The 226,623-nt window shown below is 63.7% G+C and carries 194 protein-coding genes and 2 pseudogenes; 91 read left to right on the top strand and 105 right to left on the bottom strand.

Annotated features, from left to right (window positions below):
* Positions 1-251 precede the first annotated feature (251 nt).
* The 4 genes from NKK50_RS24795 to NKK50_RS24780 all read right to left on the bottom strand — a co-directional run bounded on the left by NKK50_RS24795 (position 252) and on the right by NKK50_RS24780 (position 3,186).
* On the bottom strand, positions 252-884 hold the full coding sequence (locus NKK50_RS24795; RefSeq protein WP_352543976.1) for a class I SAM-dependent methyltransferase: 633 nt from the start codon (positions 882-884) through the stop codon (positions 252-254).
* Between the two features lie 132 nt (positions 885-1,016).
* Positions 1,017-1,616: an NADPH-dependent F420 reductase gene (locus NKK50_RS24790; RefSeq protein ID WP_352543975.1), complete on the bottom strand. Its 600-nt coding sequence runs from the start codon at positions 1,614-1,616 to the stop codon at positions 1,017-1,019.
* Between the two features lie 32 nt (positions 1,617-1,648).
* Complete coding sequence (locus NKK50_RS24785; RefSeq protein ID WP_352543974.1) at positions 1,649-2,401, bottom strand: SDR family NAD(P)-dependent oxidoreductase; 753 nt, start codon at positions 2,399-2,401, stop codon at positions 1,649-1,651.
* Between the two features lie 50 nt (positions 2,402-2,451).
* The gene (locus NKK50_RS24780) at positions 2,452-3,186 is read right to left on the bottom strand and encodes an SDR family NAD(P)-dependent oxidoreductase (protein ID WP_023699875.1); all 735 of its coding nucleotides are present in this window, start codon (positions 3,184-3,186) and stop codon (positions 2,452-2,454) included.
* Positions 3,187-3,415: 229 nt separating this feature from the next.
* Here NKK50_RS24780 and NKK50_RS24775 point away from each other — a divergent pair, with 229 nt between their 5' ends.
* Positions 3,416-4,312 (top strand): LysR family transcriptional regulator, encoded by an 897-nt coding sequence (locus NKK50_RS24775; protein WP_352543973.1) that lies wholly within the window; start codon positions 3,416-3,418, stop codon positions 4,310-4,312.
* A gap of 133 nt (positions 4,313-4,445) precedes the next feature.
* Here the strand turns inward: NKK50_RS24775 and NKK50_RS24770 are convergent, their stop codons facing one another.
* Genes NKK50_RS24770 through NKK50_RS24750 form a run of 5 tightly spaced genes read right to left on the bottom strand, consistent with a single transcriptional unit; the run spans position 4,446 to position 11,090 of the window.
* On the bottom strand, positions 4,446-6,038 hold the full coding sequence (locus tag NKK50_RS24770) for an indolepyruvate oxidoreductase subunit beta family protein (RefSeq protein ID WP_023699873.1): 1,593 nt from the start codon (positions 6,036-6,038) through the stop codon (positions 4,446-4,448).
* Positions 6,031-8,184: a thiamine pyrophosphate-dependent enzyme gene (locus tag NKK50_RS24765; RefSeq protein ID WP_023699872.1), complete on the bottom strand. Its 2,154-nt coding sequence runs from the start codon at positions 8,182-8,184 to the stop codon at positions 6,031-6,033. The genes NKK50_RS24770 and NKK50_RS24765 overlap by 8 nt, the downstream gene beginning before the upstream one ends.
* Before the next feature lie 44 nt (positions 8,185-8,228).
* Positions 8,229-8,711 (bottom strand): MarR family winged helix-turn-helix transcriptional regulator, encoded by a 483-nt coding sequence (locus NKK50_RS24760; protein ID WP_023667791.1) that lies wholly within the window; start codon positions 8,709-8,711, stop codon positions 8,229-8,231.
* A complete protein-coding gene (locus tag NKK50_RS24755) occupies positions 8,711-10,282 on the bottom strand; it encodes a phytoene desaturase family protein (protein ID WP_352543972.1) in 1,572 nt (523 codons plus the stop codon). Before NKK50_RS24755 ends, NKK50_RS24760 begins: the two co-directional genes overlap by 1 nt.
* A 16-nt stretch (positions 10,283-10,298) precedes the next feature.
* On the bottom strand, positions 10,299-11,090 hold the full coding sequence (locus tag NKK50_RS24750; protein WP_023708108.1) for a cyclase family protein: 792 nt from the start codon (positions 11,088-11,090) through the stop codon (positions 10,299-10,301).
* Between the two features lie 119 nt (positions 11,091-11,209).
* Between NKK50_RS24750 and NKK50_RS24745 the strand changes: the two genes are divergently transcribed.
* The 14 genes and pseudogenes from NKK50_RS24745 to NKK50_RS24685 all read left to right on the top strand — a co-directional run bounded on the left by NKK50_RS24745 (position 11,210) and on the right by NKK50_RS24685 (position 24,916).
* The gene (locus NKK50_RS24745) at positions 11,210-12,784 is read left to right on the top strand and encodes a phytoene desaturase family protein (protein WP_352543971.1); all 1,575 of its coding nucleotides are present in this window, start codon (positions 11,210-11,212) and stop codon (positions 12,782-12,784) included.
* Between the two features lie 112 nt (positions 12,785-12,896).
* A complete protein-coding gene (locus NKK50_RS24740) occupies positions 12,897-14,426 on the top strand; it encodes an ABC transporter substrate-binding protein (RefSeq protein ID WP_352543970.1) in 1,530 nt (509 codons plus the stop codon).
* Positions 14,427-14,459: 33 nt separating this feature from the next.
* Positions 14,460-14,572, top strand: a pseudogene (locus NKK50_RS31385) (endonuclease domain-containing protein); the annotation flags it as partial.
* A gap of 42 nt (positions 14,573-14,614) precedes the next feature.
* The gene (locus NKK50_RS24735) at positions 14,615-15,622 is read left to right on the top strand and encodes an ABC transporter permease (protein WP_023667796.1); all 1,008 of its coding nucleotides are present in this window, start codon (positions 14,615-14,617) and stop codon (positions 15,620-15,622) included.
* Complete coding sequence (locus NKK50_RS24730; protein WP_023667797.1) at positions 15,615-16,463, top strand: ABC transporter permease; 849 nt, start codon at positions 15,615-15,617, stop codon at positions 16,461-16,463. Before NKK50_RS24735 ends, NKK50_RS24730 begins: the two co-directional genes overlap by 8 nt.
* Positions 16,460-17,338: an ABC transporter ATP-binding protein gene (locus NKK50_RS24725; protein ID WP_023686914.1), complete on the top strand. Its 879-nt coding sequence runs from the start codon at positions 16,460-16,462 to the stop codon at positions 17,336-17,338. The genes NKK50_RS24730 and NKK50_RS24725 overlap by 4 nt, the downstream gene beginning before the upstream one ends.
* A complete protein-coding gene (locus tag NKK50_RS24720) occupies positions 17,331-18,161 on the top strand; it encodes an ATP-binding cassette domain-containing protein (RefSeq protein WP_352462129.1) in 831 nt (276 codons plus the stop codon). The genes NKK50_RS24725 and NKK50_RS24720 overlap by 8 nt, the downstream gene beginning before the upstream one ends.
* Before the next feature lie 77 nt (positions 18,162-18,238).
* Entirely contained in the window at positions 18,239-18,838 is a 600-nt protein-coding gene (locus NKK50_RS24715; RefSeq protein WP_023804450.1) for a VOC family protein, read from the top strand.
* A 141-nt stretch (positions 18,839-18,979) separates the two neighbouring features.
* A complete protein-coding gene (locus tag NKK50_RS24710) occupies positions 18,980-21,274 on the top strand; it encodes a bifunctional salicylyl-CoA 5-hydroxylase/oxidoreductase (protein WP_352543969.1) in 2,295 nt (764 codons plus the stop codon).
* Positions 21,271-22,044, top strand: a complete 774-nt coding sequence (locus NKK50_RS24705; protein ID WP_023834924.1) for an SDR family NAD(P)-dependent oxidoreductase — start codon at positions 21,271-21,273, stop codon at positions 22,042-22,044. Before NKK50_RS24710 ends, NKK50_RS24705 begins: the two co-directional genes overlap by 4 nt.
* Positions 22,038-22,508 carry a MarR family winged helix-turn-helix transcriptional regulator gene (locus NKK50_RS24700; protein ID WP_023667803.1) on the top strand — a complete coding sequence of 157 codons (471 nt, stop codon included), beginning with the start codon at positions 22,038-22,040 and terminating at the stop codon, positions 22,506-22,508. The genes NKK50_RS24705 and NKK50_RS24700 overlap by 7 nt, the downstream gene beginning before the upstream one ends.
* Positions 22,505-23,317 carry an enoyl-CoA hydratase family protein gene (locus tag NKK50_RS24695; protein WP_023834923.1) on the top strand — a complete coding sequence of 271 codons (813 nt, stop codon included), beginning with the start codon at positions 22,505-22,507 and terminating at the stop codon, positions 23,315-23,317. Before NKK50_RS24700 ends, NKK50_RS24695 begins: the two co-directional genes overlap by 4 nt.
* On the top strand, positions 23,317-24,465 hold the full coding sequence (locus NKK50_RS24690) for an acyl-CoA dehydrogenase family protein (protein WP_023834922.1): 1,149 nt from the start codon (positions 23,317-23,319) through the stop codon (positions 24,463-24,465). The genes NKK50_RS24695 and NKK50_RS24690 overlap by 1 nt, the downstream gene beginning before the upstream one ends.
* Positions 24,466-24,520: 55 nt before the next feature.
* Positions 24,521-24,916, top strand: a complete 396-nt coding sequence (locus tag NKK50_RS24685; RefSeq protein ID WP_023682729.1) for a RidA family protein — start codon at positions 24,521-24,523, stop codon at positions 24,914-24,916.
* A 22-nt stretch (positions 24,917-24,938) separates the two neighbouring features.
* On the opposite strand, the gene NKK50_RS24680 is transcribed toward NKK50_RS24685, so the two are convergent.
* On the bottom strand, positions 24,939-26,030 hold the full coding sequence (locus tag NKK50_RS24680; RefSeq protein WP_352446560.1) for an LLM class flavin-dependent oxidoreductase: 1,092 nt from the start codon (positions 26,028-26,030) through the stop codon (positions 24,939-24,941).
* Between the two features lie 123 nt (positions 26,031-26,153).
* Here NKK50_RS24680 and NKK50_RS24675 point away from each other — a divergent pair, with 123 nt between their 5' ends.
* The 5 genes from NKK50_RS24675 (at position 26,154) to NKK50_RS24655 (ending at position 31,285) form a co-directional block, all read left to right on the top strand.
* Positions 26,154-26,915, top strand: coding sequence for an HpcH/HpaI aldolase family protein (locus tag NKK50_RS24675; RefSeq protein WP_352543968.1), 762 nt, complete (start codon positions 26,154-26,156; stop codon positions 26,913-26,915).
* A gap of 155 nt (positions 26,916-27,070) precedes the next feature.
* On the top strand, positions 27,071-28,270 hold the full coding sequence (locus NKK50_RS24670) for a pyridoxal phosphate-dependent aminotransferase (protein WP_352543967.1): 1,200 nt from the start codon (positions 27,071-27,073) through the stop codon (positions 28,268-28,270).
* Between the two features lie 76 nt (positions 28,271-28,346).
* Complete coding sequence (locus tag NKK50_RS24665) at positions 28,347-29,144, top strand: ABC transporter substrate-binding protein (protein ID WP_023682726.1); 798 nt, start codon at positions 28,347-28,349, stop codon at positions 29,142-29,144.
* 149 nt (positions 29,145-29,293) lie between these two features.
* Positions 29,294-29,968 (top strand): amino acid ABC transporter permease, encoded by a 675-nt coding sequence (locus NKK50_RS24660; protein ID WP_023667812.1) that lies wholly within the window; start codon positions 29,294-29,296, stop codon positions 29,966-29,968.
* A gap of 45 nt (positions 29,969-30,013) precedes the next feature.
* Entirely contained in the window at positions 30,014-31,285 is a 1,272-nt protein-coding gene (locus tag NKK50_RS24655) for a cysteine desulfurase-like protein (protein WP_352543966.1), read from the top strand.
* A gap of 7 nt (positions 31,286-31,292) precedes the next feature.
* Here NKK50_RS24655 and NKK50_RS24650 read toward each other — a convergent pair whose 3' ends face one another.
* Entirely contained in the window at positions 31,293-33,254 is a 1,962-nt protein-coding gene (locus NKK50_RS24650) for a 3-hydroxyacyl-CoA dehydrogenase NAD-binding domain-containing protein (protein WP_023699851.1), read from the bottom strand.
* 224 nt (positions 33,255-33,478) lie between these two features.
* Positions 33,479-34,456 carry a UDP-glucuronic acid decarboxylase family protein gene (locus NKK50_RS24645; protein WP_023667815.1) on the bottom strand — a complete coding sequence of 326 codons (978 nt, stop codon included), beginning with the start codon at positions 34,454-34,456 and terminating at the stop codon, positions 33,479-33,481.
* Positions 34,457-34,919: 463 nt separating this feature from the next.
* Between NKK50_RS24645 and NKK50_RS24640 the strand changes: the two genes are divergently transcribed.
* Together NKK50_RS24640 and NKK50_RS24635 are read left to right on the top strand one after the other, a co-directional pair.
* A complete protein-coding gene (locus NKK50_RS24640; protein WP_023686926.1) occupies positions 34,920-36,200 on the top strand; it encodes a nucleotide sugar dehydrogenase in 1,281 nt (426 codons plus the stop codon).
* Positions 36,201-36,231: 31 nt separating this feature from the next.
* Positions 36,232-37,251 (top strand): NAD-dependent epimerase, encoded by a 1,020-nt coding sequence (locus tag NKK50_RS24635; protein WP_023667818.1) that lies wholly within the window; start codon positions 36,232-36,234, stop codon positions 37,249-37,251.
* Positions 37,252-37,321: 70 nt separating this feature from the next.
* Here the strand turns inward: NKK50_RS24635 and NKK50_RS24630 are convergent, their stop codons facing one another.
* Positions 37,322-38,218 carry an AraC family transcriptional regulator gene (locus tag NKK50_RS24630; RefSeq protein ID WP_023667819.1) on the bottom strand — a complete coding sequence of 299 codons (897 nt, stop codon included), beginning with the start codon at positions 38,216-38,218 and terminating at the stop codon, positions 37,322-37,324.
* A 147-nt stretch (positions 38,219-38,365) separates the two neighbouring features.
* Between NKK50_RS24630 and NKK50_RS24625 the strand changes: the two genes are divergently transcribed.
* Positions 38,366-39,091: an SDR family oxidoreductase gene (locus NKK50_RS24625; RefSeq protein WP_023682721.1), complete on the top strand. Its 726-nt coding sequence runs from the start codon at positions 38,366-38,368 to the stop codon at positions 39,089-39,091.
* A gap of 86 nt (positions 39,092-39,177) precedes the next feature.
* On the opposite strand, the gene NKK50_RS24620 is transcribed toward NKK50_RS24625, so the two are convergent.
* From NKK50_RS24620 to NKK50_RS24610, 3 genes are all read right to left on the bottom strand, one after another.
* Positions 39,178-39,408 (bottom strand): helix-turn-helix domain-containing protein, encoded by a 231-nt coding sequence (locus tag NKK50_RS24620; RefSeq protein ID WP_023708113.1) that lies wholly within the window; start codon positions 39,406-39,408, stop codon positions 39,178-39,180.
* Positions 39,409-39,430: 22 nt separating this feature from the next.
* Complete coding sequence (locus NKK50_RS24615) at positions 39,431-40,177, bottom strand: IclR family transcriptional regulator (protein WP_023667822.1); 747 nt, start codon at positions 40,175-40,177, stop codon at positions 39,431-39,433.
* 268 nt (positions 40,178-40,445) lie between these two features.
* Positions 40,446-41,315 carry a helix-turn-helix domain-containing protein gene (locus NKK50_RS24610; protein ID WP_023745660.1) on the bottom strand — a complete coding sequence of 290 codons (870 nt, stop codon included), beginning with the start codon at positions 41,313-41,315 and terminating at the stop codon, positions 40,446-40,448.
* A 92-nt stretch (positions 41,316-41,407) separates the two neighbouring features.
* Between NKK50_RS24610 and NKK50_RS24605 the strand changes: the two genes are divergently transcribed.
* Positions 41,408-42,952 carry a 4-hydroxyphenylacetate 3-hydroxylase N-terminal domain-containing protein gene (locus tag NKK50_RS24605; RefSeq protein ID WP_352543965.1) on the top strand — a complete coding sequence of 515 codons (1,545 nt, stop codon included), beginning with the start codon at positions 41,408-41,410 and terminating at the stop codon, positions 42,950-42,952.
* Positions 42,953-42,958: 6 nt separating this feature from the next.
* Positions 42,959-43,468: a flavin reductase gene (locus NKK50_RS24600; RefSeq protein WP_023692271.1), complete on the top strand. Its 510-nt coding sequence runs from the start codon at positions 42,959-42,961 to the stop codon at positions 43,466-43,468.
* A 10-nt stretch (positions 43,469-43,478) separates the two neighbouring features.
* On the opposite strand, the gene hpaR is transcribed toward NKK50_RS24600, so the two are convergent.
* Entirely contained in the window at positions 43,479-43,874 is a 396-nt protein-coding gene (hpaR, locus tag NKK50_RS24595) for a homoprotocatechuate degradation operon regulator HpaR (protein ID WP_023704722.1), read from the bottom strand.
* Positions 43,875-44,075: 201 nt separating this feature from the next.
* On the opposite strand from hpaR, the gene NKK50_RS24590 reads away from it, so the two are divergent.
* The 5 genes from NKK50_RS24590 to hpaH are packed head-to-tail and all read left to right on the top strand — an operon-like array spanning position 44,076 to position 48,694.
* Positions 44,076-44,462 (top strand): 5-carboxymethyl-2-hydroxymuconate Delta-isomerase, encoded by a 387-nt coding sequence (locus NKK50_RS24590; RefSeq protein WP_023686935.1) that lies wholly within the window; start codon positions 44,076-44,078, stop codon positions 44,460-44,462.
* A gap of 11 nt (positions 44,463-44,473) precedes the next feature.
* Complete coding sequence (hpaE, locus tag NKK50_RS24585) at positions 44,474-45,991, top strand: 5-carboxymethyl-2-hydroxymuconate semialdehyde dehydrogenase (RefSeq protein WP_023745659.1); 1,518 nt, start codon at positions 44,474-44,476, stop codon at positions 45,989-45,991.
* Between the two features lie 14 nt (positions 45,992-46,005).
* Positions 46,006-46,986: a 3,4-dihydroxyphenylacetate 2,3-dioxygenase gene (hpaD, locus tag NKK50_RS24580; protein ID WP_023686936.1), complete on the top strand. Its 981-nt coding sequence runs from the start codon at positions 46,006-46,008 to the stop codon at positions 46,984-46,986.
* Between the two features lie 29 nt (positions 46,987-47,015).
* Positions 47,016-47,891, top strand: a complete 876-nt coding sequence (locus NKK50_RS24575) for a fumarylacetoacetate hydrolase family protein (RefSeq protein WP_023834914.1) — start codon at positions 47,016-47,018, stop codon at positions 47,889-47,891.
* Positions 47,885-48,694, top strand: coding sequence for a 2-oxo-hept-4-ene-1,7-dioate hydratase (gene hpaH, locus NKK50_RS24570; protein ID WP_031204606.1), 810 nt, complete (start codon positions 47,885-47,887; stop codon positions 48,692-48,694). Before NKK50_RS24575 ends, hpaH begins: the two co-directional genes overlap by 7 nt.
* A 17-nt stretch (positions 48,695-48,711) precedes the next feature.
* Here hpaH and NKK50_RS24565 read toward each other — a convergent pair whose 3' ends face one another.
* From NKK50_RS24565 to NKK50_RS24540, 6 genes are read right to left on the bottom strand one after another with little or no spacing between them, the layout of a single operon-like run.
* On the bottom strand, positions 48,712-49,743 hold the full coding sequence (locus NKK50_RS24565) for a phosphotransferase enzyme family protein (protein ID WP_023745656.1): 1,032 nt from the start codon (positions 49,741-49,743) through the stop codon (positions 48,712-48,714).
* Positions 49,740-51,047, bottom strand: a complete 1,308-nt coding sequence (locus NKK50_RS24560) for an aminotransferase class III-fold pyridoxal phosphate-dependent enzyme (protein WP_023686940.1) — start codon at positions 51,045-51,047, stop codon at positions 49,740-49,742. Before NKK50_RS24560 ends, NKK50_RS24565 begins: the two co-directional genes overlap by 4 nt.
* A 31-nt stretch (positions 51,048-51,078) precedes the next feature.
* A complete protein-coding gene (locus NKK50_RS24555) occupies positions 51,079-52,428 on the bottom strand; it encodes an aspartate aminotransferase family protein (protein ID WP_023745655.1) in 1,350 nt (449 codons plus the stop codon).
* 20 nt (positions 52,429-52,448) lie between these two features.
* Positions 52,449-53,111: an HAD family hydrolase gene (locus tag NKK50_RS24550; RefSeq protein WP_023745654.1), complete on the bottom strand. Its 663-nt coding sequence runs from the start codon at positions 53,109-53,111 to the stop codon at positions 52,449-52,451.
* Positions 53,108-54,391: a Tm-1-like ATP-binding domain-containing protein gene (locus NKK50_RS24545; RefSeq protein WP_023738353.1), complete on the bottom strand. Its 1,284-nt coding sequence runs from the start codon at positions 54,389-54,391 to the stop codon at positions 53,108-53,110. The genes NKK50_RS24550 and NKK50_RS24545 overlap by 4 nt, the downstream gene beginning before the upstream one ends.
* On the bottom strand, positions 54,391-55,161 hold the full coding sequence (locus NKK50_RS24540; protein WP_352500346.1) for an IclR family transcriptional regulator: 771 nt from the start codon (positions 55,159-55,161) through the stop codon (positions 54,391-54,393). The genes NKK50_RS24545 and NKK50_RS24540 overlap by 1 nt, the downstream gene beginning before the upstream one ends.
* 165 nt (positions 55,162-55,326) lie before the next feature.
* On the opposite strand from NKK50_RS24540, the gene NKK50_RS24535 reads away from it, so the two are divergent.
* From NKK50_RS24535 to NKK50_RS24525, 3 genes are read left to right on the top strand one after another with little or no spacing between them, the layout of a single operon-like run.
* Complete coding sequence (locus tag NKK50_RS24535) at positions 55,327-56,775, top strand: APC family permease (RefSeq protein ID WP_352543964.1); 1,449 nt, start codon at positions 55,327-55,329, stop codon at positions 56,773-56,775.
* 43 nt (positions 56,776-56,818) lie between these two features.
* Positions 56,819-58,033, top strand: a complete 1,215-nt coding sequence (locus tag NKK50_RS24530) for a cytochrome P450 (protein ID WP_031204603.1) — start codon at positions 56,819-56,821, stop codon at positions 58,031-58,033.
* Positions 58,030-59,517, top strand: coding sequence for an aldehyde dehydrogenase (locus NKK50_RS24525; RefSeq protein ID WP_023692260.1), 1,488 nt, complete (start codon positions 58,030-58,032; stop codon positions 59,515-59,517). The genes NKK50_RS24530 and NKK50_RS24525 overlap by 4 nt, the downstream gene beginning before the upstream one ends.
* A 175-nt stretch (positions 59,518-59,692) precedes the next feature.
* Here NKK50_RS24525 and NKK50_RS24520 read toward each other — a convergent pair whose 3' ends face one another.
* Positions 59,693-61,981, bottom strand: a complete 2,289-nt coding sequence (locus tag NKK50_RS24520) for a mechanosensitive ion channel family protein (RefSeq protein ID WP_245265816.1) — start codon at positions 61,979-61,981, stop codon at positions 59,693-59,695.
* A 282-nt stretch (positions 61,982-62,263) separates the two neighbouring features.
* On the opposite strand from NKK50_RS24520, the gene NKK50_RS24515 reads away from it, so the two are divergent.
* The 8 genes from NKK50_RS24515 to NKK50_RS24480 all read left to right on the top strand — a co-directional run bounded on the left by NKK50_RS24515 (position 62,264) and on the right by NKK50_RS24480 (position 73,201).
* Positions 62,264-62,866 carry an ANTAR domain-containing response regulator gene (locus NKK50_RS24515; RefSeq protein ID WP_023667842.1) on the top strand — a complete coding sequence of 201 codons (603 nt, stop codon included), beginning with the start codon at positions 62,264-62,266 and terminating at the stop codon, positions 62,864-62,866.
* A gap of 2 nt (positions 62,867-62,868) precedes the next feature.
* Complete coding sequence (locus NKK50_RS24510) at positions 62,869-64,107, top strand: CmpA/NrtA family ABC transporter substrate-binding protein (protein ID WP_023745649.1); 1,239 nt, start codon at positions 62,869-62,871, stop codon at positions 64,105-64,107.
* Positions 64,108-64,450: 343 nt separating this feature from the next.
* Positions 64,451-65,779, top strand: coding sequence for a CmpA/NrtA family ABC transporter substrate-binding protein (locus NKK50_RS24505; protein ID WP_023745648.1), 1,329 nt, complete (start codon positions 64,451-64,453; stop codon positions 65,777-65,779).
* Between the two features lie 92 nt (positions 65,780-65,871).
* A complete protein-coding gene (gene ntrB / locus NKK50_RS24500) occupies positions 65,872-66,762 on the top strand; it encodes a nitrate ABC transporter permease (RefSeq protein WP_023682697.1) in 891 nt (296 codons plus the stop codon).
* A 10-nt stretch (positions 66,763-66,772) separates the two neighbouring features.
* Complete coding sequence (locus NKK50_RS24495; protein ID WP_023667847.1) at positions 66,773-67,570, top strand: ABC transporter ATP-binding protein; 798 nt, start codon at positions 66,773-66,775, stop codon at positions 67,568-67,570.
* 4 nt (positions 67,571-67,574) lie between these two features.
* A complete protein-coding gene (nirB, locus tag NKK50_RS24490) occupies positions 67,575-70,025 on the top strand; it encodes a nitrite reductase large subunit NirB (RefSeq protein WP_023686953.1) in 2,451 nt (816 codons plus the stop codon).
* A 5-nt stretch (positions 70,026-70,030) separates the two neighbouring features.
* Complete coding sequence (gene nirD / locus NKK50_RS24485) at positions 70,031-70,360, top strand: nitrite reductase small subunit NirD (RefSeq protein WP_023745647.1); 330 nt, start codon at positions 70,031-70,033, stop codon at positions 70,358-70,360.
* A 3-nt stretch (positions 70,361-70,363) separates the two neighbouring features.
* Positions 70,364-73,201: a nitrate reductase gene (locus NKK50_RS24480; protein ID WP_031247200.1), complete on the top strand. Its 2,838-nt coding sequence runs from the start codon at positions 70,364-70,366 to the stop codon at positions 73,199-73,201.
* 67 nt (positions 73,202-73,268) lie between these two features.
* Here NKK50_RS24480 and NKK50_RS24475 read toward each other — a convergent pair whose 3' ends face one another.
* From NKK50_RS24475 to NKK50_RS24455, 5 genes are read right to left on the bottom strand one after another with little or no spacing between them, the layout of a single operon-like run.
* Positions 73,269-74,564, bottom strand: coding sequence for an NAD(P)/FAD-dependent oxidoreductase (locus NKK50_RS24475; RefSeq protein WP_031247199.1), 1,296 nt, complete (start codon positions 74,562-74,564; stop codon positions 73,269-73,271).
* Positions 74,561-75,544 (bottom strand): branched-chain amino acid ABC transporter permease, encoded by a 984-nt coding sequence (locus NKK50_RS24470; protein ID WP_031247198.1) that lies wholly within the window; start codon positions 75,542-75,544, stop codon positions 74,561-74,563. Before NKK50_RS24470 ends, NKK50_RS24475 begins: the two co-directional genes overlap by 4 nt.
* Positions 75,541-76,449, bottom strand: coding sequence for a branched-chain amino acid ABC transporter permease (locus tag NKK50_RS24465; protein WP_023745643.1), 909 nt, complete (start codon positions 76,447-76,449; stop codon positions 75,541-75,543). The genes NKK50_RS24470 and NKK50_RS24465 overlap by 4 nt, the downstream gene beginning before the upstream one ends.
* A complete protein-coding gene (locus tag NKK50_RS24460) occupies positions 76,446-77,195 on the bottom strand; it encodes an ABC transporter ATP-binding protein (RefSeq protein ID WP_352543963.1) in 750 nt (249 codons plus the stop codon). Before NKK50_RS24460 ends, NKK50_RS24465 begins: the two co-directional genes overlap by 4 nt.
* The gene (locus NKK50_RS24455; protein WP_023745641.1) at positions 77,192-77,992 is read right to left on the bottom strand and encodes an ABC transporter ATP-binding protein; all 801 of its coding nucleotides are present in this window, start codon (positions 77,990-77,992) and stop codon (positions 77,192-77,194) included. The genes NKK50_RS24460 and NKK50_RS24455 overlap by 4 nt, the downstream gene beginning before the upstream one ends.
* A gap of 124 nt (positions 77,993-78,116) precedes the next feature.
* Between NKK50_RS24455 and NKK50_RS24450 the strand changes: the two genes are divergently transcribed.
* Genes NKK50_RS24450 through NKK50_RS24425 form a run of 6 tightly spaced genes read left to right on the top strand, consistent with a single transcriptional unit; the run spans position 78,117 to position 82,456 of the window.
* Positions 78,117-78,839, top strand: coding sequence for a GntR family transcriptional regulator (locus tag NKK50_RS24450; RefSeq protein WP_023745640.1), 723 nt, complete (start codon positions 78,117-78,119; stop codon positions 78,837-78,839).
* Between the two features lies 1 nt (position 78,840).
* Positions 78,841-79,329: a DUF3830 family protein gene (locus NKK50_RS24445; RefSeq protein WP_023667857.1), complete on the top strand. Its 489-nt coding sequence runs from the start codon at positions 78,841-78,843 to the stop codon at positions 79,327-79,329.
* Positions 79,330-79,683: a TIGR04076 family protein gene (locus NKK50_RS24440; RefSeq protein WP_023667858.1), complete on the top strand. Its 354-nt coding sequence runs from the start codon at positions 79,330-79,332 to the stop codon at positions 79,681-79,683. It begins immediately after the preceding gene.
* A complete protein-coding gene (locus NKK50_RS24435; RefSeq protein WP_023834906.1) occupies positions 79,680-80,735 on the top strand; it encodes an aldo/keto reductase in 1,056 nt (351 codons plus the stop codon). The genes NKK50_RS24440 and NKK50_RS24435 overlap by 4 nt, the downstream gene beginning before the upstream one ends.
* The gene (locus NKK50_RS24430) at positions 80,732-81,160 is read left to right on the top strand and encodes a hypothetical protein (protein ID WP_023667860.1); all 429 of its coding nucleotides are present in this window, start codon (positions 80,732-80,734) and stop codon (positions 81,158-81,160) included. Before NKK50_RS24435 ends, NKK50_RS24430 begins: the two co-directional genes overlap by 4 nt.
* Positions 81,161-81,196: 36 nt before the next feature.
* Positions 81,197-82,456 carry an ABC transporter substrate-binding protein gene (locus NKK50_RS24425; protein WP_023692246.1) on the top strand — a complete coding sequence of 420 codons (1,260 nt, stop codon included), beginning with the start codon at positions 81,197-81,199 and terminating at the stop codon, positions 82,454-82,456.
* 81 nt (positions 82,457-82,537) lie between these two features.
* Here NKK50_RS24425 and NKK50_RS24420 read toward each other — a convergent pair whose 3' ends face one another.
* The 6 genes from NKK50_RS24420 to NKK50_RS24395 are packed head-to-tail and all read right to left on the bottom strand — an operon-like array spanning position 82,538 to position 87,364.
* The gene (locus NKK50_RS24420; RefSeq protein WP_023815164.1) at positions 82,538-83,560 is read right to left on the bottom strand and encodes a LacI family DNA-binding transcriptional regulator; all 1,023 of its coding nucleotides are present in this window, start codon (positions 83,558-83,560) and stop codon (positions 82,538-82,540) included.
* The gene (locus NKK50_RS24415; protein ID WP_023695228.1) at positions 83,554-84,345 is read right to left on the bottom strand and encodes a transporter substrate-binding domain-containing protein; all 792 of its coding nucleotides are present in this window, start codon (positions 84,343-84,345) and stop codon (positions 83,554-83,556) included. The genes NKK50_RS24420 and NKK50_RS24415 overlap by 7 nt, the downstream gene beginning before the upstream one ends.
* Before the next feature lie 11 nt (positions 84,346-84,356).
* A complete protein-coding gene (locus NKK50_RS24410; protein WP_023667864.1) occupies positions 84,357-85,283 on the bottom strand; it encodes an isoaspartyl peptidase/L-asparaginase in 927 nt (308 codons plus the stop codon).
* Between the two features lie 2 nt (positions 85,284-85,285).
* Entirely contained in the window at positions 85,286-86,020 is a 735-nt protein-coding gene (locus NKK50_RS24405; protein ID WP_352543962.1) for an amino acid ABC transporter ATP-binding protein, read from the bottom strand.
* A gap of 1 nt (position 86,021) precedes the next feature.
* On the bottom strand, positions 86,022-86,693 hold the full coding sequence (locus tag NKK50_RS24400) for an amino acid ABC transporter permease (protein WP_023667866.1): 672 nt from the start codon (positions 86,691-86,693) through the stop codon (positions 86,022-86,024).
* A complete protein-coding gene (locus tag NKK50_RS24395) occupies positions 86,693-87,364 on the bottom strand; it encodes an amino acid ABC transporter permease (RefSeq protein WP_023682680.1) in 672 nt (223 codons plus the stop codon). Before NKK50_RS24395 ends, NKK50_RS24400 begins: the two co-directional genes overlap by 1 nt.
* A 178-nt stretch (positions 87,365-87,542) precedes the next feature.
* Here NKK50_RS24395 and NKK50_RS24390 point away from each other — a divergent pair, with 178 nt between their 5' ends.
* The gene (locus NKK50_RS24390; protein ID WP_196814892.1) at positions 87,543-87,701 is read left to right on the top strand and encodes a hypothetical protein; all 159 of its coding nucleotides are present in this window, start codon (positions 87,543-87,545) and stop codon (positions 87,699-87,701) included.
* Between the two features lie 10 nt (positions 87,702-87,711).
* Here the strand turns inward: NKK50_RS24390 and NKK50_RS24385 are convergent, their stop codons facing one another.
* The 4 genes from NKK50_RS24385 to NKK50_RS24370 all read right to left on the bottom strand — a co-directional run bounded on the left by NKK50_RS24385 (position 87,712) and on the right by NKK50_RS24370 (position 92,353).
* On the bottom strand, positions 87,712-88,821 hold the full coding sequence (locus NKK50_RS24385; RefSeq protein WP_352543961.1) for an alcohol dehydrogenase family protein: 1,110 nt from the start codon (positions 88,819-88,821) through the stop codon (positions 87,712-87,714).
* A gap of 8 nt (positions 88,822-88,829) precedes the next feature.
* On the bottom strand, positions 88,830-90,209 hold the full coding sequence (locus NKK50_RS24380; protein WP_023726287.1) for an aspartate aminotransferase family protein: 1,380 nt from the start codon (positions 90,207-90,209) through the stop codon (positions 88,830-88,832).
* 32 nt (positions 90,210-90,241) lie between these two features.
* Positions 90,242-91,735, bottom strand: a complete 1,494-nt coding sequence (locus tag NKK50_RS24375) for an NAD-dependent succinate-semialdehyde dehydrogenase (protein WP_023732238.1) — start codon at positions 91,733-91,735, stop codon at positions 90,242-90,244.
* Positions 91,736-91,864: 129 nt separating this feature from the next.
* Positions 91,865-92,353, bottom strand: coding sequence for an Lrp/AsnC family transcriptional regulator (locus NKK50_RS24370; protein WP_023732237.1), 489 nt, complete (start codon positions 92,351-92,353; stop codon positions 91,865-91,867).
* An 82-nt stretch (positions 92,354-92,435) separates the two neighbouring features.
* On the opposite strand from NKK50_RS24370, the gene ehuR reads away from it, so the two are divergent.
* From ehuR to doeB, 10 genes are all read left to right on the top strand, one after another.
* Positions 92,436-93,821, top strand: coding sequence for a MocR-like ectoine utilization transcription factor EhuR (gene ehuR / locus NKK50_RS24365; protein ID WP_352543960.1), 1,386 nt, complete (start codon positions 92,436-92,438; stop codon positions 93,819-93,821).
* Positions 93,822-93,945: 124 nt separating this feature from the next.
* Positions 93,946-94,731 (top strand): ectoine/hydroxyectoine ABC transporter ATP-binding protein EhuA, encoded by a 786-nt coding sequence (gene ehuA / locus NKK50_RS24360; protein WP_023682675.1) that lies wholly within the window; start codon positions 93,946-93,948, stop codon positions 94,729-94,731.
* Positions 94,732-94,794: 63 nt separating this feature from the next.
* Complete coding sequence (gene ehuB, locus NKK50_RS24355) at positions 94,795-95,646, top strand: ectoine/hydroxyectoine ABC transporter substrate-binding protein EhuB (protein ID WP_023682674.1); 852 nt, start codon at positions 94,795-94,797, stop codon at positions 95,644-95,646.
* A gap of 161 nt (positions 95,647-95,807) precedes the next feature.
* Positions 95,808-96,467, top strand: coding sequence for an ectoine/hydroxyectoine ABC transporter permease subunit EhuC (ehuC, locus tag NKK50_RS24350; RefSeq protein ID WP_023682673.1), 660 nt, complete (start codon positions 95,808-95,810; stop codon positions 96,465-96,467).
* Positions 96,467-97,126 (top strand): ectoine/hydroxyectoine ABC transporter permease subunit EhuD, encoded by a 660-nt coding sequence (gene ehuD, locus NKK50_RS24345; RefSeq protein WP_352498036.1) that lies wholly within the window; start codon positions 96,467-96,469, stop codon positions 97,124-97,126. The genes ehuC and ehuD overlap by 1 nt, the downstream gene beginning before the upstream one ends.
* 8 nt (positions 97,127-97,134) lie before the next feature.
* Positions 97,135-97,914, top strand: a complete 780-nt coding sequence (gene eutA / locus NKK50_RS24340) for an ectoine utilization protein EutA (RefSeq protein WP_352543959.1) — start codon at positions 97,135-97,137, stop codon at positions 97,912-97,914.
* Between the two features lie 5 nt (positions 97,915-97,919).
* Positions 97,920-98,906 (top strand): hydroxyectoine utilization dehydratase EutB, encoded by a 987-nt coding sequence (eutB, locus tag NKK50_RS24335; protein ID WP_352500705.1) that lies wholly within the window; start codon positions 97,920-97,922, stop codon positions 98,904-98,906.
* A 232-nt stretch (positions 98,907-99,138) separates the two neighbouring features.
* The gene (locus NKK50_RS24330; RefSeq protein ID WP_023704765.1) at positions 99,139-100,131 is read left to right on the top strand and encodes a cyclodeaminase; all 993 of its coding nucleotides are present in this window, start codon (positions 99,139-99,141) and stop codon (positions 100,129-100,131) included.
* A 38-nt stretch (positions 100,132-100,169) separates the two neighbouring features.
* Complete coding sequence (gene doeA / locus NKK50_RS24325; RefSeq protein WP_023704766.1) at positions 100,170-101,348, top strand: ectoine hydrolase DoeA; 1,179 nt, start codon at positions 100,170-100,172, stop codon at positions 101,346-101,348.
* Positions 101,349-101,353: 5 nt separating this feature from the next.
* Positions 101,354-102,358: a N(2)-acetyl-L-2,4-diaminobutanoate deacetylase DoeB gene (gene doeB / locus NKK50_RS24320; protein WP_023745624.1), complete on the top strand. Its 1,005-nt coding sequence runs from the start codon at positions 101,354-101,356 to the stop codon at positions 102,356-102,358.
* Between the two features lie 25 nt (positions 102,359-102,383).
* On the opposite strand, the gene NKK50_RS24315 is transcribed toward doeB, so the two are convergent.
* On the bottom strand, positions 102,384-103,880 hold the full coding sequence (locus tag NKK50_RS24315) for an aldehyde dehydrogenase family protein (RefSeq protein WP_023820932.1): 1,497 nt from the start codon (positions 103,878-103,880) through the stop codon (positions 102,384-102,386).
* A 531-nt stretch (positions 103,881-104,411) separates the two neighbouring features.
* Positions 104,412-105,929, bottom strand: coding sequence for a winged helix-turn-helix domain-containing tetratricopeptide repeat protein (locus tag NKK50_RS24310; protein WP_031245143.1), 1,518 nt, complete (start codon positions 105,927-105,929; stop codon positions 104,412-104,414).
* 252 nt (positions 105,930-106,181) lie between these two features.
* On the opposite strand from NKK50_RS24310, the gene NKK50_RS24305 reads away from it, so the two are divergent.
* Together NKK50_RS24305 and NKK50_RS24300 are read left to right on the top strand one after the other, a co-directional pair.
* The gene (locus NKK50_RS24305; RefSeq protein ID WP_023729208.1) at positions 106,182-106,409 is read left to right on the top strand and encodes a DUF1127 domain-containing protein; all 228 of its coding nucleotides are present in this window, start codon (positions 106,182-106,184) and stop codon (positions 106,407-106,409) included.
* 102 nt (positions 106,410-106,511) lie between these two features.
* Positions 106,512-107,693, top strand: coding sequence for an MFS transporter (locus NKK50_RS24300; protein WP_023704772.1), 1,182 nt, complete (start codon positions 106,512-106,514; stop codon positions 107,691-107,693).
* On the opposite strand, the gene NKK50_RS24295 is transcribed toward NKK50_RS24300, so the two are convergent.
* From NKK50_RS24295 to NKK50_RS24275, 5 genes are all read right to left on the bottom strand, one after another.
* Positions 107,684-107,818 (bottom strand): hypothetical protein, encoded by a 135-nt coding sequence (locus tag NKK50_RS24295; RefSeq protein WP_023682661.1) that lies wholly within the window; start codon positions 107,816-107,818, stop codon positions 107,684-107,686. The genes NKK50_RS24300 and NKK50_RS24295 overlap by 10 nt on opposite strands.
* 212 nt (positions 107,819-108,030) lie before the next feature.
* A complete protein-coding gene (locus tag NKK50_RS24290) occupies positions 108,031-108,195 on the bottom strand; it encodes a DUF3309 family protein (RefSeq protein ID WP_023667887.1) in 165 nt (54 codons plus the stop codon).
* A gap of 363 nt (positions 108,196-108,558) precedes the next feature.
* Complete coding sequence (locus tag NKK50_RS24285; RefSeq protein WP_352543958.1) at positions 108,559-110,445, bottom strand: ABC transporter ATP-binding protein; 1,887 nt, start codon at positions 110,443-110,445, stop codon at positions 108,559-108,561.
* Positions 110,445-112,301: an ABC transporter ATP-binding protein gene (locus NKK50_RS24280; protein WP_352543978.1), complete on the bottom strand. Its 1,857-nt coding sequence runs from the start codon at positions 112,299-112,301 to the stop codon at positions 110,445-110,447. The genes NKK50_RS24285 and NKK50_RS24280 overlap by 1 nt, the downstream gene beginning before the upstream one ends.
* A 243-nt stretch (positions 112,302-112,544) precedes the next feature.
* Positions 112,545-113,459 (bottom strand): dihydrodipicolinate synthase family protein, encoded by a 915-nt coding sequence (locus NKK50_RS24275; protein WP_023692224.1) that lies wholly within the window; start codon positions 113,457-113,459, stop codon positions 112,545-112,547.
* 281 nt (positions 113,460-113,740) lie between these two features.
* Between NKK50_RS24275 and NKK50_RS24270 the strand changes: the two genes are divergently transcribed.
* Positions 113,741-114,673 (top strand): LysR family transcriptional regulator, encoded by a 933-nt coding sequence (locus tag NKK50_RS24270; RefSeq protein WP_352543957.1) that lies wholly within the window; start codon positions 113,741-113,743, stop codon positions 114,671-114,673.
* Here NKK50_RS24270 and NKK50_RS24265 read toward each other — a convergent pair.
* The 3 genes from NKK50_RS24265 to NKK50_RS24255 form a co-directional block, all read right to left on the bottom strand.
* A complete protein-coding gene (locus tag NKK50_RS24265) occupies positions 114,624-115,355 on the bottom strand; it encodes an SDR family oxidoreductase (RefSeq protein WP_023709993.1) in 732 nt (243 codons plus the stop codon). The two genes, NKK50_RS24270 and NKK50_RS24265, sit on opposite strands and share 50 nt — an antisense overlap.
* Before the next feature lie 166 nt (positions 115,356-115,521).
* Positions 115,522-116,130: an NAD(P)-dependent oxidoreductase gene (locus NKK50_RS24260; RefSeq protein ID WP_023738386.1), complete on the bottom strand. Its 609-nt coding sequence runs from the start codon at positions 116,128-116,130 to the stop codon at positions 115,522-115,524.
* Positions 116,131-116,182: 52 nt separating this feature from the next.
* Positions 116,183-116,821 (bottom strand): DsbA family protein, encoded by a 639-nt coding sequence (locus NKK50_RS24255; protein WP_023823542.1) that lies wholly within the window; start codon positions 116,819-116,821, stop codon positions 116,183-116,185.
* Between the two features lie 102 nt (positions 116,822-116,923).
* Between NKK50_RS24255 and NKK50_RS24250 the strand changes: the two genes are divergently transcribed.
* The 3 genes from NKK50_RS24250 to frp all read left to right on the top strand — a co-directional run bounded on the left by NKK50_RS24250 (position 116,924) and on the right by frp (position 118,618).
* Positions 116,924-117,835 carry a LysR substrate-binding domain-containing protein gene (locus tag NKK50_RS24250; RefSeq protein ID WP_023699792.1) on the top strand — a complete coding sequence of 304 codons (912 nt, stop codon included), beginning with the start codon at positions 116,924-116,926 and terminating at the stop codon, positions 117,833-117,835.
* A 96-nt stretch (positions 117,836-117,931) separates the two neighbouring features.
* Positions 117,932-118,207, top strand: coding sequence for a hypothetical protein (locus tag NKK50_RS24245; protein WP_023729215.1), 276 nt, complete (start codon positions 117,932-117,934; stop codon positions 118,205-118,207).
* A gap of 75 nt (positions 118,208-118,282) precedes the next feature.
* The gene (frp, locus tag NKK50_RS24240) at positions 118,283-118,618 is read left to right on the top strand and encodes a fluorescence recovery protein (RefSeq protein WP_023692218.1); all 336 of its coding nucleotides are present in this window, start codon (positions 118,283-118,285) and stop codon (positions 118,616-118,618) included.
* Positions 118,619-118,695: 77 nt separating this feature from the next.
* On the opposite strand, the gene NKK50_RS24235 is transcribed toward frp, so the two are convergent.
* The 9 genes from NKK50_RS24235 to NKK50_RS24195 form a co-directional block, all read right to left on the bottom strand.
* Positions 118,696-119,724 (bottom strand): ROK family protein, encoded by a 1,029-nt coding sequence (locus NKK50_RS24235; protein ID WP_352543956.1) that lies wholly within the window; start codon positions 119,722-119,724, stop codon positions 118,696-118,698.
* On the bottom strand, positions 119,724-120,449 hold the full coding sequence (locus NKK50_RS24230; RefSeq protein ID WP_027050141.1) for a ribulose-phosphate 3-epimerase: 726 nt from the start codon (positions 120,447-120,449) through the stop codon (positions 119,724-119,726). Before NKK50_RS24230 ends, NKK50_RS24235 begins: the two co-directional genes overlap by 1 nt.
* 4 nt (positions 120,450-120,453) lie before the next feature.
* Positions 120,454-121,275, bottom strand: a complete 822-nt coding sequence (locus NKK50_RS24225) for a sugar phosphate isomerase/epimerase family protein (protein WP_027050140.1) — start codon at positions 121,273-121,275, stop codon at positions 120,454-120,456.
* A 40-nt stretch (positions 121,276-121,315) separates the two neighbouring features.
* The gene (locus tag NKK50_RS24220) at positions 121,316-122,158 is read right to left on the bottom strand and encodes a carbohydrate ABC transporter permease (RefSeq protein WP_023686993.1); all 843 of its coding nucleotides are present in this window, start codon (positions 122,156-122,158) and stop codon (positions 121,316-121,318) included.
* Positions 122,159-122,162: 4 nt separating this feature from the next.
* The gene (locus tag NKK50_RS24215) at positions 122,163-123,059 is read right to left on the bottom strand and encodes a carbohydrate ABC transporter permease (RefSeq protein WP_023682645.1); all 897 of its coding nucleotides are present in this window, start codon (positions 123,057-123,059) and stop codon (positions 122,163-122,165) included.
* Between the two features lie 139 nt (positions 123,060-123,198).
* Positions 123,199-124,446 carry an ABC transporter substrate-binding protein gene (locus tag NKK50_RS24210; RefSeq protein ID WP_023709986.1) on the bottom strand — a complete coding sequence of 416 codons (1,248 nt, stop codon included), beginning with the start codon at positions 124,444-124,446 and terminating at the stop codon, positions 123,199-123,201.
* Positions 124,447-124,561: 115 nt separating this feature from the next.
* Positions 124,562-125,707: an ABC transporter ATP-binding protein gene (locus tag NKK50_RS24205; protein ID WP_352543955.1), complete on the bottom strand. Its 1,146-nt coding sequence runs from the start codon at positions 125,705-125,707 to the stop codon at positions 124,562-124,564.
* A gap of 89 nt (positions 125,708-125,796) precedes the next feature.
* On the bottom strand, positions 125,797-126,747 hold the full coding sequence (locus NKK50_RS24200; protein ID WP_352543954.1) for a PfkB family carbohydrate kinase: 951 nt from the start codon (positions 126,745-126,747) through the stop codon (positions 125,797-125,799).
* Positions 126,748-126,750: 3 nt separating this feature from the next.
* A complete protein-coding gene (locus NKK50_RS24195; RefSeq protein ID WP_023682642.1) occupies positions 126,751-127,551 on the bottom strand; it encodes a beta/alpha barrel domain-containing protein in 801 nt (266 codons plus the stop codon).
* Positions 127,552-127,714: 163 nt separating this feature from the next.
* Between NKK50_RS24195 and NKK50_RS24190 the strand changes: the two genes are divergently transcribed.
* The 3 genes from NKK50_RS24190 to NKK50_RS24180 all read left to right on the top strand — a co-directional run bounded on the left by NKK50_RS24190 (position 127,715) and on the right by NKK50_RS24180 (position 130,877).
* The gene (locus NKK50_RS24190) at positions 127,715-128,476 is read left to right on the top strand and encodes a DeoR/GlpR family DNA-binding transcription regulator (protein ID WP_023692210.1); all 762 of its coding nucleotides are present in this window, start codon (positions 127,715-127,717) and stop codon (positions 128,474-128,476) included.
* A gap of 255 nt (positions 128,477-128,731) precedes the next feature.
* On the top strand, positions 128,732-129,880 hold the full coding sequence (locus NKK50_RS24185; protein WP_352521208.1) for a Gfo/Idh/MocA family protein: 1,149 nt from the start codon (positions 128,732-128,734) through the stop codon (positions 129,878-129,880).
* Between the two features lie 64 nt (positions 129,881-129,944).
* Positions 129,945-130,877 carry an alpha/beta hydrolase gene (locus tag NKK50_RS24180; protein ID WP_352543953.1) on the top strand — a complete coding sequence of 311 codons (933 nt, stop codon included), beginning with the start codon at positions 129,945-129,947 and terminating at the stop codon, positions 130,875-130,877.
* Here the strand turns inward: NKK50_RS24180 and NKK50_RS24175 are convergent.
* On the bottom strand, positions 130,865-131,929 hold the full coding sequence (locus NKK50_RS24175; RefSeq protein ID WP_031251301.1) for a LacI family DNA-binding transcriptional regulator: 1,065 nt from the start codon (positions 131,927-131,929) through the stop codon (positions 130,865-130,867). The genes NKK50_RS24180 and NKK50_RS24175 overlap by 13 nt on opposite strands.
* A gap of 225 nt (positions 131,930-132,154) precedes the next feature.
* On the opposite strand from NKK50_RS24175, the gene NKK50_RS24170 reads away from it, so the two are divergent.
* The gene (locus NKK50_RS24170) at positions 132,155-133,540 is read left to right on the top strand and encodes an FAD-binding oxidoreductase (RefSeq protein ID WP_023687003.1); all 1,386 of its coding nucleotides are present in this window, start codon (positions 132,155-132,157) and stop codon (positions 133,538-133,540) included.
* A 13-nt stretch (positions 133,541-133,553) separates the two neighbouring features.
* Here the strand turns inward: NKK50_RS24170 and NKK50_RS24165 are convergent, their stop codons facing one another.
* On the bottom strand, positions 133,554-134,198 hold the full coding sequence (locus tag NKK50_RS24165; RefSeq protein ID WP_352543952.1) for a YjbE family putative metal transport protein: 645 nt from the start codon (positions 134,196-134,198) through the stop codon (positions 133,554-133,556).
* Between the two features lie 258 nt (positions 134,199-134,456).
* On the opposite strand from NKK50_RS24165, the gene NKK50_RS24160 reads away from it, so the two are divergent.
* Positions 134,457-135,104 (top strand): ThuA domain-containing protein, encoded by a 648-nt coding sequence (locus NKK50_RS24160; RefSeq protein WP_352543951.1) that lies wholly within the window; start codon positions 134,457-134,459, stop codon positions 135,102-135,104.
* A gap of 199 nt (positions 135,105-135,303) precedes the next feature.
* Here the strand turns inward: NKK50_RS24160 and NKK50_RS24155 are convergent, their stop codons facing one another.
* The 4 genes from NKK50_RS24155 to NKK50_RS24140 form a co-directional block, all read right to left on the bottom strand.
* Positions 135,304-136,839, bottom strand: a complete 1,536-nt coding sequence (locus NKK50_RS24155; protein ID WP_023726318.1) for an HlyD family type I secretion periplasmic adaptor subunit — start codon at positions 136,837-136,839, stop codon at positions 135,304-135,306.
* A 3-nt stretch (positions 136,840-136,842) separates the two neighbouring features.
* Positions 136,843-138,558, bottom strand: coding sequence for a type I secretion system permease/ATPase (locus NKK50_RS24150; RefSeq protein ID WP_023726319.1), 1,716 nt, complete (start codon positions 138,556-138,558; stop codon positions 136,843-136,845).
* 105 nt (positions 138,559-138,663) lie between these two features.
* Positions 138,664-141,471 carry a DUF5801 repeats-in-toxin domain-containing protein gene (locus NKK50_RS24145; RefSeq protein ID WP_023726320.1) on the bottom strand — a complete coding sequence of 936 codons (2,808 nt, stop codon included), beginning with the start codon at positions 141,469-141,471 and terminating at the stop codon, positions 138,664-138,666.
* A 336-nt stretch (positions 141,472-141,807) separates the two neighbouring features.
* On the bottom strand, positions 141,808-142,422 hold the full coding sequence (locus NKK50_RS24140) for a LuxR C-terminal-related transcriptional regulator (protein WP_352543950.1): 615 nt from the start codon (positions 142,420-142,422) through the stop codon (positions 141,808-141,810).
* Positions 142,423-142,833: 411 nt separating this feature from the next.
* On the opposite strand from NKK50_RS24140, the gene NKK50_RS24135 reads away from it, so the two are divergent.
* The gene (locus NKK50_RS24135) at positions 142,834-143,919 is read left to right on the top strand and encodes an OmpA family protein (RefSeq protein WP_352543949.1); all 1,086 of its coding nucleotides are present in this window, start codon (positions 142,834-142,836) and stop codon (positions 143,917-143,919) included.
* A gap of 56 nt (positions 143,920-143,975) precedes the next feature.
* Positions 143,976-145,220, top strand: coding sequence for a caspase family protein (locus NKK50_RS24130; protein ID WP_023745595.1), 1,245 nt, complete (start codon positions 143,976-143,978; stop codon positions 145,218-145,220).
* A 58-nt stretch (positions 145,221-145,278) separates the two neighbouring features.
* Here NKK50_RS24130 and NKK50_RS24125 read toward each other — a convergent pair whose 3' ends face one another.
* Complete coding sequence (locus NKK50_RS24125) at positions 145,279-145,839, bottom strand: DUF6931 family protein (protein ID WP_023745594.1); 561 nt, start codon at positions 145,837-145,839, stop codon at positions 145,279-145,281.
* A 229-nt stretch (positions 145,840-146,068) separates the two neighbouring features.
* Here NKK50_RS24125 and NKK50_RS24120 point away from each other — a divergent pair, with 229 nt between their 5' ends.
* Positions 146,069-146,605, top strand: coding sequence for an OmpA family protein (locus NKK50_RS24120; protein WP_023745593.1), 537 nt, complete (start codon positions 146,069-146,071; stop codon positions 146,603-146,605).
* Positions 146,606-146,693: 88 nt separating this feature from the next.
* Here NKK50_RS24120 and NKK50_RS24115 read toward each other — a convergent pair whose 3' ends face one another.
* From NKK50_RS24115 to tagH (NKK50_RS24095), 5 genes are all read right to left on the bottom strand, one after another.
* Positions 146,694-148,307 carry a caspase family protein gene (locus NKK50_RS24115; protein ID WP_352500458.1) on the bottom strand — a complete coding sequence of 538 codons (1,614 nt, stop codon included), beginning with the start codon at positions 148,305-148,307 and terminating at the stop codon, positions 146,694-146,696.
* 265 nt (positions 148,308-148,572) lie between these two features.
* Positions 148,573-150,915, bottom strand: a complete 2,343-nt coding sequence (locus NKK50_RS24110) for a M23 family metallopeptidase (protein ID WP_352543977.1) — start codon at positions 150,913-150,915, stop codon at positions 148,573-148,575.
* 259 nt (positions 150,916-151,174) lie between these two features.
* Positions 151,175-154,696 (bottom strand): type VI secretion system membrane subunit TssM, encoded by a 3,522-nt coding sequence (gene tssM / locus NKK50_RS24105; protein WP_352519179.1) that lies wholly within the window; start codon positions 154,694-154,696, stop codon positions 151,175-151,177.
* Positions 154,693-156,219, bottom strand: a complete 1,527-nt coding sequence (tssL, locus tag NKK50_RS24100) for a type VI secretion system protein TssL, long form (RefSeq protein ID WP_352519180.1) — start codon at positions 156,217-156,219, stop codon at positions 154,693-154,695. Before tssL ends, tssM (NKK50_RS24105) begins: the two co-directional genes overlap by 4 nt.
* A gap of 250 nt (positions 156,220-156,469) precedes the next feature.
* A complete protein-coding gene (tagH, locus tag NKK50_RS24095) occupies positions 156,470-157,492 on the bottom strand; it encodes a type VI secretion system-associated FHA domain protein TagH (protein WP_023692193.1) in 1,023 nt (340 codons plus the stop codon).
* A 271-nt stretch (positions 157,493-157,763) separates the two neighbouring features.
* Between tagH (NKK50_RS24095) and NKK50_RS24090 the strand changes: the two genes are divergently transcribed.
* The 3 genes from NKK50_RS24090 to NKK50_RS24080 are packed head-to-tail and all read left to right on the top strand — an operon-like array spanning position 157,764 to position 161,704.
* Positions 157,764-160,097 (top strand): type VI secretion system Vgr family protein, encoded by a 2,334-nt coding sequence (locus tag NKK50_RS24090; protein WP_023815182.1) that lies wholly within the window; start codon positions 157,764-157,766, stop codon positions 160,095-160,097.
* Between the two features lie 7 nt (positions 160,098-160,104).
* The gene (locus NKK50_RS24085) at positions 160,105-160,530 is read left to right on the top strand and encodes a DUF6484 domain-containing protein (RefSeq protein ID WP_023682625.1); all 426 of its coding nucleotides are present in this window, start codon (positions 160,105-160,107) and stop codon (positions 160,528-160,530) included.
* 10 nt (positions 160,531-160,540) lie between these two features.
* On the top strand, positions 160,541-161,704 hold the full coding sequence (locus NKK50_RS24080) for a hypothetical protein (protein WP_023704807.1): 1,164 nt from the start codon (positions 160,541-160,543) through the stop codon (positions 161,702-161,704).
* 33 nt (positions 161,705-161,737) lie between these two features.
* On the opposite strand, the gene NKK50_RS24075 is transcribed toward NKK50_RS24080, so the two are convergent.
* The 18 genes from NKK50_RS24075 to tssA form a co-directional block, all read right to left on the bottom strand.
* Positions 161,738-162,784 (bottom strand): hypothetical protein, encoded by a 1,047-nt coding sequence (locus NKK50_RS24075; RefSeq protein WP_023815183.1) that lies wholly within the window; start codon positions 162,782-162,784, stop codon positions 161,738-161,740.
* Positions 162,772-163,863: a DUF2169 family type VI secretion system accessory protein gene (locus tag NKK50_RS24070; protein ID WP_023682622.1), complete on the bottom strand. Its 1,092-nt coding sequence runs from the start codon at positions 163,861-163,863 to the stop codon at positions 162,772-162,774. The genes NKK50_RS24075 and NKK50_RS24070 overlap by 13 nt, the downstream gene beginning before the upstream one ends.
* 3 nt (positions 163,864-163,866) lie before the next feature.
* Positions 163,867-164,346: a hypothetical protein gene (locus NKK50_RS24065; RefSeq protein WP_352543948.1), complete on the bottom strand. Its 480-nt coding sequence runs from the start codon at positions 164,344-164,346 to the stop codon at positions 163,867-163,869.
* An 18-nt stretch (positions 164,347-164,364) separates the two neighbouring features.
* Positions 164,365-164,814, bottom strand: coding sequence for a hypothetical protein (locus tag NKK50_RS24060; RefSeq protein ID WP_023682620.1), 450 nt, complete (start codon positions 164,812-164,814; stop codon positions 164,365-164,367).
* 3 nt (positions 164,815-164,817) lie between these two features.
* Positions 164,818-165,684 carry a DUF4150 domain-containing protein gene (locus tag NKK50_RS24055; RefSeq protein ID WP_023682619.1) on the bottom strand — a complete coding sequence of 289 codons (867 nt, stop codon included), beginning with the start codon at positions 165,682-165,684 and terminating at the stop codon, positions 164,818-164,820.
* A 5-nt stretch (positions 165,685-165,689) separates the two neighbouring features.
* A complete protein-coding gene (gene tagF, locus NKK50_RS24050) occupies positions 165,690-166,226 on the bottom strand; it encodes a type VI secretion system-associated protein TagF (RefSeq protein WP_023815184.1) in 537 nt (178 codons plus the stop codon).
* Positions 166,208-169,747: a type VI secretion system membrane subunit TssM gene (tssM, locus tag NKK50_RS24045; protein ID WP_352543947.1), complete on the bottom strand. Its 3,540-nt coding sequence runs from the start codon at positions 169,745-169,747 to the stop codon at positions 166,208-166,210. The genes tagF and tssM (NKK50_RS24045) overlap by 19 nt, the downstream gene beginning before the upstream one ends.
* Before the next feature lies 1 nt (position 169,748).
* Positions 169,749-171,074 carry a type IVB secretion system protein IcmH/DotU gene (gene icmH / locus NKK50_RS24040; RefSeq protein WP_023823515.1) on the bottom strand — a complete coding sequence of 442 codons (1,326 nt, stop codon included), beginning with the start codon at positions 171,072-171,074 and terminating at the stop codon, positions 169,749-169,751.
* Positions 171,075-171,078: 4 nt separating this feature from the next.
* A complete protein-coding gene (gene tssK / locus NKK50_RS24035; RefSeq protein WP_023825972.1) occupies positions 171,079-172,413 on the bottom strand; it encodes a type VI secretion system baseplate subunit TssK in 1,335 nt (444 codons plus the stop codon).
* 160 nt (positions 172,414-172,573) lie between these two features.
* Positions 172,574-173,026, bottom strand: coding sequence for a type VI secretion system lipoprotein TssJ (tssJ, locus tag NKK50_RS24030; RefSeq protein ID WP_023673710.1), 453 nt, complete (start codon positions 173,024-173,026; stop codon positions 172,574-172,576).
* Between the two features lie 3 nt (positions 173,027-173,029).
* Positions 173,030-174,514 carry a type VI secretion system-associated FHA domain protein TagH gene (gene tagH, locus NKK50_RS24025; protein ID WP_023834860.1) on the bottom strand — a complete coding sequence of 495 codons (1,485 nt, stop codon included), beginning with the start codon at positions 174,512-174,514 and terminating at the stop codon, positions 173,030-173,032.
* Positions 174,511-175,554: a type VI secretion system baseplate subunit TssG gene (tssG, locus tag NKK50_RS24020; protein ID WP_023673712.1), complete on the bottom strand. Its 1,044-nt coding sequence runs from the start codon at positions 175,552-175,554 to the stop codon at positions 174,511-174,513. Before tssG ends, tagH (NKK50_RS24025) begins: the two co-directional genes overlap by 4 nt.
* On the bottom strand, positions 175,518-177,392 hold the full coding sequence (gene tssF, locus NKK50_RS24015) for a type VI secretion system baseplate subunit TssF (protein ID WP_023682613.1): 1,875 nt from the start codon (positions 177,390-177,392) through the stop codon (positions 175,518-175,520). Before tssF ends, tssG begins: the two co-directional genes overlap by 37 nt.
* Before the next feature lie 3 nt (positions 177,393-177,395).
* On the bottom strand, positions 177,396-178,151 hold the full coding sequence (gene tssE / locus NKK50_RS24010; protein WP_023687033.1) for a type VI secretion system baseplate subunit TssE: 756 nt from the start codon (positions 178,149-178,151) through the stop codon (positions 177,396-177,398).
* The gene (locus NKK50_RS24005; RefSeq protein ID WP_023673716.1) at positions 178,138-178,587 is read right to left on the bottom strand and encodes an Hcp family type VI secretion system effector; all 450 of its coding nucleotides are present in this window, start codon (positions 178,585-178,587) and stop codon (positions 178,138-178,140) included. Before NKK50_RS24005 ends, tssE begins: the two co-directional genes overlap by 14 nt.
* Positions 178,588-178,639: 52 nt before the next feature.
* Complete coding sequence (tssC, locus tag NKK50_RS24000) at positions 178,640-180,145, bottom strand: type VI secretion system contractile sheath large subunit (RefSeq protein ID WP_023682611.1); 1,506 nt, start codon at positions 180,143-180,145, stop codon at positions 178,640-178,642.
* A gap of 3 nt (positions 180,146-180,148) precedes the next feature.
* Entirely contained in the window at positions 180,149-180,685 is a 537-nt protein-coding gene (gene tssB, locus NKK50_RS23995) for a type VI secretion system contractile sheath small subunit (protein WP_023673718.1), read from the bottom strand.
* A gap of 6 nt (positions 180,686-180,691) precedes the next feature.
* Entirely contained in the window at positions 180,692-181,870 is a 1,179-nt protein-coding gene (gene tssA / locus NKK50_RS23990; RefSeq protein ID WP_023701537.1) for a type VI secretion system protein TssA, read from the bottom strand.
* A 324-nt stretch (positions 181,871-182,194) separates the two neighbouring features.
* Between tssA and tssH the strand changes: the two genes are divergently transcribed.
* On the top strand, positions 182,195-184,999 hold the full coding sequence (gene tssH, locus NKK50_RS23985; RefSeq protein WP_352543946.1) for a type VI secretion system ATPase TssH: 2,805 nt from the start codon (positions 182,195-182,197) through the stop codon (positions 184,997-184,999).
* Here the strand turns inward: tssH and NKK50_RS23980 are convergent, their stop codons facing one another.
* The 6 genes from NKK50_RS23980 to NKK50_RS23955 form a co-directional block, all read right to left on the bottom strand.
* Complete coding sequence (locus tag NKK50_RS23980) at positions 185,000-186,235, bottom strand: VWA domain-containing protein (RefSeq protein WP_023687036.1); 1,236 nt, start codon at positions 186,233-186,235, stop codon at positions 185,000-185,002.
* 2 nt (positions 186,236-186,237) lie between these two features.
* Positions 186,238-188,490, bottom strand: coding sequence for a DUF5682 family protein (locus NKK50_RS23975; RefSeq protein ID WP_352543945.1), 2,253 nt, complete (start codon positions 188,488-188,490; stop codon positions 186,238-186,240).
* 4 nt (positions 188,491-188,494) lie between these two features.
* Positions 188,495-189,574, bottom strand: coding sequence for an ATP-binding protein (locus tag NKK50_RS23970; RefSeq protein ID WP_023673899.1), 1,080 nt, complete (start codon positions 189,572-189,574; stop codon positions 188,495-188,497).
* 19 nt (positions 189,575-189,593) lie between these two features.
* Positions 189,594-191,030 carry a DUF5691 domain-containing protein gene (locus NKK50_RS23965; protein ID WP_352543944.1) on the bottom strand — a complete coding sequence of 479 codons (1,437 nt, stop codon included), beginning with the start codon at positions 191,028-191,030 and terminating at the stop codon, positions 189,594-189,596.
* Complete coding sequence (locus NKK50_RS23960) at positions 191,027-192,430, bottom strand: SWIM zinc finger family protein (RefSeq protein WP_023815195.1); 1,404 nt, start codon at positions 192,428-192,430, stop codon at positions 191,027-191,029. The genes NKK50_RS23965 and NKK50_RS23960 overlap by 4 nt, the downstream gene beginning before the upstream one ends.
* 98 nt (positions 192,431-192,528) lie before the next feature.
* Positions 192,529-193,068, bottom strand: coding sequence for an Lrp/AsnC family transcriptional regulator (locus NKK50_RS23955; RefSeq protein WP_023687041.1), 540 nt, complete (start codon positions 193,066-193,068; stop codon positions 192,529-192,531).
* Positions 193,069-193,116: 48 nt separating this feature from the next.
* Here NKK50_RS23955 and NKK50_RS23950 point away from each other — a divergent pair, with 48 nt between their 5' ends.
* Positions 193,117-194,295, top strand: a complete 1,179-nt coding sequence (locus NKK50_RS23950) for an MFS transporter (RefSeq protein WP_023726345.1) — start codon at positions 193,117-193,119, stop codon at positions 194,293-194,295.
* A gap of 60 nt (positions 194,296-194,355) precedes the next feature.
* Positions 194,356-194,775 (top strand): GNAT family N-acetyltransferase, encoded by a 420-nt coding sequence (locus NKK50_RS23945; RefSeq protein WP_023726346.1) that lies wholly within the window; start codon positions 194,356-194,358, stop codon positions 194,773-194,775.
* Here NKK50_RS23945 and NKK50_RS23940 read toward each other — a convergent pair.
* On the bottom strand, positions 194,772-195,887 hold the full coding sequence (locus tag NKK50_RS23940; RefSeq protein WP_023749143.1) for an anhydro-N-acetylmuramic acid kinase: 1,116 nt from the start codon (positions 195,885-195,887) through the stop codon (positions 194,772-194,774). The two genes, NKK50_RS23945 and NKK50_RS23940, sit on opposite strands and share 4 nt — an antisense overlap.
* 214 nt (positions 195,888-196,101) lie before the next feature.
* Here NKK50_RS23940 and NKK50_RS23935 point away from each other — a divergent pair, with 214 nt between their 5' ends.
* The 5 genes from NKK50_RS23935 to NKK50_RS23915 all read left to right on the top strand — a co-directional run bounded on the left by NKK50_RS23935 (position 196,102) and on the right by NKK50_RS23915 (position 200,864).
* Positions 196,102-196,785, top strand: a complete 684-nt coding sequence (locus tag NKK50_RS23935) for an SDR family NAD(P)-dependent oxidoreductase (RefSeq protein WP_352543943.1) — start codon at positions 196,102-196,104, stop codon at positions 196,783-196,785.
* 172 nt (positions 196,786-196,957) lie between these two features.
* Entirely contained in the window at positions 196,958-197,812 is an 855-nt protein-coding gene (locus tag NKK50_RS23930) for a MetQ/NlpA family lipoprotein (protein WP_023668580.1), read from the top strand.
* An 83-nt stretch (positions 197,813-197,895) separates the two neighbouring features.
* Positions 197,896-198,984 (top strand): methionine ABC transporter ATP-binding protein, encoded by a 1,089-nt coding sequence (locus NKK50_RS23925; RefSeq protein WP_352543942.1) that lies wholly within the window; start codon positions 197,896-197,898, stop codon positions 198,982-198,984.
* A complete protein-coding gene (locus tag NKK50_RS23920; RefSeq protein WP_023668578.1) occupies positions 198,965-199,621 on the top strand; it encodes a methionine ABC transporter permease in 657 nt (218 codons plus the stop codon). The genes NKK50_RS23925 and NKK50_RS23920 overlap by 20 nt, the downstream gene beginning before the upstream one ends.
* 136 nt (positions 199,622-199,757) lie before the next feature.
* On the top strand, positions 199,758-200,864 hold the full coding sequence (locus NKK50_RS23915) for an isopenicillin N synthase family dioxygenase (RefSeq protein ID WP_352543941.1): 1,107 nt from the start codon (positions 199,758-199,760) through the stop codon (positions 200,862-200,864).
* Between the two features lie 161 nt (positions 200,865-201,025).
* On the opposite strand, the gene fba is transcribed toward NKK50_RS23915, so the two are convergent.
* The 3 genes from fba to mtnK form a co-directional block, all read right to left on the bottom strand.
* Positions 201,026-202,090, bottom strand: coding sequence for a class II fructose-bisphosphate aldolase (fba, locus tag NKK50_RS23910; RefSeq protein ID WP_023687044.1), 1,065 nt, complete (start codon positions 202,088-202,090; stop codon positions 201,026-201,028).
* Between the two features lie 315 nt (positions 202,091-202,405).
* Entirely contained in the window at positions 202,406-203,500 is a 1,095-nt protein-coding gene (gene mtnA / locus NKK50_RS23905; RefSeq protein WP_352543940.1) for an S-methyl-5-thioribose-1-phosphate isomerase, read from the bottom strand.
* Positions 203,497-204,765: an S-methyl-5-thioribose kinase gene (gene mtnK, locus NKK50_RS23900; RefSeq protein WP_023668574.1), complete on the bottom strand. Its 1,269-nt coding sequence runs from the start codon at positions 204,763-204,765 to the stop codon at positions 203,497-203,499. Before mtnK ends, mtnA begins: the two co-directional genes overlap by 4 nt.
* A 137-nt stretch (positions 204,766-204,902) precedes the next feature.
* Between mtnK and NKK50_RS23895 the strand changes: the two genes are divergently transcribed.
* The 3 genes from NKK50_RS23895 to NKK50_RS23885 all read left to right on the top strand — a co-directional run bounded on the left by NKK50_RS23895 (position 204,903) and on the right by NKK50_RS23885 (position 208,583).
* The gene (locus NKK50_RS23895) at positions 204,903-206,414 is read left to right on the top strand and encodes a sugar ABC transporter ATP-binding protein (protein WP_352543939.1); all 1,512 of its coding nucleotides are present in this window, start codon (positions 204,903-204,905) and stop codon (positions 206,412-206,414) included.
* 74 nt (positions 206,415-206,488) lie between these two features.
* The gene (locus NKK50_RS23890) at positions 206,489-207,484 is read left to right on the top strand and encodes an ABC transporter permease (RefSeq protein WP_352543938.1); all 996 of its coding nucleotides are present in this window, start codon (positions 206,489-206,491) and stop codon (positions 207,482-207,484) included.
* A gap of 46 nt (positions 207,485-207,530) precedes the next feature.
* Positions 207,531-208,583, top strand: coding sequence for a substrate-binding domain-containing protein (locus NKK50_RS23885; RefSeq protein ID WP_023687049.1), 1,053 nt, complete (start codon positions 207,531-207,533; stop codon positions 208,581-208,583).
* A gap of 71 nt (positions 208,584-208,654) precedes the next feature.
* On the opposite strand, the gene NKK50_RS23880 is transcribed toward NKK50_RS23885, so the two are convergent.
* The 5 genes and pseudogenes from NKK50_RS23880 to NKK50_RS23860 form a co-directional block, all read right to left on the bottom strand.
* Positions 208,655-208,942, bottom strand: coding sequence for a type II toxin-antitoxin system RelE/ParE family toxin (locus tag NKK50_RS23880; protein ID WP_023704831.1), 288 nt, complete (start codon positions 208,940-208,942; stop codon positions 208,655-208,657).
* Positions 208,935-209,195 carry a ribbon-helix-helix domain-containing protein gene (locus NKK50_RS23875; protein ID WP_023704832.1) on the bottom strand — a complete coding sequence of 87 codons (261 nt, stop codon included), beginning with the start codon at positions 209,193-209,195 and terminating at the stop codon, positions 208,935-208,937. The genes NKK50_RS23880 and NKK50_RS23875 overlap by 8 nt, the downstream gene beginning before the upstream one ends.
* A gap of 94 nt (positions 209,196-209,289) precedes the next feature.
* A pseudogene (locus NKK50_RS23870) lies at positions 209,290-209,624 on the bottom strand (D-alanine--D-alanine ligase A); the annotation flags it as partial.
* 214 nt (positions 209,625-209,838) lie between these two features.
* The gene (locus NKK50_RS23865; protein WP_023709180.1) at positions 209,839-211,893 is read right to left on the bottom strand and encodes a bifunctional aldolase/short-chain dehydrogenase; all 2,055 of its coding nucleotides are present in this window, start codon (positions 211,891-211,893) and stop codon (positions 209,839-209,841) included.
* A gap of 94 nt (positions 211,894-211,987) precedes the next feature.
* Positions 211,988-212,959 (bottom strand): sugar-binding transcriptional regulator, encoded by a 972-nt coding sequence (locus NKK50_RS23860; RefSeq protein ID WP_023684445.1) that lies wholly within the window; start codon positions 212,957-212,959, stop codon positions 211,988-211,990.
* A 190-nt stretch (positions 212,960-213,149) separates the two neighbouring features.
* Between NKK50_RS23860 and NKK50_RS23855 the strand changes: the two genes are divergently transcribed.
* From NKK50_RS23855 to NKK50_RS23835, 5 genes are all read left to right on the top strand, one after another.
* Complete coding sequence (locus tag NKK50_RS23855) at positions 213,150-214,790, top strand: acyl-CoA synthetase (protein WP_352543937.1); 1,641 nt, start codon at positions 213,150-213,152, stop codon at positions 214,788-214,790.
* 153 nt (positions 214,791-214,943) lie between these two features.
* Positions 214,944-215,552 (top strand): TetR/AcrR family transcriptional regulator, encoded by a 609-nt coding sequence (locus tag NKK50_RS23850; RefSeq protein WP_352460081.1) that lies wholly within the window; start codon positions 214,944-214,946, stop codon positions 215,550-215,552.
* 55 nt (positions 215,553-215,607) lie between these two features.
* Positions 215,608-216,747: an efflux RND transporter periplasmic adaptor subunit gene (locus NKK50_RS23845; RefSeq protein WP_352543936.1), complete on the top strand. Its 1,140-nt coding sequence runs from the start codon at positions 215,608-215,610 to the stop codon at positions 216,745-216,747.
* A 248-nt stretch (positions 216,748-216,995) separates the two neighbouring features.
* The gene (locus tag NKK50_RS23840; protein WP_023729265.1) at positions 216,996-220,133 is read left to right on the top strand and encodes an efflux RND transporter permease subunit; all 3,138 of its coding nucleotides are present in this window, start codon (positions 216,996-216,998) and stop codon (positions 220,131-220,133) included.
* A gap of 275 nt (positions 220,134-220,408) precedes the next feature.
* Complete coding sequence (locus NKK50_RS23835) at positions 220,409-221,764, top strand: LLM class flavin-dependent oxidoreductase (protein ID WP_023804358.1); 1,356 nt, start codon at positions 220,409-220,411, stop codon at positions 221,762-221,764.
* 62 nt (positions 221,765-221,826) lie between these two features.
* On the opposite strand, the gene NKK50_RS23830 is transcribed toward NKK50_RS23835, so the two are convergent.
* Together NKK50_RS23830 and NKK50_RS23825 are read right to left on the bottom strand one after the other, a co-directional pair.
* Positions 221,827-223,536 carry a trimethylamine N-oxide permease gene (locus NKK50_RS23830; protein WP_352543935.1) on the bottom strand — a complete coding sequence of 570 codons (1,710 nt, stop codon included), beginning with the start codon at positions 223,534-223,536 and terminating at the stop codon, positions 221,827-221,829.
* 306 nt (positions 223,537-223,842) lie between these two features.
* On the bottom strand, positions 223,843-226,212 hold the full coding sequence (locus NKK50_RS23825) for a trimethylamine N-oxide demethylase (protein ID WP_352543934.1): 2,370 nt from the start codon (positions 226,210-226,212) through the stop codon (positions 223,843-223,845).
* Positions 226,213-226,623 lie beyond the last annotated feature (411 nt).

Here is a 226,623-nt window from a genome sequence, read left to right as displayed (position 1 = left end):
TCCCCTGAGGGATGCGCCGGCTCCCTCAACGACGCGGCGACTTCCGTCATATCATCAAGTTCAGATCAGGAACCTGCGGCAGGTGTGCTCCAGAACCTTGTGCCATCATCACCTCGGACGCCTTCAAGGCGCTGCCGCATCGCGTGCGTGCACAGCGCGCCATCCTCGTTGACCTTTCCCAGCTTGGCGGGTGCGAACCCGAGTTGATTGGCCCATTGGGGAACTGGACATGAAGTCGGCGCCGGGAGCTATCAGGGCTTCACGAACCGAAACGCGAAGCGATCGGTCTCGCCCTTGATCGCGGGATCGAACACCTTGATCGAGTGCTGGTCATCCCTGTTCAAGAGCACGGTGCTTTCCGCGTCCAGCACGAAGCCGGCCGCCTCCACCTCCTCGCGGACGGATGCAGAGTCGATCCGATGCAGCGACTGGGTGTCGCTCGTGCCCGACCCAGCTGCGGCGGCGTGGTCGACGATGACGTAGGACCCACCGGGTTTCAGCCGCTTGTAGACAGCTCGATTGAAGTCGGCCGCCGTCGCACCCTTCTTCTGGATCAGGGCGGTGTGAAGATCGTGGTAAAACAGGTGCAGCCATAGGACATCGGCTGGCGGCGTGACCTCCGGCATCGCGACGAGGTCCGCCGAGGCGGCTTCGACGTTCTCTCGGCCCGGCTCCTTCGCGAGCGTCCGCATGAGGCCGACCGGATCGTTCTTGAAGTGGGCGACCTCCGCCGGCACGAATCTGTAGACCCGCCCCTCGGATCCGACGATGTCGGAGAAGAGGCGCGTCCAGTCTCCGTCGCCAGCGTAGACGTCGATCACGGTGGAGCCCGCCTCGATTCGTGCGAACCGGATTAACTCGGATACCTTGGATTGGTCGTACATCGAAATCTCCTAGTGGATATTCTTCTCGGTGCTCATAATGATTTCTCCATTTGCTCGGATCGGATCGCGCTTGATCCGATCCGAGTTCCGATCGCCTGCGTTGTCTCTTTGCCGGTGTGGACGTCGTGCTCGTCAGTCGAACTTGACCAAGTCCTTGAAGATGAGACGACCCCAGCTGTCTCCGCGCGCCTGGACCAGCAGGCCACCTTCCGACACCCCGCCAAGCTTGATCGGCGCGAAACCGAGATTTTCCGCAAGCTCCCCAATCCGTGTTGCGGCAGCGTCATCGTCGCTTGCCAGGAACACGACCCTCCGGCCACCATGTACGGCCGGATCCTGACCAAGCACCGGGGCGACCAGATGGTTGAAGCCCTTGACCAGTTTTGCGCCAGAGAAGGCCTGCGCGATGAACTTGGAAGAAGGTTGTCCTCCCAGTTCCTCCGCGGGCACGCCATAGGCATTGGTCACATCGATGATCGTCTTCCCCTGCCAGGTGGGGAGCGCCTTCGCAACATCCGGGTGCGCCTCGAAGCGGACAGCCAAAAAGATGATGTCCGCCTTGATGGCTTCCGCCAGTTTTTTGGGGATGATCGTGGGTCCGATCGCGGCCGCATCGGCGGCAAAGCTTTCCGGGTCGCGTGTGGTTGCAACGGAAACTTCGATGCCGTTTCGGGCAAACGCCTTGGCAAGGGCCTGTCCGATATTGCCGAATCCTACGATTGCATAGTTCATAGTACTTCTCCGATCTGGTGCTAATGCCGGGCTCAGACTTGTGCCATGCCTCCATCGACGGCGAGATCCACGCCGGTGACGAAAGAACTTTCATCGGAGGCGAGGAACGTTACGGCAGCCGCGATTTCCTCTGGTTTGCCCCTGCGACCCATTGGGATCTGTGACGCAAACTGGGCGGCCGCTTGCTCGGCTTGCTCAGGGGTAAGGCCAGTCGTTGTCTCCAAGGCCGGCGTTTCGATTGGTCCCGGACTCATTGCATTGACGCGGATTTTGCGGTCTTTGAATTCCAGTGTCCAAGCGCGCGCGAAGTTGCGTACAGCCGCCTTGCTCGCGGCGTAGGTACTAAACTCTGGAAGCCCCAACACGTTCGACACTGAAGAATTCAGGATGATCGAACCGCCGTCTTTGAACAGGGGAAGGGCCTTCTGCACCGTAAAGAACAGACCCTTCACGTTCACATCGAAGGTCTGATCAAAATGTGCCTCGGTAGCGACCGCGAGCGGTGCGATCGTCCCCGCGCCGGCGTTGGCGAAGAGAATGTCGATATGACCATGTTTCTCCTTCACGACGACATAGAGGCGATCCAGATCTTCCAGGAGCGACACGTCACCCACGACCGTCGTAACGTTTTTCATGATGAAGGCTGCAGCCTCGTTCAGCTCTTTCTCTCTTCGCCCGGTAATCACGACGTGCGCTCCTTCTTCTACGAAGCGCTTGGCTGTGGCCAACCCGATCCCGCTGCTTCCGCCCGTGATGACTGCGATCTTGCCTTCGAGTTTTTTCATAATTCTTTGTCTTTCGTTGCGCGCGGGCCAGGTACGGACCGCGCTGGGGGTCAGAGTTGAGCCAGGCCGCCGTCGACGGCGACTTCGCTGGCGGTCATGAAGCTGCTGTCCGGCGACGCGAGAAAGGCGGCCACGGCCCCGATCTCCGCCGGATCGGCCATGCGCTGGAGCGGAGTCATCGCGCCGTAGGCCTTCTGGCCTTCCTCGCCTAACGCCTCCTTCGCGAGTTCGGTCGCCGTCGCTCCGGGCGACAGCACGTTTACGCGGATGCCGGTGCCCTTCAGGTCTTCCGCCCAGGTCCGCGCCAGGTTGCGCACTGCCGCCTTGCTCGCGCTATAGGCAGTGAACCCCGGAGCGCCCGTGGTGCCGGCGCTCGACCCGGTCAGGATGATCGAACCGCCCTGGCTCATCAGCGGCAGCGCCTTCTGGACCGTGAAGATCGTACCCTTCACATTGGTGTCGAAGGTTTCGTCAATGTGCCTGGCGGTGATCTGGCCGAGCGGAAGCGGGCTTCCCGCCCCGGCATTGGCGAAGACGATGTCGAGGCTTCCGCGCTCGGCCTTCACCGCAGCGTAGAGTCGGTCGAGGTCGGCCTCATCCGAGACCGAGCCCATAACCGCGCGGGCATTAGGCCCAAGGTCAGCCACGGCGGCGTCGAGCGCTTCCTGCCGGCGGCCGAAGATGAAGACGAAGGCGCCCTCCTCGATAAAGCGCTTGGCTGCGGCGCGGCCGATGCCCGTAGCGCCGCCGGTTATCACAGCGGTCTTTCCATTCAGTCTGTTCATGTCATGCATCCTTCGTTTCGCCGTCTCGTGTCTTTGGCTGTACGGGAAAGTCCCGCGAGAGCCTCAAGATGGGTTCGCCGAAGTCGGGCGGTGAGTGCGCAATCGCGCACATCGCTGGTGCGAAAACGATCCAGTAGATGATTGAACGCCACGATGACCGCACGAACTTACGGCTGATCGTGTTAGTATGGGCTTTTGCAAGCCGCACTTCGCTGCGCAGGAATGCACCATGATCGACTGGGATGACGTTCGCTACTTTCTTGCTGCCGCGCGCGTAGGCTCGGTGCGTGCCGCCGCCGCACACCTCGGTGTGAACCACTCGACCGTGCTGCGACGCATCGCTCAGCTCGAGGAACGCCTCGGGGCGCAGATGTTCGAAAAGCTGCCTTCCGGCTACCGCCTGACGGCTGCGGGCGAAGAGGTCCTCGATCTCGCGACCCAGATGGAAGCGTCGTCGCACCAGCTGGAGACGCGAGTCTTCGGTCGTGACCAGAGCGCGCGCGGGTTTTTGCGGGTGACGCTTCCACCGTTCCTCGCCACACACCTGCTCATGCCGGATCTCGCCGACTTCGCGCGTTTGCATCGCGACATCGAGATGGAAATCTTGTCGTCCGGTGAGCTGGCAAATCTGACCAACCGAGAGGCCGACGTCGCGATCCGCATTGTCGCCGACCGCAAGACCCTGCCGCTCAATCTTCACGGCCTGAAGGGACCGGAGCTGTTCAGCGGCGTCTACATGTCTCGCGATCGACTAGCCGCGTGGCGTGCGGGCACGCTTGATCCCATCCGATGGATAGGCATAGACAATCATGGAATTCCGGACTGGGCGCGCGAGGGAGAAGTTCACGTCACGGGAGTACCGTTCAGGACACCTGACGCCGAGACGCAGATCATCGCGGCGCACCAGGGGATTGGGATAACGAAACTGCCGTGCTTCGTCGGAGATACCGACCCCCTGCTGGTGAGGGTGCCGGGGATCGACGTGCCCATGCATGGGACACTCTGGCTTCTCACGCAAGGCGAGACACGCAAGACGAAGCGGGTGCGGCTCTTCACAGAGTTCGTATCCCGCAGGCTCGCCGCGTACGCTCCGCTTCTCTCGGGGCTGTCCATATCGCGCGACTGACGCCCGGCAGATCCGCCGGCAACGCTTCCCGCAATCCGGGTGGAAGCCGAGCTGCGATCGCTTGAAGCGGCGTGTTCAATCCGCGAATCCAGTGGGAGTAGGGAAACGGCGGCAGTAGCGTAGAGGTACCAGCCTAAGCTCGACCTCTTCCCACACCATGATCAGACAACGATGCCACCGTCTTCAGCGCGCCATCGAGCATGTCGCCTTTCTCGTCTTTCAGCGCAGCTTCGCGCAACCGCCTGATCCAGTCGGCAGCGTCATCGCGGCTCCTGACCAGATCGAGCGCCGACAGCACGCGATCGAATTTGGACTGGGCGCGGAGGTGGGTGTCGCTGTAGCCCTTGATCAGCCGGCGGCAGTTCAAGATTTCGACGGCGAGCGCGTAGTCCTGAGGCGCGTGGCTGAGCGCCAGCGCATACCAGCGCTCCAGATGCGCCGTCTCGACCTTGTGGCGCAACAGGCGCCGCCGCCAGCGGCGCAGGCCGCCAATCAACCAGAGGACCGCAAAGCCGGCAAAGCTGTCGGTGCGGATGCGCCGGCCGCGATTGATGCGCCGGTCGAGAAAGCCGGCAAGTTTCGGCCGGTTCTCGATGTAGCTGCCAAACCCCGCCGGCAAGGTGCCGCAGAACTCCTCGATGCGCGGATGGAAATATTCGGTCACTTGCAGGATGGAGCCGTCCTTGACGCCCACCTCCTTGCGCACCCGCCGGTCACGCGTCGAACGTGTCTTGAGATCGGCGACGCGGATCATGTCGTCGTAGCACAGCGCGTTGGCCAGATGCTTGGCGGCAGCGATGGACAATGCATGGGCATGTTCAGCGCTATCCAGCGCGACCGCCTGGTCGAGCCGGTCGAGATACTCGCCGCCATAGGAGATGTCCTGGTAGTCGACGACCTTTCTCAGGCCCCGGAGCGCCATGTCGCGCACCGCCGCGGGCATCAGGTCGATGCGGGCGGCCAGCGCCTGCCAACCCTGCAGCAGGTTCGGCGGACCGCTCACACGCCCTGAACCCGGAGCGGGGTCGACCGTGGCCGGTTCTGCCGGCTGTGGCGCGGGGGCCGTCGTACCGCGCGCGCGGTCGTAGGCGACGGCGAAGGCAGCAAGGCTGGCTTTCGCACCCCGGCCGCCGGCGCCGATCGCTTGCTCATAGCTTTCACGCGTGAACGGCAATGCGTCGGAGCCGGCCAGCGCGCCAAGCAGACTGGCCGAGATCATTGAGCCATTGTCCGCGGCGATCTTTTCCATGTCGAAGGCGATGAAGCGTTTCGATGCAGCTTCCGCCGTCGCGCGTACCTTGGAAGACGAGGCCCGGCCGTCACCCGGCTCGATCTTTTCCGACACCGCGGCGATACGGTGCGAGGAGGTGATCAGCGTGGTGCGATCGGGCGTGACGAAGCCCCTGATGATGGCGCGGCCGGCTTCCATCAGCTCGGCGGCGATCAATATGTCGACATCGCCTTGCGAAGGCGAAAGGGCAAAGACCGGCAGCCGGCCGGTGTCGCGGGCCATCTCGACGTAATAGATCGTAGCGCCGGTGCGCTGGGCGACGCCGGCGACCGAGGTCGATTGCGCGACATAGGAATTGCGCTCGGCGACATCGGTGATCCAGTCGGCGAGCACGCCGCCGCCCTGGCCGCCGACCGCGAGCAAAGCGAGTTTGATCACCGGCTCGGTATCGGCGGCATCGGATTTCGGGCGCAAGGGCGAAGCCTGGTCAAGCATCGGCGAACGTCAACCTGCGGCTTTCACGGCGCCGCTGCAGCAGGCCGATCACGGCGCGGCGCGTGCCTTCCAGAAAACGATCCCAGCGGCGGGGATTGTGCACGACATCGGCGCGGTAGAAGGAAGGGCACAGCACCGCTGCATCCGCCACTTCACCGCAATTGCCGCAGCCGACGCAGCTCTGGTCGATCGATGCCACCGGATCGTCGCGCAACGGATCGTCGAGCGACTTTACCGACAGCGACGGGCAGCCGGACAGCCGCATACAGGCATGGTCGCCGGTGCAGATATCCTCATCGACGCCGAACTTCGGCTTGACGACGCGAGTCCCACCCTTGATCGCCTTGTCGACCAGCGGCTTTTCGCGGCGCTGGCGATTGAGCATGCATTCAGACGAGGCAACGATGACCTTGGGACCCTTTTCGTCCGTCGTCAGCGCCTCACGTAACGTGTCCTGCATCTTGGTGATGTCATAGGTGCGGTCGACATGGCGCAGCCATTTGACGCCCATGCCCTTCACCGCCTCGGTGATCGGATGCTTGGTCGACTTGGTCTTGTTGCCCGCACGCGACGACAGGATGTCCTGCCCACCGGTGGCGGCGGAGTAAAAATTGTCGACGATGACGATGACGCCGTCGTTCTTGTTGAAGACCGCGTTGCCGATCGAGGAGGTCAGGCCATTGTGCCAGAAGCCGCCATCGCCGACGAAAGAGATCGACCGCCGTTTGGCGTCGGGCGAATTGAACGCCGATGCCGATGCCGGCCCCAGCCCGTAGCCCATGGTGGTGGCGCCGAGCTCGAAAGGCGGCATGATCGAGAACAAATGGCAGCCGATGTCGGATGCGATGTGGTGGTTCCCGAGTTCCTGCTCGACCAGCTTTGTCGCGGCAAAAATCGGCCGCTCCGGGCAACCGATGCAGAAGCCTGGCGGACGTCCCGGCACGACGTTGATCAGGTCCGCGGCGTCAACGCCGTCGCCGACCTTGTTGGGCGCGCGCACCTCACCCGGCAAGAGATGCGGGGCCTCGGCGCGCAGGAAGGCGCCGATGCCGTCCAGCATGACCTGGCCGGTATATTCGCCGGCCATCGGCAGATACTCCTTGCCGACCAGCCTGGTGCCGCGCCCGGCCTTGTGCAGCATGGCGGCAAAGGCCTGCTCGATGTAGTTGGGCTGGCCCTCCTCGACCACGAGCACCGTCTGCTTGCCTTCGCAGAAGGTGAGGAACTCGTCATCGATCAGGGGATAGACGGCGTTGAGAACGTAGAGCGGCACATCCGTCTCGCCATAGGTGTCGGCAAGGCCGAGCCGCTGCAAGGCGCGGATGACCGAATTGTACATGCCGCCCTGCATGACGATGCCGACCGAGCCATGGTCCGAACCGAAGAATTCGTTGATCTTGTTCTTGGCGATGAACTCCACCGCCGCCGGCCAGCGCTTCTGCACCTTCTCCTTCTCGTGCAGGAAGGAGGCGGGCGGCAACACGATGCGGCCGGTGTCGCGGCGCGGCGCGTCGAGCGCATCGGCCACCGTCATCGGCGGGCGCTTGTTGTCCTTGGCGATGAAATGGCCATGCACATGGCAGCAGCGGATGCGCACCTGCAGCATCACCGGCGTGTTGGATGCCTCGGACAGCTCGAAACCATCCTCCACCGCCTTGACGATCGACGGCAAATTGGGGCGCGGGTCGAGTAGCCAGACCTGGCTCTTCATGGCGAAGGCGTGGCTGCGCTCCTGCATGATCGAGGAGCCTTCGCCATAGTCTTCGCCGACGATGATCAGCGCGCCGCCGGTGACGCCGCCGGAGGCGAGGTTGGCCAGTGCGTCGGACGCGACATTGGTGCCGACGGTCGACTTGAAGGTCGCCGCACCGCGAATGGGGTAATGCACCGAGGCCGCCAGCATGGCGGTGGCGGTGGCTTCCGAGGCGCTCGCCTCGAAATGCACCCCGAGTTCGCCCAGAATCTCCTGTGCGTCGGCCAGCACGTCCATCAGATGGCTGATCGGCGCGCCCTGGTATCCGCCGACATAGCCGACGCCGCATTGCAGCAGCGCCTTGGTGATGGCGAGAATGCCTTCGCCCGCAAATTCCTCGCCGGCGCCGAGCCTGAGTTTTTCGACTTCCTTGGCAAAAGAGCGTTCGGCCATTTTTCCAACCTTCCGTTGCCGGCGGTGCGGCCGGCGCCTAACGTCTAGATGTCGTGCTTGCGAATGTTCTTCAGCATCTTCTGCAATGTGGCGATCAGCGCCGCGTATTCGGCGTCGTCGACATCGTCGAACATCGCCTCGAACGCGTCATGCATTGCCGGCCAGGCGCGCGCGAACTCGGCGCGGCCGTCATCGGTCAGGAAGACATGGCGGATGCGGCTGTCTGTGACGCCTTGCTCGCGCCGCACGAAGCCTTGCCCTTCCAGCGTGTCGAGCGTGCGGCTCAAGGTCGACTGCTCGATGACGGTGTAGACCGAGAGGTCGTTGACGGTGACACCGTCGGTGACCGACAGCACGGCGAGCGTGCGGACCTGCGGAATGGTCAGGCCCTGCTTGCGGAAATCGTCGCGCAAGGTGGCGTTGTAGCGCCCCATGATGCGGTTCATCAGATAGGGCGCGAATTGCTGCAGGCCGATCTGGCCAAGCGTCGAAATGCGCTGGCGTTTTTCTGCGACCTTCTGCTCCATCACAGCCTGCCCGCCAGAAGAAAGCCGGAGCCGCCGCCGAGCCCTGCACCCGGATGGGTGGAGGCGCCGATGTGATAGAGGTTTTTGATGCCGGTCTGATGGTTGCGGCTGGTCTTGAACGGCCGCCACAGGAACGACTGGTCGATGGTGGACGACCCGCCATACGGGTCGCCGCCGACCAGATTGATGTTCATCGCTTCGAGATCGGCCGGTGAATAGGCGCGGCGCGCAATCACGCTGCCCTTGAAGCCATCGATGTGGCTGGCGAGAATGGTTTCGACGCGGTCGGCGTAGGCTTCACGCAGCGCCTCGGTCCATTGTCCGTCAGCCGGTGCATGCAGCGTGCCTGCGGCGTCGCCCTTGATGTGCCTGGGCGCCTCGGGCAGTTGCAGCCACAGGATCGCCTTGCCCTCCGGGCAGCGCGACGGATCGAGCGCATGCGGCTGGCCGACGCAGATGGTCGGCACTTCGGGCAGCATGCCGCGCGCCGCCTCGTTGCAGGCTTTCGAGACGCCATCGAGCCCCGGCGTCAGGTGCAACAATGCCACCTGGTCCAGGCCAGCACCGCGCCATGCCGGCGGCTTGTTCAGCGCATAGTGAATCTGGAAATTGCCTTTGCCGTAGCGATATTTCTGTGTCGCTTCGACATCGGCCTTGGGAGCCTCGCTGCCGAGCAACCGGTGGTAAAGCTGCGTCGGCGTGACCGAACAGATGACGCTCTTGTTTGCTGTAATCGTTTCGCGCGAGGCGAGCCGTACGCCGGTCGCGCGGCCACCGCTCTGGACGATCGAGGCGACATCGGCGACGGTACGGATGTCGCCACCACGTTCCCTTATCAGAGCTTCGAAGGCGGTGAGCAGGGTCTTCGCTCCACCCTTGACGATCGGCGCCCCGGCCGCTTCCAGCGCGAAGGCAATGACCTTGGCGATCTGCCCTGAGAAGGCGTCTTCCGGTCCGAGCCCGGCGTGCAGCACCCAGGGCGCCCACAGCGCGCGGATTGTCTCGGACCGATAGGTGCTTTCCAGCCAGCTGCGCGCCGGCACCAGTGCTTCGCCGAGAAAGGCGGCAAGGCCGCGTGGGCTGCGCCGCCAGGCATCGCCGGCCAGCAGTTTCGCCGTCGGATAGGACCACAGGCTGCCGCCGAGCAGGCCGAACAACAGGCCGGCATTGCGCTCGATGCCGCTGACATCGTCCGCATGCCGGTCGCCATCGTCGGCGGCAATCGCATTGATTGCCGCGACATTGGCGGCGCGGTTGGTGGTGAGCACTGCATGACTGCCGTCCGGCCGCAGCACGCCAGTTGGCGTGCCGGTGTGGCAGAATTCCAGCCCGTGCCTGGCGAGATCGCCGCCCAACGCCGCAAAAGCCGGCGAGGTGATGAACAGCACGAAGGTGGTTGCCATCACGTCATGGATAAAGCCGGGAGCGGTGATCTCCTCGGTACGCACGCAGCCGCCGATGCGGTCGTTGCGCTCGAGGACGAGCACACGCGCCCCTTTGCCGCCGAGCATCGCCGCGCAGACCAGCGCGTTGATGCCGCTGCCAACGATGATGTGATCCGGCTGGCTCACCTTGGCGTGCTTTCACCTAGCCGTTGGATACAAGCGCCAGCGCGCGGATAGGGCTGCCGGTGCCATGCTCGATCTTGAGCGGTGCGGCGATCAGGATGGCGCCCTTTGGAGGCAACTGGTCGAGGTTGCAGAGGCTGGCGAGGCCATAGCGGTTCGCCTTGTGCATCAGCGTGTGGGCTGGAAATGGCGGCTCCATCCCGCCTGCCTTGCCGGCATCGGTGCCGATCGTCTCTGAGCCCCAGCCCTTGATATCCTTGCTGATCAGGAACTGGATGGCTTCGGCTGTCGGACCTGGCGTATGTGGGCCGGTTTCGTTGGCGTTGAGGAATTCGGCTTCCGAGCCATTGCGCTTATACCAGTCGGTGCGCATCACCACCCACTCCCCGGCGTTGATGGCGCCATGCTTGGCTTCCCACGCCTTGATGTGGTCGACGGTGAGCAGGAAGTCGTGGTCAGCGGCGGCTTCCTTCGAGCAGTCGATGACATTGACCGGACCAATGAAATTCTGCGCCGGAATGGTGTCGGTGGCGCCGTCCGGATAGTCCTTGCCGCTGATCCAATGCTGCGGCGCATCGAAATGCGTGCCCGAATGCTCCCCAAGCTTCAGCCAGTTCCATGCCCACCACGGGCCGTTCTTGTCATAACGGGAGATGTTATGGATCTCGACCTTTGGCGTGTCGACGGCAAGCTCCGGCGGCAGCTTGATAAGAGGCGTGTCGGGTCCGAGTTGCGCAGAGAGGTCGACCACCCTGATGGCGCCTGAAAGCAGCTGGCCGGCGACTTCGCCGAGGAGTTTTTGCGTGTCCATGGTCTGAAGTTCCCTCTTTCTGGTGAAGATCAAGGCTCGTCTCGGCCCTTAATATCCTACTAGACGAAAACATATGCATCTGCAATTATCTTTAAGCATAAAGGAAATGGGAACGGGGCGTGAGCGAGTTCGACGCCATCTTTGTCGGGGCGGGCCACAACAGTCTGGCATGCGCCGCGCATCTCGCGCTCAAAGGCTGGAAAACCGGGATTTTCGAGCGCAGCGCAGCAATCGGTGGCGCCGTCCAGACCCACGAATACACGCTTCCCGGCTTCCGGCACGATTTCGGTGCAATGAATCTGAGCCTGTTCGCCGGCTCCGCCTTCCACCGGAAATATGCAAATGAATTGAAAGCACAGGGTCTTGAGTTCGCGCCGGTCGCCGACTGTTTTGCCAGCGCCTTCCCGGACGGACGCTGGTTCGGCGTCAGCAACGATCTGGAAAAAACCACCGGCCGCATGGCCGCTTTCTCCGCCGCCGATGCCGCGACCTGGCGTAGACTGGTCGCTGCCTTCCCGGCAGAGGCCGAGCATCTGTTCCGGCTGCTGGGCTCGCCGATGAGTGCCCGCGCGCTTGCCGGCACCGCCTGGAACCTGTGGCGCAAGAAGGGCATGTCAGGCGCGCTCGATACTGGTAGGCTTTTGCTGTCATCGCCGCGCGCCTGGCTGGAGGAAAATTTCGAGTCCGCGCATGTGCGGGCAACGCTTGCCACCTGGGGCATGCATCTCGACTTCGCCCCCGACATCGCCGGCGGCGCCGTATTCCCCTATCTTGAATCGATGGCCAATCAGAGCTTCGGCATGGTGCTGGGCAAGGGTGGCGCCGACACCATCATCCGCGCGTTGTCGGGCATGGTGGCGTCGGCCGGCGGCACGATCGTCACCGGGGCGGAAGTTGCCGAGATCACAGTTGCCGGCGGCAAGGCATCGGGCGTGCGACTCGCTTCAGGTGAGACACATACGGCGACCAAGGCAGTGATTGCCGGCGTCGCGCCCAAGGCGTTGAGCGGCAGGTTGCTACCCAACGGTTCCGGCGACGCCGGCTTCGACACGGCGATGCAGAAATTCCGGCACGCGCCGGGCACGATGATGATCCATCTGGCGCTCGACGACCTGCCCGATTGGCGCGCCGGCGCCGAGCTTCGGCAGTTCGCCTATGTGCATCTGTCGCCGTCGCTCGACGCGATGTCGCGCACCTATCAGCAGGCGATGGCGGGCATGCTGCCGGACGAACCGGTGCTGGTCGTCGGCCAGCCGACCGCGATCGATCCGTCGCGCGCGCCTCAGGGCAAACATGTGCTGTGGGTGCAAGTGCGCATGCTGCCTGCCGAAATCCTGGGCGATGCGGCAGGCAGGATCGCTCACGCGCATTGGGATCAGGTCAAGGATGCCTACGCCGAGCGCGTGCTCGACATCATCGAGATATACGCACCCGGACTGCGCCCGAAAATCCTCGGCCGTGCAGTGTTCTCGCCAATCGACCTCGAGCGTGAGAACCCCAATCTCGTCGGTGGCGACCAGGTCTGCGGCAGCCATCATCTGGCGCAGAATTTCCTGTTCCGCCCGGCGCGCGGTTATGCCGGCTGGAACACGCCGGTCGGCAATCTGCATCTCATAGGCGCCGCGACATGGCCCGGCGCCGGCACCGGCGCGGCCTCCGGCTTCATGCTCGCGCAACAGCTTGGCGGGAGGTAGCTCGCAAGATTTCATGAAGGCGACGAGAGGCAAGGCGCTGCTGCCCACGAAGCCCGGATCGATAAACTGATAGTGCCGCGCAAAGACAACAAAACCAACAAGGGGAACGACCATGACAATCAACAGACGAGAATTGCTGGGATACAGTGCCGCGGCACTTGGGGTGGCGGCGATCGGCCTGCCTGAGATCGCCAAGGCGGCAGCGGGCGAGCTGACCATCGCCTATAACGTCAACCTGCCGTCCTGGGATCCGACCACCGGACCCTCGGCCGTCAACCCGACGATCCAGGGCCTCTACCAGTCAGTGTTCGACCAGTTCATTCCGCAAAAGCCGGACCTGTCCTTTGCGCCTGGCCTGCTCACCGAATGGGGCTGGAACGAGGATCGCACCAAGGTGACGATGACGGTGCGCGAAGGCGTGACCTGGCATGACGGCTCGCCCTTCACGCCCGAGGACGTGGTCTGGTCGCTGCAGCGGGCGGGCGACGAAAAGACCGGCAATCCGATCCAGTTCGTCTGGAAGAACGTCAACAATTTCAAGATCGACGGCAACAAGATCACCGGCGACGTCGTGCAGTTCGATCCGGTCTATTTCAAATGGATGTCGTTCCTGACCGGCTACATCCTGCCGAAGGCCTACTACGAGAAGGTTGGCGCGGAAGGTTTCGAGAAGGCGCCGATCGGCACCGGCCCGTACATGGTGGAAAAATTCGAGCGAAATGCTTTCCTCCGACTGAAGGCCAACCCGCACTATTGGGGCGACAAGCCGGCCTTCGAGAATGTGACGATCAAGTTCGTCACCGACGCGGCGAGCCGCGTTGCCGAGATCGAATCCGGTTCCTCGCAGGTGACGCTGGAGGTCCCCTATGAAGAGTATGACCGGCTGATCGCCAAGGACGGGCTTGCCGGCTCGTGCAAGCCTGTTTCCGACATCGGCATGATCTTCTTCAATGACATTGAAGCGATGCTGGACAAGAACGTCCGCCAGGCCGCTGTCATGGCTGTGGACAAGGAGCTTCTGGTCAAACGGCTGCTGCGCGGCTATGGCCAGCCGATCGCTACGCTGGAGACCCCGGAGTACACGGCCTTCGATGCCTCGATCAAGGTCGAGCACAATCCTGAAAAGGCCAAGGAGCTGCTCGCGGCTTCCGGCTATTCGCCGGAAAAACCGGTCAAGTTCACCATCCAGACGACCAAGGGCTTCAAGCCCAAGGATTATGAGATGATCCAGGCGATCGTCGGCATGTGGCGTAAGGTCGGCATCGAGGCGACGATCGAGGTCTACGAGATCGCCAAGCACTATGAACTGCGCTCCGCCGACAAGCTGGCGCCGGCCGCCTTCTACAATTGGGGCAACGCCATCGGCGACCCGACGACGTCGACTGGTTTTGCCATGTATGGGCCGAGCCCGCATTCGGTGTGGGACAGCCAGGACCTGATCGACATGATCAATCCGCTCTGGGGCGAGAAGGACGAGGCCAAGCGCATCGCCGGCTGGAAGGCTGTCGACAAGTATATCGCCGAGCAGGCCTATGTGCTGCCGCTGATTCAGTATGCGCAACCTATCGTGCATGCCAAGGGCGTCAACGTGGTGCAGCATGTGTCCGGCGCGCTGCTGCCGGCGCTGATGACCCCTGCCTGATATCGGCTTGTGGGCGCCACCCTTCGCTGAGCGGCCCCCTCATCCGGCCCTTCGGGCCACCTTCTCCCCGCTGGGGAGAAGAGACCAGCTCAGCTGTCCGTGACCTCTTCTCCCCTCGGGGAGAAGGTGGCCGCGAAGCGGACGAATGAGGGGGCTCTTCGTTAGAAACGCACTGGGCCAACACCAGAATGCTCCTGCAACGATTCCTGATCCGTCTGCTGACGATGCTGATCACGCTGTTCGGCGTGGCTGTCGTCGTCTTCGTCGTGATCCGCGTCGCGCCTGGTGACCCGATCGCCATGATGCTGCCCCCCGGTGCGACAGATGCCGACATCGACCGGCTGCGTGCACTCTACGGGCTCGACAAGACCATCGTGCAGCAATTCTTCATCTGGCTGTCCGGCGTCGTCAGGGGCGATTTTGGCACCTCGATTTCGCTCAGGCAAGATGTGCTCAGCCTTGTCTTCAATCGTTTGCCGGCAACGCTGGAACTTGCCATCATCGCGCTCGTCATGGCGGTTGGGCTCGGCGGCACGACGGCGATCCTCGGAGCCCGCGAGCGCGGCACGGCGGTCGAAGCCGGCATCGATATCGCCAGCGGCGCCGCCCTTTCCATTCCCGATTTCCTGTGGGGCCTCGTGCTGATCCTTTTGTTTGGCGTGCTGGTGCCGATCTTCGATATCTCCGGCCGCGTGTCGCCGCAGCTCGATCTGCCCTTCGTCACCCAGTTCTATTTCTTCGAGAGCTTGCTTCGGCTGCGCTTCGACCTGACCTGGGATCTGCTGAAACACATGCTGATGCCGGCAGTAGCCTTGGCATTGCCGCTGGCGGCAATCATCGCGCAGTTGCTGAAACAGTCGCTGAAGGAAGTGCTTGACCTCGACTATGTCGTGCTGGCGCGGGTGAAGGGGTTTTCGGAAACGCAGGTTATCCTGCGCGAGGCGCTGAAGAACGCTGCCTTGCCGACACTGACTCTCGTCGGCGTCCAGTTCACCTTCCTTGTCGGCGGCACGGTCATCGTCGAGCGGCTGTTTTCCTACGAAGGGCTCGGCAACATGGCGATCGATGCCGTCATCAACCGCGACCTGCCGCTGATCCAAGGCATCGTGCTGGTGTTCGCGCTGCTGTTCGTGCTGATCAATCTTGCAGTCGACATGATGTATGCGCTGCTCAATCCGAGGCTGCGCCATGGGTGAGGCACGCATGGCCCGGCGCGGATTGGGCCTGAGGCTGTGGCTGGCCGGCGGCTGGCTGCTGCTGGTACTTCTTGCGGCGATGTTCGCGCCGCTGGTGGCGCCGCAGGACCCGCTGGCGCAGGATCTGATGCTGGAGCGGCTGCCGCCCTTCTGGCTCGATGGCGCCGAGCCCGGCTATTGGCTGGGCACCGATAGCCTCGGCCGCGACCTCTTGTCGCGGCTTATCTTCGGCGGCCAAATCGCCTTCATCGTCGCCTTCGCTGCGGCGATTGCCGCCTGCCTTGTCGGCTCGACGCTCGGATTGGTCGCCGGCTATTTCGGCGGCTGGGCCGACCGCATCATTTCACGCATCGTCGATGTCTGGATGGCATTTCCTCCGGTGCTGTTCGCCATCCTGCTGGTCGCGGTGCTCGGCACTGGTCTCAGCTCCGTCATCCTCGCCATCGCCATCATCGACTGGACGCGCTTTTGCCGGGTGATCCGCGCCGAAGCGATGGGCCAGTCGCGCATGGACTATGTCGAGAACGCCCGCATCGCCGGCTATGGCCGCATCGGCATCATGCTGCGCGAGGTGCTGCCCAATGTGGTGCCGTCGATCGTGGCACTGCTGTCGCTGGAGATGGGCATCGCCGTCATCGTCGAGGCCATCCTGTCCTTCGTCAATCTGTCGATCTCGACCGACGATCCGACCTGGGGCGGCATCATCGCCGAGGGCCGGCTGTCGATCCATCAGGCCTGGTGGGTGCTGGTGTTTCCGCTTGTCACGCTGATCCTCACCGTGCTGTCGTTCAGCCAGTTCGGTGAGGCGCTGAAGACACGCTTCGATCCGGTGCTGCGATGAGCGCTTGCCTGGATATTGCCAATCTGAGCGCCGTGCTGCCGAACGGCCAGCGCGTGCTGCGGTCGGTGTCGCTCTCCGTGCAGCCGGGTGAGGTGCGTGCTCTTGTTGGCGAGAGCGGCGCCGGCAAGACGATGATCGGCAAGGCGGTGCTCGGTGTGCTGCCGTCAAGCGTGCGCATCGTCGAAGGCGCCATGCAGCTCGAAGGCGAAGACCTCGGCAGGCTGCAGCCCAAGGCAAGGCGCACGCTGATCGGCGCTCGCACGGCGCTGATCCCGCAAGATCCGTTGACTGCGCTCAACCCGTCGCGCCGCATCGGTCCGCAGATGACTGACCGGCTGGTGCGCATTCTCGGCTGGAACGGTGACAAGGCGGACAAGCGTATCCGGCAATTGTTGGATGAGGTGCAGATCCGCGATCCCGACCGGGTGCTGAAATGCTATCCGCACGAGCTGTCCGGCGGCATGCGCCAGCGTGTGCTGATCGCCGCCGCCTTCGCCGCCGAGCCACGGCTGATCGTGGCCGACGAGCCGACAACCGCGCTCGACGTTACCGTGCAAAAGCAGATCCTGCGACTGATCGCCGAGCTGCAGCGCGAGCATGGCACCGCGATCCTGTTCGTCACCCACGATCTCGGCGTCGTTGCAAAGATCAGCCAGCAAGTGTCTGTGCTCTACGCCGGCAAGGTGGTGGAAGAGGCTGACACAGCCGCTCTCTTCGCCGCGCCTGAGCATCCCTATACGCGGGCATTGATGGCCGCTACGCCGCGCTACACGGATCCCTTTGCCTCGCTGAAGCCGGTGGATGAGACGGTGCTGGCAGGACTCGCTGCGGAGATCGCCGCCTCCGACCAGGCGTGGAGAGGGCCGCATGGTTGAGCCGCTGTTTTCCGTGCGCGGGCTGAAGGTGGCGCTGCCCGACATGACCCGCAAGCCGCTGATCGGGCGCGCGCCGCTGGCCGAGATTTTGAGAGGCCTGGATTTCGATCTGCCGAGGGGCTTGGTGACCGGCATCGTCGGTGAATCCGGGTCCGGAAAATCGACGCTCGGCCGCACGCTTGTCAGACTTCTGGAGCCGAGCGTCGGCAGCATCCATTTCGAGGGCCGCGATATCGCCCATCTGCCGGATGCGGAGCTGCGACCTCTGCGCCGCGACCTGCAGATGATCTTCCAGGACCCGATGTCGTCGCTCAACCCGCGTCGCACCATCGCCGGCATCATTGCCGCGCCGCTCAAGCAGAATGGGCTTGGCGACAGGCTTAGGGAACGCGTCGCCGAGGCATTGCATCGCGTCGGCCTGCCGCAAAGCTTCGCTAGTCGCTATCGTCATGAACTGTCGGGCGGGCAGCGCCAGCGCGTCGGAATTGCGCGCGCGTTGGCGCTTTCGCCGAAATTCGTGCTGGCCGACGAGATCGTCTCCGGCCTCGACGTATCGACGCAGGCGCAGATCCTCACCCTTTTGGAGAGACTGGCCGCGGAGATGGGGCTGACGGTCGCCTTCATCAGCCACGACCTGTCGGTCATCCGGCGGCTGTGCCAACAAGTGATCGTCATGCGCGAGGGCAGGATCGTCGAGGCGAGCGCCACCGATGCGCTGTTCGACAATCCCAGGGAGACCTACACGCGCGACCTGCTTGCCGCCATCCCACTGCCTGAGATCGACGCGGACTGGTTGCGGCCAGCAACGAAAGCGCCGGCATAGGACTGTTCACCCACCACGCCGAACAGCGGGCTTCGGACGTGCATGAGGGCAAAATCAGCCCGCGAACGGAGGGTAACATGAACCATGCAATCCGCGGCACGATGCTTGCCGCGATCCTGTTCGGCTCGGTGGGAGCGGCCTCGGCCGATTCGATCCCCGGCATGCGCGGCCACGACCACACCGGCATCACGGTGCCCGACATGAAGCAGGCAGTCGACTTCTTCACCGAAGTCGTCGGCTGCAAGAAGGCGATGTCGTTCGGCCCGTTCGCCGACGACAAGGGCACCTTCATGCAGGACCTTCTGGGCGTCGATCCGAAGGCTGTCATCGAGCAGGTCACCATGGTGCGTTGCGGCTATGGATCGAACATAGAGCTGTTCAAATACACCGCGCCCGACCAGAAGGATTTGACGCCGAAGAACAGCGATATCGGCGGCTTCCACATTGCCTTGTATGTCGATGATGTCGCCGCGGCGAAAGCCTATCTCGATGGCAAGGGGGTGAAGACGCGGATGGGGCCGCTGCCGGTCAAGGAAGGTCCGGCGGCCGGCCAGACCATCCTCTATTTCCAGGCGCCATGGGGATTGCAACTGGAGGCGATCAGCTATCCCGATGGGATGGCCTATGAGAAGGGTGCCGAGACTGTGCTGTGGAGCCCGAAGAACCCGGAGAAGTGATTTCCAGAGCGCGCTTGTGGGGCCAACCTGCAGGCGCGCCACCCGTGTCCTGCAATCGTTCCAACATGAAACTTTAAGCTTGAAATATTTTATCTCCGGCGCGATACTTGAGATGCAGCAAGCGAAGAGGAGATCGCACGGATGAAGGTTGCGGTTCTCGGTGGCGGACCAGCCGGCCTCTACTTTGCCATTTCAATGAAGCTGCGGGACGCCGCCCACGAGGTCACGGTGTTCGAGCGCAACCGCGCCGACGATACGTTCGGCTGGGGCGTCGTGCTGTCGGCCGAAACACTCGACAACCTTGCCAAAAATGACCCGGTCAGCGCTGTCTGGATCAAGAAGCATTTCGCCTATTGGGACGACATCGCCGTCATCCATGACGGCGTGCGCACGGTCTCGTCGGGCCACGGTTTCTGTGGCATCGGCCGCAAGCGGCTTCTGGTCCTGCTGCAGCGACGCGCGCGCGAACTTGGCGTGAGGCTGATGTTCGAGAGCGATATCGCCGACCCTCAGCCCTATATGGAGACGCATGATCTGGTCGTCGCCGCCGATGGGCTGAACTCAAGGGCGCGCAACAACTTTGTCGAAGTCTTCAAGCCCGACATCGACACCCGCAAATGCAAATTCGTCTGGCTCGGCACCAACCAGAAATTCGACGACGCCTTCACCTTCATCTTCGAGAAGACCGAGCATGGCTGGGTGTGGGCGCACGCCTATCAATTCGACAGCGAGACAGCGACCTTCATTGTCGAGTGCAGCGAACAGACCTGGGCTGCCTTCGGCTTCGGCGCCATGTCGCAGCAGGAATCCATCGCCGTCTGCGAGCGCATCTTTGAGAAACATCTCGGCGCCCACGCGCTGATGACCAATGCCAATCACATCAGAGGTTCGGCCTGGATCAATTTCCCGCGCGTGCTGTGCGAACGCTGGTCCTACAAGAACCTGGCTCTGATGGGCGACGCGGCGGCCTCGGCACATTTCTCGATCGGCTCCGGGACCAAGCTCGCATTGGAAAGCGCGGTGGCGCTGGCCGAATATGTCAAAACCGAACCGGACCTCGACGCCGCCTTCCGCAAGTATGAGGATGCGCGCCGCACCGAGGTGCTGAAGCTGCAGTCGGCGGCGCGCAATTCGCTGGAGTGGTTCGAGGAGGTCGAGCGCTATCTCGGCCTCGATCCGGTGCAGTTCAATTATTCGCTGCTGACCCGCTCGCAACGCATCAGCCACGAGAATTTGCGGCTGCGCGATGCCAAATGGCTTGAAAGCGCCGAGGAATGGTTCCAGCGCCAGGCAGGGGCAGGCGGCAACAGGCAGCGCCGGGCACCGATGTTCGCGCCGTTCAAACTGCGCGACATGCAGCTCAACAACCGCATCGTCGTTTCGCCGATGGCGCAGTACAAGGCAGTCGATGGCTGCCCGACCGACTGGCATTTCGCCCACTATGCCGAGCGTGCCAAGGGCGGCGCCGGGCTTGTCTATATCGAGATGACCTGCGTCAGCCCGGAAGGACGCATCACGCCCGGTTGTCCCGGCTTCTATGCGTCCGAACATGAGGTGGCGTGGAAGCGGCTGGTCGATTTCGTCCACACCGAGACCGAGGCGAAAATCTGCGCCCAGATTGGCCATTCCGGGGCCAAGGGCTCGACCCGTGTCGGGTGGGAAGGCACCGACGTGCCGCTCGCCTCGGGCAATTGGCCGGTCATGGCGGCCTCGGCGATTGCATGGTCGCCTGAGAATCAGGTGCCGAAAGCCATGGACCGCGCCGACATGGACGAGGTGCGTGACCAGTTCGTCGCGTCCACCGAGATGGCAGATCGCTGCGGTTTCGACATGCTCGAGATCCATGCCGCGCATGGCTATTTGCTGTCGTCCTTCATCACGCCGGTCACCAACCAGCGCACGGATGAGTATGGCGGTTCGCGGGAAAATCGCATGCGCTATCCCCTGGAAATCTTCCATGCGGTGCGCGCCGCCTGGCCGACGCGAAAGCCGATCTCGGTGCGAATTTCGGCCAATGATTGGGTCGGCATCGAAGGTGTGACGCCGGCCGATGCGGTGGAGATCGCGCGGATGCTGCACGAAGCCGGCGTCGACATATGCGACGTCTCGGCAGGCCAGACCTCGATTGCCGCCAAGCCTGTCTATGGCCGAATGTTCCAGACGCCGTTCTCGGACCGCATCCGCAACGAGGTCGGCATGGCGACGATGGCGGTCGGCAACATCTACGAGCCGGATCATGTCAATTCGATCCTGATGGCCGGCCGCGCCGACCTGGTGGCCCTGGCACGGCCGCATCTCGCCGATCCCTACTGGACGCTGCATGCGGCCGTGACGCTCGGTGATCGTGGTGTCAAATGGCCGGATCCCTATCTGCCCGGACGCGACCAGATCTACCGGCTGGCCGAGCGCGATGCGGCGGCGGGGCTGAAAGTATGACGACGGCCTTGGCGATTTCAGGCAAGCATGCGCTGGTCACTGGCGGCGGCTCCGGCGTCGGCCGGGCCATAGCACTCGTGCTGGCCGAGGCCGGCATAGAGGTGACCATATGCGGGCGGCGCGAGGCCGAGCTTGCCAAGGTGGCTGGCGAGAACGACCGCATCCACGCCATGTCAGCCGATGTTGCCAACGAGGCGGCGGTGACATCGCTCTACGCGCAAGCGGAAGCCGTGCGCGGCCCGTTCGACATCGTCGTCGCCAATGCCGGCATGGCCGGCAGCACGCCGGCGCACAAGACCTCGCTTGCCGACTGGCAGCGGACGCTCGACGTCAATCTGACCGGCGCCTTCCTGACGGTGAAGCCGGCGCTGGCCGGCATGGCCGCGCGCAAGGCGGGCCGGATCGTCTTCGTCGCCTCGACCGCAGGGCTGAAAGGCTACGCCTATGTCGCGCCCTACGTGGCGGCCAAGCATGGGGTGGTCGGGCTGATGCGGGCACTGGCGGCCGAGACGGCGAAATCCGGCGTGACCGTCAACGCCGTTTGCCCGGGCTTCGTAGAGACCGACATGCTGGTGGACTCCATTCAGCGCGTCGTCGAAAAGACCGGCCGCTCAGTCGAGCAGGCGCGGGCGAGCCTTGCCTCGACCAACCCGCAAGGCCGTTTCATCCAGCCGCAGGAAGTTGCCGCGGCGGTGCTCTGGCTGTGCGGCGATGCGGCTGCGTCGATTACCGGACAAGCGATTTCGATCTCAGGAGGCGAAACATGGTAGCCGGCCCATTGCCCGCGCCGTCGGGACCCGGCAAGGACCGGCTGCGTCTCTGGATCAGGCTGCTGCGCGCCTCGCGCACGATCGAGGCCGAGCTGCGCGAGCGCCTGAAGAAGGAATTCGATACGACACTGCCGCGTTTCGACGTCATGGCCGCCCTCTACCGCGCGCCGGAAGGCATGCTGATGAGCGATCTGTCGCGCTTCCTGCTGGTATCCAACGGCAATGTCACCGGCATTGTCGACCGGCTGGTTTCGGAAGGGGTGGTCGCGCGCGCGCGCCGCAATGGCGATCGCCGCACATCCATGGTGCGACTGACCGACGAGGGTTCCAAATCTTTTGCCGCAATGGCCGCGGCGCATGAGGGTTGGATCGGAGAATTGCTGGCCAAGGTCAGCGAGGAGGATGCGCGCCGGCTGACCGGCATGCTGACCTCGTTCCGCAGCAACTGGGAGGGACGCGAATGAGTTCGATGGCCGGCCTCAAGCCGAAGCACTTCCTTTGGGAAGTCGAAGGCAGGATCGCCAGGGTGCGGCTCGACCGGCCGGAGCGCAAGAATCCGCTGACCTTCGCCAGCTATGCGGAACTGCGCGATACGTTCCGCGATCTTGTCTATGCCGACGACGTCGACGCCGTGGTGTTCCTGCCCAATGGCGGCAATTTCTGCTCTGGCGGCGATGTCCACGACATTATCGGCCCCTTGGTCAAGATGGACATGAAGGAGTTGCTCGCCTTCACCCGCATGACCGGCGATTTCGTCAAGGCGATGCTCAATTGCGGCAAGCCGATCATCGCGGCGGTCGACGGGGTCGCGGTCGGCGCCGGCGCCATCATCGCCATGAGCGCCGACATCCGCATCGCCACGCCGGAGGCCAAGACCGCTTTCCTGTTCACCCGCGTCGGGCTTGCCGGCTGCGATATGGGCGCGTGCGCGATCCTGCCGCGCATCATCGGCCAGGGCCGTGCCGCCGAATTGCTCTACACCGGCCGCACGATGACGGCGGCGGAAGGCGAGCGCTGGGGCTTCTACAACAGGCTGGTCGATGCCGCAGTGCTCGAGGCCGACGCGCTCGAGATGGCGGCGCGCATCGTCTCCGGCCCGACCTTCGCGCACGGCATCACCAAGACGCAGCTCAACCAGGAATGGTCGATGGGCCTCGACCAGGCGATCGAAGCGGAAGCGCAGGCGCAGGCGATCTGCATGCAGACGCGTGACTTCGAGCGCGCCTACAAGGCTTTAGTCGCCAAGGAAAAACCGGTGTTCGAGGGCAATTGATGGCTGACAAGAGTTTCCTCAGCTGGCCGTTCTTTGAAGATCGCCACCGCGAACTCGCCGAGCGCCTTGATGCCTGGTGCGCCAGGAACCTGCCGGTCGATCACCATGACGTCGATGCCGCCTGCCGTGAGCTTGTGGCCAAACTTGGCCGCGACGGCTGGCTGAAGCCGACGGCGCTCGATACCGACAATCCCGGACCACTCGATGTCCGCACTTTGTGCATCACGCGCGAGACGCTGGCGCGCCATGACGGCCTGGCCGACTTCGCCTTCGCCATGCAGGGCCTCGGCACCGGCGCGCTCAGCCTGTTCGGCACGCCCGGCCAGCAGCAATGGCTGGCAAAGACCAGGGCCGGCAAGGCGATCTCGGCGTTCGCGTTGTCGGAGCCGCGTTCAGGCTCGGACGTCGCCAATATGGAAATGTCTGCGACGCGCTATGGCGACGATTATATTCTGTCGGGTGAAAAAACCTGGATATCCAACGGTGGCATCGCCGATCTCTACGTCGTCTTTGCGCGCACCGGCGAGGCGCCGGGCGCCAAGGGGCTTTCCGCGTTTCTCGTGCCTGCAGACACCAAGGGACTCGGCATCGCCGAGCGGCTTGAAGTGATCGCGCCGCATCCGCTGGCGCGGCTCTCCTTCGACCAGGTCCGGGTACCGGCCTCGGCGCTGATCGGCAAACCGGGAGACGGCTTCCGCATCGCCATGTCGGTGCTTGACGTGTTCCGATCGACGGTCGGCGCGGCGGCACTCGGCTTTGCCCGCCGGGCGCTGGACGAAAGCATCAGCAGGGTGGCCGAGCGCAAACTTTTCGGCGCTCCGATGGCAGAGCTGCAGATGGTGCAAGGCCATATCGCCGACATGGCGCTGGACATCGATGCCGCGGCGCTGCTGGTCTACCGCGCTGCCTGGACCAAGGACATGGGCGCGGCTCGTGTCACCCGCGAGGCGGCGATGGCTAAGCTGTTCGCCACCGACAAGGCGCAAGAGGTGATCGACAAGGCTGTGCAGTTGCATGGGGGGGACGGCGTCCGCAAGGGCCATATCGTCGAGAGCCTCTATCGCGAGATCCGCGCGCTACGCATCTACGAGGGCGCATCCGATGTGCAGAAGGTGGTGATCGCACGGCAGGTGATGGGCGCGGCCTGACAGCGACGTATTTGATTTTGAGATTTGGTTTTAAGAATACCGGGGAGGCTTGAAAATGCACGAGATCCTGCAGCCGGAGGGCTGGGCGAAACCGGTCGGCTACGCCAACGGCATTGCTGCGCGCGGCAGGCTCGTCTTCGTGGGCGGACAGGTCGGCTGGAACGGGCAGTGCCAGTTCGAAACCGACGATTTCGCCGGCCAGGTGCGGCAGACGCTGCAAAACATCGTCGCCGTGCTGGCGGAAGCCGGCGCGGAGCCACGGCACATCACCACGATGACCTGGTATTTCACCGACAAGGCCGAATATCTCGGCAATCTCAAGGGTATAGGCGAGGCCTATCGCGAGGTGATCGGCCGGCATTTCCCAGCGATGGCCGCCATGCAGGTGGTGGCGCTGGTGGAAGATCGCGCCAAGATCGAAATTCAGGCAACCGCCGTCATTCCGGATTAACGAATTCGTTATTCCCGGATTGTCAGCAGCGCAGCCCCGCCCGCTTCAGCAGCGGCAATACGTGGTCGCAGAAATAGGGCAGTTCCTGGGTGTAGTTGACGAACGACAGCGCGATGCCCTGGTAGCCATGCCCGGCTATTGCCGCCATCTCGGCGGCAATCGTTTCCGGCGTTCCAACCAGCGGGTAGGTGCCGGCGCCGCCGGCGAAACGCTGCCGGTAGCGGTCATAGGCATGCGGGTCATGCGACTGCGAGAACTCCTTCTTGCCTGCCATATGAGCATCGACCGCATCGTGGTCGACCAGATCGACGGCATAGCGCGTGTAGTAGGCCTGCGCCTCTTCCATGGTTGGACGGCAGACGACATGCGCCACCGTGTAGACGCCGACGTTGCGGCCAACCTTGTCGGCCCGCTCGCTGATGTCGGCGACATGCTTGCCGGCATCGCTCATTTCCGAAAAGGTCGTGAACAGATAATCGCATCGGGCGGCGGCGAAATCCCGGCCCGGGCCACCGAAAGCAGCGTTCATGGTCACCGGGCGTGGAACCTGCAGGCTCGCCGGCCGGCTCACCGCCTCCTTGAGGCGATAGTATGTGCCTTCATAGTCCAGAGGCTGGTCCGAGGCGTAGAGCTTTTCCAGGATTTCGATCCATTCGGCGGCCTGGTCGTAGCCCTTCTCGACCAAAGGCGTGCCGAACATGCCGAATTCCTTCGGGTTCCAGCCGCAGACGATGTTCAAGCCGGCGCGGCCCTGGCTGATATGGTCGACAGTTGCCAGCGCCTTGGCGGCATAGAGCGGATGCACCAGCGGCACATGCACGGTCATGAACAGGCCGATCTGCTCGGTGGCCACCGCCAGAGCTGCTGCCCAGGTGAAGGTCTCGAACGACCATTCGCGCACCTTGTTGCGGCCGCCAAAGCCACGCCAGCGCGCGATCGGAAGCATAAATTCCAGCCCGGCGCGGTCGGCGATCTGCGCCGCCGTCAGATTGTCCTGCCAGCTTGCCGTCCAGCGTTCCGGCACATCGGTGATGGCCAGACCGCCATCGGCATTGGTCGAAAAGACGCCGAGCTTCAGTTTGTTCGAGCCGTGCAGGGGATGCGTTTTGATCATCATGGGAACTCGTGGCGAGAGACCGACACGCTAGGCCCGCGCAAAAATATTTCAAGCCTGAAATAGCTTCGCCTCGCCGCCGATTGCGGATATCAATTCGGAGGGGAAAAAAGGGGGATGGATATGAGCGCGTTCCGTCAGAAGTGCATCGGCAAGACCAATCTCGTCGGCTCCTTCGCCGCTATTCCCCATCCCGTCGCCGTCGAAGTGATGGCGCTCACCGGCCTCGACTTCGTCTGCATCGACTGGGAACATGCCCAGATCGCGCGCGACACGATCGAAACCATGGTGCGCGCGGCCGACGTGCATCGCGTGCCGGCCATGGTGCGTGTTCCCGGTCATGCGCCGGAAGCTATCCAGGCGGCGCTCGACAGCGGCGCACAAGGCGTGCTCGTGCCGCGCGTCTCGACCGCTGCTCAGGCCGAGGCGGCGGTGAAAGCCTCGCGCTATCCGCCGCTGGGCGAGCGCGGCGTCGGGCCTGGCCGCGCGGCCAGCTATGGCTATCGCATTCCCGAATATCTGGCCGCGGCCAATGACAGGGTGGTCGTCGCGGTCCAAGTCGAGACATCGGAGGGGCTGGCCAACATCGAGGCGATCGCGGCCATAGACGGCATCGATGTGGTCTTCGTCGGCCCAGGCGATCTCTCCGTGTCGATCGATGCGATCGGGCCCAAAGGCGTGGACAAGCTCAATGAGGCGATCACAAGGATCATCCGCGCGACCGTCGCGCATGGCAGGACATCGGGTATATTTTGCGCCAGCCCACAGACGATCAGCCAGTGGGCCGCTATCGGCGCGAGCTTCTTCGTGCTGGCCAGCGATACGATGTTTCTTGGCGCCGGCGCTGCGGCCAACTGCACCGCTGCGCGCGCCGAGCTGCGGTAGACGGGCGGGATCGGGCAAAAACTTTTTAAGCTTAAAACTTTTTCCTTGAAAAGCGCAGCACATTGGATAGCATCCAAACTCGATGGCGACTGTCGTGCCGGTGGGGCTTGCCGGGCAGTCCGTCGCGGTGCTCCGGGTGGGAGGGGTTTCAGTCCTTGTCGTTCATACTGCCCCAGTCATCGTCCAGCGCGCGTTATGCTTTCGACGGCGTACGTGCCCAGATCCGTGACCTGCACACCGAAAACATTGCCAACCTTGCCGTGCGCGCCCGAGAACTGGGCGACGTGATCGCGCTCTGGTACGGCGAAGGCGACATCGTGACGCCCGCTTTCATCCGCGACGCGGCGAAGGCCGCCTTCGATGAAGGCCAGACGTTCTACGTCCCTAACATGCGTGGGCACCCCCTACTGAACGAGGCGCTGTCGGAATACCAAACGCGCATTCACGGCCGGACGATCCCGATTGCGCGCACCACGGTCACGCCCGGCGGCATGCAGGCGCTGTACCTGGCGCTGGAACTGCTGGTCGATACCGGCAGCAACGTCGTCTATGTCGCGCCGCAATGGCCCAACATCCACAACTCCATCCATCTGATCGGCGGCGAGCCAAGGCCGTTTTCGCTCGACTTCAAGGGCGACTGGCATCTCGATCTCGACCGGCTGTTCGCCACTTGCGATGCGCGCACACGCGCGATCTTCCTGTCGACGCCGTCCAACCCGACCGGCTGGACCGCGTCGCGCGAGGAGATGCAGGCGCTGCTCGACTTCAGCCGGCGCACCGGCATCTGGATCATCTCCGACGAGGTCTATGGCCGGCTCTATTTCGACGGCAATGTTGCTCCTTCCATCCTGCAGATCGCCGAGGATGGCGACCGGGTGCTGTCGGTCAACAGTTTTTCGAAGGCGTGGGCGATGACCGGCTGGCGCATCGGCTGGCTGACGCATCCGTCGGGGGTGGCCGACCAGCTTGGCGCCATGACGCAGTACATCAACAGCGGCACCGCCGCGCCTATCCAGGCAGGCGCTGTCGCCGCCATCCGCCAAGGCGAGCCGCTGGTCGAGGAGATCAGGCAGCGGATCAAAACCGGCCTCGACCTTGCCTATGACAGGCTGGCCCAGATTCCCGGCATCATCCTGCCGACGAAACCGCGCGGAGGCATGTATGCCTTCTTTGCCATGGACGGCGAAAGCGACGCCCGGCAGGCCTGCGCCAGGATACTGGAGACGGCGCGCGTCGGGCTGGCTCCCGGCCACCTCTTTGGAAATTCGGCAGCGGCCTTCCTGCGGATGTGCGTGTGCCGTGAACGCGACCAGATAGCGACCGCGCTCGAGCGCATGGTCGCCGCCATAAATTGACGCCCCGCTGGGAGGTGGGACGGCAACAAACCGTGCGGGAGCAAACCCGCCCGATCACAACCAGAGGGAACACAAAATGAGCTTCACTCGTCGCAACCTGCTTCTTCTCGCCGCCACGATCGGCATCGCTGCCGGCCCGGCCACCGCCTTTGCCGCCGATGTGCTCAATGTCGGCGCCTACCCGACCAATCCGCCCTTCGAATACAAGAACGAGAGCGGCACGTTCGAGGGCTTTGAAGTCGACATCGTCAACGAAGCGGCCAAGCGTGCCGGCATGACCACCGACATTGCCGACCTCGGCTTCCAGGCGCTGTTCGCGGCTGTCAGTTCCAACCGCATCGATGTCGCGATCTCCTCCATCACCATCACGCCGGAGCGACTGAAAACGCTGTCCTTCACCCAGCCCTATTATGACTCCGACATGGGCATTGCGACGAAGACCGATAGCGCTGTTAACACCGAGGCCGACCTCAAGGGCAAGATCGTCGGCGTGCTTTCAGGCTCGACCGGCGAGACCTGGGTCAAGGCGCATCAGGAGGCTGACGGCTACAGCGACGTGAAGGGCTATGACACGCAGCAGAATCTTCTGCTCGACCTCAGCGCGGGCCGCGTGGACGCCGCCGTCAGCGATATTCCGGGCATGGAATACTCCTTCACCAAGATGAAGGACCTGAAGGTCAAGCAGCGCATCAAGACCGGCGAACAGTACGGCCTGATGATGAGCAAGGACCATCCGCTGCTCGGCAAGCTGAACGACGCGCTGACCGCGATGAAGAAGGACGGAACGCTGGCCGCGATCCACAAGAAGTGGTTCGGCAGCGACGCGCCAGCCGATTCCTCGACGGTCAAGGAAATGCCGCTGCCCAAGGCCTGACCGGCAATGCACTTAAATCGTGCCGGCTCCCAGGCCGGCACGATTCATTTCACGCTCCGGCGCCTGCTGCCACACGGATAGCCTCATCGGAGGCAAGGTCGATTGGTTTTAACTTGAGCATCCTTTGCTCTGGGGTTCGGGAACGCTCCATGTCGCTGATCGACACCTTCTTCAATCCTGACGTGATAATGTCCAGCCTGCCGGCGCTGTTGCGTGGCTTCCTGAACACGCTGCTGCTCGGCATTTTGAGTATCGGCATCGGCATTCCCATCGGCCTGGGGATCAGCCTGTTGCGGCTCTATGCGCCGAAGCCGCTGCGCTGGCTGGCGGTCGGCTACACCGACATCTTCCGCGCCCTGCCGGTGCTGGTGGTGCTGATCCTGATCTATTATGCGCTGCCCTTCCTCGGCATCCGTCTGTCGTCCTGGGCCTCCGCCGTGACGGCGTTCGCCATCATCATGTCGGCCTATTCAGCAGAAGTGTTCCGCTCCGGCATTGAGAGCATTCCGAAAGGCCAATTCGAGGCAGCACAGGCGCTCGGCCTGCCTTTCCTTTTGACCTTGCGCAAGGTGGTGCTGCCGCAGGCGATCCGCGTCGTCATCCCGCCGATGACCAGCAATTGCGTCTCGATGTTCAAGGACACGTCGCTCGCTTCCACCGTTGCGCTGCCTGAACTGTTGAAGGAAGCGACCAACGCGCAGTCGCTCTATGCCAATCCCTCGCCGCTGATCGGCGCCGCTTTGGTCTATCTCATCTTCCTCTGGCCGATGGTCCGCCTCGTCAGCCTGCTCGAAGACCGCTTCAAGACCGAGAAGACGCGCTGACCTCATCAACCGTCCCGCTTCCCAAGCCATTCGCAGGAGATACAGTTGAGCAATTCCCAAGCCGCCGGCGGCTTTCCGGTCGACACCATCCGCGCCATGTTTCCGGCCTTGCAGCGCGCCGGTGATTTCATCTTCATGGACAACGCCGCCGGCGCGCAGATCCCGCAGAGCGTGCTCGACGCGGTGACCAATCACCTGGTCTCGTACAATGTGCAGCGTGGTGGTCGCTATGGGCGCTCGGTCACGGTCGACCAATCGGTTGCGGATGCTCGGACGAGCGTGGCCTTGCTGATCAACGCCTACAGTCCGTCGGAAATCTGCTTCGGCATGAACGCCACCTCGTTCATTCGCCTGGTCAGCCTCGGCATCGGCCAGATGCTGGCCAAGGACACAGAGCGCGACGAGATCGTCATCACCGATATGGACCACGACGCCAACATCGCCACGTGGCTGGCGCTGGAGCCCGCCGGAGCCAAGTTCAAATGGTGGCGCATGCGCGAGGACGGCAACCTGCATGTCGACGACCTCAAGCCGCTGGTTTCCGATCGCACCCGTCTCGTCGCCTGCACGGTGACCGCGCATTCGATCGGCTCGATCGTCGAAGTCGCTTCGGTGGCCGCGATCGCGCATGCGGCCGGCGCCGAAGTGTTCCTTGACTGCGTGCATTACGGACCGCACGGGCTGATCGACGTGCAGGCCTGGGACTGTGATTATCTCGTCTGCTCCGGCTACAAGAATTTCTCGCCGCATATGGGCTTTCTGTGGGGCCGCTTCGAAACGCTGAAGCGGCTGCCGACCTTCCGCGAGGATTTCATCCCCGACGAGCCGCCTTACAAGGTCGAGGCAGGCACCTTCATCTACGAGAACGTCTCGGGCATGGATGCCGCAGTGCAGTACCTGGAACTGATCGGCCGCAATCTGGCGCCCTCCAACAACCGCTCGCGGCGCGACAACATCGTTGCCGGCATGGGCGCCATCCGCGATTACGAAGTGCTCCTGGCGCGTGAGATGCTCGCCGTGCTCAAGGGATGCAATGCCACGATCTACGGCGTCGCCGAGGAAGCCCGCATCAACGAACGCGTGCCGACATTCTGCTTCAACATCGGCAAGCTGTCGCCGCAGCGGATCGTCGAGGAAATGGCTGACATGCAGATCGGCATCCGCGACGGCCATATGTATGCGCCCCGGCTGATGAAGCGTCTCAACCTGTCGATGGACAGCGGCGCCATCCGCGCCTCGCTGGTCCATTACAACACGGTCGACGAGGTCAGGCGTTTCGGCGAGGCACTGCGCGCCGTCATCGCAAGGCTGTCGTAGCTGGTCCTTAAACCTCTCCGGCGCGGAACATCGGCCCGCCCTTGTGGGCCGGGAAGCCATAGCCGTTGATCATCACCAGATCGATGTCGGAGGCACGCGCCGCGATGCCTTCGGCGAGTAATGCCTTGCCCTCGTCGGCCATTGCCGCCAGCAAGCGCGTGACGATCTCATCGGGCGAAAAGCGGCGCGGCACGATGTCCTTGGCCGCCCGAACGGCCTCGATCAGCGCGGCCACTTGCGGGTCGCTCCTGCGCTCGCCGTCGGAATAATCGTACCAGCCGCGCCCGGTCTTGCGGCCGAAGCGGCCGGCCTCGCACAGCCGGTCGGCGATCTCGACATAACGTGCTTGCGGATCGCGCATCGCCGCCTGTCGCTTGCGCCGCGCCCAGGCTATCTCCAGCCCAGCCATGTCGTTGACCGCGAAGATCCCCATCGGGAAGCCCCAGGCCTCCAGCGCGGCATCCACCTCTTCCGGTGCTGCGCCATCCTCCACCATGAACTCCGCCTCGCGGCGGTAGGCCGAATAGAGGCGGTTGCCGATGAAACCCTCGGTAACGCCGCACACGACAGGCAGCTTGCCGAGCTTCCTGACGAACGCGATAGCCGAGGCGAGCACATCGGGCGCCGTCGCCGCGCAATCCACCACTTCGGTGAGCCGCATGACGTTGGCCGGGGAGAAAAAATGCAGGCCGGCGATCCGTTCGGGCCGGGCGGTTGCCGAGGCGATCTCGTCGGGGTTGAGGTAGCTGGTGTTGGTCGCCAGTATGGCGTCGGGGCGGACGATACGATCAAGCTTCCGGAAGAGTTCGGTTTTTACCGCGAGATCGTCGAACACTGCCTCGATGACCAGATCGGCCTGCACCAGCCTGCCGGCGTCACTGGCCGCTTCAAACCGGCTCAGCGCCTCCCTGCGGGCATGATCGGTGAGTCGGCCGGATTGGACCGACTTGTCGAGAAGGCCGGCGATCCGCTCGTATCCTTTTGCCGCGGCGTCGTCGTTCTGCTCGATGCCGATTACGCGATAGCCGGCATTCAAGGCCGAGACCGCGATGCCTGCACCCATCAGGCCGGTTCCGACGATACCGACGGTCTCGACCTTGCGAGGCGTGATACCCTCCAGCCTGTCGACTTTGCTGGCTTGCCTCTCGGCAAAGAAGACGTGGCGCAACGCTGCCGCCTCGCGAGAATCCCGGAGGCGCAGGAAGGTCGCGCGTTCGTGCACAAGACCGTCCTCAAGTCTGGCCGTGGACGCGGCCCGGACCAGTCTCACGGCCTCTGCAGGCGCGATCTGTCCACGGCTGCGGGAAAGCACCTTTCTTGCGGCTGCCGCGTCGGCCTCAGGTTGCGAGCGCGGGACGGAAAGCGCACCCGTGCGCCGCAGCGGTTGGCCAACGAGACGGCGGGCGACATCGAGCGCGCCTTCGGGAAGATCGTCCGCAATGGTATCGATCAGACCGAGAGCGAGAGCTTCGTCGGCATTTGCGGGCCGACCCGTGCCGATCAGGTCAATTGCGGCGACCGTGCCGATGAGGCGGGGCAGGCGTTGGGTTCCGCCGGCCCCGGGCACTAACCCGAGCTTGACCTCGGGCAGGCCGAAGCTGGCCGCCTTGCTGGCCACCCGGTAGTGGCAGGCCAGCGCAATCTCGCAGCCGCCGCCGAGCGCCGCGCCGCCTACTGCCGCAACGATCGGTTTGGCGAAGCTCTCCATCGCTTCGATCACGTCAGGCAGTGTGGGCCCGATAGCGGGCTTGCCGAATTCCTTGATATCGGCGCCACCGATGAAGGTGCGCCCAATGGCGGTCAGCACCACGGCAGACACTTCATCCGACGCCGCACGCCCAAGCGCAGCCATCAGTCCGGCCCTGACATGGAGGGACAGCGCGTTGACCGGCGGATTTTCGATCGTGACGATGAGAACGCCATCGACGATCTTGCCTGTGACACTCTCGGAAAATCGTGCTGTGTTCATGGAGTTTTAATCCGGAACAACGGCAAATCTTCCTCCTCCTTCTGCTCTCCGCCAAATGCCGGTGTCCCGGCTCGGACGGATGAAGCGCCATGGATCTTCAAAATAATTTCAAGCTTAAAATAATTAGAATTCGAAAAACTTCAAGCCTACCGGAGTCGACTGCAAAAGGCGTCGCTACCACGACGGTGATCGGTCAGACTTGACGGTTGCACTGCGGTGCCGGGTCAAGGCGAGTTTGTGGAAACCTTCGGCAGCAGGGCTTTGAAATAGTCGATCGTCTGTTGCAGCCCGGCTTCTAAAGTCACCGTCGGCTCCCAGCCGACAAGCCTTTTGGCAAGGGTGATATCGGGCTGGCGGTGCCGCGGATCGTCTTGCGGAAGATCGCGGTAAATTATATCCGAACCTGATCCGGTCATCTGCGTCGTCAGTTCGGCCAAGCGCCTGATCGTTACTTCCCTTGGATTGCCGATGTTTACTGGACCGGTCACCTCCGGCCCCGTATCCATGAGGCGCAGCATGCCGCTCACCAGGTCGTCGACGTAGCAAAACGACCTTGTCTGTGAGCCGTCGCCGAAAATGGTTATCGGTTCACCACGAAGCGCCTGCACGATGAAATTTGAGACAACCCTGCCGTCTGCCGGGTGCATGCGCGGCCCGAACGTATTGAAAATCCGCGCGACCTTGACCCACAAGCCATGTTGTCGGTGATAGTCGAAGAACAGCGTTTCGGCGCAGCGTTTGCCTTCATCGTAGCATGAGCGCGGCCCGATCGGGTTTACATTGCCCCAGTAACTCTCGGGCTGCGGATGCACAGACGCGTCACCATAGACCTCACTGGTGGAGGCCTGAAAGACTTTGCATTTCAGCCGCTTTGCCAATCCAAGAACATTGATGGCGCCGTGCACGGCGGTCTTGATCGTCTGAACCGGGTCGTACTGGTAGTGAACAGGCGAGGCCGGACACGCCAGGTTGTAAATCTCATCGACTTCGACGTAGAGCGGAAAGGTCACGTCATGGCGCATGAATTCGAAGCGGGGATGCTTGGCCAAATGGTCGATATTGCGCTTTGATCCGGTGAAAAGGTTGTCGACACACAAGATTTCGTCGCCTCGTTCCAACAGGCGGTCAATAAGATGCGAGCCGATAAACCCTGCGCCCCCGGTAACGAGAATGCGTCTGCGGCTGTCATAGAGTCTGGCCAATTTCTGCTCCCAGGCAAATGCTGATCGACCAGATATCGGTCGCCACACGCAGGATACGACGTGTCCGCAGCCAATGCACAAGGACCAAACTGAAATTTCGCAGATCCGCTCGGTGCCGATGCGAATTCCGATCCCGGCATTTGGTTTGATCAGAAGGCACGATTGAGGCCGATAGTGGCCTATGGATTGGCAGCAGAGAATATCAGCCCTGTCGTCAGGGCCGCCGCTGCGTAGATGGCCGGCAGAACCTGACGGTTCACCCCAATCCGCAGCAGAGAGTGGCTCGAAACCGGTCCTGCTGGATTTTATCCACAACATCGATGGCATCGGCGGATGGCAACATGAAAATGGCAACGACCATTTTTCGTGAGACATTCCTCTTCGCGATAGAGCATCGTTGAATTGGCCAACAGCCTGCCATACAAGCACGTCGGCTCAACAGGTGGCTCGAGGAACCCCACGGATGTCCGAACGCATTGCAGTTATCGGCCTGGGTTATGTCGGCCTGCCGGTAGCCATTGCCTTTGGGAAGGTTTTCCCCGGCACCATAGCTTTTGACATCAGCGAGCGTCGGATCGGGGAATTGCGTGGCGGCGTCGATCGTACGGGGGAAGTTGACGCAACGGCGCTCAAGGAGACCTCGATAGGGCTGACCACCGACCGGGAGATGTTGAAAGGCGCTACTTTCTTCATCGTCGCCGTGCCAACCCCTATCGACGCAAATCGCGCTCCCGATCTAGCTTCTTTGAAACTGGCGTCCGAACTCGTCGGCGAGGCGGTGAGCAAAGGCGCCGTCGTCGTTTTTGAGTCGACAGTCTATCCAGGTGTGACCGAAGATTTCTGTGGGCCGATCATCGAGCAGGTTTCCGGCCTGCGACATCCCCGCGACTTTGCCCTCGGCTATTCGCCCGAACGCGCCAACCCCGGCGATCGGGAACACTCGCTGCAAAAGATCGTCAAAGTCGTCTCCGGCGAGAATAACGAGACGCTGGAGCGCGTCGCGAACGTTTATGGCCGTATCATCGATGCCGGCGTCTACCGCGCCCCGTCGATCAAGGTGGCCGAGGCAGCGAAGGTTATCGAGAACACCCAGCGCGATCTGAACATCGCGCTGATGAACGAACTGGCAATGATCTTCGAGCGGCTCGATATCCGGACGCAGGATGTTCTTGATGCTGCGTCGACGAAATGGAACTTCCTTCCCTTCAAACCGGGGTTCGTCGGCGGCCACTGCATCAGCGTCGATCCATATTATTTGACCGCCAAGGCCGAGGCCGAAGGTTACCATCCGCAGATCATCCTCGCCGGACGTCGCATCAATGACGGCATGGGGGCCTTCGTCGCCCAGCAGGTTGTCAAACGGCTGATTGGTTCTGACACGCCCGTCAAAGGGGCTTCTGTCGGCATTCTCGGGCTGACATTCAAGGAGGACGTGCCGGATTTGCGCAACAGCCGCGTTTTCGACATGGTCAAGGAACTAAGGCAGTTCGGAATTGTCCCCAAAGTCCATGATCCCCTTGCCGATGTCGAAACCGCTCGGCGTGATCACGGCGAAACAATCCTGCCGCTCGATGAGATAAACGATTTGCAGGCGCTTGTTCTGGCGGTGCCTCACAGGCAATATCTCACCAACGAAAGAGCGCGTCTTTTTCAAATGATCAGGCCGGGGGGGACACTGTTCGATGTCAAGTCGGCCATCAAGCCCAATGAAGTTCCCGACAACATAAAATACTGGAGCTTGTAAAGCTCGCCTGAAATTAACGCTAGGATATGCAGTGACATCAAGCAGGCCGATACTGATCACCGGCGCAGCCGGGTTCATAGGGTTTCATCTTTGCCTGAGGCTGCTTGCCGAAGGAGGCCAGGTTATCGGCCTCGACTCCATGAACGAGTATTATGACGTCAGCCTGAAGCAGGCTCGTCTCGAGCGGCTGAAAGCGTTTTCGAATTTTTGTTTCGAGCATGCCGATCTCACGGAGCGGGACCGTATTTCGGAGCTCTTCCTTTCGGCCGCGCCGGAGGTTGTCGTCAATCTCGCGGCGCAAGCCGGCGTACGCTATTCGATCAGCAATCCGCACGCCTATGTGGAAAGCAACCTCAGCGGCTTTGTCAACATCCTGGAAGGATGCCGGCAGGCGTCCGTCGGCCATCTGGTCTATGCATCGTCGAGTTCGATTTATGGCGGCAGCACCCGCATGCCGTTTTCCGTGCACGATCCGGCGGACCATCCGCTCAGCCTTTACGCCGCAAGCAAGAAGGCGAACGAGCTGATGGCGCACACATACAGCCATCTGTTTGGACTGCCGACCACCGGGCTGCGTTTTTTCACCGTCTATGGTCCGTGGGGGCGGCCGGACATGGCGCTGTTCATCTTCGCCAAGGCTATCCTCGCCGGCGAGCCGATCGAGGTCTTCAACTATGGCAACATGCAGCGGGATTTCACCTATATCGACGACATTGTCGAAGGTATTATCCGCGTCATGCAGCAACCCGCGACACCCAATCCTGAGTGGAAAAGTGTCGCGCCAGACCCAGCGACCAGCAACGCCCCGTTCAGGATTCACAACATCGGCGGCAATTCGCCCGTTCAACTGAACCGATTGATCGAGGTGCTCGAAGACGCGCTGGGACGCAAGGCAAACCGCAACCTCAGGCCACTTCAGCCAGGCGACGTTCCGGCAACTTTCGCCAATGTCAGCTCGCTCGAGGAGGCGACCGGCTTCAAGCCCAAAATCCCGATCGAAATAGGGGTTCCGCGCTTTGTCGAATGGTACCGGGAGTTCTACCGAGCATGATCGGACGCTTCGCCACCTGGAGGCGGCTGGCTCCTGACCAGCCATGGCTGGCGCATGCCGCTCGGAAAACTCAATAAGCCGCAGCCGAACTGGGTGTTGCCTGAAGGCGGTCAATATCTTTCCGGGGCGGCGCACCGAACAGGCGACGATATTCTCGGCTGAACTGCGAAGGGCTGTCATAGCCCACCGCGAACCCGGCCGTGCCTGCGTTTGCGCCGCCGGCAAGCATAATCCTTCGCGCCTCCTGCAGGCGCAGCTGCTTCTGGTATTCGAGCGGGGTCATGCGCGTAATCGCCTTGAAATGGGCATGAAGGGACGACGCGCTCATGCCTGATGCCGCCGCAATCTCTTCGATGCGCAGTTGTGCCTGGAAATGATTGCGGATCGTGGCGATGGCGCGGCTGACCTGGTTCAGGTGGCTGTCCACCGACGCCATCTGGCGAAGCGTGTCACCGTGCGGTCCGGTGAGGAGCCGGTAAAGGATTTCGCGTTCGATCAGCGGCGCCAGCACGGTGACGCTCTCGGGGCGATCGAGCAGCCTGACAAGCCGACAGGCGGCATCAATCAGGTCGGGGTCACTTGGATAGGCAGCTAACACCGGCAGATCCCTGCTGGGGGATGCACGTCCTTCTTTCACAAGCAGTTCGGCCAGCGCGGTGGAATCAAAATCTATCTTGCAACAGAGGTAGGGCGCCGCCGGGCTCGCCTCCAACACATGCCCGACCAGCGGCAGGTCGACCGAGACGAGCAGGTAGCTCGATGCGTCATAGACCACGCTCTGGTCGGCCAGCGAGACGCGCTTCGATCCTTGGGCGATTATGCAAAGCGACGCCTCGTAGACCGCAGGCACGGGTGCACTGGGCTGGTTGGCGCGAATGAGCGACAGCCGCGGCACCGCAGTGCCGGCCATGCCAGATTTCGGCGCAAAGCGGGTGATCAGCTCGGCGAGTTCATTGATTTTCTCCATGCCGCATAAATCTTCATGGCGCGAAATGTTGCAAGGCATTTCGAGTTCATTTGGAGGATCGTGCAAACTCTTTGGACGATCACGCTACCGGCCTTTGCCGGTTCGCGCCATCTATCTCCCCGTCACCGCAGCGAAAAAGGAACGATCATGACGGGACTTAAAGACAAGGTTGTACTCATCACCGGCGCCTCCAGCGGCATCGGCGAAGCGACGGTTCGGGAACTTGCCGGTGCCGGCGCCAGACTGTTCATCGGGGCCCGCCGCACCGAGCGGCTCAAGGCGCTGGCCGCAGAAATAGGCAAAGGCGTCGCGTGGCGCGAACTCGACGTGACTGACGCGGCGAATTTCGACGCCTTTGCCGATGCCGCTCATGCCGAATTCGGGCAGATCGATGTGCTGGTCAACAATGCCGGCGTCATGCCGCTGTCGCCGCTTGCCGCGCTGAAGCGCGATGAGTGGTCTCGCATGATCAATGTCAACATCGGCGGCGTGCTGAACGGGATCGCCGCGGTGCTGCCGCGCTTCGTCGCCCAGAAGAATGGGCATATCGTCAATGTCGCCTCGGTCGGCGCGCATATCGTGCTGCCCACCGCGGCGGTCTATTGCGGCACGAAATATGCCGTCTGGGCAATCACGGAGGGGCTGCGGCAGGAGCATGACGACATCCGCGCCACGATCATCTCCCCCGGAGTGACCGCAACCGAACTGGGCGACGATATCAGCGATCCTCAGGTCGCCACGGCTCTGAAAGAATGGCGGCAGAAGTCGCTCACACCGGACGCCATTGCACGGGCGATCCGTTTTGCGCTTGATCAACCCGATGGCGTCGACGTCAACGAAGTGATCGTGCGGCCAACCGCTGCCAATATGTAGAACTTGCTGCCGGATGCCGGCTTTCGGCGAGCTACGGCGCTCTCCAAGATCCGGCAAACGGCCCACCCCTTAATGCACCACCGCCCTCAGCCTCTGGCGCAACTCCCGCGGGCCACATCGTACCGGCTCTCGAACGCGCGCGAAAAATGCGCACTCGAATTGAACCCGCAGGCAAAGGCGATTTCCGAGATCGTGGGCGACGCGCGGGCGGGCGACAACAATTCTTCCTTGCTGCGCTCCAGCCGCCTGTCCCAGACGAAGCGTTCCGGTCTCGCGGCAAGGCCGGTGCGCCGCTGGGAACTTAACCCGCTAATCATCTCCCCTGCGACGGTAGAGATGTCAGGCTTCGCCGGCCAGGCGCGCTGAAATCAGCCGCGCCGCCTGGATCACCGCTTCGCCCTGGCTGGCTGCCATGCTGTCATCGGCGCGTGACACAGGCGAGGCCACCGCGAGCGCACCGAGAGGACGCCCATCGGAGCCGAGGATTGCCGCGGCTATGCTGTGCACGCCTTCTTCATAGCCTTGGGAGCTCGAGGAATAGCCGCGCTTGGCGGCAAGCCGGATCGCCTTCATCAGCCTTTCGGGCTGCGTCACCGTGTGTGGCGTGAAGGTCGGCAACGGCTTGTCGACATAGGCCTCGGCCGCTTCCCGAGGCGAAGCGGCGAGAAAGGCGATGCCGGAGGCGGTGCCGTGCAAGGGCAGCACCTGGCCGACATCGACATTGACCCGGTTGGCCTTTGCCGAGAGCTCGACATGGACCGTCAGCAGTGCGCCGGCGCTGAATTCCGACAGATGCACCGTCTCGCCGGTTTCCAGCGCCAGCTCGCGAACCACAGGTGCTGCCACGCGCACGAAGGGAAAATGCGCGTCGCGAAAGCGGGCCAGCCGCGACAGGCCGGCGCCGAGCCGGTAGCGGCGGCTTGCCGGCTCTTGTTCGATCAGGCGGTGGTCGGCCAGCGCCATCAGCAGGCGCCGCGCCGTTGCCTTGTCGAGGCCGGTTTTGCGGGCGAGCTCGGACAGGCCGATCTCCGGTTCGCCGAGCGTGAACTGCTCCAGCAGCGATATCGCTTTGCCGACTGTGCTCATCGTGCATCCTCAAGATACTTCGCATGGGACGAAAGCCAATCCACCTTGCAGTCCGCTCATAGCACATCAAACGGTGGTTCAAATAACGAACCGTTTGGAAGCGACAAAAAACACCAGCAAGTTTCGCGGCGACATCAATCTCGATGCGCCGCGCCGTGCGCGGGGTAATGCTGCGCGGCAACACCTATCAACAGGTGGATCAACTCGGCGGCGCCGTGCCTGGCCGGCGTGTCGGCCCAAACGCCTGATCCTGGCCGGCGCGGAAGCTTCAACTCTGCCCCAGCTGCGCGCGGCGCCAGGCGGCGGGCGCCTGGCCAACCCGCTCCCGGAAGAAGCGTGAGAAATAGGCCGGATCTTCGAAGCCGATTTCGTAGGCGATGTCCTCGACGGTGCGCACGGTGAATAGCAGCAAGCGCTTGGCCTCCAGCAACCGTCGCTCCCCCATGAGTCGCTTGACGCCGCTGCCAAGCACCGTATGGGCGGCCTTGTCGAGAAGATGCGGTGTCGTGGCCAGCGCCCCGACGTAGCGGTCGACGGGCCAGTTGTCGCGGAAATGCGCATCGACCAGGCGGCGCAAGCCGCGCGCCAATGCAGCATCGGAAGAGCCAGTGGGATCCATTACCTCGGGACCAAGACGCGCGATGTGCGAGAGCGCGACGGCAATCAGCGCCGGCAGGGTCTTGTCACTCCCGGCCTGCGCCTCGGCATATTCGGTGGCGATCATCTCCAGCACCGCCGCAAGCCTTTTCCACGCGACGTGCTGAGGAAGGCTATCGGCAAAGACGGGCCGGTCCAATGGCAGCAGGCTGTGAGCTGCTATTGCCGCAAGCGCATCATCGGCGACCGAAACGACGATGGCGTCGGTGCCGGGCCCGATCGAGAAGCCATGCACGATAGTGCTCGGCACGAAGCTGACGGACGGTGCCGAAAAGTCCCAGGATTGGTCTTCGATGCGATAAGTGCCGGAGCCGCTTGTCCAGTAGGTGATCTGGCCCATTTGCGGATGCTTGTGCGCGGCAACCTGGCCGAGATGAATGTTGCTGCGCGCAAGCACCGTCTCGACATGCAGGAAGCCGACATCGAGCGGCCGCACCGGCTCGCCATAGACAAAGAAATCAGGAATGGAATTGAGGCTCATGGCGCCGGAAAAAGTCCAATCGGTTTTGCCGTTACGTCCTAACCGATCCTTGCCAGGAGCGCTAGAGTTGATGCCATAAGTGGAGGAACATCATGCGATCGGAAGACTTTCGTGCCGACAATGGGCGCCCGTTCACCGGGGCCGAGTATCTGGAGAGCCTGCGCGACGGCCGCGAGGTCTACATCAACGGCGAGCGCATTGCCGATGTCACCACCCATCCGGCCATGCGCAATTCGGCGCGGTCGCTGGCGCGCCTCTATGATGCGCTGCACGATCCCAAGCGGCAGGGCACGCTGACCTCGCCTACCGATACCGGTTCGGGCGGCTACACCCACAAATATTTCCGCGTCGCCAAATCCTCCGGCGAACTCGCGGCCCAGCAGACCGCGATCGCCGAGTGGTCACGCATGTCCTATGGCTGGATGGGCCGCACGCCCGATTACAAGGCGGCACTGATGAACACGCTCGGCGCCAATGCCGACTGGTACGGCCCGTTCAAGGACAATGCGCTCGCCTGGCACAAGCGTGCGCAGGAAGCCGTGCTGTTCATGAACCACGCCATCGTCAACCCGCCGATCGACCGGCACAAGCCGGCCGAACAGGTGAAGGATGTCTTCGTCCACATCACCAAGGAGACCGACGCCGGCATCTATGTCTCCGGCGCCAAGGTGGTGGCGACGTCCTCGGCGCTGACCCACTACAATTTCCTGGCGCAGAGTTCGGCGACGGTCACCGAAGATCCGTCGCTGTCGGTCATGTTCATCGTGCCGATGAATGCGCCGGGGGTAAAGATGTTCTGCCGCGTCTCCTATGAGCAGACGGCCAACACGGCGGCGGCTCCGTTCGACTATCCGTTGTCGTCGCGCTTCGACGAGAACGATGCCATCCTGGTGCTCGACAATGTCTTCATCCCCTGGGAGGACGTACTGGTGCTGCGCGACGCGCAGAAAATCCTGTCCTTCCATCCAGCTTCGGGCTTCATGCATGGCTATTGCTTCCAGGGCTGCACACGCTTTGCCGTCAAGCTCGACTTCCTCGCCGGCCTGCTAGCCAAGGCGCTGCGCGCCACCGGCGGCGATGCCTTCCGAGGCAACCAGGCGGCGCTGGGCGAGGTCATCGCGCTCAGGCACATGTTCTGGAGCTTTTCCAACGCCATGGCCTACAATCCGATCCCGTGGGCGAATGGCGCTGTCCTGCCCAACCTGGAAGCAGCCCTTGCCTACCGGACTTTCATGTCGGAAGCCTATCCGCGCGTCATCGACACGGTGCGCCGGGTGATCGCCTCCGGCTTGATCTACCTGCCGTCATCGGTGCGCGACTTCAACAATCCCGAGATCGACAAATACCTCGCGCAATATGTGCGCGGTTCCAACGACATTGGCCATGTCGAGCGCATCAAGATCATGAAACTGTTGTGGGACGCGACCGGCACCGAGTTCGGCGGCCGCCACGCACTCTACGAACTCAACTATGCCGGTGCGCCGGAAGAGGTGCGGCTGCAGGTGCTGAAGGGCGCCGAACGCGGCGGCCGCCTGAAGGCCATGGAAGAACTGGTCGACACCTGCATGGCCGACTATGACGAGAACGGCTGGACGGGAGATACCTGGCTCAATCCGCTCGCTTCTACGGCCGGGTGATGTCAGATGGCCACGCAGATTTCGAAGGCCGATTTCCGCGACGCCATGGCAAGGGTCTGCGCGCCGGTCAACATCGTCACGACAGATGGTCCGGCCGGGCGCGGCGGCTTCACCGCCACCGCCATGTGCAGTGTGTCGGACGAACCGCCGACACTGCTGGTGTGCATGAACGGCCGCTCGACGCAGGCCGCCATGTTCCTCGCCAACCGGCGCTTCTGCGTCAACGTGCTGACGCATGACCATATGCACCTAGCCGGCAAGTTCGCCGGCGCGACCAGGGACATGGAGGCACGCTATTCGGCGGCGCGCTGGCAAACGCTGGCGTCAGGCACGCCGGCGCTGTCCGATGCGATCGTCAATTTCGATTGCGAGATCGAGGATGTGCACATCGTCGGCACGCATAATGTCATGATCGGCCGCGTTATCGATGTCAGGCACGGCAGCGGCGGCTCGGCCTTGCTCTATGTCGACCGCAATTACACGCAGCCGACGCGGCTTGGCAGCTTTGGCGGCTGAGCCGCAGCGATCAGCTCTCGCCGGCGATCAGGCTCTCCAGCAGATCGAGCAATTGCTCGAGCCTCTCATGTCCGAAGCGCTGTTCGATGTCGCGGTAGATGACGAGGCGTTCCGGCGACAAGGCATCGATAAGGGCGGAGCCCGCCGGGGCGATCGTCAGAACGACACGGCGGCCATCGCCTTCCGCCTTGTTGCGGGTGATGAATTTTCGGCCCTCGAGCGTCTTGATGATGCGTGTCAGGCTGGGCGGCAGCACCGAAGCGCGATCGGCAAGTTCCGTCGCCTCGACAGGGCCGGCCTCGCTCAGAACGCGCAGCACACGCCATTGCTGTTCGGTCACGTCATGCGCCGCCAGCATAGGGCGAAACCGCGCCATCACCACTTCGCGGGCATGGAGCAGCGCCATCGGCAGAGAACGACGGGTGTTTTCAGGCAGCAAGAAGCAGCGTCCCCAATGATGCGGGCGGTCGGCGGGACCGCACGCCAAAACCTGACCTTTCCATCCCGTATCGTCGCCTCAACTTGGATGCAAGGCTTGACTTCAGTGATGCTGCATGTAATTAACGCGTTAACTACAACAGTGGAACAATCCGGGGAACGAGACGCGGTGCCTCACTTTTCCATCGAGTATTCGGCCAACCTCGATGCCAAGGTCGACATGAGCGAATTGTGCGCGCTGGTGTTGCGCACCGTGCTCGGCACCGGGCTGTTTGAAACCGGCGCGGTGCGGGTGCGGGCCTTCCGTGCGGAAGCCTATGCCATCGCCGACAGCCTGCCGGAAAACGCTTTCCTCGACATGTCGTTTCGCATTGGAACCGGGCGCAGCGCCCAGGACAAGAAACGAACCGGGGAGGCGGTCTTCGCCGCGGTGAGCGAATACCTTGGGCCCCTGTTCGAGACCCCGCATTTCGCTCTTTCCCTGGAGATCAGGGAGATCGACCCGGTACTGAGCTGGAAGAAAAACGCAATCCATCCGCGACTGCGCGGCAAGTGACGGAAGCTGATATGTCCGACCTCGAAGGCAATCTGAAAAAGGCCGAGGCCTATCTGGCCCGTTTCAAGCGCGACGGCGTGCTGAACCAGATCGGCGGCGAAGCGGTGCCGGCGGTGGATGGCTCGACCTTCGAGAGCATGTCGCCGGTCGATCTCAAGCCGCTGGCCAAGGTCGCGCGTGGCAGTGCCGCCGATATCGACCGCGCCGCCAAGGCGGCAAAGGCGGCGTTCCCGGCCTGGGCCGCCATGCCGGGCGACGGGCGCAAGAAGCTGCTGCACAAGATAGCCGATGCGATCGAAGCGCGCGCCGAGGAGATCGCCTTCGTCGAGTGCATGGACACCGGCCAGGCGCTGAAATTCATGGCCAAGGCCGCGCTGCGCGGCGCCGAGAATTTCCGCTTCTTCGCCGACCGCGCGCCGGAAGCGCGCGACGGCGAGACGCTGCGCACGACAGGCCAGGTCAACATCACCACGCGCGTGCCGATCGGCCCGGTCGGCATCATCACGCCGTGGAACACGCCGTTCATGCTGTCGACATGGAAGATCGCGCCGGCGCTGGCGGCAGGCTGCACCGTCGTCCACAAGCCGGCCGAATTTTCGCCGCTGACCGCTCGCCTGCTGGTCGAGATCGCGGAGGAGGCCGGCCTGCCGAAAGGCGTGTGGAACCTGGTCAACGGCCTCGGCGAGCACGCCGGCAAGGCGCTGACCGAGCACCCTGACATCAAGGCGATCGGTTTTGTCGGTGAGAGCCGCACCGGCTCGATGATCATGAAACAAGGCGCCGATACGCTGAAGCGCGTGCATTTCGAACTGGGCGGGAAGAACCCGGTGATCGTCTTCGCCGACGCCGATCTCGAACGTGCGGCGGATGCGGCCGTGTTCATGATCTACTCGCTCAACGGCGAACGCTGCACCTCATCGTCGCGGCTTCTGGTCGAAGCCTCGGTCTACGACACATTCACGGATCTGGTTGCGGAGAAGGCAAAGCGCATCAAGGTTGGCCATCCGCTCGATCCCAAAACGGTTGTTGGTCCGCTGATCCATCCGGTGCACGAGGAAAAGGTGCTTTCCTATATCGAGATCGGCAAATCGGAAGGCGCGGTGGTAGCCGCCGGCGGCGACAAGTTCGCCGGTCCGGGCGGTGGCTGCTATGTCAGCCCGACGCTGTTTACCGGCGCCACCAACAGGATGCGCATTGCCCAGGAAGAGATTTTCGGGCCGGTGCTGACCGCCATTTCCTTCAAGGACGAGGCCGAAGCGCTGGCGCTGGCCAACGACACCCAATACGGCCTGACCGGCTATCTCTGGACGTCGGATGTCACCCGCGCCTTCCGCTTCACCGATGCGCTGGACGCCGGCATGATCTGGGTCAATTCGGAGAATGTGCGGCATTTGCCGACGCCGTTCGGCGGCGTCAAGAATTCCGGCATCGGCCGCGACGGCGGCGACCATTCCTTCGATTTCTACATGGAGACGAAGAACATCGCCTTCGCCACTTCAGCGCACACGATCCAGAAACTCGGCGGCTGACCGGAGGACATCGCATGCCACTGCCCAAACCAAACCTCTATCCCGCCTTCAACATCGTGCGCCTCAGCCATGTCGAACTGGCGGTCACCGACCTTGCGAAATCCCGCGCCTTCTATGTCGACACGCTTGGCCTGCAGGTTACCGACGAGACATCGGAAGCCATCTATCTAAGGGCGTTGGAAGAGCGCGGACACCACTGCATCGTGCTGAAGAAGGCCGGCAGCGCCGAAGCCCGCGATCTCGGCTTCAAGGTTTTTTCGGATGAGGATCTCGACAAGGCCGAGCATTTCTTCAAGGCAAAAGGCCTGCCGGTCGAGTGGGTCGAGCGACAGTACCAGTCGCGCACCTTCCGCACCCGCGACCCGCACGGCATTCCGCTCGAGTTCTTTGCCCAAATGGAAAGGCTGCCGCCGATTCATCAGAAATATGCGCTCTACAAGGGCGTGAAGCCGCTGCGCATCGACCACTTCAACTGCTTCTCGCCCAATGTCGACGAGTCCGTCGCCTTCTACAACGAGCTTGGCTTCCGCGTCACCGAATACACCGAGGATGCCAGTAGCGGAAAGCTGTGGGCGGCCTGGACGCACCGCAAGGGCGGCGTCCACGACATCGCCTTCACCAACGGTGTGGGTCCGCGCCTGCATCACGTCGCCTTCTGGGTGCCGACACCGCTCAACATCATCGACCTGCTCGATCTGATGGCGACGACGGGTTACCTCGCAAATATCGAGCGCGGCCCCGGCCGGCATGGCATTTCCAACGCCTTCTTCCTCTATGTCAGAGACCCGGACAATCACCGCATCGAGATCTACTGCTCGGACTACCAGACGGTCGATCCGGATCTCGAGCCGATCAAGTGGGACCTCAAGGACCCGCAGCGCCAGACGCTGTGGGGCGCGCCGGCGCCGAAAAGCTGGTTCGAGGAGGGCAGCACCTTTGCCGGCGCGGCCGCACGCCAACCGGATTTGACGGCGTCGCCGATCATCGCACCGTGACCACAGACGCGAACCTGACGGAGACCGGGATGACTGCACATGGGCGGCTCGCCACCTTCACCGTCGGCGGCAAGACGCGCTATGGCGTGGTCACAGATAAGGGCGTCGTCGACCTGTCGGCGCGGCACAGCCAGTGGCCGACGCTGCGCGAAGTGATCGAGGCCGGCGTGCTACGGCGGCTGGCGGAAGAGGCCGAAGCCTACGCCGTCGATTTTCCAGTCGGCGCCATCGCTTATGAAATCCCTGTGCCGTCGCCGGAAAAGATCATCTGCGTCGGCGTCAACTACCCGGACCGCAACGAAGAGTACAAGGACGGCCAGGCCGCGCCTTCGAACCCGTCGCTGTTCATCCGCTTCCCCCGCTCCTTCGTCGGCCACAACGCGCCGCTGGTGCGGCCGCCGGAATCGCCGCAGCTGGACTATGAGGGCGAGATCGTCATCGTCATCGGCAAGGGTGGACGACGCATCGCCGAGAGGGATGCGCTTGACCATATCGCGGCACTATCCCTGTGCAACGAAGGCACCATTCGCGATTGGGTACGGCACGCCAAGTTCAACGTCACGCAGGGCAAGAATTTCGACCGCACCGGCTCGCTCGGTCCGTGGCTGGTGCCGTTCACCGACGAGGCGCAGATTGCCGACATCGCGCTGACCACCCGCGTCAATGGCGAATTGCGCCAGCAGGACCGCACCAGCCGGATGATCTTCTCGTTCCGCAAGATCATCGCCTATGTCTCCACCTTCACCACGCTGGTGCCAGGCGATATCATCGTCACCGGTACGCCGACCGGCGCCGGCGCCCGCTTCGACCCGCCGATCTGGCTGAAGCCGGGCGACGTGATCGAAGTCGAAGCCGACGGCATCGGCGTGCTCCGCAACGGCGTCGTCGACGAGGCAGCATCGTGACCCCCGAGCAAGTTGAAGATGCCGCGGCAAGGCTGTTCGAAGCTGAGCGTTCGCGCCGCCAGATCCGTCTGCTCAGCCTCGATTTTCCCGATGCGACGATGGAGGATGCCTATCGCGTCCAGGCAGCGCTGGTGAAACGCAAGACCGATGCCGGGCTGACCCCGAAGGGCTGGAAGATCGGCCTGACATCGAAGGCGATGCAATATGCGCTCGCCATCGACACGCCGGATTCGGGCGTGCTGTTCGACGACATGTTCTTCAACGACGGCGCGACGATACCCGTCGGCCGCTTCATCCAGCCGCGCGTCGAGGCCGAGATAGCCTTCGTCATGAAGGCGCCGCTGAGGGGCCCAGGCGTGACCATCTTCGACGTGCTCAACGCCACCGATTATATCACGCCGGGGCTCGAAATCCTCGACACGCGCATCGAACGCGTCAATGCCGAGACAAAGAAGGCGCGCACTTTCTTCGATACGATTTCCGACAACGCCGCCAATGCCGGCATTGTCATCGGCGGCCGGCCGCAACGACCCGATGAAGCCGATATGCGCTGGATCGGCGCCATCGTCTCGCGCAATGCGGAGGTCGAGGAGACCGGGCTTGGCGCCGGCGTGCTCAACCATCCCGCGATGGGCATTGCCTGGCTGGCGGACAGGCTCGCCCGCTACGGCATGTCCATCGCGGCCGGCGAGGTGGTGCTGTCCGGATCGTTCGTGCGCCCGGTCGAGGCGCGGCCCGGCGATACGATCGTCGCCGACTTCGGCAGCTCGGGAACGGTCAGTATCCATTTCGCCAAGAGCTGACGGCTCTCATCGGCTCGTCAGTTGGGCTGTTCGCCGCGCAAGTAGTCAATCACCACATCGGCTGCGATGGTCGACATGCGCAAGCCGACATCCCTGGTGATGTCGCCTTCGACGCGGCTTTGCACCCAGCCAAGAAACGCGAAGGCACGCAAGGCGGCGAATAGAGGCAATGCGGCGATGTCCTGCGGGGTCAGCGCACGCTCTTGCTGGTAGCCGTCAAGCAAAGCGGTTTCGATCAGCGGGTAGATCGCCTCCTCGCGGTTCTGGTAGAGGGCGACGGCAAGGTCGTACATGTGCCAGCCATGGCCGCAATCGTCGAAGTCGATGATGCGTACGGCACGGTCATGGATGAGCACGTTCTCGCGCACCAGATCGGCGTGGATGATGCCGAAATTGCGCGCGCTGCGCTCATGTTGCGACAGCGCCTTCACTGCCTTGTCGCGCGCCTGCAAGACCAGCGCGCGGCGAGGACCATCGAGAAAGGGCGAGGTCTCGAACCGGCCCCAGACCGGGTTCGCACCGAAGAAGCCGTCGAAGTCCCAGGCATGGCGGGCGAAGCCCGCGGGCGGCGCCCACGAGGCAGTGACATTGTGCATATGGGCGATGGTCCGCCCGATCGCCGTGAAGATCTGGATCGACTGGTCGGCCGTGTAGGCCAGTGGCACGCCGCGTGCGCCCACGGCGCGGCCCTCCAGCCAGCTCAGGCAATCGGCCTGCCGGGGCTGCGCCGAGGTGGCCGTGCTGACAAGTACGAACGGATCGCCGGCCTGTGTTGCGACGCAAGACGGCGTGGCGACGCCGGCGGATTGCAGGAAGCCCATCCATTGCAGTTCCGAACGCAGCGCGGCGTCCGTGTGGTAGCCGAGCCGGTGGATGCGCATGGCTGCCGGCTGGCCATCCGGCAGCCGCACGCGGAAGACGGCGTTCTCGCGGTGCTTCAGAAGTTCCGGCTCAGAGTTGCGGACGCCCCAATGTTCGAGCGCACGCCTGGCGAGCTCCGTGACATCGGCTGCCGTTTCGGGCTCGGATTGGGTGGAAACAGAATTCACGCCGGCACTCCGCCGACTTCGCCCAGCACCTCGTCCAGCAGGCCGATCAGGAAGTCGGCATTGTCACGCGAGAACGGCATGGGCGGGCGGATCTTGAGCACATTGCCGTGGATGCCGGTCTTGCCCATCAGCACGCCGCGATGGCGCATGCGATTGGCGACCTGCTCGGCAATGTCGGGCGCCGGTTCGCGCGTGTCGCGGTCGTGGACCAGCTCGGCGCCGAAGAACAGTCCGGCGCCCCTGACCTCGCCGATGCACTCATGCCGATCGGCCAGCGGGCGCAGCAGGCCAAGCGCATAAGCGCCGACGTCTTGCGCGTTGGCGACAAGGTTTTCCTGTTCGATGACGTCGAGGACGGCATTGGCGACCGCGCAGGAGACCGGGTTGCCGCCGAAGGTGTTGAAGTAGCGGAAAGCGTCGCGGAAGGTCGCCAGTATCTCCTTGGTGGTGACCACGGCCGCGATCGGATGGCCATTGCCCATCGGCTTGCCCATGGTGACGATGTCGGGGACGAAGCCGGCGCGCTGATGGCCCCAGAAATGGCTGCCGGTGCGGCCGAAGCCGGGCTGCACTTCGTCGGCGATGACCAGACCACCGGCTTCGCGCACGGCCCCCAAGGCGTCGTCGAAAAATCCGGTGGGCAGAGCCGGGAAACCTTCATTGGCGAGCAGCGGACACAAGATGATGCCAGACAGGCCAATGCCGTCCTGTGCCAGCGAAGCGATCGCTTGACGCACGGCGTCGCCGAAGGCCTTGCCATTGGCCATCGCATCGGGATGGCGATAGCTGTCGGGGGCCGGCACCAGCCTGACATGGGGGGCGCGGCCGCGGATCGGAGGCATGCGCGTGCTGAGCTGCGAAACCGCCGCCGTGTTGCCATGATAGGTGGCGTCGGTGGCGATGATGCCCATATTGCCGGAGGCGGCCTGCGCCATGCGCAGCGCTATGTCGTTGGCCTCGCTGCCGGTACAGGTCAGGATTGCGGTGGCGAGGCTTGCATCGAAGGTCGCCGTCAGCCGCTCGACATAGTCGAGAATTGCGGTGTGCAGATAGCGTGTGTGGGTGTTGAGCAGGCTTGCCTGACGGCACAAGGCCTCGACCACATGCGGGTGGCAATGGCCGACATGGGCGACGTTGTTGTAAGCATCGAGATACTTGCGGCCGTCGGCATCGTAGAGCCAGACGCCTTCGCCGCGCACCAGGTGCACGGGCTCGTCGTAGAACAATTGCGATTTCGCGCCGAGCAGGCGGGCACGCCGCTTGACGAGCGCTTCCTCGCTCGGGTTCTTCTCAGATTGGGTCATTGCGTACCAAACTCCATTGCGTCAGCGGGCATCAGGCCCTCGACAGACCTGCATCGATGGCCTCGCCGATCTTTGCCACGTCGGCGGCGCCGATGATCAGCGGCGGCGACAGGATGATGTTGTTGCCGGACACGCGCAGCATGACGCCGGCGTCATAAGTGGCTTCCGAAACCACGGCCATGGTCTTCTTGTCCACCGGCTTTTTCGTCGTGCGATCGGAGACCAGCTCTAGCGCAGCCATCAGGCCCTTGTACCTGATGTCGCCGACGATCGCGTGCTTGGCTTTTAGCCCCTCCAGCATCGCCGCCAGCTCGATGCCGCGCGCGGCTGCGTTCTCGTCCAGGCGAAGCCGTTTGGTCTCGACAAGTGCAGCCAGCCCTGCCGCGCAGCCGACAGGATGGCCGGAATAGGTATAGCCATGACCGATCGCCCCGAAGCTGGTCTTGTCGGCCTCGAAGACGTCGGCGACCTTGGCGCCGATCAAGGTGGCGCCGAGCGGGAAATAGCCCGAGGTGATCGCCTTGGCGATGGTCATGAAATCCGGCTTCACGCCGGATAGCCGCGAACCCGACCAGGCGCCGGTGCGACCGAAGCCCGTGACCACCTCGTCGGCGATCAGCAGGATTTCGTGGCGGTCGCATATCTCGCGCACCAGCGGCATGAAGCTGTCATGCGGAACGATGACGCCGCCGGCGCCGAGAACCGGCTCCATGATGAAGGCGGCAATGGTGTCGCCGCCCTGGAAGGCGATCTCATCCTCCAGCGCTTTGGCGCACAGTTTGGCCAGCCGCGCCGGATCGGTCTCATCGAACGGATTGCGGAAGGTCCAGGGTGCGGGAATGTGGAAGACGCCGGGCATAAGCGGCTCATAGTTGCGGCGGAAATTGGCGTTGCCGTTGACTGACGCGCCACCGAAATGGGTGCCGTGATAGCCCTTCTTCAGTGCGAGGAATTTTGTCCGGTCGCCCTGGCCGCGGATCTTCCAGTATTGGCGGGCGAGCCGCAGTGCGGTTTCGACCGAATCCGAGCCGCCCGAGGTGAAGAAGGTCCGCACCATGCCTTCCGGTTCGAACCATTCGCTGAGTTCGTAAGCGAGCTCGATCGACGGGCCGGTCGACGTGCCGCGAAACCCGGAATAGTAGGGCAGGGCGCTGAGCTGGTCGGCGATGGCCTTCTTGATCGGGTCGCAGGAGTAGCCGAGATTGACGTTCCACAGTCCGCCAACCGCATCGAGCACGGTGTTGCCGTCGATGTCTGTGACCATCACGCCTTCGCCTTTCATGATCACCTTTGGCGGGTTGGCCCGCATCTCGGCCGGGTGTGCCATCGGATGCCAGATCGGCTTGGCGTTTTTCTCGGTGAGGAAATTGATGTCGCGCATCGCAAGGCTCCGCAAATGTCTCAGGAGATGAGGTCGAAATGGCCGAGGGCCTCGGCATAGGAAAGTGCCGGTCGCGCGACGTCGAAATGAACCGTGCGCATGCCGGCGGCACGGCCGCCATCGACATTGCGCTGCTGGTCGTCAACGAACACACAGGCGCCGGCAGGCAGGCCAAGCGCCTCGGTCACCAAGGCATAGGCGCGCGGATCGGGCTTGAGGATGCCGGTATAAGTGGCGTCGACGATGGTGTCGAACAGCTCGAGCAGCGGCAGCCGCTGACGGAAGCCGGCGCCATAGAACAGATCTAGCTCGTTGGACACGATCGCCAGGCGAAATCCCGCCGCATGCACGGTCCGGATTGCGCGGACGGCTTCGGGCCGCACGATCTTTTCCGGCTCGGCTCCGCGTGCGCGCTGGACGAATGTCTCCATCGCCTGCCAGTCCTCGCCGACGAGCCGGCCGACTTCGCTGGTGCGGGTGCGCCAATAATCGCGCTCGCTGATCTCGTCGGCCTGCATTGAGCGCCACAGCGGATCTGAATCCGGGTCGAACGGCCCGTACCATTGCAGCGTTCCCGGCGCGAGGCCGAGCGCCTGTTCGGTCAAGGCATGGGTCTCGAAAAGGGTCCGGGTGACGACGCCGCCGAAATCGAGGACGAGCGCCTGGGCAGGAACAGCGCTCACGCAGCCACTCCCTTGGCCGGCATGCCGCGCGGGATGATGCCTTCCTCGACCCAGCGGTCGAAGATTTCGAGCGCCTTGCCGACGAACTCGTCGCTGTTAATGTGGGCGTCGATCTCGTGGAACTCGACGCCGGCGGGAATGGCCTTGCGCATCTCATCGGTGAACGCCGCGAGGGCTTCGGGTTCGTACAGCGGCTCGCCCTGCGCATCCCATTCCTGGATGCCGCCGGAGGGCAGGATGAAAGCGGAGCGCCCCTTCGACGCACCGAGCTTGGCGGCGATGGTCCTGGCGACTTCACGGCGGTCGGCGGCATCGACGGTAATCGAGCCGATCAACCTGTTATGAGCATGGAATGGCCGCTGCGCGAACTTTGTCGGCAGCGCCTGCCAGGTTGGCAAATCGACCATGTCTACGGCGCCAGGGGCTGCGATCTGCGGAATGCCGCGGGCGCCGGCATTCTCGAGCCGGTCGGCGCCGGAGCTGACGACCGAGCCGGCAAGATGATTGGTGATCTCCTGCAGGCTGAAGTCGAACACCGCGCAGAAATGGTCCTGGCTGGCGATCGATTCGAAGGCCCGGCCGCCCATCCCGGTGGTGTGAAAGACCGCGACATCATAGCCGCGCTGCTCCAACGCCGGCTTCAGCGTCTTCATATAGCGCAGGCAACTGCTGCCCAGCGAAGTCATGCCGATGGTCGGTCCGACCGCCGGGGCCGAAGCACGGGATGCAAGCACGATCCTCGCCGCACCGACGACCGCGCCGCAGGCCTGGGAAAGGACCAGCTTGCAGATGGTGTTGAGGCCGTAGAGCCCGCCTGCCCACAGGATCATCATCAGGTCGGGCGCGACACGCTCGGGCGGAATGAGGTGCGAGTAGGCGATGGTCGAGACGACGAATTTCGGCACGCCGAGCGGCAGGCACAGCGCGACATCGAGCGCCAAATCGGTTCCCATCGAACCACCGATGGCGATGAAGGCGTCGATCTCGCCGCGCTGGTGAAGCTGGCGCACCAGCTGAACGGCGCCGACGGCCATCAATGTCATGGCGGTGTTTTCATCGCCGCTCGAGACGATTTCGGCCATCGTCACGCCAGCGGCCCGCGCAACGGCATGCTTGTCGTGATCGGGACTATAGGCGGGGTCGCCCAGCACGCTGACATCCATCATCACGGCGCGGCCACTGGATGCCTCGATACACGCTTTCATGAACAGCAGTTCGTCGGTCTTGGTATCGCCCGTGCCGATGACCAGGATGCGGGGCGTCGCCATATCTGCAGACATCAGGCCTGCCTCCTCAGGGTTTGCAGGTTTTCGCCATTGAGGCGCATCGAAATCTCCCGTGCTGCGGTCACAACCGCAAGCCCTCGTTCCACGATCGTAGCCGGTGTCGTCCTGGCCTTCGGGGCTGCCACCGCAATTGTCCCCAGCGCAAGACCATCGGCGGCGCGGATTGCAGCCGCGACGCCGATCACGCCGTCCTCATGGCCCTGGTCGCAGATTGAATAGCCGCGGTCGCGCGCCTCGCCGATCGACTTTGAAATGGCGGCCGGCTCGACGAGGGTATGATCGGTGAAGGCCTCAAGCGAACCTGTCAGGCATGCTTTCACGGTCGCGTTGTCGGCGAAGGCGAGATAGGCGATGCCGGAGGCGGTGGAATGCAGCGGCAGAAGCTGGCCGACATCGATGTTCACCCGGTTTGCCCAGCTTGAATGCTCGACATGGACGGTGATCAGCCTGTCGACGCCGAATTCCGACAGATGCACCGTCTCGGTTGTCGAACCCGCCAAATCCTGCGCCACGGGAATTGCCGTTGGCAGGAACGGGAAGCAGGCTTCGCGGATACGCGCTAGCCGCGACAGGCCGGCGCCGAGGCGATAGTGCCGCGTGCCGGCATCCTGCTCGACGAAGCCATGGCCGCCCAGCGCCATCAGCAGCCGCCGCGTCGTCGCCTTGTCCAAGGCGCACCGCCGCGCGAGATCGGAAAGTCCGAGCTCGGGCTCGTCCGCCGTGAACAGCTCCAGAAGTGAAATCGCCTTGCCGACCGTACCCATCCAGCCTCCCGCTCGGATAGAAACTTAATGTGTGAATTAACTTGACAGGCATCGGCATTCTTTGCAAGTCTATATTCAAAATAAGGGTTCAAATAATGAACCGATGGCATTCAGGGAACAGGCCGAGCGGCCGCGAACCCAGGGGTTCGTAAACTGGAGGGACAAATGTCAGCAGTTTCGGAACAGGCGCCCGCCAACAGGCTGCGCAAGAACAGTCTTGGCGTCGGCGCTATCACCTTCATGGTGATTTCGGCGGCGGCGCCGCTCACCGCGGTCGCCGGCGGCACGCCGCTCGGCATGCTTATGGGCAATGGGGCGGGCTTTGCCGGCACCTATCTTATCGTGACCGTGTTGCTGCTGCTGTTTGCGGTCGGCTACGTCGCCATGTCGCGCCATGTCGGCAATGCCGGCGCCTTCTATGCCTATGCCGCGCGCGGGCTGGGCGGTTTTGCCGGCGGCGCAACCGCAATCATCGCGATCCTGTCCTACAACGCCATGCAGATCGGGGTCATGGGCCTGCTGGGGGCCGCGACCGCCGGCCTGTTCGCCGGCTGGGGCATCGACCTGCCCTGGTGGGTGTGGAGCTTCATCGCCGTCGCCATCGTCGCGGTGTTGGGCTACCGCCAGGTCGACCTGTCGGCCAAGATCCTGACGGTGCTGGTGCTGTGCGAATACATCGTTGTGCTGGTGCTAGACCTCGCCATCCTCAAGACCGGTGGCGACAGTGGTCTCTCGGCGGCGCCGTTCAGCTGGAGCCAGATCGTCAGCGGCTCGCCCGCCATCGCCATCCTGTTCTGTTTCGCCGCCTTCATTGGTTTCGAGGCGACGACGATCTACGCCGAGGAAGCCCGCAATCCCAAGGTGACCATTCCGCGCGCCACCTATTTCTCAGTGTTGCTGATCGGCGTCTTCTACATGGTCACGGCCTGGCTGATGGCGGTCGGGGCCGGCGTCGACAAATTGTTGCCTGCACTGCAGACGCTTCAGGATCCGACGACCTTCCTGTTCGGCCTGTCCGACCGCTACGCCGGAACCATGCTGTCGCACGCCATGAGCATCCTGTTCGTATCGAGCCTGTTTGCCGGCGTGCTGGCGTTCCACAACGCAGTTGCCCGCTACATCTACGTCTCGGGCCGCGAGAAGCTGTTGCCTGAATCGATCGGCGTGACGCATTCAGTGCACCAGAGCCCGCATGCCGCTTCCGTCATCCAGAGCGTGTTGGCCGCGCTCGTCATCGGACTGTTCGCGATACTCGGCCTCGATCCAGTTCTGGCGCTGTTTTCCTGGCTAACCAATGTCGCGACGCTCGGAGTCATCGTGATGATGGCCGTGGCCTCGCTCGCCGTGGTGATGTACTTTCGCGCCAATCCGTCTGCCCAGGAAAACGCGCTGAAGACCACCATCCTGCCGGGGCTGACCTTCGTCGCCTTCGTCATCATCATCTACCTGATCGTCATTAATTTCGGTGGCCTGTCGGGCGCCAGCGGCTTCCTCGGCGTGTTGCTGCCGGGGCTGGTGCTGATTGCCGCGGTGATCGGCCTGCTGCTTGCCGGAGCGTTGAAGAGCCGGGATCCGGTTGCCTTCGAAAATCTCGGCGTGCCGCTGAAGGACTAGGACAAAGGACAAGGGGGTAGCGCGTTCGGCGCCGCCCCTTTCCATGGCAAAGGGAGTACCGGCGTTGAGCTTTGCCGAGAGCATCACCGTTGAGGCGTTGGAAGCCGATCCGTATCCGATCTATGCGGAACTGCGGCGCAGCGCCCCTGTCGCTTTCGTGCCGGCGGTCAATCTCTGGTTCGTCACCCGCTGGAAGGACGTCGAGACCGTCGCAAAGTCACCCGACATCTTCTCCGCCGTCGTCGGTACGTCTCCGGTCGAACGCTCGTTCGGCAAGCCGACCATCCTGACCACCGACGGCGAAACGCATAGACAGCTACGCCAAGGCGTCGATCCGAAATACCGGCCGCGCACCGTCGCCGCCTATGCCGGCGATCTCGTACGGTCGATTGCCGAACCTTTTCTGGACCGGATCGCCGAACAAGGCTCCGCCGAGCTGATGGCGGACTATTTCGAGCCGGTGTCGACGCTCAGCCTGGCGCGCTCGCTGGGCCTTGCCGACATCGACATGGCGACGCTGCGCCGCTGGTTCTATGGCCTTGCGCAGGGTGCCATCAATTTCGAGAACGACCAAAAACGGCAAGAGATCGCCGATGCGATCAGCGCCGAGGTCGGCGTTGCCATCCGGCCGACTCTGGATAGACTTGCGCGCGCACCCGACGACTCGGCGCTGTCGCATATGCTGCATGACGGCATGCCGGAAGGCACGACGCGGCCGATCGATTTCTTGATGCCAAGCATCAAGGTCATCCTGCTTGGCGGCATGCAGGAGCCCGGACATGGTGCCGGTTCGATCCTCGCCGGCCTGCTTGCGCATCCCGAACAAGTGCGGCAGGTGCTCGCCGATCCCGAGACCTTTGTGCCCAGGGCTGTCGATGAAGGCTTGCGCTGGGTGGCGCCGATCGGAACCCAGACGCGGCAGACGACGCGGGCGGTCGAGCTTGGCGGCGTAACGATCCCTGCCGGCGCCGCGGTCGCTGCACTTGTCTCCTCGGCAAGCCGCGACGAGAGCCGCTTTGCCGATCCAGACCGCTTCGACATCAACCGCAGGGAAGGCAATCATGCCGCCTTCGGCTTTGGTCATCATTTCTGTTCGGGCCGGTTTTTCGCGCGCGAGCAGATGTGCCTTGCGTTAAGGCTGCTGCTCCTGCGCTTCCCCGATCTCAGCTTGGTGCCAGGCAAGGTGCCGGTGTTTCGCGGCTGGGAATTCCGCGCGCCAACCACGTTGTATGTTTCCCTGGGAGTCCGCCACCAATGATCAGCCAGAATGCCATCGACGCGCTGCGCAAGACGGAGATCGGCGAGCGGGGCTTGTTTATCGACGGCGTACAGGCCGCAGCGACGAGCGGCGCGACGCTGGCGGTGATTTCGCCGATCGACGGCCGCCCTTTTGCCAGCATCGCTGACGGCAATGCCGCTGACATCGATCGCGCGGTCCGATCGGCGCGAAAAGCATTCGAGAAGGGTTCATGGTCGCGCGCCGCCCCTGCCTTTCGCAAGAAGGTGCTGACGAAATTTGCCGAGCTGATCGAAAAACATGTCGATGAGCTGGCCGTGCTTGGCGTGCGCGACAACGGCACCGAGATCGGCATGGCCTACAAGGCCGAGCCGCTGTCGGCGGCCGGCACCATCCGCTACTACGCCGAGGCGATCGACAAGGTCTATGGCGAGATCGCGCCGACGGCCGACAATGTGCTCGGGCTGATCCACAGGGAGCCACTCGGTGTCGTCGGCGTCATCGTGCCGTGGAACTTCCCGCTGATGATCGGTGCCTGGAAGATTGCGCCCGCATTGGCCACCGGCAACAGCGTCGTCGTCAAGCCGCCGGAGATCGCCTCGCTGACCTTGCTGCGGCTGGCCGAACTCGCAAGCGAGGCTGGACTTCCCGAAGGCGTGTTCAACGTCGTTACCGGTCATGGTGCTGTCGCCGGCGAAGCGCTTGGCCTCCATATGGATGTCGACGCCATCGCCTTTACCGGATCGGGGCCGGTCGGCCGGCGGCTGCTCGAATACTCCGCCCGTTCCAATTTGAAGCGGGTCTTCCTCGAGCTTGGCGGCAAGTCGCCCAACATCGTCTTTGCCGACGCTCCGGACCTGAAGCAGGCGGCGGTCGTCTCGGCTAACGGCATCTTTCGCAATTCAGGCCAGGTCTGCGTGGCGGGCTCGCGTCTGCTCGTCCAGTCGTCGGTCTATGATCTTTTCATGGACGAACTTGTCTCGGCAACCACGCGGCTCAAGGTCGGCGACCCGCTCGATCTCGCCAGCGATATCGGTGCGGTATCGAGCGCCGAACAGCTGGACAAGAATCTCGGCTTCGTCGCCATGGCGCAAGCCGAAGGCGCCCGTCTCGTCGCCGGTGGCGAACGGATACTGACCGAGACCGGCGGCAGCTACATGGCGCCGACGATCTTCGAGAACGTGACGCAAGAGATGCAGTTGGCGCGCGAGGAGGTGTTCGGACCGGTGCTCGGCGTGATGCGCTTCGAGACCGAGGAGGAGGCGGTGCATCTGGCCAACTCCACTGTCTACGGACTTGCCTCGGCGGTGTGGACCGCCAATCTTTCCACGGCCCATCGCATGGTGCGCGCCATCAACGCCGGTGTCGTCCACGTCAACACCTATGGCGGAGCCGATATCACCGTGCCGCTTGGCGGCGTCAAACAGTCCGGTTTCGGCCGTGACAAGTCGCTGCATGCGCTGGAGAAATTTGTCGACCTCAAGACCGCCTGGATTGCGCTCTGAGCCTCGCGGAAAGGCCAGCATATCTGCTCTTTTCGTCAAGCTTGGCCTCAGAACGCCACGCTGGTGCTGGTTGGCGGCGATCAGGTCGTCGCTATCGGCAGCTCGACTAGCGTGGTGTCGCGGGTCCAGGCTTTGCGCGGAAAGCCGTGTTGCGACCGGCGGGTATCACAGCGTCCTACTCCGTTGTGCCGGCTTTTTTTCTGCGCCGATTGGTGTGCGACTGGGCGACGGCCATTCGTAATTCAGGTGTGACCTCCAAACGCGCATTCTCTGTCCCATGCGGGTCTTGCAGCCCCTGGACGTGGACGGTCGGGAATGGGAGCTCGATGCCCTGCTCCTTGAAGGCCTGGCGGAGGCGCAAAAAGAACCTGCCTTTCATGCTGAAGGCGCCTCCAGGTCTGGTCGTGACCTTGACCCTCAAGACGATGCCGTACTCGCCGAACTCCTGCACCCCCTGCATCTTGATCGGTTCGATCACCCAGTGTTTGAACTCCGGATCTTCCGCCAGTTCCAGGCCAATTCGCTTGATCAGTTTGCGAGCAAAGTCGATATCGGTGTCATAGCCAACGGTGATGTTGAATTTGTCGGTGACCCAGTCACGGCTCTGGTTCTGCACGGCGCCGAGTTCGCCGAAAGGTATCGTGAACAGCGGACCACGATGGTGGCGCAGCTTCACCGAGCGCAGCGAAAAGCTCTCCACCGTACCCCTGTAGCTGCCCGATGAAATGTATTCGCCGACACGGAAAGCATCGTCGAGCAGATAAAACACGCCAGAGATCACGTCCTTGACGATGGTTTGCGCGCCAAAACCCACGGCGACGCCGACGACGCCGGCGCCGGCGATCAGCGGGCCGATCTGGATGCCGATCGAAGCGAGCATCATCAGCACCGCCATCACGATGATCACTGCTAGCAGAATGTTCTGGATGATCGGCAACAGCGTGTGCAGCCGCGCCTGATGCGGATCGAGGGTGAGGATGTCTTCTTCGCTCACCACCGCTTGCGGTATCGCGACGCCCAGCTTTCGTTCGATCAAGGCTTTGATGATCGACCAGCCGAAATCGGCAGCAAGGGCAATGACCACGACGTTGATCAAGCCGCGCAATATGAGCATGGTGGTCGTATCGCTGCCGCGCATGGATTGCATGTCCAGGCCCAGTACGCGTGCGAGAAGGTAAGCCGCCGCGAGGATGAAAATCATCCGGATACCGCGATCGATGACAGCGATCGTCACCGCCGGGATCGTCGGCCGGCCGGCATCTTCCGAACCGGGCCGCAGGACGAAATTAACCCCGCGCTCTGTCAGCACAATTGCCAAAGGCAGGAAGAATGCGGTGAAGGTAAACCAGAAGAATGTGTAGAGGCCGGCAATGCGTTCGAGGAACAGAACGACGAAGTAAGCCGTCAACAACCATGTCACTGCCGTGTCACCGCTGTGGCGCGCGCCGTCTCGCTGCGTTCTTGGCCGACGCCAAATGGCCAGCAGGAAGAGCAACAGCAGGATGAAATCGGCGCCCACCGACAGGACCATCATTCCGTCCTGGTCTATGCCGAGACCCGGCAAGAGGACAAACGCGGCGGCGAAGAAGGCGAAAACGCCGACGATCCGGGGCAGCCAATAAGCCCAATGGTCAGCAGCTCCGTTGGTGATCGGCAGGGCACGAACCTCGATGGCGTGCTCGACCTCCATGAAAGAAGGGACGAGTGTGGCCATCACGTATAGGCGCACAGCCCACGTAAAGACCGCAGCCATCAGAAATGTCAGCACAATCTCGCGGATGAGCGCTGGCCAGTCGAACAGCATGAACGCACCGGCGCTGCCCAGCGCGAACGAGCCGATCATCATGCTGGAATAAAGCGTGCGGCCGCCGATCTTCTTGGCCCGCCCGATGGGCGTATCTCTGGGTTGCGCGATGATCCAAAGACGAAATGGACGGGTGAGCTTGTATATTGCCCAGGTGAGCGCCAGGCCGGCAGCGATAAAGATCGCAATCAGCACCAATATGCTGACGGGGCCCTTGCTGGACATATCGTCCATGGTATTGGCCCGGACGCGCGCGAACTGGTCCGGCAGCGAAGGCAAGGTTCGCACGATCTTTTCGATGTGATGCTTGATCCGATCGAGCGTCGAGGATGCCATAGTATTCATCTGGCCCGGTGCGGCCACGGCGTCGGCCGGCGGAGCGCTAGTCTCGGCAGGCGCTTCCGTCGATCCTGCGGCCGGATTTCGTTGCTCGGCCACCCAGGCCTTCACCGACGGATCGTCGAGAAGCTCGAACAGCTGTTTGACCTTGTCGGGCGTGACGGCGGCCGGTGCCTGGGCCTGTGCCGGACCAGCCAACAGGAGGGCGATGCCAAGGACGAGTGGCCCGGCTATCAGGACGAACATCGCCGTCAGGTTCCCGGGACGCCGTGCCGGGCGCGCCGGCTCCCTGGCCCCCAATCGTCGTTTCATGAGCAGCATCGTGCGGTAACCTTCCGGTCAGATCGGCGAGCAAGGACAGCTATGTCCGTCGTTGCCCCCACCTTTAACAAGCCGATGTTGCGGTGCAAGTCTCATCGCACCTAGACCGTTGGGTAGGGCACCAGGCGACCGGCAAGGCTGTCATCACCAGCGCCAGCGTTGCGCTGCGTTCCTTGTCCCGACCACCTAGACCGGGTCGTTGTCGGTCGTCGGTTGCTCCGCGGCGGGAGCCTGTGACCATGCCGCATTGCACAATTTTGCGACCTTGCCCACAATGCACGCATGGTCCGCAGCTCACTCGCCGTCCTGGTCATCGACGAAAACCGTATCCGCGCCGCGATCATCGAGGCAGGTTTGCGCGAGGCCGGCCATGAGCGGGTCACCGTCATCCACGACGTGACCGGCATTGCGCGGCGCATCGCCGAGATCGAGCCGGACGTCATCGTCATCGACCTGGAAAACCCGAACCGCGACATGCTGGAAAACATGTTCCAGCTGTCGCGTGCGGTGAAGCGGCCGATCGCCATGTTCGTCGACCGATCGGACCAGGCATCGATCGAAGCGGCGGTCGATGCCGGCGTTTCGGCCTATGTCGTCGACGGCCTCAGGCAAGAGCGCGTCAAGCCGATCCTGGACATGGCGGTCAGCCGCTTCAACGCTTTCTCGCGCATGGCGCGCGAGCTGGAAGAGGTTCGAGGGGAGCTTGAGAGCCGCAAGGTGATCGACCGTGCCAAGGGCATCCTGATGAAGTCGCGCGGCCTGACCGAAGAGGCCGCCTACACGCTGCTGCGCAAGACGGCGATGAACCAGAACCGCAAGATCGGCGACATTGCTCAGAGCCTGGTGACTGCCGCCGGGCTGCTCGGGCCGTCGGAGGACGAATGAGCATGAGCGCCGAGCACCAGATCACCGCCGGCTTCATGCCGCTCTTCGACAGTGCCGTGCTGGTTGCGGCGGGTGAGCTTGGATTTGCCGCGCGCGAGGGCATCGATCTCACACTTCACCGCGAGACCTCCTGGGCCAACATCCGCGACCGCATCGCCATCGGCCATTTCCACCTGGCGCACATGCTGGGGCCGATGCCGCTCGCCTGCAATCTCGGGCTGACGCCGCTTGCTTCCGAGACCATCGTGCCGTTTTCGCTCGGGCTTGGCGGCAATTGCGTCACCATCTCCAACGCCGTCTGGGAAGGCATGGCGGCACACGGCGCCATACCCGATCTCGAGCCCGCGCGCGCGGGCGCAGCCCTCGGTGCCTTCATTCGCGACCGCGCCGGGGCTGGCGGCGATCCGCTGCGCTTTGCCGTGGTGCACCCGCATTCGGGGCATAATTACGAACTGCGCTACTGGCTTGCCGGGTGCGGCATCGATCCGGAGCGCGAGATCGAGATCGTCATCGTGCCACCGCCCTTCATGGCCGATGCGCTGGTCGCCGGGCGGATCGACGGCTACTGCGTCGGCGAGCCCTGGAACAGCGCCTCGGTCGCCGCCGGCACCGGCCATATCGTCACCGTCAAGGCGCTGCTGTGGCGCAACAGTCCGGAGAAGGTGATCGGCGTGCGCAAGGCGTGGTCGCAGGAGAACCCGGTCGCGCTGGCAGCATTGCTGCGCGCGCTGCATCATTCGGCGCGCTGGTGCCAGGATCGGCGCAACCACGCCGAACTGGCTGGTGTGATGGCTCAAGCTGGCTTCCTGGGCCTGCCACCAGCTGTCCAGATGCCGATCCTGACCGGCCATCTTGAACTGGGCGGCGGCGCCGAACTGGATGTCGACGACTTCTTCCTGCCCTTCGACAAGGCGGCGAACTTTCCGTGGAAGAGCCATGCGCTGTGGTTCTATACGCAGATGGTGCGCTGGGGGCATGTCGAGCACACGCCGGAAAACCTTGCTATCGCCCGTGACTGCTACCGTCCGGACCTCTACCGCTCGGCGCTAAAGCCGCTTGGCGTTGCACTTCCCGGCGCCAATGCGAAGGTCGAGGGCGCGCTTAAGGTCGCCACGGCTGTCGGTGCGACCGGGGCAGGCTTGGTGCTTGGGCCGGACGGCTTCTTCGACGGTCAGACCTTCGACCCCGACGAGATCGACGGCTATATAGCGCGCCAGAAAGCCGCTCGCGCGGAAGCCTGATCATTCTCGCGCCATTCTTGTGCATTGCACAAAAAATGTGCGTGCGATTGCTGTAGTGAACAATCTTTGATCTGCTTGCGATGTCGGCTCGCGTGCCGGCATCTGGCGCGTAATGTTGATTTCATTTAGGTTTTTCGTTTCACCCAAAACTGGCACGGTTCCTGCTTTGAATTAGTCAGGCCCTTCGCGGGTCACGGAACAGGCGTCCAATGGCGGGCGCCACAGGCAAAGCTGCCGCTCAGGTCAACGACGCGATCCCGGATGTACGGACGCGCGAGGCCTGGACGGCGGCTTTTTTGTTTTGGCCACTCGACGAAGCCCTCGCGTTCAACCGGAGATCACGATGAAAGAAAAAATAGGGAAATGGATCGGGACGGGAACATCGCTCAAGGATGTGACGCGCCGCGATTTTCTTGTCAGCAGCGCCATGACGGCCGGCCTGTTCGTGGCGGCCCGCAAGCTCTTCCCCTCGGGCGCCTATGCCGCCACGACCGCTCCGGAGGTCACCGGCGCCAAGCTCGGCTTCATCGCGCTGACCGACGCGGCGCCGCTGATGATCGCCAAGGAGAAGGGGCTGTTCGCCAAGTTCGGCATGCCCGACGTCGAGGTGCTCAAGCAGGCCTCCTGGGGCGCGACGCGCGACAATCTGATGCTCGGCGGCGCAGCCAACGGCATCGACGGCGCTCACATCCTGACGCCGCTGCCCTATCTCATGCACACCGGCAAGGTGACGCAGAACAACCAGCCGATGCCGATGGCTATCGTGGCGCGGCTCAACTACGACTGCCAGGGCATTTCGGTTGCGCAGGAATACGCCGGCACCGGTGTCGGCCTCGACGCCTCCAAGCTGAAGGACGCCTTCGCCGCCAAGAAGGCGGCCGGCAAGGAAATCAAGGCCGCCATGACGTTCCCGGGCGGCACCCATGATTTGTGGCTCCGTTACTGGCTGGCCGCCGGCGGCATCGATCCCGACAAGGACGTCTCGACCATTGTCGTGCCGCCGCCGCAGATGGTCGCCAACATGAAAGTCGGCAACATGGACGTGTTCTGCGTTGGCGAACCGTGGAACGAACAGCTCGTCCACCAAGGCGTTGGTTTCACCGCCGCCACCACCGGCGAACTGTGGAAGGGTCATCCCGAAAAGGCGCTCGGCCTCCGCGCCGAATTCATCGACAAATACCCGAACGCCACCAAGGCGATCGTGATGGCCGTCATGGAGGCCCAGCAATGGTGCGAGGCCACGGAGAACAAGGACGAGATGGCCGCCATCATCGGCAAGCGGCAATGGATGAACGTGCCTGTCGCCGACATTATCGGCCGCCTCAAGGGCGACATCAACTACGGCAACGGCCGCGTGGCCACCGGCACTGACCTCTACATGAAATTCTGGAAGGGTGGCGTCTCCTATCCCTACAAGAGCCACGACAGCTGGTTCCTCGCCGAAAACATCCGTTGGGGAAAATTCGCGCCGACCACCGACATCAAGACGCTGGTCGATCAGGTCAATCGCGAGGATATCTGGCGCGAGGCGGCGAAGGATCTCGGCGTTGCCGCAGCCGATATTCCGGCCTCGTCGTCGCGCGGCGTCGAGACCTTCTTCGACGGCAAGATTTTCGACCCGGCCAACCCGTCGGCCTATCTCGACAGCCTGAAGATCAAGGCATCGGCTTGACCAGCGCAAACGGCGCGTTCCGCCGTTTGTCGCCCCAGCGCAACGGCGCTTCGCCGTTGTCGCCCGCACCGACCCCGGAGTTATACCCAGACATGTCCATCCAAGCCATTGAGGAAACCACGGTGAAGGCGTTCCCCGCCAAGCCTGCCGCAGTCATCGCTTTCACCGCCAAAGCGCGGCGCCGCTTCGACCCGATCGCGATCGCCGGCAGGCTGGCCACCGCCCTGGTGCCGCCGGTCATCGTTATCGCCTTCATGCTGGTCGTGTGGCAGATCGCCTGCTCGTCGCCGACCGCCAGCCTACCGCCGCCCAGCCAGGTGTGGAACGAGGCCTATGACCTGATCGCGCATCCGTTCTTCAACAACGGCCCGCAGGATATCGGCCTTGCGTGGCGGGTGCTGATCTCTCTGCAGCGCGTCGCCATCGGCTTCGGCCTGGCGGCGATCGTCGGCGTCGCGCTCGGCGCCCTGGTCGGCCAGTCGATCTGGGCCATGCGTGGCCTCGATCCGGTGTTCCAGATACTGCGCACCGTGCCGCCGCTGGCCTGGTTGCCGCTGTCGCTGGCTGCTTTCCGCGATTCCAGCCCGTCGGCGCTGTTCGTTATCTTCATCACCTCGATCTGGCCGATCATCATCAACACCGCCGTCGGCGTGCGAAACATTCCGGAAGACTACCGCAACGTCTCGCGCATCTTGCGGCTCAACCAGTTCGAATTCTTCGTCAAGATCATGGTTCCGGCCGCCGCACCCTACATCTTCACCGGCCTCAGAATCGGCATCGGCCTGTCCTGGCTCGCCATCGTCGCCGCCGAAATGCTGACCGGCGGCGTCGGCATCGGCTTCTTCATCTGGGACGCCTGGAACTCGTCGCGGCTGCCCGACATCATCGTCGCGCTCGCCTATATCGGCGTCACCGGCTTCTGCCTCGACCGCCTGGTCGCTGCGGTCGGCGCTTTCGTCACCCGCGGCACAACGGCAAAGTGAGGAGAGGGCGATGACGGCCTATCTGAAGCTCGACCATATCGACAAATCCTTTGCCCGCGGCGGTCAGGTCAGCGAGGTGCTCAAGGACATCAGGCTGACCATCGACAAGGGCGAATTCGTCTCCATCATCGGCCATTCCGGCTGTGGCAAGTCGACCTTGCTCAATCTGATCGCCGGGCTGACCAAGGTTTCCGCCGGCGCCGTGCTGCTTGAAAACAAGGAGGTCGACAGCCCCGGACCCGAGCGCGCCGTGGTGTTCCAGAACCACAGCCTGCTGCCATGGCTCACCGTCTACGAAAACATCAGCCTGGCGGTGTCGAAAGTCTTTGGCCGTTCCAAGAGCAGGACCGAGCGACATGACTGGATCATGCGCAATCTCGATCTCGTGCAGATGGCCCATGCCAAGGACAAGCGGCCGGCCGAAATATCGGGCGGCATGAAGCAGCGCGTCGGCATTGCCCGGGCGCTTGCCATGGAGCCGAAGATCCTGTTGCTCGACGAGCCGTTCGGGGCACTCGACGCGCTGACGCGCGCCCATCTGCAGGATGCGGTTATGGACATCCATTCCAGGCTCGGCTCGACGACGATCATGATCACCCACGATGTCGACGAGGCGGTGCTGTTGTCCGACCGCATCGTCATGATGACCAACGGTCCGGCGGCGACAATCGGCGAGGTGCTTGCGGTGCCGCTGCTGCGGCCGCGTCGACGCGTCGAACTCTCTTCCGACCGCACCTTCCTGCGCTGCCGCGAAGCGGTGCTGAAGTTCCTCTATGAACGCCACCGCTTCGTCGAAGCCGCGGAGTAACGCCATGACCGAAAAACTCGTCATCATCGGCAACGGCATGGCCCCCGGGCGCATGCTGGAGCATCTGCTCGAACAGGCGCCGGGCCGCTACACCGTGACCATTTTCAACGCCGAGCCGCGGGTGAACTACGACCGCATCATGCTGTCGCCGGTTCTCTCCGGCGAAAAGGCCTATGAGGAAATCATCATCCACGGCGACGGCTGGTACATCGCCAACAACATCACCCTCTACAAAGGTCACAAGATCGTCGCCATCGACCGGGCGGCCAAGACAGTCACCTCCGATCACGGCGTCACCGAGCCTTACGACAAGCTCGTCATCGCCACCGGATCGGTGCCCTTTATCATTCCGGTGCCCGGCCATGATCTGCCGGGGGTGCTGACCTATCGCGACCTCGACGATGTTCAGGCCATGATGCTTGCCGCCCAGTCGCGCGCCAAGGCCGTGGTCATCGGCGGCGGCCTGCTCGGGCTGGAGGCGGCAGCAGGTTTGAACGCCCAAGGCATGGACGTCACCGTGCTGCATGTCATGCCGACATTGATGGAGCGTCAGCTCGATCCAGCCGCCGGCTATCTCCTGCAGCGCGCGGTGGAACAGCGCGGCATCAAGGTCATCACCAAGGCCAACACCCAGGCGATCACCGGCAACGGCAAGGTCGGGCAGGTGGAGCTTGCCGACGGCACTATTATCCCGGCAACGCTGGTGGTGATGGCGGTCGGCATCCGGCCGAATGCGGCGCTGGCCAGGGAGGCCGGCATAGCCGTCAATCGTGGTATTGTCGTCGATGCCGGCATGCGCAGCAACGACCCCGACATCTACGCGCTCGGCGAATGCGCCGAGGTCTACGGCCAGGTCTACGGGCTGGTCGCGCCGCTCTACGAGATGGCGCGCGTTGCCGCGAACCAGTTGGCCGGCAACGAGGCAGCGGCCTTCGTCCACATGGACACGCCGACCAAGCTCAAGGTCACCGGCATCGACCTGTTCTCGCTTGGCGACTTCGCCGAAGGCGAGGACCGCCAGGAGATCGTGCTGCGCGATGCCGCCGCCGGCGTCTACAAGCGCCTTGTGCTCAAGGACGACCGCATCATCGGCACCGTGCTTTATGGCGAGACGGCGGATGGGGCCTGGTTCAACGATCTCAAGAAGAAGCAGACCGACATATCGGAGATGCGCGACACGCTCATCTTCGGCCAGTCCTACCAGGGGGGTGCCCCGCTGGACCCTATGGCGGCCGTTGCAGCCTTGCCGGATGATGCGGAAATCTGCGGCTGCAACGGCGTTTGCAAGGGCAAGATCACCGGCGCGATCACGGCCAAGGGCCTGGCTTCGCTCGACGACGTGCGCGCCCACACCAAGGCATCGGCTTCCTGCGGTTCGTGCACCGGGCTGGTCGAGAAGCTGATGGTGCTGACCATCGGCGACAAATACAACCCGGCCGCCGTGCAACCGATGTGCGGCTGCACCACGCTCGGCCATGACGAGGTGCGCCGGCTGATCATCGCCAAGAGCCTGAAGACCATTCCCGCCGTCATGCAGGAGCTGGAATGGACGACCTCCTGCGGCTGCGCAAAATGTCGGCCGGCGCTCAACTACTACCTCGTCTGCGACTGGCCGAACGATTACGCCGACGACTATCAGTCGCGCTTCATCAACGAACGCGTCCACGCCAACATCCAGAAGGACGGCACCTATTCGGTGGTGCCGCGCATGTGGGGCGGCGTCACCAACGCCGCCGAACTGCGCGCCATCGCCGACGTCGTCGACAAGTTCGAGATACCGATGGTCAAGGTCACCGGCGGCCAGCGCATCGACATGCTGGGCATCCGCAAGGAGGATCTGCCGGCGGTGTGGGCCGATCTCGGCCAGGCCGGCTTCGTCTCAGGCCATGCTTACGCCAAGGGCCTGCGCACGGTGAAGACCTGTGTCGGCTCCGACTGGTGCCGCTTCGGCACGCAGGATTCGACCGGCCTCGGCATTCGCATCGAGAAATTCATGTGGGGCTCGTGGACCCCGGCCAAGGTCAAAATGGCGGTGTCGGGCTGTCCGCGCAACTGCGCCGAGGCGACCTGCAAGGATGTCGGCGTGATCTGTGTCGACAGTGGCTACGAGATCCATTTCGCCGGCGCCGCCGGCCTCGACATCAAGGGCACCGAAGTGCTTGGCCTGGTCAAGACCGAGGACGAGGCGCTGGAGCATATCGTGGCGCTGACGCAGATGTACCGCGAGCAGGGCCGCTATCTCGAGCGCATCTACAAATGGGCCAAGCGCATCGGTATCCCCGAGATCAAGCGCCAGATCATGGACGACGGTGCCAAGCGCAAGGCCTATTACGAACGCTTCGTCTTCAGCCAGAAATTCGCCCAAGTCGACCCGTGGTCGGAACGCGTCTCCGGCAAGGACAAGCACGAGTTCCGGCCAATGGCTTCTGTCGGGTTTGCGCAGGCTGCGGAGTGATTAAAATGGACTGGATCGCAATCGGCTCGCTCTCCGACATCCCCCGCCGCGGCGCGCGCTGCGTCGACACACCCGAGGGTAAGATCGCCGTCTTCCGCACGCAGGACGATCAGGTCTATGCCATCGACGACCATTGCCCGCACAAGGGTGGGCCGCTGAGCCAAGGCATCGTCCACGGCACCGCCGTCACCTGCCCCTTGCACAATTGGGTCATTTCGCTGGAGACGGGCAAGGCGCTCGGCGCCGACGAGGGCGTGGTGCGCACCATTCCTGTGCGGATCGAGGGCGAGCACCTGTTCATTGCGCTGAAAGCGCTGGCCAGCCGCGCGGCCTGAAGCATGGAACCTGGCGAAGCGCGCGAGGTGAGGACCACCTGCCCCTATTGCGGGGTAGGTTGCGGCGTGCTGGCGAAGGTCGCCGCGGACGGTGAAGTCACTGTCCGCGGCGACCCCGACCATCCAGCCAATTTCGGTAGGCTCTGCTCGAAGGGTTCCGCGCTTGCCGAGACCATCGACCTCGACGGCAGGCTGCTCTACCCCGAAATCCACGGCCGCCATGCCGGCTGGGACGAGGCGCTCGATCTCGTCGCTTCGACCCTCTCGCAAACCATCGCCGAGCATGGTCCGGACTCCGTCGCCTTCTATGTCTCGGGCCAGTTGCTGACCGAAGACTATTATGTCGCCAACAAGCTGATGAAGGGCTTCATCGGCTCGGCCAACATCGACACCAATTCCCGCCTGTGCATGGCCTCGTCGGTTGCCGGCCACCGCCGCGCCTTCGGCTCCGACACCGTGCCCGGCACTTACGAGGATCTCGAGCTCGCCGACCTGATCGTGCTGGTCGGCTCCAATCTCGCCTGGTGCCATCCCGTGCTCTTCCAGCGCATCGCGACGGCCCGGGAAAAACGACCGGAGATGAAGGTCGTGCTGGTCGACCCGCGCCGCACAATGACCGCTGATATCGCCGACATGCACCTGGCGATCGCGCCGGATGGCGACGTTGCTTTGTTCACTGGTCTGCTCGCCTGGCTTGGCCAGCACAACGCGCTCGACCGCGCCTACATCACCGCCCACACGACTGGCTTCGGGCAAGCGCTCTTCGCCGCCTCGAAACTCGATCTTGCCGGCGCTGCCGCCGCCACCGGCTTGAGCGAAGAGGAGCTTGCCCGCTTCTACAGCCTGTTTGCCGCCACAGCGAAGACCGTCACCGTCTACAGCCAAGGCGTCAACCAGTCGTCTTCGGGCACCGACAAGGTCAACGCCATCATCAACTGCCATCTTGCCACCGGCCGCATCGGCAAACCTGGGGCCGGACCGTTTTCAGTGACCGGCCAGCCCAACGCCATGGGCGGCCGCGAGGTCGGCGGCATGGCCAATATGCTGGCCGCCCATATGGAGATCGAAAACCCCGAGCACCGCGACCGCGTGCAGCGTTTCTGGAATGCGCCGGCCGTCGCCCCAAAGCCCGGTCTGAAGGCGGTCGAGATGTTTCAGGCGATCGCTGCCGGGCGCATCAAGGCATTGTGGATCATGGCCACCAACCCGGTCGATTCGATGCCGGACGCCGATGCCGTCGAGGCAGCGATCAAGGCTTGCCCGTTCGTCGTGGTGTCGGACGTGCTGGCGAGCACGGACACCGTGCGCCACGCCCATGTGCGGCTGCCTGCCGCCGCATGGGGCGAGAAGGACGGCACCGTGACCAATTCAGAGCGCCGCATCTCGCGCCAGCGCAGTTTTCTTGCAGTGCCCGGTGAGGCGCGGCCGGATTGGTTGATCGTCGCCGAGGTGGGCAAGCGGATGGGGTTTGACGAGGCGTTTTCCTATTCGTCGCCAGCGGAAATCTTCGCCGAACACGCCGCGCTGTCCGGGTTCGAGAATGACGGCGCACGGGATTTCGATATTGGTGGTTATGCTGGTGTTGATAAGGAGGCCTATGCAGCGCTTGAGCCTTTCCAATGGCCGGCGCCGAGCCCAGCCACCCCCCTCTGGCCTGCCGGCCATCTCCCCCGCAAGGGGGGAGATCAGCCGTCGCCTCGGCCTTCGCCAATTACCAACGATGCAGAAGATATGCCGGCGTCAAAGCTGCCAATCTCCCCCCTTGCGGGGGAGATGTCCGGCAGGACAGAGGGGGGTGTTCAAGCGGGACTTGACCCTTCCAGCACCCGCTTCTTCGCCAACGGCAATTTCTACAATCCCGACCGCAAGGCGCGCTTCATCGCCATTCGTCCCATCGTCGAGACACGCACCAGCCCGGACTATCCGCTGATCCTCAACACCGGCCGTGTTCGCGACCATTGGCACACGATGACCCGCACTGGGAAAAGCCCACGTCTCTCCCAGCACATGGCCGAGCCCTTCGTCGAGATCCACCCGGCGGATGCCACGCATCACGGCATTGGCGACGCCGACATCGTGCGCGTCTCCAGCCTGCGCGGGGATGTGCTGGTGCGCGCGCTGGTGACGGCACGCCAGCGCCGGGGGAGCGTGTTTGCGCCGATGCACTGGACCGATCAGTTTTCGGCAAAGGGCCGCCTCGACACGCTGACCGCGCCTCTGACCGATCCGGTTTCCGGCCAACCTGCGCTGAAACATGTCGGCGCCCGCATCGAGAAGTTCGCCGCGAGAGCCTTCGGCTTTGCTGTGGTGCGCCGAAAGCCGGTGCCGGTCGCAGCAGATTACTGGGCCGTGGCCAAATGCAAGGGCGGCTGGCGGGTAGAGCTTGCTTTTGCTGACGACGACATCGACTGGGCTGGTTTCGCTGGTTCGCTCTTCGATGTTCCCGTAGCCGATATGCTCGCCTATCACGACCGCGATTCCGGCCAGCATCGCATTGCTGCCTTCGACGACCAGCACCTCGCCGGGGCTTTGTTTATCGCGTCCGGCCCGGTGGCGGTTTCGCGCGGTTGGGCGGCACAACAGCTCGAGGAGGTCTACACCAGCCAGCGCGAACGCTTCAGGATCGTCGCCGGTCGCGCCGGCGCCGATCGGCCCGATGCGGGCGCGACCGTCTGCTCCTGTTTCAACGTCGGGGTCAACCAGATCGCGGCGGCAGTGGCAGCCGGGTGCACGACAGTCGAAGCCATAGGCGGCGCCCTGAAGGCCGGCACCAATTGCGGCTCCTGCCGGTCCGAGATCCGGGCGGTCATTCAGGCCAATCGGGTTCAGGCTGCGGAGTAGGTGCGGCTGGATCTGACGATATCCTCTTGGGCCACCATGGTCATCGATTGCGGAAGGTGGTGGCTGTCTAATCCAGCCGGTCGCGCAGGATGCTCCAGGGGAGCAGCATATTCGGTGCATAGCGCACGAGCTTGTGCAGCGGGATCGGCGCTGGCGGCGCGAAGGGGAGCGGCAGATCGCGGGCGTCCGTTCCGCTCGCCCAGTTGGCCAGCACCTTGCCCATTGCCGTGGTCATGGCGATGCCGCGGCCGTTGCAGGCGAAGCCTGCGATCAGGCCTGGGCCGAGGTCGATGAGACGCGGCAGGAAATCCGGCCCCACCGCCGCCACGCCTGTCCAGCTGTAGGCAAGCGGCGGCAGGTCAGGCAAATCGAGATGCCTGGCGAGCCGTCGCCAGATTGTTTGCGGCACCCGCGTCTCGGCGCCGGCTCCGACGACATGCATGCCGCCGCTGATCAGCCGGTTCTGCCCGTCGAAGCGGCAGGTAAAGAGATTGCGCCTGGTGTCGCCGACGCCCTGGCCGCCCGGCAGCAGGCGCGCGCGTATGGCGCGCGGCAGCGGCGCGGTGGCGATCTGGAAGACTTTCAGCGGGATGTAGGTCCGCGCCAGTGTCGGGTTCAGCGCTCCACCATAGGCGTTGGTGGCGACCAAGACCTTGCCCGCTCGCGTAGTGCCGGACGCGGTCTTCAAGGCCCAGCCATCCGGAGTGCGGTCGATGGAAGTGACACGCGTCTGCTCGAAGATGCGTGCGCCAGCCTTTTCTGCGGCGTCGGCCAGGCCGCGCGCATACTCGACCGGATTGAGGACGCCGCCAGATCTGTCCATCCAGCCGCCGGCATAGCCGTCGATGCCGGTGAGCTCCGTGACCGCCATGGCATCGAGCGCAACGGTCGGCCTGCCCCGCGCCGCCCATTGCTCGGCGCGCGATCGCGTCTTTTCCAGCGCGGCGGACGAATGCGCCGGCTGGATCCAACCATTCTGCACAGCGTCGCATTCGATGCCGTGCCGCTTGATCAGGCCGAAGACGAGATCAGCGCTGCCGGCGGCGAAGTCAACCAGGCGCCCGCCGCGCTCTGGTCCGAGTTCGGCGATGATGTCGTTTGGGTCGCGCTTGGCGAAATTCGGCACGACCAGGCCGGCATTCCGGCCGGTTGCACCCCAGGCAATGAATTCGGCTTCGAGGACCGCGACCGAAAGCCCTTTCTCGGCGGCATGCAATGCCGTCGACAGGCCGGAAAAGCCGCCGCCAATAATCGCGAGATCGACGTCGAGCCCGCCCTGCAGCGCGCCCCGGTCGCGGCGGTTGCGGCTGACGGCATGCCAGAGTGAAACGCCATGCATGTCTTGCCGGATCATGGCATTCATGATCCGGCCTCGCTCTCGCTGGCCGCCGCCTTTGTCTGTTTGCCGGGCTTCGGCCGCCGCGGCCGGTCGCCGAACAGCCCGGTCGGCCTGATCAGCAGGATGAGGCAGAGCATGACGCCGATGGCGACGATCTGCAGCGAGGCCGCGCGGGCCTGTTGCTCGGGCGCAAACAGCACGCTGGTCATGGTGCCCGACCCCGCCCATATCGCCCAGATCAGGATGCTGCCGGCGATGGCGCCGGCATTGCTGCCCGAGCCGCCGACGATCAGCATCACCCAGACCTGGAAGGTCAGGATCGGCAGGTAATTGTCGGGTGCTATGAAGCCGGTGAAATGCGCCTGCAAAGCGCCGGCCAGCGCCATGATGGCGCCGCCAACGGCAAAGGCCTGGACGCGGTAGAAGCGCGCGCTCTTGCCCAGCGAAATCGCTGCCCGCTCGTCCTCGCGCAGCGCCTTCAGCACGCGGCCCCAGGGGCTGCGCGACAAATGCTCCAGAGCGAGATAGGCGATCAGTGTGACCGCGCAGACGACCGCAAGGTTCGACAGGTTGAACAGCAGCGGCGTCTCGGCGAGGCTGCCGAAAGGACGCGGGATGAAACCGATGCCGAACGGTCCGCCGGTCAGTTTCTGGGCGTTGAGCGCGACCAGCTGCACGACGACGGCGACGCCGAAGGTGGTGATCGCCAGGTAGTCGGATCGCAGACGCAGCGTGGCCATGCCGGTAAGTGCTGCGGCGATACCGCCGACGACCATGGCGCCCGCCCAGCCGACCAGGATCGGCAGGCCGAAGCCACCAAGCCGCGCGGCATCGTCCGGGGTCGTCAGCAGCGCTGATGTATAGGCGCCGATGGCGACGAATCCGGCAAGGCCGACATTGAACAGGCCAGTCAGCCCCCACTGCAGATTGAGCCCCAGCGTGACCAGCGAAAAGATCAGCGCGGTGGTCAGGAAGAAAGCGCCGTAGCCGAGCAGATCCATCAGCGTTCCCTCACACCAAACAGGCCGATCGGCCGCACGAACAGCACCGCCATCAGGATGATGAAGGAGATTGCGGCGCGCCATTCGGCGCCGATCAGCTGCACCGCACCGGCTTCGGCAAGGCCGATGATCAGGCCGCCGAGCACGGCGCCCGGTATGCTGCCGATGCCGCCGAGGATGGCGGCGGCAAACATCGGCAGCAACATGTCGAAGCCCATGAACGGGCGGATCTGCACCAGAATGCCGATCATCACGCCGGCGACGCAGGCCAGCGCCCCGCCGATGATCCAGGTGACGCGCACCACGGAGGCTACGTCGATGCCGACGATGCGGGCCAGTGCGGCGTTCTGGCTCAAGGCCTGCATCGAGCGGCCGGTCTGCGTGCGCGTCATCAACAGATGCACGCCGAGCACCAGCACGGCGGTCAGCAGCAGCAGCGCAATCTGGTCGGGCGTTATGCGGATGCCGAAGCCGACCGGCATGGCGATCTGGATCGCCCGGCTGAAATAGGTCGGGCGTGAGCTGAAGGTGAATTCGAGCAGGCTGCGCAGCGCCATCGAGGCGCCGAAGCTCGCCATCACCACGATGATGGCTTGCCCCTGCGAGCGCAGCCGCGAAAACAGCACCTTGTCGAGCAACAGCGCCAGCAGGGCGGTGAAAGTCATGCCGACAACCAGCGCAACCAGCAGCGGCCAGCCGAAAGACAGCGGTCCAATGGGCGCCACCTTGCCGAACATCGCGCCGATGGCGCTGACGACGGCGAGCGTCGCATAGGTTCCCCAGGCCATGAAGTCGCCATGGGCAAAATTCGAGAAGCGCAGGATCGAATAGGTCAGCGTCACGCCGATGGCGCCAAGTCCGATCATCGAGCCGGTCAGCAACCCATCGACGACAAATTGCAGGCTCATGCCGCGCCTTCCTTGCCGGCGTGAGACGGGCGTTGGCCGAGATAGAGTTCGGCGACGACAGGATCGTTCCACAATTCGGACGCCACACCCTCGTGCCGGTCCTTGCCTTCGACCAGCACATAGGCGCGGTCGCCGATGGCCAGCGCTGCCTTGGCGTTCTGTTCGACCAGCAGGATGGTGACGCCGGACCTGCGGATGCCGGCCAGCATCTCGAACACCATCGATACGAATTTCGGCGACAGGCCGGCCGACGGCTCGTCGAGCAGCAGCACCTTGGGATGGACGATCAGCGCACGTGCGACGGCGAGCATCTGCCGCTGTCCGCCCGACAGATTGCCGGCGGCGGTGCGGCGCTGGCGGACGAGGTCGGGGAAGGCCGCATACATTTCCTCGATGCGGGCAGGGATTTCGCGTCGCTCGAGGATGCCGCAGGCGACCTTCAGATTGTCCTCGACCGACATCAGCGGGAAGATGTTCTCCGTCTGCGGTACGAAGGCCAGGCCGAGCCGAACCATGGTGTGCGCGGGAGCGGCGGTGATGTCCTTGCCGTCCAGAAATACGGTGCCGCCGGTGATCGGGACAAGGCCGGCGATCGCCTTGATGAAGCTCGACTTGCCGGCGCCGTTGGGACCGAGCACGACGACGATCTCGCCCTTGCCGACGGTGATCGAGGCGCCGCGCACGATCGGCACGTCGGGCTCGTAGCCGGCTTCGAGGTTGCGCACGTCGAGGACCGTCTCACTCATGCTGGGCCTCCGAGATAGGCCTCGATGACGCGCGGGTCGCGGGCGACCTCTTCCGCAGTGCCTTCGCTGAGCAACTGGCCGCTCGCCATGACCAGCACGCGGTGGCAGAGCCGCGTCACCATGTCGATATTGTGCTCGATCAGCAGAAAGGTGATGCCGTGCGCGTTGATGTCGCGGATGCGGTCGATGATGATCTCGAGCAGCGTCGCGTTGACGCCGGCGGCCGGTTCGTCGAGCAGGATGATCGCCGGGTCGGCCATCATGACGCGGGCGAGTTCGAGCAGCTTGCGCTGGCCGCCGGAAAGCACGCGTGCCGGCTCGTGCGCGAGATGGGTGAGAGTGACCAACTCCAGCAGCTCGAGCGCCTTTGTCCTGGCAGCCCTTTCTTGTGCTGCGACCCGCCAAGGCGTGACGAAGTTGGCGAGCAATTTTTCGCCGGCTTGGCCCTGTGCCGCCAGCATGATGTTTTCGATCAACGTCAGATTGGGCAGCGGGCGTGGGATCTGGAAGGTGCGTCCAAGACCACGGCCGATACGCAGATGAGCGGCTTCGCCGGAGACGCGCGTGCCATTGAGCAGGATATCGCCGCTGGTTGGCAATATGCTGCCGGCGAGCAGGTCGAACATGGTCGTCTTGCCGGCTCCATTGGGTCCGATCAGGCCGAGGATTTCGCCCGCTTTGACATCAAACGAGACATCGCTGACGGCGACAAGACCGCCAAAACGCCTGACGACGTTTCGCGCCGTCAGTACCGGCGCACGGGTCTCCTGCCTTTGGCGCTGCGCTGCATCGCTCATCAAACCCTCTGGCCGAAGACGATCGTTGTCGCCTCCTGATTTTTGATTTGTGATCACACTTGCGTTGATCACGCTATTCGGCTTTAATTTCATTCGCAAGCCGAAAACGGGGCAAATGCCGGTAATGCAGAAGGCTGCCATCGACAAGAACAATGGGATGATCGCAGCCCAGCTTACGCCGGTCGGCCGCGAGACGGTGCAGGATCGCGTCTATTCCGAGTTGCGCCGTGCTCTGATCGGTGGCCTTTTCGAGCCGAACCAGGTGCTGACCATCCGCGGTCTTGCCGATGCGCTGGTCACCTCGACCATGCCGGTACGCGAAGCGCTCGGCCGGCTGATCACGGAAAAGGCACTGGAGGCGCTGCCCAACCGTTCCGTGCGCGTGCCGCCGATCACGCTGGAGCGCATCGACGACCTCCTGCGTGCCCGCTCACTCATCGAAGGCGAAGCGATCGCGCTTGCCGCCAGGCGCATGAGCCCGCGCCAGATCGCGTCGATCGAAGCCATGCTGGGCGAATGGGACGAGATGCGGGCCCTGAAGCACAAGAAGGATATCGATCGCGAAGCGACGCTCAACCAGAGCTTCCATTTTGAGATCTACCGCTGCTGCGGCTCGGCTGTGCTGATCCCGATGATCGAAAGCCTCTGGCTTCAATCGGGACCCTGCATCCGCGTCGCCATCTATGCCTTCTCCGAGGCCGGCGAGGTCGATACCGCGCACTATCACCGCGGCATTGTCGCGGCACTTGCCAAACAGGATGCGCAAGCGGCGCGCGAGGCGCTGGTAGCCGACATCAGCCGCCCCTTCGCCTTCCTGCGCGACAAACTTCAATCGGCGAAGGACTGACATGCCCAAGCCCGCCATCGGCATCACAGAACCACGCTCGAAGCTTTCCGTGACGGCGCTGCTATTGCCCGAAAAGGCGCCGGAGAATGCCGCCTTCCTGCTGGCGTATCTGGCGCAGCCACGCATCATCCCAGGCATCCATGCGATGTGGACAGGACCGGAAATCTCGTGCCCGGTTCCGTCAGCCGATCTCCACGGCCAGGCCTATGCCCAGTCTTTGCCACCGGAGAATGCAACGCTGACGCCGCAGCCCGGCGATATCGTGCTGTCCTATGTGCCGCCACGCGTGTGGGGCGGCAATCCCAATGCCATCTTCGATATCGGCCTGTACTACGGGCAGGGGGCGCGGCTGCTGTTCCCGATCGGCTGGCTGGCCGGCAGCGTGGTCGCGCAAGTGCTTGCCGGAGAGCGCGATCAGTTTGCCGCCGCCTGCGGCGTTATCCGCCGCAACGGCGCCTGTGACATCACCTTCAGCCTGGTGGAGGCCTGAATGGCCGACGACAGTTTCGAGCTCTTCGATCTGCGCGTCGAAGCGGTCATTCCCGAAGGCAAGCCGGTCTATTGCGGCGCCAGGGCCGGCGACTATTTCGAACTGAAGGGCGAAATGCTCTCGCTGCCGGCAGGGCAGGGTTTTTCGATCTATTCGATCTCGGCCGTGTTGCCGCTCCTGGCGGCAAAGCAGCGCCCGACGCATGCAAATGACTGGATGACCTCGGATGCCGAGATCGCCTGTCCCGATCCCAATTGCGCCAGCCGGCTCCGCATCGTCAGGCTTGCCAAGCGGCGGTTCAGCCATGCCGAAACCACGGCCGTGCCGCTGCCGAAGGAGACCGACAAGGGATGACCGCCAGGACCGTCGAACTCAGCCCCGGCTATGCGATCTCGCGAGTCATCCGCGGTGGCTGGCAGCTTGCCGGCGGGCATGGCGCCGTCGACCGCAGCCAGGCGGTGACCGACCTCATCGCCACTTTCGATGCCGGCATCTGGACCTATGACTGCGCCGACATCTACACCGGCGTCGAGGAACTGATCGGCGCCGCGCGCCTGCGGCTGGCCGGCGAGCGCGGTCTCGATGTTGCGGCCAGGATGAAGGTGCACACCAAGCTGGTGCCGGACCTCGAACGACTGGCAGGCATCAGCCGCGACTACATCAGGGGCATCGTCGATCAGTCGCTTCGCAGGCTCAAGACCGAGCGGATCGACCTCGTGCAGTTTCACTGGTGGGATTATGACCAGCCTCGTTACGTCGAGGCGATGGGTTGGCTCGACGAGCTTCGGCTGGAAGGCAAGGTGCGCAATCTCGGCACCACCAATTTCGATACGCCGAGGCTAGCCGAAATCCTCTCCGCGGGCATCCCGCTGGTCAGCCAGCAACTGCAATATTCAGTGCTCGACCAGCGGCCGGCAAACAGCCTTGCGGGCCTTGCCGCTAAGAACGGTGTCCGCTTCCTCTGCTACGGCTCGGTGGCGGGCGGCTTCCTCAGCGACAAATGGCTTGGCGTGGCCGAGCCCTCCACGCCGCTCGAAAACCGCTCGCTGGTCAAATACAAGCTGATCATCGACGACTTCGGCGGCTGGGAGCTGTTCCAGTCCCTGCTCAAGGCGCTGAAAGCGGTCGGCGATCGCCACGGCGTCGACATTGCCACCATCGCCTCGGCATGGGTGCTCGAGCAGCCGCAGGTCGCGGCCGTCATTGTCGGTGCGCGCAACCAGGCACATGCGCTGGCCAATACGAAAATCATGGACGTCGCGCTCGACGCCGACGATCGCGCGCGGATTGCTGCCGCCATCGCACAAGGCACCGGCCTCGCGGGCGATGTCTACGCGCTGGAGCGCGACCGTCATGGCCGCCACGGCTCGATCATGCATTACAACCTCAATGCGGGGAAGAAATGAGCGGAGAGCCTTCCCTTTTTTCGCGTGCCAGCGCTGAAATCATCGACCTGCATCGCTTCTTCGTCGACTGGTTTGTCGCCGCGCGAGCCGACGCTGTGGAGTTCGGCCGCTTCGAGGCTGTCATGGGCGAAGGCCTCACCATGGTGGCGCCGAATGGCCAGATCCTCGATCGCGACGCGGTCGTAGATCATGTCCGGACAAGCCGCGCCACTTGCGACGACGGTTTTGCCATATCGATCGAGGACATCAGGCCGGGTTGGCAGGACGCGGACACGATCGTCATCTTCTACATCGAGGCGCAACTGCGCGCCGGCAAACACAGTCGCCGGCAGTCCAGTGCGGTCTTCACCACCAGTTCATCGGCACCAAACGGCGTCGAATGGCGGCATCTGCATGAGACCTGGCTGCAGGCGCCGGAAGGCTGAACAGGCAAAAGTTCAAACAAGAAAAGGGGAACGGCAATGAAGAAGACGATACTTCAAATCACCACAGCACTGGCTCTCGTGACGATGGCCGGCGCCGCACACGCAGCGGACTGCAAGATCACCGTCGGCCTGGTCATGGAGCTCACCGGTCCGGCCGGCGAATACGGCCAGGCCGGCGCGAAGTCCGTCGAAATGGCCTTCCGCGACATCAATGAAGCCGGTGGCGTACGCGGCTGCGATCTCGCAACCGACACGCGCGACAGCCAGAGCCAGGGCAATATCGCGGTCGATGCCGCGACCCAGCTGGTACAGGTCAAGAAGGTGCCGGTGATCATCGGCGGCATCATCTCCTCGGTGTCGATCCCGATTTTGACCTCGGTCACCGGGCCGGCCAAGATCGTGCAGGTGTCGCCGGCTTCGTCCTCGCCGACGCTGACCGCCCTTGGCCGCGACGGCAAGACCAACGGCATCTTCTTCCGCACCATCACGTCGGATGCGCTGCAAGGCGTGGCCGCCGCCAAATACGCCATCGACAAGGGCTTCAAGAAACTGTCGATCATCCATGTCAACAACGACTTCGGCGTCAACATGGTGGCCGAATTCTCGCGTGCCTACAAAGCGCTCGGCGGCACCATCGTCTCCGACACGCCCTATAATGAAAAGCAGTCGAGCTATGCTTCGGAAGTGACGGCGGCGATGGGAGGCGAGCCGGACGGACTTTACCTCGTCAGCACGCCGGTCGACGGCGCAACGGTCGCCCGCACCTGGATATCGCAGGGCGGCGTGCAGAAATTCCTGCTCAATGACGGTATGAACAGCCCGGACTTCATCGAATCCGTCGGCGCCGATTATCTGAAGGATGCCTATGGTACCTCTTCCGGCACCAGCCCGACGGCATCCACCGACTATTTCCTGAAAAACTACAAGGAGTTTTCGGGCATCGAACCGTCGAACCCGGCAGCCGACCGTTCCTATGATGCCGGCGCCATTGTCGGCCTCGCCATTGCCATTGCCGGCTCCGAGGATCCAGCCAAGATCAAGGATGCCATGTACAAGGCGGTCGATCCTGCCGGCACACCGATCTATGCCGGCAAGGACGAGTTCGCCAAGGCGCTCGGCCTGATCAAGGACGGCAAGCCGATCCGCTATGAAGGCGTCATCGGTCCGGTCAGCTTCGACAAATATGGCGACATCACCGGTCCGTTCCGGCTGTGGAAGATCGTCGACGGCAAGGTGACGACCGACGGTGAAATGACAACCGACGACGTCAACGCGCTGCAGGCGAAATTGCAGTAGGCGCCGGTACATTGTCCGGCGCGATCTCCGTTCGATCTCTGGGAGATCGACGCCGGACAAGCAGTCCAACATCGGCGCTAGTTACGCGGTCAAGCGCGAAATCAGCCGGGTCAATATAACGACAGGCGGCTGGCCGGGCATGAAGACCTGCGGATTGGAGAGGGCGCCGACGATATGACCCACATAGTCTGATTTGTCGTAGCCGATTGACGATATCGGGTAGGCGTCGAAATTGGTCAGGGACACATTGTCGAAGCCATAGAGGCGGAAGCGGCTGGGCCGGTTGTCGGGGAAATCCGCCCGGCAGACATCCAGAACACCCATGGCCATCGCGTCGGACGTACAAAAGACCGCATCGGGACAGCCGCGTCCCGTCAGGCCGGCGGCTGCCGCATAGCCCGACTCGTAGGAATAGTCTCCCTGGACCGTCTGCAGCAGTTCAATTCCATGATGCCGGAACGCTTCGAGGTAGTGGCCGATGCGCAGCTGTTCGACCCGCGAGGACGAACGGCCGGTCAGCAGGCTGGCCGTGCGCGCGCGCTTGGCCGCCGCATCCGCCACGGCCTCGGCGATGCCGACGCATTCATCGGGAATGACGGTGGGTGACAGATCGTCATGCAGTCCGTTCAGCATGATGACCAGGTCCGAGCGAAACATGCGCCGCACCGTCGCTGCATCGGCAAAGTCGGAGAACACCACGGCGGCATCGACATGATAGGCAACGCCATTGCGCAGAAAATCCTCGACCCCGTCCGCCGAGCCGATGCGGATGAGGATGACCTGCTTGCCGATCGACTGGATTGCGTCGAGCAGCCGGTCGAACAGGTCGAGATCTGAAAGGTCGTGAATGTGGTTGACCACGACGGCAACCAGATTGACGGTCTTGGTGGTCAGGCTTTGCGCCAGGAGATTGGGTTTGTAGCCTAGCTGCGCGGCGGCCTGCACGACACGTTCGCGTTTGTCCGCCGAGACCGGTCGCGGTCCGCTCGACAGCGCACGGCTGGCCGCGGCACGCGACACGCCTGCCAGCCGCGCGACATCGGCGATCGTTGCGACGGCGCCTCGAGTGTGCGCCGATCGGTTACCGGTAGTGGGTGTCACCACAGCGGGTTGAGCGCCGGCGGGTTGGAGTCCGGCCCCCACCACTTCTTGTAGGTCGTCTCATAGGTGCCCGACTGGATGAAGTCGGACACGAACATGTCGAGCCAGCGGACGAATTCGGGATCACCCTTGGCGACCGCGATGCCGATCGGATCGTTGGAATAGAGGCCAGGCAGCGTCACCAGGCTCGGTGTCTTGGTCGCGAGGTAATCGAGCAGCGAGGAATCCTCGATCGCCGCATCGACGCGCTTCTGTTGCAGCTGCAGAACCCCGTCGGGCGCGAACTGGTCGACATAGACGAGCTCTGCTTCCGGCACGGCCGCCTTGAGGAAGGTTTCGCCCGTGGTGCCGCGGCCGACGACAACCTTCTTGCCGGCGAGCCCCTTGAGGTCGGTTATCCCGGCATCCTTCTGGACGATGACGCGCAGCCCGGCCCGGTTGTAGGGGATGGTGAAGTTGACGGTCTTGGCCCGCTCGAGCGTTGCCGAGGTGTTTGCGACCGCGACATCGATCTGTCCCGACACCAGCATGGAAATACGGGCATCGCCCGAGACGTCGACGAACTCGACCGGCACCCCGAGCTTTTGCGCCAGCAGCGTCGCGACATCGACATCGTAGCCGACAGGGTTGTTTTGTGCATCGCGAAAGCCGATCGGCTCGCCGCCGAGCGATACGCCGATGCGAATGGTGCCGCGTGAGCGGATGTCGTCAATCATGCCGGCAAGGGCCGGAAAAGCCGAACCGGCCACGATGGCCAGCGCGGCGAAGGCACGCAGTACGGTTTTCATGGTTCCTCTCCTTATTTTCTAGTGACACGTTTTGCTGCCCGCAATTCGGGTGCGGGCATGGAATCCTTCCAGAGCCAGTAGCGGACCTCGCCCTCGCATCTGAAATTCACCACCTCGTGGTTCTGCTCGGCGTCGACGGCGTGGATGACCACTCCGGCCAGGAAGCCGGTGTCGAGTTCAGCCAGTTCCTCGACCGCCAGCGCGACCGCATCCGACAGGGATCGGCCAAGCTTCATGGCCAGCACGACGGTCCGTGCGGTGGCGCAGCGCATCGTCATCTCGCCGGTATGGGTGCACGCCGCCGCGCCATAGCGGCTGTCGGCGTAAAAGCCTGCGCCGGGAATGGGAGAATCGCCGAGCCGGCCCGGATATTTCCACGCCCAGCCCGAGGTCGAACTCGCGGCATGGACGCCGCGCCGCGCATCCGCCGACAGGAAGACGGTGGTGTCGCGGACCCGCTCGGGATCGGTGATAGTACGGCTGAGCGGCGCCAGATCGATATCGGGGAATTTCGCCAGCTGTTGCGGTGTGAGTTCCTGTTGCAGCCGCTCCCACCAGACGCGCTTGCTGTCCTCGAACAAGACTTCGTCTTCGGCAAAACCGATTTCGCTGGCAAAGCGCCGCGCCCCTTCGCCGGTCAGCATCACATGCGGCAGGCGCTTCATTACCTGCTGCGCCAGGGCAGCGACCGCCAAGGTCCTTGGCACGGCGCCGACTGAACCGACCTCTCTTGTATTGCCGTCCATGACGCCGGCGTCGAACTCCATCTCGCCCAGCATGTTCGGCCAGCCGCCATAACCGACGCTGCGAACCTTGACCTCTTTCTCCACCATGCCGATGCCGGCAACCATCGCGTCCAGGCTGACGGCGCCATCGCGCAGCATTTGCACCGAGGTTTCGAATCCCGGCCATGCTTCGTTGTTGGCTAACAGCAGCATTCCTAGTCCTTGCGCATCTTGGAGAGAAACTGCGCAACCCGCGGCTGCGCCCGGCCGCCGTCCGCGGCGAAGAAACGATCCGTTGGCAGATCGACCACCAGCCTGCCCTTGTCGAGGAAGACGATGCGGTTGGAAATCTCGCGCGCGAATTCGATCTCGTGGGTGACGAACAGCATCGTCGTGCCTTGCGCGGCGAGCTTTGCCAGGATGGCCAGCACCTCGGAAGTCATTTCCGGGTCGAGCGCGCTGGTCACTTCATCGAGCAGCAGATAGCGCGGCTGCATGGCGAGCGCCCGGCAGATGCCGACACGCTGGCGCTGCCCGCCCGACAACTGCGCCGGGTAGGCGTTGGCCCGATCGGCGAGGCCGACGGACTCGAGCAGCTGGCGCGCCAGCGCCTCGGCCTCAGGGCGCGGCATCTTCAGCACCTCGATCGGGGCGAGCGTAATGTTCTGAAGCGCGCTCATATGCGGATAGAGGTTGAACAGCTGGAAGACGGTGCCTGAGCGCTTGCGCGCCTCGGCCAGCTCCTTCGGCTTGCTGACATCGAAATCGTCGACCGTGATGCGGCCCGACTTCAGCTTTTCGAGGCCGTTGATGCAACGGATCAGTGTCGACTTGCCGGACCCCGACGACCCGAGGATCGAGACCACTTCGCCGGGCGCGATCGTCAGGTCGACGCCGTCCAGCACAGTGACCTCGCCGAACGCTTTGTGCACGTTTTCGATCTTGAGCATGTTAAAGCCCCCGCCAGGCGCTGTGCGCCCGCAGGCGGTTTTCAAGACGCTCGCCAAGCAGGGCGACCAGCTTTGCCGCGCCATAGTAGAGCAGCCCGACGACGGTCCAGACCACGAACGGCTTCAAGGTTCGCATGTTGAGGATGTGGCCAATCTTGGTCAGGTCGACGACGCCGATGACAGAAATCAGCGACGTCACCTGAAGCTGGTTGACCAGCAGCGCGACGAGCGGGCCGACCGCGAAGGCGGCAGCCTGGGGCGAAACGATATGGCGCAGGACCTGCCACCGGGTCAGGCCGAAGACACGCGCGGCCTCGACCTGCTCGCGTTCGATCGACTCGATCGCCGAGACCGCGATGACATAGACGAATGCCGCGGTGTTCGCCGACAGAGTGATGGTCGCTGCGGTGACCGGCGTCACCCTTATATGCAACAGCGCCGGCAGGCCGAAGAACACCAGGAACAGCTGCACCAACACCGGCGAGTTCTTCAACAGCTCCGACAGGAAGGTGACGACCTGGGCCAGAACCGGCACACGGTAGAACCGCACCAACGCCCAGCTCAGGCCAATCAGCAGTCCGATCAGAGAGGTGACGAGAAACAGCGCGATGTTGGTGCCGAGACCTTGCGCCAGCAGGATCAGGTCGTAGGAGGTGAAGTCGCTGAACCGCATCAGTCGACCGCCTCCATCATGTCCCGATTGAGATGGCGGTGGAGCAGGGTGACGCCCAGCGAGACCAGATAGGTCAGGGCCGCATAGGCACAGAGCAGCACCATATAGACCTCGAAGGGCCGATAGGTCTGCGAGACCACGATCTGGGCTGAGCCGGTGAGCTCGTTGAGCGTGATTGTCGAGAGGATCGAGGACGTAAGGATCATGTTGATGAGCACGGATCCGAGCGGTCGCACGGAGGTGCGCAGCGCAATCGGCAGCACGATGCGGGTGAAGATCTTGCGCCTGGACAGGCCGCTCACTTCAGCGGCGTCGATGATGCCCTGGTCGATGGCGAGGATGCCGGCGCGAATGATGTCGGAGGCATAGGCGCCGCCGGCAATCGAAAGCGCCACGACGCCGGTGGTGAAGGCATCGATGTAAATGCCGAGCTCGGGCAGGCCGTAATAGAAGAAGAACAGCTGGACGATGAACGGCACATTGCGGAAGAGATCGACATAGACGAAGGCGATCCGTCGAAGCAGTGCCGAGGCGGAGGTGCGTGCGATCGCCACCAACGCGCCCATGAAGACGCTTCCTACCAGCGACAGCGCGCAAGCCGCGGCCGTGAGTTCGGCGCCGCGCGCCAGAAAACCCAGATGCGGGAGCAGAGTGGACAGATCGAAATGCACCGGCGGTCCCCAGTGAAACCGGTTTCACTCTTTTGGCTTTCGCCTCGTCTGTCAAGATGCAGGGTCTGGTTGCCGGCCTGTGGATTGCATTCGTTGCGATGATTCCGGTTCGCCTCATGCGCGCTATGTCTCAAGCGCCGACAATTCGCCGCCGGCTTTCAACTCGACGACGCCGCCTATGCCAGCCGCGCGTCGCTGCGATGGCGGCTGGGGCGGCGCCCTCGGTTTTGCCGATCCCGGCGCCGGTGTCGGATTCGGCTACGTCACCAACCGCATGCTGGGTTTCGACGACTCCACGCCGCAAGGTGTTGATGATGCCGTTTACGACGAGCTCTGACGTAGGGGCGTTATGTGCGGATATTCGGGTTCCACATGGCGTCCGGCACGATCACCAGCTTGCCGACGAAGTCCTTGGCAACAAAGTCTGCCTGCGCCTTGTGAAAATCGGAGAGCCTGTAGACGCCGCCGACCAGCGGCCGGATTTTCTTCGCTTCGATGTATCCAATGATGCGGCGGAAGTCGGCGCGCGTGCCCTGGCTCGATCCGTGCAGTTGCAGCTGCTTGAGATACATGGTCCTGAGATCGAGCTGCACGACCGGGCCGGCGATGGCGCCGGCGGTGGTGTAGCGGCCTTCAGGTCGCAGGATGCGCAGCAGGTCGTTGAAGATCGCGCCGCCGACGAGATCAGCGACCACATCGATCGGCTGGTCGCCAGTGGCTTCATTCACGGCGGCGGGAAGATCGGCAACCCCACGGGTAATGACCGCTTCGGCGCCGATGTCGCGCACCGCCTGCTCCTTGCCCTTGCCGACGACCGCATAGGGAATGGCGCCGCGCGCCCGCGCCAGCTGCACGATGCCGGAACCGACGCCGCCTGAGGCGCCGGTGACCAGCACGCGTTCGCCGGCTTTCAGCCCGGCGCGCTCCAGCATCTGTTCGCCGGTGAGGTAGGCGCAGCAGAAGGTGGCGAGTTCGACGTCGCTCATGTCAGTATCGACGAAATGCGCATTCTCGCCCGGCACCGTCTGGTACTCGGCGTACCCGCCGTCGCGACCGTGGCCCATATAGTCAATGTCGGCGAGGGAATCGTCGTCGCGGTTGTAGATCGAAAAATCGACCATTACCCGTTCGCCGATACGGCCCGGGGAAACGCCTTCGCCGACGGCAGCGATGGTGCCGACCGTGTCGGTGCCCTGGATGCGCGGGAAGGTAAGCGTGTTGCCTTGCCGCCGCCACGTCGACACGGCGGCAGCGTCCTCCTCCGTGCCATAGGCGCCCTGGCGTACCCAGACATCGGTGTTGTTCATACCGCAAGCGCTGACCCTGACCAGCACCTCGCCGGCGGCAGGCACAGGCACTTTCACATCGCTGCGATAGACGAGCTTTTCCGGCCCGCCATGCCCGGTGAGCAGCACGGCGGCCATGGTGGCGGGGAGGGTCTTGGTCATGGCATTCATGGTCGATCTCAGAGATTGGAAAACACGCTGTTGACGGCATCGGCGGTTTTCGAAACGACGATGTCGGCTTCCTCACGCGTCAGGCAGAGCGGCGGCGCGAAGCCTAGTATGTCGCCCTGCGGCATGGCGCGGCCGATGACGCCGCTGGCGGCAAGTGCTGTCGCCACTTGCGGCCCGATCTTGAGCGAGGCGTCGAAGAACACCCGGTCGTCCTTGTCGGCGACAAATTCGACCGCCGCCAGCATGCCATCGCCGCGCACGTCGCCGACGTGTCTGTGCCCGCCGACAGCCTTGGTCAGTTCGGCGCGGAAATAAGCGCCGGTCTCACCGGCGTTCGTTACCAGGTCCAGTTCGTCGATCAGTTCGAGATTGGCGACACCTGCGGCGACGCAGATCGGATGCGCGGCATAGGTCCAGCCATGGCCGAGCGAACCGAGCTTGTCGGAGCCCTGCACCAGCACCTGCCACATCTTGTCGGCAACGATGACACCCGACAGCGGCGCATAGGCCGAGGTCAGCCCCTTTGCGATGGTGATGAGGTCCGGCTTGATGCCGTAATGGTCGGAGCCGAACATGGTGCCCAGACGGCCGAAGCCCGTCACCACCTCGTCGGCGACCAGCAGCACGTCATACTTCTTCAGCACCGCCTGGATCTTCTCCCAGTAGCCGGCCGGCGGCGGCACGATGCCGCCAGTACCGAGGATCGGCTCGCCGATGAAGGCGGCGACGGTTTCGGGACCTTCGGCCAGGATCATCTCTTCAAGCTTGTCGGCGCAATGCTGCGAGAACTGCTCCTCGCTCATCGAGCGGTCGGCGCGGCGGAAATAATAGGGCGCCTCCGTGTGCAGGACCGGCGCGCGCGGCAGGTCGAAAGCGTTGTGGAACAGGTCGAGCCCGGTCAGTGATCCCGTCATCACGCCCGAGCCGTGATAACCGCGCCAGCGCGAGATGATCTTCTTCTTCTCCGGCCGTCCCAGCACATTGTTGTAGTACCAGATCAGCTTGATGTTGGTCTCGTTGGCATCCGAACCCGAGAGGCCGAAATAGACCCTCGACATGCCCTTCGGCGCGCGGTCGATGATCATCTTGGCCAGCGTGATCGAGGCCTCGGTCCCGTGGCCGACATAGGCGTGGTAGTAGGCGAGGTTCTTCGCCTGGGTGGCGATCGCGTCGGCGATCTTCTGGCGGCCATAGCCGACATTGACGCAATAGAGACCGGCAAAGGCATCGATGCTCTTCCTGCCATTGTTGTCCCAGACGGTGACGCCTTCGCCGCCGGCCATGATGCGGGTCGGCGATTCACCCCGCGCATGCGTGCCCATATGGGTCGAAGGATGGAAGAAGTGGTCGCGATCCCAGGCATTGAGTTCGTTGGATTGGTCGAGCATTTTTTGACTCCTTGAGAGATGGCCGGACGGACTTATGCGACGTCCAGGCAGAGGTACTTCAGATCGGCGAAAGCTTCGAGCCCATGGCGCGAGCCTTCGCGGCCGATGCCGGATTGCTTGACGCCGCCGAATGGGATCGGCGCGCCGGTGATCTTGACGCGGTTGATAGCGACCATGCCGTAGTCGAGCGCGCGGCCCAGGCGCTGCTGGCGGGCGCCGTTCTCGGTAACGATATAGGCGACCAGGCCATATTCTGTGGCGTTGGCACGGGCGATCACTTCGTCCTCACTGTCGAACGGCGTGACGGCGGCGACCGGCCCAAAGGTCTCCTCGCGCATGATCAGCGCTTCGTCGCTGACATCGGCCAGCAGCGTCGGCTGGTAGAACAGCGGCCCGGCCTGATGCCGCTTGCCGCCGGTGAGACAGCGCGCGCCACGAGCGATGGCATCGGCGACCTGCTCTTCGACCTTTGCGACGGCACGCTCATGCATCAGCGGCCCGATGTCGATCTTGTCGGTAAGGCCGTTGCCGGTGCGCAGCGCCTCGATACGCCTGGCAAAAGCGGCGCAGAAGCGATCGTAGATCGGGCGCTGGACGTAGATGCGGTTGGCGGCGAGGCAGTCCTGGCCGGAGGTGGCGAATTTGGCATCGATGGCGATGCTCACCGCCTTGTCCAGATCGGTATCGGCAAAGACGATCAGCGGCGCGTGGCCCCCAAGCTCCATCACCAGCCGCTTCATCGTCGGCGCGCTTTGCGCCGCGATCAGCCGGCCGATCTCGGTCGAGCCGGTGAAGCTTATGGCGCGAACGCGCGGGTCCTCGCACATGCGACCGACAATGGCAGCAGCCTTGCCGGTGATGACATTGAAGACGCCGGCGGGCAGGCCGGCGCGCTCGCCGAGTTCAGCCAGCGCCAGCGCCGACAGCGGCGTCTCCGAGGATGGGTGTGCGACGATGGTGCAGCCGGCGGCGAGTGCGGCGGCCGCCTTGCGGGTCAGCATCGCCGCCGGAAAATTCCAGGGCGTGACGACGCCGACAACGCCGAGCGGCTCGCGCCGCACCATCATTTCGGCATCAGGCAGATGACTGGTGACGCTCTCGGCGTTGAGGCGCTTTGCCTCTTCGGCATACCATTCGACGAAGGAGGCGGCGTAGTCGATTTCGCCAAACGATTCCTGCAGCGGCTTGCCCTGTTCCAGTGTCATCAGCAGGGCCAGATCATCCTTGGCTGCAATGATCAGCTCGAACCATTTTCGCAGAATTTTGGACCGCTCCTGCGGCAGCAACGAACGCCAAGCCGGAAAGGCACGTGCGGCGGCGTCGATTGCTTTGGTCGTCTGCCCGGCATCGAGCGCCGCGACAAATGCGACAGTGGTGCCGGTCGCCGGATCGGTAACCTCGAAACTCTTCGCCGCTCCGCTTGCCGTCCAGTGACCGTCGACATAGGCGAGCTCGCGCAGCAGCCGGCGGTCGGAGAGGCGGTCGAGCGCCTCATGGCGATGCGAGCGGGCAAAATGCGCGGACATGGTCGAGGCCTCCCGGTTCGGACGATGCGGGAAGACTATCCGTCACATACAGACAGAGAGACTGTTTCGACGCCCTGAAGGAGAGAGACTCTCTCTATTGTGCCGTCCCGACAGACATTCTCTCCGGGCTTATGCCGACGCCGGCAACAGGTCGGATATCGGTAGCACGATTTCGTCCTTCACCGTCTTGGTGACGATGTAGGTGAAGTAGCGGTCGATGCCGATCTCGCGCTCCAGCAGGCCGTCGACCAGCCGCTGATAGGCGTCGATGTCGCGCGTCATCACCTTCACCACATAGTCGACGCCGCCGCCCACCGACCAGCAGGCGACGATTTCGGGGATGTCGCGGATGACGCGTTCGAAGCGGTCGAAATCGGCCTGGCGATGGCTGGCCAGCGTCACCTCCATCAACACGGTGGCGACCGGCGCCACCACGCGCATGGCGATCCTGGCGTGGTAGCCCGAGACGATGCCTGCCTTCTCCAGCTTGCGCAGCCGCATCCAGCACGGCGTCGGCGACAGCCCGACCTGTTCGGCCAGCGCCAGCTTGGTGATGCGCCCGTCGCGCTGGATGGCGTCGAGTATCCTGAGGTCGACCGCGTCGAGTTTCGATGTCATCGGCGTCCGCTTTTTGTCGGCATCACCATGACGGCGCATTATTTCGATTGTCAATTGCACTGATTTCGATCTCTATTAAGTCATGACATCATGGCAACCCGACCCTGCGCTCATCCGTCGGCCAGCCTATCAAACGCTGGCCGACCAGTTCGCCCGCGCCATTCATGACGGGCGGCTGGCCAACGGCGCGCGGCTTCCAACGCATCGAAGGCTGGCAGACGATTTAAAACTGTCGGTGCAGACGGTCAGCCGCGCCTACGAAGAACTGATCCGGCGCGGCCTGATTTCGGGCGAGATCGGCCGTGGCAGCTTTGTCCAGACGCAGCGCCGCGACCCGGAGCCGCCCTATCTGCCGGAGCGCCTCGGCGAGGTCATCGATCTGTCAATCCTGAAGCCGGTCTGCGAGCCGATGCATTTGGAGCGGCTGAAGCAGGCGCTGGGCTGGCTGGCCGAAAACCTGCCATCCAGTTCGGCGTTGTCGTTCCGGCCCAACATGGTGTTCCCGCGTCACCGCGCGGTGGCTGTCGAATGGCTGAAACTGTGTGGGCTCGACACCTCCGCACAGAATATCAGCCTGACCAATGGGGCGACCGCCGGGATGACCGTGGCGCTGATGAGCGTTGCGCCGCCGGGATCGACTGTCGCCACCGAGACTATCGGCCACCACACGCTGGTGCCGCTGGCGCGCTATCTCGGCTTCAACCTGGAAGGCCTGCCGATCGACGGCAATGGCCTGATCCCGGAGGCGTTGGACGAGGTCTGCCGGCTCACCGACATTCGCGCGGTATTCGTGCAACCGTCGGTGATCAACCCGACGGCGACGCTGATGGACGCTCGGCGGCGCGAAGAGATCGCCGCGGTCGCGCGCAAGCACGACATCGCCATCATCGAGAACGATGTGCTGGGTCCGCTGGTCGAGGACCGGCCGCCGCCGGTCGCCGCCTTTGCGCCGGAGCGCACGCTCTACGTCACTTCCTTCACCAAGATCACCGTACCTGGCCTGCGCATCGGCTATCTCGCGGCGCCCGACCGCTATGTCGCCGCCGTTGCCAACCGGCATCTGGTGTCGAACTGGATGGCGACGCCGCTGGTGGCCGAGATCGCCACCAAATGGGTGACCGACGGCACGGCGATGGAACTCGTTCGCTGGCAGCGCGCGGCATTGCGCCGCCGCCAGGACATCGCAGCCGAGGTGCTGGGCGGGGTTGGTTATCGCGCCAGGCGCGACGGGCTGCATGTCTGGTTGCAACTGCCCGCGGACCGTGCCGAGGAAAGCTTCGTCGCCCAGGCCCGCCTGCAAGGCGTGGCGATCGCGCCCGGCACCTCCTTCCGCATCTCGGATGCGCCCTGGCATCCGGCGGTGCGCATCTCGCTCGGCTCGACCACCGAGGGGGAACTGCGCGCCGGCCTCGGCGTTGTCACCAAGTTGCTGCTTGGCGATCCGGAGCATCTGCTGCTCGCAATCTAAGCGGGAATTGCTCTGGAATCATGCAGTGCCGGAAATATTGTCATGATTTTATTTTCCCAATTGACATGATTTGGCGCGTTCCGCATCGTTAAGGGCACAGGCTTCTCCAGCAGGGGAAATTCATTTGTCCTCACCCATCATCAAGGTCGACGCCATTTCGAAGAGCTTCGGCTCGTTCAAGGTACTGGACGGCCTGTCGATGCAGGTCATGCCCGGCGAGAAGCTGGCGCTGATCGGCCCGTCCGGCTCGGGCAAGACGACGATCCTGCGCATCCTGATGACGCTGGAGAAGATCGACGGCGGCCATATCCAGATCGATGGCGAGCAGCTCTACCACATGGAGCGCAACGGCCAGTTGCTGCCCGCCGACGAGCGGCACCTGACCAAGATGCGGCAGAAGATCGGCATGGTCTTCCAGCTGTTCAATCTGTTTCCGCACAAATGCGTCATGGATAACGTCACGCTGGCGCCGATGCTGACCAAGGGCACGCCTCGCGCCGCCGCTGAAAAGCGGGCCATGGAACTGCTCGACATGGTCGGCATGGCCGACAAGGCGAAGTCGATGCCGGCGCAGCTGTCCGGCGGCCAGAAGCAGCGCGTGGCGATTGCCCGTGCGCTGGCATTGTCGCCGAAGATCATGCTGTTCGACGAGGTGACGTCGGCCCTCGATCCGGAGCTGGTCGAGGAGGTGATGAATGTCATGCGCAAGCTCGCCGCAGAGACCGACATGACCATGCTGCTGGTCACCCACGAGATGGGCTTTGCCCACGACTTCGCCGACCGCGTGCTGTTCTTCGACCGCGGCAAGATCGTCGAAGAGGGCAAACCAGACGAGATCTTCCGCCATCCAAAGCAGGAGCGCACGCAAGGCTTCCTGAAGAAGATCATCGCGGCCGGACATCGTGTCTGACCGCTTTGCGGGGCGGAAGACCGCCCCAGACAAAACCAAGAAGACAACAAGGAGTTGGGAACAATGAAGAAACTTGGCATTCTGGCCGGCGTCGCCGGTCTCGCACTGACGGCGGTGCTCGCCGCGTCGAGCACCGGTTCGGCCGATGACAGCAAGCTCGAGCAATTGAAGGCACAGGGCTTTGCCCGCGTCGCCATCGCCAACGAGCCGCCCTATACTGCGGTCGCTGCCGACGGCAAGGTTTCGGGTGCGGCGCCCGACGTGGCGCGCGAGGTCTTCAAGCGCCTCGGTGTTGCCGACATCGTCGCTTCCATTTCGGAGTATGGCGCGATGATCCCCGGCCTGCAGGCCGGCCGCTTCGACGTCGTCACCGCCGGCCTGTTCATGAAGCCGGAGCGTTGCGCGGCGGTCGTCTATTCCGAGCCGGTGCTGTGCGACGCCGAGGCGATGCTGGTGAAGAAGGGCAATCCGAAGGGCTTCAAGAGCTACGAGGATGTCGCCAAGGACACGTCCGCCACAATCGGCGCGCCCGGCGGCGGCACCGAGGAGAAGCTGGCGCTCAACGCCGGGGTGCCGCGCGAGCGCGTCATCGTCGTGCCGGACGGCCAGAGCGGCCTGAAGATGCTGCAGGACGGTCGCATCGATGCCTATTCGCTTCCCGTCCTGTCGATCAACGACCTCGTCAAGAAAGCCAACGATCCGAACCTCGAAGTCATCGCCCCGGTGGTAGGCGCGCCGGTCTATTGCGACGGCGCCGCCTTCAAGAAAGGCGATGAGGCCCTGCGCGATGCCTTCGATGTCGAGCTCGCCAAGCTGAAGAAATCCGGCGAGTTCGCCAAGATCATCGAGCCCTACGGCTTCTCGGCCGCAGCCGCGATGTCGACCACGCGGGACAAGCTCTGCGCGGCGAAATAGGGCCGTTTGCCTTCTCCCTGTTCACCGGGAGAAGGTGGCCCAAGGGCCGGATGATGGGCGGCGCCAGGTTCTGAGAATTTAGCGCTGCCCCTCATCTGCCTGCCGGCACCTTCTCCCAGTGTACGGGGAGAAGGAGCTAGAACCCAACCGTTGGAACCCGAATGACCCAGTGGTCCGGCTACCTTGGCCTGATATTGCAGGGAGCGCTTGTCACCATCGAGCTGACGCTGATGGGGTCGGTGCTCGCCCTGATCATGGCCTTCCTCGCCGGCATGGGCCGCGTGTCGCGCTTCTTTGCTCTGCGCTGGCTGGCAACCGTCTATATAGAATTCTTCCGCGGCACCTCGATCTTCGTGCAGCTGTTCTTTGCCTATTTCGTGTTGCCGTTGATCGGCCTCGAACTGACCCCGCTGCAGGCGGGTGTGCTGGCGCTGGGCCTCAATGTCGGCGCCTATGCGGCCGAGGTGGTACGCGGCGCCATCCAGTCGGTCGGCCGCGAACAATATGAGGCCTGCATCGCGCTCAACCTCGGCCGCTGGCAAGGCATGCGCCATGTCATCCTGCCGCAGGCGCTGCTGATCATGCTGCCGACCTTCGGCAACAACGCCATCGAACTGCTCAAGGCGACCTCCGTGGTGTCGCTGATCTCGCTCGCCGATCTCACCTTTCAGGCGCAGGTCGTGCGCTCGCAGACCGGCAACACGCTGGCGCCGTTCACCACCATCCTGATCATCTATTTCGCCCTGGCGCTGATCATCTCCTGGGGCGTGCGTTCATTGGAACGCCGCATGGCGCGCGGCCTCGACGGGGTGCGCGTCTGATGGATTGGGACTGGAACTTCGTCTGGGAGATCCTGCCGACGCTGATCCAGGGCGTGAAGATCACCATCCTGGCAACGCTGCTCGGCTCCGTGCTGGCCGCTGTCGTGGGTCTGGGCATCGCGCTGGCGCGACGCTCGCCCAACAAGGTCCTGTCGCGCACCGTTGGTTGGGCGGCCGAATTCATCCGCGGCACGCCACTTCTGGTGCAACTTTATTTCATCTTCTATGTCCTGCCGGATTTCGGCATCCTGTTGCCGCCGCTGGTCGCCGGCGTCATCGGGCTCGGCCTGCACTACGGCACCTACACGGCGGAAGTCTATCGCGCCGGCATCGACAACGTGCCGCGCGGCCAGTGGGAGGCGGCCAAGGCCTGCAATCTGAGCGCCACGCAGACCTGGACCAACATCATCATTCCGCAAGCGATCCCACCGATGATCCCGGCGCTGGCCAATTATTTCATCGCCATGTTCAAGGAGACACCGCTGCTATCGGCAATCACCGTGCTGGAGCTGATGAACCAGGCAAAGAGCGTCGCCAACACCTACTATCGCTACATCGAACCGATCACGCTGGTCGGCGCTTTCTTCCTCGTCATCAGCCTCTTCTCGGTCGTGCTGCTGCGCTGGCTGGAACATCGCTACGGCAAGATCGAAAGGTAATTCTCAAGATGAAACCGCTGCCCGAAATCAGGCTGATGCCGACAAGGCCGGCGCTCGATGCGCGCCCGCTGGAAAAGCGCGTCGGCCTGATCATCCTTGCCACCGACCACACCAGCGAACCGGATTTCCGCCGCATGGTGGCGAGCGAGCGCATCGGCGTCTATGTCGCGCGCATTCCCTACAAGAATCCGACGACGCCGGAAAACCTTCGCAAGATGCAGCCGGAGCTGGCGGCGGGCGCCGCGCTGATCCTGCCAGACGAGCCGCTCGACGCGATCTGCTACTCCTGCACCTCGGCCTCGGTGGTGATTGGCGACGCCGAGATCGAGGCGGCGATCCAGTCTGCCAAGCCGGGTGTTCCTGTGGTCACGCCGCCCATGGCAGGCGTGCGCGGGCTGAAGGCGCAGGGTGCCAAGAAGATCAGCATCCTCACCCCTTACACCGTAGAAACCTCCAGACCGATGGCGACGTATTTCGCCGAGCGCGGCTTTGAGATCGTCAGCTTCACCTGCCTCGGCTTCGAGGACGATCGCGAGATGGCGCGCATTGCGCCGGCAGCGATCGCCGACCTGGCTCGTGAGGCGACGAATGCGCAGGCCGATGCACTGTTCGTGTCCTGCACCGCATTGCGCGGAGCGCTCGCGGTTCCCGGCATGGAACAGGCGATCGACCGCCCGGTCGTCACCAGCAACCAGGCGAGCGCCTGGAACTGTTTGCGGTTGTGTGGCGACGGGACGTCGCATCCCGAATTTGGCCGTCTGATGACGCTGCCTTTGCCGCGCGATTGACGATCATGACGACAGTCACCCTTAACGATATTCGTGTCGCCCGGGAGCGAATTGCCGGCAAAATCGAACGCACGCCGACAGGGTTATCTCACAGCCTTTCCGAACGACTGGGGGTCCCTGTCCACCTCAAGCTTGAACACCGCCAGACCACCGGCAGCTTCAAGCTGCGCGGCGCCTCGAATGCCGTTGCTTCGCTGAGCGCCGAGGAGAAGGCGCGCGGCGTGGTCGCGGCGTCGACCGGAAATCATGGCCGTGCGCTGGCCCATGCCGCGAAGCTGGAAGGCATGCGTGCGGTGATCTGCATGTCGCGACTGGTGCCGGGCAACAAGCTCGACGAAATCCGTCGGCTTGGCGCGGATGTCCGCATCATCGGCAACAGTCAGGACGAGGCGCAGCAGGAGGTCGAGCGGCTGGTGGCGCAAGAGGGGCTGGTGATGTTGCCGCCCTTCGACCACCCGGCCATCATCGCCGGGCAAGGCACGCTCGGACTGGAGATGATCGAGCAGGTCCCGGATGCCGCTCTCGTCCTGGTGCAACTCTCCGGTGGTGGACTCGCCTCGGGCATCGCCGCCGCCGTCAAGGCCGTCAGCCCCGGGACAAAAATCATCGGCGTTTCGATGGCGCGTGGTGCTGCGATGAAGGCGAGCCTGGATGCCGGTCGCCCGGTCGAGGTGGAAGAACTGCCGACGCTGGCGGATTCGCTCGGCGGCGGCATCGGTCTCGGCAACCGGCTGACCTTCGCCATGTGCCGCGATCTGCTCGACGACGTCATCCTGCTCAGCGAGGACGAGATCGCCGCCGGCATCCGCCATGCCTATGAACAGGAGCGCGAGATCGTCGAAGGCGCCGGAGCGGTAGGCATCGCTGCGCTACTCGTCGGCAAGGTCAGGGCGACCGGGCCGGTGGTCGTTCTTCTCTCGGGCCGCAATATCGACATGAACACGCATCGCAAGATCGTCTGCGGTGACGCACTCGCGGAGCGCGCGGCATGAAAACTCTCCCACGCCGAATTCCCGCCCACCCCCCTCTGTCCTGCCGGACATCTCCCCCGCAAGGGGGGAGATCGGCAGCTTCGATGCGGTCGCTGTTCTTGCTGCGCTGGAGATTGGCGAAGGCAGGAGTGCAGTCCAATCTCCCCCCTTGCGGGGGAGATGGCCGGCAGGCCAGAGGGGGGGGTGACGGAACACTATCCTTCGCAGTGCGCGCCTTCGCGGAGCGCGTCGCATGAGCCGGATGACGATCCTCACCGAGAAGGAACTGCGCACAATCGTGACGCTCGATCTCGACGCGGTCGCCTGCGTCGAAAACGCTTTCCGCGCGCTCGCCACATTGCCGGTGGCGATGCCGCCGATTCTGCGGTTGGACATTCACGAGCAGCGCGGCGAGGTGGATGTGAAGTCCGCCTATGTGCCTGGAATAGACGGTTTCGCCGTCAAGATAAGCTCCGGCTTCTTCGATAATCCGAAGCTCGGTCTGCCCAGCGGGGGCGGCATGATGGTGTTGCTCTCGGCAAGAACCGGTGTGGTCGAGGCGCTGCTGCTGGACAATGGCTATCTCACAGATGTCCGCACCGCTGCTGCCGGCGCCGTCGCGGCGAAGCATCTGTCGCGGCCGGATTCGTCCGTCGCCGCAATCTTCGGCGCCGGCGTGCAAGCCGGGCTGCAACTCGAAGCACTCATGTTGGTGCGGCCGATCGCCGAGGCACGTATCTGGGCGCGCGATGCGGTCAAGGCGCAGACGGCCGCAGGCGCGCTGCGCGAAAAGCTCGGCATTCTCGTGCGCGCCGAGCCGGATGCAGCCAAAGCAACCATCGGCGCCGACATCATCGTCACCACCACGCCGTCGACCGAGCCGCTGATCAAGGCCGGCTTTGTCGTTGCCGGGCAGCACATCACCGCCATGGGCTCGGATGCCGAACACAAGAACGAGATCGCGCCGGCGATCCTGCGCATGGCCGATCTCTATGTCGCCGACAGCGCCAAGCAGACACGGCGTCTGGGAGAACTGCATCACGCCATCGCATCGGGCGTGATGGGAGCCGATGCCGCGGTCACCGAACTCGGCCAGATCATCGCCGGCGAACGGCACGGAAGGCGCTCACCCAGCGATATCACCATTGCCGACCTCACCGGCACCGGCGTGCAGGATACGGCGATCGCCACGCTCGCTCGCGACCGGGCGCGGGCGGCCAATGCCGGAACCATTTTTGAAAGCTGATGCTGGCCGCAAGGCCCAACAAACGAGGACCAAGAACAATGCAACCGAACCTGAAATTCTCGCGCGCCGAATTTGCGGATCGCCTCGCCAAGACGCGGAAAGCCATGGAGGTGAAGGGCGTCGATCTCCTGGTTGTCAGCGACCCCTCCAACATGGCCTGGCTGACCGGCTACGATGGCTGGTCGTTCTATGTGCACCAAGCAGTGATTGTGCCCCCATCGGGCGAGCCGGTCTGGTACGGCCGCGGCCAGGATGCCAATGGCGCCAAGCGCACCGCCTATCTCGCGCATGACAACATCGTCGGCTATGCCGACCACTACGTGCAGTCGACCGAGCGCCACCCGATGGATTTTTTGGCCAGCGTGCTTAGTGATCGCGGCTGGGGCAAGCTGACCATCGGCGTCGAGATGGACAATTACTGGTTCTCGGCTGCCGCCTTCGCCGCGTTGCAGAAGCACCTGCCCAACGCCCGCTTCGTCGACGCGACAGCGCTGGTCAACTGGCAGCGCGCGGTGAAGAGCCCGACTGAAATCGACTATATGCGCAAGGCGGCCCGCATCGTCGAAGCCATGCACCAGCGCATCGTCGACAAGATCCAGGTCGGCATGCGCAAATGCGATCTGGTCGCCGAGATCTACGATGCCGGCACGCGCGGCGTCGACGGCATCGGCGGCGACTATCCGGCGATCGTGCCGCTGCTGCCGTCGGGCGCCGACGCCTCGGCGCCACATCTCACCTGGGACGACCAGCCGATGAAGTCGGGCGAGGGCACCTTCTTCGAGATCGCCGGCTGCTACAGCCGCTACCATTGCCCGCTGTCGCGCACCGTCTTTCTCGGCAAGCCGACGCAGGAATTCCTAGATGCCGAGAAGGCGACGCTGGAAGGCATGGAGGCGGGGCTTGCGGCGGCAAAGCCCGGCAATGCCTGTGAGGACATCGCCAACGCCTTTTTCGCCGTGTTGAAGAAATACGGCATCGTCAAGGACAACCGCACAGGCTACTCGATCGGCCTGTCCTATCCGCCGGATTGGGGCGAGCGCACCATGAGCCTGCGCCCCGGCGACCGCACCGAACTCAAGCCCGGCATGACCTTCCATTTCATGACCGGCCTGTGGCTGGAGACGATGGGACTGGAAATCACCGAATCCATCCTGATCACCGAAACCGGTGTAGAGTGCCTCGCCAATGTACCGCGCAAACTGGTGGTGAAGAATTGAGCCCGATGCCTAGCCTCCGCCCATCTCCGATCGCGCCGACCGTCGATTTCGACAAGGACGGCGTGCAACATGGTTTCCTGCGCCTGCCCTACAGCCGCGACGACTCGGCCTGGGGTTCGGTGATGATCCCGATCTGCGTCATCCGCAACGGCAAGGGACAGGCCGCGCTGCTCACCGGCGGCAATCATGGCGACGAGTATGAGGGGCCGCTGGCGCTCTTCGATCTCGCCCGCACGCTCGATCCCAAACAGGTCAGCGGCACGGTGATCATCGTGCCGGCGATGAACTATCCGGCCTTCCGCGCCGGCACGCGGACGTCGCCGATCGACAAGGGCAATATGAACCGCAGCTTTCCCGGCCGTCCCGACGGCACGGTGACCGAGAAGATCGCCGACTACTTTCAACGCGAACTGCTGCCGCGCGCCGACCTCGTCTTCGATTTCCACTCCGGCGGCAGGACGCTGGATTTCGTGCCCTTCTGTGCCGCCCACACGGTGCCCGACAAGGCGCTGGAGCAGAAAGCCTTCGACGCGGTCGCCGCGTTCTCGGCCCCGTTCTCGATGCGCATGATCGAGATTGACTCCGTCGGCATGTATGACACGGCGGCCGAGGAAATGGGCAAGGTCTTCGTCAGCACCGAGCTTGGCGGCGGCGGCACCTCGCGTGCCCAGACCGTGCGGATCGCGCGGCGCGGCATCAGCAATGTGCTGCGCCATGCCGGTATTGTTGATGGTGCGGTCGAGAAGGGCAGAACTCAGTGGCTCGACATGCCGTCAGGCGATTGTTTCTCCTTCGCCGAGGACGACGGCATGATCGAGACCATGGTCGATCTCGGCGAGCCTGTGAAAGAAGGCTCGGTGCTGGCGCGCATCCATTCCACCGGCCGCACCGGCATCGCTCCGCAGGAGATCAAGGCAAAAATGTCCGGCATTCTGGCGGCGCGGCATTTCCCCGGCCTGGTCAAAGCCGGTGACTGCGCCGCCGTCCTGGCCCTTGTGGTTTCATCGTGATTTCGCAGAGTACGCCGCGCGAATATCAGTCGGTCTGGATCCAGACCGACTTGGTCTCCAGATACTCGTGCAGATGCTCGATGCCGCCCTCGCGGCCATAACCCGACATCTTCATGCCGCCGAACGGCACCGCCGGGTCGATGGCATGGTACATGTTGACCCAGACCGAGCCGGCCTTGACCCGGCGCGCAAGCTTGTGCGCGGTGCCCAGATGCGTGGTGAAGATGCCGGCGGCCAGGCCATAGGGCGTCGCATTGGCACGCGCCACCGCTTCGTCGAGCGTGTCGAAGGGCATCGCCGAAATGACCGGGCCGAAAATCTCCTCGCGCGCGATGGTCATCTGGTCCGACACGGCGCCGAAGACCGTCGGCGCAATGAAGTTGCCGCCATCGTAGAGCTCGCCGGTCAGCCGCGAGCCACCGGCGACCAGTTCGGCGCCTTCGTCGCTGCCGGCCCTGATATAGCCCTCCACCTTGCCTGCCTGCCTGGCATTGATGAGCGGTCCGATTTCCGTCTCTGCCTCGATGCCATGGCCGATCCGCAGTCTGCCCGCGAAATCGGCGAGCCGGCGGACGAACTCGTCATGGATTTCGCGCGCCACGAACAGCCGCGAGCCGGCAATGCAGATCTGGCCCGAATGCACGAACACCGCCATCGCCGCGATCGGAACAGCCTTGTCGATGTCGGCGTCGCGGCAGACGATGATCGGCGACTTGCCGCCGAGCTCCAGTGAAACGCGTTTGAGGTTGGCCACGGTTGCCCGCGCGATGGCCTGGCCGGTCAGCGTTGATCCGGTGAAAACGATCTTGTTGACGTCTGGATGTTCGGCGAGCCGCGCACCGGCTTCGGCCCCGGTGCCGGTGACGACGTTGACGACGCCGTCGGGCACGCCGGCTTCCTGCATCAGTTGCGCGATCAGCAGCGGCGTCAGCGACGCATCCTCGGACGGTTTCAGCACGATGGTGCAGCCCGTCGCCAGCGCCGGCGCGATCTTCCAGATCGAGGCGGCGGTCGGCGCGTTCCAGGGAATGATCGCACCAACGACGCCCACCGGCTCGCGCCGGGTGAAGGTGACGATCTCGCCGGGAATCGAATTGTCGATCGTCTCGCCATGCAGCGCCGTCGCCATGCCGGCATAGAAGCGCAGCATGCCGATGACGCGGCGCCGGTTAGCGAGCGTGCGCGTGATCGGCAGCCCCATATCCAGCGTGTCGGAAACGCTGAGCTCTTCCCAATGCGTCTCGAAGAGATCGGCGATCCTGAGCAGCACGCACTGCCGCTCGTAGGGCGAGAATTTGGACCATGGGCCTTCGAAGGCCGCGCGCGCGGCGGCCACCGCCGAGTCGATATCGGCAGCCCCGCCGCGCGGCACTGTCGCCAGCACCTCGCCTGTTGCCGGATTGAGTGCCTGCATGCCGTGGCCGGACTGCGCCGCGACCCACTTGCCGCCAATGAACATCGGTCGGAATTCGCCATGGTACAACGCCGTGGCCTTCGCCTTCGGGTCGAAGTTCAGCGTCATCTCTTCCTCCTCGCAATTCCGTGGCGACTATTACTCCCGCCGCCGACCTCAAACAAGGAAAGCTAAAGGGCGCTCGGACAATCAGATTGCGCGGACTTCCCGATCACGCCAGCCGCTAGAGCGTGATCCAGAAAAGTGGGAAACGGTTTTCGGAAAAGATCATGCTTCGACAAACGGCATCTAGAAAATCACCGGCATCTAGAAAAATCATCGCGAGTTGTCGGAGCGCGTCGCTGAAAGCTCAAGGAGGCAAGCCGATCATTGCCCACGGCGACCGCGATGCCGGCATTGCAGACGAGAGCGCAACAGGTAGTCGCCAGCCGCCACCCAGCGCTCACCCGTGGCCGGATCGATCGTGGCCGTTCCAGCCGGCTTCACCGTGACAGAGGTTTCGCGCGCCGCTTCGCTGCAATCGCTGTTGGATGACTGCACGCGGAAGCAAGATCGGTCGAGCGGCCTCGCGACTTGCAAACATTGACAGATTGAGCCGCAACCGACGGTGCCTGGCATTCGATCGAGCACGCCGGTCCGTCACTCCGGAAGGCCGGCCTTTCGGAAGCCATCGACGAAATGGTCGAGCGTGGCCGTGTCGCGGAACGGCTCCGTCTCGACCCAGTGGCTGGTGGTGAAATGTGGGTTCGCGACAAGGAACAGGTCGACCTCGGCGCGCGCCTCATCGATCCGGCCGAGTTGCGCAAGGCTTGCCGCAAGGAAACGGCGCGAGCTTGTCCGATACGTCTCGTCCCGGCGCGTCGTCTCGACGGCGGCTTCATAGTCGCGCGCCGCATATTGCGCCTGGCCGAGCGTCAGGTAGTACCAGCTTGCCGGAAACGGGTTCAGCCGGAACGCCTTGCCGATATAGTCGAGGCCGTCCTCGACGCGCCCGGCCAGGACCGCGATGTCGGACAATGTCGCCCAGGCATCGGCCTCGTTCGGGTCGAGTTCGAACGCCTTGGCAAATCCCACATCCGCTTCGTCGAATCTGCGCTCATAGGCAAGCAGGTTGGCAAGCACCCAGTGGCAGCCGGCATCGTTGGGATCGATCGCCACAGCCTTGCGCGCCAGTTCCAGGGCAAGGCCTCGGGCGGGCTCAATGGGCTCTCCCCAATGCACCCATCCCATCCAGTGGTTCATGGCAAGCCAGCGATAGGCTTCGGCATAGTCCGGATCGAGCGCAAGCGCGCGCGTCAGCAACAGATGCGCTTCGCGCGCCGTCTCCGGCGAGACGTCGATCAGGTTGCGGGCCCGCACGCACAGATCGTAGGCCTCGAGATTTCGGGGCCGATTGCGCGGCAGCGGCGCGCGCAGCCGGCCAAGCAGCGCCTCGACGATCTTGGCCGTCACCTCGTCCTGAACGGCAAAGATATCTTCCAGGCCGCGATCGAAGCGGTCTGCCCATAAGTGCTCGCCGCTCAGCGCGTCGACCAGCTGGGCGTTGATGCGCACGCGCCCGGCGGCGCGTCTGGCGCTGCCCTCCAACAGATAGCGCACGCCAAGTTCCCTGGCGACCTCGCGCACATCCACCGCCTTGCCCTTGTAGGCAAAGGTCGAGTTGCGCGCGATGACGAACAGGCCGCCGATCCTCGACAGGTCGGTGATCAGGTCTTCGCTCAACCCGTCGGCAAAGGCTTCCTGCTCGGGGTCGTTGCTGAAATTGGCAAAGGGCAGCACGGCTATCGACGGTTTGGCGGGCAGCGGCAAAGCCTGTCGCTTCTCGTCGCCGAGCTGTTCGATGGCGCCGGCGAAGCGATAGCCGACGCGCGGAACGGTCGATATCCATTCTCCGCCGTTCGTGGCCGGACCCAGCAGCTTGCGCAATTGCGCAATCTGGACGGTGAGGTTGCCTTCCTCAACGGCGGTGCCTGGCCATGCCGCATCCATCAACTCGGCCTTGGCCACGATCTCGCCGGGCCGGGCGACGAGCGCCGCCAGCAGCTGCAGTCCGCGGTGGCCGGCGGCGACGGGAACTTGGTCCCGAAGGAGCGTTCCCGCACCCGGATCGAGCACGAACGGACCAAAGGCAAAGCGCGATCCCTGCATAACGCGCATCTATAGAGCAATTCCAGGAAAGGTGTGAAGGCGGTTTTCCCACGGGAAAGCGCAGAGCGCTTCACGGACGTATGGCGTCAAAACAAAGAGTTGAGCACCTCGTCGTTTCGATGAATCGGCGAGGTGCTCTAACTGCTTTGGAACTTTTGAGAACTATTTGGCCGCGCTTAATTACGGCGCCGTCCGCATGCGGCAGAATTCAACCTCTTTCAAGCCGAGGGCTGTCGCCCCTCAAACCGAATGGAGGTTGCCATGAACGATACCCTTGCTTCTGCTCGTGCAGCCTTGCCGGAAAAGGCGGTGTCATCGGGCCGGCGTCCGACGGGCCCGCGGGGCATGATCGCGGCCTGGCGCGAGCGGATACGCTTTCGCTGGGACCTCAAGCAGATGGCGGAGACCAATCCGCACCTGATCGATGATATCGGTCTGACCAGACGCCAGGTCGAGGCCGAAATCGTCAAACGCTTCTGGCAAGTGTGAGCTGATGTCGCGGATAAGACCCGCCCGCCTGTTTGGGCGTACCGCGGCGTTTTGCCGGCATTTGCACTTGCCGGAACGTGCCGATCCTGCTTCGAAGTCGGCATGAGCGCCGAAGACGCGACGTCACCGCCGGAGAACCACATCGCATGGGCCGCGATGGCCGGCATCATCGCGACAGTTACGGTGTTCGCCATAGCACAGGGGCTGACGTATCCGCTGCTCAGCTTCATCCTGGAACGGCAAGGGACGACACCGGGCCTTATCGGCCTCTCGGCCGCGATGACGCCTCTGGGTTTCATTATATCGTCGCTCTTCACGCCGGCGCTGGTCCGGCGGGTGGGCGCGGCGCGCTTTGCGGTTGTGTGTTCGATCCTGGCAGCAACCGTCCTGATCGCGATTGCCTGGACGCAGGATGTATGGGCCTGGATGCCGTTGCGCTTCCTGCTCGGCTTCTTTGCCAATCCGCTTTACGTGATCAGTGAAACCTGGCTGGTCTCGATCACACCCGCCGCACGCCGAGGCCGCATCATGGGCCTATACTCCTCCATCGTTTCCGCCGGCTTTGGCCTCGGCCCGCTGTCGCTAGGCTTGGTCGGCACGCAAGGATGGCCACCCTTCATCATCGGCAGCGCGGCCTTCCTTGTCTGCGGCCTGATCGTGCTTGCCGTCGCGCCACGCCTGCCCGACATGCCGCGTGAGGGCGAAGCGGTGTCGGTCGGCGGCTTCTTCGCGCTGGCGCCGCTGCTCTTGTTCGCAGTCTTCACGGCTGCCGCCTTCGAGCAAGTCCTGCTTTCGCTGTTCGCGGTCTATGGTGCCGCGCTCGGCAGCACTGAGCAGCGCATCGCTTCGCTCATCACCTGTTTCATCGCCGGCAATGCCGTGCTGCAGGTCGTGCTTGGGCGCGCCGCCGAACGGTTTGGCTCGAAGCCGATGATGCTGTTCTGTGTCCTGGCTTGCCTGGCCGGTTGTTTGCTGTTGCCGTTGCTCTTCGCTACATGGCTTGTCTGGCCGCTCTTCTTCGTCTGGGGCGGGGTCTCGTTCGGGATCTACACGCTGTCGCTGATCCAGCTCGGCGAGCGTTTCACCGGTCAAGCCTTGATCGCCGGCAATGCCGCCTTCGCGTTCGTATGGGGGGTAGGCGGCATCGTCGGCTCACCCGTGGCCGGGCTGGCGATGCAACTGACCGGACATCAGGGACTGCCATTGTCGCTTGGCCTGCTGTGCTGCGTGCTGGTGGTGTTTCTGCTGGCGGAGTTACGGCGGGTTGACCGCGTTCAGGCGTAAGGCGTGCCTGCCATTGCGGCCTTCAGGCCGATGCTGCCCTTGTCGACAATAGCGAGAAAGGCCGGACCCGCCTCGTCGCCGTCCTGGGTTTCTCGAAGCGTCCGATCCGCCTCGATGAACGCCACGGCCGCCAGGCGGGTGTCGGGGTCTGCAGCTTACGCCCGCCGCCTTCGGATAGTGCCACCATTAGGATATCCCAGCTCGTCGCGTTCGCTCTCGCTCGCGCCGACGCCGGCCCAGTCCGGACCAGCAATGTCTTCAGCTGCCATGTCTTCAAACCTCGATGTCAGGCGAAAACGCGGCCGCCGTAGAAACTCGGCGGCCGCCAATGGCGACGCTATATTCGCCCGAGAACAACCAGAATGATCACGATGATCAGCACCAGCCCGAGGCCACCGCCGCCATAGTAACCAGTGCCGTAGAACGGGCCGCCGCCGAGGCCGCTGAAGCCGCCGAGCAACGCGATGATCAGGATGATAATAAGAATGGTACCCAGGCCCATATGCCGTCTCCTTCGCTGCCGCGCCGTTCACGGCGCGGCTCGAAGAACTAAACTCCCAGCAAGCCTTCCTGTTCCCCGGCGATTTTCATCCGACGGCTAAGGAACGAAAGCCATCATGACGGCGTTTGCTGAGGTTCAGGCGCAAGCTGCGCGTGCATCGCGCGCCAGGCGGCGCGTAGAATTCAGAATTTACGCGGGATTGCCCTTTAGGCGGCCGGCCGCTCCTCCACCTGAACGCGCGGCAGGCGTGACGCCGGGCTTACGCTGGAAGGCGAGCTGAAACGTGTCGTCATCTGAAGCCGAATTGGTCGACGACGAGTTTTGGCCCCGCACCATTCCCAGTCGAGCTGAACCGGCAGCAGCTCACGTCGCCTTGCCGGCCGGCGCGCCTATGTCTTCCTCGGCAATATCGTCGAACGATGCGTAGTTCATGTTGTAGAGCCTGGCATAGAGGCCCTTGGCCGCCATCAGCTGCTCGTGATTTCCGCTCTCGACGATCTCGCCGTTCTGTAAGACGATGATGCGGTCGGCGCCGCGTATGGTCGCCAGCCGGTGCGCGATGACCAGCCCGGTGCGGCCTTCCAGCAGCGTGACCAGTGCCTTCTGGATCAGCATCTCGGTGTAGGAATCGATGCTCGCCGTCGCCTCGTCCAGCACCAGGATTTTCGCATCCGCCACCAGTGCGCGTGCAAAGCTGATCAGCTGGCGCTGGCCGATGGACAGATTGCCGCCGCGCTGTTCGAGCTCGGTGTCGTAGCCGTCAGGCAAATGCTCGATGAAGTCGTGCGCGCCAACGGCTTGCGCGGCGCGCACAACCTCTTCGCTGGTAGCCGATGTCTTGTGGTAGCGGATGTTCTCCAGCACCGTGCCGGAAAACAGGAACGGCTCCTGCAGCACCATCGCCACCTGATCGCCGAGCGAATCCTGCGTCACGTCGCGCACATCGTGGCCGCCGACCCGCACCTCGCCCGACCAGACATCATAGAAGCGGTGCACCAGCGCCATGCAGCTCGACTTGCCCGAACCGGTGGGGCCGACAAGCGCAACCGTCTCGCCCGGATTGACGCGGAAGGAGATGTTTTTCAGCACCGGCTGGTTCTGCCGGTAGCCGAAGGTGACGTTCCTGAACTCGACCGAACCGTCCATGTCGCGCGTCAGCGTCACCGCGCCCTGTCTGTCGCTGACGTCGACCGGTACGTCGAGCACTTCGGAGATGCGTTGGCCCGACGCCATGGCGCGCTGCATGACCGAGTACTGCATGGTGAGCGAGCGGATCGGGTCGAAGAAGCGCTGGATATAGAACAGGAACGCCACCATGACGCCGATGTCGAGGCTGTGCGACAGCACCATCGAGCCGCCGACGACGATCACGGTTGCCATCGCAATGCCGGTCAGCGTGTCGACGATCGGCACCATCACCTGCGCATATTTGGCCGAGGTCAGGTGAGCCCTGAGATTGGCCAGCACCTTCTCGTCATAAAGGTCGAAATTGACGTGCTGGCGCTCCAGGCTCTGCACCGTGCGAACGCCATGGATGCCTTCGGCCAGCGCGCCATTGGCGATCGAGTTGGTCTCATGCGCGGCCATGAAGGCGATCTTGGCGCGCGGCAGCCAGAACAGGCGCACGATGAACAACGCCGGCATGGTCGACAGCGTCAGCAGACCGAGCCGGAAATCGAGCCACAACAGAACGCTGACGATGCCGAACAGCAGCACGATGTCGCCCACCGACATCACCGAGGTCTCGAGGAATTCCTGCATGGAATTGACGTCGCCCTGCAGGCGCGACATCAGCCGGCCCACCTCGGTCTTGTCCATGAAGCTCAGCGAGACGCGCTGCAGATGGCTGAACATGGCGCGGCGCAAATCCGACAGCACATTCTCGGCCACCTTGCCGACGACGCTTTCCTGGACATAGCTGGCGGCATAGTTGATCAGGATGATCAGGGCGAAGGCACCGATCGCCCAGTTCATGACGGAGCTGTCGGCCTTGCCCGCCGCCATGCCGTGGTCGATGGCGTAACGGATGACCAGCGGGATCGCCAATTGCGTCAGAGTGAACACCAAAACGGCGGCCACCGAGATGAAGATCCGGCCCTGGTACGGTCTCACGAAGCTCCAGATGCGGCGCACGATGCGCGGATCGTAGACCTTGCCGAAGACCTCTTCCTCGTCGCGGTGCGAACCGACGACGGCCCTGGTGGGCCGCCGGCTGGTGTCTTCCTTCTGGTCGTCGTTCTGTGTCGACATCATGCGGCTCCCACCGCCACCGGCAAATCGTCGTCCGGCCGCAGCTGCAGGTCGTAAAGCGCGCGGTAGCGACCACCCAGCGCCAGCAATTCCTGGTGCGTGCCGCGCTCGGCGATGCGGCCATTCTCGATGAACAGGATCTGGTCGGCATGCATCAGCGAACTCAGCCGGTGCGAGATGATCAGCGTCACGCGGTCCTTGGCGAAGCGCTTCATCGCGGTGCGGATTCGCTGCTCGGTGCCGGCGTCGACAGCCGCGGTGGAATCGTCGAAGACCAGCACCGAAGGCCGCAGCATCAGGGTGCGGGCGATGGTCAGGCGCTGCCGCTGGCCCCCGGAAAGCGATGACCCGCGCTCGCCCACGACCGTGGTGTAGCCGGCCGGAAGCCCGATGATGTAATTGTGCAGCTGGGCGTATTCAGCCGCCTGCCCGATGCGGGTCTCGCGCGCCCACGGATTGCCATAGGCGATGTTGTTTTCGATCGAGGTGGTGAACAGGAAAGCGTCCTGCTGCACGACGCCGACCGCCTTGCGCAGCGATTGCAGCGTGACCTCGCGTATATCCTGCCCGTCGATGGTGATCGCGCCTGACCTCACATCGTAGAAGCGCGGGATCAGATGCGCGATGGTCGACTTGCCGCTGCCCGGCGGGCCGACAATGCCGACGGTCTCGCCGGACCTGGCCTCGAAGGAAATGCCCGACAGCGCCGGCCGGCCGCCGGCGCCCGCGTAGCGGAAGCCGACATTGTCGAAGCGCAGCAAGCCTTCGGTGACCACGAGATCCTTGGCATCAGGCGCATCCTCGATGTCAAGTTCGGCGTCAAGCAGTTCGAACAGCCTTGTGCCGCAGGTCGAGGCGCGGGCGAACGAGTTGACCATCAGCCCGAGCTGGCGCACCGGCATCTGCAGGATGGTCATGAAGGTGAGGAACTGGGCCAGCGTGCCGACGCTGATCTGGCCCGCGATCACCTTCTGGCCACCGAACCACAGCACCAGGCCCATGGCCGCCAGGAAGGAAAAATTCATGGCGCTGGTGTTGGAGACGCGGATGTCGACGCGCTGGTCGGCAAGCTCCAGCGCCGACTTCTTGGCGCGGTCGAATTTTTCCAGCTCATGCCGCTGCGCCGCAAAGGCGCGCACGACGCGGATTCCGCCGAGGTTCTCGTCCATCACCCGGCTCAGCACTGACAGCCGCTCCTGCAGCGTCAGCCAGGTGCTGCGCAGCCTGAGCTGTGTGACCGAGGAGCGCCAGGCGACGAACGGCACGAAACTCAGACTGAGCAGCCCGAGCTCGAGATCGGTGCTGATCAGGAGATAGGAGCCGACGCCGATCAGCACGCCGAGCAGCACCACGCGCAATATGCCGGTGGAAAAGAACATGCGCACGCCGTCGAGGTCGAGCAGGCCAAGCGTAATCAGGTCGCCGGTATGCACCCGGTCATGGAAGGAGAAGCTCAGCCGCTGGATCTTCTCGTAGAAGGCCAGGCGCAGCTCATAGCCGGTGCGGTGGCCAACGGCCTCGCCATAATAATTCTGCGCCATGGTGAAGAGGCCGCGCAGAATGCTGACGACGAGCAAGGTGATCGCCGTCGTCCACAGCGCCTGCTCAGCCGCCGCGCCGCCGCCTCCAGCCATCACGCCTTGCGCCTGGTCGATGGCGTGGCCGAGCAGGCGCGGGATGAACAGCTGCAGCGTCGCGGCAATGAAGGTCGAGGCGATGGTGACCGCAACCTGCCAGGGATGGCGCAACGTCATGCGCACGATGCGCAGCAGCGTGCTGAGGCCCTTGCCCCAGGACGCCTCCGCCACATGGGCAAACGATTTGCCGCGCTTCGCCGCGCCGCGGGTTGCATCCATTGCCAAGGAAAATATCCAATCCGGTCCGGACATTAGCCCAGACGAATGAAGAAGACTCAGTTTCAGATGCCGCGATGGTACGCCTCCATTTTGACCGTTCAAGGGCCAATGGCGGCATCGCACTGTGCCTGAAAGGGGCTGATCGTCCGCGACCGCTTAAGCCCGTGTCGGCGTTAGAGGCGGCAGGCTCGTCACTTTAGGCCGATCGAAAAGATGCGAGCATGTGGGTTGCGCCAACCGCCATCATGCGTGACCTCGGCCAATGTGATCGGCTGCGGGACCGAGCGCAGTGAGCAGCGCCTTGCCGCTTTCCAGCGTCGCATTCTCATGCGGCGCGCGCAGGTTGAGCCAGCGTTTGTCGCCGGAGCGCACCGCCAGCACGGCCTTCATTGCCGGGATCAGGCCTGCATCCTGGATCACCTTGCGGAACGCCCTGATCGCGGCGTCCGCTTCCGTGACGTCTTGGCCAGCGATCGTCGCGTCGTAGAGGGCGCGGATGGCCGCAGCGTTGAGATTGACGGTCGCGGAGATACAGCCCGCAGCACCACTGGCGAGCCCCTTGGTCAGTTGCGCCTCCGAGCTGGGGAACACCGCGACGTCGGGTGCGGCGGCAATCACCGCCGCCGTGTTGTTCCAGTCGCCGGCGCTATCCTTGTAGGCGACGACCGTCTCTGGAAACGCCGCGCTCAACCGGGCGGTCAGGGCAGGGCTTACCGGCACGCCGGAGTTCTGCGGGATGTGGTAGAGGATCATCTTCAGCGCCGGGTTGGCCACCCTTTCGATCAGCTCGCTGTAGTAGCGCGCCTGGCCATCGTCCCCGGCGGCCGTGTAGAAGAACGATGGCAGCACCATCACGGCGGCGCAGCCGAGGCCGACCGCGTGCTTCGACAGTTCGACGGTTTCGGGCAGTGCGGTGACGCCGGTGCCGGGCATCATGCGCCCCGGCGAAATGCCTGATGCAACCAGCCATTCCAGCGCCTGCATGCGCTCGTCGAGCGAGAGCGACAGTGCCTCGCCCGTGGTGCCGAACGGCGACAGCAAATGGGCGCCCTGGCCCAGCACCCATTTGGCATGTGAGATCCACAGGTCACGGGCAATGCGGCCATCGTTCTCGAACGGCGTCAGGATCGGGGCGATGGTTCCTTGCGGGCGGGGCATGTCGGTCCTTCCATCGGTGCTGGAAATCAGCTTGGCATAGAGCATACGTACGATGCGATCTGCCAGAGGCGATCTCTTGGGCCACCGCGCCGGCCGTGGGAAAACTTGCGGGTCATTGCCGCGAAATTCTGGCCCTTCGGTCTGCCGCAACCAGATGACGCCGGCGTCAATGGGTTGCAAATGGACCGGGGTTGCAAATGGACCGGGGTTGCAAATGGAACAGGGTTGCAAATGGACCAGCCAAGCCCGAAATGTCGAACAGAGACAGATCCGGAAACGGCATGCACCCACGATTGCTCAAGACCTTCCTCGCCGTGGCGCGGCACCGCAACATCACCCGCGCAGCGCGGGAGGTTCATCTGGCGCAGTCGAGCGTCAGCGACCAGATCCAGTCGCTGGAAAGCGAACTTGGTGTCGTCCTCTTCATCCGCTCGCGCCACGGCCTCGACCTGACAACGGCCGGCGACGCGCTGAAACCCTATGCGGAAGAGATTCTGCAACTGGCGGAGGAGGCGCGTATTGCCGTCGAGTCAACGACGGGAATGACCGCCGGAACGGTTACGGTCGGCGCGCTGGAGACGATTGCGACCGTCAGACTTCCGCAATGGCTGGCGGCCTTTCGAGGCGACCACCCGGAGATCGGTCTGCGGCTGAAAATCGCCGGCAGCGATGCCCTGCTGCGGCAGCTCGAAGAGAGCGAGATCGACGTCGCCTTCTGTTTCGACAAGGGCGGTCTGGACGAACGTCTGGCCCGGCGCACGATATCGGCCGAGCCGCTGGTCCTTGTCGCATCAGCTGAGCATGCGGCCGCATCGCGACAGAACGACCTAACCGCGCTCGCCGCGATGAGTTTCGTGGTGACGGAAACCGGATGCGTCTACCGGCATCTGTTCGACACTGCCTTTGCCGAGATTGCAGCGCCAGAACTTGCCGCCGAAGTCGGCAGCATCGGCGCCATTGGGGGCCTGGTGGCGACTGGTGTCGGCGTGAGCCTGGTGCCGCGGCTGGCCGTTGCCGACGCGCTCGATCGCGGCGAGATCGTCGAATTGCCATGGCCGGGTCCGGCCCGCACGGCGTCGCTGGTCATGATCTGGCGCCGCCGGCGCGTCCAGCCGTCGGCGCTGAAACTGCTGCTGGCGGCCGCGGCCAGGAATTTCGCTGCGCTCAGATCAGCCGGTGACCGCCCTCGACATGCAGAACCGTCCCTGTCGTAAAACCGTTGCCCATCAGAAAGGCGATGGCATCGGCAATGTCGTCCGGCTGTCCGACGCGGCCGACCGGCAGGCGCCTGGCCATTGCATCGAGCGTCTCGTGCTTCTTGTCGCCGGCCACAAAACTCCAGATCGGCGTGTCGACCCAGCCCGGCGAGACGGCGTTGACACGGACCGGCGCCAGCTCGACCGCCAGCGCCCGCACCAACCCTTCCAGCGCAGCGTTGACGGCGGCAACGACCGAGCCGCGCGCCGCCGGCCGGTAGGCGGCAATGCCTGAGGTGAAGGTGATGGAGCCGTTGGCCGAAAGCTGCGGCGCGCCATGCTTGGCGAGCAGCAGCGGCCCGTAGAATTTGCTTTCGACGACCCGCTGCGCCGCCTTCAGGTCGACTGAAGGCAATAGCTCATAGGCGCCTTCGATGTCGGCGGCGGTGCTGACGATATGGTCGAGCCGGCCAATTCGCTTGAACAGGTCAGCGACCTGATCCTCCCTGGCGATATCGGCCGCGACGGCGCTCAAAGCGGAAGGGTTCTGCAGCGCCTCGCCGGCACGCTTGAGCCTGGCTTCACTGCGGCCGACGATGATGACTTCGGCGCCTGAGACCAGGCACCGCCTTGCCAACGCCAGCCCCATTCCGGAGCTGCCGCCAACGATAATGATTTTCGATTTTGCGATGTCTGCCATGTTTCCGTTCCTGTCCTGAACCGCTCCGGGCGAGAGTTCGCAGACCGGCGGCAGGAGTGGAAACGGAAGAAAGCGATAGTGCCATCGGAGGCTCCGATGGCACTATCGTCGATAGGAACCGGCGCCGGCCACTCCGTCGAGTGGCCCGCCTGTCAATGAAGTGCGCTCAGTAGCCGACGGTAAAGCGCTGCTTGATATGCGCCGGCTTTTCGATCTCGTCGGCCATGACGATGGCATAGTCCTCGAAGGAAATGCTGCTGCCTTTGTCTGACGTCAGCAGCGTGTCCTTGCCGATGCGGTATTTGCCGGTGCGCTCGCCGGCGACGAACAGCGCCGAAGGCGACAGCAAGGTCCAGTCGAGATCGTCGACCGTCCGCAGCGTGTCGAGGAAGTCGGCGCCCTTCTGCGCCTCGGCCTTGTAGATATCAGGGAAGGTCGGCGTGTCGACCAGGCGCTTGCCGGGCGCAACCTCAAGGCTGCCGGCGCCGCCGACGACGAGGTAGCGTTTGACGCCGGAAGCACGCACGGCTGCGATGAGCGTATCGGGATCGCTGTCGAGGAAATGCACCGAGGAGATCACCGCGTCATGACCCTTGATCAGGGCGGCAAGGCCATCCTTGTCGAAGACGTCGCCCTTCTTGGCAATCACGCCCGGAAGTGCCGCGATCTTGTCTGGATGCCGGGCAATGGCGGTGATGCTGTGACCGCGATCGGAGAGTTCCTTGAGCAGGCGCGAGCCGACCTGGCCGGACGCGCCGATAAGTGCGATTTTCATGGGGATTTTCCTTTCGTCTGGGGAGAATTTCGTCTGGGGAGATTTTCTGGGACTACGCCGCCTCGATGTGAGCGACGAGATTGTCGTAGCTGCCGAACAGCGCGTTGGCGCCGATCAGGCGCGGCGCCGTTTGGCCGATCACCGCGAGCGCGGGAACGCCATTGGCATGCAGCCGCTGGAACAATGCCCGCCCGCGGCTGACCAGGTCGTCATGCTTCGCCAGAAACGCCTGCGTCGGCGCTTTCAAAAGCTTTGCCGCGTCGCTCATGCCGGCGTCGGCCAGTACCGCGGCGACGCCGTCAACCGTCACAATATCGCGGCCGTCGACGTAGCGGGCATGCTGGATCGCCTTCAGTGCCGCAAATCGCTGGCGCCAGTCGTCCAGTCCGGCGGCGTTGATGCCCATGGTGGCAGCGGAAGAATCGAGCAAGGTGCCGCTGACATTGAGCACATTGTCGAGATAGGCCTGACTGAAGCGCTGTCCGCTCAGCCGCGCGATGCGCTGGTCATTGTCCCAGGCATGGGCGGCAAAACCTGCATCCAGCGGCCGCGCGCCCGCACCGGAGAAAAGCCCCACCGGCAACAGATCGAGTGCGGCCCCGCCGGCGGCCAGTCGATCCAGCATCGGCGTGGCGCCATAGCACCAACCGCAGAGCGGGTCGAAAAGATAGGTTAGGGTTGCATTGGTCATGGCGGCCTCATTCTGTTGCCCGATAGATGACAGCTGGACCGCTTGCGAAAAATAGCGATCAATCATACAAACTGTCTGATAAAATCAGACAATGAGCGGCCTGTGACCGAACTCCTCAATCTCAACCGGCTCGTCTACTTCGCCACCGTGGTGGAGACCGGCTCGTTCACGGCCGCTGCCGACCGTCTCGATGTTGCCAAGGCTGTGGTCAGCCATCAGGTCGGCAAGCTCGAAGAAGAGCTTGGCGCTACGCTGTTGCGGCGCACGACCCGGCGCGTGACGGCGACCGAAGAGGGTCGTCTGTTCTATGACCGGACCGCGATCATCCTGCGCGAGGCGGAGGCAGCCTATGGCGACATTTCGCAGCGAGCGGCGCAGCCGACGGGGACGCTGCGGCTGACGGCGCCGCTCGATTATGGCGAGAAGGTCGTGGCGCCGACCATCGCCGCCTACATCAGAAAATACCCGAAAATGCGGGTCGAGACGATCTTCGACGATGCGGTCAGCAACCTGGTCGACGAGCAGATCGATCTTGGCATCCGCGTCGGCTGGCTTGCCGATTCCAGCAATCTGGCGCGGCGGCTGGGCAGCCTGCAGCAATTCGTCGTCGCCAGCCCGGAACTGGCCGCCAGGCTGCCTGGGGAAGCCAGCCCCAGGCAGGCGAAGTCGCTGCCCTGGGTCGGCAACGCCCAGTTGCGCGGGGTCGGCCAATGGCTGTTCTCGAGGGGCACGGAAACGGTGCTGGCCGAACTCAACCCCGTCGTCAGCTGCGACAAGACACCAGGCGTGCTGTCCTGCGTGCTGGCCGGCATCGGCCTCGGCATCTTTCCGGATTACAGTGTCGCCGACGACATTGCGCGCGGCCGGCTGGTGCGGGTGTTCGCGGACTGGACCTTGCCGTCCGGTGGCATCCATGCCGTCTTCCCGCCGGCGCGCTTCAGGCCGGCCAAGGTGCGCGCTTTCGTCGACCTCCTGGTTGCAGCCGAACGGCGGCGCGCGCGCAGTGCGGGCTGATTTCGGCACCGGCCGGCAATGCCGGCGAGGGAACCTTTGTTCGGCAGGCGCTTTTGGATATGCTGCGATTCCGAACCGTCAGAAGGGGTACTGCCGATGACCACCAAGATCTTTGCGACCTGCATGCTCGCTCTCGCTGTCGGCTGCAGCCTGTCCACAGCGGCTGTCGCCAAAGACAAGCATCGCCATCGTCAGCCAGAACCCGAACGCTACGTCCCCGCCCATCGCGACCTCATCTACGCCCTGTTCGGCGGCCCGCGCTACTATGACAAAATGCTGATCACCACGGCGGCCGGCCCGTGCTCTTACGACCGGGTCGGGCCGGACGCGAATGCGCTGAACAAGGTCAACGATCACCATTGCGGAAAGTAGATTGGTCCCAAAGGCGGGGTCCTGCGTCCCAGGGTTACCGGATGACGGCCGCCGCGAACACGATAGAGACAGTCGATGACCGCTGGTGAGAAATGGTCTCCGTCCGAAAAGAAAGTCGCCCGCACTGCCTATGACGCAGCGCTGAAGGTGGCGCTCGACAAGACGTTGGCTGAACTCAAGAGCAGGGCCCACGTTGCGGCAACGCCTTCCGAAATATGGGATGTCGAAGACTTTCTGCGGCAGCAGCGACGGAAGATCAACCAGATGTTCGACTATCGCTATTCACAGCTAATACAGGTCTTCGCCAATCTCATCCGGCAAGGCTATCTCGAGGAGAATCTCCTTGTTGGCTTGTCGGAAGACAAGCGGCAAACGATCCGAAAATACGCCAGCTGGAATCGCGAAGGGTAGGGGTCCTCTTCGGGGACCTTGGCGCTGCATTCAAACTGGACCATTCACCATCTTCGCGCGCGCCGCGCAGCTCGAGTTCAGCCATGGCGTGCCTCCGTGGCATCGGCTGTCGCGCCTCTGTCCTTGTCGTCCTGCGCCATCGCCAGCGGCGCACCCGGTTCGCCTTCCCACAGGATCAGGCTGGCGGCGCCGATCAGCCCGGCCCGGTCGCCGAGTTCAGCCTGCACGATCGGCACGTCGCGATAGGCCGGCATCGCCCGCTGCTGGATGACCGCTCTGATCGACGGTGCCAGAAGGTCGAACCCGTTGGAAAGGCCGCCTCCCATGACAATCAGATCGGGCGAATAGAGATGAAGCAGGTTGGTGAAGCCGATGCCCAGCCATTGTGCTTCCGCCTCGATCAGGTCGAGAGCGTTGGCGTCGCCGGCCTTGGCAGCCTCTACGACATGCCTGGCCGAGACGTCGCCGTCATTTGACAGCCGTCGTAAGAGCGAGCCGTCGCCCGGCGCGGCCAGTCGCGTGGCGCGGCGGCCGAGCGCGGTTCCGGAGGCAACGGCCTCGAAGCAGCCGATGGCGCCGCAAAAGCAGCGGTCGCCTTCACCGGTGATGGTCATGTGGCCGATCTCGGCCGCCAGTCCGCGCCTGCCGTGATAGATGTGGCCATCGGCGACGACGCCGCCGCCAATGCCGGTCGATACGGTCACGAACACCAGCGATCCGCTGCCACGTCCGGCGCCAAAACGCCATTCGCCGAGCGCCGCCGCATTGGCGTCATTCTCCAGCCGCACCGGCAAGCCGAAATGCTGCCCCAGAATGTCGATCAGCGGCACGTCGTGCCAGCCGGCCAGCGTCGGCGGCGCAATCACGATCCCCGCCTTGGGGTCGAGCGGTCCCGGTGCTCCGACGCCGATGCCGGCGACCTTTGCCTGCGGGTGTTCCCTAAGCAGCGTGCCTGCCAGAGCGACGATCTGGCCGATCACCGCCTCCGATCCCGCACCGGCAAGCGTCGGCGCTGAAGCATGGGCGACGATATTGCCATCGCTTTCGACCAGCGCACCGCGCAGCGCCGTGCCGCCGAGATCGAAGGCGAGCGCAATCTTGTTCATCAGGCGGCGACCTCCAGTCCGTGCAGCCAGGCCATGCGCCGGGCAAGGTCGGGATCGCCGAAGGCCAGCGAGCCCAGCACCACGGTCTGCGCACCTGCGGCGCGCAGCAAAGGCACTGTCTCATGGCGGATGCCGCCATCGGCGGCGAGCACGATGTCGGCCTCGCGGCCGGCTTTGCGCATCAGCGCGCGCGCCTCGATCAGGCGCGGACACGCTTGATCGGACAGGCTCTGGCCCTTGACGCCGATGGAAGTGCCGAGCAGCGTCACGAACGCCACTTCCGGCAGGAAGGGCGTGACGGCCGCGACCGGTGTTTCCAGCCGCAGCACCACGCCGGCCTCGGCCCCGAGTTCACGCGCCAGTTTCACGGCGCGCAGACCGGTCTCGCCGTTTTCGGCGTGCACACTGATCAGGTCGGCGCCGGCCTCGATGAACTGGCGCGTCTGTTCCTCGACGATCTCGGCTTCGACCATCAAATGGACATGGATAGGCTTTGCGGTGAGCTTGGCGATGTGCGCCACCAGGTCCGGGAAGAACAGGAAGCCAGGGGTGAAGCGGGCATCGGCGACGTCGATATGATGGACATCGGCATGGGTCTCGATGCGCTTCAAATCGCGCTCCATATTGGCGAGGTCGGCCGACCACAGCGAAAACTCGCCGATAAGCCGGTTGCGCGGCAGGGCGGCAATTGCGGCGGGGCCGGACAGGGGCTTGTTCGTCGTCATCGTCTCAGGCTCCGTAGCCGCGCATTGTCTGGCGGTTGGTTTTGACGGCGCCGGCAGGGTCGGCGGCGGCCGTTTCGGACTCTTCCTCCAGCACCAGCCAGCCGTTGAAATTGGGTGCAGCACCAGCGATCTCGATCACCTTCGCCGTGTCACAGACGCCCTTGCCGAGCATCGCCCAGGTTCCATTCGCGTCGACATCCTTCAGATGCACATAGCGGATGCGGTCGCGATAAGTGGTGAGCGTATCCGCCATGTCCTGGCCGCCGCGCAAGATGTGGCCGGTGTCCGGCACCCAGCCGACCAGCGAGGCGTCGACCAGCCCGAAGATGCGATCATAGTCGGCGCGGTCGAACAGCAGCGTGTTGTGATGCGAGCTTGGATGCACCGCGACCTGGACGCCGGCCTCGCGCCCGAGCTCGCCGGCTTTGTTGTAGACCTCGGCGGCGATGGCAAACTTGTCGTCGCGCGGCCCGTCGGAAACGATCGTGGCCGAGCCCATCGACACCAGCGCGCCGGGAAAGGCGGCGGCGAAGTCGATCCAGCGTTTGGCGGTCTCCAGATCGGCGCCGATCTCATCCCTGAGCGTGAAACCGCTCTTGGAGCCGAAGGCGAAGGAGACGAGCGTCAGCCCGGATGACTTCAGCGCGGCGGCGAACTCCGTTGGCTTGCCGGCATAGCGGCCGATCATCGTGTCGGTGATCTCGATGCCGGCATAGCCGCCATCGGCGATCGCCTTGAGCAGATCGTCCGGGCTGCCGGCAAAACGGTCGCCGAGCATTTCCCAGGTAAAGGTCTGGCAACCGACTTTCAGGTCTTTCACGGTCATCCTTTCGTTTCTTGATTCCACTCTCCGTTGGAGGGACATCCTATTTGACCGACCCTGCGGTCATGCCGGCGAGGAAGAACCTCTGGGCAACGAGGTAGATGACCAGGAGCGGCAGCGAGCCGAGCACGCTCATCGCCATCATCTGGTTCCATTCGAAGGCGTGTTGTCCCATCAACAGCTGGATGCCGATCGGGACGGTGCGCATGGACGTTGACTTCGTCAGCGTCAGCGCAAAGAGAAATTCGTTCCAGCACAACAGGAAGGTGTAGACCGACGTCGCCACGATACCGGGCAGTGAAATCGGCACGATCACCCGCCACAGCGCGGTCCAACTGGTGCCGCCGTCGACAGCCACCGCTTCATCGAGGTCGCGGGGCAAGGTGTTCAGATATCCCGTCATCAGCAGGATCGCATAGGGCAGCGTAAACACCAGATAGGTCAGGATCAGCGCGACATAGGTGTCGAAGATGCCATACGAGACGACAAGCCCGAAAAAGGGGATCAAAAGCGTGATCGGCGGGATCGTCTGCGTGCTGATGATGAGAGTGTTGAGGCTGCCCTTGCCGCGGAAATTGAAACGGCTGAACCCATAGGCCGCCAGCAAGGCGATCAGCACCGTCAGCACGGTCACCGCTCCGGCCACGAAGTAGCTGTTGAAGAAGAAGCGCAGCTTTACCGGGTCGCCCAGGATGGCCGCATACGCTTCCAGCGTGAAGGCCTTCGGCAGGACGGTTGGTGGCAGGGCGAAGATTTCGGTATTCGACTTGAACGAGCTGCTCAGCATCCAGTAGATCGGGAAGGCCGCGAAAAAGAGCCCTGCGGCAAGCGCGACATGGAGCGCGGCGGTGATCAGCCTGTCTTTGGGCGTGTGCATTTTCCTCATGTGACTACCGAGCCTTTTGATAGCGGATGTAGAACAGCGTCAGGCCGAGAGAGATCAGCAGGATGACCACGGCGCTCGCCGAGGCCTGCGACAGGTTGTAGCTCGAAAACGCCAGCTTGTATGTGTAGGTGCTGAGGACCTCGGTCGAGTAGATCGGACCGCCACCCGTCGTTATCCAGATCAATGGAAAGACCTGCATGGTCCAGATGAAGTCGAGCAGCGAGATGCTGATGATGATCGGCATCAGCTGCGGAATGGTGATGAAGATCAACTTCTGGTAGGCCTTCGCGCCGTCGATATCGGCGGCCTCGTAGAAATCCTTGGGAATGCCCTGCAAGCCTGCGAGCAGGCTGACCATGAAAAGCGGGTAGCCCGCCCAGATATTGGCGAAGGTGACGGCGTGCAGCGCGGTCGCGGGCGAGGAAAACCACTCGACCTTGGAACCGATGATGCCCATCTGCATGAGAACACTGTTCACGACACCATTCGGCTCAAGCAGAAGGCGCCAGATCACCGCGATAATTACCGCGGTGAACAGCCAGGGCAGTATGTACAGCACGCGCAGAATGTTGCGCAGCGTCGGATTGATGCGGTCGCTGTTCAGCATGAGTGCGAAGAGCATGCCGATGGTCATATGGAAGACGACACTCATGCAGGTGAAGTAGAGCGTGTGCCACAGCGAGGCCCAGAACACCGGATCGGCAAAGATCGCCTGGTAGTGTTTCAGTCCGGCAAAGGACGGGTCGCGACGCAGCACCGCGCTGTTCTGGAACGAATAGCCAATCACCGTCACCATCGGCAGCAGCATCAGAAGGCCGATTATGAGGAGCGATGGTGACAGATAGAGATAGGGTGCGACCGCTCGTTTCAGTCGATGGTGGGAGCGCTTCTGCCCGGTCATGTGCGACCCCTGGGATGTGCCTTCAGGAGGAAGGTGCGCTTCAAAAACAGGTCCATCTCAAATTGCGATCCGTTGTTGACGGGTGGCCTGGCCGAGGCCGGGCCACCCGGTGGAAGATAGCAAACGGGCAATGGGCCGCTCAGAATTTCGCCATCCAGCCCTTTTGAGCGTTGGTTGCGGCTTGTTCCGGAGACTGCTCGCCGGCAAGCATCTTCTGAGCCTCCACGTCGAACTGGGTCATCAGGTCTTCAGCCACCGGCAGGCCCGTGAACTCGTTGGCGAGATAGCCGGTCTTGAAGATTTCGAAAGCCTTGGCGAAAGCCTTGTCCGAGGTCACGAAATCGGGCTTGGCGTTGACGTTCCCCGGGAAGGCGTTTGCAAGCGACACGAGCTTGGCATTCACCTTTTCACTCATCAGATATTGGACGAGCTTCCAGGCTTCATCCTGATGTTTCGAGGCGGCAGAGATGCCGATGCCCCAGGAGGCATAGGGAAGGCCGCGCTTGCCGTTGTAGTCCGCCACGACTGGGACCGGGATGAGGTCGAAGTTCAGCTTGGGATTGCGTTTGCGGATGAGATTCACATGCGCGAGCGAGTCGATCATCATTCCGACCCGATCGTTGACGAATTCCTCGACCTTTTCCTGCTCGGTCTTGGTGGCAATGCCGGGCGAGATGACGCCGGCGTCGTTCAGCGATTTGACGAAGGTGAGCATATCGACGACCGGCTTGCCCTCGAGAGCCGGCTTGCCTTCAACCATCATCGATTGACCCGAGGCCCAGACCCACGACATCAGGTCGTTCTGGACACCGGACGGCGTTTGCAGCGACAGCGGCAGCACCCAGCCATACTGGTTCTTGTCGGCATGGGTCATCTTCTTGGCGGCTTCGAGAAACTCCGCGCGGGTCGACGGCAGCTTGGTGACGCCTGCCTGGGCGGCGAGGTCCAGATTGACGAAGACCGGATAGACGAACGAAGCCACGGGAAACATCACCGCCTTGCCGTCCACCTTGATGATATCCGCGACCTGGGTCTTGTCGAACCCGCTCGCATCCATCATCGGGTTCATGTCGGCTAGCGCACCCTGCGCGTTCAGATTGTTCACCCAGGCGCCGTCGAGACCGACGACGTCGCTGAGCGTTCCGGTTGCGGCGCCGACCGAGATCTGGTCTCGCGTGGTCGCATAGGGACCGCTGACCAGCGTCACCTTGATGCCGGGGTTTGCAGCCTCGAAGTCGTTCATGATTGCCCTGAGCGATCCCGCCGGCAATTCGGGCTCCCACCATTGGGTGAATTCCAGCGTCGTGTCCGCCATGGCGCCGGTTGCACCAAGCAACCATGCGGCCGCGGCTATTTTCAGCATCTCGGGTCGTATCCGAAACATCATTTTCTCCTCCTTCTTCAAGATCGGCCGCACAATGCGGACGATCGTCTGTTCATTCAGAAGCCTTCTTGTATCTTCCGCAGGCACCTCGCTCCCGCCCGCGGTCTTCCGCAGATCTTCAGATCGCCAGATGCGTTTCGGGATCGAAGAAATGGAACTTGGCATCATCCACGGCCAACCGGATTTCCGAGCCGGAGCGGACGGCGCTGATCGGCTCGAACCTCGCCACCGCGTTCGACGCCAGGCCGAAATCATCCACCGCATCCGGATCGCCGGAGTCCACCCGGACCGCGTCGATGTTCATGTGGACGATCTGTTCGGAGCCGAGTTCCTCGATCGAGGTCACCCTGGCCGGTATCGTCTGATACTTGCGACCGGATTCAAGGCTGCTGTCATAAAGATCCTCCGGTCTGATCCCGAACATGACCTTGCGCCCCGCATACGACCTCAAGGCCGGCCTGCGCACGAAGGCTGCATCCTGCAGCCGGACGGCGAAGTCGCGAAAAGCGAGCTCGCCGCCCTTCAGGGTCGCTTCGAAAAGGTTCATCGAAGGAGAGCCGATGAAGCCGGCAACGAAGGCGTTAACCGGCGATTCATAGAGCCTCTTGGGTGTGTCGACCTGCTGCAGCACACCGCCTTTCAACACCGCGACTCTGTCGCCCATCGTCATCGCTTCGATCTGATCGTGGGTCACGTAAATGGTCGTGACGCCGAGCTGCTTTTGCAGGCTGGTGATTTCGGCGCGCATTTGCACACGCAGTTTCGCATCCAGATTGGAAAGCGGCTCGTCCATGAGAAAGGCGGCCGGCTCGCGCACCATGGCGCGGCCCATGGCAACCCGTTGACGCTGCCCGCCTGACAGGTTCGCGGGTTTGCTGTCCAGCAAAGACGTCAGCTGAAGAGTTTTGGCGATCTCGTCCACGCGCTTCTTGCGCTCGGCCTTCGGCTTGCCTGCCAGCCGCATCGAAAAGGCGATGTTTTCGGATACCGTCATATGCGGGTAGAGCGCGTAGCTCTGGAACACCATCGCGATGTCGCGGTCCTTGGGCGGCATGTCGACGACGTCGACCCCGCCGATCCGAAGGCTGCCGCTGGTGATGTCTTCCAACCCCGCGATCATTCGCAACGCCGTGGATTTGCCGCAGCCGGAAGGCCCGACGAGGATCAAGAACTCGCCGTCCTTGACCGACAGGTTCAACTGGTCGATTGCGCGAAAACTGTTCCCGTAGGTTTTGCAGATCTTCTCAAGGATGACTTCTGCCATATTCCTCCCTCCACAAGTATAAGCCCTGATTTTTATGATTCTCCTGGGCTTGTGTTCGCCTGCGAAATGTTTCGTCGGATCGTTTCAGGTCATGCTCCAGCATCCACATGCGCATTTTTCAGGTCGACTGCTGACGGCGCGTTCGCCGATGCCAGGAGTTGCGTGACCTGGTCCTCGGTCGGAAGCGCCTCGCGCCCGCCACGCCCCGTTATCGAAACGGCCGCCGCCGCGGCCGCGAATGCGATCCGGCCCGCGGTGTCGGCTCCGCGCGTCAACGCATGGGCATAGGCGCCATGAAAGCAGTCACCCGCGCCTGTGGAGTCGACGACCGCAACCCGGTGCGGGGGCAGGTGCCAGAGACCTGTCTCTTCACGGCCGCGATAGTACACACCCCTGCCTCCATCGGTCAGAACCACGGCGGATCGCGATGGCAACCACAAGGCATCGAGCATCTCGGCAGGCGATCGGCGCCCCGTGGCAGTCCGTGCAAAGCTAAGTGGAAGAATGAGATGGTCGCAGAGCGCGATCAGCCGCTCCGTGGCGGGGCCGCTGCTCCATTCGATATCGCCGAGGATCGCAAGGCCGAGATCGCGAGCCCGAGCCACGACATCCAGCGACCCGGTCGCATAGCTATCGACGATCAGGACGGTTGCGCGGCTGAGGATATCGTCCGGAACGTCCGGAGCTGTGCCCAGCATCGCATCGTCGTCATACGCGATGAACCTTTCCCCGTCCGAGCCGACGGTGATCCGCGAGTGCACCGGGCGCGCGTCGGGATGGCGCGGCGCGAATGCGGTTTCAATACCGCTCGCCACGAGATCGAGCTGCACCGCGTTGTCCGAGGCACTGGCCAGCCATCCGACGAACCCGGCGGTTCCGCCGAGCCGCGCGACGGCGGCCAGCGCCGTCGCGACATTTCCCCCGAAGGCGCGGGTACTTTGCAGAACCTTACCCTTGCCCGCCGACAATGGCTGATCGACGTAGACTATGTCGTCGATCGCAATAGCGCCGAAGCCGAGGATCGAGGGGATGGTGGGCATCGTTCAGGCACCCGCCTTCGCCAGGGCGTCTTGCGCCGAAAGGCCGTCATGGATGACGCCGCGAAAGGCAAGCGCTGCCTTCTCCGGATCGCCGTGCCCCCAGAGATTGCGGCCGACCACGGCGCCGTGCGCGCCGGCACGGATGGCGTCCGCCGTCTGCTGAAGCGCGCCGAGCAGCGTATCGGTCTTTGGACCGCCCGCGATGACAACCGGCACCGGGCAGGTCCGGACGGTCTCCCGGAACGACTCGAAATCGCCGGTGTAGCCGATTTTGATCACGTCGACGCCGGACTCGTAACCGATGCGCGCCGCATAGGCGATCTCGTCGGGGGTGAAGACGATCTTTGCCCCGTCGGTGAAATCGCGAGGGTAGATATGCGCCACCACAGGCATGCCGTAGCGGGCCGCCGCATTCACCGAATCGGTCAGCCAGCGTATGTATTTGCCCTCCGTCGCGCCGCGCACCGGAATGGCCACGGCCAACGCATCGGCCCCCGCGCGTACCGCGTCCTCGGGCGTTGCGATCAACTCGCTGATACGATCGTCCGCAGTGAAGCAGCCCGCCTGAATCACCAGGGAAGCTTTGCCCGCATATTGCGGCCACAGATGGCGCGCGGTGCCAGGCTGGATGCTGACGTAGTCGGGTTTGCCCGCCATGACGCGTGCGAGCGCACCCGGCAGGTCGGCAAGGCCGCCTTTGCGCACGTCGCCATAGCCGACGAAGTGGTCGACCGCGCCGCCAAAAAGGTTCCCCGATGGATGCGAGAAGAGGCGCGCGAGGCGCACCTTGGTTCCTAGGCTCATGAGTCCAAAATTCCCTGATCGGTTGATTTAAAAAAAGCTCGATCCAGTGTTTCCGAAAGAAAAAGGAAAAACAATCTTTCGAAAGCTTTCGAATCTGCATATTTTCGGTAAGGTGAGCCAAGGCCAGGGCGATTGCCTGGCGCGGGAAGGCAAGGGCAGGGCAATGTTGTCGGAGCAGAGACGCCAATCGATCCTGGGCGAGGTGCAACGCAGCGGACAGGTTCGCATCAAGGACCTGTCGGACGGGTTTGGCGTGTCGGAGGTCACGGTGCGCTCCGACCTCGAAATACTGGACCGCAAGGGACTGCTGACCAAGACCCGTGGAGGGGCGGTGACCCGGACCACCGATTCGACGACGGCCGCGTTCGCCCGGCGGATGCAAACGAACCTCGACGCAAAGAAGCGCATCGCCCGGGCGGCGCTCGACCTTTTCGAGGACAACCAGTCGGTCATCTTCGACGGTGGCTCGACCTTGATGCAGCTTGCCATGCAGTTACCGCCGCTCAGCAATGTCGTGGTCGCGGCCACGGCCATGAATATCGTGCAGCATCTTATGCATCGTCCCGGGCTCGACGTTCATATGATCGGCGGCCGGGTCTATCCCGACACGGTGAGCACGCTGATCACCGATGCCGATACGGCTCTCGGCGGCCTGGTAGCGCACCAGGTCTTTGTTGGGGCGCATGCGATAGACTCGTCACTGGATGTGGTCGACGTGAACGAAGACATGGCGCGGACGAAGCGAAACCTCGTTCGCATGGCCCGGCGCGTTGTCTTGCTCGCCGATTCGAGCAAATGGGGCGTCAGCGGGACGTCCAAGGCATTTTCGCTGTCGGCCGTCGACGTGGTGATCACCGACGATGGCCTGCCCGGTCCAATACGCAGCGAGCTTGATAGGATCGGGGCCAAGGTGATCTATGCCTGAACCCATCCCGGTCTCTGATGCGCGACGGAAAGCGCGCATGACCCACGGGCTTCGCAGCGGCCGTCGGCCGTTTTTCATGCCGGTCATGTTCTCCTCCTCACGCTGGCGACCTCCCAATCCTGCGCCAGAACTCTCACATGCTCTATAAAAATTTTACGCGCGTCAACATTTAAAGTCCTGTATAGCGGATTGCGGGGGGTCGTGGGAACTGCAACGGTTGCGCAGCATGCCCTTGGCTTGGGAGGAAAGCTGGAAATGCACGGAAAATCAGAGACAAAGCTCGGCATCGGTGTCATCGGCTGCGGCAACATCTCGATGACCTATCTGCGCAATGCAGCGCTCTTCGGTGGTGTCGAGCTACGCGCCTGCGCCGACATTTCCGCTGACATGGCTGAGCTGCGCGCCAGGGAATACGGCATCCGCGCCCTCGGCGTTGACGCGCTGCTGGCCGACCCCGATATCGACCTCGTGCTGAACCTGACAATCCCCGCGGCGCATTTCGACATTTCGTTGTCAGCGCTCTCGGCTGGCAAGCATGTCTTCACCGAAAAGCCGCTGGCAACCTCTGCCGCCGACGGCCGCCGGCTTGTCGCCGAGGCCGCGAAGCGCGGCCTGCTGATCGGCTCGGCGCCGGACACATTCCTGGGTGCAGCCGGCCGCCGCGCGCGCCGGCTGATGGATGACGGCGCGATCGGCAAGCCGGTGACCGGCACCGCCTTCATGATGGGACGCGGCATGGAGCACTGGCATCCCAATCCGCAATTCTATTATCAGCCCGGCGGCGGTCCGGTGTTCGACATGGGTCCCTATTACCTGACCATGCTGGTCAACCTGCTCGGACCGGTCGAGCGCGTCATGGCGATGGCGACGCACGGCCAGGAGGAGAGGCTGATCACGGCCGACGGGCCGTTCAAGAACACGACATTCAAGGTCGGCACGCCGACCAACATAGTGTCGCTGCTCGAATTCCGTTCCGGCGCCACCGTCACCTTCGGCGCCTCCTGGGACGTGTTCAAACACTCCAACCATCCGATCGAACTGCACGGCACCGAAGGCTCGCTCAGGCTGCCCGACCCCGACACGTTCGGCGGCACCGTTTCGCTGTCGGAGCGTGGCGCCGACTGGGCCGATTTCGCCAGCGAGAGCGAACTCTATGGCGACCGCAACTGGCCCTATTCCGCGCCCGACCGCGCCAATTACCGCATGCTCGGCGTCGCCGATCTGGCGCGCGCGCTGGCCGCGGGCAGAAAGCCGCGCGCCTCCGGTGAGCTGGCGCTGCATGTGCTTGAGATCATGGAGGCGATCCTGGCTTCGGGCGAAAGCCGTGGCTCGGTTGCCGTCAACGGCACGGTCGACCAGCCGCCGCTGCTTGGCGAAGACGAAGCCGCAACCCTGCTTGCCTGACGGAGGTTCGCCCGTGACGCCATCGCCACCGTCCCCGTCGCCCCTAGATCCGGAGGCCCAGCATGTGCTCGAGCTCGGCAGCCAGGCCGGCGCGCCGCCGTTCGAAACGGGAACGCCTGAGCAGGCGCGCCGCGCCTACAATGAAGGCTTCCCGACCCTGCAAGGCGAGCGCGAGCTGGTCGCGTCGATCAGCGAGCGCATCATTGCAGGACCCGGCGGTCCGCTGAGGCTCAGGATCTATCGCGGGCAGGGCGCGCCTTCGGCAGGCGCTCCGGCGCTGCTTTATCTCCATGGCGGCGGCTGGGTAATCGGCAATCTCGACTCGCATGACGAGATCTGCCGCTGGTTCGCCAACGAGGCAGTCGCTGTCGTCGTTTCCGTCGACTACCGGCTGGCGCCGGAACACAAATTCCCGGCGGCAATAGAGGATTGCCGCGCAACGCTCAACTTCATGCAAAGCGCGGCGGACGAACTCGGCATCGACGCTGCCCGCATTGCGGTTGCCGGCGACAGCGCCGGCGGCAATCTCGCCACGGTGCTCGGCCTGCTCACGCGGGGGGACAAAAATCCGCCGGCAGCGCAGCTTCTGTTTTATCCCAACACCGATGCCGGGCAGACGACGGACAGCTATCGCCGCTTCGCCATAGGCTTTGGCCTGACCGCCTCGACCATGGCCTGGTTCCGCGACCATTATATCCGCAATGCCGCCGACATCGGCGACTGGCGTACCTCACCGCTGAAGGCGGAAAGCCTCGCCGGTGCGCCGCCCACCTTCATCGCCATCGCCGGTCGCGACATCCTCGCCGACGAAGGCGAGGCCTATGCCAGGCGTCTGCAGCAGGCCGGCGTGCCGGTCGTGCTGGAACACTGGCCCGGTCAGATCCACGGCTTCGTCTCGATGGGCCGTCACGGCCCGGCAGCGAGACAGGCGGTTGCCGCCGCCATTGCCGCGTGGCGAAGCTTCGATCCTGCCTTTGGAAAGGCTCAAGCGGACTGACGCATCACCAGGGCGGCGTCGAGGCTGACCTTCGGCGCGACGTTTGCCCTATCCTCGTTGAGCAAAGCGAGCAGAGTCTCGACGCTGCGCCCCGCCATGGCGGCAAAATCCTGCGCGATGGTGGTCAGTGCGGGGCAGGTGTAGCGGCTCAGCGGATGGTCGTCATGGGCGGCGATACGCAGGTCGCAATCGGCCTTGCGGCCGATCTTCAGCCCTTTCGCGAAGGCTGCCGCCATCACGCCGAAGGCCAGGCGGTCATTCGCACACAGTATGGTCTTGCCGGGCAGACCCCCGGTCTTGCCGGGCAGACCCCCGGTCTTGCCCGGCAGGCCGCTGGCCCCGAGCATCTGTTCCATCTGCTCGTAGCCGATGCGCTCGAAATCCCATGTGTAGTCTCGGGTGTTGCCGATAACCACCGGCTCCTGGCCAAGCTGACGCATGGCGGCGACGTAACTGTTCAGGCGCTCCGGCGAATTGTGATTGACATGCGGGATGTCGAAATAGATCGGGGCGTCGCCGGAGCGGCAGAGATAGTCGACGATGGTCGAGACACTCTGGGCATTGTTGTTGCCGACAAAGGGCGTGCCGCCTTCGAGATAGGTATCGAAATAGACGACCGGCATTGTCTGGGTCAGCTTCTCCAGCGTGCGCCGGTCCGAGCGCAAGCCGAGCGGCGCGATCAGCGCGCCCGAAACTTTCAGCGACAGGATGGTACGTGTCGCCTCCATTTCGAGCTCGGTCGAGCCATGCGAGGAGATGACGATCGGCCAGTAGCCCTCGTCGCGCAGCCGAAGTTCGATGCGGCTGACCATTTCGGAATAGAAGGGGTCGGTGACCGTCGGTACGACAATGCCGATGGCGCGGGTGCGCTTGCGGTTGAGGTTGCGGGCAAACAGATTGGGCTGGTAGTCGGATGAGCGCAACGCCTCTTCGATGCGCTTGCGCGTTGCCGGCTTGACGCTGGTCGGATCGTCGAAATATTTCGACAGCGTCGGCCTGGAGACGCCGCAGGAGCGGGCGAAATCCTCCATCGTCTTGTGCGTCATTGGCATTCAATCCTCGTCTGGCACGCGCCAGAACCTCGGTCATCCCTTGACGCTGCCCACGGTCCTGCAGCCGGCGCGTCCGCCACGCAACGGCAGACGAAATTTACAGGAAACGTCAGTGGGTTCAACGCGCAATGACAGATTATACCGCGCGTAAATTTGTTCAATTGACGCGAAAATTGTCGCGCATCAAAGTCTCGGTCACAAAGAGCGCTGAAAAGTCCAGGCACCATGACACAACAGATCGATCGGCTTCTTTCCCAGCTATATCGTCGGCTCGATGCCGCCGCGATTGTGATCGGCGATGCTATCGATCCGCGCTATGGCGACGACCTCTCCGGCAAGGGCGGCGGCCAGCCCGAACTGGTCTTGCGTCCGCGCAACGCCGCCGACGTCGCCGAAATCCTGCGCCTATGCAGTGGTATCGGCCAGAAGCTGGTCGTCCATGGCGGCCGCACCGGGCTGGCCGGCGGCGCGCGCGTGCAGCCGGGCGAAGCGGTGCTGTCGCTGGAGCGCATGACCGCGGTCGAAGCGCCCGACCGCGCCGCGGCAACCATCATGGCAGAGGCCGGCGCGCCGCTGCAAATGGTGCAGGAAGCGGCCGATGCAGCCGGCCTGATGTTCGGCGTCGATATCGGCGCGCGCGGCACGGCGACGGTCGGCGGCAACATCGCCACGAATGCCGGCGGCATTCGCGTGCTGCGCTACGGCATGTACCGCGCCCAGGTTCTGGGGCTGGAGGCCGTGCTTGCCGACGGCTCGATCCTGACTTCGTTGCGTGGCCTGGCCAAGGACAATTCGGGATACGATCTCAACCAGCTTTTCATTGGCACCGAAGGCACGCTGGGCGTGGTTACTCGCGCCTGCCTGCGGCTGCATCCCAAGCCCGCCACCGAGGTTGCCGCATTCTGCGCGCTTGGCTCGCTGGGGGCGGCCATTGCGCTGCTCGACCTGCTCAAGCAGCGGCTCGGTCCCTTGCTGTCAGCCTATGAGGTGAATTTCTCGCCGCTCTACGGCTCCATGATTGCCGGCATGGCGGCGCCGGCGCCGCTGCCGGCCGGCGCGCCGGTTTACGTGCTGGCCGAGATCCAGGGCAACCAGGCCGAGCTGGACGGCGAGCGTTTCGCTTCGGTGCTGATGCAGGCGGTCGAAGACGGCATCGTCGCCGACGTGGTCGTCTCGCAGTCGCCGCGCGAATTCCGTGCGCTATGGGATGTGCGCGAAGAGGCCAACCGCTTCCTGTTTGCGATCGAGGGCATGATCGGCGTCGACATCAGCATCCCGTTGGCGACCATGGCGGATTTCCTGCGCAACGCCGAAGCCGCGATCCACGCCGTCGACAGCCGCGCCGAGATCTACGTCTTCGGCCATCTCGGCGACGGCAATCTGCACTATCAGGTCGACACCACGGAACCGGCGGCCGCCTATGAGATCATCTATCACGGCGTGGCGGCATGCGGTGGCGCCGTCTCGGCCGAGCACGGCATCGGCCTCGACAAGAAGAAATGGCTGAACCTCGTGCGCAGCGACGCCGAACTATCAGCCATGCGCCGGCTGAAGGTGGCGTTCGATCCGCACAACATTCTCAACCCAGGGCGGATTTTCGATATCATTTGATCGCCAGGAGGATCTAGCTTGCAACTGGCGAGAGCAGCGCGTGGAAGCCGACCGTTCTCATCTGCTCGACGCCGTCCAGAGTCATATTTCCCGCGACATAGACGATGATTGCCAGACCGAGCCAGCCGATCCAGCGATACCTGGCAAGCAGCGCCGCCACCAGCGTCGAGGCGACCGCCATCAGAACCACCGACAGGATGAGACCGAACACCAGCGCATTCATGTCGTGGGCGGCGGCGCCCGCCACGGCCAGCACATTGTCCAGCGACATCGAGACATCGGCGACGACGATCTGCAGGATCGCGGTGCGCAGCGCCTTGGCCGGCCGCGCCGTCGCAAGTGCTGCGGCTTCATTGTCGACGTCCTCGCCGTCGCCGGCCGAGCGCAACTCCTGGAACATGTTCCAGCACACCCAGAACAAAAGCATGCCGCCGACCAGCATGATCCCCGGAATTTCCAGCAGTTGCACCGCGATCACGGCAAAGACGACGCGGATCACCGCCGCCGCGGCAATGCCGGCGATGATCGCCTTCTGCCGCAACGCCTTGGCGAGGCCTGCGGCCGCCATGCCGATCACCACGACATTGTCGCCAGAGAGCACAAGGTTGATGGTGATGACTTCCAGATAGGCGGCGACAGTCGTCTGGTCGAAACTCATAAAGCGGTCTCCCCGGAAGGCTCCGGCTGGTTGCGGGCGCATCGGACCGATGTCTGCGCAAACGCGAAGACAGCTGATTTGAGTGCAGCCCGGTATTGAAACAAGACGCCAGCGCGGCCAATCGGTCCTCATCCACGGGAATTCATCGCCGGGTCGTGATTTCCGACCAGAAATGCCCGTCCCAGAATGCCCATCATGGAAGGAAGACAAAAGCGTTCCGCTTGCCTATCAATATTGCCGACCAAAGGAGAGACGAGCATGAGCAAGACGGCACTGATTTTCTGGGGCGGATGGGAAGGCCACACGCCGGCTCGCAGCGCCGCTGTCGTCAGCGAGATATTGACCGGGCATGGCTTCGAGGTGCGGATAGAAGAGGGCACATCCGCGCTCGCCGATCCGCAGCTCCCGGTCATCGATCTGATCGTGCCGGTGATCACCATGTCGACGATCGAGAAACCGGAGCTGCAAAACCTCACCGCCGCCGTCAGCGGCGGAACCGGCCTTGCCGGCTTCCACGGCACAATGGGCGACAGTTTTCGCAACGAGCCGGCCTATCAGTTCATGACCGGCGGCCAATGGGTCGCGCACCCCGGCGACATCATCGACTACCGTGTCGACATCATCAGCGACGATCCGATCGTCAGGGGTATCGAGGGTTTCGCCTACCATTCCGAGCAGTATTACATGCATGTCGACCCGAGCAACGAGGTGCTGGCGACGACGACGTTCAGCGGTGAGCATCTCGACTTCATCGACGGCGTCGTCATGCCCGTGGTCTGGAAGCGCCGCTACGGCAAGGGCCGCGTCTTCTTCAGCGCGCTCGGCCACACCGCGGATGAGTTTTCCGTGCCGCAAATGCGCACCATTCTCGAGCGTGGGGTGCTGTGGGCCAGCCGATCGGCCTGATCCCGGGCTTGGCGTCAAGCTGAGCGCAGTGGGACGGATTGCTTATAGCGATCGTCCAGTTCCGCGAAGCGGCGCTCCCGACACTGCTGGGGGCGCGCTGGCGAAGGAATCGCCAATGCCATGACACTCGAGCCGTATCGTTCGACGGGCGGCTTTTCGGAGGATTGGATGGCGTCGGGATACGGGAAAGTAGAAGACTCTAATTCTCTCTGAATCCTCGATTGAGCGAGTCGCGAACCGGCGCCAGCATATAGTCGAGCAGTGTGTGCTCGCCAGTCAGGATCATCACTTCGGCAGGCATGCCGGGCGACAATTTTACGTCATGGAGGGTTGCGAGGTCAGCCATATCGACTTTGATCTTGGCGAGAAAATAGGGTTCTCCGGTCCTCTCGTCCGTCAGCCGGTCGGCCGATACCGAGGTGAGCAACCCGTGGATTTGCGGAAGATGCCGTGTTGGATAGGCTGACAGCACAACGCGTGCCGGCATGTCCGGATGCACCATGTCGATGTCCCGCGGCTTGATCCGTGAATCGATGACCAGGTTGGACCCATTCGGAACGATATCGAGGAGGGGCTGGCCGCTGGAAATCACGCCAGATTCAGTTGTGACACGCACGTTCATCACTGTTCCCGCGATCGGCGCGACAATGTCAGTCCTGGCCAGCACATCCTGACGCGAGGGTAACAGGCTCCGCAATTCGGCCAGATCGCCGCGCACCTTGCCAAGATCCTCGTTCGCTTTCTCACCATCCTGTTGCCGCAAATTGAGAAGCTGCAGCTCGGTCTCGCCGATCTGCTGTTCGTTGCGCGCGACCTGCGACCGGTTCGACGCCTGGCTCGCTCGGATGTCGGCCTGGGCACGCTGCAGCGCAAGGATCCGCGGCAGGCGCTCCAATCCCTTTTTGTACATTTCCTGTGCCGAAGCGATCTCGCGGTCGATCAGCCCCAGTTGCTCCTCCTCGGCTGCGATCACTTCCCTGGACCCGGTGATTTGCTCCTCTATCTGCCGTATCCGCTTGTTGAGGATCTGCTCGCGCCCCTCGCGAGTGGCAAGGCGGCTGCGAAGCAGTTCCTGCTCTTCAGCGGCCACTTTCTGCCCAGCCTGGTTGTCAGCCGATGTCAGTTCCTTGGGAAAAATGATCTGATCTTCTCCGGCAACCTCCGCACCCAAGCGCGCTTCGACCGCCAGCAAGCGAATGTAGCGCTCATGCAGCTCGTCGTAGCGGCCCTGTGCATCGGTCGTCTTCATGCTTATCAGAACCTGGCCCGCTGTGACCTTGTCGCCATCCCGCACGTGGATCATCCCGATGATGCCGCCCTCCAGATGCTGAACGGTCTTCCGGTAGCCGTCCGGGCTGACGATGCCGGGGGCCACGATGGCGCTGGCCAGGAGGGCCACGTCTGACCAGAGGGCGATGCCGCCGACAAAGAACAGCGCGGAGAAATAGCCGAGTATACGCGCTGGACGCGTCCGGCGATTCAGGTCGCGCTTGCTATCGCGATATGCAGACGAACGCCGCCGGACAAGCCCGACAAGCCCGACAAGCACGAGCACGAACAGCGCGGTGGCAGTTGCAGCCAGCGCGGCGCGCGCCGGCACGTCCAGGCTGTCGAAACGGTTCGAAGCCGCCGCAGCTAGATCTCCAGCAGCGACAACTAACCTGTCCAGCACGTCACGCAGGCTGGCCATCAGCATGTCCATCATCTTCGACAGGTCGCTAAATCGGTCGCTCATGGCTCACTCCGCCGCCTTCAATTTTGCCGGAACGACGACGCTGGTCTTGTCTTGCCCGGACGACGGCACGGCAGTCGGTTTGCGGTGACCGCCCAGCGCGCCCAGCACCTCGTCGCGCGTGCCGAACATCTTAACGGTGCCGTCGTGCATGAAAACGACATGATCCGCCGTACGCAGCAGGTTCGTCTGGTGGCTGACGAGAATGACGGTGCAGCCCCGTTCCTTCAAATGGTGAAGAACATTGAACAGAGCCATTTCACCATCGCCGTCGAGGCCAGTGTTCGGTTCGTCGAGCACGACGAGCGCGGGATTGCCGAATAGCGCCCGGGCGAGAGCGATGCGCTGACGTTGGCCACGCGAGATTCGCGCCCCATGCGGCCCCACCTCCGTTTGATAGCCATTTGGCATCCGCAATATCGTCTCGTGGATACCTGCGGCCTGCGCCGCGGCGATCACTGCGGCACTATCGACATCGCGCAAGCGCGCAATGTTGTCGGCGATCGTTCCCGGAAACAGCTCGACCTGCTGCGGCAGGTAGCCGATGTGCATTCCAAGCTGGTCCGAAGGCCAACTCGCGAGCTCTGCGCCGTCCAGCCTTACATGACCGAGCGAAGGCCGCAACGTTCCCACCATGAGGCGGCAAAGTGTGGTCTTGCCGGAACCCGACGGACCAATCACGCCGCAGGTCTCGCCGGCCTCGACGTTGAAGGATACTTTGTTCATCAGGGCCTGCTGTGTACCCGGCGCATGGTAGTGTGCGTTCTCGAGCCTTAGCCGGCCTTGCGGGCGGGGTAAGGTCACTTCACCGCCCTGCCTAGAATTGGTGTCCGCGAACAGGCGCATGAGGTTGCGACGCGCGGTGCGAGCGGTAACCAGGCTGCGCCAGGCTCCGATCGAGCGTTCTATCGGCGCAAGCGCGCGGCTCAGCAGTACCGATGCCGCGATCATCGATCCGGCCGTCAGTTCGCCGCGCAAGACAAAGTAGGCGCCAAGTCCCAGCACGGCCACTTGCAGGGCCATGCGCAGCGAGCGCGACAGGCTCCCGATGCTGGTCGTGCGACCGAGAAGTTGCGCCTGGATGGTCATCAACGACTGCTGCTTTTCTTCCCAGCGCTGCAGCGCCGAGCCCGACATGCCGAGCGAGCGCAACGTCTCAGCGCCATCGATGTATTGGCCGGCCGCGACCTGGTTGCGACGCAGCTCTGCCGACGTTTCCTGGCTCCTGCGGCGGGTAAAGAAATCATTGGCGAGCGCGCCGCAGAACAAAAGGATCGCCCCGATGAGTCCGAGCACGCCCAGTGCTGGGTGCAGAAGCCACATGAAAGCCAGGAAGACGGGCGTCCACGGCGCGTCGAGAAAGGTCAGCATGCTGTCGCCACCGACGAAACCGCGCAGGTCCGCTACGTCCTTCAGGCCGGCCTCGACGTTGCTACCCGCGAGGCGAGCCTCCATGGCTCGTTCGATCACCGGGACGTTCAACTGGTCGTCGAGCCATTGGCTGATATGGCCGAGGATCATGCGGCGGGCTTGTTCCAAAAGGCCATAGACGGCGATCGCGCCGATCACCGCCAGGGTGAGCCACACCAGCGTGTCGATCGACCCGCTCGACAGCACCCTGTCGTAGATCTGCAGCATGTAGACGGTGCTGGCGAGCATCAGGACGTTTGCAAGCAGGCTGAAGATGAGCAGGGCGGGCGCCTGGCGCCGGGCCAGATGCATTACCTCTTCGAACTGCGGTCTTGGCTGCGGCACGGCTCGCCCCCCATTGTGATGCTTTGGATTGTGCCGGCCGGGCGCCAGGAAAGGCGCCCGCCCGGTGTCGGGTCAGATGATGCCGTCCGGGGCGTCGACATGGACCGAGAACGTGTCGGTAAAGCTGTCATTGTCGCCGTCGACGAGATTGGCCGTGAAATCCAGGTCGAGCGGCGCCGGGTTGGACTCCTGCTCGAGCGAGAACTGAATCACGGGGATCTTGACGGTGCCCACGCCCATGATGAGCTGGACCGCCTCGATCTGCTTCGCGCCGCCGTCGATCTCGAAGTACTTCCCGCCCTCCGCGACGTCAGGAATGAGCGGGTCGTGGCGCGGGGCATTGCTGAGCATGCCCGCCGTCACGTCGGTAGGACCGCTGACGGTACCGTCCGTATAGTAGACGATGTAATAGAGGTCTTCCGTAGCCGGGTTGTAGCCGCCGACGGAGTTGTCGATATAGACCGTGACCTTATCCACGTCTTGCTGGGGATTGACCACGAAGCTCTCGTCGCCCGAGGTGATTGAGGTGCCGGCGAACAGCGGGGTACCCCCGCTCTTGCCGTCGAGGTTGTTGTTGTTGACGCCGATGCCCGAAGTCGACACGTTCATCTTCGATGAGCTGTTGATCAGGCTAGTGGCACCATACCCCTCCAGCGTTGCCTCGGTAGGGTCATTGTTGACCAGGTCTTCGATGTCGTTCGGGAAACTGCCCGCCCCATTCTCCAGGGGAGCGGTCACCAGATTGCTGAAGAAGATGACGTCACCGTCGTGACCGGTCGGCGGGAATTGCAGCGTCTGCACCGCGTCCGGACCGCCCGCCTTCAGCGAACCCTGTGTGGTGTCGAAGGTCGTGATCGTTCCGGGAGGGGTGTCGACGTCAAGGTCGTAAGTGCCGTTGACCGGATCGAAGGTCAGTGTGAAGTCCACGTCTTCAGCCGTGCCGTCGCCGTTGAAGTCATCGTGGATCGAGCCTGTGAAGGTGTAAGGGTCTGCCGCGTCCGGTGTCAGGGATAGGCCCGACGTTACCGTCGGGTTGGAGTCGATTGTATAATCGTCCAGCGTTACGCCCAGCAGGTTGAACCCGTCGGCGCCTGGGTCGTGCGTCCAGGTGCCATGGGCGCCACTGTCGTAGTCACCGGTTGCGTTCTCCACAGCAATTGCCGGCCCGGTGTCTTCGAAGGTGAAGGCACCGCCTATGTCGACCGAGGTGTGCGCGCTGTCGCCGTCGCCGTCGGTTGCGGTTGCGGTCAGGCTCACCAGGTTGGCGGCAAGGATGACCGGAGTGTCCGCCTCTACGGGATCGGTTGGATCGCCATGGACAACCGCACGCGACTGGTCGAGGGTCACGTTGCCGTCGGCATCGACCGAGATGCGGAACACCTCATCCGTGCCGGCAGTGCCGACGATGTCGCCGCCGACAACATTGAGAAGCACCTCAAGGCCGCTGAGCGTATCGAACACGCCGCTGGCGACGTTACTGCCGCCGCCGAGTACATCCAGCGTGTAGGTCACATCGTCGGTGGCCGCTGGTCCATCGACGCCAAAGTTCGGCGTGAACAGCGCCGCGAAGCTGGTCGAGTCGTCGGTAACGAAGTCCGAATCGCCGACCACCAGGGTCGGTACGTCATTGCCGGACGGCACGATCGATGGGCCGTCATCGTCGAAGTTGATCAAGGAGCCGACCTCTGCGCTGGCGACGTTGGTCTGATCTGTGCCGAAATGCACTTCCTTGACATCGAAATAGTCTTTTTGCTCGTCAATGTTCTTGATAGTGAAGCGGTCAAAGGTTGCGTCTGCGGTGAAATCGACCGTCACACCCTCGCCGACATTGTGAAGGATCACTCCCAGGTTGGTGTAATCAACCGTGATGCCCAGGGTGGCGGCATCCGTTACCACGCCGTTCAGCTTGAAAGTCACTGAGGCGATGTTGACTTCCGCATCGTTGTCATCACCCGGTAACGTGGCGCCTTTCGCGTTGTCATCATTGTTGTAGGCGTGGACCTCTATGTCAGCCACGGTATGGGTCGGAGTAGACTGCGAAATCGAGAAACCCGCGGTGGAGACGGTCTCGATGTGATCTGTGTAGTTCGGCGCGGTCGGCGTGTTGGTAAAGTTCTTGCCGGCGCTCTGGGTGCCGCCGTTGATCAGGTCGATCTGAAGCTCACGGCCAAAGCGCACGTCTTGTGATGAGACGCCCAGGCCTTGCGTGCTGACATTGACTTCAGCCTGTACGCCATTGTCATGAGCCGTGACCAGGATCTTCTGCGTGCTCGCCGTGTCAGCGTCGAGGATATACCACTTGTTGTGTCCGGGAGGGGCGTCACCAAGCGAGCTGAAATTCAGGACGCTGGTCCCGGTGACCGAGGCGTAGACTAGCTGATCCAGATCGATTAGATCGACGTCCGCGTTGTCAGGGTCCGGATTCATCAACGCCACGTACTGGACCAGGTACAGGTCCGCGTCGCCGTCCAGCGCAAACGAGAAGGCGAGGGGATCGAGTAATGGATCGGGCTCGCCAACTGAGGTCGGGTCAGAGGTCCCAATGACGCCGATCACGACGTCTGCATTGTTCGGGTCCTGGAACAGCCAGACATAATTGCCATCGACCGTCCGGATGCCGGTGACCGCGCCGTCGGTGGGTGAAAACGCAGTTCCCGAAGAGTCCTGGGCGAGAACGACCGAGGTGATGGTCTCCCCTGGGTCCGCAGAGGCCACCACGAAGTCCTCCTTGAAGGCGACCTCCAGCGCGGTGCCAAGATTCAGCAGATATTGCAGCGTGGTGTTGGTGCTGTACAGCGGATCGGATGGGTCAATATCATTGTCCGTGAGGCCAGCGCTCTCATCGATGATGATGTCATGAGCTGTGATGTCGATTGCCATGGAGATTCTCCCCTTTTTGAACAACATCAAGAAAAGGGGTTCACCCCCACCCGATGTCGGATGCACCTACCCCAGGGCATCCGCCGGCGCACAGAATTGCGGCCGTTTATCCTCCATTGTGCCGCCGACGCAGAGGACGCGTCCATTCGCGGTTCGATAGTGTTATGGTGAATGCCCCTACCTGATCGAACGATATACATCCTTCGAAAGATCGAGCCGCGACAGGCGCTCGCGGGCAACCGCGTTGGTATGGATCGATCGATATGCCGTGGGTTTCCGGCCTTTTGTAGGCATCTTGTCGACGCAGCCTGCCTTGCCAGCTCGCCGAAGGTAGGATCAAAGCCCGCTTTTGTGACTTGGTCCCAGATGGTCGGAAGCTTCGCCAAAAGTCGCCCAGGCGAGTTCCGCCCTGCTGCCGAGGCGGAGCTTCTCGTAGACGTGATGCAGGTGCATCTTCACCGTGCCTTCGGATACATGCAGTCGCTGCGCAATGATCTTGTTGCGCAGGCCGCGTGAAACAAGGCCGGCGACTTCCGTCTCGCGTCCAGTAAGCTTTGGCGCGCGCTGAGGCAGCGATCTCGGCGTCAGCAGATGCTGGAGGATATGGTCGTCGACCCACTTTCGGCCGCCTGCCACTGCATTGGCGCATTCGACAAGGTAGCTGTGGCTGATGCCGTCCATCAGCAGGCCGTCGGCATCGAGCTTGGGGATTTCGTTGAAGTCGAATCCGCCGTTTGGCTGCAGGATGTAGATGATGCCCAAAGGGCTGCTGGTGGCTCTCAGCCTTGCGGAAAGACCGGCTGCCTGCCGGTCCGCAGCATCCAACCCAATGATGACAAGATCAGGCCGGTGGCGCTCCACCAAGGGGAGAACCTCAATCGTGTGGTGGCATTCTGCGACAACGCTGTGTCCCGCCTTCCGCAAAACCCACTCCAGACCGGCGAGATACACCCCCCGCGGGTCCGCGACTACCAAGCTCGACATGGGAACACGTCCGTAAAAAACGCAACGAACTTTGTTTAATATGTCAAGAAACCAGAGCTTCGGTCGATTGTCAAGGAGTTGCTAATATTGTAGTATATTCAAGGCTATGAATGGCATTTTCTGCGTTCGACAGGCCCGCCGAAGCGCTCGTGATCGCGCAAGGCGCCTCTGGATTTGACGCCTGTTAAGCTGCCAGTGATGACGGATTTTTGAGCTGTCTTCTCCCCTTGGGCAGACAGGCGGAGCTACTCGCAAAGCCAAATCATATGTTCTATGCTCGCTGGCATCACTGCGTTCGACAGCCGTGATCGGAACTGAGGTCTGTTGTCCTGAGGCGGGGCATCAATGTTCGAGGTCGGCGGATTTTTTCGGCAACGAATGCCGTTCTCAAAGGGCCGGCGCATCGTCGGCGCCCTTGCTCTCGTCGCCGCTGTATTCGGGCTGTTGCTGCTCGCACCGGAAGTGGCGAATGCGAAGCCGAACTGGACGCTCGATCCGGCGAATTCGACGCTCACCTATCAATCGGTGAAGAAGAACACCATTGTCGAAACCAACAAGATCAGGAACCTCTCGGGCACGCTGACATCGGATGGCGCCGCCAAGGTCACGTTCGACCTCAACTCGGTCGACACCGGCATCGACCTTCGCAATGTCCGCATGCGCTTCCTGTTCTTCGAAACCTTCAAATTCCCGACGGCGGAAGTGACGGCGAAAGTCGATCCCGCCGCTTTTGCCGATCTCGCCACCAAACGGCGCATGAGCGCGCATATCCAGTTTCGCCTGAGCCTGCACGGCGTCGACAAGGACCTTGAGGCCAATGTCGTGGTCACCATGATCACCGACAGCATGGTGTCGATCGCCTCGGAGGCGCCGGTCGCCGTGCATGTCGAGGATTTCGGCCTGTTGCCCAACATCGAAAAACTCCAGCAGGCGGCCAATGTCAGCAGCATCGTCCCGACGGCTTCGGTGTCGTTCGACTTCGTCTTCACCGCTGATGGCGCCAAGCCTGCGGCCACGCCTGCCGTCGCGGCCGCAGCCCCAGCCGATGCCGGGCCGGTCGCCACAGATGCAGGCAAGATGTCCTTCAGCGACGATGAATGCCTGAACAGGTTCGAGGTGCTGTCGCGCACCGGCGCCGTCTATTTTCGCCCAGCCAGCGCTCGGCTCGATGAAAAGAGCCGCCCGCTGCTGGCCGAGGTGGTCGGCGTCGTCGGCAAATGTCCGAAACTGAAGGTCGAGGTTTCGGGCCATACCGATTCCGACGGCTCGCCGACGGCCAACAAGAACCTGTCGGAACGGCGCGCCAAGGCGGTCGCCGACGCGATCATCGCTGCGGGCATTCCATCGGCGCAGATCACGGCTTCCGGCTATGGCGAGGAAAAGCCGGTGGCGCCGAACGATACGCCGAAGAACAAGGCGCTGAACCGGCGGATCGAGTTCTCCGCCACGCCGCTCGCCAACTGAGCCGGTCCTTAACTGAAAAGGCCCGTCAACCGAAAAGGAATCCGGTGCGTTTGGACATGATTGCAAGTTGCGGCAACTTCATGCGCGGCATCGGCCTCGCGGTGCTGGCGCTTGCGTTGACCATGACCATTACCATGACCGCGGCCAGTGCCGAACGCCGCATCGCCCTGGTGCTCGGCAATTCCCATTACCGGAACGCGCCGGTGCTGCCCAATCCGGTGAACGATGCGCAGGCAATGTCCGATCGCCTGAAGGGGCTGGGCTTCGAAATCGTCTCCGGCCTCGATCTCACCAAGGCGCAGACGCAGGAAAAGATCGCGCAATTCGCCAGGCAGGTGCGTGGCGCCGATATCGCGCTGTTCTTCTATGCCGGTCATGGCCTGCAGGTCTCGGGCAGGAATTACCTGCTGCCTGTCGATGCGGCGCTGGAGGACGAGGCCTCGCTCGACTTCGAAGCCGTGCAGGTGGATTTCATCCTGCGGCAGATGTCGCGCGAGACCAGCATCAGGCTGGTGTTCCTCGACGCCTGCCGCGACAACCCGCTCGCCGATGTGCTTGCCAAGGAGACTGGCGGCGACAGCACGGCAAGCAGCGGCCTTGCCGAAATACCGATCGAGAATGGCGGCGCCGGCACGCTGGTCGCCTTCGCTGCCAGTCCCAACCAGCTCGCCTATGACGGACCGGGCGAGCACTCGCCATTTTCGGCGGCGCTGCTTGCCCATATCGGCGAGGTCAACGTCTCGATCACCGAGGCGATGAACCGGGTTACGTCGGATGTGTTCAAGGCCACAGCCGGACGCCAGCGGCCCTGGATCAACGTTTCGCTGACCACCGATGTCGTGCTTCACAAGGTCGATCTCAAGGCGCCGCTGATCGTCGGCGATTCCGGCGCGGCTGCGCCCGAAGGCGATACGCAGGCGCGCACCGGCGCGGCCGCCAATCCGCCGGGTGCGGACGCCGGCGAGCAGGCGCTGGAACAGCTGCGTGAGGAAATTCCGAAGCTGGGCTCGGACGCGCCAGTCCTTTTCGACGTTCCGGTCAATTTTGGAGACCCGGCGATCGACGGCAAGAGCATCGCCCAGCTCATCCAGGGAAAGCCGCACTTCAGTCCCGTCGAGGGCCTGGAAAAATCCGTCTGGGACAACCAGTGCAGCAACTGTCATCAATGGACCGAGGAGCGGCTGTGCGACCAGGCCAAGACCTACGTCACCAATGACGTCTCGGTGTTGCGCCTGCAACACCCGCTGGGCACGCGCTTCAAGGTGGCGCTCGGCAAATGGGCGCAAAACGGCTGCAAATGAGGCCGCCAACAATGGGTTGGATCAGATTTCAATGAAATCTCATCACGATCCAGAGCAATCAGGCTCGGCGCAGCGCCTCGGTTTCGGCCAGATGGATGCCCATTTCGACAAAGGCGGTGAGCACGGAGAAGCGGTCCGCCACCGCAACCCGCGCCAGTCCGGCCAGTATGCCGGTATTGACGGCATGCGCAGCCGGCAGCGGCCGCAGCCCCGACCCGTTCTGCGCAGCCAGGCCGCTGATATGCCGTTGCGCCGCGAGCGCGATCCAGCCGGCAGGCGTGTGCTGCTGCGTCATCGCCGCCCCGGCGACAGCCTCCCGGCGGGTTGCATTGTTGGGGTCGCCGACCCAGTCCTGGATCAGTGCCAGCGTTGCGAGATCCTGCTCTTCGAGCAGTTCGGTCAGATGCCCAAGGCACTCGTGGCCCCACCAGATTGCGGCCCGGTCAGGCAGGAGATAGGCGCAAAAGGTAATCGCTTCCTCGGGGATGCGCCCGGCCATCAGCCGGCGGCAGAACTCGAGCGAGGGTTGGTCGGTCGGAACGGCCGTCATGTCCCGGGCGACAGCCGTGTTCGCGGCGAAGAGATCGCGTGCGGTCTGGAATCGAAGCCCGTTGGCCATCGCTGCTGTTGTCCTCCCCCAGGCCTCACTCAACCCGCCTGCGAGGCGCGGGTCAAGTCTGTCGACCACCACATGTCCATGACGTTGTTCACAGACAAACGCCTCACGGTTTGGTATATTCCACAGCCGACCGTGATCTCGACAGATCATTGTCGAACAGGAAGAGTTGGCCCGGATCCATGGATCGGGCCTGAGTGAAAATCGGATGCTCGAAACGGGAGTAACCGTTATGCAGCGGCACATTTCAGTCTTGGCATTGGCGACCGTGCTTTTCTCGACTCACGTCTATGCCGACCCACTTCAGAAATCGGAAGACATTGTGAAGTTCTTTGCCGGCGCGATCGATCACGGCGCGGCACGCGGGATCTGCGTCGGCACCGAGGACGAGTGCAAGAGCAAGACCGGCCAGAAAGACAAGCCGCCGGAGAAGACCGGCCTCGACATGCTGATCAATTTCGGCCTGGATTCGTCCGAGCTCGACGCCAAGGCGCGCAGCGAACTCGACGAGTTCGCCAAGGCGCTGAAGGACGATCGGCTGAGCAAGCTGTCCTTCGTCGTCGAAGGCTATACCGACGCATCCGGCTCGGCGACCTACAATGAGGGGCTGTCGCAGCGCAGGGCGCAATCGGTCACCGCCTTCCTCGAATCCAACGGCATCGAATCCACCCGCATCAAGGCGGTCGGTCTCGGCGAGGCCAATCCACGCAATCCCGATCCCTACGATCCCGTCAACCGGCGGGTCGAGATGCGGATCAAGGCGCAGTAGCTTCGCCGGCTGCGTCTTCCGGCCGTCGTCAAACACAACGCCGCGCGTCCAACGGACACGCGGCGCTTTTATTGTTTGACATGATCGATCAGTTCTTGAGCACGCCGCCGACCGCTACGCCGGTGCCGAAGATCAGCGCCTTGGTCAGGAAATCATTATTGTCCCGCGGCGGCGGCTCATCCTCGCGCACGACCTCGCGGTTGCGCCTTTTCTGCACGAACTGCTGTTGTCGGCGCGGCTTCTGGGCGTACTGCTTCTTGCGTGGCTTTTCCGCCACCGGCTTCAGCGTGCGGGCCTTCTGCACCACCTGTTTTTTCGGCTTGTCCACGCCGGCCTGGTCGGCCTCATGCTTGGCACGCACGGCCTCCATCATCGGATCCGTCTGGATAACCAGGAACGCCAGTTGCTCGCGCGTCAGGAAAGTGGTCGGAGGCAGCCCGTTCCCCTCTTGCCAGTCGCCGATCGCTTGCCGGGTCTTGGCGCCGATATTGCCGTCGACGCGGCCAAGCTCGTTGCCCAGCGCCTCGACGCGCAATTGCAGGTCGATGCGGCCCTGGCGATCGAGACCGATCGCGTTCTCCGTCGCCTCGGTGCCCAGCACCTTCTTCATGTCGTCCGAAATGCCTACCGAGGTGCGCACGGCAGAACCCGAGTTCGCTTCTTCGGCAGCAAGCGCGGCGACTTCCCGTTCCTGGGCTTTCGGATCGTTCAGCGCATCGATGTTGAGCCGCGCCACCGTGGCGAAGCGGCCATTCGGGAACTGTTCGAGATAGGCTTCGTAGAATGGCGCGGTGTTGCGCTTCGAGGCCTCGTCCCAAAGCCGCTGCTCGACTTCCCACGAAGGCGGTTCGCTGGTGACGGGGGCAGGGGCGGGCGCTGTCGCGGCGTTCGCGTCATCGGCGGCCGGTCTTACCATCGGCGCGGCTTGGGCGGCCGGTTTGCCAAGGAAGACCTCGCGGCCCAGCGATGCGTTGTGCCATGGCCGCTGGCGGCCTTGCGTGGTCTCGGCCACTTCGCCGCGCACCCGCGTCAGCGCGCTCTGGATCTCGACGCCGGGTTCGGTCAGGTGCCTGGCGAGCGCGGTCGAGTAGGGGCTGTCGACGCCGTTGCCGTCAAAGGCGATGGCGCCCGGGTCGGTGGCATAGGCAATCAGGATGCCGCCGGTGCCGACGCCCTCTGATTTAGGGTCGATCGGCGCCAGGCCGGTGCCCAGCGCGGTGGAGCGGGTCTTCGGCATCGCGACCGCCAGCGTCCGTGCCAGCGGATTGTCGCGGCAGGCATCGAGGATGATGACGCCGACCGCCGGGTCGGGCGGCAGTGCGGCCATGAAGTCGTCGATCTGGACGGTGCGGGTCTTGAGATAGGCAGGTGACGTCAGTTGGGCGTCGACCGGGATCAAAAAGTTCTTGCCGTCCACCTGCATGCCGTGGCCGGCATAGAAAATGACGGCGAGGTCGGCATCGTAGGACTGCTCGGTGAATTTGCTGATCAGGCTGTGCATGCCGGCATTGTCCTGGTCGACGCCCTCGATCACCTCGAAGCCGGCATTGCGCAGCGTCGATGCGATGAGATGCGCGTCATTGGCCGGATTGGGCAATTCGACGGCATGGACGTATTTGCTGTTGCCGATGACCAGCGCGACGCGTTTGACGCCACCGGCATCCGGCGCCGCCGCCTGGACGGTGCCAAGCGCGGTCAGCATTAACAGAAAAAATCCGCTCAAAAGAACGGCAAACGCTTTCATGGGATCGGCCCTCCGCCCCAATGGGGCGCGTTATTGATGGCTGCGCATGCTAAATTTCACCAGCGACTGTATCGCTTCTGCCAAAATGGCTGTTGGGCGTATGTGATCCCAGCCACAGTTTTGGTTCACAAGGACCCAAAAACCTTCCCAAATATCCGCAAACATACCATTCGCCGGCCTCAGAACCAATCGGCTTGGCGAAAGCCGGGGCGAACTGCCAGCTCTAGCCCGGCTCAAGAGTATTTTGGATCGAGCCGACCAGTGCCGTTATCGCCTGCTTGTATTTTTCGAACTCCGGCGATGTCTGGCGGACTTCCGTCGTCGTCTGCTGGCCCGCATCGGTGGTGGTGGGCGTCGGCAATTTGCGGCCCATCTTCCGTTCCGCCCAGTCGACGACGTAGCTGGCGGTCTTGCCGGCAAGAAACGGGTTGGCCTGGATAACGGACGAGCCGAGCACGGCGCTCAACTGCGCCGATCCCGGCGACGCCAGCACCTGATGGGCGCCTTCCATACCGAGGAAATGGCAGAGATAGAGCCGGCCGGCGGTGATCTGGTGGCCACGCGCCTTGAGATAGGCTTCGCCCTCGCGCGCCAGATTGCGCACCATCTCACGCGAGATGGTGGCGTCGTAGCGCAAAGCGAGCAGGTCTGCGGTCGACAGCGAGCGCGCCAGTTCGGGACGATAGGTGTTCATCATCCGGATCCAGGTCTTGGATATGAACTGGCCGGCGCCTGTCGCCGAAGACAGCGGGTTCTTGGCCCGCGCGCTACCGCCCGATTCGACGTGGACGATACGGTCGGTCAGGGTTTCGACGGCGGGATCGCTGGAAGTGACGGCGATTGCAGCGGTCACTGTTCCGAGCGGATCGATCGCCTGACCGCTTTGATAGAGTTCGAAATGCAAATGTGGCCCGGTCGACAGGCCGGTGGTGCCGATATAGCCGATGATGTCGCCGGCCTTCACCTTGGTGCCGACACCGCTGGCGATGGCGAATTTCGACATATGCGCGTAGCGCGTCTCGCGGCCGCCGCCATGGGCGATCTTGACCACATTGCCGTAGCCGCCGCCGTCGCCCTGGAAGATGATCTCGCCGTCGAAGGCTGCGGCGATCGGGGTCCCCACGGGTGCTGCCCAGTCGACGCCTTTGTGGATGCGAACAACGCCCAGGATCGGATGCTTGCGTGGCCCGAAGGTCGACGTCATGACACCGTTGACCGGCGTCACCATGCCGTTGGCCACCGTCAGCGAGCGCACCTGGTCGTCGCCCGAGACGCAGGAAAACTGGCCGTCGCTCTGCTGGAAAACGAAACAATCCAAGCTCTTTTGCGTGCCTTGGATACCGACATAGAGTACCCGTCCGTCGGTCTCGTTCTTGCCGCGCGGCGTCTGCGAATAGATCAGCACAAGACGCTGGTCCTCGCTGGCGAAAGCATCCAGATCCTGTCCCCGCGACAGATACATGATGGCTTCGCCGATGATGCCGCTCGGCACATTGTTGCGGGCCGCCGTCGAATAGATCGCGTCGAGCAGGCGGTATTGCCGTTTCTGCGTGCCTTCGGTCTCGGCGCCCGAATAATTGAACAGGTCCTCGCGCACCCACGGGTCGACGCCCGACACGAAGGCACCGGCCGCGTTGCGTGTCAGCGTGCCGACAAAGACGTTCCTGGCGTAGATCGAGACCTGCATCAGCGACATCGTCGTGGTCTCGCGCGTCGGCCTAAAGCCGCGCATCGCCACGACATAACCAGGCTGCAGGCCGTCCTTGTCGAACAGCGCCTTCAGCGCCTCGCCGGCAAGCTTTGCGTCGTCGGCGGAAAAATGCGCATCGAGCGCCACGCTGTCCAGGCTGCGGTCGTTGAGGATTTTCACGAAAATGTCCTGGGTCGCCTCGAAGCGCTGGTATTCCGAGCTGACGTTGGCAACGCTGGTGTTGTTTTCGACCGGTGTCTTCTGAAAGGCGGGGAGTGCTGCTTCGCCCTCATCGATGGTCTCGCCCCAGCCGGCCTCGGGGTCATCGGCCGCCGCCGATGCACCCGGAGCGACCTGCGGGTCAGGAGCTGGGCCGGAGGCCGCCGGAGCCCCGTCCGCGCCGGGCGATGGTTGAAGATCGTTCTGCAGGTCATTCTGCGGATCGCTGGGTTCGGCGGGTGGCGCGACCGCGGTCTTCCGCTGCGCCTGAAAGAAAGCGAAATCCTCTTGCGTCGAGGGGATCGTCGTCATGAATTTTTCGCTGGCGCTCAGCATCACGTCGGAGAGAACCATGATCTGAGGGGAGATGCCGGCCTGGTCGAGCTCCGCCGGGCGCGGCATCCCGCGGCTCTTGGCAGCGCCCGCCTCCGGCGCCAGTGTGATCCACATCGGGTCGCCGGCAAGGTCGATGATGGCCGGCACGTAGACCGATGCGTCGGCCGGCACGTCGTCCGAGCCTTCGACGGCGTGCAGTTCCTCGTCTTCGTCGCCGAACGACCAGTAGTCGGCGGTAAGATAAAAGCCGGTGGCAATCGCGGCGAGGACGATTGTCGCGACTTCTCCGGCCTCGTGCCCGCCCATGCCGTCGGCCACCACCCAGAGGCCGATCCGCGGCTCGACCAGGAAGCTGTCCTCATTGTGGTCACGCACGCAGCCCTTGTGGCTCACGCCGTAGCTCTCAAAGGCGGCATCGTTCACTTGCCTACGCTCCGCAACGCCTTGGCTGACGTGCCTGGCCAGTCTGCCACAGCCCCATTCATTAGAGTATCGAAATCTAAGCCGCTGATGACGGACGGTGTGGTGCCGCCGCTGTCTCTGCGTCCTGCAATCTTTGGTCCTGCCATGCAATTCCCCATCAGAAAGCCTTCGGACAGCTGAAGGCGGAAAGCGCCGGCAGCGTGAATGGGTTGCCGTCCTCCCCGGTCTTGATCGTGTAGGCGACATCCCGTCCGCCGATGACGAAATGCGCTTCGAGACTGTCGCCATTGGCGGTGACCTGTCCCTTGTCCAGCAATCGTTTCAACGCCCAGGGGCCGTCGAATTTGATTGCGGACTCACGGCCGGGCAGCTCCGGCGTCAGGCTGAGACTGGCCGAACCGGTCTTGCCCGGCCACGGAATCAGGCCCGGCGTGTTGCCGGCCTGGGTGGCCTGCAACACCTGGCCGTCGATATTGAGCAGCGCCATGTCGGCATCGCCATGCAGCGACAGCGGCGTGAAGGTGATGTTGATCGACGGCGCCGGCCCGCCGAGCGGAAAGAAAGCCGCGCGGATTTGTGCCGCGAGCTGAAAGTTCTTCAGCGTCGATTTCGCCAGATTGCGGCCGAACCTGGTGTCCTGTTTCCAGTCCCAGTCCTGGCCGCTCATGTCGACCAGCGACGCCAGGTTCTGCGCGAAAAACCGGTCGAGAACCCCGCCCGGAGAAAACAATCTCGCAAAATCCGCCATGGCGACATCGTCGGTGCCGGCGGGGGCGAATGGAAAGCGCCCGGCAATCACCTCTTCGCACGGACGGCCAACGGTCTCTTCCAGCATCTCGTTGAGATGCGTGGTCGATGTTTCGGCGACGGTGCCCTCGAAATCGTCCGCCGCCGCGCTCACCATCCTGGCCAGCGCCTTCGGCAGCCGCGAGGCATTGGCGCGCAGCGTCGAGATCTGCAGCTGCAGATTGGCGTTGGCCTGGTCGGTCTGCGCGGGGACATCGGCCGCCAGCCGCACGCTTTGGTAGATTTCGCGGAAATTCTGGGTCAGAGCGTCGAGCGGCCGCTGCCCCGGCGCCCCGGCCACCAAAGCCTGGAAAGACCGGAACTGGGCTTCGATGTTGGCGCCGGGATCCTGGTTCTGGGTGCTGACAAAGGCGGTCCCGGCCCTGCTCTGCGATTTGCGCGCCGCAATCTCGATGCCGATGCGGGCGAGGCCCTTGGCGCGCGCGGCGATTTCCTGGTCGCTGTCTTGAGACGGCGCAGCCGGATTGCGCTCTTGCGTCAAAGCTGTTTCGCGCGCGATCGCCTCGAACAGCTGCATCAGCGGCGAACTCGGTGATCCCGCTGCGGACAGCGCCAGATATTGCGGTTTGTCGGCGGCCATTGCCTTGAACTTCAACCTGTCGAGCACCTCGTTCCACGCCGCCGCAAAGCCCTTGCCATAGCGATCGAGCAGCTCCGGGCCGAGCTTGAGCAGTTCCTGGTCGAAACCGCCTTGCTCGCCGCTCGAGCCGATCACCCATTGATCGTCGACCAGCGCCTGCGCGCTCCTGGCAAGTTGCGCCAGATAGAAGTCGAAGCCGGCATGGGTGTAGAGACCGGGGACGCGAAGGCCGGCGAGATCGTTTCCGTCATTGCGCTCGAACAGCATCGGCGCCTCCGCGCCGGCTTGCGATGACACCGAAAAATCGTCCAGCGCCGCCGCATAGGTGGCCGACTGGATGAGCGCGGTGGCGCGATCGGCAAGGCTCATGCGGCCGAGCGAGCGCTGGGCGGATTCGACCAGCGCGCGGTTGAGTTCGAACGAGGGATCCTGGTCATCGTCGAGGGCCAGCATGGCGCGCAAATGCTTCTCCAGTTGCGCGCGGCCGTCGCGATTGTGGGCGCCGGGATAGCGGTTCTGTTCCCAGTCCCGCTTCAGCCAGGTGACGACCAGCTCGTCATCCACTTTCGGCGCCTTGCCGCCCAGCATCAGGTAAATCTTCAACGGCTCGTACAGCGCCATCGGATCGGCCATCCTGGCCTCGATCGTGCGTTCGAGCTGGAACAGCAGGCGCGAGCGGAACATCCGCTCCAGCCCCTGCCGGTAGGCGGTCTCGGAGGCCGAAAGGATACGCTCACGCTGGCTGAGGCCGAACGTCGCCGTGGCCGGGGTGGGCTGGTCTCTCGTATCGTAGCCGGCCGGCAGGCCGCGCAGCGCATCGAGCGCGCCGATGACGGTTTCGAGGTCGGCATCCAACACCGTCGTGCTGGCCAGCAGCGGCGCGGCTGTCGCGCGGTATTGGCCTGCCGCCTGGCCGGTCGCGGCGACCAGCGATTTGTTGGTCGTAAAGCTCAGGCCGAGAACGCCAAGCGCGGCGATCGCTATGGCCGCGATCGCTGTCAGGCCGGCGTAGCGGGCGATCGCAACGCGCCTGTCGGCCGCCCTGTCATAGGACACCCAGCCGGACTCGGCGAAAATGACGCGGCTCAACAGATCGTGCAGGAAGAAGCTTTTGCCGGTGCCGGAAAGATGCGCCTGGGCATTCCTGCCGAAACTGCGGCCTATGCTGCCCAGCAACTGGTCGATCGGCGTGCCTTCCTGCGTGCCGGAAGAAAAATACAGGCCGCGCAGGGGGGCGTTCAGCTGCTTGCGCGTCGGCTCGAAAACGCCCTCGAGGAAATTCACGATCCGGCCTTTCAGCGCACCGAGCTGCGCGGCGAAGCCGAAAATGGCGATGCGCGCGACCGGATCGGTCTCCGCCTGCAGCCGCTCGCTCATCTCTTCGGTCAGGCGCTTCACCAGCGCGTCGAATTCGGCTGGCGCTTCTGCGACCATGTTCAGGCCGCGCTCGGCGGTCTGGAAGGTCGCGCCCCACACCTTGCGCCGGCGTGCTTCGTCGAAACCGCCGAAATATTCCATGAATCCGGAGACCAGGTCGGCCTTGGTGAACAGCACGTAGACGGGAAAGCGGACCTTCAGGACCTCGTGGATTTCCTGCAGGCGGCTGCGGATCTCGGCGACACGGGCCGCCTGCTCTCCGTCCGCCATCAGATCGGCAAGGCTGATCGCCAGGATGACGCCATTGATCGGCTGACGCGTCCGGTGCCGCTTGAGCAGCGACAGGAACGCCAGCCAGCTTTTGCTGTCGGTCCGTGCATGGGAATCCTGCGTCGTGTAGCGCCCGGCCGTGTCGATCAGCACCGCCTCGTCGGTGAACCACCAGTCGCAATTGCGCGTACCGCCGACACCCGCCACCGGCTGCGCCTGGCCCGACCCGGCAAGCGGAAAGTTCAGGCCGGAATTGACCAGCGCGGTGGTCTTGCCGGCGCCCGGCGGGCCGATGACGATGTACCAGGGGACGTCGTAGAGGAAGTTGCGCTTGCCGCTCGACTGCCTGAGCGTCGCGACTGCTTCGTTCATGCGAGCTTCCAGCACCTTTGCATCGCTGCCGTCATCCTCGGCGCTGGCCATGGCGGCCTCCAGCGCCTTCTGCGCCTTGCGCCTGCGCCAGAACCGGATTGCATAGATGATCGCCACCGTTCCGACGACGATGCCGATGATCGCTGCCCGCAGCCAGATGGGATCCAACGGCCGGGCGCCGGCAAAGCGGATTAACGGGCCGGCGTACCAGACCGCGGCGGCAAAGCCGGCGAGCGCGAGCGCGCTGAAGATGCGCAGCAGCCAGCCGGTCACAGCATCTCCTCCCGCGGGATCATTACATCGACACGGCGGTTTTTGGCGCGGCCGTCCGGCGTTGCATTGTCGGCGATGGGCTCGTCCTCGCCCTTGCCCTCGACCTTTGTCCGCGACGGATCGCTGAAATGCGCTGCGATCATCTTTTCCACCGACTGGGCACGTGCGACGGAGAGGTCGAAATTCGATTTGAAGGCGCTGGTCTTCTTCGGTTTGACGTTGTCGGTGTGGCCGACGATCCGGATCGGCCCGCGCTCCGCGTCGAGAGCCGCCGCGATGCTGGCGGCCACCGGCTCGAACTCCGGCTTGACCTCGGCTCGTCCCGACTGGAACAGCAGGGCGTTGCTGATTTCCACGATGATGAAATCACCCTTGGTGCCGACGCTGACGCCGCCGCCTTCGATCTCCTTGGCCAAGGCAGTGCGGATGCGATCGACCTGCGCAATCGTCGTTGGCGCTGCGACGACTTTCACCTCCTCGGTCAGCGGCACGAAACCGGTGCGCTCGATGGTGACCGGCGTCGCCGGATTGAGCGCCAGCAACTCGCCGGCAACAGCCTCGCCATCATTGGTGATGAGCACGCGCAGCGTGAAAAAGGCTGCGGTCAAAACTGCCGCGGTTGCAGCGGCTATGGCCCAGAGCGGAACCCGCCTGGAGCCTTGCGCCGATGTGACCGACAAGCCTTGCCAGCGCGGCGAAATGTCGTCGTCACCGAGGACGCGGAAATAGGCTGATGTCTCGTAGGCGTCGCGGCGGACCCGTTCGAGGCTCTCGCGCGGCTGGCCGCGATACTGGCCTTCGAAGCCAAGCGACAGGCAGACATGCATCAGCTCGATGAGATTGCGATGAGGTTCCGGCGTCGCCAGCACCGTGTTCAGCGCCTGGAAAAAACCGGCGCCGGTGGGTTTGACCTGGAAGAAGCGCTGCAGCATGGCGTGCTGCGCCCACGCATCCCGGCTGGAACCGGGCAGATTGGCGACGATATCGTCGGCGGTTTCGCAAAGCACATAGCTGGCGATGCGCGCATCCTCTTCCGAGGTATCGGTCCTGGCGATCTTGCGGTCGAAATCCTCGATCAGGCCGGCGACATGCTGCGCCAGCGGCTCGGCCGGTCTTTCGACAGCCATCAGCCGCAGATGCCCAAGCAGTATCAGCAAGGGCGCCGCGGCAGCGACGATCGGGTTGGCCGCGCCATAATCGACGGCATCGCTGGCGCCGTGCAGCGCATCCCATGGCGTTTTCCCCGCCGTCCCGGCTGAGCCGTGAACGGGCGGATCGGCCGGCGCGTTGGCGAAGGGCGTTCCCTGATAGATCACCGTCCCCGTGACGTCGGACGGCGGCTGGCGGCCGGCGTTGGGATCGAAAACCGTGGGTTCCGGGACGCTGGCAGGGGCGATCACCGTACTGCCGGGGGCCGGCGCATCGCGGGCGAGAACCGTCTTTTGCTTGCGGCCGGGATTGGGGCGGCTGGGGCGGATGACGGTTTTGCCGGTCGGATCGAAAGGATCATCCTTCGAGCTCATCGCCGATCCCTGCCTCTACGCCCGCGCGCCGCGACGCACAGCGCCATGTCCGCGCAAACGCGGACCGCAGGACGCTATCTCGCCGTGACATGACATGTGCCGCAGACCCCCGAGGTCGACCAACCGTACCCGCGTGCTCAATCGTCGTATGTGATCGTAGTCTCAGAAGGTTGCGATGGAAACCCGGCGCAATTTTGGTGGCCGGCCCGTGCTCGGGTCGCCTTCACGGTGTCTTCAGCGGTGCGCGGGCTTAGCCCTTGCCGGTCTTCTGTTTGGCGGCCTTGGCATAGGCTTCACTGAAATAGGTGAGGAATATGTCCAGCATGCCGTTCTCGTGCGCTTCCTCCTTGGCCCGCCAGGTCGCGACCAGCGCGTCCCAGGCGCGCGTCTTCTTCGAGGCAAAGGAGGATGGCGGCAGTTTTTTCGCAATCGCCTCGGGCGACAGATCGTCAAGCAACCGCGACAGCGCTGCCTGCATGGCGGCGAAGGTGGCGAATTCATGTGTTTTGAGGTCGTGGAAAGCGTCTTCGATGCTGTGCCTGGCATCGAGATAGCCGGCCCTGCGCCGCGCGAACATGATGTCGAGGATTTCGTCTGTCCCGGGCACGAACTTCAGCGGATTGTTGTCGGCGGAATTGATCATGGTCCGGTCGCTGGTCTTGGCCAGGACTTTTGCAGCGGCGCGCGCCTTCAACAGCAACACCAGCTCGTCGACGACGATGCGCAGCACCGCGCCGATCTCGCCGGCTACCTCCTGCGGTTGGCGCAGCAAAAGCACCTCTGGCGGAATGCCGGCGCCGGCGGCAATCGCGCGCAGGATCTCGTCGGCTTGCTGCGGCCGGCTGGAGACCGAAGCGGGTGGCGCGGTCGGTGACCGTGGCGATGCGACATGGTCTGGAAAGGATCCGGCAACTGGCATCTGCCGTTGCGTCGAACCATGGCCACCGAAGGCTGGGTTCCCGTCATCGATCGACACCGAGACGATATAGCGGCCGATCCGGAGCCGGTCACCTTGCGCCAACCGATGCGGGCCGGTCAGGCGCTGGCTCGACCCGTTGACGAATGTGCCGTTGCGCGAGACGTCGTGGAGAAAAAAGGCGCCGCCTTCGTAGCGGATTTCGCAATGTCGGCCGGAGATGAACTTGTCCGGATCGGGCAAGGTCCAGGCGCAGTTCTCCCGCCCGATCTCGAAGCCGCGGTCGCGCGATGCGTAGCCGGGCGGCAGCCCGGCAGGCAGGACATCGACATTGCTGATCTGCAGACTGATGAACATGCGCTATGGACCGTCGACCGCTGCCGTTTCCATTGATCCGATGTGCCACAGTCTAGCAGCTTGCGGGCACAGCGGGAGAGCGGCGTTTCACACTGGCGAAAGCGGCGCAAACAGCAACGGCCTGCCGCTTGTCCTCTTTGGTCTGCCATAGAACATGTGGTAGGCTCAACATGGCTTGGGTGGCAAGTTGCGAAATATCCCTGAACGTGAGGTCGTTAACACAAGAAGGGCTTCGAACCTGCCACACTAGCGCTCAGGAGGGGCACGACCCATGCCGAGTGAACAACGCGCCGCGCTTGTGCAGACGCCGGTCGGCGCCGAACTGTTGACTTTCACGCATCTCGTCGGCCGCGACGAGATCAGCCGCTGCCTTGCCTACACCGTTGGATTTGTTTCGACCAATGCCGATATCGACCCGCTGAAGATGCTGGGCGGCGCCGTTTCGATCGAAGGCGAGGCCGACCCCAAGCGCTGGTTCAGCGGCCTCATCGCCGAGTTTCGCCTTACCCGCATCGAAGATCGGCTGGCTCACTATGAGGCGGTCGTCAGGCCGTGGCTGTGGTTCCTCGGCAATACCACCGACTGCCGCATTTTCCAGGACAAGACCGCCGTCGAGATCGTGGAGGAGATTTTCTCCAAATATGGCGGCATCGCCAAGTTCGAGAAGCGCTTGCAAGGCTCCTATCCGCCGCGCGAATATTGCGTGCAGTACGACGAGAGCGACCTCGATTTCGTGCAGCGGCTGCTCGAGCATGAAGGCATAATGTACTTCTTCGAGCATGCCGAGGGTGAGCACACACTGATCCTGGCCGACGCCATGAGCAAGCTCAAGCCGGCGCCGGGCTATGAGACGGTGCTATATCAGTTCGAAGGGCAGGGCTCGCGCCGCGACGTCGAATACATCACCGACTGGATTCCAGGCAGCGCGGTGCGCCCCGGCGCCTATGCCCACACCGATTATGACTTCGAAAAACCCGCCGCCGATTTGATGGCGAAGTCGGCGCAGCCCTTCGGCCACAAGCAGGCTGCCGGCGAGAACTATCGCCACCCCGGCGCGCATCTGGAAGTCGGCCGCGGCGACAGCCTGGCGGCGATCAGGCGCGAAGAAATCCAGGCGCCGCATATGCGCATTGCCGCCGTCGGCACCGTGCGCGGCCTGTTCTCCGGCTGCACCTTCAAGCTCGACGGCTTTCCGCGCAAAGACCAGAACAAGGAGTATCTGGTCGTCAGCGCCGAATACCGGCTGTTCGATCCGGGCTACCGCGCCGGCGTCGACACCGATGGCGAGAATTTCAAGGTCGTGCTCGGCGTGGCGCCGACTTCAGTCGCCTATCGGCCACCGCGCATCACGACGCGGCCGATCATGCGCGGGCCACAGACGGCGACGGTCGTCGGTCCGTCCGGCGAGGAAATCTTCACCGACAAATATGCCAGGGTGAAGGTGCAGTTCCACTGGGACCGCCTGGGCAAGAAGGACCAGAAGAGCTCGTGCTTCGTGCGCGTGTCGCAGACCTGGGCCGGCAGCGGCTGGGGCTTCATCCAGATTCCCCGCATCGGCCAGGAAGTGATCGTCGATTTCATCGAAGGCAATCCGGATCTGCCGATCATCACCGGCCGGGTCTACAACGCCTCGCAGATGCCGCCCTACGGGCTGCCCGGCAACGCCACGCAGTCGGGCTGGAAATCCAACTCGTCGAAGGGCGGTGGCGGCTACAACGAGCTGATGTTCGAGGACAAGGCCGGCTCCGAACTGGTCAATTTCCAGGCGCAGAAGGACCATCACCTTCTGATCAAGAATGATCGCCAGAAGCTGGTCCAGCACGACCAGTCCGACCGCATAGACCACGACGCCAAGCACTCCGTCGGTCACAACCTCGACGAGGACGTCGGCAACAACAAGACGGTCAAGGTCGGCGTCGACCAGACGACCAATATCGGGTCGAACGACACTGAGACGGTGGGCAAGAACCGCTCACTGACGGTGGGGGTCGATGAGACGATCAACATCGGCTCGAACTCCACGGAGACCATAGGTGCCAACCACACCCAGACGGTTGCAATCGTCCAGACGGTGACCGTTGGCGCGGCCCGGGTCGATTCGGTCGGAGCATCCGAGACCCGAACTGTGGGCGGTCCGCAGACGAACACGATCGGTGCGACGCGGTCGGTCACCGTAGGTGCTGCGCAGAGCCACGATATCGGCGCGGCTGATAGCTGGAACATCGCGGCGGCGCAAAGCGTCAATGTTGGCGCCGATCAGAGTTTCACCATCGGCGGGGCACAGTCGTCGCAGATCGGCAAGGGCAGGTCGGCAAAAATCGCTGCGGACGACGCAACCGATGTCGGCGGCGGGCACGCGCTCAAGGTCGGCAAAGGCAGCGGAATCCAGATAGCCGAGGACAGTGTGATCAAGGTCGGCAAGAATCTGATGATCGAGGCGGCCGACTCGATCACGCTCAAATGCGGTTCGGCCTCGATCACGATGAAAAAGGATGGCACCATTGTCGCTGATGGGAAGGATATTACCCTCAAGGGCAGCGGCAAGATCACCGTCAAGGCCGACGGCGAGGTGATCGTCAAGGGCAGCACGATCAACAACAATTGAGGGCATCATCATGGAAGTGCTGGAGCGTATCGACGGCGTCGTGATCGGCCTGCTGATCGGCTTCCAAGGCGGGGCGCCGCTGGTTGTCTTCGTCGGCAATCCGCGCGAGACCGCGATAGCGGCGCGCAGCCTGACGGAGCTGGACGTTTCGGCCGTCGGATCCGAACTGGCTTTGCTCTTCGAGGGCGGCGACCCGGCGCGGCCGCTGGTGGTCGGGCGCATCGTCGATCCTGCGCCCCGCGGCAGGAGCCTCGAAGTCGTCCGCGACGGCGAACGTGTCGTCATCAACGGCGATGAGCGCATTGAACTGCGCTGCGGCCTGGCATCGATCATTCTGGAGAAGAATGGACGCGTGACCATTCGTGGCACCCAGTTGACCAGCCAGGCCAGTGGCACCAACCGCATCCGCGGCGGGGCCGTGCATCTTAACTGAGGCATTGCCGATGCACAGCATCGCGACCATTGCGGCGATCGTGGACCAACACGCCGAGGACGCGGCGTTCCTGTGGCTTCGACGTCGTCTGGAGATCGACGGTCCAATCCTCGACGAGACCGATATCGGCCGCATCGACCAGCGTCTCGAAGCCAATCTCGAAGGGCTCATGGCAGCCGGCAAGGCCGGTTGGGAAGCTGCTCAAGCGCGCTTCGCCGACTACGCCGAACCGGGCGAGATTTTCGTGCTTGGCACTCTGGCAATGCGTTGGAGCGATGCCAAATTGGTGACCTCTGCAATCGACGCGGGCGCAAGCCTAGGTGACGCCGGCATATCGAGCCTGTCTGCCGCGATCGCGCGCACGCCGGGCGAAAACCTGCGCCCGTTCGTGGCGCAGTGGCTGGACACGCGCGACGCGCGGCTGCGCTGTCTTGGGCTATCTGCGCTCTGGCATCATCGCGTCGATCCGGGACAGCGCCTGCATGATCTGGCCAGCCATTCCAATGCGAACGTGCGTTGGCGCGCCGTCCGGCTCGCCGGCGTGCTCAGGCGGCGCGACCTGCTTCCGGAAGTCCTGGCTGGGCTTGACGGCGAGACAACGAAAGAACGTCTTGCGGCCGCCTTCGCTGCTTGCCTGCTTGGCGAGGCTCGGTCCGCGCACTCGGTGATCGACAAGATCGTGCTGACGGAGACGGACCATGCGCAGGCGGCGATCGAGTTGCGCCTGCTGACGACGCCGCCGAAGGCCGGCAAGGCCTGGCTGCAATCACGTCTCGGACAGCCTGTCTTGCGCATCGCGGCCACGGCATCGATCGGGCTGCTCGGCGACCAAGCGGTGGTGCCGTGGCTGATCGAGAAGATGCGCGAGCCGGAACTGGCATCCGCAGCGGGTGCAGCACTTCGCGATCTGTTCGAGGTGGACTTCGGCGACACCGACCTTTTCGTTGCCGATCCAGCTGTTCTTGGCGAGGGCTTTGCCCAACTCGACGACAGCTCGCTGCCGGCCGCCGATCGCGTCGAAGCATGGTGGGACGAAGGGCGCGGCGGGCGCAACCATCGTCTGTTCCGTTCGATGCGCAGGCTCAGGGTGGATGCGTTGCGCGCGGCAATCGCCACGCCCGAGGCGCCGCTGGCAGACTGGCGCAGGACACGCAAGTTCCCGGCGTGGATGTGATCGCTTTCGCCGAGGGAAGGCTTGTCCCTCCGTTCAGCGTTGGCGGAGGTCGGTAAGCGCGATCGCCGACCGGTTGCCACCCTCGGATGCAAGCTCGCAGGCTGCGACGCGGCCCGGCGCGTAACCGCTTATAAAACTGTCGGCCGCCAGCATCAGAACAAGTGCCGCACTAGCGGCTCCAATGTCGCCGACCGTCATCGCAGGGTAGGCTGTCGGGAATATCTCGCGGTGCGTGCGGTAGAAGCGCGAGCGACCGACCAGTTGTTCGAGCCCGCTGTACCGTTCCCCGTTTCCATTGCTGACAAGGAACTCGATATCGGGTTCCTTGGGTCCGGACCCGCTGAAGGCAGCAAGCAGCGAAGCCACCATCGCACGGCCTTGACTCTGGCGTTCGGAAAGAACGCTGTCGATCTCTTGAGCCAGGCCCGCCCCGCAAATCATTGCAGCCGGCCCGCTCCCCGGCGCTCGCGTCAGGCGCACGAAGACAGCGCCCTCGCCAGGGACTGCCCCTTGAGCATTGTTTTCGGATTTCAGACGATTGGCTCGCATCAAGCGCGCAATGTCGGTCCCGTTGACGAGGCTGTCCACACCACCCAGCAGCACCTGCGCGACGGTCCCGGATTCTAGCATGTCGCCGGCATAGTCGAGCAGTCCGGCGCTGGCTGCGGCACCGCCGTCAAATACGCGCGAGCCGGCATTGAAGCGCAGGCCGCATCGCTCGAAAATGGCATTCAAAAGGCGCCCCCGCTCGACCTCTTCATACGCCGGATGGTCGCGGAAACTCTCCGGCAGCGCGAGCAGAACAGCGGTGTGGTCCGGCGTTGCCTTGTTGTCGAGCATCGCCTCCTTGAGAGCGCGGGCGCCCATGCTGGCGAGCCATACCCCGTCATTGCGTCGCAGGCCCGCCTTGGCTGGAATGCGTGCCACGATCTGTGTGGTGGGAAACGGCTCTGAAAGAGGCACCTCCTGAAATGCTGACAGGTTGGCGCGAATGGCTGAGATGGTCTGGCGCGCGTTCAATCCAGCAGGCGTGACGGCGCCACCAACCGAGATGTAGAGCGGCCGCTTCACGGCTGCCACGCCGAGCGATCGCGCAGGGCCCCGTCGCCGCCGAGAAGATTGAGATAGAGTTTTCGCTTGCGGCGCGCATTGATCCAAACAGGAGAAATGTGGCCGAAGGCGATTTCCCGCAGCGCCGGCACGTTGCGCCGGATTACCACTGCCAAACGAGCCTTAAGGGTCACGCGCTTCAAGTCAGGCTCGATGAGCACGGTGTCAGGCTTGAACGCGTTTTCTTCTACACGATCGTCATAAATGAGCCGAAGCGGGGCCGTGATGCGCGGCAGGCGGAAATCCCATCTGCCCGAAGCCGTCATGCCGATCACCGTGATATCCTCGCCGTTGCCGATGCCGGCCATCTGCTGATCGGCTGGGGCGCACATATAATGCCGCGTGTCGAAGTCTTTGGGAGCGAGCGGCCATTGGGATTCGAGCCAAGCCTTGTCGTAGGTTCCGGCGAAAGCCAGGCGCGGTTGCCAGCCCCGGCCAATCGTCCCGAATCCCGCCGGCCTCAGGGATTCCCCAGGTCGGGCTTGCGCTTCGCCCGGATACATGACGTTGGGCGCCTCGGTTCTGACCGCAGGATCTGCAGACCGGGCGTTATGGTACCCCACGCCGACTGGATTGCGCTGGTCCGTGCGCAAGTCTTCCAAAGTGCCGCCATAGGTGCGTTCATAGACGATCGGCATGGTCCGGAAAGGCGCCGGTGCGCTGTAGCCGCCGGAGTCGTAGATCCGGTCCCCGACGACCTGCAATACCTTGCGGATCGAGTTACCGACACGCAGGCCAACCTGCATCTCGCGTACCGGCCTTCCATCCGGCGCGTGCGCGACGCCATTCACGATCACCTCGGCGCCAGGCTTGACGGGCGCGATGTCCGCTTCGTAGCGGGTCGATGAAAGGGCCGGATCGCCAAAAGGCTCATCGCCAAAGATCACCGGCACCTGTTCGGCCGCTGGCTGGAATTCCTTTCCTTCATCCGTCGCCGTGAAACTTGCCGACAGCATGACAATCAGAGTTTCTTGGCCGTCAGCATTCAATTGGACGTGCGTCGCGGCGGCGAAGGGTGTCCTGTTTTCCAGCCAGACATCGAAGGCCATCGTTCAGCACCACCGGCCGTTTTCATCAAGCCCGATCGGCCAATAGGGCATGGCCGTCAGCAGTTCTACATATTCCTTGTTGCCTTCATCGACGACCCATTGCAGCAGGAACACCTCAGGCGCGAGGCGGTCGGCCGCGGGCAGCGTTTCCCCCATCGCAACGCATCGCAGCCAGTATTCCCGCACGAGCCACACCACCGCCGGATGATTCGCCGGGCCGGCCGCTGCATCATCCAGCTGGGCCGTGATCGCTTGATTGACGGTCAGGCCGCCATCGACCAGTTCGTCGAGGCCAGCTTCCCAGATCTCGGAAGCCACCTCGAACGTCTCCTGCAAGTCAGCGAGGTAGGCCTTGAACAGGGACCTATAGGCAGCAGAGGCCTCGCGGCGCGAAAGGCGGATTCCATGATCGGGACCGACAACGTCCTGGGGTGCGTTGAGAAGCCGGTTCAGGCCGAGTTCGACACTATGATCAATCCGCATTGCCATCTTCTTCTAGCCTCAGCACATTTCGAGAGATGGATCCTCGCCGATCGGGACATAGACGAAGTACTTGAAGTACTTGAATAGTTCCGTGTCGTATTCGGACATCATTTCGACCAGCAGCAGATTGGGCGGCACGGGACCGCTGGCGTCCGCTTCGTCGCCATCCTCACCCCAGTTCGATTCATCGTCCTCGTCGTCATCATCGGTCTGTCGGGCGTACCGTTCAAGGTTCAGGCCGTGAACCTTGAAGTAGTGCTTGCGGTAGATCGCCAGAATCCGTGGATGGGCCACCAGCCCGGCGGGCCAATGCAGATTGGCTATGTTCTCACCGGAGGCGTTCAGGCGCTGCTGCAGTGCGCCCCACCATTCCTCGATCGCCGGCATGACGGCGTGGAGCTCTGCGGTCCACGCATCGATTATCGCCGTATAGTCAGCGTCGAGATCGGCAAAACCCGTTGCACTCATCGCCTAGATCCCCCGAGCGTTCATGAACTTCCTAATCGCCTTGTTGTCCACCTTCGACTGCCGGCCCGGCTGGCTGTTGCTGTGGCTGGAGCAATGCGGCCTGACGTAAAGCGCTTTCATCGCATCCTTGAAGCCTTGTGGGACGATCTCTATATTGCATCCACCCGCGTACCACGCTGCCTTCTGCGTCGGCTGGTGATCGGCGATCAGCGGGGCTTCCTTCCCCGAAATTTGCCGGTTGACCTTCGCCTCCAGTCGCTTGATCGCGGTCTTGTTCTTGCCGGTCGTGCGTTTCTTCAACCTGTCAAGGTTACGTTTGCATTCCCAGCATGGCCGGTTCTGAACCTTGGCTTTCTGCGGGCCTGTTGGCTGGGTGTAATGATCGTCGTAGCAATAATCGGTCGTGCATTTCTTCTTCTCTTTCACCAGAAGAGCATTGCGGAAGTTGACCAAGGCGGCGGTATCGATGGTGTTCGGGAGTGGACTTGCCGTGTTCTGCTCCATGGTGTCGCCATGGCGGCAGACACCCTTACCCTCCACCTTGACGACGAACGACCAGAGCTTGAACACTCCCTTGCCCTTGATCTTGTGCGTTATGACCCCCGCGCCGAGGCCTTGGGTGGCCGGCTCGTTGCCGGTGCTGGTCGCAACCTCCGACGAGCTTTCGAGCGCGGTCGGATTGCCTTCGATCTTGACGCTCTTACTGCCTTTGGTGAGATCGCTGGAAGACAGCATGTTGACGTATGGAACCGGAACCGGGCCTGCCGGCGGGGAAGGCGGGCTCAAGCACACATCTCCCGGCGCCACGCCCTTGCCGCCGCTTCCTTTGTGGAAGAAGCCCATGCCTTCAGCAAAGACTGTGCTGCCCATCAGAGCTATTCCGTCTCAGGGCGCGGGGCGCGCATTTTCGGCAGGGCGTTGGCCGCCAGGTCGTGAATATCCGAGAACGCGAACTCATGCACCGACCAGTCGTCGAGCCAGAAGCCAATCCGGTTCGGATCGCCATGGCTGTTGCTGGGCGCGGCAAGGTTGGCCAAGCCTTCGGCTATCCAGGACTGCGTCCTCTGCAATTCGACCGCTTCATCAACGATTGACGCAACGCCGTCGAACCATGCATCGTCAGGTGCCGGTGTAGCCCCAATCCCGATGATCGCGAACGGATAGCGGCGTCCCACGCGGTCCTCGCTCATGCGCCATGCGCCGGCACAGGGCCGGTCGCCGAAAATGCCGCTCTTGACGATGAAGCGCCAAACACGCGAATCCAATTCCCCCTCGTCGGGCCTCTCACGCAACTCCATCGACATCCAGCGGTCCCAGCGGTCGATGAAGGTCCGCGGCAGGTTTACGGCGACGAAATCTCCGGTCGCCGGAATCTTGCCGAAGAAGCCGGTGTTCATATCTGCGGCGGACATGAGAATTTCTTGAACATCTGGAGGTTGTAGGGATTTTCCACGCTCGCCGCCTTGAGCTTGAAATCGGCGTACATGCCTTTCGTTCCGAGCCGCAGGCTGTAGACATCGGACAGCGACGTCCCGGTGAAGCGGCCGCCGCGCAGCATCCTCAGCCACGCCCAGCTTCCCGTCTCGTTGAGCATGATTTCGGGCGAGCCGTCGATCGGCTGGAAGGCGAGCGAGATGACGCCGGTGCCGTCCTTGCCGGGCCAGGTCATCGGTTGCGGTCGCGTCGCATTGTTGAAATAGACCAGGTTCTGGCCATCGAGGTTGAGCGTGACGCGGGTCACGTTGGGCGACAGGTCGGTCGGCTCGAGCGTGAAGGCCATCACCGGGCCCTGACCGCCGGGAAAGAGATCGTCGCGGATGCGCCGCGCCTGCTCGAAGGCGGCAAGTGCGGACGGGTCGAGGCCGAAATCGGCACGCCATTTCCAAGGCTGCGCCGAGGTGTCGACATAGCCGATCAGATGGTCGTTGATGAAGCCGTCGATCATCCCTGCCGGTCCGAACAGGCGGGCGAAGTCGCGCACGTTGACGTCGACGGCACTGTCCGGGCTGAACGGATAGCGGTCGTTGAGCGCGGCCTGGCAGAAGGGCAGGATGTCGGCGCGCCAGATGGCGTTGAGCTCGGAGGCCACGGCCTTCTGCGTCAACCCGCTGGTGTCGCCGGCAATGCCGCTCAGCCAGGTGTTGACCGGGTCGGGCAGGATTTGCGCCTGGCGGGCGACGGCGCCGGTCAGTTCGGCAAGCCCGCCCTGTTTCTTGATCGCGTCCTGCGGGTCGGGATTGGCGGTCACCGTCTGCAGCACGTTGGACAGCGCCGTCAGCGCGACGACCGCGGCATCGAGCGCCGGCGGCTGGCCGTCGACCTCGGCAATCGTGCTCTTGAGCGGCTTGAAGTGTTCGGCCACCAGCGTGCCGGTCAGGTCGACTTCGCTGGCCGATCCTGCGCGCGGCAACAGCTTGGCGCCGGTCTTGACGATCTTGCCCAGCTTGCCGAGTTTGCCCAGCAGTTTCGAGCCGCCCTTCGCCGCCGCCTTGTCGTCAGTCGCCGGCGCGTCGTCCGAGCGGGTGAGGTCGACCTCCTGGACCACCGCCGTCAACAGCCGCTTCAGCGCGGAATCGGCGCTGGAAAGGTCCTTCAGATTCTCGCTGGCAATGTTGAGGTCGCTCAGCGGCGCCAGCCGCATGTCGCGCAGGAAACTATCCCACTGCGCGATGTAATCGTCATAGTAGAGCTTCAGGATATCTTCCGACAGCGCCGACACCGAGGTCTCGGAATTTTCCGAGCAGCCGCCGGCAAACACGGCGCGGTCGAGTGCCGCCTGGGCGGCGACATCCTCGACCCGGTCGAGGATCGCATCGTGGAAGCCGTCATAGGTGAAGGCGCCTGATATGCCGACGCGCAGCGTCTTGTCGGAGCGTCGCGAAAACACCTTGGCGCCGTTCGGCCCGGCGAAATTGGCGGGGATCCATTCCTTCAATCCGGCCACCGCCGGATCGGCCAGCAATTGCTTGTAGGCCCGCGCCGGCAGCGAGATCGTGCAGACCGTTTTCAGCGCTTCGGCGACCAGCGCCTGGTCGGGCGCGATGTAGCTGTCGTCGACCGCCATGCGGCGGATCGCTGCCAGCTGGTGTTCTTCCGCATCGGCTGTCGGGAAGGGCGCGGCCGGCGCGAATTCGGGCAGGTCGTTCACCCACCAATTCTCGACGAAGTCGGAGTCCATCTGAGACAGGCCGGTCATCATGCGGTAGGTCTTGAGCGCCCCCAGCATGAAGTCCGGATCGCGGATCTGCCGCCACATGGTCGCTTCGAGCAACGCCACCATCCGCGGCTCCAGCACGTTGCGCAGAGCGTGGTCATAGGTGTCGGTCTGCGCCCGCATCATCTCGGCCGAAGCCGATGGTCCGAGCAGGTCCTGTGCCTTGTTCGGAGGCGCAGTCCTGGCATTGGCGACTTCGTCCATGGCGGTCAGGGCAACGTCCATAGCCGGCTGCAGCACCGAGGCGGGCGTCGCGGCGGTCGACGTCAGCGGCGCCTGCAGTGCTTCGAACTGGCCGGCTTGCGCGGCGATGGCGTTGCGGTTGTCGTAGTAGGACCAGGTGAACAGGCCGCCGGCGAGTATGGCCGCAGCCGCGCAGGCAGCGGCGGCACCGCGCCAGATCCAGCTGCGGCGGCGCTGCGCCAGCGGATCGAAGGTGCCGAGCCCGGCCTCCTTGAAGATCACCTCGGTCAAAAGGTTCTTGAGGAAGAAGCTGCGCTTCTCGAAGCGCTGCGCCGGCATCGTGCGTCGTGCCGGCAGCCCGAAGGAGGAGGCGAGCGCCGCGGTCAGCCGGTCGATCGGCGCGCCTTCCTGGGTGGCCGAGGTCAGATAGAGGCCGCGCAGCCAGGCTGCCTCCTCGTAGCGGCTCTCGCCGAACATCGCCTCGACCAGCACCTGGATCGGCTCGGACAGGCTTTGCAGCTGTGCGGGAAAGCGGAAGATCTCGGCCCGTTCGGCCAGCTTGTCCTCATCCTCCAGCCGTGGCACCAGCCGCTTTTCCAGCTCCCTCGACAGCGTCGTGATTTCGCCCGCGATCGTCTTGGCGTCGACGCGTGCATCGAGTGGGAAGGTCGTCCCCCACACCTGTTCGCGCGCCGCCGTCGACAGGCCGCCGAAGAAGGCCTCGAAGCCTCTGATCAGATCGGCCTTGGTCAGCATGAGATAGACCGGCAGGCGGATTTCCAGCCGCTCTTCGAGCTCGGCCAGGCGCCTGCGGATCTTGCGGCCATGCGCCTTGACGGCTTCGTCGCCCTCGGACAGCGCGTCGATCCCAAGCGCAACGATGACGCCGTTCAGCGCCCGGCGGCCACGGTGCTTCTTCAACAGGTCGAGGAAGCCCAGCCATTCCACGGCGTCGACATCGGGCTGGCTTTCCTGCTGGACATAGCGGCCGGCGGTGTCGATCATCACTGCGGTTTCGGAGAAGAACCAGTCGCAGTTGCGCGTACCGCCGATGCCCTGCAGATCGTCGGTGAGGTCGATCGGAAAGTTGAGGCCGGACTGGCGCAAGGCCGTCGTCTTGCCGGTCGCCGGCGGGCCGACGATCACATACCACGGCATCTCGCGCAGGAATTTGCGGCCGCCGAGCTTGCGGCGCTTCAGCTCGACCATGACGTCCTGGAACTTGGCGCCAACCGCGGCGACGTTTTCCTCGCCGGGGCTGAGCCGCTTTTCCTCGACCGGGGCGGAAATCTCGGCGACGAACATGCGGTTGGCGCGCATCGCGCGGCGCTGCGCGACGATCAGCCAGATCAGCCAGAAGATCACCAAAAGCGCGATGATGACGATGCGCACCGTCTCCGACGCCATCGGCACATAGTCGCCGACCCGTACGATCGGGCCGAACACCCAGATGATCAGGGACAGCAGCGCCAGGCCGATCAGCGTCCACAGGAAACGCGAAGTCAGGACCGCCCAGAGGAAGCGCAGGATGAACATGTCACAGCCTCTTTTCGACCAGCACTTCGACGCGGCGGTTCAAGGCCCGCCCCTCGCGTGTGCCGTCGTCGGCGACCGGATCGGTTGCGGCCCGGCCTTCGGAGCGCACGCGCTCCTTCGGCACGCCGTTCTGAACCAGGATATCGGCAATTTCCGCGGCGCGGGCTTCAGACAGCCGCTGGTTGGTGGACAGTGGGTTGGTCTTTTGCAAGGGAACGCCGTCGGTGTGGCCGACCACGGTGATATCGCCGATCAACTCCTGATTCTCGAGGATCACCTTGGCGACCGAGGCGATGAGCGGATCGAAGCCGTCTGTCAGCTGTGCTCGCGACGACTGGAAGAGTTCGGGATTGGAGGCCTGGATGACCAGCCGCGCCAGCGACACGCTCTCCGTGCCGCTCAGCGCTCTCTTGAGCTCGTCGGGTGCTGCCGCCTGGAATTCCGGCAGCAGCGCGAAATCCACCGCCACCGGCGGCGGCGCGTCGACCTTCGGCGAAGCGCGGGTGACATCCGTACGCGTCGGCGGCGGCAAGGCGCGAACCAGCGCCGAAAGCTCGACCGCCTGGCTGCTCAGGCTCATCGACAGCCCGATATGAATGGCGGTGGCGATCACCGCCGCTGCCGCAACCATCACCCAGATCGGCACGATGAAGCGCTGCGGTTCGTCGGAGGCGATCACGCCTTTCCAGTTGGGCGAAAGCGGTGCGCCTTCGGCGTCGCTGTCGCGCAGGAAACGCGCCGCGGCCACCCGCACCGCATTGAGCGAACGGTCGCCGGAGCGGCCAGGCACGCGATATTTGCCGCGGAAGCCGAGCGCCATGCAATGATATTGCAACTCCAGCATTTCGCGGTCGCGATTGGGATGGCGTTCAAGCTCTTCGAGCCGGGCGAAGAACTGCGCGCCGGCATCGACGTCGCCGCGCAGCATCACCACCAGCGGCTGGCGTGGCCATGCGCTGGCTCCGCCCCACGGCGTATTCAGCGCCAGATCGTCGAGCAACGCAGCCACCAGCCATGCCGCCTGGTCGGCTCGCTCGAGCGAGGAGCCCTGCACCATCGTGGCGTCGCGGCAGCGCACGAGTTCCTCCAGCAGCCTGGTGCGCAGGGCTTCCGGGTTCTCCGGCGGCTGCGCGTTTTCCAGTTCGGGTGCAAATTCCAGCAGCGGCGAGAACGCGTTGACGAGCACGTTCGGATGCGCGCGCGCGGAGCGTTTCGCGGTCACCCCTGACGCCGGCAGCGGCATGGCGCGCGGCGTTGGCGCTCCGCTCAGCCGAATGCGCGTCCGCTCCCGATCCTCGGACAGTCCGAATGGATCGTCCCTGCTCATCATCTCACCTGTTGACCGAGTAGCAGTCGACCTGCGGTTCGCTGGGCAGCACGCCCGAAACGCCGATCACGAAACCCGGCGCTTCGAGCAGCGAGGCCCAGTGCTCGCTTTTCTGGTCCAGTTCGAGACACAGCCGGTCGCCGTCATAGGGAATTTCGCGCGGCTGCGAATGAAGGGGCTTCAGCGGAATGCCGGGCAGGCGTGATTTCCACAGCCCTTCGAATTCGCTGGCCGAGCCGACCGTCGCCTGGTTGACGAAAATCTTGCGCAAGGCATCCTCCGACAGTTCGGAGCCGATCCGCACCACGATGCGGCTCGCCACCAGAAGTTTCGGGTTGTCGATGCGGATCTTCCACACATTGGTTGCATGGCGCATGACCGGCAGGGCGCGCGATTTCGGCTCGATGTAGCGCAGGCTGAGGATCAGCGAGCGCAGCGCATCGGCCAGCGCCGAATAGGCGGGTCCGGGCGCCATGTGGTCGTAGACAGGCAGTTCGCCGAGCCGCCTTGCGCTCGAACCGTAGGTCGCCATCGAGCCGGCAAGGCCGGCAAGTTCCATGTAGACCTCAGCCGGATGGAAGACATCCTGCGCCAGCATGTGCGCCAGCCGCGGCCGCGCGGCGTTGACCAAATTGAGGATCAGAAGATCCTCGACGCTGCGCCCGGGGCCGCCCAGCACCATCTTGCCATGCGCCTCGGCGATCTGGTCAAGGCCGGTGACCACTTCCTGCAGCAGGCGGCTGTACCAGGACGCCGCGCCGATGACCAAGGTCGGCGGCAGGAAGGTGTCGTCCAGGGCAACGCCGCCATCGGCGCGCACGCCCTTGAGTTCGGCCACCGGCAGCGCGGTGTAGCCGCCGACGGCCGTGCCCGGCGCCAGCAACAGCGCCTGCGGCCGTGCGATCTCGATTTCCTCAGGATCGGAGCCGCCATGCACGGCGTCGCGCACCGAGACGATCCGGCCGCGATAGCGTGCGCCGGACGGCTCGGCGTGAGCCGGGTCGAAGCCGACGCCGCCGGGCGGTTCGAGCGGCAGTGCGATCAGCACTGGCCCCGCGCCCATCTCCGGCGTCACCGCCAGCGGCCGCGGCGCATCCATCGTCTCAGGGATCGCGAACGGCGTCCCGTCGGGAAAGATGCCGCGCGCCGAAAGCACCGAGATCTGGCCGGCATCGAGCTGTGCCTGATCGAGCATCAGCGTTCGAAAGCCGAACGTATGCAGATGCCCGGCCTGCAAGGCGCCGCGCACCGTCGCTTCGAAGAAGCGGTCCTGTTGCTGGAAATGCTGGGTGCGGAGGAACAGTCCCTCCGACCACAGCACCCTGTTTGCATCGCTCATGCCGACACTCTCTGCTTCCTGCTCATCGCCTCGCGCGGCTTTGCGGATTTCGCCGCCCAATGCATGTCGCTCAAAAGTGGTCACGGTTTTGAGAGAACGACATGCATAAAAACAAAGACCTAAAGCGCGTCGCCTGGATCGCGTTCAAACGCGACGCGCTTTAGGCGGAAATGCCGCCGCTGCCGAGCTTCACATTGACGGTGAACTTCGATCCCGGCGAAACCGATTTGGTCGTACGCCAGTTGCGCCCGCCGGGTTCCCTGATCAGCGCGACGAAGCCAAGTGCTGCCACTTCCGGCTCGACCGTGATGGTCTTCGATGCGGTCTTGCCGGGTCCGACGGAAACCGTGTCGGAGCCGATGAGATCGCCGCCAAGTGCCGCGCCGGCACCGCCCTGCAGGGCGAAATAGTCGGCCGAGTTGAAGGCGCCGGTGCTCTTCAGGCGCAAGATCATCACCGTCACCGGCCTGTCGCCGCCGCCCGGTCCCGGGTTCATGCCGGCGCCGCCGGCAAGATTCACTGTGATGACGGATGGTTTCGGCGGGCCGCTCTGGCAAGCCGTCAGCAGTCCCGTCGCCCCGATGGCAAGGATAAATTCGCGTCTGTCGATCATGTCTCAGTCCTCCTCATATGCATCACGAAAATCAGCGCCGATCTCGCCCAGAAAACGCGTCTCGGCGCTGCGAGCGATTTCACGGTGGCGTTTCTGGTACAACTCCCAGAGCTTGGCTCCGCGCCCGCCGGTCAGCAGATTGCCGATCGCCGAACTCGACTTCAGTTCCTGCTCGATCGCCGCCGGATCGAAGCGGTCGATCATGCGCTTGAGCGCGCCTTGCACGCCGCGCCAGGCGCGAACGTGATGCTGCGCCAGATCGCGCACCGCGTCCTTGATCGCCGCCTCGGCGCCGAGGAAACCGGGGCTGCGCTCGGCCAGGATGGTTACCAGCGCATCGTCGACCGAGGGCAGGAATTTGAGCGGGTTGACTTCGGATGCGCCAACCACCGTTTGAGCGACGCGAGCGTTGCCCTTCTCTTCGGCGCGCTTGCGCAAAAGCTGCATCAGCCCTTCCATCATCAGCCGGTACTCGCGGCCGAATTTTTCCATGTCGGCCACCGGATCGCCGCCGGGAAAATCGGCCTCGTCCATGCCCATGCCGCGCAGGAAAGCGGCGCGCAATTCCGCGTCCGACGGTCCGGCTGACGGCCGCGCCGCGGATTGGCGGACAGGAGCGCGTGGTGGCGGTGGAGACGGGGGAGGCGGTGGCTGCGGTGGCGATGGCTCGACCGCGCGGACTGGCAGATCCCAGGGCGCTGCAGAGGGGGCAGGCGAGGGCGCATCGGTTGCACCGCCATCCGTCACGCCGGCGTCGAGGCTGGTGGACCCGGCAGGGCCGAAACCAAACCCGTCATCGTAGGCCGGCAGCTTCTCAGGATTGGATCTGCTCGGCTCTCTCGACCGCGGCGCGGAGTCGAGGCCGAAGGGATCGTCGAACGATGGCTTGGCGCCGTTTCTGTCAGTGGGCTCGGCCACCGGCGTTGCCACAGGGTCGAGGCTGAACGGATCGTCGAACGCCTGCGAGCTGCGTTCATCGGACCGCGCACGCGCGAATGCGCCGGGCACCGGCTTTTCGAATGGATCGGGCAGGTTGGCAGGGCGTGGCCGTCCCGGCTCTTCTTCCGTGGTGGACGAAAAGAAATCGTCGCCGCCGAGGCTGACCGGCGCCCGCGACGCCGCCGGCTTACTGGCAGGCGCTGAAGGCCTGGAGGCCGGCGCCTCGGTCTTCGCCGTCTGCAAATCGACCCACACCACATAGTCGCCCAGTCGCAGTCGCATGCCGCTTTGCAGGCGCGCGGTATTTCCCGCGCCGAGCGGGCTGGCGGCATCGTCGATGAACAACCCGCTGCTGGAGGTATCGGTGACGAAATAGCCGCCCTGCTTGCTGGTGATCTTGCAGTGGGCGCGCGAGACGAACATGTCGGGATCGTTGATCTGCCAGTCGGCGTCGGCGCTGCGGCCGATTACCAGCTCGCCCTCGTCCAGCCGCGCCTGCCGCGTGACTTGCGCGCGTGGTCCCTGTTCGAGAATCAGAAGCAGGCTCATGCCGCCACCTCTTCCCGCCAGCCGACGATGGTCCGCAACCGCATGTCGTCGGCGTCCCCCTTTTCGACCGGTCGCGCCAGCCAGGTGGTGCGGGCAAGCTGGACGGTGCCGAGCTTCGCCGGCGGCACTGCCTTTGCCGCAAGCACGATCCTGAGATCGACATCGATGGTCTCGCCGATCAGGTCGCGCACCGCCTGCTTCAACAGCTTCAGCCGCTCACCGCCCGGCAGGAAGGCCTTGTAATCGATATAGCTGAGCGCGCCGATGCGCAGCTCGATGCGGCTCTGCCGGCTGAAGCTGCGCGGGCCGATGGTGGCGCTGCGGCCGAGCGTGGCATAGCTGCCGGCAAGCCGCGTCTGCAGCGCCTTGGGGATGGTCATCCAGGCCGCGACGAACTCCTTCAGCACCACCGGCACTTTGAAGGCTTCGGCCAGGAACAGCGTCAGTCGCTCGGGGCCGTCGACTTGGGCAGCGAGCGAGGCGGCCTGGCGAAGTTTTACTGTATCGAGTTCGGCATCCTGCGTGCCCGGCAGCCCGATGCCGGCCATCGCTTCCAGCATGGAACGGACGCGGCCGCCGACACCGCGTTCGACCTGCACAGCCGGATGCGCATCCGCCCAGGCCCGATAGTAGAGCGCGATCATCCTGTGCTGCAGGATATTGACAAAATCGACGAAGGTCGTGTCGCTCGTCTGCCGCGCCTCGGCGCCGGCATACCAGCGTTGCGACAGGCGATCGAGCACCCAGCGCGTCAGATGCAGTGGCATCGGCCCTTCGGGTCCGAGCAGGCCGAGATTGTTGACCGTGACGCGTGCCGGCGACTTGTCCGTCGGCTCGCGGAAATCCACCACGTCCTGCACTGCGAAGGACAGCCGCACATTCTGGCCGAGCCTTGCCGGCTCGCGGTCCGGCCGGCCGGAATGGCCGAACAGGCCGCCTTGCCGTTCGAGCCGGCGCAGCAGTTCGAAAAAGTCGAAACTCTCGGACAGGGTTGCGGCTCGCTCTAGATCAGGTAGCGATTGCCGGGCGTCATCGGCCATGGCACATCCTCCTGTTTCTGGAGCAACCGCGTGCGCGTGCGCACGAACCCGTTAATGCCGGCATGGCGGGCAAACAGCCGCGACAGCAGGCCCGACAGCAGCAGAGTGCTCTGTCCCGCCAGCACCGACTGGTCGACATGCAGCGTCACTTCCGTGCCGCGGCCGAAGCACATCGGCCCTTCGATCGCCAGCCTTTCGATCACCGCGCGCGAGTCGATGCGCACGATCGAGCGCACATTGCGGGCGAGCCCGGGGTCGCCGCGCTCGGCATAGAGATCGAGCAGCGCGTGCAGCGGATCGACGCCGCGGCCTTCCTTGGCCAGGCTGAGGAAGTTGAGCGCCAGCTGTGACACCAGCCGCCAGGCCAGGTCGTCGGCGCGCGACTCGCCGTCGGCGCCGGTCGGCAGCGCTGCCGGGATCGCCGGCTGCGGCGAACGCAATGCGCCGAGCAGCCGGACCGTCTCCACAGGGTCGCCGGCTTCCAGCGTCAGGGTCGGCGTGTCGTCGAGGATGGCCAGGTCGCGATTGGTGCAAAGCGCCATGATATCGACGCGCTTGAGCGGCCGGTTGGCCTGACTGTTGACTGGGCGCGACACCGCCAGGAAGACGTCGTCGCCGGCATAGGAGGTCCGCGTCACGCCCTGGCGCCGCTCGTCCTCGGTCGGCCGGCGCGGCCGCCGCTCCGTCGAATAGACCCAGCCGCTGCCGCGATTTTGCCCAAGGCTGAAGAGTTCCGGTATCTCCGCGTCGGGTCCCTCGGCATCGGCGTCTTCGACGCGGATGACGCGGTAGATTTCAAAGTCGCGCGCCCGCGTGCGGTCGGCATGCAGCACCTGGCGTGTCTTGCGCTGGTCGAGCTCGACGATGTTGCACTCGCGCTCGAAGAGATTGATGATCGGGGTGGCGAAGAGATCGAAATCCGCCGGCGTCAGATCGGCGAGTTCGGGCACCGGACGCCGGAACAGGAAGATGATTTCGAGCCCGGCCTGGCATTTGCGCACGACCGGCAGCAAGCCGGTGACGCGCCCATAATGGAAGCGCTCGGGCATCATGAAATATTCGCGCAGCAGGCGGTAGCCTTCGAAGGTCGGCCGCGTGCGCGGCATCAGCGCCTCGGCATCGGCAATGCCGACCATCTCCGGCGGCGGTAGCGGCGACAATGGATTGGTCTTGCCTTCCGGTCGAGCGCCGACACCAGAGCAGACTCCGAAGATGGCGTCGAAGATTAGCGGCGCCTTGGTGCGGTTGGCGAAATAGAAGTCGAGCCGGTCGAGCGCCAGTTCGTCGAGCTTGCCTTTGCCGGTCCGCGCCAGCGTGATGCGAAGTGCCGCTTCGCCGGCCTTGCCGGCGATCGGGCCGATGCCGGCGGCGGCAAGCGCGCTGCGGTCCTGGAAATAGCCGACCGAACTGATCGCGATCGGAAACAGCGTCATGTCCTGCGCGGTGGTGAAGGTGCAGCGTGTCGACAGGCCGGCCTGCAGGCTGGAGACCAGCCGCGTGCCGCGCTTGACGACGTGGCCGGCAAGCATTGTCTGCACCTGCTGGCCGGGCTTCAGCACCACCATGGCGGTTGCCGGCACCGGCGTGACGAGATCGGGATAAAGCACGTCGAGGATGCTGCGCGAAAACCGCGAGCGCTCGGCATCCACCTTCAGGCGCGTGCGCGCGGCGAGGAAGGCGACGCCGTCGAGCAGCCGCTCGACATAGGGGTCGGGACACGGCACCGTATCCAGCGACAAATTGCGGGCAACCGCCGGATGCATGTCGGCGAACTCCGCCGCCAGCCCGCGTATGTGGGACAGTTCCTCCTCGTAATATTCTACGAAGACCCGGTCCATCTCTCAGGCTTCCCTGAACTCGGTGCGCGCCAGTCCGTTGTCGAGATTGATCGTCGTGCGCAGGCGCATGCGCTCGGGCGTCGGCGTCATGATCAGCACGGCGTCGATCTCGATCTTCAGGCCGGTCTTGTCGCCGAGGTTGACCGTGACTTTCGTCGCGCTCTCCTTCAGCCGCGGCTCGAATGCGGCGAGCACGGCGCGGATCTCGCGTGCCAGAACATCGCGATCGAAGTCGCGCGACGACCGGCCGGAGAAGGACGGCACGCCATAATTGACAACGCTGCGGCGCACCTCCGGAAAGTCGGCCAGCGATGTCGGACTGTCGGTCATCTGCTCGGCCTCGAGATCGGATAGCAGCGGCGCGGATTCGAAACGCTCGGTGTTGAACAGCGCCTCGATGTCGCGCCGCACGGCCTCGCGCAGCACATCGGGCGACACCACGATGCCTCGGCTTTCAAGCTCGCCACGGTGCCGGTTCTGAAACGCCAGCCGGTGCAGCCGGCGCTTCTGATCGGGGTTCAATGCGTCATCGGCGTCGATGCGCCTCGGTCCGTCTGCCAGCAACTCGTCCAGGCGCTCTGCGCCAAGCTCCTCCTGCAGAGCCTGCCTGAGCCCGTCTATCTCCGAGCTCAGGCCCGGCAGGTCGTTGACGAGGCGGTCCCACAGCGAAGGCTGTACCGCCTCGCGCTTGGCCCGTGAACCGCCCGCCTGTACCTTGTCGGCGGCAGGGCGCTTTGCTCGCCCGTCACTTGCCGACATAGACATCCATTTCGGCTTCGTCATTGTCGTCATAGACGAACTTGATCTTCTTGTAGGCGAAGGAGACTTCCTCCTGGATCAGGTCGGCTTCATCATCGGCCTGCGACATGTCGTATTCCATGATCGAGGCGTCGGTCAGGGTAACGACCAGATAGTCCTTGCTCTCGCCGTCGATGGTCCGCCGCGCGGAGAATTTGACCTCGTCCAGCGCCTTGTTTTCGAACAGGGCCTTGGCCAGATAGGGTGAGGCCTTGTCATAGTGCTTGGTGAACTTGATCATGCCCATCGACACGCGGCCTCGGCGCGAGAGGGAATTGGGGTCGTAGGGCGCGACCATCTTGTAATCGACGCCATGGATTTCGATCTCGTCGTCATGGCCGTCGCGTGTGCTGGGCCCCTTGATATCCGGAACTTTCAGAAAACCGTCGATCTTCATTGTGGGCATTTTCGTTCTCCACCGCTTTCAAACAAAGGTTTGGTTGCTGCAATCAGGTCTTCACGGACGGCAATTCCGACACCAGCCTAAGCGAGGCGTTGATGCCCTCCAGCTGGTAGTGCGGGCGCAGATAGAAGCGGGCGTTGTAGTAGCCCGGCCGGCCCTCCACGCTGTCGACCTGCACCTCGGCGGCGGCAAGCGGACGCTTGGCGCGCGCCTTGTCGTCGGCGAAGGCCGGGTTGGCCAGCACGTACCGGTTGATCCATTCGGTCAACCAGATCTGCATGTCGGTGCGTTCCTTGAACGAGCCGACCTTGTCGCGCGCAATCGCCTTGAGGTAGTGGGCGAAGCGCGAGACCGGGAACAGATAGGGCAGGTTGGCGGAGAGCCGCTCGTTGGACTGGGCGTCGGGGTCGACCAGGCGGCCCGCCCGCGTCTCGTCATCCTGCAGCGAATGGGCGCCGATAAAGGCCGCGAGATCGGTGTTCTTGCGGTGCAGGATCGGCATCAGCCCGAGCTTGGCCAGTTCCGCCTCGCGCCGGTCGTCGATGGCGACTTCCGTCGGGCATTTCATCGCGATCGAGCCGTCATCGGTCGGGAAGGAGTGCACCGGCAGGTTAAGCACAGTGCCGCCATTTTCGACGCCGCGGATCTGGGTGCCCCAGCCATAGAGCTTGTGGCTGCGGTTGATGTTGACGCCCATCGGGAAGGCAGCGTTCATCCAGACATATTTGTTGTGATCGCCCTGCACTTCCTCCTCGAAGGAGAAGCCCTTGACCGGGACTGTCTCCGAGCCGTAGGGCAGCCGCGCCAGCACGCGCGGCATGGTCAGCCCGATATAGCGCGCATCCTCGCTCTCGCGCAGCGATTGCCACGAGGCGTAGGCCGGGTTGGAGACGATCTGCTGCAGGTCCTGCGGGTTGGGCAGTTCCTGCCAGCTGTCCATGCGGAACAGCCGTGGCGAGGCGGCGGCGATGAACGGCGTGTGCGCCGAGGCGCAGATGCCGGAGATGTTGCGCAAAAGGCCGACGTCGCGCGGGTGGTTGGAGAACTCGTAGGCGCCGATGACGCAGCCGATCGGTTCGCCGCCGAGCATCGAATACTCGTCGGTGTAGACTTTCTTGAAGATCGGGCTCTGGTCCCACATCTGGCCTTCATAGTCTTCGAGCGTATCGGCCAGCTGCTCCTTGGAAATGTTCATCACCCGGATCTTCAGCTTCTGATCCGTCTCGGTGTTGTTGATGAGGTACCAGAGGCCGCGCCAGGTGCCTTCCATCTGCCGCACTTCCGGCGCGTGCAGGATTTCGTTGACCTGGGTCGTCAGCATCTTGTCGATGCCGGCGATCAACGACTTGATCGACTTGATCGAGTTGGACGAAATCGTCGTCGTCTCGGAGCGCGACTGCGCCGCCAGAGCCAGGTTGCGAACCAGCTGCTGCAGCTTCTCGCTGTCGTCCTTCTTGACCTTGAAGTCCTTCTCCAAGAGCTGGCTGAATTCGCCGAGATCGACGGCCTCGGCCTCGGCGACGGATGCTGCGGTCTTTTGCTGTTCGGCCATGATCTATTCCTCACCCTTGTCGTCGGACAGCGCCTGGGCGGCGATCTGGCCAAGCAGCGGCTGGTTGTTCAGCAATTGGGCGATGCGCTTTTCGGCATCGACGCGGCCGTCCATGAAGCCGAGCAGCTCCTCGAGCTGGCGCCGCATCTTCAGGATTTCGGCCAGTTGCGGGACCTGTTCGGCGATCTTGTCGGGGGCGAAATCGCCCATCTTGGTGAAGGTCAGGTCGAGCGCCAGTTCTTCGTCGCGCTCCTGTCCCTCGGCCTGCGGCAGCGTGTTCTTCACCCGCGCCTTGACCCTGGGCCCCAGCGCTTCCATGAATTTGGGGAAGCGGTTGGCATCGGTCTCGACAAAGGAACGGTCGAGCACCGTCTTGGACGCTTCCCTGGTCTGCGATGCGCCCGACAGGTCGGCCATCACGCCCATGACGAACGGCAGTTCGATCGTCGTCGGGCTGCCGTAGGTTTCGACATCGTAGGCGATCTGCACGCGCGGGGCGCGATTTCGCTCGATGACCTTCGCTTTGCTTTCGGCTGGCATGTGTTGCTACCTTTCATCCTTCTGGGCAGTCTTCTTGGCGTCGGGAACGCCGGCGAGCAGCCGGAATTCCTTGAGCCCCGACGGGGCGAGGTCTTCCATCAGTTCAACGAAATCCATGTGCACCATCCTGCGCACCCGGCGGGCGAGATGCGGGATCGGACTCGACGGCTCAGTGCGGTCGTAGAACGCGACCACAAGGTCGAGGCACTTCACCACATCGTCGCGCGAGGAAATCCTGTCCGGGAGCCCCGCACCGGTCTCCGCGTAGCTTGCCATCGTCTCGGCTCCATGACCGTTTCTGACCGGCGCGGCCGGGCTTGCCGGGGGAGCAGCCGGGCTGGCCGCCCCCTTCGTCGCTGCCTCTTCCGTGGTCTCGACCGCCGTATTGCGTTCCAGCGTCGTCAGCACGCGCTGCAAAAACCGCTTCAGGTCCGGGACGGCAGCCCCGTTGCTGTCGAGGCGGGCATTCAGCGCCGCATCGACTGCGTCGAGCGCCTCGATCGCTGCGTGCGCCCCGGCGATGAGCGCCGTCATCTGTTCACCGGCATGGTCCTGATAGGCGGCACAACCGCTGCCCACCCGGTTCAGGAGCTGTCCGTGCGCGCTGACCAGCGCTGCCTTCTCCGTGGCATTCAATCCCGACGCCGCTTCCTGAAGCATGACGCGATCGTCGAGCGCACCCTGTTCGAGATCGCGTCCACTGATCGGCCCGATGGGACGCGGCGCGAAGAAGACCATCTGCCTGAGGTTCGCCAGCAGGCCTTCCTGGCCGTTCTGCAGGTCGGCCAGCGCGTTGAGGCGGCGCAGGGCGGCCTCGCGTGGTTGGGGGCTGGCCCGCAGCGCCGGGTGCATCGTCTCCCAATGCGTCTCGAAGGTCCTTGCAATCAGGGTCAGGCCCTGTGCCAGTCCGGCCAATCCCTCTTCATTGGCCAGCGCCCGGGCGACAATGACAAGCAGGCGCAGGTCGCGGCCATGCGAACGCAACTCCTCGGCCTTGCCGAGCACGGCAGGCCAGTCGACCGGAATGGTCGATTGCGCGGCTGGCTTGTTGCGCCCGTCATGGACGACCTTGACCTGCGGCTCCGTGAGCCGCTCCAGCTCATGAAAAGCCGGATCGTTGCGCAAGTCTTCGCCTGACGGATTTTCACCGTCCAGCGGAGCAAGCCAGAGTGCGAGATCGATCACAGATACCCCCGGCGACCGGCTCTAAAACCGTACGTGACCCAACGTTAGCACACGGTTGCATATTCCCACAATTCGCCATCCGCTCAAAAGTTAACGAGCGCTAATGAATGTCGGTGCAACTGCGTCTCGGATGGCGCAATTCATGGCGTGCTTGGCCAACCTCGTATGTGAAGCGCATCGCATAGGATTAGAAAAAATCGTGGTTGTCTGCATTTGGCGGTGCGGGACTCTCCACAAAGGGAAAAGGCCGGCTGCATCAAGCGCTTTGTCAAGCGGCTGCTTATGTGGCAGGCTGTCGACGGGCAGATTGCAGGAGCACGTTCGATGGAACAGCGCCGGTCGTCGCAGGGTTTCAAACGCAAGGAACTGGTTGGCAAGCTCAATCCGGTCTGCCTGCGCGCCTTCAAGGCCGCCGCCGACAGCGCCAAGCTGCGCGGCAATCCTTACGTCGAACTCGTCCATTTCATCGAGCAGCTGGTGCTGTCCGAGCGCTCGGATGTGCAGATGATCCTTGCCGATGCCGGGCTGGATGCCAGCCGGCTTACCAGCGACATGACCCGCGCCGTCGACAAGCTGCCCTACGGCGCCACCTCGATCGAGGAGTTTTCCGACCACATCTTCCACGCCATCCAGGGAGCCTGGAACCTGGCGACGCTGGAATTCCGCATGGAGGAGGTCCGCAGCGCCTATATCGTGCTCGCCTGCCTGAAGACGCCGGTGCTGGAAGGCCTGGTGTCGAAGATCAGCGGCGAATTCGACAAGATCGACGCCGACGCGGTCATCGCCCGCTTTGCCGAGGTGGTGGAGGGCTCGCTCGAAGCCGGCGCCACTGCCGCCGCGGCTCCCACTGCCGAGGCGCCGCGGCGGGTTCCGGGCGGGGATTCGGCCCTCGCCAAATACGCCACCGACCTGACCCAGCGCGCCCATGACGGCAAGATCGATCCGGTCGTCGGCCGCGATCCGGAAATCCGGCAGATCATCGATATCCTGATGCGGCGCCGGCAGAACAACCCGATCCTGACCGGCGAGGCCGGCGTCGGCAAGACTGCGGTGGTCGAGGGCTTTGCCCTGCGCATCGCCCAGGGCGACGTGCCGCCGCCACTCCAGGGTATCAGCGTACGCATGCTCGACATCGGCCTGATGCAGGCCGGCGCCAGCGTCAAAGGCGAGTTCGAAAAGCGCCTGAAGGCGGTCATCGACGAAGTTCAGTCATCCGAAACGCCGGTCATCCTGTTCATCGACGAGGCACACACGCTGATCGGCGCCGGCGGTGCGGCGGGAACCGGCGATGCCGCCAATCTCTTGAAGCCGGCGCTGGCGCGCGGCGAACTGCGCACCATCGCGGCAACGACCTGGGCCGAGTACAAGCAGCACATCGAAAAGGACCCGGCGCTGACCCGCCGTTTCCAGGTGGTCAAGATCGACGAGCCGTCGGAAGCGGTCGCCGTGCTCATGCTGCGCGGTGTCGCCGGCGTGCTCGAACAGCATCACGAGGTGCAGATTCTGGACGAGGCGATCGAGGCGGCGGTCGGCCTGTCGCATCGCTACATCCCGGCGCGGCAATTGCCCGACAAGGCGGTCAGCCTGCTCGACACCGCTTGCGCCAGGGTCGCGATCTCGCAGCATGCGACGCCGGCCGAGGTCGAGGACATTTTGCGGCGCCGCCAGGCGTTGGAAGTCGAAAGCGGCATCATCGGCCGCGAGGCCGCGATCGGCATCGAAGTAACTGACCGGCAGGCGCGGGTCGAGGCCGGGCTCACTGAGGCCGGGACCATGCTCGCCGCCGCCGAGGAGCGCTGGGAGCGCGAAAAGGCGCTGGTTGCCGAGATCCTCGAACTGCGCGCGCGGCTGCGCGGCGACGGCGTGCCGCTCGATGCGGTGGCGACAGCCGAGACCGATGCCGAACCAGCAGCGCCGGACGAAGAAAAGACCAAGGTGCCCAAGGCTGAACCGCCCAAGGCCGAAACGTCCGAGCCTGAAACGCCGAAGGCCAAAGCGTTCGAGACCGAAGCGCCGGCTGCCGAAGCTGCGCCGTCAGATCCTGTCGCCGATCTGGCGCGGCTGCGTGAACTCATGGCCGAGCTTGCCACCGCGCAAGGCGAGACGCCGCTGATCCTGCCATCGGTCGACCGCAATGCGGTAGCTGCCGTGGTTCAGGACTGGACCGGCATCCCGACGGGACGGATGCTGTCCAGCCAGACCGAAAAGGCGCTCAAGCTCGCCGACACTTTGTCCGAACGAGTCGTCGGCCAGGATCACGCCATGGAGATGATCGCCAAGCGCGTGCAGACCAGCCGCGCCGGGCTCGGAGCGCCGGAAAAGCCGGTCGGCGTGTTCCTGCTCTGCGGCCCCTCCGGTGTGGGCAAGACCGAGACGGCCCTGGCGCTGGCCGAGACGCTCTATGGCGGCGAGCAGAACCTGATCTCGATCAACATGTCCGAATTCCAGGAGGCGCACACCGTCTCGACGCTCAAGGGCGCACCGCCCGGCTATGTCGGCTACGGCAAGGGTGGCATTCTCACCGAGGCCGTGCGCAGAAAACCCTATTCGGTGATCCTGCTCGACGAGGTCGAGAAGGCGCATCCCGATGTCCACGAGATCTTTTTCCAGGTCTTCGACAAGGGCATGATGGATGACAGCGAGGGAAGGCGCATCGACTTCAAGAACACGCTGATCCTGCTGACGTCCAATGTCGGCTCCGAAGTCATCATGGAGCGGACGCAAAACGGCACGGTGAGGGCAGGGCTCGACGGCCTCGATGCTGCCCTGCGCGCCCCACTGCTGAAGGTGTTTCCAGCGGCCTTCCTCGGCCGCGTCGTGACCATCCCTTACTATCCGCTCTCGGATTCGATGATCGAGGCCATCACCCGCCATCAGTTCGGCAAGATCGCGCGGCGGCTGCGCGCCAGCCACGACGCCGAACTGGTGATCGGCGACGGCGTCATGGCGCTGGTCAAGGCGCGCTGCACCGAAATCGAGTCCGGTGGCCGCATGATCGACGCCATCCTCACCAACACGCTGTTGCCGGAACTCAGCCGCGGCGTGCTGAACCGGTCGCTCGACGGCGAGAAGATGACCAAGGTGACCGTCAGCGCTTCCACTGACGGGTTTGCCTATTCGTTCGAATAGTCAGGCCTGACTGCTCGGCTCCGTCTCGGCGCGGATCAGCTTGATGTCGGCGCCGGCTGCCCAGGCGCCGATATCCTCGCGCCGCAACGCCGCCGCCATCATGTCGGGAAACAGGTCCGGCGTGCAGGCGAAGACCGGTATGCCAAGTGCCGCGACCGAAGCCGACATCGCCGGATCATAGCCCGGCCGGCCCTGATCGGTCAGCGCCAGCAGCACGATGACATTGACGCCGGACCGGACCAGCGCCGCAAGCCGCCGCAGCAAGTCCTGGCCGTTGCCGCCCTCATAGAGGTCGGTGATCAGCACGAAGTGGGATTTGGTCGGCCGCTCGATGCGGTCGGCGCAATAGGCGACCGCCTGGTTGATGTCGGTGCCGCCGCCGAGCTGCACGCCAAACAGCACCTCGACCGGGTCGCTGAGCTCTTCGGTCAGGTCGACGATGGCCGTGTCGAAACAGACCAGCTTGGTGCGCACGACCGGCAGCGACGCCATCACCGCGGCGAAAATCGAGGCGTAGATCACCGAACTCGCCATCGAGCCGGACTGGTCGACGCACAGCACCACTTCGTCGAGATCGACTAGCCGGCGTTGCTTGCGCATGAAGCCGACCAGTTTTTCCGGCACGACGGTTTTGTGCTCAGGCTGGTAGTGGCGAAGATTGGCCGAGATGGTGCGCGGCCAGTCGATGTCGCGTTGGCGCGGCCGGTTGGTGCGTCGCGACTTGTCGAGCGCGCCACGGATCGCCTCGGCGGTCTTCTGCTCCAGCCGCTGCATCAGCTTGGCGACGATGTCGGCGATGATGGTGCGGGCAATGTCCTTGGTCTTGGCCGGCATCACCGAACGCAGCGAGATCAGGTCGGCGACGAGGTTGACGTCGGCCTCGATCGCCTTGAGGAATTCCGGCTCCATCAGCATCTGCTTCAGGTTCAGCCGCTCGAAGGCATCCTTCTGGACGATCTGGACCACCTGGGCGGGAAAGAAGGAGCGGATATCGCCCATCCATTGCGCCACGCGTGGCGCCGAGCGGCCGAGCCCGCCGCGCCGCTTGCGCGGGTCGGCATCGGCATTGGCGCCGTCGCCGTAAAGCGCATCGAGCGCCGAAGACAGTTTTTTGTCATCACTGGAAAGGGCGGAGGAAGCCTCGTCATCGGCGCCGATCGCCAGCCGCCAGCGGCGCTCGCGCCCGCTATCGGAGGATGCTGGGCCGGGTTCGGGCACTTCGGCTTCGTCATCCATTGTCACACTCCGCCCGCCAGCAATGGCCCAAGCCGCTCCAGGTGACGGCGCCAGCCTTCGCCGCCATCCGGCGCCGGCGTCAGGCCGGCCGGCAACCTTGCGGTGCGGCCGAGCACGGCCTCGATCAACCGCTGCCGCTCCATCGAGTCCAGATTGGAGAAGACGCGGCGCAGCAATGGCAGATGCGCGATGAAAGCGTCCTCGTCGAGCGATTTCAGCCACCCATCGACGGCGCCGCGCAGGCCCTCGTCGTAGATCAGCCGCTGGCCGGCAGTGCTGAAGAAACCTTCGAAGAACCCCGCTGCCTGGGCGACCGGCGTCCCCGGCGACAGCCTGCGTCCGAGCAGCCCGGCGGCGTCCTCTGCCGACAGTTGGCCGGCTTCATAGAGCAGATGCGCGGCGCAGCCGGCGAGCAGCGCCGTCGAGCCCGGACCTTCCAGCACGCCGGTCAGGCCGTTGCGCCATGCATCGAGCACGCCTTCGCCGGGCTCGACCAGCCGGATGGCCGCGTCGGCCTTGCGCACAGCACCGACCAGCGTGGTGGCGGCCTGCTCGTCCAGGTCGCGCACCGCATAGGGCAGCGCGATCGCGCCTTCGACGATCAACCGTTCCAACAAACCGGACAGCCGGTTGGTTTCGGTCTTGCGCGCCTCGCCGTAACGGATGATGTCGGCAAGCGGCGGCACCGAGGCCAGCATCTCCAGGCATTCGCTGCTGTGCGCTGCGCGCGCCTCCAACGCTACAAGGCCGGCGCTCGCGGCCTCCGACAGATCCGCCGTAATGGCGCTCTGGACAAGGGCGGCAAGCGTGTCGAGGCTCGCGGCCGCACCGAGCATCTGGATCAGGCGGCCATTGGCGGCCTTTTCGATAGTCGGGCCGTAGATCAGGTTCTCGACCAGGCGCACGGCATATTCCGGCTCCCAGGCCAGCGTCCATTTTTCGCGAAAGGTGCCGCGGCTGCGGCCGGCGTCGGCCAGCCTGCCCCATTGCACGCCAAGCACGTCCAGCCGGTGCAGCAATGTCGAACGAAACAGTCCGCTTTCGCTGCGCAGATCGACCGACAGCTCGCGTTCCAGCGCCTCCGGCTTCAGCCGCGCCGCCTTCTGGTTGCGCTGCAGGTCCTCGATCAGCGGCGCCAGCGGCGTGTCGGGCGGAATCTCGCCGACATCCGCGCCCAAAAGCAGCTCGGCCTCGACCAGCGCCCACAGCACCGCTTCGCCGTTGAACAGCGCCGCGATCGCGGCATCGCGCAATTCCTCGAAGCCGGGCTTCGGCCGCTCGCGAATGGCAGCCAGTGTGCGCGCAAGCCGCTCGGCCTCGATCAGCGACGCGGTCGACACCAGATGGCCCTTCGCCCGCAGCACCGCCGCGATCGTCGCCAGCCACAGCGTCGCGGCGTCGCGCCGCCCTCGTGTGCGCCACAGATGCTTGCACCAGCCAGGCGCGACGACGCCAGCGCCATAACCATAGCCCAGCGCAAGACGCGGCCCGGTCCATGGCGCCCATGTCATGATGCTTTTGCGCCGGGCAATTCCCTTGATCAGCGCCTGGTCGTTCTTCTGCGTGTGCGCGGCCTGCAGGGCCGGCACATGCCATGCGCCGCAGACGACGGCGATCGGTCCGGCGAATTCCTTGCGCGCGGCGGCGATTTCCAATCGCATATGCGCTTCACGCTTGGCCTCGAACGGCGCGATCGCACCTTCGCCGTCGCGCAGCGTCGTCATCGCATCGGTGATGGCAGCGAAGATTGGACCCGGCTGCGGATTCTGCTCGATAATGTCGGCCCACCAGCTTTCGCCATCTTCATAGCCGGCGGCCGCAGCCAGCGTGCCGATCGGGTCGCGATGCGATGCGGGCTCGCCATCCTCACCGGTTTCGTCCTTGGGTTCGGGCTTGTCGGCGTCAGCCGTTTTGTCGGGGTCGTCGGTTGCCGGTGCCGCGAACCGTGCCGATGACGGCAGGTCGATGAACCGCAATGCCGCCTTGTTCGCCACCGCCCACACCGCCGCCTGGTATTCCGGCGAGAACTCGGCGAACGGCCAGAAACTTGTCGCGGCCGGGTCGTCCTCGGGGTAGCAGAGCAGCGCCACCGGCGGCTGCATCTGCGGGCGCGCCAGCAATGGCAGCAGGGCGGACGCGTCGCTCGGCCCTTCGATCAGCACCGCGACCGGCTGCAAGTCCCGCAGCGCCTGCACCAGGCTGTCGGCGGAGCCCGGCCCGTGATGGCGGATGCCGAAATAGGCGACGTCGCTCATGACCTCAGATCGCTGCGTTCAGCGCCGCGTAATAGCCGGCATAGTCCGGCCGCTTCTTGAGCACCGTTTCGAGATATTCCTCCAGCACCACCTTGTCCTGCACCGGGTCCTTGACGATGGCGCCGACAAGGCTGGCGGCGAGGCCTTCGGCGCCGAGCTTGCCGCTGTCGAACCACGCCGCCTGGCTGAGGCCGCCGACCATGGTGGCGATCGCCTCGGCGGTCGAGAGCGAACCCGAAGGCGTCTTCAGCGTCACCTTGCCGTCGGCGGTTGCGCCCGAGCGCAGCTCGCGGAAAATGGTCAACACTCGAGCGATCTCCTCGCCGACATTTTTCGGCACCGGCAGGTCGAGCCCGCCGGCCATCTCGTCGACCCGCTTGGAGACGATCGCCACCTCTTCGGCCATGTCTTCGGGCAGCGGCAGAACCACCACATTGAAGCGGCGCTTGAGCGCCGAGGACAGCTCGTTGACGCCCTTGTCGCGATTGTTGGCGGTGGCGATGATGTTGAAGCCGCGCTGGGCATAGAGCGAGGTGTTGAGCTCCGGGATCGGCATCATCTTTTCCGACAGCACGGTGATCAGCGTGTCCTGTACATCGGAGCCCATGCGCGTCAACTCTTCCAGGCGGCATAGCTTGCCGCTCTCCATGGCGCGGTAGAGCGGCGTCGGCACCAGCGCCTCCTGGCTCGGCCCTTTGGCCAAAAGCTGCGCATAGTTCCAGCCGTAGCGGACCTGGTTCTCGTCGGTACCGGCCGTGCACTGCACGATCAGCGTGGAATTGCCCATGATGGCGGCGGCGAGATGTTCCGACACCCAGGATTTTGCGGTGCCGGGAACACCGAGCAGCAGCAGCGCGCGGTCCGTGGCGAGTGTCGCCACCGCCGTTTCCATCAGTCGGCGGCGGCCGACATATTTTGGCGATATCACGGTGCCGTCGCTTGCCTTGCCGCCGAGCAGGTAGGTCAGAACGGCCTTTGGCGAGAGGCTCCATCCCGCAGGTTTTTGCTTGTCGTCATTGCGCGCCAGCGCCTGCAGTTCAGCGGCATAGGCCTGCTCGACGGGGAGGCGGATGGCTGCGTTCATGGTGCTGTTCTCCGGATTGTCATGGGTTGGTTCCCGTCAGGGCCGCGTTGAGGCGCAGGAAAGCGAGCGAGGCTGCCGCCGGCGGCATGCCGGCCGCAACGACATGCTCGATCAATTTTTCCGCTGTCGCCGCAGTGGCCAGAAAGCCCAAAGTTTCCAACAGGTCGTCGACGGTTCGCTTCATCGCGTCATCATTGCCGGCGACAGCCGAACGCAACACCGCCAAGCTCTGGCCGTTCGTCAGGTCGGGCCATTCCAGCCAGTTGGCTTCGAAGCCCTCGGCAAGGGTGAGCGCGCTAATATACTGCGGCGTATCTTTCAGGATCAGTCTGACCAGGACACGCTTCCTGCGGCTATCCAGGCGCGGTGTCAGGTGCAGCACGAATAGTGCCGGCTTGCCTCCCCCGGCGACTAGTGTGTCGGCCATCTGCGTTACGGCAGCGTCGCTGCCCGACGCTGCGACCATTCGTGAGATCTGGATGTCCGCATTTTTGTCGGCACCGAATTGCCAGGCTGCAATGAAATCGGGTTCGCTGACCCCAAATCGGGAAGCGAGGTCGACCAGGTTGCAGGTCTCGAACAATTCGGCGCGGCGCTTTTCCTGCGCCGGGGATTTGAGTTTTGCCGGGGTGTAGGTGGTGCGGCGGCGGATAAAGCCGGATTTGCCTTCTGTGATGAAGGCGGCGAGTTCGGCAACGGGGTCGTCGGCTCCGTCGTTGCCCGGCCGGCCATGCTCGCCCAGCCTTGCCAGCAGCCGGCCCGCCAGCTCCCGCACCTTGCCGGAGCGGTCGGTGGCCAGGCTTTTCAGGAACGGCGCGTCCTCAGGCGTCAGGCCGAAATGCATGAGTTCGATCAGTGCCAGCCGGACTTCCGCCGGCTCGCCGGGCGCCTTCGCTTCCATCAGGCTGCGGGCCGTGGCCGGATCGCGACGGCGCATCTCGGTCAACGCGATACGGCGCGCGGCGGGGTAAAAGTCATCCCAGTTCTGCACCGTCAGTTGCTCCTGCGGCGCAATCTTCAGCCCCTCGACGCTGGCCTGCCAGTCGATCCACGGCGCATAGATGTCAGGGCTGTTCTGGTCTGATGCCGACGGCATCCAGTCCATCGGATGCAGCACGTAGCCACGGCCGGCGACGAGCGTCGCGACACGCGACTTGCGCTGCGCATCGGCGGCGTTCTTCAGGGCCGCCCGCAACAGCCGCCGCAACCGCTCCGGCAGCAGCGGCAGGCCAAGCCTCGGCAGCGGCGGGCGCTGCTTCAGCGTCTTCGGCGCCGACGGCCGCAGGCCGACATCGAGCGCCTGCGCGGCGATGGCCAGCAACAGCCGCTCCCGTTCGTCCGGGCTTGCGCCGCCGGCGATTTCCTTCCACGCGGCTGGCGCCAGATCGAACGCAGTTCCGCCGGTGATCCAGCAGTCGCGCATCGTCGCCAGGCCGGTTTGCTCGAGCTCGTTCATGACAGATCGAGCCTCCCGAAGCCGCTTTGCGCGGCGAGCAGATCGAGCCGCGCGCCGTTCCACAGGGCTGCCGTTGCCGAAAGGTCGAGACCGAGCACGGTTTGATCGACGGTTCCGGCGACAGGCAGGGCGATCCCTTGCGGGTCGTGCGCCGCTTGCCACCAGGCGGTGCCGCGCTCATCGAGCAGGATCGCGCCGGCAGGCAGCATCAGCGGGCTATCGGTCGACCAGGGTGCTGCGTCCTGGTGCGCCGCATGCGCCGCCAGCGGATCCTTGACAATGCCGAGGCCGAAATCCGGCCAGGCGCCCGACACGACATCGCCCTTGCGCTCCGCTACCAGCGCCCGCAGCCGTTGGCGTGACGGATAGAACACCAGCCTTGCATCGAACCGGTCGCCAGGTGTGAACGCGGCAGAGCGGCGGCCGGCCGAGGCCGGAAAGAAATCGAGTAGCAGCGCAAATTGCGGCGTCGGGCTTTTCAGGTCGAGCAGCCAGGTAGAATGGCTGACAAGGCCGTCGCGGCGGGTCTCGATCTTCTCGCCGATGACTTCCCACTGGCTGTCGACCTGTCTTGCATCGGGATTGGCCAGCACCTGGTCGCGGGTTTCGGATGCCGACACCAGCCGCTTCAATTCGGGATCGTCTGGCGCCGAGCGCCAGGCCTTGGCCAGCAAAACCAGCTTGCCGAGTTCGCGGATCGCCGCGTCCGGCCGTTCCTCGCTGCGCAGCGCCATTAGCCGGGCCGGGATTTCGTCGATGCGTCCCGCAAGCGCCGTTGCTTTCATGTCGACCAGCCTGGCGGCAATGCGGCGGCAGCGCTCGCTGCTGGCGTCGGCAAAGGCGGAAAGGCCGAGCCGCAGCTGGTCGGCAATCCACTGGTCGAGTTCGTCCAGCGCGCCTGCCACCGCGGTGCGCGTATCTTCCGCCCGCTTGCGCTGCGCCGTCTCGCGGCGCTCCGTCGCGGCGGCGTCATCGACGGTGCTTTCCTCTGCCTGCGAGGCCTCGCCAATGCTCTTGCCAGACGCGCCCCTGCCAGCCTTTGCGTCGACCGGCGGGGGCGCACTCTTCCAGCGCCGGCCAAGCCAGTCATTGACCCATTCCGGCGTTGTTTCGGCTGATGTGAAGCTGGCCGGCGCCGTGGCGGCGATCCACATCAGCGCCAGCGTGTGCTTGCAGGGAAATTTTCGCGACGGGCAGGTGCATTTGTAGCCGTGGTCGCCGGTGTCGACGACGGTGCGATAGGGGTTGGATCCCGAGCCCTGGCATTCGCCCCAGATCAGCGCCTGCTGCTCGTTCTTCTCCAGCCGCGGCCAGTTCGAGCGCTTGGTGAGCTTCGAGGCGGCGCTTAGCGACGCCTGATCGGGGGCCAGCGCCTCGATGGTTTTCAGTTCGAATTCCAAGCCGCGCCTCTCGTCACCCCAAATCAATGCCCGGCATCAATATAGGGTGCCTTTTGTGAAGGATTGTTGTGGCCCCGGCAAGACGAAGATAGCGCAGATCAGTACAGCGGCGTGGCCATATGCCGGGGCGTCGGCCATTGCGCCGTGATCTCGGGCTGCACCGGGCGCTCGAGATAGGTCGACAGCACGACATAGCTTCGCGTCGAGGTGACGCCGGGCGTTTCGTAGAGACGCGCCAGCAGGCCTTCGAGCGCCCTGGTGTCCTCGGTGCGGACCTTGAGAAGCATGCAGGTGTCGCCGGCCACCGAATGGATTTCCTCGACCTCAGGATATTGGGAGACGGCCATCAGCTCCGGTGTCTTGCCCCAGCCCTTGGTATCGATATGCACGAAGGTGAGCAGCGGCTTCTTCACCGCCTTCGGGTCGATGATCACAGCCGTGCCGCGGATGGCGCCGCTGCGCCGCAGGCGCTTGACCCGCTCATGCGCCGCCGGCGGCGACAGGCAGACGCGTTCGCCAAGTTCGGCGTAGCTGATCGTCGCATCCTCGACCAGCACGCCTAATATTTTTCGGTCGATTGCGTCGAGCTCTCGGGGAGCTACCTTGTTCTGCAGAACCCCATCTGTTTCTTCGTCCATATCGAAATTCCTTGTTGTCGCGGAATTCAGTTCGGCCATTATGACCCGATGACGAACGCGCATCAAGCTGCAACGCTCCATCAGCCGATCCCGGCGCTGGCCTATCTCCTGACCGGCTGCATCGCCGTCATCGGCTCGAACTCGCTGGTCCTGGGTCCAATTGCTCCGGCAGTCGCCGCATCCTTCGGCACCAGCGTGCCGGCGGTGATGGCCGCGTCGGCCGCCTTCGGCCTCGGCACTTCGGCCAGCGCGTTGTTCCTCGCCCGCTATATCGACGGCGTCGGCGCCCGCCGCATGCTGCAGGGCGCGCTGCTTCTTCTGGCCGTCGGGCTTCTCGCCAGCGCGCTGGCGCCGACGGTGATCATGCTGGTCGCGGCCCAGGCCGTCGCCGGCATCGCCGCCGGCGTCGCCATGCCGGCCATCTATGCCAGTGCAGCGGCAATTGCGCCGCCCGGCCGCGAAAGCGGCACGATCGGCGTCGTGCTGACCGGCTGGACGGTCTCCATGGTGGCCGGCGTGTCGCTGTCGGCCGTGCTTGCCGATCTCGTGCACTGGCGCGCCGTCTTCGCCGCCGTCGCGGTGCTTTCCGCCATTGCGCTTGCTGCCTTGTCGATGACCTCGCTCAGCGACGTCAGGAAGAGCGGCCCGGCACCGTCGCCGTTCGTTGCGCTGGCCATTCCGGGGATCGTGCCGCTGCTCATCGCCTGCACCGCCTTCATGACCGCTTTTTACGGCGTCTACGGCTATCTCGGCGATCATCTGCACCAGGATCTGGGCGAGCCCGTCAGCGCCAATGCGCTGGCCGCGCTCGCCTATGGCGCCGGCTTCGGCGCCGCGGCCTTCCTCGACGGCGTCATCGACCGCATCGGCGCGCGGCGCGTCATGCCCTTCGCCTATCTGCTGGTCGCCGTCGTCTATGTCGCCATCGCGCTCGCAAGCAGCAATTTTGTGCTGATCCTGGCTATGATCGCCATATGGGGCCTTGCCAATCATTTCGGCCTGAACGTGTTGGTGATGCGCCTTACCGCGCTCGATCCGTCGCGCCGTGGCACCATCATGGGCCTGAACAGTTCGGTCACCTACCTCGCCGTCTTCATCGGCACCACCAGCTTCGGGCCGCTTTATTCATCGTTCGGCTTTGCCATCTGCGCGATCGTCGCCGCCGTGCTGATGCTGGTTGCGGCAGCAGCGGGGTCATGGCGGTCGCCTCCGCCCATCAAGCCGTAAAGCTTGCGTCCTCATCCCGTCCTTCGCTAGAGCTTGGCTTGCCATGCGAGCCCCGCCCGGATGAAGACGACGCTTGAAACCACTGCCGACCCCTCGTCAGACGACCTCGCCTTCCTGGCCGAGCGGCTGACGGCGTTCAATGACGGCGATGTCGGCCCCTCCGGCCGCAAGCCGATCGCGGTCTTCGTTCGTGACGAGCACGGCGCTGTCGTCGCCGGCATTTCGGGATACACCGCCTGGGGCTGGCTCTATGTGCAATGGCTGTGGGTCGACGAACGCCTGCGCGGCCAGCATATGGCCGGCGACATGCTGGACGCTGCCGAGCGCGAAGCAGTCGCCCGGGGCTGCCAGAACGCCTGGATCGACACGTTCAATCCGACAGCGGCCAAAGTCTATGAGCGGCAAGGCTACCGGCGCTTCGGCGAACTGCCTGACTTTCCCACCGGCCGCAGCCGCATCTTCCTGCAGAAGAAGCTCTAACCTGCCAGCCGCCCGCCTTGCATCGGCTGCGGCACGCCGGTGGTGCTGGGAAAGCTGATCGGCAGGCCGCGCAGCACGCGCACGGCAAGGAAGGCAAAGCATTCGGCCTCCACCGCATCGCCTTTCCAGCCCAGTGTCTCGGCCTGCACCACCTCGACGTTGGCGCGCCTCGCCAGCATCGCCATCATCGTCGGGTTGCGGCGGCCGCCGCCACTGACCGCTAGGCGCTTCGGCCGGCGCGGCAACAAATCGAGCGCCTTGCCGACGGCCGAGACGGTGAAGGCCGTCAGCGTCGCCGCCCCATCCTCTGCGCTGAGGCCGTCGGCCATGGCGGCGCCGAAGTCGAAACGGTCGAGCGATTTCGGATAGGGCTTGGTCAGATACGGATGCTGGAGCAATTTGGCCAGCCGCACTTCATCGACGGTGCCGGCCGCGCCCAGTGCGCCGTCGCGGTCCATCTCGCCGAGGCCGTTTGCCTTGATGAAATCGTTGAGCGGTGCGTTGGCCGGGCCAGTGTCGAAGGCGACGATGTTGTCCTTGCCGTCCCACCAGGTCACGTTGCCGACACCGCCGAGATTGAGCACAGCGGTGTCCCCGCTGGCGTCGGCTTCCCTCAAAAGCGCCGCGTGGTAGGCAGCCGCCAGTGGTGCGCCCTGGCCGCCAGCGCGCACATCGTCCGAGCGGAAATCATAGGCGACCTTGGCGCCCAGGATCGAATGCATCAGCTCGCCGTCGCCCAACTGGCGCGTATCGCCGCGCCGCCCGGGTTGCGGGGCACGATGCAGCACGGTTTGGCCGTGAAAGCCGACCACGCCGATATCGCCCATGGTCAGGCCGTAGCTTTCGACAAGGTCCTTCACCGCCGCCGACTGCGCCCGCGTCAACGCCTCCTCGGCTTCGGCAAAGATCGCCGGCTCCGGCCCGTCGAAATTCCACACCCGGGCCTGACGCAGCGTCTCCTCCAGCAAGGCACGGATCGCTGCGGGGTAGGGGGCCAGCGTATAGGTGCCGAAATCGGCGATCCGCTCGCCATCGGTCTTGATCAGCGCCACGTCGATATTGCCGTCAAGCACGGTGCCGGTCATCAGGCCGACGGCCCAGATTGGTTCCACGGTCGACTCCCTTGCGACACCGTTTGCGATTCCAACGCAATCACCTGTCGGACGGATTGTCTCGCCAGGCAAGACCCCGGCCGCGGTCGATCGCTCCGAACCTGCCGGCAGGGTTTTTTACCGAACAGCGAAAATCGAGCAACGCCGTTCTTGCCTCTTGCCGTTCAAGACGCCAGCTATGGAACAAGCACAGCAATCGTCAGGGAGAAACGGCATGGCATCCGAAGTCGCAGTGATCGCGGGCGCGGGCGCAGGCCTGAGCGGCTCGCTGGCCCGTCTTCTCACCAAGGAAGGCTTCCGCGTGGTGCTGGCCGCCCGCAACACGGCCAAGCTCGCGGCGCTGGTCGGGGAAACCGGCGCGCTGGCCGTCGAAACCGACGTCGCCGATCCGGCCTCCGTCGCCGGCCTGTTCGACGCCGCCGACAAGCAAGGCCCGCTGGCCCTTGCCGTCTTCAATGCCAGCGGCCGCACGCGCGGCCCGATCGCCGAGGTCGATCCCGATGCGGTCAAACAAGCCTTGCTTGTCGGCGCCTATGGCGGCTTCCTGGTCGGCCAGCAAGCGGCGCGGCGGCTGCTTGCGCGCGGCTCCGGTTCGATTCTTTTCACCGGCGCTTCCGCCAGCATCAAGGGCTTTCCCAACTCCGCCGGCTTTGCCATGCCGAAATTCGGCCTGCGCGGTCTGGCTCAGTCGATGGCGCGCGAACTCTTCCCTAGGAATATCCATGTCGCCCATTTCATTATCGACGGCCAGATCGAGCCGGTCGGGACGAAGCCCGAGCGACCGGACAGCCAGCTGTCGCCCGATGCGATCGCGCAGACCTATCTCGCGACCCATCGCCAGCATCGCAGCGCCTGGAGCTTCGAGGTCGAGCTGCGGCCCTTTGTCGAGACATTCTGACCGGTCCGGCGTGACCGTTCTCGCAATTGCGAAATCTTTGAGAGAATATTCCCGGCTTCGTGTTTGAGAAGAAATGCGGTTCTTTGATCCGGCAAGCAGCATTGCCGATGATGTCGTCAAGGCTTGGTATTCCACCTCGCCGCAATGACTTCAGGATTACGAGGGATCGACAATGTCCGAACGCGGAAACGCTTCCAGCTCTCTTCTTTTTTCAGCCATCAGCCGGCGAGCTGCCCTTGCGGCACTTTTTGCCTCGGCCGTCACGCTTGCCGGTCTGGCTCAGCCGACGCCGTCCTTCGCCGAGGACAAGAAGTCTATCAAGGTCGGCATCATCAGCGGCGAGGATGAGGATGTCTGGCGCGTCGTCGTCGCCCAGGCCGCCGAAAAAGGCCTGACCGTCGAGACCGTGGTGTTCAACGACTACACCCAGCCCAACGAGGCGCTCGAGCGCGGCGAGATCGACGCCAACGCCTTCCAGCACCAGCCCTATCTCGACAACCAGATCAAGACCCAAGGGTACCACATCGTGCGCGTCGGCTACACCGGCGTCTGGCCGATCGGCCTCTACTCCAAGAAATACACCAAGGTTGCCGACCTGCCCGAAGGCGCCGTCATCGGCTTGCCCAACGACCCCTCGAATGAGGGCCGCGCGTTGCGCGTTCTGCAGAACGAAGGCGTGATCAAGCTGAAGGACGGCACCGGCATCCTGGCGACCACCGCCGACATTGCCGAGAACCCTAAGAAGGTCGTCATCAAGGAACTGGACGCCGGCATTGTCGGCCGCTCGGTCGAGGATCTCGACGCGGCTGTCGTCAACACCGACTGGGCGCTGAAGAGCGGTCTCGGCCCGGACAACCGCATCGCCCAGGAGCCGGTGGCCGACAACCCCTACCGCAACTTCATCGCCGTGAAATCCGGCAACGAGAACGAGGCGTGGGTGAAGACGCTGGTCGCGTCCTACCAGAACGAGGCGGTCAAGGCCGAGTTCGACAAGGTCTACAAGGGCACCGGGATCAGCGCCTATTGATCGGCGCCTGGTTGTCAGGAGCAGGCGGCCCGCTGTTGAGCGGGTCGCCGTCGCATTTGTCGAGCGTTGAAACGGACAGTGAGATGAACCAGCACGTCACGGCCGAAGCATCCGGTCCGGTCAATATATCGGCCGGGCAGGAAGATGTCGTACGCCTGGTCGACCTCAAGCGCCGCTTCGGCGCGACGCCTGCGCTCGACGGCGTCTCGCTGACGGTGCGCAAGGGCGAGATCCTCGGCATCATCGGCCGCAGCGGCGCCGGCAAGTCGACGCTGATCCGCTGCCTCAACGGGCTGGAGCGGCCGGACTCCGGCGACGTCTTCATCGAGGGCCGCGAGATCGGCCGGCTCGGCGAGCGTGAATTGCAGCCGCTGCGGCGTCGCATCGGCATGATCTTCCAGCACTTCAATCTGCTGTCGGCCAAGACCGTGGAGGACAATGTCGCGCTGCCGCTGAAGATCGAGGGCCGCCCAAAGGCCGAACGGCTGGCGCGCGCCGCCGAATTGCTCGACCTCGTCGGCCTGTCGGAGAAGGCGAAGGCCTATCCGTCCTCGCTGTCGGGCGGCCAGAAGCAGCGCGTCGGCATCGCCAGGGCGCTGGCCGCGCGGCCGGCGCTGCTGCTGTCCGACGAGGCGACCTCAGCGCTCGATCCGGAGGCGACGCGCTCCATCCTGGCCTTGCTGAAAGACATCAACCGGCAGCTCGGCCTCACCATCCTGCTCATCACCCACGAGATGGAGGTGATCCGCTCGATCGCCGACCGCGTCGCGGTGATCGATGCCGGGCGCATCGTCGAACAAGGCCCGGTGTGGTCGGTCTTTGCCGAGCCGCGTTCCGAAATCACCAGGAGCCTGCTCGGCGGCATCCGCCCGCAACTGCCGGCCGAGATTGCCGGCCGGCTTGCTCCCGGAGGCGGCGCCGAGCTCATCCTCAGGGTCGACGTCGCAGGTGAGGCCGCGCGCGGTCCGCTGCTGTCCGATCTTGCGGTGGCGGTGCCGGGGCCTTTCCGCCTCGTCCATGGTGGCATCGACCATGTCCAACAGCAGCCGGTCGGCACGCTGTTCCTTGCGGTCGCGGGCAACGATCCGAAACATCTGTCGAAAGTAATCGCATTCCTGAAGGCCCGCGACGCGCGGGTGGAGGTGCTTGGCCATGTCGCCGGTTCTGTTTGAACTTCTGCTGCGTTCGATCTGGGAGACGGTCCTGATGACAGCCGCGTCCGGTCTCATCTCGCTCGTCTTCGGGCTGCCGCTCGGCCTGGCATTGATTGCCACCGAGCGCGGCGGCATTGCCGAAAGCCTGTGGGTGAACCGCGCGCTCGGCGCCGTCATCAACGGCTTCCGCTCGGTGCCTTTCATCATCCTTCTGGTGGCGCTGATCCCGGTGACGCGGCTGATCGTCGGCACCTCGATCGGCACCTGGGCGGCGATCGTGCCGTTGTCGATTGCGGCGACGCCCTACTATGCCCGCATCGCCGAAGTGTCGCTGCGCGAGGTCGATCGCGGCCTGATTGAGGCGGCGCGCGCCATGGGCGGCAACCGCTGGACGATCATCCGCGAGGTGCTGGTGCCCGAAGCATTGCCCGGCATCGTCGCCGGTTTCACGGTGACGCTGGTAACGCTGATCGGCGCCTCGGCCATGGCCGGCGCCATCGGTGCCGGCGGGCTTGGCGACCTCGCCATCCGCTACGGCTACCAGCGTTTTGAGACCAGCGTCATGGTCGCCGTGGTCATTGTGCTGATCATCCTCGTTTGCGGCATCCAGTGGGTCGGCGACCGGCTGGTCGCCAGGCTGGACCGGCGCGGATGAGCGCCACGAACGTTATTTGCCGGCAGGCTGCCAAACGCAGCGCCGGCTTTCTCTATCGGCGCCGAGATTGGATTGCGCGTTGCTTTGATCGGACCGGCCTGCGTGCCACCGTGACAGCGGAACAAGGAGCTTGACCATGCCCAGGATCGTACCCGTGCTTGATCTCGGCCGTCTCGAACAGGGCGCTTCCGAGCGGCGAACGTTTCTCTTCGACCTGCGCACGGCCGCGCGCGATGTCGGCTTCTTCTATTTGACCGGCCACGGCATATCGACTGCGGATACCGCAGAAGTGCTCGACGCCTCGCGCCGGTTCTTTGCCTTGCCGGAAGCCGACAAACTGGCGATCGAAATGGTGAAGTCCTCGCAGTTCCGCGGCTATACGCGCGCCGGCGGCGAGCTGACCAAAGGCAAGGCCGACTGGCGCGAACAGCTCGACATCGGCGTCGAACGCCCGGCCATCGAACAAGGCCCCGGCGTGCCCGCCTGGACGCGGCTGCAAGGGCCCAACCAGTGGCCGGCCACGCTGCCCGAGCTGAAGCCGGCGCTACTCGCATGGCAGGCCAAGGCGACGGCGGTGGCGATCCGGCTGCTCCGGGCCTTCGCTTTGTCGCTCGATCAGGCCGAGGACGCCTTCGATTCCGTCTACCGGGCCGAGCCCAACCACCGCATGAAGATCGTGCGCTACCCCGGCCGCGACGCCACCGGCGACAACCAAGGCGTCGGCGCGCACAAGGATGGCGGTTTCCTGACGCTTCTGTTGCAGGACGAGAGCAAGGGGCTGCAGGTCGAATATGACGGTGCCTGGGTCGACGTCGATCCGCTGCCCGACACGCTGGTGATCAACATCGGCGAACTGCTCGAGCTGGCCTCCAACGGGTATCTGAGAGCAACGGTCCACCGCGTGGTAACGCCACCGGCCGGTGTCGAGCGGATTTCGGTGCCCTTCTTCTTCAGCGCCCGGCTCGACGCCACGATCCCGCTGCTCAACCTGCCCGAGGAACTGGCGTCCGAGGCGCGGGGTCCGGCCAGCGATCCCGACAATCCGCTGTTTCGCAATGTCGGTACCAATGTGCTGAAGAGCCGCCTGCGCTCGCATCCCGACGTGGCGCGCCGGCACTACGCCGATCTCCTGGAAACCGGCGCTCAGCCGGCTGAAATCTTGGAAGACAAGAACGAAATTTCCGCATCCCGCATTGTTTTAGAAAGCCGTTCGTCGCCAACCGCAGCGAATGCGCGCATATAGGAATTATCGTTCGGCGGTTTCCTCCCATTCCACCGAACGGTGTTCCCCTCTGAAGGTTCTTGACCTTCTTTTGGCCGGGCTGCTTTCGCGCCCGGCCTTTTTTATGTCAATAGCTCTTCTTTCTTCCCCACAAGGGGAGAAGGAAGAGGCGCCAGGGGACTTCACCCAAACTTCGGATCAAGGCTGCCCGACTTGTAGCGCTTGGCCATCTCAGCTACCGGCAGCGGCTTGATCTTCTGGGCATTGCCGGCGGTGCCGAACTGCTCGAAGCGCTCCTTGCACAGTTTGCGCATCGCGGCCATGGCCGGCGTCAGGTATTTGCGCGGATCGAACTCGCTCGGGTTTTCGGTCAGCACCTTGCGGATGGCGCCGGTCAGCGCCATGCGGTTGTCGGTGTCGATGTTGATCTTGCGCACGCCGTGCTTGATGCCGCGCTGGATCTCTTCCACCGGCACGCCCCAGGTCGGCTTCATCTGGCCGCCATATCTATTGATGATTTCCTGCAGGTCCTCGGGCACCGAGGACGAGCCGTGCATGACCAGATGCATGTTGGGCAGGCGGCGGTGGATTTCCTCGATGACGTTCATCGCCAGCACCGCGCCGTCCGGCTTGCGTGAGAATTTGTAGGCGCCGTGGCTGGTGCCCATGGCGACAGCCAGCGCATCGACATGGGTGTCCTTGACGAACTCGACCGCCTGTTCCGGATCGGTCAAGAGCTGGTCGTGGCTGATGGCGCCTTCGACGCCGTGGCCGTCTTCCTGCTCGCCGCCGCCGCTCTCAAGCGAACCGAGCACACCGATCTCGCCTTCCACCGACACGCCGCCCCAATGCGCCATGTCGACGACGCGCCGGGTGATGCCGGAATTGTAGGCATAGTCGGCCGGCGTCTTGCCGTCCTCTTTCAGCGAGCCGTCCATCATCACCGAGGTGAAGCCGTACTGGATGGCGGTGACGCAGGTGGCTTCGTTGTTGCCATGGTCGAGATGCATGCAGACCGGGATGTCGGGGTGGATTTCGACCAGCGCGTCGATCAGCTTGGCCAGCACCACGTCATTGGCGTAGGCGCGGGCGCCGCGGCTGGCCTGCAGGATGACCGGCGACTTGGTCTCCTCGGCCGCCTCCATGATGGCGAGGCCCTGTTCCATATTGTTCATGTTGAAGGCGGGTACGCCGTAGCCGTATTCGGCGGCGTGGTCGAGCAATTGTCTCAGTGTTATGCGAGCCACCCAATAGTCTCCCGTATCTGGTTTCAAGCGCAACGTCGCGGGCCGGCCGGTTGCCGGCCTAGATGCTTCTGGCCGGATTTCGCCAGAACCGCAACCGTCAGCGGCCATCGAGGCCGCAATTCTTGTTGCATGGCCGAAATTCGGTAGCCAGCCGGTGAGGCGCTAATCTCCCCCCATGAGGGGGAGATGGCCGGCAGGCCAGAGGGGGTCGGTTCGACTGGGTGCGACCTCCTTGCGGCAGATGAAAGTCAACGCTTCAGGACGCACCGACCCCCTCTGTCGCCTTTGGCGACATCTCCCCTTCAAGGGGGGAGATTATCCGCGTTCGGGGAACATCGCCTTCAACCCTTCGCGCGAAGCCTTGGCCACACCGCGCTCGGTGATCAGCCCCGTCACGAGCCGTGCCGGCGTCACATCGAACGCCGGATTGGCCGCCGGCGTCGCTTCGGGCGAAACCCGCACCTGCGCAATCTTGCCGTCCGCCGTCTTGCCCCAGACCAGCGACACCTCGTCACCGGAGCGTTCCTCGATCGGGATTTCGGTCAGGCCATCACCCACCGTCCAGTCGATGGTCGGCGAGGGCAGAGCGACGTAGAAGGGCACCTCATTATCGGAGGCGGCAAGCGCCTTGAGATAGGTGCCGATCTTGTTGCAGACGTCGCCATTGGCCGTGGTGCGGTCGGTGCCCACGATCACCATGTCGACCGCGCCACGCTGCATCAGATGGCCGCCGGCATTGTCGACGATCAGCGTGTGCGGCACGCGGTGGCCGGCCATCTCCCAGGCGGTCAGCTGGGCGCCCTGGTTGCGCGGGCGCGTCTCGTCGACATAGACATGGACCGGAATGCCGGCCTCGACGGCGAGATAGATCGGCGACGTGGCGGTGCCGTAATCGACCGTCGCCAGCCAACCGGCGTTGCAGTGGGTGAGGATGTTGACCGGCTCGCCCGGCTTCTTGCGTGCCGCGATCTCCTTGATGATGGCAAGCCCGTTCTCGCCGATGGCGCGATTGAGATCGACATCCTCGTCGGCGATTTCGGCAGCGCGCTTATAGGCCGCCTCCGCGCGCTGTCCCAATACGATCGGCCTGAGGAACCGCCGCATCTCGTCCAGCGCCCAGCGTAGATTGATCGCAGTCGGCCGCGTCTTGTGCAGCGTCTCCCAGACCGCGTCGAGCGCTTCGTCAGACGGATCGTCCGCCATCTGGATGGCGACGCCGTAGGCCGCGGTGACGCCAATCAGCGGCGCGCCACGAACCCACATGTCACGGATCGCGGTGGCGATGCCGGCAACGCTCCCGATCGTCTCGACCCGGAACTCGTGCGGCAGCCAGCGCTGGTCGATGATCTCGACCGAACGCTGGTCGTCGCTCAGCCAGATGGTGCGGTAGTGGCGCTCGCCGACGTTCAAATCCTGCTCTCCCGTTCGATCAAAGCGGCCAGATTATTGACCTCGTCCATGCCGTGAATCTGGCGCCGGTTGACGGCGATGTGACGGCCGAATTTCAGCGCCTTGGCCTCGCAGGAGGCTCGCAGATCCTCGTCCTCGATGGTCTCGAAATCGGCATTGTGGGCGAGGCCGAGGATGCGCCGGTGCACCTCGATGCCGGCAAAGCCCAAGAGGTCGGTCCAGATCTGGTGCAGCACATGGTCGAGCGCCTGCTCCGAGGCGAGAATGTCGCCCTGATCCTCGAACAGGCTCTTCTGGTAAAGCATGCCGGTGCGCTCGGTGCGCCATAGATGCGAGAACTCGGCGCGGAACACCGTCCAGGTGTCGTTGGTCACCCCGAGCAGATAGGCACGCATGGCGTCACGCTTGCCCTTCTGTTCATGGCCGCGCTGCGAGAAGTAGGACATCCAGAAATTGGCGAGCAGCATGCCTACATCGAAGGCCATCGGACCGTAGAAGGCGAACTCCGGATCGATCATCCGCGTCTCGGTGTCGGTGACCATGATCGAGCCCGAATGCAGGTCGCCATGCAGCAGCGTCTCGGCGTTGGCGGCGAAGATATGTTTCAGCCGCTGCGCTTCGACCTTGAGGTCGCGGTCGGCGCGCAGTTCGGCAACCAGGCCGTCGAGCTGCGGTGAGGTGTGCCGGTTCAGCTTGGCATCGAAATAGGGATCGGAAAACACCAGGTCTTCGGTGATGCCGCAGAGCTCGACATTGTCGGCAAACAGCGCCAGGTCGGCCTTGCGGTCCTTGGTGGGCATGGAGAGATCAGAGCCGCGGAACAAAGTGCGGGCCATGAACAGGCCGATGTCGCGGGCGATATTTGGCAACTCGCGGCCGTCGATCAGGGCACGGCGCAGGATGATGTGCGGCGGCGCGAGATATTCCATGATGATCAGCGCCTGGGCTTCGTCGAAATGGAGGATCGCCGGCACCGAGCCCGGCGCGCGCGCCTCTTGCCGCGTCAGCGCGTGATACTCGAAGAAGGAGCGTTTGAGCGGCAACGGCCAGCTGTCGCCGACGAGGCGAACATAGGGCAGGGCCTGCTTGACCACGGCCGCACCCGAGCCGCCTTCGACGATGAAGACGAGGTTCAGATTGCCGTCGCCGACCTCGCGCACCTTCCAAGGGCCCTTGCCGATTTTGGCGCACAGCGCTTCGTTCGTACCGAGGCGCGTTGCAAGCGTCTCCACCGACAGTGCTTCAAACGGCAATTTCGCAGTCATTCCTCACCCTCCCGCTTGCTCGCTCCAATCATAGTGGAGCGATGGCGGTGAGGCCAAGCTAGGAAGCTGACTGGCAAATGTCAATCGAGTTGACAATTGATGACGTAGCCCATAGCGTCATCGTCAGGGAGGAACGAATGGGCAATGATGCCGTGTTCCGCGTGGACGGGCTGAGGAAATCCTTCGGCCATATCGAGGTGCTTGGCGGCGTCTCGCTCGAACTGCATGGCGGTGAGATCACCGTGCTGATGGGCGCCAACGGCGCCGGCAAGTCCACCCTCGTCAAGATCATCAGCGGCGTCTACGACCATGACGGCGGCGTCATGCACCTCGCTGGCGGCAACTTTGCGCCGAACACGCCGGCAGAGGCGATCCGCGCCGGTGTCGTTACCGTGCACCAAAACATCAATGACGGCGTCGTCGCCGATCTCGATGTCGCCACCAATCTGACGCTCGACCGGTTGAGCGGCAAGGGCGCGCCGCTGCTGTTCAACCCCGGCCGGGTGCGCCGCGAAGCCAAAGCGGTGGCCGACCGCATGGGGCTCGCCATCGACCTCAAGGCCCGCATCAGCGATCTGTCGCTGGCCGATCGCCAGATGGTGGCCATCGCGCGCGCCATGGCGCACCAGCCGAAAGTGCTGATCCTCGACGAGCCGACCTCCTCACTGTCCAGCGCCGAGGCGGACCGGCTGTTCGCCCTGCTCGACCGGCTGCGCGAGCAAGGCGTCGCCATCCTCTACATCTCGCACCGCATGTCGGATATCAGGCGGCTTGCCGACCGCATCGTCTCGATGCGCGATGGCGTCATCTCAGGCGTCTTCGACAGCGAGCCTCTCGACTATGAGGGCGCCGTTAACGCCATGCTCGGCCGCAAGATCCATCTTGACCGCATCGAAGCCAGGAGTTCTGCCAAGCCGATCCTGACCGTCGATGCCTTGCGCATCGCCCCTGGTGCCCGGCCATTCTCGCTGACGCTCGGCGACGGCGAGGTCGTTGCCATCACCGGCCTCGTTGGCGTCGGCAAGACCGCGCTCGCCGAGACGCTGTTCGGCTTGCGCAAGCCGCTGTCCGGTACGATGACTTTATATGGCAAGCCCTATGCGCCCGCGTCGACCGGCGAAGCCATCGCCGCCGGCGTGTTTCTGGTCGCCAAGGACCGTGGCGAAAACGGCATCGTCGGCGGCTTCAACATCCAGGAAAACATCAGCCTGCCCTTCCACAAGCGCATGTCGCGCTTTTCAGTTCTCAAACGCGGCCTTGAACGCACTATTGCCCGCCGGCAGATCGAGGATCTCGGCATCGTCTGCCGCTCGGAGAAGGACGAGATGACCACTCTGTCGGGCGGCAACCAGCAGAAGGTGATGGTGGCCCGCTGGATGGCGCAGGACGCCCGATTGTTCATTCTCGACGAACCGTTCCAGGGCGTCGATATCTCCGCCAGGCGCGACATCGCCGCCAAGCTGAGGGCAAGCGCCAATGGCCGCGCCACGCTGCTGTTCGTCTCCGAACTCGACGAGGCACTGGAGACGGCCGATCGCATATTGGTGATGTCCGAGCAGACCATCGTCGGCGAACACCGCAACGCCGATGTCGATCTCGACCGTCTGCTGGCCGAAGTCGCGGGCGGGCCGTTGCACAGTGCGGCCTGAGCCACGATGATTGAAGAACTGAGGGTTGGAATGGAGTGCACGGGTTTGAGTTGGGTATTGACGGCGGGCGCTGAATGACGCTGCGCGATTACGCTATCCGCTACGGGTTCATCGTGCTTCTGTTCGGGCTGATCGCGTATTTCGCCATCGCCGCCGATGGGTTCGTCTCGCCGCAAAGTGCCGTCTTCATTTTCCAGTCGGTCGCCATCACCGGCGTGCTGGCGCTGGGCGTCACCGCCACACTGGTTGTCGGCGGCTTCGATCTCTCGATCGGCTCGGTTGCCACATCGGCCATGATGGCGGCTGCCTATGTCATGGTGGTGCTGGAGCAGAACGTTGTCGTCGCTGTCTTCATCTGCCTGCTCATCGGCGCCCTTGTCGGCCTCATCAATGGCTGGCTGATCGTCTATATGCGCGTGCCCGATCTGCTGGCGACGCTCGGCATGATGTTCCTGCTCGTCGGCCTCCAGCGCATCCCGACTGAAGGACGCTCCATCGCCACCGGTATGACAATGCCGGACGGCTCGGTCGCCAACGGCAAATTCTCCGACGCCTTCCTGGCGCTCGGCCGCCACCGCTTCGACTTCTTCATCCCGAACCTCATTCCGGTCTCGGTGGTCGTGCTGATCGTGCTCGCCGTGCTGATCTGGTTCTTCCTCGAATACACACGCTTCGGCCGCATGATGTATGCCGTGGGCAGCAATGAACGGGCCGCCGAACTCGCCGGCGCGCCTGTCAAGGCATACAAAATCTGGGCCTACGTCATTTCAGGAGTTTTTGCCTCGATCGGCGGGATTTTGCTGGCCGCACGGCTTGGACGCGGTGACATCGCGTCGGGTAATAATCTGCTGCTCGATGCGGTTGCCGCGGCGCTGATCGGCTACGCGGTGCTCGGCGCCGCCAAGCCGAACGCCTTCGGCACCGCCATCGGCGCGCTGTTCGTCGGCATCCTGCTGCAAGGCCTGACGATGATGAACGCGCCTTACTACACGCAGGATTTCGTCAAGGGCGTGGTTCTCGTCGTCGCCCTTGTCTTTACCTTCGCCCTTTCCGGCCGGGGCAGGAGATAGAATGGCTGCCGGGACAGTTTTGGGTTCAACAAACGGAGGAAAGAACGTGAACATCACAAGACGACTTTTGGGGAAGGTCGCGCTCGGATTGGCCGGCGCAACAATGCTGATGCAGGTCCCGGCCTTTGCCGCCGACAAGCCGGCGCCGTTCGACAAGCCCGGCGTCAAGATCGCGCTGGTGCGCTATCTCTCGACCGGCGATTTCTTCCAGGCCTATCTCTCGGGCGTCGAGTCCCAGTCCAAGGCGCTCGGCATCGATCTGCGCGTGCTCGACAGCCGCCAGGACGCCGCCCTTCAATCCGACATGGTCGACCAGGCCATCGCACTCGGCGTGCAGGGCATCATCATCCAGCACGGGCTGACGGAATCGATGAAGGACGCCGCCCAGCGCGCGGTCGATGCCGGCATCAAGGTCGTCGCCTTCGACGTCAATGTCGAAAACCCCAAGATCCCGCAGATCGAACAGTCCGACAAGGACCTTGCGCGCCTGGCGCTCGAGCAGGCGGTCAAGGACAATGGCGAGAGCTGGAACGCCGGCTATGTCTATGTCGCTGGCATCGCGCCGCTCGACCGCCGCAACGAGACCTGGGTCGACGTGAAGAAGAAACATGCCGGCATCAAGGAAGTCGCGATGTTCGGCACGCTCGACAACCCGATCGCCAACTCGGTCGCCAACCAGGCGCGCTCGGTGCTGCAGGCGCATCCCGACATCAATGTGATGTTCGCGCCCTATGACGAGTTCGCCAAGGGTGTGAAGATCGCCGTCGACGAGGCGGGGCTGAACAAGAAGATCAAGATCTACTCCGCCGACATCTCTACCTCGGACATCGCGGCCATGCGCGAGACCGACAGCGCCTGGGCCGCCACCGCCGCCACCAACCCTGCCGTCGTCGGCCAGGTCTCGGTGCGCGCGCTGGCGCAGCTGCTCGCCGGTGAAGATCCCGGCCACAACGTCGTCGTGCCGCCGACGCTGATCACCCAGAAGGACCTGATCGACAAGGACATCAAGAACATGGAGGACCTGTCGGCCAAGCTGCCGCAATTCGCCCATGCCGATGTCGCCATGCCGGCCTGGATGCCGAACCCGAACGCGAAGTAGGATCGGTCGTCTGATAGATGCGAAGGGCGGCTATGGGCCGCTCTTTTCATATTGATGGTAAGCCTGCCGGCCTACAACCAATGGTCTGGATCGCGCATCCCGGGGACAATCGCCACAGCGATAACACCATCGGGCTGCGGCTCGTAGATGATGATATAGCGGTCTTCGACGAGCACGCGGGCCGTTGCGCTTAACTCGGGCCGTGCGCTGCCCATCTTGGGGTGCTGCGCCGCCAGCTCCAGTCTTTCGAAAATGCGCATCAACAGTCTGTCTGCTGCCTTTTCATTGTCGGCGGCGATGGTGTGCCAGATGTCTCGCAAATCCTGCGAAGCGCGCGGTGTGAGCCGATGGCTAGCCACGGGCGCGGCGTTCTGCCTTCAGGCTGCGAATGAACTCGGTGTGGTCGACAGCCACTGGCTTGCCGCTGCCCATCCCGTCGGCATAGGCCCGCTTCAAGTGCTGGAGTTCGAGCGTGCGCAATTCCTCGCGCTGCTCCCATAAGCGCAGGGCGTCGCGGACAATCTCGCTGTTGGAAGCATAACCGCCACCTTCGATAGCGCTTTGCAGGCGAGCTATCTGCTGCGCGGTAAGGGATATGGTGAGGGTGCGCATAGGTTCGTTTTTCATACCCACATTATAATGCAGCCAACAAGATCTAACAATATCTGTTAGGAATCTGCCCCTGCATCATGACCGCCCGACGCGCACCAGCCACCGCGCCGTCCTCGCCATGCAGGCGTGCAGCACCGGAACACCATATTCGATGGCAGGCAGGTCATGCGGCGCCCTTGGCGGGATCGCCAGCATCCGCCATGCCCGCCCGGCGGCAGGCAAAGCTGCGTCCCATCAGACGGTGTCGCCAGCGCGCCGTCCTTGAAATCGCTTAGCAGCCATTGGCCTTCGCGGGTGACGAAGGTGGGAACGGAGTCGTATTTCGCCGATCCAGAGTACGCATGACATGGTTGCCGAAAGCAGCGAAACCTCATGCTCGGCGGAGCGCCCGCCGAACAGCACGCCGACACGAAGTCTCTTCGCAGCCATCGACAACTCCACCAAGGATCAGGGTCGGAGCTCGCATGCGAAACACAAGGCGCGCCCTAAAGTGGTCGAGCAATAGGCCAAGGATTGGAGTGGATTTTGACCAGTTCGAGCAGTTTTTCAGCACGACCTGCAAAAGCAGTTCTCCGCCTGGAGTCCTTCAGGTGGGAGAGCGGTTCGTCGTTTTGGTGAACGATGAACCGCTCCAGGTCTATGTCTAGCGCAGCGCTGCGGCGATGTTGCCACCGTCGACCGTCGTCACATCGGCGGTGGTGCGTTCGGCCAATGCTTGGTGCAGGAAGGCCTGCGCCACGTCTTCTGCCGTCACCTCCTGTCCGAGCAGATTGCCCGACATGTATTCCTTCTCCGACACGCCGCGCGCGCCGGAACGGCTGGCGATCATGGCGTCGGTCAACAGGCCGGAGCGGATGCGGTCGGCGTTGACCGCATTGGAGCGGATGCCGTGCGCGCCGTAGTCGAGCGCATATTGCCGGGACAGGAATAGCGTCGCCGCCTTCGGCACACCATAGGCGCCGAATTTCGGACCCGGGTTGACCGCCTGCTTGGAGGTGTTGAACAACAACACACCGCCGGTGCCCTGTTCCAGCATGATGCGCACCGCGTTCTGCGCCGCCGACTGGTGGGCGAAGAAGTTGAGCTCGAAACTCTTGCGCAGCAGGGCATCGTCGAGCTCGCCGATGCGGCCTTCCCAGGCGGCACCGGCGTTGGAGACCAGAATGTCGACGCCGCCATAGACAGCGACAGCTTTGTCGAAGGCGGCGCGCAGCTCGGCCGGGTTGGTGATGTCGGCGCCGACGCCGATCGAATTGTTGCCGGCTGCCTTTGCCGCCTCGGCCGCCCTGGCCGCATCGAGATCGACGACGACGGCATGCGCGCCATTGGCGGCGAACAGTTTTGCCGTCGCAGCACCGATCGCGCCGGCGCCGCCAGTGATCAGCACCACCTGGCCGGTCAGCGGCTTCGGCTTGTTGGAGGCGAGCTTGGCCTGCTCAAGCGACCAGTACTCCAGCGGGAAGAGGTCGGCCTTCGATAGAGGATGGAAGCTGCCGACGGCCTCGGCGCCGCGCACCGCCTCGATCCACATCTCGCCGACATCAGATGCGATCTTCGCATCCTTCAGCGTGCGGCCATGGCCGAACATGCCGAGGCCCGGCACCAGCGTCAGCCGCGGCATCGGGTCGAGCATGGTGCGCTGGACGTCGTCCAGCGCATCGTTGGTTTCGAAATAGGCGCGATAGTCGTTGGCGAAGGCGTCGACATGGCTCTTGATGACGGCCTTGTAGTCGCCAATCTTGTCGGCGTCTGGCGCCGGAACCGCCATCGGTCCGGTCTTGATGCGGATCGACAGGTCGGGCGTCGACACGCCGCGTCCGGCATAGTCTGCAATGCCGGCTGAGTTGATGAAATCGACGATGGCGTCCGAAGTGCGGAAATCGCTGATCATGCGGTCGAAGCGGCCTTCGCCACGCGCCACCGCCACCGCGCCACGCAGCATCGGCGCGATCGCTGCCGGCGTTGCGAGCTTGGCCGGCAGTGCGGCTTTCGCTGCCTTCGGCTTGCCGTTCTTCGCCACATAGTCTTCGGCCACGTTCACATAATGGATCATGCGGTCATAGGCCTGCTTCGCAGCGTCGCCGAAGGTGAAGATGCCATGCTTGTCGAGGATCAGGCCTTCGACGCTGGGGTCGGCGTCGTAGACATCGGCGGCCACCTTGGCGAGGTCGAAGCCCGGCTTGATGTAGGGCACGTACCCCATCTTGTCGCCGAACACGGTCTTGATCAGCGGCTTGCTGTCCGCCTGGTCGACGATGGCGAGGATCGCGGTCGAATGCGTGTGGTCGACGAATTTGTGCGGCAGGAAGGCGTGCAGCAGCGTCTCGACCGATGGATTGGGGGAGGCGGGGTCGATGAGGTTCGCCCGCTGCAGCGCCACCATGTCCTCGTCGGCGAGGCTGGCCAGCGCACGCGCCTTTAGCAGCGCGCCGAGCTTGACCGCCGGCAGGCCTTGCGGCTCGATCACACCCATGTCCCAGCCGCTGCCCTTGACGCACAGCACATCCCATTCGTCGCCGACGAGATCGGTGGCCTTGGTCTTGCAGGAGGTGTTGCCGCCGCCATGCAGCACCAGCCGCGGCTCGCCGCCGAGCAGCCGGGTCGTGTAGACGCGCAGCGCGAGGTCGCGGGCAACGCCCTTTTTCGCATAGTCGGCAACCAGTCTTTCCGCGTCGCCGTCATTCCAAAGGTTCTTCATGTCGCTATGTCCGCTTTGCTGTCTTTGATGTTGCTGTGAACAGGAGTGCCGCGACGCCTTGATGACAATGCGCCGGCTGCTGGGATTTCGTTGGTCAGGAAGCCTTTTTTGCCCCCGCACTGGCTCCGGCATGGTCGAGCAGCCGCCGCGCCATGCTGGCGCCGACGACGAGATGCGTGCAGAGTCCGCCGGCGAGTGCTGCGAGCAGCGGTTCGAACTTGCTGTCTTCCTGCACCACCATCAGCCGCTTTTCGATCTGGCGCAGTGACGACAGCGAGGCCGAGATGACGCGGCGGTTGTAGCTGCAGTCGAGCGCCTTGCCGGTGGCATCGATGATCTGGCCGGCAACGACGCCGGCGGCGCCCGCTTCGCGCAACAGCCCCATCTCGCCGGGGCTGAGCGCGCCGCATTTGACGACATGGCTGTCGCCATCGACGGTGCCGACCGAATAGAGCGCCAGATCGCAGTTGGCAATATCGGCCAGTTGTTCGCGGATCACCGGTTCGGCGCGCAGCCCATGCGCCAGCAATTCCGTCGTCAGCACCAGCGGCGCGTAGAAATTGAGGCCCTTGGCGTTGAGCCGCCGGGCGATCTCCATCGTGCACTGGTCGGGACGGTAGGAGTAGGGCGCGCCGAGATTGCCGCAGAGCTGCACAACGGTGACGTCCTGCAGGTCGGCATAGGACATGACGTCGGCGATGGTGTAGACGGTGCGGCCCCAGGCGACGCCGATCCGGTCGCCCTTCTTGACCAGTTCGAGAAAGACGCCCGCCGCCAGCACCGCAACGTCCGTCGAAGGGTCGACGACATAGGCATTCTCCGGCGCGATCCACACCGCATCAAGCTTGAGCGCGTCCTCGAGCTGGCGCGCAAGCACGTCGTCGGTGAACAGCTGCGTCGAGGTCGAGATGTTGACGATGCCGGTCTCGCGCGCCTTGCGCAAATACATGGCGACCGAGGCGCGGGAGATGTTAAGCTGGCTGGCGACCTGGTCCTGGCGCAGGCCATGGGCATAATAGAGCCATGCGGCCTTGTGGATAAGCTGTTCTGCCGGTCGGATCGCCATGCCGTCTCCTCGGCTGACATTATTCACGGCTCTCGACAAAAGTCAAACTGGCGTGGGTACACGATACCTCTTTGCCCATCGAATCTGGACGATCATTGCGCCAAATGTGCCCGGTCGGGAATCGCCGATGGTGACGTGGCGGGAACCTGTGGTTAGAAGTTCTCAACAATGAAAATTCGGGGAGCACGGGATGGGCAGTCCCTACGAGCAGGATCTCGGCAAGAACGCCGCCAACCATCAGCCGCTGACGCCGCTCACTTATCTGGAGCGGGCGGCAAGCACCTATCCCGATCATGTCGCCATCATCCATGGCAGCCAGCGCATCACCTATCGCACCTTCTGGCGGCGCTCGCTGAAGCTGGCCTCGGCGCTGTCGAAGCGCGGCATCGGCAAGGGTGATACGGTGACCGTCATGCTGTCCAACACGCCCCCCATGCTGGAGGCGCATTTCGGCGTGCCGATGGCCAAAGCGGTGCTGCATTCGCTCAACACAAGGCTCGATGCCGCCGTCATCGCGTTCCAGCTCGACCATGCCGAGACCAAGGTGCTCATCGTCGACCGCGAATTCGCTGCTGTCGTCAAACAGGCACTGGCACTGGCCAAGGTGAAGCCGCTGGTCATCGACTATGACGATCCCGACTATGCCAGCGATGCACCCTATCCCAAGGGCGAGCGCATCGGCGCGATCGACTATGAGGGGTTCGTCGCCGGCGGTGACGAGGGCTACGCCTGGTCGATGCCCGACGACGAATGGGACGCCATCTCACTCAACTACACCTCGGGCACGACAGGCAACCCGAAGGGCGTCGTCTACCACCATCGCGGCGCTGCCCTGATGGCTTACACCAACACCATCCATGCCGGCATGGCCAAGCACGCCGTCTATCTGTGGACGCTGCCGATGTTCCACTGCAATGGTTGGTGCTTCCCATGGACAATGGCCGTCCAGGCCGGCACCCATGTCTGCCTGCGCTGGGTGCGGCCGAAGCCGATCTACGATGCCATCGCCGACCACGGCGTCACACATCTTTGCGGTGCGCCGGTCGTCATGTCGGTGCTGATCAACGCCAGGGACGAGGACAAGCGGACGTTCCCCCAGACGGTGACCTTCAATACGGCGGCAGCACCTCCGCCGGAAGCGGTGCTGTCGGGCATGGCCGATGCCGGCTTTGCCGTCACCCATCTCTACGGGCTGACCGAGACCTATGGCCCGGCGGTCGTCAACGAATGGCACGTCGCCTGGGATGGTCTCGACAAGGGCGAACGCAGCGCCAAGAAGGCAAGGCAGGGCGTGCGCTATGCCGCACTCGAAGGCCTGACCGTGATGGACCCGGAGACGATGCAGAAGACGCCGGCCGACGGCGAGACGATCGGCGAGGTCATGTTTCGCGGCAACATCGTCATGAAGGGCTATCTGAAGAACAGGAAGGCGACCGAAGAGGCCTTTGCCGGCGGCTGGTTCCACTCCGGCGACCTCGGCGTCATGCATCCCGACGGCTACATCCAGCTCAAGGACCGCTCCAAGGACATCATCATCTCCGGCGGCGAGAACATTTCATCGATCGAGGTCGAGGAGGCCCTCTACAAACACCCGTCCGTGGCGTCCTGCGGCGTCGTCGCCAAGGCAGACGACAAATGGGGCGAGGTGCCGGTCGCCTATGTCGAGCTGAAGCCCGGCAAGGTGGCAAGCGAGGCCGAGATCATCGAACACTGCCGCGCGCTGCTCGCCCGCTTCAAGGTGCCGAAGGCGGTGATTTTTGCCGAGATCCCGAAGACATCGACGGGGAAGATCCAGAAGTTTCAGCTGCGGGAAATGGCGAAGGGATCTTAGTTCCAGAGCGCAACGGGACGCGCAAGGTCGAGTTCGCGCACACCCTCTGTCACCAAATTATACGCGTACGTCGAATTCGCATTGACACTTCCCTCTTTTCGATTTACGACTGACGAAAGTTGAAATTCGTCACTCATAAATCGACAGAGAGCCATGTCCGAAGCCGCCAGCATAATGGCCGACTCCACCCGCCAGGAGAATGTCACCCGCATTCTCGACTGTGCCGAACGCCTGTTCCGGCACTATGGTTACGGCAAGACCAATGTCGCCGACATCGCCCGCGAACTCGGCATGTCGCCGGCCAATATCTACCGTTTCTTCGCCTCCAAGGTCGAAATCCACCAGGCCGTCTGCGGCCGCATGCTCCTCGCCAGCTACAACATGGCCTACGAGATTTCCCGGTTGCCGATCAGCGCCGAGGAGCGGCTGCGCCGCTACGTGCATGCGCAGTACAAGATGACGCTGGAAGTCATGCTCGACGACCAGAAGGTCCACGAAATGGTCATCGTCGCGCTCGAGCGCGACTGGGGCGTCATCGACAAGCATATCGACAGCATTCACGACCTGTTTGCCGAGGTCATCCGCGAGGGCATCGAGGCCGGCGAGTTTGCCGACCAGGATCCGGTCATCGCATCGCGCTGCTTCGGCGCCGCCACCGTCATTCTGTGCCACCCGCAAATGGTGGCGCAGTGCCTTGCCAAGACCAATCGGGCGATGCCCGACGATCTCATCGATTACGCGATCAAGGCTCTGAAGCAATAACCGCCGCCCGCCGGGCGCCGGTGTCGACCGTTCATCTCCAGTCGGGAGTACGAAAGTGTCTTTGTCCAGTTCCATCATCCGCAAGCTGCCGGTCGCCGGCCTGATCGTCGCCACGCTCGGGCTCGCCGCCTGCAGCCAGGAGAAGACCGAGGGCCAGGACATCATCCGTCCGGTCAAGGTGGTCGAGATCGGCCAGGCCGAAAAGAGTCGCGAACTCACCTATTCCGGCTCGGTGCGAGCCCGTACCGAAATGAACCTCGGCTTTCGCATCTCGGGCAAGGTCACTGAGCGCCTGGTCGACATCGGCCAGCATGTGACGACAGGCGATGTGCTAGCCCGTATCGATCCCACGGACTATGAGTTGTCGGTCAAGAGCGCCAAGGCTAGCCTCGACGCCGCCGAGCGGCAGGTCGAGACGGTCGATCTGTCCCGCAAGCGCGCCGAACAGCTTTTTGCCAAGAACTTCACCTCCAAGTCGCAGCTCGAACAGGCGACGCTGAGCTACAACCAGGCGGTAGCGACGCGCGATGCCGCCCGCTCTACACTTGCCCAGGCGCAGAACCAGGTCGTCTACACCGATCTCAAGGCGAGCGAGAACGGCATCGTCACGGCGGTCTCGGCCGATGTCGGCCAGGTGGTCGGCGCCGGAACGCCTGTGATGACCGTTGCCGTCGACGGCGAAAAGGAAGTGCTGATCGCGGTTCCCGAAATGGACATCGCCGCCTTCAAGCCGGGAAAGGACGTCAAGGCCAGCTTCTGGTCCGATGACGCGCTGGCGCTCTCCGGCAAAGTGCGTGAAGTCGCCGGCAGCGCCGACCAGCAGTCGCGCACCTTTGCCGTCCGCGTCTCGCTGCCCGACGACCCGCGCGTGCTGCTTGGCATGACCGCCAAGATCGAGGCCTCGGTGGCCAAGAAGCAGGAGATGGTGTCGATCCCGCTCAGCGCGCTTGCGGAAAAGGATGGTCGCAAGATTGTCTGGACCGTCGACCGCGCCGGCGAGACGGTGCACGAGCGCCTGGTCAAGGTTGCGGAGTTCACCGCCGACGGCGTCAGCGTCGCCGACGGGCTCAAGCCGGGGGATGTCGTCGTTGCCGCCGGCACCCAGTTCATGACCGAGAATCTCAAAGTCAAGCTGACCGGCGATGCGGTCCAGGCCGCCTCTGCGGAAGGCGATGCCGCAAAGGCCCTGCGCTGACCGCAGGCATGAAGCCGGCTTGATCGTCGCTTTGGCGAAAGGGCTGGGCAAGCGAATTCAGGGTTTCCGGGCGGCGAGCGCCCGATGGTCGAGACGCCAAGATCGAGTTCCCCCGCATCGATCCGCGCGTCCCACCGCGATGAGTGTCTCTCCGCTCGGAAAGCCTCGCCGCCCGGAAGCCAGCATCGGAATATCCTAGCTGCATGCAAAGCGCATGCGCGCACGATCAACGAATTGGACTGACGCCGATGACCACCACCGACAGCACTGAAAAGCAGCCTTTCAATCTTTCGCGCTGGGCCATCGGCCATCCCTCGATCGCGCGCTTCCTGTTCGGTCTGATCATCATTGCCGGCGCGCTCGGCCTGATGCGCATGGGCCAGAAGGAAGACCCCGATTTCACTTTCCGCGTCATGGTCGTCCAGGCGATCTGGCCGGGCTCCTCGATCCAGGAGATGGAAGACCAGGTCGTCAACAAGATCGAGCGCAAGCTGCAGGAAACGCCGCACCTCGACTTCGTCCGTTCCTACACCCGCGCCGGCAGCGCCATCATCACCGTCCAGATCAAGGGCGACACCAATGCAGAGGAGGTGAAGGACGCCTTCTACCAGGTGCGCAAGAAGGTTGGCGACATCTCCGGCGACCTGCCGCAAGGCCTGCTCGGGCCCTATTTCAACGACGAGTTCGGCGACACCTTCATCACCCTGCACTCGATCGGCGGCGACGGCTACAGCTATCCGGAGCTGAAGAAATTCGCCACCCAGGCTCGCGACATGCTGCTGACGACGCCGGGCGTCGAGAAGGCCGTCATCATCGGCGACCAGCCGGAGAAGCTTTATATCGACGTCTCGTCCAAGGCCCTGGCCGAACGCGGCCTGACGCTGACCGACCTGCAGAACGCCATCAAGGGCCAGAACAATGTCGATCCGGCGGGCTCCGTCGACACCGGCCTGCGCTCGGTGCGCATCTCGGTCGAGGGCGATGTCACCAGGGCTGCCGACATCAGGGAATTGCGCCTGCGCGCCGGTGGTCAGGTGACACGTCTTGGCGATATTGCCACCGTGAGTTCCGGTCTCGAAGATCCCTATCAGCGCAAGTACCGCTTCAACGGCCACGAAAGCGTCCAGGTCGGCGTCGTCATGGCCAAGGGTTTTAACGTCAGGGACGTCGGCACGGATGTCGAGGCGACCTACAAGCGCTTTGAGGAAGCGCTGCCCTACGGCGTTGCGGTCGACCAGATTTCCAACCAGCCCGAGGTTGTCAAGGACGCCGTCAACGAGTTCATGGAGGCGCTCGGCGAGGCGCTGCTGATCGTGCTTGCTGTCTCGCTGCTGTCGATCGGCTGGCGTTCCGGCCTGGTCATCGCCATTGCCATTCCGCTGGTGCTGGCCGCCACCTTCGCCATCATGTACGAGCTCGGCATCGATCTGCAGCGCATTTCGCTCGGCGCCCTGATCATCGCGCTCGGGCTGTTGGTCGACGACGCCATGATCGTCGTCGAGATGATGGAGCGCAAGCTGGAAGAGGGGCTGGTCAAGATCGATGCGGCGAGCTTCGCCTATTCCTCGACCGCCTTCCCGATGCTGAGCGGCACGCTGATCACCATCGCCGGCTTCATCCCGGTCGGCTTCGCCGCCTCGACCGCAGGCGAATATGTGCGCACGCTGTTCTATGTCGTCGGCATCGCGCTCGTCGTGTCGTGGTTCGTCGCCGTCTATTTCACGCCGTGGCTGGGCTACATGATCCTCAAGCAGCGCAAGCATGCCGGCAACCATCATGACGCCTTCGACACCGGCTTCTACCGGCGGCTGCGCGCCACGGTCGGCTGGGCGGTGCGCCACCGCATCATCGTTCTGGTGATGACGCTGGTCACCTTCGCCACCAGCCTGTGGGCGTTCCAGTTCATCCCACAAAACTTCTTCCCGCAATCCTCGCGGCCGGAAATCCTCGTCGATCTCTGGTTGCCTGAGGGAACCTCGATCAAGGAAGTCGAGACGCAGGCCAAGGCGCTGGAAGCCCGGATGATGGACGACAAGGACAAGCGCTTCATCGCCACCTATATCGGCGAAGGCGCGCCGCGCTTCTTCCTGCCGCTCGACCAGCAATTGCGCAATCCGAACTATGCGCAGCTTCTGGTGATGGCCAATGACGAGCCGGCACGCGAGCGGCTGATCCTCAAGCTGCGCTCAATCCTGGCGCAGGATTTCCCCTCGATCCGTTCCAAGGTCGACCGTCTGTTCCTCGGCCCGCCGACCGGCTGGCCGGTGCAGATGCGCATCATGGGTCCGGACCGCCAGGAGGTGCGCCGCATCGCCGACCAGGTGAAGGCGAAATTCGCCGAAAATCCGCTGCTCGGCGCCGTCCATGACGACTGGCTGGAGCCGGTACCGGCGATGAAGCTGATCATCGACCAGGACCGCGCCCGTGCTCTTGGCGTCACCTCGCAACGCATCCGCCAGATGCTGCAGGCAGCGATGTCCGGCGCGCCGCTCGATGACTTCCGTGATGGCGAGGAGACGGTTTCCATCGTCGCCCGCGAACCGGACGCCAGCCGCAGCCTGCTGTCCTCGGTCGACTCGGTCTATATCCCGACCGATTTCGGCGGCTTCGTGCCGCTGTCGCAGGTGGCCAAGGTGGTGCCGGTGCTCGAGCAGGGCGTCGAATGGCGGCGCGACCGCCTGCCGACCATCTCGGTGCGCGCCACGCTGCCGGATGGCGTGCAGTCGAACGACGTCGTCACCAAGCTCTACAATGACATGCAGGGCATGCGCGCCGGCCTGGCGCCCGGCTACAAGATCGAGATCCAGGGCGGTGCGGAAGATTCCGCCGAAAGCCAGGCCTCGATTGCCGCCAAGGCGCCGATCATGCTGGCCGTCATCGTCGTGCTCCTGATGATCCAGCTGCAGCATTTCGGCAAGGCGATGCTCGTGCTGGCCACCGGTCCGCTCGGCATCATCGGTGCGGCGGCGGCTCTGTTGATCAGCGGCGCGCCGTTCGGCTTCGTCGCCATCCTCGGTGTCATCGCGCTGCTCGGCATCATCATGCGCAACTCGATCATCCTGGTCGACCAGATCGATCAGGACATCGCCAGGGGGATGGACCGATCGGAGGCCATCATCGGCTCGGCCGTGCGCCGTTTCCGGCCAATCGTGCTGACGGCGATGACGGCGGTGCTGGCGCTGATCCCAATCTCGCGTGCGGTGTTCTGGGGACCGCTCGCCTACGCCATGATGGGCGGCATCCTCGTCGCCACCGTACTCACCATCCTGGTGCTGCCGGCAGGCTACGCGCTGTTCTTCGGCCGCGAGCCGAAGAAAGGCAGGAAGCCGGCTGATGAGGCGGTGCAGGACAATGACAGGCCGCCACTGGCGCTGGCCGCCGAGTAGGCGCTGCCGGCGCACAGGATCTTCCTTGGAAAATGCTGGAACGCCGTACGCTTGACGTGCGGCGTTCTGGCTTTCTCCTTGCCGGTGGCACCGAGCACCCAGGCAAGTATCTCAACACCAGGCGGGTTCATCAAAATAGGTTGAACGGCCACCTGTATGAAAATGCTTCGCGGCGCCGGTTTTGCAAAACAGAATTCCTTTCCAGGACAACAAAGCCGTCCGATCCTGCTTACATATCGGAGCGGCAACGCTCATTCGCATCAGGTGATCATCCCATGGTAGACAATAAGCAATTGCGGCTCGGCGCCTTCATGCGTCCGGTCAGTCTTCACACCGGGGCCTGGCGCTATCCCGGCTCATATCCCGATGCCAACTTCAACTTCGCCCATCTGAAGCGCTTCGCGCAGACGCTTGAGGGGGCGAAGTTCGACGCCTTCTTCATGGCCGACCATCTGGCCGTTCTCAACATGCCGATCGAGGCGCTACGGCGCAGCCACACGGTGACCTCGTTCGAGCCGTTCACGCTGCTGTCGGCGCTCGCCGCCGTCACTGATCATATCGGCCTTGTCGCCACCGCATCGACGACCTTCGACGCGCCCTATCACATTGCCCGTCGCTTCGCCTCGCTCGACCATATCAGCGGCGGCCGCGCCGGCTGGAACATCGTCACCACATCCAATCCCGACGCCGCGCTGAACTTCGGCCTCGACGAGCATGTCGAGCACGACGAGCGCTATCACAATGCGCGGGAATTCTACGATGTGGTGACCGGCCTCTGGGACAGCTTTGCCGACGACGCCTTCATCCGCGACGCCGAGAGCGGGCTCTATTTCGATCCCGCGAAGCTGCATGTGCTCGACCATAAGGGCGAGCATCTCTCGGTGCGCGGCCCGCTCAACATTGCGCGGCCGGTGCAGGGCTGGCCGGTCATCGTCCAGGCCGGCGCATCTGAGGCCGGGCGGCAGCTGGCAGCCGAAACGGCGGAGGTGATCTTCGCCGCCCATTCCGATCTGGCGTCCGGGCAGCGCTTCTTTGCCGATGTCAAAAGCCGGGCCGAGAAGCTCGGCCGTTCGCGCGACGACATCAAGATCCTGCCCGGCGCCTTCGTCATCGTCGGCGACAGCGTCGAGGAAGCACAGGCCAAACGCGCCAAGCTCGACAGCCTGGTCTATTACGAGAGCGGCATTGCCTCGCTGTCGATCGCGCTGGGGCACGACGCATCCGGCTTCGATCCCGACGCGCCCTTGCCCGAAATCCCCGAGACCAATGCCTCCAAGAGCGGCCGTGAGCGCGTCATCGAGCTGGCGCGCCGAGAGACTTTGACCGTCCGCCAGCTGGCGCAGCGGCTCGGCGGCTATTCCGGCCTTGCTTTCGTCGGCACGCCGAAAACCATCGCCGATTCGATGGAGGAATGGCTGTTTGCCGAAGGGTCAGACGGCTTCAACGTCATGTTCCCCTATCTGCCAGCCGGGCTCGACGACTTCGCCGAGAAGGTGGTGCCCGAGCTGCAGCGGCGAAAGCTCTTCCGGCGCGAGTATGAGGGCACCACCTTGCGCGAGAATCTCGGCCTGAAGCGGCCGCCGAACCGGTTCTTCGAAGGCTCCGAAGGGGCCATTCGCAAGGCCGGCTGACGTCCTGCCATAAAAAGAAACAGGCGCGCCGAAGCGCGCCCATTCTTTTCAAGCCATCACTTTCAGATGACGAAGTACCAGTTGGCGAGCAGCATCACCACCACGCCGGCGACCAGCGTCAGGTAGGGCAGCATGCCTGCCTTTTTGACCGAGAGGTCTGTGCCCGCCATGCCGAGGTCGGCCAGCATGTGGTCGGGGAACTTGCCCTTGTCTTGGACGTAGTGCCGGTAGCAGAACACCGGGATGATCAAGGCGGCTGTGATCAGGCCGGCCCAGAGCGCCATCGGGTTCCACACCTTGGCGCCGGCGCCCATGAAGATGGCGTTTACATAGGCGAAGATGGCGCCGAGGCCGAGCAGCCAGCTCGGCGCCTTCCAAGGCCGGTTGATGTGGCCGTTGTCGATGCGGTGGATCCAGCCGGCATTGAGGTTGAGGAAGTTGAAGATGATGTAGCCGCAGTTCGACACGGCGAGGATGAAGAAGAAGCTCGTCGCGTCGGCCGAGGCGATGGCCAGCACGATCAGGTTGAAGACGAGATCGGTCCACATGGCGCGCGTCGGCGCGCCATGCTCGTTGACGTGGCTGAGATAGCGCGGCAGCCAGCCATCGACCGAGCCCTGGTAGAGCGTCCGCGACGAGCCGGCCATTGCCGTCATGATGCACAGCACCAGCGCCAGGATCATCAGCATCACCAAGAGGCTGTGGATCAATGCGCCACCCCCGACCATGCCGGCCAGTGCATCGGCGACACCCGAGCCGTCGACGATCGGCGTCGCCAGCATGCCGTTGAGGCCCAGCACGCCCTGGAAGGTGAAGGGCACCAGGATGAACAGAAGCATGCAGAGCAGGCCGGAATAGAAAATCGCCTTGAACGTGTCGGTGCCCGGGTTCTTGAACTCCGATGTGTAGCAGACGGCGGTCTCAAAACCATAGGTCGACCATGCGGCGATGAACATGCCGCCCAGCACCAGCGTCCAGCCGGCAATGTTCCACGAGCCGGGCTCCGGCGCGTAAGCCGCCGCCAGCGGCACCAGCGGCGAAAAGTTCGCCCAGTTGATCTGGCCGGTGACGATCGGCACGACACCGACGATCAGCATCGGGATGATGACCAGGAGGCCGATATACTTCTGCACATTGGCGGTGCCGAGAATGCCGCGATGCTGGATCGAGAAGATGATCAGCATCAGCACCGCGCCGATGAAGAAAGTGGCATTGAGGGTGAAGGAGACAGGACCTAGCGTGTGGCTGAACAGCGTCCAGTTGCGGATCGCCGGCGTGGCCGCCGCGGTCACCGCGGCGATGGCGTCGGCAGGCACCGTTCCGGCATGCGCCGCGATATAGGCGACGACGTCCGGCGACGCCTCGGTGAACAGCGGCACCGGCGCCAGCGCGTTGAGAATATAGGCGGCGGCGATCGAGCAGCCCAGCGACAGCACCGGCGACCAGGCGAACCAGTTGCACCACACCGACAGCGGCGCGATGAACTTGGAATAACGCAGCCAGGCGGTGGCGCCGTAGATCGAGGCGCCGCCCGACTTGTTCGGGAACAGGCCGGCGATCTCGGCATAGGTGAAGGATTGCAGGAAGCCCATGATCATGGAAGCGATCCAGATCCCGAAGGCCAGCGTTCCCGTCGTTCCGGCAATGCCGCCGATCGAAAACAGGACAAGGGCAGGAACGCCGCTCGCCACCCAGAAGGCGCCGCGCCAGTCGATGTTGCGGAGCAGCTTGCCTTCAGCGGGCTGCTCCAGGGCAGTGGTAATCGTGCTCATCTGTCTGAATTCCCCATTTTGTGTTCCCGGCCGGTGATGCCTCGGCTTCGCGAAGCTTGTTCCCCGGTACATGACCGCACGACTCCAGTGTTTCCACTCAGTCGTATTTTTTTCTTAACAGTGAAGATTGATCCGGCGCGCTTTCACGTCAAGTGATTTGTGGCGTCGTGCACATCACGGTTGCGAAACGCTCGCTTTGTCCTTCTCCCCTTGTGGGGTGAGAAGCGGTCCGCGGTAGCGGACGGAAAGCCAATTGCTTTCGAGCTTCGAACGCCCTGAGCCTGCGAAGGGCCGGGGGTGCAACCCTCAGGATCGCGGCCTGGTCTTTTGCGGATCGTAGTGGGCGAAGGCCACGACGCGCGCCGGCAGCCGCTTGGCATGACCGTCGAGCTTGCCGATCTCCACCTCTGTGCCGATTGCCGCGTGGGTGACGTCAAGCCTCGCCAGAGCGATGTTTTTGTTCAGCACCGGCGAGCGCATGCCCGAGGTGACGACACCGATCTGGGCGCGGCCGATATGGACGCAATCCCCATGGCCGACGGCGACATTGCTGTCGATGTCAAGGCCAACGAGCTTGTGCTGCGGATGTTCCTTGCGCCTTATCAGAGCCTCGCGGCCGATGAAATCGTCGGTCTTGGCCTTCAACGGTACGGTGAAGCCAATGCCCGCCTCGAACGGGTCGGTCTGGTCGGAGAATTCGTAACCGGCGAAGATCAGCCCGGCTTCGATGCGCACCATGTCGAGTGCCTGCAGGCCCATCGGCTTCAGCCCGTGCGGCTGGCCGGCCTCCCAGATGGCATCGAACACTTTTTCGGCGTCGCGTGGGTGGCACCAGATTTCGTAGCCGAGCTCGCCGGTATAACCGGTGCGCGACACCACGACCGGAATGCCATTGCCGCCGCCGATGCGCGCGACAGCGAAGCGGAACCATTCGAGTTCGTCGATCGACGGTTGCAGCGGCGAGGTCCAGACCACCTCTCGCAAAATGTCACGGCTCTTCGGCCCTTGGACAGCGACATTGTGCATCTGATCGGTGGAGGAACGCACCAGCACGTTGAGGCCAAGCTTTTTCGCGGTGTCGCGCAGCCATTCGCCGGACAGGTCGTCGCCGCCGACCCAACGGAAATTGTCCTTGCCGAGCCGCAGCAGCGTGCCGTCGTCGATCATGCCGCCATGCTCGTAGCACATGGCGGAATAGACGACCTGGCCGACGCCGAGCTTCTTGACGTCGCGGGTCAGCGTGTATTGCAGCAGCGCCTCGGAATCCGGGCCGGTGACCTCGAACTTGCGCAACGGCGACAGGTCCATGATCACGGCATCCTGCCGGCAGGCCCAGTATTCGGCGATGGCGCCTTCCTTGGCGAAGGAATTGGCCAGCCAATAACCCCGGTATTCCACGAAGTTGCGGGTGTGCTTGGCGAAGCTTGAATGGAAGGCGGTCTCGCGGGTCATTTTCGGTTCCGAATCGGGCGTCATGCGTCTGGCGATCGCTCGCGAGAATTTGTGTTGGCCGGAATAGGTTCGCACATGGATGTCGGTCGGGTTCCAGCCATTGGCCGGTGTCGTGTCGTCGGGACAGGCGGAGGAGACGCAGACGATGTCGGTGAGCGCCCTGAGCAGGACATAGTCGCCGGCGCGCGACCACGGCTCATCCGACACCATGACGCCATGGGCGTCGATCGCCGTGTTGAAGAAGAAGTTGATCGCCATCCAGCCGGCACGTGGGGTGACACCCTTGTCGGCCAGCGCGCGGTTGAAATTCTCCGAGCAGTTGGTGTGGCCGGGATAGCCGATGTCGTCGTAATATTTGGCGGCACACGCCAGCGCGAACGCGTCATGCCGGCCGCATGTGTCCTGGATAACCTCGACCAACGGCTCCATGTCCTGGTCGTAATATTTCGAGTGAAGGCCGGGCATCGGGTAGCTCGACCCCATCAGCGTGCGCGTGGTCGTTACGTCGAGCGGATGGTCCAGCCCCTTGTCCAGCTTGCGCGCCGAGAAGCACTGGAAATCGGTGCACTGGCGGCCGTCGACATCGATGATCTGCAGGTAGTCGCCCGCCTTGACGAAATAGGGTTCGGCTGTCGCCGAATGGACGCGCAGATCGAGCACCGGATCGGCAAGCGGATCGGCCAGCTGCGACTTTGTCTTCAGGCGCACGGTGGCGCGGCGCACCATGACGGTGAGCGGCGTTGCCGTATCATGGCTGTCGACGAGCATCGGCCCGCCGGGTGCGGCAATCAGCATCGCGCCGTCGCGCCTGACCGTGAATGCCTGCTCGGTGCCGGCAGGCGTTGCGCCGCCGAACACACGCACCGCCTTGGGCTCGTCGAGCTGCACCTGGCGGCGCTCAAGGCCACGACGGACGGAAGCCAGGCTGTCATCGCCCTCGGCCAGAAGCGCCTTGATCCCGGCGGCATTGCTGTTGGACTTTTCGCCGAGGATGGAAGGATCGGTGGCGCCGGTCCTGTCCCAGGCCAGCAACTCGCAAGCCTGCCCGCCCTCGACATTGCGCACGGTGAACGTATCGCCGGCCTCGACCTCGATCAGCACCGCGCCATTCCCCAGGATAGTATGGCGCTCCATGCCCGGCGGCAGCGCGATCTGGCCGGGCCTCAGGATGAGGCTCGGCCGCGGCGGTCCGGCTGCGACAGAGGGGTAGGGCGACTGGCTCATCTCAGCCTTGCGGTTCGAGAAACAAGTTTGCCTGTGTGTAAAATTATTTTAGCAGCAAGAATAGCAGCGCGGTTGGGTTTGGCAAGGTGGAGGGTGGCGTTCTCGCCGCGGTCGCTAAGGCCGAACCTTGCCGATCAGCCCTATCTTCCGAACGTCAGCGCTGCCCCTCATCTGGCTGCCGCCATCTTCTCCCCGTAAACGGGCGAAGCTGTCGTCGCCGGTTTCGCCAATCGCCAACGTTGCAGGACGAGCGCCGAGGCTGCGACCAGCTTCTTTCTCCCCGTCACTATACGGGGAGAAATGCCCGGTGTCCGAACCGGATAGATAGGTAACAGAATGGACCGATAGCATGGGTGACAGTTTTCTTGTCCGCCGGAGGACCGGCGATGGTTTGGCGAGAGACTGGCATCA

This window comes from Mesorhizobium sp. M0001 (assembly GCF_040324255.1).
GTDB lineage: Bacteria > Pseudomonadota > Alphaproteobacteria > Rhizobiales > Rhizobiaceae > Mesorhizobium.
The sequence above is the reverse complement of the archived record's forward strand: the minus strand, read 5'-3'. Positions and strand labels throughout refer to the sequence as shown.

Coding starts and splice junctions, on each gene's coding strand:
- NKK50_RS24170 (WP_023687003.1), top strand. CDS start 132,155: ATGACACAACAGATCGATCGGCTTCTTTCCCAGCTATATCGTCGGCTC.
- tssF (WP_023682613.1), bottom strand. CDS start 177,392: ATGGACCGGGTCTTCGTAGAATATTACGAGGAGGAACTGTCCCACATA.
- NKK50_RS24070 (WP_023682622.1), bottom strand. CDS start 163,863: ATGGCCTTCGATGTCTGGCTGGAAAACAGGACACCCTTCGCCGCCGCG.
- NKK50_RS24115 (WP_352500458.1), bottom strand. CDS start 148,307: ATGCTGACCGCGCTTGGCACCGTCCAGGCGGCGGCGCCGGATGCCGGT.
- hpaD (WP_023686936.1), top strand. CDS start 46,006: ATGCCACTGCCCAAACCAAACCTCTATCCCGCCTTCAACATCGTGCGC.
- NKK50_RS23895 (WP_352543939.1), top strand. CDS start 204,903: ATGGGCAATGATGCCGTGTTCCGCGTGGACGGGCTGAGGAAATCCTTC.
- NKK50_RS24060 (WP_023682620.1), bottom strand. CDS start 164,814: ATGAGTGCAACGGGTTTTGCCGATCTCGACGCTGACTATACGGCGATA.
- NKK50_RS23935 (WP_352543943.1), top strand. CDS start 196,102: ATGGCATCCGAAGTCGCAGTGATCGCGGGCGCGGGCGCAGGCCTGAGC.
- NKK50_RS24790 (WP_352543975.1), bottom strand. CDS start 1,616: ATGAACTATGCAATCGTAGGATTCGGCAATATCGGACAGGCCCTTGCC.
- NKK50_RS24740 (WP_352543970.1), top strand. CDS start 12,897: ATGACAATCAACAGACGAGAATTGCTGGGATACAGTGCCGCGGCACTT.
- NKK50_RS24725 (WP_023686914.1), top strand. CDS start 16,460: ATGAGCGCTTGCCTGGATATTGCCAATCTGAGCGCCGTGCTGCCGAAC.
- NKK50_RS24370 (WP_023732237.1), bottom strand. CDS start 92,353: ATGACATCGAAACTCGACGCGGTCGACCTCAGGATACTCGACGCCATC.
- ntrB (WP_023682697.1), top strand. CDS start 65,872: ATGTCCATCCAAGCCATTGAGGAAACCACGGTGAAGGCGTTCCCCGCC.
- NKK50_RS24525 (WP_023692260.1), top strand. CDS start 58,030: ATGATCAGCCAGAATGCCATCGACGCGCTGCGCAAGACGGAGATCGGC.
- tssE (WP_023687033.1), bottom strand. CDS start 178,151: ATGTCGGCAAGTGACGGGCGAGCAAAGCGCCCTGCCGCCGACAAGGTA.
- tssC (WP_023682611.1), bottom strand. CDS start 180,145: ATGGCCGAACAGCAAAAGACCGCAGCATCCGTCGCCGAGGCCGAGGCC.
- NKK50_RS24145 (WP_023726320.1), bottom strand. CDS start 141,471: ATGGCAATCGACATCACAGCTCATGACATCATCATCGATGAGAGCGCT.
- NKK50_RS24210 (WP_023709986.1), bottom strand. CDS start 124,446: ATGATGTTTCGGATACGACCCGAGATGCTGAAAATAGCCGCGGCCGCA.
- NKK50_RS23925 (WP_352543942.1), top strand. CDS start 197,896: ATGAACCAGCACGTCACGGCCGAAGCATCCGGTCCGGTCAATATATCG.
- tssB (WP_023673718.1), bottom strand. CDS start 180,685: ATGCCAGCCGAAAGCAAAGCGAAGGTCATCGAGCGAAATCGCGCCCCG.
- NKK50_RS24415 (WP_023695228.1), bottom strand. CDS start 84,345: ATGAAAACCGTACTGCGTGCCTTCGCCGCGCTGGCCATCGTGGCCGGT.
- tagH (WP_023834860.1), bottom strand. CDS start 174,514: ATGAGCCTGCTTCTGATTCTCGAACAGGGACCACGCGCGCAAGTCACG.
- NKK50_RS24625 (WP_023682721.1), top strand. CDS start 38,366: ATGACGGGACTTAAAGACAAGGTTGTACTCATCACCGGCGCCTCCAGC.
- NKK50_RS24230 (WP_027050141.1), bottom strand. CDS start 120,449: ATGACGACGAACAAGCCCCTGTCCGGCCCCGCCGCAATTGCCGCCCTG.
- NKK50_RS24710 (WP_352543969.1), top strand. CDS start 18,980: ATGAAGGTTGCGGTTCTCGGTGGCGGACCAGCCGGCCTCTACTTTGCC.
- NKK50_RS24130 (WP_023745595.1), top strand. CDS start 143,976: ATGATTGCAAGTTGCGGCAACTTCATGCGCGGCATCGGCCTCGCGGTG.
- NKK50_RS24125 (WP_023745594.1), bottom strand. CDS start 145,839: ATGGCCAACGGGCTTCGATTCCAGACCGCACGCGATCTCTTCGCCGCG.
- NKK50_RS23825 (WP_352543934.1), bottom strand. CDS start 226,212: ATGAGCCAGTCGCCCTACCCCTCTGTCGCAGCCGGACCGCCGCGGCCG.
- NKK50_RS24185 (WP_352521208.1), top strand. CDS start 128,732: ATGCACGGAAAATCAGAGACAAAGCTCGGCATCGGTGTCATCGGCTGC.
- NKK50_RS24390 (WP_196814892.1), top strand. CDS start 87,543: ATGCCAGCCGCGCGTCGCTGCGATGGCGGCTGGGGCGGCGCCCTCGGT.
- NKK50_RS24260 (WP_023738386.1), bottom strand. CDS start 116,130: ATGAAAATCGCACTTATCGGCGCGTCCGGCCAGGTCGGCTCGCGCCTG.
- NKK50_RS24705 (WP_023834924.1), top strand. CDS start 21,271: ATGACGACGGCCTTGGCGATTTCAGGCAAGCATGCGCTGGTCACTGGC.
- NKK50_RS24735 (WP_023667796.1), top strand. CDS start 14,615: ATGCTCCTGCAACGATTCCTGATCCGTCTGCTGACGATGCTGATCACG.
- NKK50_RS23855 (WP_352543937.1), top strand. CDS start 213,150: ATGGGCAGTCCCTACGAGCAGGATCTCGGCAAGAACGCCGCCAACCAT.
- NKK50_RS24315 (WP_023820932.1), bottom strand. CDS start 103,880: ATGACGCTGAACTTCGACCCGAAGGCGAAGGCCACGGCGTTGTACCAT.
- NKK50_RS24760 (WP_023667791.1), bottom strand. CDS start 8,711: ATGGAGCAGAAGGTCGCAGAAAAACGCCAGCGCATTTCGACGCTTGGC.
- NKK50_RS24435 (WP_023834906.1), top strand. CDS start 79,680: ATGACCGCCAGGACCGTCGAACTCAGCCCCGGCTATGCGATCTCGCGA.
- NKK50_RS24680 (WP_352446560.1), bottom strand. CDS start 26,030: ATGATCAAAACGCATCCCCTGCACGGCTCGAACAAACTGAAGCTCGGC.
- NKK50_RS24530 (WP_031204603.1), top strand. CDS start 56,819: ATGGCAAAGGGAGTACCGGCGTTGAGCTTTGCCGAGAGCATCACCGTT.
- NKK50_RS24730 (WP_023667797.1), top strand. CDS start 15,615: ATGGGTGAGGCACGCATGGCCCGGCGCGGATTGGGCCTGAGGCTGTGG.
- NKK50_RS24155 (WP_023726318.1), bottom strand. CDS start 136,839: ATGAGCGACCGATTTAGCGACCTGTCGAAGATGATGGACATGCTGATG.
- NKK50_RS24695 (WP_023834923.1), top strand. CDS start 22,505: ATGAGTTCGATGGCCGGCCTCAAGCCGAAGCACTTCCTTTGGGAAGTC.
- tagH (WP_023692193.1), bottom strand. CDS start 157,492: ATGTTCATCAGTCTGCAGATCAGCAATGTCGATGTCCTGCCTGCCGGG.
- NKK50_RS24480 (WP_031247200.1), top strand. CDS start 70,364: ATGGAACCTGGCGAAGCGCGCGAGGTGAGGACCACCTGCCCCTATTGC.
- NKK50_RS24245 (WP_023729215.1), top strand. CDS start 117,932: ATGACCACCAAGATCTTTGCGACCTGCATGCTCGCTCTCGCTGTCGGC.
- NKK50_RS24285 (WP_352543958.1), bottom strand. CDS start 110,445: ATGTCGACACAGAACGACGACCAGAAGGAAGACACCAGCCGGCGGCCC.
- NKK50_RS24780 (WP_023699875.1), bottom strand. CDS start 3,186: ATGAACAGACTGAATGGAAAGACCGCTGTGATAACCGGCGGCGCTACG.
- NKK50_RS24720 (WP_352462129.1), top strand. CDS start 17,331: ATGGTTGAGCCGCTGTTTTCCGTGCGCGGGCTGAAGGTGGCGCTGCCC.
- NKK50_RS24330 (WP_023704765.1), top strand. CDS start 99,139: ATGAGCCGGATGACGATCCTCACCGAGAAGGAACTGCGCACAATCGTG.
- NKK50_RS23945 (WP_023726346.1), top strand. CDS start 194,356: ATGAAGACGACGCTTGAAACCACTGCCGACCCCTCGTCAGACGACCTC.
- NKK50_RS23955 (WP_023687041.1), bottom strand. CDS start 193,068: ATGGACGAAGAAACAGATGGGGTTCTGCAGAACAAGGTAGCTCCCCGA.
- NKK50_RS24465 (WP_023745643.1), bottom strand. CDS start 76,449: ATGAGCCTGCAATTTGTCGTCGATGGGTTGCTGACCGGCTCGATGATC.
- NKK50_RS24660 (WP_023667812.1), top strand. CDS start 29,294: ATGTCGCTGATCGACACCTTCTTCAATCCTGACGTGATAATGTCCAGC.
- NKK50_RS24175 (WP_031251301.1), bottom strand. CDS start 131,929: ATGCCAATGACGCACAAGACGATGGAGGATTTCGCCCGCTCCTGCGGC.
- NKK50_RS24605 (WP_352543965.1), top strand. CDS start 41,408: ATGCGATCGGAAGACTTTCGTGCCGACAATGGGCGCCCGTTCACCGGG.
- NKK50_RS24410 (WP_023667864.1), bottom strand. CDS start 85,283: ATGCTGCTGTTAGCCAACAACGAAGCATGGCCGGGATTCGAAACCTCG.
- NKK50_RS24600 (WP_023692271.1), top strand. CDS start 42,959: ATGGCCACGCAGATTTCGAAGGCCGATTTCCGCGACGCCATGGCAAGG.
- NKK50_RS24300 (WP_023704772.1), top strand. CDS start 106,512: ATGAGCGCCGAAGACGCGACGTCACCGCCGGAGAACCACATCGCATGG.
- NKK50_RS24750 (WP_023708108.1), bottom strand. CDS start 11,090: ATGGACACGCAAAAACTCCTCGGCGAAGTCGCCGGCCAGCTGCTTTCA.
- NKK50_RS24665 (WP_023682726.1), top strand. CDS start 28,347: ATGAGCTTCACTCGTCGCAACCTGCTTCTTCTCGCCGCCACGATCGGC.
- NKK50_RS24475 (WP_031247199.1), bottom strand. CDS start 74,564: ATGAATGCCATGATCCGGCAAGACATGCATGGCGTTTCACTCTGGCAT.
- NKK50_RS24380 (WP_023726287.1), bottom strand. CDS start 90,209: ATGCTCGACCAATCCAACGAACTCAATGCCTGGGATCGCGACCACTTC.
- NKK50_RS24265 (WP_023709993.1), bottom strand. CDS start 115,355: ATGGCAGACATCGCAAAATCGAAAATCATTATCGTTGGCGGCAGCTCC.
- NKK50_RS24200 (WP_352543954.1), bottom strand. CDS start 126,747: ATGCCCACCATCCCCTCGATCCTCGGCTTCGGCGCTATTGCGATCGAC.
- NKK50_RS24080 (WP_023704807.1), top strand. CDS start 160,541: ATGCACAGCATCGCGACCATTGCGGCGATCGTGGACCAACACGCCGAG.
- NKK50_RS24160 (WP_352543951.1), top strand. CDS start 134,457: ATGAGCAAGACGGCACTGATTTTCTGGGGCGGATGGGAAGGCCACACG.
- NKK50_RS24715 (WP_023804450.1), top strand. CDS start 18,239: ATGAACCATGCAATCCGCGGCACGATGCTTGCCGCGATCCTGTTCGGC.
- NKK50_RS24235 (WP_352543956.1), bottom strand. CDS start 119,724: ATGAACAAGATTGCGCTCGCCTTCGATCTCGGCGGCACGGCGCTGCGC.
- NKK50_RS24455 (WP_023745641.1), bottom strand. CDS start 77,992: ATGAGCGATGCAGCGCAGCGCCAAAGGCAGGAGACCCGTGCGCCGGTA.
- hpaR (WP_023704722.1), bottom strand. CDS start 43,874: ATGGCGCTGCTCCATGCCCGCGAAGTGGTGATGGCGCGGTTTCGCCCT.
- NKK50_RS24270 (WP_352543957.1), top strand. CDS start 113,741: ATGCACCCACGATTGCTCAAGACCTTCCTCGCCGTGGCGCGGCACCGC.
- NKK50_RS23860 (WP_023684445.1), bottom strand. CDS start 212,959: ATGGCGATCCGACCGGCAGAACAGCTTATCCACAAGGCCGCATGGCTC.
- NKK50_RS24620 (WP_023708113.1), bottom strand. CDS start 39,408: ATGATTAGCGGGTTAAGTTCCCAGCGGCGCACCGGCCTTGCCGCGAGA.
- tssH (WP_352543946.1), top strand. CDS start 182,195: ATGGAACAGCGCCGGTCGTCGCAGGGTTTCAAACGCAAGGAACTGGTT.
- NKK50_RS24135 (WP_352543949.1), top strand. CDS start 142,834: ATGCCGTTCTCAAAGGGCCGGCGCATCGTCGGCGCCCTTGCTCTCGTC.
- tssM (WP_352543947.1), bottom strand. CDS start 169,747: ATGTTCATCCTGCGCTTCCTCTGGGCGGTCCTGACTTCGCGTTTCCTG.
- NKK50_RS24425 (WP_023692246.1), top strand. CDS start 81,197: ATGAAGAAGACGATACTTCAAATCACCACAGCACTGGCTCTCGTGACG.
- NKK50_RS23850 (WP_352460081.1), top strand. CDS start 214,944: ATGTCCGAAGCCGCCAGCATAATGGCCGACTCCACCCGCCAGGAGAAT.
- NKK50_RS24400 (WP_023667866.1), bottom strand. CDS start 86,693: ATGCGGTTCAGCGACTTCACCTCCTACGACCTGATCCTGCTGGCGCAA.
- NKK50_RS24305 (WP_023729208.1), top strand. CDS start 106,182: ATGAACGATACCCTTGCTTCTGCTCGTGCAGCCTTGCCGGAAAAGGCG.
- NKK50_RS24090 (WP_023815182.1), top strand. CDS start 157,764: ATGCCGAGTGAACAACGCGCCGCGCTTGTGCAGACGCCGGTCGGCGCC.
- NKK50_RS24650 (WP_023699851.1), bottom strand. CDS start 33,254: ATGAACACAGCACGATTTTCCGAGAGTGTCACAGGCAAGATCGTCGAT.
- ehuB (WP_023682674.1), top strand. CDS start 94,795: ATGAAGAAACTTGGCATTCTGGCCGGCGTCGCCGGTCTCGCACTGACG.
- doeB (WP_023745624.1), top strand. CDS start 101,354: ATGCCTAGCCTCCGCCCATCTCCGATCGCGCCGACCGTCGATTTCGAC.
- nirD (WP_023745647.1), top strand. CDS start 70,031: ATGGACTGGATCGCAATCGGCTCGCTCTCCGACATCCCCCGCCGCGGC.
- NKK50_RS23830 (WP_352543935.1), bottom strand. CDS start 223,536: ATGAGCACGATTACCACTGCCCTGGAGCAGCCCGCTGAAGGCAAGCTG.
- NKK50_RS23915 (WP_352543941.1), top strand. CDS start 199,758: ATGCCCAGGATCGTACCCGTGCTTGATCTCGGCCGTCTCGAACAGGGC.
- NKK50_RS24495 (WP_023667847.1), top strand. CDS start 66,773: ATGACGGCCTATCTGAAGCTCGACCATATCGACAAATCCTTTGCCCGC.
- NKK50_RS24690 (WP_023834922.1), top strand. CDS start 23,317: ATGGCTGACAAGAGTTTCCTCAGCTGGCCGTTCTTTGAAGATCGCCAC.
- NKK50_RS24675 (WP_352543968.1), top strand. CDS start 26,154: ATGAGCGCGTTCCGTCAGAAGTGCATCGGCAAGACCAATCTCGTCGGC.
- NKK50_RS24505 (WP_023745648.1), top strand. CDS start 64,451: ATGAAAGAAAAAATAGGGAAATGGATCGGGACGGGAACATCGCTCAAG.
- NKK50_RS24555 (WP_023745655.1), bottom strand. CDS start 52,428: ATGCGCGACATCAATTTCCTCACCGAGAAAAACGCCAAGCCGATCTGG.
- NKK50_RS24770 (WP_023699873.1), bottom strand. CDS start 6,038: ATGCTTGACCAGGCTTCGCCCTTGCGCCCGAAATCCGATGCCGCCGAT.
- NKK50_RS24275 (WP_023692224.1), bottom strand. CDS start 113,459: ATGCCCCGCCCGCAAGGAACCATCGCCCCGATCCTGACGCCGTTCGAG.
- NKK50_RS24445 (WP_023667857.1), top strand. CDS start 78,841: ATGCCCAAGCCCGCCATCGGCATCACAGAACCACGCTCGAAGCTTTCC.
- NKK50_RS24005 (WP_023673716.1), bottom strand. CDS start 178,587: ATGAAGATCGACGGTTTTCTGAAAGTTCCGGATATCAAGGGGCCCAGC.
- ehuR (WP_352543960.1), top strand. CDS start 92,436: ATGACATCATGGCAACCCGACCCTGCGCTCATCCGTCGGCCAGCCTAT.
- NKK50_RS24195 (WP_023682642.1), bottom strand. CDS start 127,551: ATGAGCCTAGGAACCAAGGTGCGCCTCGCGCGCCTCTTCTCGCATCCA.
- NKK50_RS24775 (WP_352543973.1), top strand. CDS start 3,416: ATGATCGACTGGGATGACGTTCGCTACTTTCTTGCTGCCGCGCGCGTA.
- frp (WP_023692218.1), top strand. CDS start 118,283: ATGACCGCTGGTGAGAAATGGTCTCCGTCCGAAAAGAAAGTCGCCCGC.
- NKK50_RS24520 (WP_245265816.1), bottom strand. CDS start 61,981: ATGCTGCTCATGAAACGACGATTGGGGGCCAGGGAGCCGGCGCGCCCG.
- NKK50_RS24310 (WP_031245143.1), bottom strand. CDS start 105,929: ATGCGCGTTATGCAGGGATCGCGCTTTGCCTTTGGTCCGTTCGTGCTC.
- tssG (WP_023673712.1), bottom strand. CDS start 175,554: ATGGCCGATGACGCCCGGCAATCGCTACCTGATCTAGAGCGAGCCGCA.
- NKK50_RS24765 (WP_023699872.1), bottom strand. CDS start 8,184: ATGGCCGAACGCTCTTTTGCCAAGGAAGTCGAAAAACTCAGGCTCGGC.
- tssJ (WP_023673710.1), bottom strand. CDS start 173,026: ATGATCGACAGACGCGAATTTATCCTTGCCATCGGGGCGACGGGACTG.
- NKK50_RS24255 (WP_023823542.1), bottom strand. CDS start 116,821: ATGACCAATGCAACCCTAACCTATCTTTTCGACCCGCTCTGCGGTTGG.
- NKK50_RS24120 (WP_023745593.1), top strand. CDS start 146,069: ATGCAGCGGCACATTTCAGTCTTGGCATTGGCGACCGTGCTTTTCTCG.
- nirB (WP_023686953.1), top strand. CDS start 67,575: ATGACCGAAAAACTCGTCATCATCGGCAACGGCATGGCCCCCGGGCGC.
- NKK50_RS24610 (WP_023745660.1), bottom strand. CDS start 41,315: ATGAGCCTCAATTCCATTCCTGATTTCTTTGTCTATGGCGAGCCGGTG.
- NKK50_RS23835 (WP_023804358.1), top strand. CDS start 220,409: ATGGTAGACAATAAGCAATTGCGGCTCGGCGCCTTCATGCGTCCGGTC.
- eutB (WP_352500705.1), top strand. CDS start 97,920: ATGACGACAGTCACCCTTAACGATATTCGTGTCGCCCGGGAGCGAATT.
- ehuD (WP_352498036.1), top strand. CDS start 96,467: ATGGATTGGGACTGGAACTTCGTCTGGGAGATCCTGCCGACGCTGATC.
- NKK50_RS24440 (WP_023667858.1), top strand. CDS start 79,330: ATGGCCGACGACAGTTTCGAGCTCTTCGATCTGCGCGTCGAAGCGGTC.
- NKK50_RS24405 (WP_352543962.1), bottom strand. CDS start 86,020: ATGCTCAAGATCGAAAACGTGCACAAAGCGTTCGGCGAGGTCACTGTG.
- NKK50_RS24700 (WP_023667803.1), top strand. CDS start 22,038: ATGGTAGCCGGCCCATTGCCCGCGCCGTCGGGACCCGGCAAGGACCGG.
- NKK50_RS24205 (WP_352543955.1), bottom strand. CDS start 125,707: ATGGCAGAAGTCATCCTTGAGAAGATCTGCAAAACCTACGGGAACAGT.
- NKK50_RS24055 (WP_023682619.1), bottom strand. CDS start 165,684: ATGGGCAGCACAGTCTTTGCTGAAGGCATGGGCTTCTTCCACAAAGGA.
- NKK50_RS24150 (WP_023726319.1), bottom strand. CDS start 138,558: ATGCATCTGGCCCGGCGCCAGGCGCCCGCCCTGCTCATCTTCAGCCTG.
- NKK50_RS23920 (WP_023668578.1), top strand. CDS start 198,965: ATGTCGCCGGTTCTGTTTGAACTTCTGCTGCGTTCGATCTGGGAGACG.
- NKK50_RS24065 (WP_352543948.1), bottom strand. CDS start 164,346: ATGCGGATTGATCATAGTGTCGAACTCGGCCTGAACCGGCTTCTCAAC.
- NKK50_RS23950 (WP_023726345.1), top strand. CDS start 193,117: ATGACGAACGCGCATCAAGCTGCAACGCTCCATCAGCCGATCCCGGCG.
- NKK50_RS24615 (WP_023667822.1), bottom strand. CDS start 40,177: ATGAGCACAGTCGGCAAAGCGATATCGCTGCTGGAGCAGTTCACGCTC.
- mtnK (WP_023668574.1), bottom strand. CDS start 204,765: ATGACTGCGAAATTGCCGTTTGAAGCACTGTCGGTGGAGACGCTTGCA.
- hpaE (WP_023745659.1), top strand. CDS start 44,474: ATGTCCGACCTCGAAGGCAATCTGAAAAAGGCCGAGGCCTATCTGGCC.
- NKK50_RS24685 (WP_023682729.1), top strand. CDS start 24,521: ATGCACGAGATCCTGCAGCCGGAGGGCTGGGCGAAACCGGTCGGCTAC.
- NKK50_RS24220 (WP_023686993.1), bottom strand. CDS start 122,158: ATGAGGAAAATGCACACGCCCAAAGACAGGCTGATCACCGCCGCGCTC.
- NKK50_RS23970 (WP_023673899.1), bottom strand. CDS start 189,574: ATGAACGCAGCCATCCGCCTCCCCGTCGAGCAGGCCTATGCCGCTGAA.
- NKK50_RS23980 (WP_023687036.1), bottom strand. CDS start 186,235: ATGGATGACGAAGCCGAAGTGCCCGAACCCGGCCCAGCATCCTCCGAT.
- NKK50_RS24165 (WP_352543952.1), bottom strand. CDS start 134,198: ATGAGTTTCGACCAGACGACTGTCGCCGCCTATCTGGAAGTCATCACC.
- NKK50_RS23890 (WP_352543938.1), top strand. CDS start 206,489: ATGACGCTGCGCGATTACGCTATCCGCTACGGGTTCATCGTGCTTCTG.
- NKK50_RS24460 (WP_352543963.1), bottom strand. CDS start 77,195: ATGAGTGAGACGGTCCTCGACGTGCGCAACCTCGAAGCCGGCTACGAG.
- NKK50_RS24640 (WP_023686926.1), top strand. CDS start 34,920: ATGTCCGAACGCATTGCAGTTATCGGCCTGGGTTATGTCGGCCTGCCG.
- NKK50_RS24290 (WP_023667887.1), bottom strand. CDS start 108,195: ATGGGCCTGGGTACCATTCTTATTATCATCCTGATCATCGCGTTGCTC.
- tssL (WP_352519180.1), bottom strand. CDS start 156,219: ATGAGCTCGAAGGATGATCCTTTCGATCCGACCGGCAAAACCGTCATC.
- NKK50_RS24190 (WP_023692210.1), top strand. CDS start 127,715: ATGTTGTCGGAGCAGAGACGCCAATCGATCCTGGGCGAGGTGCAACGC.
- NKK50_RS23875 (WP_023704832.1), bottom strand. CDS start 209,195: ATGCGCACCCTCACCATATCCCTTACCGCGCAGCAGATAGCTCGCCTG.
- NKK50_RS23840 (WP_023729265.1), top strand. CDS start 216,996: ATGACCACCACCGACAGCACTGAAAAGCAGCCTTTCAATCTTTCGCGC.
- NKK50_RS24510 (WP_023745649.1), top strand. CDS start 62,869: ATGAGCGCCGAGCACCAGATCACCGCCGGCTTCATGCCGCTCTTCGAC.
- NKK50_RS24795 (WP_352543976.1), bottom strand. CDS start 884: ATGTACGACCAATCCAAGGTATCCGAGTTAATCCGGTTCGCACGAATC.
- NKK50_RS24575 (WP_023834914.1), top strand. CDS start 47,016: ATGACTGCACATGGGCGGCTCGCCACCTTCACCGTCGGCGGCAAGACG.
- icmH (WP_023823515.1), bottom strand. CDS start 171,074: ATGAGCAGGGACGATCCATTCGGACTGTCCGAGGATCGGGAGCGGACG.
- ehuC (WP_023682673.1), top strand. CDS start 95,808: ATGACCCAGTGGTCCGGCTACCTTGGCCTGATATTGCAGGGAGCGCTT.
- eutA (WP_352543959.1), top strand. CDS start 97,135: ATGAAACCGCTGCCCGAAATCAGGCTGATGCCGACAAGGCCGGCGCTC.
- NKK50_RS24215 (WP_023682645.1), bottom strand. CDS start 123,059: ATGACCGGGCAGAAGCGCTCCCACCATCGACTGAAACGAGCGGTCGCA.
- tagF (WP_023815184.1), bottom strand. CDS start 166,226: ATGTCCGCCGCAGATATGAACACCGGCTTCTTCGGCAAGATTCCGGCG.
- NKK50_RS24545 (WP_023738353.1), bottom strand. CDS start 54,391: ATGTCTGCAGATATGGCGACGCCCCGCATCCTGGTCATCGGCACGGGC.
- NKK50_RS24430 (WP_023667860.1), top strand. CDS start 80,732: ATGAGCGGAGAGCCTTCCCTTTTTTCGCGTGCCAGCGCTGAAATCATC.
- NKK50_RS24535 (WP_352543964.1), top strand. CDS start 55,327: ATGTCAGCAGTTTCGGAACAGGCGCCCGCCAACAGGCTGCGCAAGAAC.
- NKK50_RS24560 (WP_023686940.1), bottom strand. CDS start 51,047: ATGACCCAATCTGAGAAGAACCCGAGCGAGGAAGCGCTCGTCAAGCGG.
- doeA (WP_023704766.1), top strand. CDS start 100,170: ATGCAACCGAACCTGAAATTCTCGCGCGCCGAATTTGCGGATCGCCTC.
- NKK50_RS23965 (WP_352543944.1), bottom strand. CDS start 191,030: ATGAACGAGCTCGAGCAAACCGGCCTGGCGACGATGCGCGACTGCTGG.
- NKK50_RS24450 (WP_023745640.1), top strand. CDS start 78,117: ATGCAGAAGGCTGCCATCGACAAGAACAATGGGATGATCGCAGCCCAG.
- NKK50_RS24280 (WP_352543978.1), bottom strand. CDS start 112,301: ATGGATGCAACCCGCGGCGCGGCGAAGCGCGGCAAATCGTTTGCCCAT.
- NKK50_RS24785 (WP_352543974.1), bottom strand. CDS start 2,401: ATGAAAAAACTCGAAGGCAAGATCGCAGTCATCACGGGCGGAAGCAGC.
- NKK50_RS24385 (WP_352543961.1), bottom strand. CDS start 88,821: ATGAATGCCATGACCAAGACCCTCCCCGCCACCATGGCCGCCGTGCTG.
- NKK50_RS23930 (WP_023668580.1), top strand. CDS start 196,958: ATGTCCGAACGCGGAAACGCTTCCAGCTCTCTTCTTTTTTCAGCCATC.
- NKK50_RS24515 (WP_023667842.1), top strand. CDS start 62,264: ATGGTCCGCAGCTCACTCGCCGTCCTGGTCATCGACGAAAACCGTATC.
- NKK50_RS24540 (WP_352500346.1), bottom strand. CDS start 55,161: ATGGGTACGGTCGGCAAGGCGATTTCACTTCTGGAGCTGTTCACGGCG.
- NKK50_RS24375 (WP_023732238.1), bottom strand. CDS start 91,735: ATGTCCGCGCATTTTGCCCGCTCGCATCGCCATGAGGCGCTCGACCGC.
- NKK50_RS24630 (WP_023667819.1), bottom strand. CDS start 38,218: ATGGAGAAAATCAATGAACTCGCCGAGCTGATCACCCGCTTTGCGCCG.
- NKK50_RS23865 (WP_023709180.1), bottom strand. CDS start 211,893: ATGAAGAACCTTTGGAATGACGGCGACGCGGAAAGACTGGTTGCCGAC.
- NKK50_RS24225 (WP_027050140.1), bottom strand. CDS start 121,275: ATGACCGTGAAAGACCTGAAAGTCGGTTGCCAGACCTTTACCTGGGAA.
- tssK (WP_023825972.1), bottom strand. CDS start 172,413: ATGAGCGATGCAAACAGGGTGCTGTGGTCGGAGGGACTGTTCCTCCGC.
- NKK50_RS23975 (WP_352543945.1), bottom strand. CDS start 188,490: ATGAGCGACGTCGCCTATTTCGGCATCCGCCATCACGGGCCGGGCTCC.